Annotated in this window: 215 protein-coding genes, 1 tRNA gene and 5 pseudogenes (2 of these 221 running past the window's edge); 98 read left to right on the plus strand and 123 right to left on the minus strand. The window is 68.0% G+C overall.

The features are described 5' to 3' along the window. Both cckA and AC1RN5_RS03555 read left to right on the plus strand, forming a co-directional pair. Window positions 1-376, plus strand: partial view of a cell cycle histidine kinase CckA gene (gene cckA, locus AC1RN5_RS03550; protein ID WP_493039878.1) — the end only. Its footprint begins 1,691 nt before the window's first position; the window shows 376 of its 2,067 coding nt (coding positions 1,692-2,067); its start codon lies beyond the left edge, outside the window; it ends in the stop codon at window positions 374-376. Window positions 377-437: 61 nt separating this feature from the next. Then, window positions 438-1,424, plus strand: a complete 987-nt coding sequence (locus tag AC1RN5_RS03555) for an SDR family oxidoreductase (RefSeq protein WP_493039879.1) — start codon at window positions 438-440, stop codon at window positions 1,422-1,424. Between the two features lie 131 nt (window positions 1,425-1,555). On the opposite strand, the gene AC1RN5_RS03560 is transcribed toward AC1RN5_RS03555, so the two are convergent. Beyond that, complete coding sequence (locus AC1RN5_RS03560; protein WP_493039880.1) at window positions 1,556-1,849, minus strand: hypothetical protein; 294 nt, start codon at window positions 1,847-1,849, stop codon at window positions 1,556-1,558. Between the two features lie 163 nt (window positions 1,850-2,012). On the opposite strand from AC1RN5_RS03560, the gene AC1RN5_RS03565 reads away from it, so the two are divergent. Beyond that, the gene (locus AC1RN5_RS03565) at window positions 2,013-3,983 is read left to right on the plus strand and encodes a DEAD/DEAH box helicase (protein ID WP_493039881.1); all 1,971 of its coding nucleotides are present in this window, start codon (window positions 2,013-2,015) and stop codon (window positions 3,981-3,983) included. A gap of 19 nt (window positions 3,984-4,002) precedes the next feature. Here the strand turns inward: AC1RN5_RS03565 and AC1RN5_RS03570 are convergent, their stop codons facing one another. Further along, the gene (locus tag AC1RN5_RS03570; RefSeq protein WP_493039882.1) at window positions 4,003-5,283 is read right to left on the minus strand and encodes a M20/M25/M40 family metallo-hydrolase; all 1,281 of its coding nucleotides are present in this window, start codon (window positions 5,281-5,283) and stop codon (window positions 4,003-4,005) included. 96 nt (window positions 5,284-5,379) lie between these two features. Between AC1RN5_RS03570 and AC1RN5_RS03575 the strand changes: the two genes are divergently transcribed. After that, window positions 5,380-5,973, plus strand: coding sequence for a response regulator (locus tag AC1RN5_RS03575; RefSeq protein WP_493039883.1), 594 nt, complete (start codon window positions 5,380-5,382; stop codon window positions 5,971-5,973). After that, the gene (locus tag AC1RN5_RS03580) at window positions 5,970-6,428 is read left to right on the plus strand and encodes a hypothetical protein (protein ID WP_493039884.1); all 459 of its coding nucleotides are present in this window, start codon (window positions 5,970-5,972) and stop codon (window positions 6,426-6,428) included. The genes AC1RN5_RS03575 and AC1RN5_RS03580 overlap by 4 nt, the downstream gene beginning before the upstream one ends. 109 nt (window positions 6,429-6,537) lie before the next feature. Here the strand turns inward: AC1RN5_RS03580 and AC1RN5_RS03585 are convergent, their stop codons facing one another. Beyond that, window positions 6,538-8,172 (minus strand): AMP-binding protein, encoded by a 1,635-nt coding sequence (locus tag AC1RN5_RS03585; RefSeq protein WP_493039885.1) that lies wholly within the window; start codon window positions 8,170-8,172, stop codon window positions 6,538-6,540. 157 nt (window positions 8,173-8,329) lie between these two features. Between AC1RN5_RS03585 and AC1RN5_RS03590 the strand changes: the two genes are divergently transcribed. After that, window positions 8,330-9,349 (plus strand): calcium-binding protein, encoded by a 1,020-nt coding sequence (locus AC1RN5_RS03590; RefSeq protein WP_493039886.1) that lies wholly within the window; start codon window positions 8,330-8,332, stop codon window positions 9,347-9,349. Here the strand turns inward: AC1RN5_RS03590 and AC1RN5_RS03595 are convergent. Then, the gene (locus AC1RN5_RS03595) at window positions 9,346-10,050 is read right to left on the minus strand and encodes an SOS response-associated peptidase family protein (RefSeq protein ID WP_493039887.1); all 705 of its coding nucleotides are present in this window, start codon (window positions 10,048-10,050) and stop codon (window positions 9,346-9,348) included. The genes AC1RN5_RS03590 and AC1RN5_RS03595 overlap by 4 nt on opposite strands. A 152-nt stretch (window positions 10,051-10,202) precedes the next feature. On the opposite strand from AC1RN5_RS03595, the gene AC1RN5_RS03600 reads away from it, so the two are divergent. Then, window positions 10,203-12,065: a DUF885 domain-containing protein gene (locus tag AC1RN5_RS03600; protein ID WP_493039888.1), complete on the plus strand. Its 1,863-nt coding sequence runs from the start codon at window positions 10,203-10,205 to the stop codon at window positions 12,063-12,065. Between the two features lie 28 nt (window positions 12,066-12,093). Next, on the plus strand, window positions 12,094-13,917 hold the full coding sequence (locus AC1RN5_RS03605) for a DUF885 domain-containing protein (protein ID WP_493039889.1): 1,824 nt from the start codon (window positions 12,094-12,096) through the stop codon (window positions 13,915-13,917). Between the two features lie 16 nt (window positions 13,918-13,933). Here the strand turns inward: AC1RN5_RS03605 and AC1RN5_RS03610 are convergent, their stop codons facing one another. Beyond that, window positions 13,934-15,556 carry an EAL domain-containing protein gene (locus AC1RN5_RS03610; protein WP_493039890.1) on the minus strand — a complete coding sequence of 541 codons (1,623 nt, stop codon included), beginning with the start codon at window positions 15,554-15,556 and terminating at the stop codon, window positions 13,934-13,936. A gap of 253 nt (window positions 15,557-15,809) precedes the next feature. On the opposite strand from AC1RN5_RS03610, the gene AC1RN5_RS03615 reads away from it, so the two are divergent. After that, window positions 15,810-16,289 carry an NUDIX hydrolase gene (locus AC1RN5_RS03615; protein WP_493039891.1) on the plus strand — a complete coding sequence of 160 codons (480 nt, stop codon included), beginning with the start codon at window positions 15,810-15,812 and terminating at the stop codon, window positions 16,287-16,289. On the opposite strand, the gene AC1RN5_RS03620 is transcribed toward AC1RN5_RS03615, so the two are convergent. Then, a complete protein-coding gene (locus AC1RN5_RS03620; protein ID WP_493039892.1) occupies window positions 16,286-17,803 on the minus strand; it encodes an ATP-binding protein in 1,518 nt (505 codons plus the stop codon). The genes AC1RN5_RS03615 and AC1RN5_RS03620 overlap by 4 nt on opposite strands. Window positions 17,804-17,962: 159 nt before the next feature. On the opposite strand from AC1RN5_RS03620, the gene AC1RN5_RS03625 reads away from it, so the two are divergent. Then, window positions 17,963-19,063 carry a phosphatidylinositol-specific phospholipase C1-like protein gene (locus AC1RN5_RS03625; protein WP_493039893.1) on the plus strand — a complete coding sequence of 367 codons (1,101 nt, stop codon included), beginning with the start codon at window positions 17,963-17,965 and terminating at the stop codon, window positions 19,061-19,063. Between the two features lie 81 nt (window positions 19,064-19,144). After that, window positions 19,145-19,921: a sulfotransferase gene (locus tag AC1RN5_RS03630; RefSeq protein WP_493039894.1), complete on the plus strand. Its 777-nt coding sequence runs from the start codon at window positions 19,145-19,147 to the stop codon at window positions 19,919-19,921. A gap of 13 nt (window positions 19,922-19,934) precedes the next feature. Here AC1RN5_RS03630 and AC1RN5_RS03635 read toward each other — a convergent pair whose 3' ends face one another. Together AC1RN5_RS03635 and AC1RN5_RS03640 are read right to left on the minus strand one after the other, a co-directional pair. Continuing rightward, the gene (locus AC1RN5_RS03635; RefSeq protein ID WP_493039895.1) at window positions 19,935-20,336 is read right to left on the minus strand and encodes a GFA family protein; all 402 of its coding nucleotides are present in this window, start codon (window positions 20,334-20,336) and stop codon (window positions 19,935-19,937) included. Between the two features lies 1 nt (window position 20,337). Further along, window positions 20,338-20,589 (minus strand): hypothetical protein, encoded by a 252-nt coding sequence (locus tag AC1RN5_RS03640; RefSeq protein ID WP_493039896.1) that lies wholly within the window; start codon window positions 20,587-20,589, stop codon window positions 20,338-20,340. A 156-nt stretch (window positions 20,590-20,745) separates the two neighbouring features. Between AC1RN5_RS03640 and AC1RN5_RS03645 the strand changes: the two genes are divergently transcribed. Both AC1RN5_RS03645 and AC1RN5_RS03650 read left to right on the plus strand, forming a co-directional pair. Next, window positions 20,746-21,522: a sulfotransferase gene (locus tag AC1RN5_RS03645; protein ID WP_493039897.1), complete on the plus strand. Its 777-nt coding sequence runs from the start codon at window positions 20,746-20,748 to the stop codon at window positions 21,520-21,522. Between the two features lie 55 nt (window positions 21,523-21,577). Further along, window positions 21,578-22,852, plus strand: coding sequence for a hypothetical protein (locus tag AC1RN5_RS03650; RefSeq protein ID WP_493039898.1), 1,275 nt, complete (start codon window positions 21,578-21,580; stop codon window positions 22,850-22,852). Here AC1RN5_RS03650 and AC1RN5_RS03655 read toward each other — a convergent pair. From AC1RN5_RS03655 to AC1RN5_RS03680, 6 genes are all read right to left on the minus strand, one after another. Beyond that, window positions 22,849-23,772 carry a GNAT family N-acetyltransferase gene (locus tag AC1RN5_RS03655; RefSeq protein ID WP_493039899.1) on the minus strand — a complete coding sequence of 308 codons (924 nt, stop codon included), beginning with the start codon at window positions 23,770-23,772 and terminating at the stop codon, window positions 22,849-22,851. The two genes, AC1RN5_RS03650 and AC1RN5_RS03655, sit on opposite strands and share 4 nt — an antisense overlap. Continuing rightward, the gene (locus AC1RN5_RS03660; RefSeq protein ID WP_493039900.1) at window positions 23,769-24,545 is read right to left on the minus strand and encodes a class I SAM-dependent methyltransferase; all 777 of its coding nucleotides are present in this window, start codon (window positions 24,543-24,545) and stop codon (window positions 23,769-23,771) included. The genes AC1RN5_RS03655 and AC1RN5_RS03660 overlap by 4 nt, the downstream gene beginning before the upstream one ends. 59 nt (window positions 24,546-24,604) lie before the next feature. Further along, window positions 24,605-25,384 carry a class I SAM-dependent methyltransferase gene (locus tag AC1RN5_RS03665; protein WP_493039901.1) on the minus strand — a complete coding sequence of 260 codons (780 nt, stop codon included), beginning with the start codon at window positions 25,382-25,384 and terminating at the stop codon, window positions 24,605-24,607. Between the two features lie 78 nt (window positions 25,385-25,462). Continuing rightward, complete coding sequence (locus tag AC1RN5_RS03670) at window positions 25,463-26,554, minus strand: DegT/DnrJ/EryC1/StrS family aminotransferase (RefSeq protein ID WP_493039902.1); 1,092 nt, start codon at window positions 26,552-26,554, stop codon at window positions 25,463-25,465. Then, a complete protein-coding gene (locus AC1RN5_RS03675; RefSeq protein ID WP_493039903.1) occupies window positions 26,551-26,946 on the minus strand; it encodes a sugar 3,4-ketoisomerase in 396 nt (131 codons plus the stop codon). Before AC1RN5_RS03675 ends, AC1RN5_RS03670 begins: the two co-directional genes overlap by 4 nt. A gap of 57 nt (window positions 26,947-27,003) precedes the next feature. Continuing rightward, window positions 27,004-28,473 (minus strand): glycosyltransferase family protein, encoded by a 1,470-nt coding sequence (locus AC1RN5_RS03680; RefSeq protein ID WP_493039904.1) that lies wholly within the window; start codon window positions 28,471-28,473, stop codon window positions 27,004-27,006. 167 nt (window positions 28,474-28,640) lie between these two features. On the opposite strand from AC1RN5_RS03680, the gene AC1RN5_RS03685 reads away from it, so the two are divergent. The 3 genes from AC1RN5_RS03685 (at window position 28,641) to alaS (ending at window position 33,644) form a co-directional block, all read left to right on the plus strand. Further along, window positions 28,641-29,507 (plus strand): enoyl-CoA hydratase-related protein, encoded by an 867-nt coding sequence (locus AC1RN5_RS03685; RefSeq protein ID WP_493039905.1) that lies wholly within the window; start codon window positions 28,641-28,643, stop codon window positions 29,505-29,507. Between the two features lie 146 nt (window positions 29,508-29,653). Beyond that, window positions 29,654-30,724 carry a recombinase RecA gene (recA, locus tag AC1RN5_RS03690; RefSeq protein ID WP_493039906.1) on the plus strand — a complete coding sequence of 357 codons (1,071 nt, stop codon included), beginning with the start codon at window positions 29,654-29,656 and terminating at the stop codon, window positions 30,722-30,724. Between the two features lie 280 nt (window positions 30,725-31,004). Next, window positions 31,005-33,644 (plus strand): alanine--tRNA ligase, encoded by a 2,640-nt coding sequence (gene alaS / locus AC1RN5_RS03695; RefSeq protein WP_493039907.1) that lies wholly within the window; start codon window positions 31,005-31,007, stop codon window positions 33,642-33,644. 132 nt (window positions 33,645-33,776) lie between these two features. Here the strand turns inward: alaS and AC1RN5_RS03700 are convergent, their stop codons facing one another. From AC1RN5_RS03700 to AC1RN5_RS03710, 3 genes are all read right to left on the minus strand, one after another. Beyond that, a complete protein-coding gene (locus tag AC1RN5_RS03700; protein WP_493039908.1) occupies window positions 33,777-34,706 on the minus strand; it encodes a hypothetical protein in 930 nt (309 codons plus the stop codon). A 71-nt stretch (window positions 34,707-34,777) separates the two neighbouring features. Beyond that, complete coding sequence (locus AC1RN5_RS03705) at window positions 34,778-35,161, minus strand: VOC family protein (RefSeq protein WP_493039909.1); 384 nt, start codon at window positions 35,159-35,161, stop codon at window positions 34,778-34,780. Window positions 35,162-35,219: 58 nt separating this feature from the next. After that, window positions 35,220-35,795, minus strand: coding sequence for a DUF2939 domain-containing protein (locus AC1RN5_RS03710; RefSeq protein WP_493039910.1), 576 nt, complete (start codon window positions 35,793-35,795; stop codon window positions 35,220-35,222). 172 nt (window positions 35,796-35,967) lie between these two features. Between AC1RN5_RS03710 and AC1RN5_RS03715 the strand changes: the two genes are divergently transcribed. The 3 genes from AC1RN5_RS03715 to AC1RN5_RS03725 all read left to right on the plus strand — a co-directional run bounded on the left by AC1RN5_RS03715 (window position 35,968) and on the right by AC1RN5_RS03725 (window position 39,716). Further along, window positions 35,968-36,783, plus strand: coding sequence for an SDR family NAD(P)-dependent oxidoreductase (locus AC1RN5_RS03715; protein WP_493039911.1), 816 nt, complete (start codon window positions 35,968-35,970; stop codon window positions 36,781-36,783). A gap of 24 nt (window positions 36,784-36,807) precedes the next feature. Next, window positions 36,808-37,443 carry an acetyltransferase gene (locus AC1RN5_RS03720; protein WP_493039912.1) on the plus strand — a complete coding sequence of 212 codons (636 nt, stop codon included), beginning with the start codon at window positions 36,808-36,810 and terminating at the stop codon, window positions 37,441-37,443. A 77-nt stretch (window positions 37,444-37,520) separates the two neighbouring features. Beyond that, window positions 37,521-39,716, plus strand: coding sequence for a S9 family peptidase (locus AC1RN5_RS03725; protein ID WP_493039913.1), 2,196 nt, complete (start codon window positions 37,521-37,523; stop codon window positions 39,714-39,716). A gap of 59 nt (window positions 39,717-39,775) precedes the next feature. Here the strand turns inward: AC1RN5_RS03725 and AC1RN5_RS03730 are convergent, their stop codons facing one another. Continuing rightward, a complete protein-coding gene (locus tag AC1RN5_RS03730; protein WP_493039914.1) occupies window positions 39,776-40,594 on the minus strand; it encodes a thioesterase family protein in 819 nt (272 codons plus the stop codon). Between the two features lie 401 nt (window positions 40,595-40,995). Between AC1RN5_RS03730 and AC1RN5_RS03735 the strand changes: the two genes are divergently transcribed. Next, window positions 40,996-43,236, plus strand: a complete 2,241-nt coding sequence (locus AC1RN5_RS03735) for a transferrin receptor-like dimerization domain-containing protein (RefSeq protein ID WP_493039915.1) — start codon at window positions 40,996-40,998, stop codon at window positions 43,234-43,236. Here AC1RN5_RS03735 and AC1RN5_RS03740 read toward each other — a convergent pair. Then, the gene (locus tag AC1RN5_RS03740) at window positions 43,233-43,868 is read right to left on the minus strand and encodes a glutathione S-transferase family protein (protein ID WP_493039916.1); all 636 of its coding nucleotides are present in this window, start codon (window positions 43,866-43,868) and stop codon (window positions 43,233-43,235) included. The two genes, AC1RN5_RS03735 and AC1RN5_RS03740, sit on opposite strands and share 4 nt — an antisense overlap. Before the next feature lie 113 nt (window positions 43,869-43,981). Here AC1RN5_RS03740 and AC1RN5_RS03745 point away from each other — a divergent pair, with 113 nt between their 5' ends. Both AC1RN5_RS03745 and AC1RN5_RS03750 read left to right on the plus strand, forming a co-directional pair. Next, window positions 43,982-44,785 (plus strand): pseudouridine synthase, encoded by an 804-nt coding sequence (locus AC1RN5_RS03745; protein WP_493039917.1) that lies wholly within the window; start codon window positions 43,982-43,984, stop codon window positions 44,783-44,785. A gap of 383 nt (window positions 44,786-45,168) precedes the next feature. Then, window positions 45,169-45,990 carry a flagellin gene (locus AC1RN5_RS03750; RefSeq protein WP_493039918.1) on the plus strand — a complete coding sequence of 274 codons (822 nt, stop codon included), beginning with the start codon at window positions 45,169-45,171 and terminating at the stop codon, window positions 45,988-45,990. Between the two features lie 88 nt (window positions 45,991-46,078). Here AC1RN5_RS03750 and AC1RN5_RS03755 read toward each other — a convergent pair whose 3' ends face one another. Continuing rightward, entirely contained in the window at window positions 46,079-47,299 is a 1,221-nt protein-coding gene (locus AC1RN5_RS03755; RefSeq protein WP_493039919.1) for an NADP-dependent isocitrate dehydrogenase, read from the minus strand. A gap of 125 nt (window positions 47,300-47,424) precedes the next feature. Then, on the minus strand, window positions 47,425-48,438 hold the full coding sequence (gene bla, locus AC1RN5_RS03760) for a class A beta-lactamase (protein ID WP_493039920.1): 1,014 nt from the start codon (window positions 48,436-48,438) through the stop codon (window positions 47,425-47,427). 62 nt (window positions 48,439-48,500) lie between these two features. Here bla and AC1RN5_RS03765 point away from each other — a divergent pair, with 62 nt between their 5' ends. Both AC1RN5_RS03765 and AC1RN5_RS03770 read left to right on the plus strand, forming a co-directional pair. Next, the gene (locus AC1RN5_RS03765; protein WP_493039921.1) at window positions 48,501-49,292 is read left to right on the plus strand and encodes an RNA methyltransferase; all 792 of its coding nucleotides are present in this window, start codon (window positions 48,501-48,503) and stop codon (window positions 49,290-49,292) included. A gap of 63 nt (window positions 49,293-49,355) precedes the next feature. Continuing rightward, window positions 49,356-50,606: a DUF1254 domain-containing protein gene (locus AC1RN5_RS03770; protein WP_493039922.1), complete on the plus strand. Its 1,251-nt coding sequence runs from the start codon at window positions 49,356-49,358 to the stop codon at window positions 50,604-50,606. Here the strand turns inward: AC1RN5_RS03770 and plsY are convergent. Beyond that, window positions 50,603-51,283, minus strand: coding sequence for a glycerol-3-phosphate 1-O-acyltransferase PlsY (gene plsY / locus AC1RN5_RS03775; RefSeq protein ID WP_493039923.1), 681 nt, complete (start codon window positions 51,281-51,283; stop codon window positions 50,603-50,605). The two genes, AC1RN5_RS03770 and plsY, sit on opposite strands and share 4 nt — an antisense overlap. A 292-nt stretch (window positions 51,284-51,575) precedes the next feature. Between plsY and rpsD the strand changes: the two genes are divergently transcribed. The 3 genes from rpsD to AC1RN5_RS03790 all read left to right on the plus strand — a co-directional run bounded on the left by rpsD (window position 51,576) and on the right by AC1RN5_RS03790 (window position 55,699). After that, window positions 51,576-52,193 (plus strand): 30S ribosomal protein S4, encoded by a 618-nt coding sequence (rpsD, locus tag AC1RN5_RS03780; protein WP_304699249.1) that lies wholly within the window; start codon window positions 51,576-51,578, stop codon window positions 52,191-52,193. Window positions 52,194-52,406: 213 nt separating this feature from the next. After that, complete coding sequence (locus tag AC1RN5_RS03785) at window positions 52,407-55,238, plus strand: TonB-dependent receptor domain-containing protein (protein WP_493039924.1); 2,832 nt, start codon at window positions 52,407-52,409, stop codon at window positions 55,236-55,238. Between the two features lie 83 nt (window positions 55,239-55,321). Then, on the plus strand, window positions 55,322-55,699 hold the full coding sequence (locus AC1RN5_RS03790; RefSeq protein ID WP_493039925.1) for a hypothetical protein: 378 nt from the start codon (window positions 55,322-55,324) through the stop codon (window positions 55,697-55,699). 3 nt (window positions 55,700-55,702) lie between these two features. Here the strand turns inward: AC1RN5_RS03790 and AC1RN5_RS03795 are convergent, their stop codons facing one another. The 4 genes from AC1RN5_RS03795 to AC1RN5_RS03810 all read right to left on the minus strand — a co-directional run bounded on the left by AC1RN5_RS03795 (window position 55,703) and on the right by AC1RN5_RS03810 (window position 57,708). Then, entirely contained in the window at window positions 55,703-56,122 is a 420-nt protein-coding gene (locus AC1RN5_RS03795; protein WP_493039926.1) for an acyl-CoA thioesterase, read from the minus strand. 11 nt (window positions 56,123-56,133) lie between these two features. Beyond that, window positions 56,134-56,478: a Grx4 family monothiol glutaredoxin gene (gene grxD / locus AC1RN5_RS03800; RefSeq protein ID WP_493039927.1), complete on the minus strand. Its 345-nt coding sequence runs from the start codon at window positions 56,476-56,478 to the stop codon at window positions 56,134-56,136. A gap of 99 nt (window positions 56,479-56,577) precedes the next feature. After that, on the minus strand, window positions 56,578-57,468 hold the full coding sequence (locus AC1RN5_RS03805; RefSeq protein ID WP_493039928.1) for an aldo-keto reductase family protein: 891 nt from the start codon (window positions 57,466-57,468) through the stop codon (window positions 56,578-56,580). Window positions 57,469-57,474: 6 nt separating this feature from the next. Further along, window positions 57,475-57,708 carry a BolA family protein gene (locus tag AC1RN5_RS03810; protein ID WP_304699239.1) on the minus strand — a complete coding sequence of 78 codons (234 nt, stop codon included), beginning with the start codon at window positions 57,706-57,708 and terminating at the stop codon, window positions 57,475-57,477. A gap of 73 nt (window positions 57,709-57,781) precedes the next feature. Between AC1RN5_RS03810 and AC1RN5_RS03815 the strand changes: the two genes are divergently transcribed. Continuing rightward, window positions 57,782-58,408: a hypothetical protein gene (locus tag AC1RN5_RS03815; RefSeq protein WP_493039929.1), complete on the plus strand. Its 627-nt coding sequence runs from the start codon at window positions 57,782-57,784 to the stop codon at window positions 58,406-58,408. Between the two features lie 32 nt (window positions 58,409-58,440). On the opposite strand, the gene AC1RN5_RS03820 is transcribed toward AC1RN5_RS03815, so the two are convergent. Beyond that, a complete protein-coding gene (locus tag AC1RN5_RS03820) occupies window positions 58,441-59,673 on the minus strand; it encodes a serine hydrolase domain-containing protein (RefSeq protein WP_493039930.1) in 1,233 nt (410 codons plus the stop codon). 162 nt (window positions 59,674-59,835) lie between these two features. On the opposite strand from AC1RN5_RS03820, the gene AC1RN5_RS03825 reads away from it, so the two are divergent. Continuing rightward, window positions 59,836-60,318, plus strand: a complete 483-nt coding sequence (locus AC1RN5_RS03825) for a CinA family protein (RefSeq protein ID WP_493039931.1) — start codon at window positions 59,836-59,838, stop codon at window positions 60,316-60,318. On the opposite strand, the gene AC1RN5_RS03830 is transcribed toward AC1RN5_RS03825, so the two are convergent. The 3 genes from AC1RN5_RS03830 to purL form a co-directional block, all read right to left on the minus strand. Continuing rightward, window positions 60,319-61,344 carry a GlxA family transcriptional regulator gene (locus AC1RN5_RS03830; protein WP_493039932.1) on the minus strand — a complete coding sequence of 342 codons (1,026 nt, stop codon included), beginning with the start codon at window positions 61,342-61,344 and terminating at the stop codon, window positions 60,319-60,321. Between the two features lie 20 nt (window positions 61,345-61,364). Continuing rightward, window positions 61,365-61,637 carry a DUF4242 domain-containing protein gene (locus tag AC1RN5_RS03835; RefSeq protein WP_493039933.1) on the minus strand — a complete coding sequence of 91 codons (273 nt, stop codon included), beginning with the start codon at window positions 61,635-61,637 and terminating at the stop codon, window positions 61,365-61,367. Window positions 61,638-61,849: 212 nt separating this feature from the next. After that, entirely contained in the window at window positions 61,850-64,048 is a 2,199-nt protein-coding gene (purL, locus tag AC1RN5_RS03840) for a phosphoribosylformylglycinamidine synthase subunit PurL (protein ID WP_493039934.1), read from the minus strand. A gap of 218 nt (window positions 64,049-64,266) precedes the next feature. Here purL and AC1RN5_RS03845 point away from each other — a divergent pair, with 218 nt between their 5' ends. Further along, window positions 64,267-65,772 (plus strand): methyl-accepting chemotaxis protein, encoded by a 1,506-nt coding sequence (locus tag AC1RN5_RS03845; RefSeq protein ID WP_493039935.1) that lies wholly within the window; start codon window positions 64,267-64,269, stop codon window positions 65,770-65,772. A gap of 94 nt (window positions 65,773-65,866) precedes the next feature. Next, on the plus strand, window positions 65,867-68,188 hold the full coding sequence (locus AC1RN5_RS03850; RefSeq protein ID WP_493039936.1) for an acylase: 2,322 nt from the start codon (window positions 65,867-65,869) through the stop codon (window positions 68,186-68,188). 14 nt (window positions 68,189-68,202) lie between these two features. On the opposite strand, the gene AC1RN5_RS03855 is transcribed toward AC1RN5_RS03850, so the two are convergent. Then, window positions 68,203-69,153, minus strand: a complete 951-nt coding sequence (locus tag AC1RN5_RS03855; protein ID WP_493039937.1) for a M56 family metallopeptidase — start codon at window positions 69,151-69,153, stop codon at window positions 68,203-68,205. Beyond that, window positions 69,146-69,514, minus strand: a complete 369-nt coding sequence (locus AC1RN5_RS03860; protein ID WP_493039938.1) for a BlaI/MecI/CopY family transcriptional regulator — start codon at window positions 69,512-69,514, stop codon at window positions 69,146-69,148. Before AC1RN5_RS03860 ends, AC1RN5_RS03855 begins: the two co-directional genes overlap by 8 nt. Window positions 69,515-69,628: 114 nt before the next feature. Here AC1RN5_RS03860 and AC1RN5_RS03865 point away from each other — a divergent pair, with 114 nt between their 5' ends. Continuing rightward, entirely contained in the window at window positions 69,629-70,177 is a 549-nt protein-coding gene (locus tag AC1RN5_RS03865; RefSeq protein WP_493039939.1) for a methylated-DNA--[protein]-cysteine S-methyltransferase, read from the plus strand. On the opposite strand, the gene purQ is transcribed toward AC1RN5_RS03865, so the two are convergent. Genes purQ through purC form a run of 4 tightly spaced genes read right to left on the minus strand, consistent with a single transcriptional unit; the run spans window position 70,174 to window position 72,253 of the window. Next, complete coding sequence (gene purQ, locus AC1RN5_RS03870; RefSeq protein ID WP_421932499.1) at window positions 70,174-70,836, minus strand: phosphoribosylformylglycinamidine synthase subunit PurQ; 663 nt, start codon at window positions 70,834-70,836, stop codon at window positions 70,174-70,176. The two genes, AC1RN5_RS03865 and purQ, sit on opposite strands and share 4 nt — an antisense overlap. A 48-nt stretch (window positions 70,837-70,884) precedes the next feature. Beyond that, window positions 70,885-71,259 (minus strand): hypothetical protein, encoded by a 375-nt coding sequence (locus AC1RN5_RS03875; RefSeq protein WP_493039940.1) that lies wholly within the window; start codon window positions 71,257-71,259, stop codon window positions 70,885-70,887. Further along, entirely contained in the window at window positions 71,256-71,495 is a 240-nt protein-coding gene (purS, locus tag AC1RN5_RS03880; protein ID WP_215339286.1) for a phosphoribosylformylglycinamidine synthase subunit PurS, read from the minus strand. Before purS ends, AC1RN5_RS03875 begins: the two co-directional genes overlap by 4 nt. Then, window positions 71,495-72,253 carry a phosphoribosylaminoimidazolesuccinocarboxamide synthase gene (gene purC / locus AC1RN5_RS03885; protein ID WP_421932497.1) on the minus strand — a complete coding sequence of 253 codons (759 nt, stop codon included), beginning with the start codon at window positions 72,251-72,253 and terminating at the stop codon, window positions 71,495-71,497. The genes purS and purC overlap by 1 nt, the downstream gene beginning before the upstream one ends. Before the next feature lie 244 nt (window positions 72,254-72,497). Between purC and AC1RN5_RS03890 the strand changes: the two genes are divergently transcribed. The 9 genes from AC1RN5_RS03890 to AC1RN5_RS03930 all read left to right on the plus strand — a co-directional run bounded on the left by AC1RN5_RS03890 (window position 72,498) and on the right by AC1RN5_RS03930 (window position 80,884). Continuing rightward, complete coding sequence (locus tag AC1RN5_RS03890; RefSeq protein ID WP_493039941.1) at window positions 72,498-72,821, plus strand: DUF1476 domain-containing protein; 324 nt, start codon at window positions 72,498-72,500, stop codon at window positions 72,819-72,821. A gap of 68 nt (window positions 72,822-72,889) precedes the next feature. Further along, the gene (locus AC1RN5_RS03895; RefSeq protein ID WP_493039942.1) at window positions 72,890-73,327 is read left to right on the plus strand and encodes a cupin domain-containing protein; all 438 of its coding nucleotides are present in this window, start codon (window positions 72,890-72,892) and stop codon (window positions 73,325-73,327) included. Between the two features lie 95 nt (window positions 73,328-73,422). Beyond that, window positions 73,423-74,712 (plus strand): efflux RND transporter periplasmic adaptor subunit, encoded by a 1,290-nt coding sequence (locus AC1RN5_RS03900; protein ID WP_493039943.1) that lies wholly within the window; start codon window positions 73,423-73,425, stop codon window positions 74,710-74,712. Further along, window positions 74,709-75,425 (plus strand): ABC transporter ATP-binding protein, encoded by a 717-nt coding sequence (locus tag AC1RN5_RS03905; RefSeq protein WP_493039944.1) that lies wholly within the window; start codon window positions 74,709-74,711, stop codon window positions 75,423-75,425. Before AC1RN5_RS03900 ends, AC1RN5_RS03905 begins: the two co-directional genes overlap by 4 nt. Beyond that, window positions 75,425-76,627 (plus strand): ABC transporter permease, encoded by a 1,203-nt coding sequence (locus tag AC1RN5_RS03910; protein ID WP_493039945.1) that lies wholly within the window; start codon window positions 75,425-75,427, stop codon window positions 76,625-76,627. Before AC1RN5_RS03905 ends, AC1RN5_RS03910 begins: the two co-directional genes overlap by 1 nt. A 441-nt stretch (window positions 76,628-77,068) precedes the next feature. Next, a complete protein-coding gene (locus tag AC1RN5_RS03915) occupies window positions 77,069-77,935 on the plus strand; it encodes an SMODS domain-containing nucleotidyltransferase (RefSeq protein ID WP_493039946.1) in 867 nt (288 codons plus the stop codon). Window positions 77,936-77,970: 35 nt separating this feature from the next. Next, window positions 77,971-78,861, plus strand: a complete 891-nt coding sequence (locus AC1RN5_RS03920) for an S-4TM family putative pore-forming effector (RefSeq protein ID WP_493039947.1) — start codon at window positions 77,971-77,973, stop codon at window positions 78,859-78,861. Window positions 78,862-78,905: 44 nt separating this feature from the next. Next, window positions 78,906-79,790 carry an SMODS domain-containing nucleotidyltransferase gene (locus tag AC1RN5_RS03925; protein ID WP_493039948.1) on the plus strand — a complete coding sequence of 295 codons (885 nt, stop codon included), beginning with the start codon at window positions 78,906-78,908 and terminating at the stop codon, window positions 79,788-79,790. Between the two features lie 335 nt (window positions 79,791-80,125). Further along, window positions 80,126-80,884 carry a terminase small subunit-like protein gene (locus tag AC1RN5_RS03930; RefSeq protein ID WP_493039949.1) on the plus strand — a complete coding sequence of 253 codons (759 nt, stop codon included), beginning with the start codon at window positions 80,126-80,128 and terminating at the stop codon, window positions 80,882-80,884. 111 nt (window positions 80,885-80,995) lie between these two features. On the opposite strand, the gene AC1RN5_RS03935 is transcribed toward AC1RN5_RS03930, so the two are convergent. The 4 genes from AC1RN5_RS03935 to AC1RN5_RS03950 form a co-directional block, all read right to left on the minus strand. Further along, entirely contained in the window at window positions 80,996-81,463 is a 468-nt protein-coding gene (locus AC1RN5_RS03935; RefSeq protein ID WP_493039950.1) for a YbjN domain-containing protein, read from the minus strand. Between the two features lie 110 nt (window positions 81,464-81,573). Next, entirely contained in the window at window positions 81,574-82,896 is a 1,323-nt protein-coding gene (gene purB, locus AC1RN5_RS03940) for an adenylosuccinate lyase (RefSeq protein WP_493039951.1), read from the minus strand. Between the two features lie 62 nt (window positions 82,897-82,958). Continuing rightward, window positions 82,959-83,603, minus strand: a complete 645-nt coding sequence (locus AC1RN5_RS03945; RefSeq protein WP_493039952.1) for a glutathione S-transferase family protein — start codon at window positions 83,601-83,603, stop codon at window positions 82,959-82,961. 59 nt (window positions 83,604-83,662) lie between these two features. Beyond that, window positions 83,663-85,180 carry a spinster family MFS transporter gene (locus AC1RN5_RS03950; protein WP_493039953.1) on the minus strand — a complete coding sequence of 506 codons (1,518 nt, stop codon included), beginning with the start codon at window positions 85,178-85,180 and terminating at the stop codon, window positions 83,663-83,665. A 179-nt stretch (window positions 85,181-85,359) separates the two neighbouring features. Here AC1RN5_RS03950 and AC1RN5_RS03955 point away from each other — a divergent pair, with 179 nt between their 5' ends. Then, complete coding sequence (locus AC1RN5_RS03955) at window positions 85,360-85,575, plus strand: hypothetical protein (RefSeq protein WP_493039954.1); 216 nt, start codon at window positions 85,360-85,362, stop codon at window positions 85,573-85,575. On the opposite strand, the gene AC1RN5_RS03960 is transcribed toward AC1RN5_RS03955, so the two are convergent. The 7 genes from AC1RN5_RS03960 to AC1RN5_RS03990 form a co-directional block, all read right to left on the minus strand. Then, window positions 85,572-86,273: a Crp/Fnr family transcriptional regulator gene (locus tag AC1RN5_RS03960; protein ID WP_493039955.1), complete on the minus strand. Its 702-nt coding sequence runs from the start codon at window positions 86,271-86,273 to the stop codon at window positions 85,572-85,574. The two genes, AC1RN5_RS03955 and AC1RN5_RS03960, sit on opposite strands and share 4 nt — an antisense overlap. Window positions 86,274-86,589: 316 nt before the next feature. Then, on the minus strand, window positions 86,590-87,117 hold the full coding sequence (locus AC1RN5_RS03965) for a hemerythrin domain-containing protein (protein ID WP_493039956.1): 528 nt from the start codon (window positions 87,115-87,117) through the stop codon (window positions 86,590-86,592). A gap of 141 nt (window positions 87,118-87,258) precedes the next feature. Beyond that, window positions 87,259-87,444 (minus strand): hypothetical protein, encoded by a 186-nt coding sequence (locus tag AC1RN5_RS03970; protein ID WP_493039957.1) that lies wholly within the window; start codon window positions 87,442-87,444, stop codon window positions 87,259-87,261. A gap of 78 nt (window positions 87,445-87,522) precedes the next feature. Further along, the gene (locus AC1RN5_RS03975) at window positions 87,523-87,819 is read right to left on the minus strand and encodes a hypothetical protein (RefSeq protein WP_493039958.1); all 297 of its coding nucleotides are present in this window, start codon (window positions 87,817-87,819) and stop codon (window positions 87,523-87,525) included. Between the two features lie 183 nt (window positions 87,820-88,002). After that, window positions 88,003-88,296, minus strand: a complete 294-nt coding sequence (locus tag AC1RN5_RS03980; RefSeq protein ID WP_493039959.1) for a hypothetical protein — start codon at window positions 88,294-88,296, stop codon at window positions 88,003-88,005. A 114-nt stretch (window positions 88,297-88,410) separates the two neighbouring features. Continuing rightward, a complete protein-coding gene (locus tag AC1RN5_RS03985) occupies window positions 88,411-89,178 on the minus strand; it encodes an SDR family NAD(P)-dependent oxidoreductase (protein WP_493039960.1) in 768 nt (255 codons plus the stop codon). Between the two features lie 11 nt (window positions 89,179-89,189). Continuing rightward, window positions 89,190-89,927 (minus strand): SDR family NAD(P)-dependent oxidoreductase, encoded by a 738-nt coding sequence (locus AC1RN5_RS03990; RefSeq protein WP_493039961.1) that lies wholly within the window; start codon window positions 89,925-89,927, stop codon window positions 89,190-89,192. A 130-nt stretch (window positions 89,928-90,057) separates the two neighbouring features. On the opposite strand from AC1RN5_RS03990, the gene AC1RN5_RS03995 reads away from it, so the two are divergent. Then, on the plus strand, window positions 90,058-90,285 hold the full coding sequence (locus AC1RN5_RS03995; RefSeq protein WP_421932472.1) for a hypothetical protein: 228 nt from the start codon (window positions 90,058-90,060) through the stop codon (window positions 90,283-90,285). Here AC1RN5_RS03995 and AC1RN5_RS04000 read toward each other — a convergent pair. From AC1RN5_RS04000 to AC1RN5_RS04015, 4 genes are all read right to left on the minus strand, one after another. Continuing rightward, window positions 90,228-91,133, minus strand: a complete 906-nt coding sequence (locus AC1RN5_RS04000; RefSeq protein WP_493039962.1) for a DsbA family protein — start codon at window positions 91,131-91,133, stop codon at window positions 90,228-90,230. The two genes, AC1RN5_RS03995 and AC1RN5_RS04000, sit on opposite strands and share 58 nt — an antisense overlap. A 58-nt stretch (window positions 91,134-91,191) precedes the next feature. Then, complete coding sequence (locus AC1RN5_RS04005) at window positions 91,192-93,612, minus strand: beta strand repeat-containing protein (protein WP_493039963.1); 2,421 nt, start codon at window positions 93,610-93,612, stop codon at window positions 91,192-91,194. Between the two features lie 155 nt (window positions 93,613-93,767). Further along, the gene (locus AC1RN5_RS04010; protein ID WP_493039964.1) at window positions 93,768-94,325 is read right to left on the minus strand and encodes a hypothetical protein; all 558 of its coding nucleotides are present in this window, start codon (window positions 94,323-94,325) and stop codon (window positions 93,768-93,770) included. A 364-nt stretch (window positions 94,326-94,689) separates the two neighbouring features. Then, a complete protein-coding gene (locus AC1RN5_RS04015; RefSeq protein WP_493039965.1) occupies window positions 94,690-96,036 on the minus strand; it encodes a spinster family MFS transporter in 1,347 nt (448 codons plus the stop codon). 202 nt (window positions 96,037-96,238) lie between these two features. Here AC1RN5_RS04015 and AC1RN5_RS04020 point away from each other — a divergent pair, with 202 nt between their 5' ends. Genes AC1RN5_RS04020 through AC1RN5_RS04030 form a run of 3 tightly spaced genes read left to right on the plus strand, consistent with a single transcriptional unit; the run spans window position 96,239 to window position 97,677 of the window. Further along, window positions 96,239-96,865, plus strand: a complete 627-nt coding sequence (locus AC1RN5_RS04020; protein WP_493039966.1) for a hypothetical protein — start codon at window positions 96,239-96,241, stop codon at window positions 96,863-96,865. 3 nt (window positions 96,866-96,868) lie between these two features. Beyond that, entirely contained in the window at window positions 96,869-97,393 is a 525-nt protein-coding gene (locus tag AC1RN5_RS04025; RefSeq protein WP_493039967.1) for a DUF1003 domain-containing protein, read from the plus strand. Window positions 97,394-97,395: 2 nt separating this feature from the next. Then, window positions 97,396-97,677, plus strand: coding sequence for a hypothetical protein (locus tag AC1RN5_RS04030; RefSeq protein WP_421932465.1), 282 nt, complete (start codon window positions 97,396-97,398; stop codon window positions 97,675-97,677). A gap of 48 nt (window positions 97,678-97,725) precedes the next feature. On the opposite strand, the gene AC1RN5_RS04035 is transcribed toward AC1RN5_RS04030, so the two are convergent. Then, complete coding sequence (locus tag AC1RN5_RS04035) at window positions 97,726-97,974, minus strand: GlsB/YeaQ/YmgE family stress response membrane protein (protein WP_493039968.1); 249 nt, start codon at window positions 97,972-97,974, stop codon at window positions 97,726-97,728. A 102-nt stretch (window positions 97,975-98,076) separates the two neighbouring features. Here AC1RN5_RS04035 and AC1RN5_RS04040 point away from each other — a divergent pair, with 102 nt between their 5' ends. Then, the gene (locus tag AC1RN5_RS04040; RefSeq protein ID WP_493039969.1) at window positions 98,077-98,994 is read left to right on the plus strand and encodes a class I SAM-dependent methyltransferase; all 918 of its coding nucleotides are present in this window, start codon (window positions 98,077-98,079) and stop codon (window positions 98,992-98,994) included. On the opposite strand, the gene AC1RN5_RS04045 is transcribed toward AC1RN5_RS04040, so the two are convergent. Continuing rightward, entirely contained in the window at window positions 98,991-100,364 is a 1,374-nt protein-coding gene (locus tag AC1RN5_RS04045; RefSeq protein ID WP_493039970.1) for an aminotransferase-like domain-containing protein, read from the minus strand. The genes AC1RN5_RS04040 and AC1RN5_RS04045 overlap by 4 nt on opposite strands. A gap of 196 nt (window positions 100,365-100,560) precedes the next feature. On the opposite strand from AC1RN5_RS04045, the gene AC1RN5_RS04050 reads away from it, so the two are divergent. Next, window positions 100,561-100,923: a DUF983 domain-containing protein gene (locus AC1RN5_RS04050; RefSeq protein WP_493039971.1), complete on the plus strand. Its 363-nt coding sequence runs from the start codon at window positions 100,561-100,563 to the stop codon at window positions 100,921-100,923. Window positions 100,924-100,990: 67 nt separating this feature from the next. Next, window positions 100,991-101,368 (plus strand): c-type cytochrome, encoded by a 378-nt coding sequence (locus tag AC1RN5_RS04055; RefSeq protein ID WP_493039972.1) that lies wholly within the window; start codon window positions 100,991-100,993, stop codon window positions 101,366-101,368. Here AC1RN5_RS04055 and trxC read toward each other — a convergent pair. The 6 genes from trxC to AC1RN5_RS04085 all read right to left on the minus strand — a co-directional run bounded on the left by trxC (window position 101,365) and on the right by AC1RN5_RS04085 (window position 106,563). Next, a complete protein-coding gene (gene trxC, locus AC1RN5_RS04060; RefSeq protein ID WP_421932459.1) occupies window positions 101,365-101,802 on the minus strand; it encodes a thioredoxin TrxC in 438 nt (145 codons plus the stop codon). The two genes, AC1RN5_RS04055 and trxC, sit on opposite strands and share 4 nt — an antisense overlap. Window positions 101,803-101,874: 72 nt before the next feature. Further along, window positions 101,875-103,218, minus strand: a complete 1,344-nt coding sequence (locus tag AC1RN5_RS04065; protein WP_493039973.1) for an ATP-grasp domain-containing protein — start codon at window positions 103,216-103,218, stop codon at window positions 101,875-101,877. 107 nt (window positions 103,219-103,325) lie between these two features. Further along, window positions 103,326-103,934: an SOS response-associated peptidase family protein gene (locus tag AC1RN5_RS04070; RefSeq protein WP_493039974.1), complete on the minus strand. Its 609-nt coding sequence runs from the start codon at window positions 103,932-103,934 to the stop codon at window positions 103,326-103,328. A gap of 6 nt (window positions 103,935-103,940) precedes the next feature. Then, the gene (locus AC1RN5_RS04075; RefSeq protein ID WP_493039975.1) at window positions 103,941-104,300 is read right to left on the minus strand and encodes a hypothetical protein; all 360 of its coding nucleotides are present in this window, start codon (window positions 104,298-104,300) and stop codon (window positions 103,941-103,943) included. Between the two features lie 32 nt (window positions 104,301-104,332). Then, window positions 104,333-105,283 carry an ATP-grasp domain-containing protein gene (locus tag AC1RN5_RS04080; protein WP_493039976.1) on the minus strand — a complete coding sequence of 317 codons (951 nt, stop codon included), beginning with the start codon at window positions 105,281-105,283 and terminating at the stop codon, window positions 104,333-104,335. Then, a complete protein-coding gene (locus tag AC1RN5_RS04085; protein ID WP_493039977.1) occupies window positions 105,190-106,563 on the minus strand; it encodes a spinster family MFS transporter in 1,374 nt (457 codons plus the stop codon). The genes AC1RN5_RS04080 and AC1RN5_RS04085 overlap by 94 nt, the downstream gene beginning before the upstream one ends. Window positions 106,564-106,663: 100 nt before the next feature. Here AC1RN5_RS04085 and AC1RN5_RS04090 point away from each other — a divergent pair, with 100 nt between their 5' ends. The 3 genes from AC1RN5_RS04090 to AC1RN5_RS04100 all read left to right on the plus strand — a co-directional run bounded on the left by AC1RN5_RS04090 (window position 106,664) and on the right by AC1RN5_RS04100 (window position 110,028). Continuing rightward, window positions 106,664-107,281 carry a glutathione S-transferase family protein gene (locus AC1RN5_RS04090; RefSeq protein WP_493039978.1) on the plus strand — a complete coding sequence of 206 codons (618 nt, stop codon included), beginning with the start codon at window positions 106,664-106,666 and terminating at the stop codon, window positions 107,279-107,281. Between the two features lie 192 nt (window positions 107,282-107,473). Next, window positions 107,474-107,944: a (2Fe-2S)-binding protein gene (locus AC1RN5_RS04095; protein ID WP_493039979.1), complete on the plus strand. Its 471-nt coding sequence runs from the start codon at window positions 107,474-107,476 to the stop codon at window positions 107,942-107,944. Then, window positions 107,941-110,028 carry a xanthine dehydrogenase family protein molybdopterin-binding subunit gene (locus tag AC1RN5_RS04100; protein ID WP_493039980.1) on the plus strand — a complete coding sequence of 696 codons (2,088 nt, stop codon included), beginning with the start codon at window positions 107,941-107,943 and terminating at the stop codon, window positions 110,026-110,028. Before AC1RN5_RS04095 ends, AC1RN5_RS04100 begins: the two co-directional genes overlap by 4 nt. Window positions 110,029-110,032: 4 nt before the next feature. On the opposite strand, the gene AC1RN5_RS04105 is transcribed toward AC1RN5_RS04100, so the two are convergent. From AC1RN5_RS04105 to AC1RN5_RS04115, 3 genes are read right to left on the minus strand one after another with little or no spacing between them, the layout of a single operon-like run. Next, window positions 110,033-110,647: a DUF1190 domain-containing protein gene (locus AC1RN5_RS04105; protein ID WP_493039981.1), complete on the minus strand. Its 615-nt coding sequence runs from the start codon at window positions 110,645-110,647 to the stop codon at window positions 110,033-110,035. A 7-nt stretch (window positions 110,648-110,654) separates the two neighbouring features. Then, on the minus strand, window positions 110,655-111,068 hold the full coding sequence (locus tag AC1RN5_RS04110) for a DUF350 domain-containing protein (RefSeq protein ID WP_493039982.1): 414 nt from the start codon (window positions 111,066-111,068) through the stop codon (window positions 110,655-110,657). 21 nt (window positions 111,069-111,089) lie between these two features. Then, complete coding sequence (locus tag AC1RN5_RS04115; RefSeq protein WP_493039983.1) at window positions 111,090-111,728, minus strand: DUF2491 family protein; 639 nt, start codon at window positions 111,726-111,728, stop codon at window positions 111,090-111,092. A gap of 134 nt (window positions 111,729-111,862) precedes the next feature. Between AC1RN5_RS04115 and AC1RN5_RS04120 the strand changes: the two genes are divergently transcribed. The 3 genes from AC1RN5_RS04120 to AC1RN5_RS04130 are packed head-to-tail and all read left to right on the plus strand — an operon-like array spanning window position 111,863 to window position 114,217. Then, on the plus strand, window positions 111,863-112,297 hold the full coding sequence (locus tag AC1RN5_RS04120) for a YjfI family protein (RefSeq protein ID WP_493039984.1): 435 nt from the start codon (window positions 111,863-111,865) through the stop codon (window positions 112,295-112,297). A gap of 24 nt (window positions 112,298-112,321) precedes the next feature. Then, window positions 112,322-113,056 carry a PspA/IM30 family protein gene (locus tag AC1RN5_RS04125; RefSeq protein ID WP_493039985.1) on the plus strand — a complete coding sequence of 245 codons (735 nt, stop codon included), beginning with the start codon at window positions 112,322-112,324 and terminating at the stop codon, window positions 113,054-113,056. 3 nt (window positions 113,057-113,059) lie between these two features. Continuing rightward, window positions 113,060-114,217 (plus strand): glutathionylspermidine synthase family protein, encoded by a 1,158-nt coding sequence (locus tag AC1RN5_RS04130; RefSeq protein WP_493039986.1) that lies wholly within the window; start codon window positions 113,060-113,062, stop codon window positions 114,215-114,217. A gap of 3 nt (window positions 114,218-114,220) precedes the next feature. Here AC1RN5_RS04130 and AC1RN5_RS04135 read toward each other — a convergent pair whose 3' ends face one another. From AC1RN5_RS04135 to AC1RN5_RS04145, 3 genes are all read right to left on the minus strand, one after another. Next, window positions 114,221-114,481: a 2Fe-2S iron-sulfur cluster-binding protein gene (locus AC1RN5_RS04135; protein ID WP_493039987.1), complete on the minus strand. Its 261-nt coding sequence runs from the start codon at window positions 114,479-114,481 to the stop codon at window positions 114,221-114,223. Window positions 114,482-114,558: 77 nt separating this feature from the next. Continuing rightward, the gene (locus AC1RN5_RS04140) at window positions 114,559-114,717 is read right to left on the minus strand and encodes a hypothetical protein (RefSeq protein ID WP_421933647.1); all 159 of its coding nucleotides are present in this window, start codon (window positions 114,715-114,717) and stop codon (window positions 114,559-114,561) included. 26 nt (window positions 114,718-114,743) lie between these two features. Next, the gene (locus tag AC1RN5_RS04145) at window positions 114,744-115,193 is read right to left on the minus strand and encodes a group III truncated hemoglobin (RefSeq protein WP_493039988.1); all 450 of its coding nucleotides are present in this window, start codon (window positions 115,191-115,193) and stop codon (window positions 114,744-114,746) included. 107 nt (window positions 115,194-115,300) lie between these two features. Between AC1RN5_RS04145 and AC1RN5_RS04150 the strand changes: the two genes are divergently transcribed. Then, window positions 115,301-115,969, plus strand: a complete 669-nt coding sequence (locus tag AC1RN5_RS04150) for a NifU family protein (RefSeq protein WP_493039989.1) — start codon at window positions 115,301-115,303, stop codon at window positions 115,967-115,969. Here the strand turns inward: AC1RN5_RS04150 and AC1RN5_RS04155 are convergent. Together AC1RN5_RS04155 and AC1RN5_RS04160 are read right to left on the minus strand one after the other, a co-directional pair. Continuing rightward, on the minus strand, window positions 115,966-116,424 hold the full coding sequence (locus tag AC1RN5_RS04155) for an Rrf2 family transcriptional regulator (RefSeq protein ID WP_493039990.1): 459 nt from the start codon (window positions 116,422-116,424) through the stop codon (window positions 115,966-115,968). The two genes, AC1RN5_RS04150 and AC1RN5_RS04155, sit on opposite strands and share 4 nt — an antisense overlap. A 50-nt stretch (window positions 116,425-116,474) precedes the next feature. Next, window positions 116,475-117,191, minus strand: coding sequence for an N-formylglutamate amidohydrolase (locus AC1RN5_RS04160; protein ID WP_493039991.1), 717 nt, complete (start codon window positions 117,189-117,191; stop codon window positions 116,475-116,477). Window positions 117,192-117,259: 68 nt separating this feature from the next. Between AC1RN5_RS04160 and AC1RN5_RS04165 the strand changes: the two genes are divergently transcribed. Together AC1RN5_RS04165 and AC1RN5_RS04170 are read left to right on the plus strand one after the other, a co-directional pair. Then, a complete protein-coding gene (locus AC1RN5_RS04165; RefSeq protein ID WP_493039992.1) occupies window positions 117,260-118,195 on the plus strand; it encodes a transglutaminase family protein in 936 nt (311 codons plus the stop codon). Between the two features lie 18 nt (window positions 118,196-118,213). Next, the gene (locus AC1RN5_RS04170) at window positions 118,214-119,026 is read left to right on the plus strand and encodes a transglutaminase-like domain-containing protein (RefSeq protein WP_493039993.1); all 813 of its coding nucleotides are present in this window, start codon (window positions 118,214-118,216) and stop codon (window positions 119,024-119,026) included. Here the strand turns inward: AC1RN5_RS04170 and AC1RN5_RS04175 are convergent. Continuing rightward, entirely contained in the window at window positions 119,023-119,460 is a 438-nt protein-coding gene (locus AC1RN5_RS04175; protein WP_493039994.1) for an SRPBCC family protein, read from the minus strand. The two genes, AC1RN5_RS04170 and AC1RN5_RS04175, sit on opposite strands and share 4 nt — an antisense overlap. Window positions 119,461-119,511: 51 nt before the next feature. Here AC1RN5_RS04175 and AC1RN5_RS04180 point away from each other — a divergent pair, with 51 nt between their 5' ends. Continuing rightward, window positions 119,512-119,841: an ArsR/SmtB family transcription factor gene (locus AC1RN5_RS04180; RefSeq protein ID WP_493039995.1), complete on the plus strand. Its 330-nt coding sequence runs from the start codon at window positions 119,512-119,514 to the stop codon at window positions 119,839-119,841. Here the strand turns inward: AC1RN5_RS04180 and AC1RN5_RS04185 are convergent. Beyond that, entirely contained in the window at window positions 119,838-121,292 is a 1,455-nt protein-coding gene (locus AC1RN5_RS04185; RefSeq protein WP_493039996.1) for a cryptochrome/photolyase family protein, read from the minus strand. The genes AC1RN5_RS04180 and AC1RN5_RS04185 overlap by 4 nt on opposite strands. 2 nt (window positions 121,293-121,294) lie before the next feature. Beyond that, on the minus strand, window positions 121,295-122,077 hold the full coding sequence (locus tag AC1RN5_RS04190; RefSeq protein ID WP_493039997.1) for an APH(3') family aminoglycoside O-phosphotransferase: 783 nt from the start codon (window positions 122,075-122,077) through the stop codon (window positions 121,295-121,297). Between the two features lie 87 nt (window positions 122,078-122,164). On the opposite strand from AC1RN5_RS04190, the gene AC1RN5_RS04195 reads away from it, so the two are divergent. From AC1RN5_RS04195 to AC1RN5_RS04205, 3 genes are all read left to right on the plus strand, one after another. Further along, window positions 122,165-123,013 (plus strand): WecB/TagA/CpsF family glycosyltransferase, encoded by an 849-nt coding sequence (locus AC1RN5_RS04195; protein WP_493039998.1) that lies wholly within the window; start codon window positions 122,165-122,167, stop codon window positions 123,011-123,013. Between the two features lie 81 nt (window positions 123,014-123,094). After that, a tRNA-Leu gene (locus AC1RN5_RS04200) sits at window positions 123,095-123,180 on the plus strand. A gap of 134 nt (window positions 123,181-123,314) precedes the next feature. Continuing rightward, window positions 123,315-124,037, plus strand: a complete 723-nt coding sequence (locus AC1RN5_RS04205; protein WP_493041470.1) for a SapC family protein — start codon at window positions 123,315-123,317, stop codon at window positions 124,035-124,037. On the opposite strand, the gene radC is transcribed toward AC1RN5_RS04205, so the two are convergent. Continuing rightward, entirely contained in the window at window positions 124,034-124,771 is a 738-nt protein-coding gene (gene radC, locus AC1RN5_RS04210) for a RadC family protein (protein WP_493039999.1), read from the minus strand. The genes AC1RN5_RS04205 and radC overlap by 4 nt on opposite strands. 237 nt (window positions 124,772-125,008) lie before the next feature. Between radC and AC1RN5_RS04215 the strand changes: the two genes are divergently transcribed. After that, window positions 125,009-125,296, plus strand: a complete 288-nt coding sequence (locus AC1RN5_RS04215; protein WP_493040000.1) for a hypothetical protein — start codon at window positions 125,009-125,011, stop codon at window positions 125,294-125,296. 13 nt (window positions 125,297-125,309) lie between these two features. Here the strand turns inward: AC1RN5_RS04215 and map are convergent, their stop codons facing one another. Beyond that, on the minus strand, window positions 125,310-126,134 hold the full coding sequence (gene map / locus AC1RN5_RS04220; protein WP_493040001.1) for a type I methionyl aminopeptidase: 825 nt from the start codon (window positions 126,132-126,134) through the stop codon (window positions 125,310-125,312). A gap of 1 nt (window position 126,135) precedes the next feature. Next, on the minus strand, window positions 126,136-126,855 hold the full coding sequence (gene sfsA, locus AC1RN5_RS04225) for a DNA/RNA nuclease SfsA (RefSeq protein ID WP_493040002.1): 720 nt from the start codon (window positions 126,853-126,855) through the stop codon (window positions 126,136-126,138). A gap of 57 nt (window positions 126,856-126,912) precedes the next feature. On the opposite strand from sfsA (AC1RN5_RS04225), the gene AC1RN5_RS04230 reads away from it, so the two are divergent. Beyond that, the gene (locus tag AC1RN5_RS04230) at window positions 126,913-127,686 is read left to right on the plus strand and encodes a competence/damage-inducible protein A (RefSeq protein WP_493040003.1); all 774 of its coding nucleotides are present in this window, start codon (window positions 126,913-126,915) and stop codon (window positions 127,684-127,686) included. Between the two features lie 409 nt (window positions 127,687-128,095). Here AC1RN5_RS04230 and AC1RN5_RS04235 read toward each other — a convergent pair whose 3' ends face one another. The 3 genes from AC1RN5_RS04235 to AC1RN5_RS04245 all read right to left on the minus strand — a co-directional run bounded on the left by AC1RN5_RS04235 (window position 128,096) and on the right by AC1RN5_RS04245 (window position 129,421). Then, complete coding sequence (locus tag AC1RN5_RS04235; RefSeq protein ID WP_493040004.1) at window positions 128,096-128,524, minus strand: hypothetical protein; 429 nt, start codon at window positions 128,522-128,524, stop codon at window positions 128,096-128,098. Continuing rightward, window positions 128,521-129,075 carry a hypothetical protein gene (locus AC1RN5_RS04240; RefSeq protein ID WP_493040005.1) on the minus strand — a complete coding sequence of 185 codons (555 nt, stop codon included), beginning with the start codon at window positions 129,073-129,075 and terminating at the stop codon, window positions 128,521-128,523. The genes AC1RN5_RS04235 and AC1RN5_RS04240 overlap by 4 nt, the downstream gene beginning before the upstream one ends. An 88-nt stretch (window positions 129,076-129,163) precedes the next feature. Then, complete coding sequence (locus tag AC1RN5_RS04245) at window positions 129,164-129,421, minus strand: helix-turn-helix domain-containing protein (protein ID WP_493040006.1); 258 nt, start codon at window positions 129,419-129,421, stop codon at window positions 129,164-129,166. Window positions 129,422-129,492: 71 nt separating this feature from the next. Between AC1RN5_RS04245 and AC1RN5_RS04250 the strand changes: the two genes are divergently transcribed. Beyond that, window positions 129,493-130,407, plus strand: coding sequence for a tyrosine-type recombinase/integrase (locus AC1RN5_RS04250; protein WP_493040007.1), 915 nt, complete (start codon window positions 129,493-129,495; stop codon window positions 130,405-130,407). Between the two features lie 172 nt (window positions 130,408-130,579). Here the strand turns inward: AC1RN5_RS04250 and sfsA (AC1RN5_RS04255) are convergent. Then, window positions 130,580-131,142: pseudogene (sfsA, locus tag AC1RN5_RS04255) on the minus strand (DNA/RNA nuclease SfsA); the annotation flags it as partial. A 619-nt stretch (window positions 131,143-131,761) separates the two neighbouring features. On the opposite strand from sfsA (AC1RN5_RS04255), the gene AC1RN5_RS04260 reads away from it, so the two are divergent. From AC1RN5_RS04260 to AC1RN5_RS04270, 3 genes are all read left to right on the plus strand, one after another. Next, on the plus strand, window positions 131,762-132,010 hold the full coding sequence (locus AC1RN5_RS04260) for a molybdopterin-binding protein (RefSeq protein ID WP_493040008.1): 249 nt from the start codon (window positions 131,762-131,764) through the stop codon (window positions 132,008-132,010). Continuing rightward, the gene (locus AC1RN5_RS04265) at window positions 131,977-132,390 is read left to right on the plus strand and encodes a molybdopterin-binding protein (protein WP_493040009.1); all 414 of its coding nucleotides are present in this window, start codon (window positions 131,977-131,979) and stop codon (window positions 132,388-132,390) included. Before AC1RN5_RS04260 ends, AC1RN5_RS04265 begins: the two co-directional genes overlap by 34 nt. Before the next feature lie 422 nt (window positions 132,391-132,812). Continuing rightward, window positions 132,813-133,916: a GumK N-terminal domain-containing glycosyltransferase gene (locus AC1RN5_RS04270; RefSeq protein ID WP_493040010.1), complete on the plus strand. Its 1,104-nt coding sequence runs from the start codon at window positions 132,813-132,815 to the stop codon at window positions 133,914-133,916. Between the two features lie 30 nt (window positions 133,917-133,946). Here the strand turns inward: AC1RN5_RS04270 and AC1RN5_RS04275 are convergent, their stop codons facing one another. Continuing rightward, on the minus strand, window positions 133,947-135,053 hold the full coding sequence (locus AC1RN5_RS04275; RefSeq protein ID WP_493040011.1) for a glycosyltransferase family 4 protein: 1,107 nt from the start codon (window positions 135,051-135,053) through the stop codon (window positions 133,947-133,949). 300 nt (window positions 135,054-135,353) lie between these two features. Between AC1RN5_RS04275 and AC1RN5_RS04280 the strand changes: the two genes are divergently transcribed. Continuing rightward, the gene (locus tag AC1RN5_RS04280) at window positions 135,354-136,745 is read left to right on the plus strand and encodes an O-antigen polymerase (RefSeq protein ID WP_493040012.1); all 1,392 of its coding nucleotides are present in this window, start codon (window positions 135,354-135,356) and stop codon (window positions 136,743-136,745) included. Here the strand turns inward: AC1RN5_RS04280 and AC1RN5_RS04285 are convergent. The 4 genes and pseudogenes from AC1RN5_RS04285 to AC1RN5_RS04300 form a co-directional block, all read right to left on the minus strand. Beyond that, a pseudogene (locus AC1RN5_RS04285) lies at window positions 136,699-136,920 on the minus strand (IS110 family transposase); the annotation flags it as partial. The gene AC1RN5_RS04280 and the pseudogene AC1RN5_RS04285 sit on opposite strands and share 47 nt — an antisense overlap. 101 nt (window positions 136,921-137,021) lie before the next feature. Beyond that, window positions 137,022-137,255, minus strand: a complete 234-nt coding sequence (locus AC1RN5_RS04290; protein ID WP_493041471.1) for a transposase domain-containing protein — start codon at window positions 137,253-137,255, stop codon at window positions 137,022-137,024. Next, window positions 137,253-137,530, minus strand: a pseudogene (locus AC1RN5_RS04295) (IS66 family transposase); the annotation flags it as partial. The gene AC1RN5_RS04290 and the pseudogene AC1RN5_RS04295, both read right to left, overlap by 3 nt. Then, a pseudogene (locus AC1RN5_RS04300) lies at window positions 137,485-137,960 on the minus strand (IS66 family transposase). The pseudogenes AC1RN5_RS04300 and AC1RN5_RS04295, both read right to left, overlap by 46 nt. Window positions 137,961-138,015: 55 nt before the next feature. Between AC1RN5_RS04300 and AC1RN5_RS04305 the strand changes: the two are divergent. Beyond that, window positions 138,016-138,198 (plus strand): annotated as a pseudogene (locus AC1RN5_RS04305) (transposase domain-containing protein); the annotation flags it as partial. A 229-nt stretch (window positions 138,199-138,427) separates the two neighbouring features. On the opposite strand, the gene AC1RN5_RS04310 reads toward AC1RN5_RS04305, so the two are convergent. From AC1RN5_RS04310 to AC1RN5_RS04385, 16 genes are all read right to left on the minus strand, one after another. Further along, window positions 138,428-139,189 carry an FkbM family methyltransferase gene (locus AC1RN5_RS04310; protein WP_493040013.1) on the minus strand — a complete coding sequence of 254 codons (762 nt, stop codon included), beginning with the start codon at window positions 139,187-139,189 and terminating at the stop codon, window positions 138,428-138,430. A 313-nt stretch (window positions 139,190-139,502) separates the two neighbouring features. Beyond that, on the minus strand, window positions 139,503-140,624 hold the full coding sequence (locus tag AC1RN5_RS04315; RefSeq protein WP_493040014.1) for a glycosyltransferase family 4 protein: 1,122 nt from the start codon (window positions 140,622-140,624) through the stop codon (window positions 139,503-139,505). A gap of 54 nt (window positions 140,625-140,678) precedes the next feature. Continuing rightward, on the minus strand, window positions 140,679-141,572 hold the full coding sequence (locus AC1RN5_RS04320) for a glycosyltransferase family 2 protein (protein WP_493040015.1): 894 nt from the start codon (window positions 141,570-141,572) through the stop codon (window positions 140,679-140,681). Window positions 141,573-141,602: 30 nt separating this feature from the next. Beyond that, window positions 141,603-142,940 carry a lipopolysaccharide biosynthesis protein gene (locus AC1RN5_RS04325; RefSeq protein ID WP_493040016.1) on the minus strand — a complete coding sequence of 446 codons (1,338 nt, stop codon included), beginning with the start codon at window positions 142,938-142,940 and terminating at the stop codon, window positions 141,603-141,605. Between the two features lie 8 nt (window positions 142,941-142,948). After that, on the minus strand, window positions 142,949-144,007 hold the full coding sequence (locus tag AC1RN5_RS04330) for a glycosyltransferase family 2 protein (RefSeq protein ID WP_493040017.1): 1,059 nt from the start codon (window positions 144,005-144,007) through the stop codon (window positions 142,949-142,951). Between the two features lie 5 nt (window positions 144,008-144,012). Beyond that, complete coding sequence (locus AC1RN5_RS04335; protein ID WP_493040018.1) at window positions 144,013-144,858, minus strand: NAD-dependent epimerase/dehydratase family protein; 846 nt, start codon at window positions 144,856-144,858, stop codon at window positions 144,013-144,015. 2 nt (window positions 144,859-144,860) lie between these two features. Next, window positions 144,861-146,069 carry a DegT/DnrJ/EryC1/StrS family aminotransferase gene (locus AC1RN5_RS04340; protein ID WP_493040019.1) on the minus strand — a complete coding sequence of 403 codons (1,209 nt, stop codon included), beginning with the start codon at window positions 146,067-146,069 and terminating at the stop codon, window positions 144,861-144,863. A 48-nt stretch (window positions 146,070-146,117) separates the two neighbouring features. Continuing rightward, window positions 146,118-147,041, minus strand: a complete 924-nt coding sequence (locus tag AC1RN5_RS04345; RefSeq protein ID WP_493040020.1) for a GDP-L-fucose synthase family protein — start codon at window positions 147,039-147,041, stop codon at window positions 146,118-146,120. 9 nt (window positions 147,042-147,050) lie between these two features. Next, window positions 147,051-148,130, minus strand: a complete 1,080-nt coding sequence (gene gmd, locus AC1RN5_RS04350; RefSeq protein ID WP_493040021.1) for a GDP-mannose 4,6-dehydratase — start codon at window positions 148,128-148,130, stop codon at window positions 147,051-147,053. 506 nt (window positions 148,131-148,636) lie between these two features. Next, window positions 148,637-149,257: a sugar transferase gene (locus AC1RN5_RS04355; protein WP_493040022.1), complete on the minus strand. Its 621-nt coding sequence runs from the start codon at window positions 149,255-149,257 to the stop codon at window positions 148,637-148,639. A 330-nt stretch (window positions 149,258-149,587) separates the two neighbouring features. Beyond that, window positions 149,588-151,843 (minus strand): GumC family protein, encoded by a 2,256-nt coding sequence (locus tag AC1RN5_RS04360; RefSeq protein ID WP_493040023.1) that lies wholly within the window; start codon window positions 151,841-151,843, stop codon window positions 149,588-149,590. A gap of 124 nt (window positions 151,844-151,967) precedes the next feature. Continuing rightward, window positions 151,968-153,275: an outer membrane beta-barrel protein gene (locus AC1RN5_RS04365; protein WP_493040024.1), complete on the minus strand. Its 1,308-nt coding sequence runs from the start codon at window positions 153,273-153,275 to the stop codon at window positions 151,968-151,970. 96 nt (window positions 153,276-153,371) lie between these two features. Continuing rightward, on the minus strand, window positions 153,372-153,854 hold the full coding sequence (locus AC1RN5_RS04370; protein WP_493040025.1) for a hypothetical protein: 483 nt from the start codon (window positions 153,852-153,854) through the stop codon (window positions 153,372-153,374). 85 nt (window positions 153,855-153,939) lie between these two features. Continuing rightward, window positions 153,940-154,575, minus strand: a complete 636-nt coding sequence (locus AC1RN5_RS04375) for a hypothetical protein (protein WP_493040026.1) — start codon at window positions 154,573-154,575, stop codon at window positions 153,940-153,942. Then, window positions 154,572-155,942: an O-antigen ligase family protein gene (locus AC1RN5_RS04380; protein WP_493040027.1), complete on the minus strand. Its 1,371-nt coding sequence runs from the start codon at window positions 155,940-155,942 to the stop codon at window positions 154,572-154,574. Before AC1RN5_RS04380 ends, AC1RN5_RS04375 begins: the two co-directional genes overlap by 4 nt. Window positions 155,943-155,987: 45 nt before the next feature. Next, complete coding sequence (locus tag AC1RN5_RS04385) at window positions 155,988-156,836, minus strand: transglutaminase-like cysteine peptidase (RefSeq protein WP_493040028.1); 849 nt, start codon at window positions 156,834-156,836, stop codon at window positions 155,988-155,990. Window positions 156,837-157,222: 386 nt separating this feature from the next. Here AC1RN5_RS04385 and AC1RN5_RS04390 point away from each other — a divergent pair, with 386 nt between their 5' ends. The 3 genes from AC1RN5_RS04390 (at window position 157,223) to AC1RN5_RS04400 (ending at window position 161,066) form a co-directional block, all read left to right on the plus strand. Further along, window positions 157,223-157,798: a polysaccharide biosynthesis/export family protein gene (locus AC1RN5_RS04390; RefSeq protein WP_493040029.1), complete on the plus strand. Its 576-nt coding sequence runs from the start codon at window positions 157,223-157,225 to the stop codon at window positions 157,796-157,798. A gap of 72 nt (window positions 157,799-157,870) precedes the next feature. Beyond that, window positions 157,871-158,863 carry a UDP-glucose 4-epimerase GalE gene (gene galE, locus AC1RN5_RS04395; protein WP_493040030.1) on the plus strand — a complete coding sequence of 331 codons (993 nt, stop codon included), beginning with the start codon at window positions 157,871-157,873 and terminating at the stop codon, window positions 158,861-158,863. 40 nt (window positions 158,864-158,903) lie between these two features. Next, window positions 158,904-161,066, plus strand: a complete 2,163-nt coding sequence (locus AC1RN5_RS04400; protein ID WP_493040031.1) for an AGE family epimerase/isomerase — start codon at window positions 158,904-158,906, stop codon at window positions 161,064-161,066. A 43-nt stretch (window positions 161,067-161,109) separates the two neighbouring features. Here AC1RN5_RS04400 and AC1RN5_RS04405 read toward each other — a convergent pair whose 3' ends face one another. After that, on the minus strand, window positions 161,110-161,916 hold the full coding sequence (locus AC1RN5_RS04405) for an alpha/beta fold hydrolase (RefSeq protein ID WP_493040032.1): 807 nt from the start codon (window positions 161,914-161,916) through the stop codon (window positions 161,110-161,112). 714 nt (window positions 161,917-162,630) lie between these two features. On the opposite strand from AC1RN5_RS04405, the gene AC1RN5_RS04410 reads away from it, so the two are divergent. The 3 genes from AC1RN5_RS04410 to AC1RN5_RS04420 all read left to right on the plus strand — a co-directional run bounded on the left by AC1RN5_RS04410 (window position 162,631) and on the right by AC1RN5_RS04420 (window position 167,745). Further along, on the plus strand, window positions 162,631-165,063 hold the full coding sequence (locus AC1RN5_RS04410) for a TonB-dependent receptor plug domain-containing protein (RefSeq protein WP_493040033.1): 2,433 nt from the start codon (window positions 162,631-162,633) through the stop codon (window positions 165,061-165,063). A gap of 352 nt (window positions 165,064-165,415) precedes the next feature. Further along, complete coding sequence (locus tag AC1RN5_RS04415; RefSeq protein WP_493040034.1) at window positions 165,416-167,269, plus strand: phosphoenolpyruvate carboxykinase (GTP); 1,854 nt, start codon at window positions 165,416-165,418, stop codon at window positions 167,267-167,269. A gap of 5 nt (window positions 167,270-167,274) precedes the next feature. Next, a complete protein-coding gene (locus AC1RN5_RS04420) occupies window positions 167,275-167,745 on the plus strand; it encodes an XdhC family protein (protein WP_493040035.1) in 471 nt (156 codons plus the stop codon). 26 nt (window positions 167,746-167,771) lie between these two features. On the opposite strand, the gene AC1RN5_RS04425 is transcribed toward AC1RN5_RS04420, so the two are convergent. Beyond that, on the minus strand, window positions 167,772-169,058 hold the full coding sequence (locus AC1RN5_RS04425; protein ID WP_493040036.1) for an O-acetylhomoserine aminocarboxypropyltransferase: 1,287 nt from the start codon (window positions 169,056-169,058) through the stop codon (window positions 167,772-167,774). A gap of 39 nt (window positions 169,059-169,097) precedes the next feature. Then, entirely contained in the window at window positions 169,098-169,667 is a 570-nt protein-coding gene (locus AC1RN5_RS04430; protein ID WP_493040037.1) for a gluconokinase, read from the minus strand. A 123-nt stretch (window positions 169,668-169,790) separates the two neighbouring features. Between AC1RN5_RS04430 and AC1RN5_RS04435 the strand changes: the two genes are divergently transcribed. Beyond that, on the plus strand, window positions 169,791-170,237 hold the full coding sequence (locus AC1RN5_RS04435; protein WP_493040038.1) for a BA14K family protein: 447 nt from the start codon (window positions 169,791-169,793) through the stop codon (window positions 170,235-170,237). Window positions 170,238-170,278: 41 nt separating this feature from the next. Further along, on the plus strand, window positions 170,279-170,851 hold the full coding sequence (locus AC1RN5_RS04440; protein ID WP_493040039.1) for a nitroreductase family protein: 573 nt from the start codon (window positions 170,279-170,281) through the stop codon (window positions 170,849-170,851). A 58-nt stretch (window positions 170,852-170,909) separates the two neighbouring features. Here the strand turns inward: AC1RN5_RS04440 and AC1RN5_RS04445 are convergent, their stop codons facing one another. The 8 genes from AC1RN5_RS04445 to AC1RN5_RS04480 all read right to left on the minus strand — a co-directional run bounded on the left by AC1RN5_RS04445 (window position 170,910) and on the right by AC1RN5_RS04480 (window position 180,149). Beyond that, window positions 170,910-171,167 carry an acyl carrier protein gene (locus AC1RN5_RS04445; RefSeq protein WP_493040040.1) on the minus strand — a complete coding sequence of 86 codons (258 nt, stop codon included), beginning with the start codon at window positions 171,165-171,167 and terminating at the stop codon, window positions 170,910-170,912. Continuing rightward, the gene (locus AC1RN5_RS04450; protein WP_493040041.1) at window positions 171,164-172,324 is read right to left on the minus strand and encodes a dihydrolipoamide acetyltransferase family protein; all 1,161 of its coding nucleotides are present in this window, start codon (window positions 172,322-172,324) and stop codon (window positions 171,164-171,166) included. Before AC1RN5_RS04450 ends, AC1RN5_RS04445 begins: the two co-directional genes overlap by 4 nt. A 2-nt stretch (window positions 172,325-172,326) precedes the next feature. Further along, window positions 172,327-174,330, minus strand: a complete 2,004-nt coding sequence (gene pdhA / locus AC1RN5_RS04455) for a pyruvate dehydrogenase (acetyl-transferring) E1 component subunit alpha (protein ID WP_493040042.1) — start codon at window positions 174,328-174,330, stop codon at window positions 172,327-172,329. After that, on the minus strand, window positions 174,327-176,084 hold the full coding sequence (gene acsA / locus AC1RN5_RS04460) for an acetate--CoA ligase (RefSeq protein ID WP_493040043.1): 1,758 nt from the start codon (window positions 176,082-176,084) through the stop codon (window positions 174,327-174,329). The genes pdhA and acsA overlap by 4 nt, the downstream gene beginning before the upstream one ends. A gap of 2 nt (window positions 176,085-176,086) precedes the next feature. Beyond that, window positions 176,087-176,542, minus strand: a complete 456-nt coding sequence (locus tag AC1RN5_RS04465) for a BON domain-containing protein (protein ID WP_493040044.1) — start codon at window positions 176,540-176,542, stop codon at window positions 176,087-176,089. Between the two features lie 127 nt (window positions 176,543-176,669). After that, window positions 176,670-177,227, minus strand: a complete 558-nt coding sequence (locus AC1RN5_RS04470; RefSeq protein ID WP_493040045.1) for a hypothetical protein — start codon at window positions 177,225-177,227, stop codon at window positions 176,670-176,672. 119 nt (window positions 177,228-177,346) lie between these two features. Next, on the minus strand, window positions 177,347-179,740 hold the full coding sequence (gene lon / locus AC1RN5_RS04475; RefSeq protein ID WP_493040046.1) for an endopeptidase La: 2,394 nt from the start codon (window positions 179,738-179,740) through the stop codon (window positions 177,347-177,349). A 4-nt stretch (window positions 179,741-179,744) separates the two neighbouring features. Further along, window positions 179,745-180,149, minus strand: a complete 405-nt coding sequence (locus AC1RN5_RS04480) for an Hsp20/alpha crystallin family protein (protein ID WP_493040047.1) — start codon at window positions 180,147-180,149, stop codon at window positions 179,745-179,747. Window positions 180,150-180,422: 273 nt separating this feature from the next. Between AC1RN5_RS04480 and AC1RN5_RS04485 the strand changes: the two genes are divergently transcribed. Together AC1RN5_RS04485 and AC1RN5_RS04490 are read left to right on the plus strand one after the other, a co-directional pair. Continuing rightward, window positions 180,423-181,724, plus strand: coding sequence for an alpha/beta hydrolase family protein (locus AC1RN5_RS04485; RefSeq protein ID WP_493040048.1), 1,302 nt, complete (start codon window positions 180,423-180,425; stop codon window positions 181,722-181,724). 39 nt (window positions 181,725-181,763) lie between these two features. Then, entirely contained in the window at window positions 181,764-182,699 is a 936-nt protein-coding gene (locus AC1RN5_RS04490; RefSeq protein WP_493040049.1) for an ornithine cyclodeaminase family protein, read from the plus strand. On the opposite strand, the gene AC1RN5_RS04495 is transcribed toward AC1RN5_RS04490, so the two are convergent. The 3 genes from AC1RN5_RS04495 to AC1RN5_RS04505 form a co-directional block, all read right to left on the minus strand. Next, on the minus strand, window positions 182,688-183,230 hold the full coding sequence (locus AC1RN5_RS04495; RefSeq protein ID WP_493040050.1) for a DUF4199 domain-containing protein: 543 nt from the start codon (window positions 183,228-183,230) through the stop codon (window positions 182,688-182,690). The genes AC1RN5_RS04490 and AC1RN5_RS04495 overlap by 12 nt on opposite strands. Before the next feature lie 112 nt (window positions 183,231-183,342). Then, a complete protein-coding gene (locus AC1RN5_RS04500) occupies window positions 183,343-183,756 on the minus strand; it encodes a response regulator transcription factor (RefSeq protein WP_493040051.1) in 414 nt (137 codons plus the stop codon). Between the two features lie 7 nt (window positions 183,757-183,763). Next, on the minus strand, window positions 183,764-184,507 hold the full coding sequence (locus tag AC1RN5_RS04505; RefSeq protein ID WP_493040052.1) for a helix-turn-helix transcriptional regulator: 744 nt from the start codon (window positions 184,505-184,507) through the stop codon (window positions 183,764-183,766). A 103-nt stretch (window positions 184,508-184,610) separates the two neighbouring features. On the opposite strand from AC1RN5_RS04505, the gene AC1RN5_RS04510 reads away from it, so the two are divergent. From AC1RN5_RS04510 to AC1RN5_RS04525, 4 genes are all read left to right on the plus strand, one after another. Next, window positions 184,611-185,813, plus strand: coding sequence for an acyl-CoA dehydrogenase family protein (locus tag AC1RN5_RS04510; protein ID WP_493040053.1), 1,203 nt, complete (start codon window positions 184,611-184,613; stop codon window positions 185,811-185,813). Between the two features lie 123 nt (window positions 185,814-185,936). Then, window positions 185,937-188,372: a TonB-dependent receptor gene (locus AC1RN5_RS04515; RefSeq protein WP_493040054.1), complete on the plus strand. Its 2,436-nt coding sequence runs from the start codon at window positions 185,937-185,939 to the stop codon at window positions 188,370-188,372. Between the two features lie 10 nt (window positions 188,373-188,382). After that, a complete protein-coding gene (locus AC1RN5_RS04520) occupies window positions 188,383-189,990 on the plus strand; it encodes a fatty acid--CoA ligase (protein WP_493040055.1) in 1,608 nt (535 codons plus the stop codon). A gap of 31 nt (window positions 189,991-190,021) precedes the next feature. After that, a complete protein-coding gene (locus tag AC1RN5_RS04525) occupies window positions 190,022-190,408 on the plus strand; it encodes a MerR family transcriptional regulator (protein WP_493040056.1) in 387 nt (128 codons plus the stop codon). Here AC1RN5_RS04525 and AC1RN5_RS04530 read toward each other — a convergent pair. Next, complete coding sequence (locus AC1RN5_RS04530) at window positions 190,405-191,991, minus strand: globin-coupled sensor protein (RefSeq protein WP_493040057.1); 1,587 nt, start codon at window positions 191,989-191,991, stop codon at window positions 190,405-190,407. The two genes, AC1RN5_RS04525 and AC1RN5_RS04530, sit on opposite strands and share 4 nt — an antisense overlap. Window positions 191,992-192,339: 348 nt before the next feature. Between AC1RN5_RS04530 and AC1RN5_RS04535 the strand changes: the two genes are divergently transcribed. From AC1RN5_RS04535 to AC1RN5_RS04545, 3 genes are all read left to right on the plus strand, one after another. Continuing rightward, complete coding sequence (locus AC1RN5_RS04535; RefSeq protein WP_493040058.1) at window positions 192,340-192,999, plus strand: LuxR C-terminal-related transcriptional regulator; 660 nt, start codon at window positions 192,340-192,342, stop codon at window positions 192,997-192,999. A gap of 69 nt (window positions 193,000-193,068) precedes the next feature. Next, a complete protein-coding gene (locus tag AC1RN5_RS04540) occupies window positions 193,069-193,713 on the plus strand; it encodes an FABP family protein (RefSeq protein ID WP_493040059.1) in 645 nt (214 codons plus the stop codon). A 75-nt stretch (window positions 193,714-193,788) separates the two neighbouring features. Next, window positions 193,789-195,078, plus strand: coding sequence for a nucleotide sugar dehydrogenase (locus AC1RN5_RS04545; RefSeq protein WP_493040060.1), 1,290 nt, complete (start codon window positions 193,789-193,791; stop codon window positions 195,076-195,078). Here the strand turns inward: AC1RN5_RS04545 and AC1RN5_RS04550 are convergent. Beyond that, window positions 195,075-195,689 carry an arylesterase gene (locus AC1RN5_RS04550; RefSeq protein ID WP_493040061.1) on the minus strand — a complete coding sequence of 205 codons (615 nt, stop codon included), beginning with the start codon at window positions 195,687-195,689 and terminating at the stop codon, window positions 195,075-195,077. The two genes, AC1RN5_RS04545 and AC1RN5_RS04550, sit on opposite strands and share 4 nt — an antisense overlap. A 74-nt stretch (window positions 195,690-195,763) precedes the next feature. On the opposite strand from AC1RN5_RS04550, the gene AC1RN5_RS04555 reads away from it, so the two are divergent. Together AC1RN5_RS04555 and AC1RN5_RS04560 are read left to right on the plus strand one after the other, a co-directional pair. Further along, window positions 195,764-196,456, plus strand: a complete 693-nt coding sequence (locus tag AC1RN5_RS04555) for an ABC transporter ATP-binding protein (protein WP_493040062.1) — start codon at window positions 195,764-195,766, stop codon at window positions 196,454-196,456. Further along, complete coding sequence (locus tag AC1RN5_RS04560; RefSeq protein ID WP_493040063.1) at window positions 196,453-198,972, plus strand: ABC transporter permease; 2,520 nt, start codon at window positions 196,453-196,455, stop codon at window positions 198,970-198,972. The genes AC1RN5_RS04555 and AC1RN5_RS04560 overlap by 4 nt, the downstream gene beginning before the upstream one ends. Here AC1RN5_RS04560 and AC1RN5_RS04565 read toward each other — a convergent pair whose 3' ends face one another. From AC1RN5_RS04565 to AC1RN5_RS04585, 5 genes are all read right to left on the minus strand, one after another. After that, the gene (locus tag AC1RN5_RS04565) at window positions 198,973-199,236 is read right to left on the minus strand and encodes a hypothetical protein (protein WP_493040064.1); all 264 of its coding nucleotides are present in this window, start codon (window positions 199,234-199,236) and stop codon (window positions 198,973-198,975) included. Between the two features lie 108 nt (window positions 199,237-199,344). Continuing rightward, a complete protein-coding gene (locus tag AC1RN5_RS04570) occupies window positions 199,345-200,367 on the minus strand; it encodes an NAD-dependent epimerase (protein WP_493040065.1) in 1,023 nt (340 codons plus the stop codon). A gap of 63 nt (window positions 200,368-200,430) precedes the next feature. Next, entirely contained in the window at window positions 200,431-202,374 is a 1,944-nt protein-coding gene (locus AC1RN5_RS04575; protein ID WP_493040066.1) for a polysaccharide biosynthesis protein, read from the minus strand. Between the two features lie 220 nt (window positions 202,375-202,594). Beyond that, window positions 202,595-203,287: a TorF family putative porin gene (locus AC1RN5_RS04580; protein WP_493040067.1), complete on the minus strand. Its 693-nt coding sequence runs from the start codon at window positions 203,285-203,287 to the stop codon at window positions 202,595-202,597. A 209-nt stretch (window positions 203,288-203,496) separates the two neighbouring features. Further along, on the minus strand, window positions 203,497-204,300 hold the full coding sequence (locus tag AC1RN5_RS04585) for an SDR family NAD(P)-dependent oxidoreductase (protein WP_493040068.1): 804 nt from the start codon (window positions 204,298-204,300) through the stop codon (window positions 203,497-203,499). A 95-nt stretch (window positions 204,301-204,395) separates the two neighbouring features. Between AC1RN5_RS04585 and queF the strand changes: the two genes are divergently transcribed. Next, window positions 204,396-204,851: a preQ(1) synthase gene (queF, locus tag AC1RN5_RS04590; RefSeq protein ID WP_421932276.1), complete on the plus strand. Its 456-nt coding sequence runs from the start codon at window positions 204,396-204,398 to the stop codon at window positions 204,849-204,851. 274 nt (window positions 204,852-205,125) lie between these two features. Here the strand turns inward: queF and AC1RN5_RS04595 are convergent, their stop codons facing one another. Beyond that, entirely contained in the window at window positions 205,126-205,737 is a 612-nt protein-coding gene (locus AC1RN5_RS04595; protein ID WP_493040069.1) for a nitroreductase family protein, read from the minus strand. A gap of 77 nt (window positions 205,738-205,814) precedes the next feature. Here AC1RN5_RS04595 and AC1RN5_RS04600 point away from each other — a divergent pair, with 77 nt between their 5' ends. The 4 genes from AC1RN5_RS04600 to AC1RN5_RS04615 all read left to right on the plus strand — a co-directional run bounded on the left by AC1RN5_RS04600 (window position 205,815) and on the right by AC1RN5_RS04615 (window position 209,053). After that, window positions 205,815-206,429 (plus strand): NUDIX domain-containing protein, encoded by a 615-nt coding sequence (locus AC1RN5_RS04600; protein ID WP_493040070.1) that lies wholly within the window; start codon window positions 205,815-205,817, stop codon window positions 206,427-206,429. Between the two features lie 28 nt (window positions 206,430-206,457). Further along, complete coding sequence (gene cysE / locus AC1RN5_RS04605) at window positions 206,458-207,288, plus strand: serine O-acetyltransferase (RefSeq protein ID WP_421932273.1); 831 nt, start codon at window positions 206,458-206,460, stop codon at window positions 207,286-207,288. 57 nt (window positions 207,289-207,345) lie between these two features. Beyond that, window positions 207,346-207,558, plus strand: a complete 213-nt coding sequence (locus AC1RN5_RS04610) for a DUF3126 family protein (protein WP_370689228.1) — start codon at window positions 207,346-207,348, stop codon at window positions 207,556-207,558. Window positions 207,559-207,961: 403 nt separating this feature from the next. Next, window positions 207,962-209,053 carry a patatin-like phospholipase family protein gene (locus AC1RN5_RS04615; RefSeq protein WP_493040071.1) on the plus strand — a complete coding sequence of 364 codons (1,092 nt, stop codon included), beginning with the start codon at window positions 207,962-207,964 and terminating at the stop codon, window positions 209,051-209,053. Between the two features lie 40 nt (window positions 209,054-209,093). Here the strand turns inward: AC1RN5_RS04615 and AC1RN5_RS04620 are convergent, their stop codons facing one another. Beyond that, complete coding sequence (locus AC1RN5_RS04620; protein WP_493040072.1) at window positions 209,094-209,858, minus strand: PhoH family protein; 765 nt, start codon at window positions 209,856-209,858, stop codon at window positions 209,094-209,096. Window positions 209,859-210,172: 314 nt separating this feature from the next. Between AC1RN5_RS04620 and AC1RN5_RS04625 the strand changes: the two genes are divergently transcribed. After that, window positions 210,173-210,703, plus strand: a complete 531-nt coding sequence (locus AC1RN5_RS04625; protein WP_421932270.1) for a gamma carbonic anhydrase family protein — start codon at window positions 210,173-210,175, stop codon at window positions 210,701-210,703. A gap of 65 nt (window positions 210,704-210,768) precedes the next feature. Here the strand turns inward: AC1RN5_RS04625 and AC1RN5_RS04630 are convergent, their stop codons facing one another. Both AC1RN5_RS04630 and AC1RN5_RS04635 read right to left on the minus strand, forming a co-directional pair. Beyond that, on the minus strand, window positions 210,769-211,443 hold the full coding sequence (locus AC1RN5_RS04630; RefSeq protein ID WP_493040073.1) for a YiaD family glycine zipper/OmpA-like lipoprotein: 675 nt from the start codon (window positions 211,441-211,443) through the stop codon (window positions 210,769-210,771). Window positions 211,444-211,509: 66 nt separating this feature from the next. Continuing rightward, window positions 211,510-212,688 carry an acyl-CoA dehydrogenase family protein gene (locus AC1RN5_RS04635; RefSeq protein WP_493040074.1) on the minus strand — a complete coding sequence of 393 codons (1,179 nt, stop codon included), beginning with the start codon at window positions 212,686-212,688 and terminating at the stop codon, window positions 211,510-211,512. Between the two features lie 81 nt (window positions 212,689-212,769). Between AC1RN5_RS04635 and AC1RN5_RS04640 the strand changes: the two genes are divergently transcribed. The 3 genes in view from AC1RN5_RS04640 to ppsA are tightly spaced (at most 57 nt apart) and all read left to right on the plus strand, a layout consistent with a single transcriptional unit that may run on beyond the window. Then, window positions 212,770-213,651 carry a hypothetical protein gene (locus tag AC1RN5_RS04640; RefSeq protein ID WP_493040075.1) on the plus strand — a complete coding sequence of 294 codons (882 nt, stop codon included), beginning with the start codon at window positions 212,770-212,772 and terminating at the stop codon, window positions 213,649-213,651. A 27-nt stretch (window positions 213,652-213,678) separates the two neighbouring features. Beyond that, a complete protein-coding gene (locus AC1RN5_RS04645; protein ID WP_493040076.1) occupies window positions 213,679-214,284 on the plus strand; it encodes a TetR/AcrR family transcriptional regulator in 606 nt (201 codons plus the stop codon). Window positions 214,285-214,341: 57 nt separating this feature from the next. After that, a protein-coding gene (ppsA, locus tag AC1RN5_RS04650) for a phosphoenolpyruvate synthase (RefSeq protein ID WP_493040077.1) crosses the window boundary here: on the plus strand, window positions 214,342-216,533 show its 5' portion. Its footprint extends 241 nt past the window's final position; only the first 2,192 of its 2,433 coding nucleotides appear in the window; the start codon lies at window positions 214,342-214,344; its stop codon lies off the right edge, out of view.

Here is a 216,533-nt window from a genome sequence, read left to right on the forward strand (position 1 = left end):
CGGCGCCGGGCGCATCCTGTTCGTCGAGGACGAGGACGCCGTGCGCGGCGTCGCCGCCAAGCTGCTGCGCGCCCGCGGCTACGAGGTGATCGAGGCCGCCTCCGGCGAGGAAGCCCTGGACCTGGCCGAACAGCACGCCGGCACCATCGACCTGATGATCTCCGACGTGGTCATGCCCGGCATGCAGGGCCCGGATCTGCTGAAGCAGGCCCGCATCTACCTGGCCGGCGCCCCGGTGATGTTCATCTCCGGCTATGCCGAGGCCGAGTTCTCCAACCTGCTGGAAGGCGAGACCAACGTCTCCTTCCTGCCCAAGCCCATCGACATCAAGACCCTCGCCGAGCGGGTGAAGCAGGAGCTTCAGAAGGCGGCGTAGGCTGGGAACAAGATCCCGGCTTTCGCCGCTATCTGCGCACCAGTCTGCGCAGGAGCTTTCCATGTCCGAGATCCCCAACAGCCAAGCTGAAGCCAAGGCCGAGCAGGGCCGCAAGGTGCAGGATCAGGTGGAGGCGGCCGAGGAGCGGTCCTTCGCGCCCGAGAAGCCCAAGGCCATGCAGGCCGGGGCGCGGGAGTATCCAGTCCCGCCCTTCCCCAGGCAGCGCCAGGACAAGCCCGGTAGCGAAGCGGCCCTGGATCCGCAGCCGATGTACGACGCGCCCTTCTGGACCGGTTCGGGCAAGCTGAAGGACAAGGTGGCCCTCATCACCGGGGCCGATTCCGGCATCGGCCGCGCGGTGGCGATCCTGTTCGCCCGCGAGGGCGCCGACGTGGCCATCGCCTACCTGACCGAGGAGAAGGACGCCCTGGTCACCAAGAAAGCGGTGGAGGCCGAGGGGCGCCGCGCCATCCTGATCGCCGGGGACGTCTCGGTTCCCGGCTTCGCCCGCGACGCCGTGGCTCGCACGGTGGGCGAGTTGGGCAAGCTCGACATCCTGGTGAACAACGCCGCCTACCAGGAGCATGTAGGCGACTTCCTCGATCTCACCGACGAGCACTTCGACCTGACGATCAAGACCAACCTCTATGGCTATTTCTACATGGCCAAGGCGGCGGTGGCGGCGATGAAGCCCGGCGGCGTGATCCTCAACACCGGCTCGATCACCGGCATCGAAGGCAACAAGGACCTGTTGGACTACTCGATGACCAAGGGCGGCATCCACGCCTTCACCCGGTCGCTGGCCACCCACCTGATCGACAAGGGCATCCGGGTGAACGCCGTCGCGCCCGGCCCGGTCTGGACCCCGCTCAACCCCGCCGACAAGGACGCGGAGAAGACCTCAAAGTTCGGGTCGCAGACCCCCATGGGGCGGCCCGCCCAGCCGGAGGAGATCGCCCCGGCGTATGTCTTCCTGGCCTCGGCCCAGTGCTCGAGCTTCATCACCGGCGAGGTGCTGCCGATCATCTGCGGGTATGGGGGCGGGTGAGGTATATCTCCCTCCCCTTCATGGGCAGGGTGGACGGCGGAACGCCCGACGGGTGGGGCATGTGGCCCGTATTCCCCACCCTGGCCGCTCTCGCGGCCTGCCCCTCCCCATGAAGGGGAGGGAGGGCTGCTCTAGATCTTCAGCTCGAAGTATCCGGTGGCGCTGCCCGGGGTGTAGCCCACCATGGTGATGCGGTATTCCTTGCCGTCGGCCAGGCGCAGGTGGCCGTCGCAGGCCTTGAAGGCGGCGTCGGCGATCTCCTCGGTGGTCATGAAGGAGCCGCGCAGGGCCGCGCCGCCCTGGCGAAGGCCGGCCAGCGCCCCGATGATCTCGTAGGCGACATTTCCCTTGAAGCCCGCATAGGACAGCACGCCTTCCCCCGTTGTGGTGGGCGGGGTGCGACCGTTCTTCATCGTATATGCCATGGGCTCTAAACGGCTGAGTTGGCGTTTCGATCCGCGAGGGGCTCGCAAGTATTCCGCGGGATTTCTGACGCGCGGGCTTGTATAAGCCGCGCCGTGGCGCCATTAGCCGCGCCCCCCGGCGTTTTCTCAGCGCCGCGGTTGACCGATCGGACTATCGACACAAATGCCCTTCCCCCCGACCCACCCGGCCCTGGAGCGCGCTCTGGCGGCCCATGGCTATGCCGAGCCCACCCCTGTCCAGGACGCCGTGCTGGCGGAGGAAGCCGTTGGCCGCGACCTGCTGGTCTCTGCCCAGACCGGTTCCGGCAAGACCGTGGCCTTCGGCCTGGCCGCCGGACCCACCCTGCTGGAGGGCGCCGAGACGTTCGGGCCGGCCGGTTCGCCCCTGGCCCTGGTGATCGCGCCGACCCGCGAACTGGCCATGCAGGTCAGCGTCGAACTGACCTGGCTCTACGCCCAGACCGGCGCCCGGGTGGAAACCTGCGTTGGCGGCATGGACCCGCGGCGCGAGCAGCGGGCCCTGGCCAACGGCGTGCACATCGTGGTGGGCACCCCCGGCCGCCTGAAGGACCACCTGGAGCGCGGCAATCTCGACCTCTCGGCCCTGCGCGTCGTCGTGCTCGACGAGGCCGACGAGATGCTGGACATGGGCTTCCGCGAGGACCTGGAGGAGATCCTGGACTCCGCGCCGGCCGACCGCCGGACCCTGCTGTTCTCGGCCACCATCGCCCGCGAGATCGCGACCCTGGCCAAGCGCTACCAGAAGGACGCGGTGCGGATCGACACCTCCAACCGCCACGAACCGCATGGCGACATCGAATACCGCGCCATCCGCGTGGCCCCCAACGAGGTCGAGAACGGCGTCGTCAACGTGCTGCGCTTCTTCGAGAGCCCCTCGGCCCTGGTGTTCTGCAACACCCGTGAGGGCGTTCGCCACATGCATGCGGCCCTGCGCGAGCGGGGCTTCGCCGTGGTGGGCCTTTCCGGCGAGCTCGGCCAGCGGGAGCGCACCGACGCCCTGCAGGCCCTGCGCGACGGCCAGGCCCGGGTCTGTGTCGCCACCGACGTGGCCGCCCGCGGCCTCGACCTGCCTGACCTGGGCCTGGTGATCCACGCCGACCTGCCGGTGAACAAGGCCGGCCTGCTGCACCGTTCGGGCCGCACGGGCCGCGCCGGGAAGAAGGGCGTCTCGGTCCTGCTGGTGTCCTACACGCGCCGCCGCAAGGCCGAGCAACTGCTGGCCTCGGCCAATATCGAGGCCGTGTGGCAGGGGCCGCCGACCCCCGAAATGATCCGCGAGCGCGACCAGACCCGGCTGCTGGAGGACCCGATCCTCACCGAGCCCCTCGCGGAAGAAGACATGGCGCTCGCCAAGCTGGTCCTGGCCACGCGGACGCCGGAGGAGGTGGCCGCGGCCCTGATCCGCCTGCACCGCTCGCGCCTGCCGGCCGCCGAGGACCTGCACACCGATCCCCGCGACGGCCAGTCGGGCTCGTCCTCGGGTCCCATGCCCCGCGCCGACCGCTGGAGCCCCGACCGCGAGGGCCCGGTGGGCCGTCCCGAGCGGCTGGACCCCAACGAGGTCACATGGTTCCGCATCAATGTCGGCCGCGCCAAGAACGCCGACCCCAAGTGGCTGATCCCGATGATCTGCCGCCTGGGCCACGTGACCAAGCCCGAGATCGGCTCCATCAAGATCTTCGACCAGGACACCAAGTTCGAGATCGCCCGGCACGCCGAGGCGAAGTTCGCCGCCGCCGTGAAGGCCACGATCAACGACGAGATCAAGATCGAGCCCACCGTGGCCCCGGCCTCGGGGCAGAAGACCGCCCCGCCGCGCGGCGCCGGCGGCCCCCCGCGGAGCGCGCCCTCCGACGGCCCGGCGCGGTCCTTCAAGACCGGCCCGCGTCCGGCCTACAAGGGCAAGGGCGACGCCGCGCCGCGCTCTGAGTACAAGGGCAAGAGCGACAGCCCCTACAAGGGCCCGCCCAAGGAGGGCGGCGGCTACAAGGGCAAGCCGGAGAACTTCAAGGGTCCGCCCAAGAGCGGCGCCCCCTTCAAGGGCCCGCCCAAGGAGGGGGGCTTCAAGAAGCCCTTCAAGAAGAACAAGTCCAACGCTGGCCCGAAGGGCTAACGCCCTTCCCGCGGTGGGATCATTCCACCCCCGCCACCGCCAGCAGGGCCGCCAGACCGACGCTCATGCCCTTCACGCTGGGGGCCTTCTCCACGTCGATCCATTCGTCGAGGGCGTGCGCCCGGCCGCCCTTGCCGCCAGATCCGATGGTGACCGCGGGGATCCCCAGGCTCATGGGCACATTGGCGTCGGTGGAAGAAGCGTCGTGGCCGGGCGTGAAGCCTAGGGCGGCGATGGCCGCGTGGGTCTGGGTGACGATCGCGGCGTTGGGATCTGTGTGGCCGGCCGGGCGCTCGCCGATGACCTTGGCCTCGAAGCTGACCTTGCCGTAACGGGTGGAGCGGGCGGCGTTCTCGTCCTCGACGGCCCGGGTCAGGATCGTCTGCAGCTGGCTGTCCAGCCGGGCCAGCTCGACGGCGCTCTCCGAGCGCATGTCGAAGTCCATGAAGACCTCATTCGGGATGGCGTTCACGCTCGTCCCGCCGCCCGTGACGCTGGCCGAATAGGTGGTCTTGGGCGTGGCCGGCGGCTTGACGGCGTAGAGGTCGACCACGGCCCGGGACATGGCCGCCATCGGATTGACCATGCCGAAGGCCCCATAGCTGTGGCCGCCGGGGCCGCGGAAGATCACGTGATAGCGCTTGGACCCCACCCCCTGGTCGACCAAGCGGGACGGGTCATTGCCGTCCATGGAGAAGAAGGCGCTGATCCGGCCCTTGTACTTGCCGCTCTTGAACAGGTAGCGGGTCCCGCGCAGGTCGCCGGCCCCCTCCTCGCCGACATTGCCGACGACGAGGATGTCCGAGGTGGTCCGGATCCCCGCGGCGTCCATGGCCCGCAGATAGGCCAGCAGGACGGCCAGCGAGCGGGTGTCGTCGCCGATCCCGGGCGCCATGAGCTTCGTCCCCTCGCGGCGGACCTTCACGTCGGTCCCCTCCGGGAAGACGGTGTCCAGGTGGGCGGCGATCACCACATAGGGGCCCTTGCCCCCGGTCTTCGCGCCGGGGCGAACGCCCATGACATTGCCCTCGGGATCCATCTCCACCTCGCTGAGGCCATGGGCCTTGAGACGGGCGAGATAGGCTTGGCCCCGGGCGGTCTCCTTGAAGGGCGGGGCGGGTATCTCGGTCAGGGCCACGATGTCGGCCACGGTGCGGTCGTGGTCGGCGTCGAGCTTGGCGACCGCGGTCTTGAAGGCGGGGCTCGCCACCAGGGCCGCGACGTTGCCGCCCTGTCCGGCTCCGGCGTCGGTGGCCAGGGCGAGGACGGCGAGCAGGGGAGCGAGGGCGATGGGTCGCATGGCGAATCCTGTGACGAAGTGTCCATTCATGCCCCCGAATTGGGTAAATGACCTGTTGAAAAGGCCTCGTTTACCGATGACGGTTCAGGTGGGGACATGCAGAGCACGACGCGCCTGAATCTGGAGAACGCCGCCGGCCTGATCGTCGACGACAACGCCCAGGCGCTCGACCTCCTGGCCAGCGTGCTCAGCAGCTTCGGCATGAAGGATCTGCAGCGCGCCTCCAGCGCCATGGAGGCGATGGAGATCGTCAAGAGCCGCCGCATCGACATCATCCTGACCGACGGCCAGATGCCGGTGATGGATGGTTACGCCTTCGTCCGCTGGCTGCGGCACGAGAGCGGTGAGGCGACGCGAACCATTCCGGCCATCGTGGTCACCGCGCACTCGCGCCGAACCCAGGTCATGCAGGCTCGCGACTGCGGCGCCAACTTCATCATCACCAAGCCCATCACCCCCAAGGTCATCCTGGAGCGGATTATCTGGGTGGCCCAGGGGCGGCGGATGTTCATCGAGACCGACACCTATATCGGCCCCGATCGACGCTTCAAACAGTCGGGAATGCCCGCGGACTTCCCCGACGGCCGCCGCCGCGACGACAAGCCGGCGGAGGTCGCCGCCCTCGCTGGCGATAACCTGTCCCAGGACGAACTGAACAACATCATCGCCCCGCAGAAAGTCGCCCTATGAGCGTCGTCCGCAAGTTCCACGTCACGACCAACCTCTCCAAGCTGATCAAGGCGCCCGGCGGCATGTATGTCCCCGAGGCCCTGAAGCGCGGCGACGCGGCGATCGAGGCTTCTCGCGAGACCTGTCTGACCGAGGTGGACCAGGCCCTGGAGGCCATGGAGGCCCTGGTGGCCACCCCCGGCTTCGACCCGGAGGCGGTCTATGAGCAGTCGGCCCGGCTGATCGCCTTCTGCGGGGTGTTCGCCGACGACAGCCTGGCCACGGCCGCCCGTTCGCTGTGCGAGCTGCTGGACCGTTCGGGGGAGGCCGGCCGTCGGGACGACCGCGGCGTCCAGGTGCACCTGTCGTCCCTGCGCCTGCTGCACCGCACCGAGGCCGATGCGGCCACCCGCGAGGCGATCCTGGCGGGCCTGGCCCAGGTGGTGGACCGCTACGAGCGCGACGCCAACGCCTAGAGCGCGACAGCCTGAAGTGGCTGCCGGTTCAGGCGCCCGTCACGCTCTAAACTTAAGAGACCGAGCCTGTTTATCCGTTTCAGATGAGTCCATCTGAAACGGACAGGCTCTAGGCCGAGACGCCCAGGCTCTTCAGCGCCCGGTCCTTGACCGCCTTGTAGTCGACCTTGCCGTTGGGGGCGCGGCCGATGGAGTCCACGATCACCAGCTCGCGCGGCGCCTTGTAGGCGGCCAGCTGGGCGCGGACGTGGGCCGAGAGGTCGGGCAGGGTCAGCTCCACGGCGCCGTCAGGCTCCACCACCGCGCAGATGCGCTCGCCGAACCGCACGTCGGGAACCCCCACCACGACGGCGTCGCGGACATGGGGGTGGTTCTTCAGCGCCTCCTCCACCTCCTCGGGGAAGACCTTCTCGCCGCCGGTGTTGATGCACTGGGAGCCGCGGCCCAGCAGCTTGAGGGAGCCGTCGGCGTTGACCATGGCCCAGTCGCCGGGGACGCTCCAGCGCTGGCCCTCGATGATCTGGAAGGTCTTGGCGGTCTTCTCGGGGTCCTTGTAGTAGCCGAGCGGCAGGAAGCCCGAGACCGCCACCATGCCCCGCTCGTTGGAGCCGGGCTGCACACGGCGGCCGTCCTCGGTGAACACCGCGCAGTTGGGGCCCAGCATGAAGTCGGCGGTCTTGACCTCTGCCCCCGGCGCCGAGGCCGAGGCGCCCAGGCCCACGGCCTCCGACGAGCCCAGGGAATCCATGATCATGGCGTTGGTGACGTGGCGCAGCAGGCCGCGCTTGTTCTCCTGGCTCCACATCGAGCCCGAGGAGCTCATGGACTTCACGCTGGAGAGGTTCCAGCGCCCGGGATTGGCCTCCAGGGCCTCCAGCATGGGGGTGGAGAAGGCCAGGCCGACGATCACCACCCCGTCGGCGGACAGCCGCTCGACCTCGTTCCACAGCTCGATGGCGTTGAACTGGCGCGAGGGCAGGACGGCGACGGCGCCGCCGAGGTTGAAGGTGATGAAGGCCGAGAACTGACCGGTGCCGTGCATCAGCGGGCAGCAGATGATGTTCAGCGGCGGGCGCGGCCCCTTGGGATCCAGCCGGTCGGCGGCCTCCTGGGCGCTGGTGAGCGGCGGCACGCCCTGCAGGGCCTGGCCCCCGGCGCCGATGACGTTGAAGAGGTCGTCCTGCCGCCACATGACGCCCTTGGGCATGCCGGTGGTGCCGCCGGTATAGAGCAGCATCAGGTCGTCGGGCGAGCGTCCCCAGGGGGACTTGAAGGGCCGCGGGGCGGCCGCCTTGGCCACCACCGCGTCATAGTCGTCGGCCCAGGCCGGGACCGGGCAGTCCGGCTCGGCCACGGCGATGTAGCGCTTCACGCTGGGCAGGCGGGCGCGGATGGAGTCCAGCATCTCGGCGAACTGGGCGTGGAAGACCACCACCTCGGCGTCGGCGTTGTCGAAGAGGTAGACCAGCTCCTCGCCGCCGTAGCGGTAGTTGGTGTTGATCGGCGAAACCCCGGCTTTGAAGGCCGCGTAGTAGGTCTCCATGTATTCCGGGCCGTTGTAGAGATAGGCCGCGATCTTGGCCTTGGGACTGATGCCGGCGGCGGTGATGTGGGCGGCCAGGGCGTCGGCGCGGGCGTCGAACTGGCCCCAGGTGATGACCCGCTCCCCCTGGATCAGCGCGGGGCGGTCGGGCTGCTTGGCGGCGATCGCCTCCCACACGTCGGCGAACATCCACGCGGTCATCGCATCCTCCCAGGGCCGTCTTTTTATTGGGAGAATTGGCGACCTGGCGCGTGCGCCTGTCAACGGTGACGCGGGGGCGCCTATGTCGGGTACACGCTAGACGCGTGTCTCGACTTACCGTATATGGCGAACAGAAAGAGAACATCTGGGGGCTAAGATGACGACCGTTACGGCTGGAACTATCGCGCTCAACTTCGATCAGTTGAGTGTTCAATCGCTTCTCTCGGGGATCGTGACCTTCGCCAGCGCGACTCAGATCTCCACCTCGGACAGCGGTTTCACCGACAACTTCTTCGGCAGTTTCACCTACAACGGCCAGGGCCTGCTGACCGGCGGAACCCTGACGCGTCTTCAGGAAACCTATCTGGGCCAGGTTCTCTTCGACATCAGCAACGCCAGCGTGTCGATGGCCACCTTCATCCAGTGGGCCGAGATCGACGACACCGCCTCGGCCAAGGCCTACATCCTGGGTGGCGCCGACAGCATCTCCGGCTCAACCCTGGGCGACGTCCTGCGCGCCTATACCGGCGCCGACAGCATGGCCGGGGGCTCGGGAAACGACACCCTGGATGGCGGCGCGGGCGCCGACGTCATCAACGGCAACGACGGCGACGATGTGATCCTGGGCGGCGCGGACGCCAACTACCTGCGCGGCGACACCGGCAATGACAGCATCGTCGGCGGGGCGAATTTCGACGACATCAACGGCAACCAGGGCGACGACACCCTGCGCGGCGGCGAGGGCTTCGACTGGGTGGTGGGCGGCCAGGCCAACGACATGCTCTACGGCGAGGGCGGCGGCGACATCGTCTACGGCAACCTCGGCAATGACACCCAGTTCGGGGGCGACGGCGAGGACTGGGTGCGCGGCGGCCAGGGCAATGACAGCCTCGACGGGGGCGCGGGCAATGACCTGATGTGGGGGGACCGCGGCGACGACACCGTCGCGGGCGGCGCCGGCGCCGACACCTTCCACGCCTTCGTGGGCGGCGGCCTCGATCGGATCACCGATTTCAACTACGCCGAGGGCGACCGTCTCGTCCTCGATTTCGCGCCGCCCTACAGCCTGCGCCAGGAGGGCGCCGACACGGTGGTGGACCTGGGCGGAACCGACCGGGTGGTGCTGGTGAACGTGACCCTCAGCAGCCTGCCGGCCGGCTGGATCTCGCTGGGCTAAAGCGCGCGGCGCATCTCGCGGGACATCACCGAGTCCCGCGGCGCCTCGGTGAGTTCGTAGGTCCCGGCGGGAGTCTCGGTGACGAGGCCGGCCTTGCCGGGACCGTCGAGCTTCAGCCACGCCAGGCCCTGGGCCAGGGTCAGGACGGCCGGCTGGCTGTCCTGCAGTCCGGCGATGTCGGCGCCCGCCGGACCGGTGACGATGGCGAAGCTCTCCAAAGGGCCGTCGGCGGTCTCGGCCCGGTCCCAGATGGCGGCGAAGTAGCGGACCTGATCGGTGGAGTCGCTCGGCGTCCAGGTCGCCTCCCAGCGGCGCTTGGGCTGACCCTTGCGCCAGCCGGGCGGCTCCTCATAGGCGATGAAGGAGGTCAGCGGGACCAGGGCGCGGCGCCCGGCGTAGGCCTCGCGAAACAGGGGCGAGGCGTCCAGGGCCTCGATCTCAGCGTTGGCGCACAGGGTTTTCCACGCCGCGACCGGCCCCTTGTGGAAGGCCGGCACCATCCACCAGCGGCGGGTGACGCCCTCGAGCCCGCGGCCCGGATCGGCGGGATCGGTGGGGCGGATCATGAAGGCCAGGTCGGTGGGCCGGACCGGTTCGTCGCGGCCGCGGGCCGGCGGGGTGTCGATCCAGAAGACCGGAGCGGCCTCGAAACGCCGCAAATCCTCGCCCGGATGGGTCCGCAGGTGGAACTCGATGCACATGGCGCGAGCTATGCGCGCAGGTCCCGGGGCGGGCAAGCCGCCGGACCGGACAGGGGCCGGATTACAGGGAATTAACTCGCGCGGCGGCTTCCGCCGGGGGGACCGTGCCCCTAGGGTTCGGTAACAAGTGTAACAACCTCAGGGAGGGCGCCATGCAACAGAGCCGCCGCCAACTTCTGCTCTCGGCCGGTGCGATGCTGGCCCTGGCCGGATGCGCCACCGCCAAGCCGGCGCCGCTTCCCGTCGCGCCGCCGCCGCCCGCGCCACTTCCGCCGCCCGGACCCAGCGCGAGCGAGCAGCTTTCCAAGCTGCTGGACGCCCTGTTCGAAGAGGCCCTGGATGACTCCCCGGAGCTGGTCACCCAGCTGGGCCTCGACAAGGGGCCGCGGGCCGAGGCCAAGCGCCGCCTGTCGGACGCCTCCATCGAGGACCTGGAGAAGGACCGGGCGCGCACCGCCGACCAACTGGCGCGCATGAAGGCCATCGACCGCTCGCAGCTCACCGGCATGGCGGCGGTCAACTACGACTCGGTGATCTTCGGGATCGCCAACGCCGACGAGGCCAACAAGCGCTTCAAGTACGGCTCGGAGGGCGCGGGCCAGCCCTATGTGCTGTCGCAGCTCAACGGCTCCTACCGCTCGACGCCGGACTTCCTGGGCAACCAGCACGTCATCGAGACCAAGGCCGACGCCGACGCCTATCTGTCGCGGCTGGAGGCCTACGCCGTCCAGATGGACCAGGAGACCGAGCGGGCCCGCCGCGACGTCGGCCTGGGCATGGTCCCGCCCGACTTCGCCATCGACAAGGCGCTGACGCAGATGAACAACCTGCGCACCTCGCCCGGCGCCTCACCCCTGGTGACCCAGCTGGTCAAGAAGGTGAAGGACAAGCAGATCGCCGGCGACTACGGCGCCTACGCCTCCAAGATCTATCTGGAGAAGGTGCGGCCGGCCCTGGAGCGGCAGATCGCCTTCATGAAGGAGGCCCGGACCAAGGCGACCCACGACGCCGGAATCCGCACCCGGCCGGACGGCGAGGCCTATTACGCGCTCGCCCTGCGCAACTCGACCACCACGACCCTGTCGGCCGCCGAGATCCATCAGATCGGCCTGGAGCAGGCGAGGGAACTGTCGGCGCGGGCCGACACCATCCTGAGGCGCCAGGGCTACACCAGGGGCTCCGTGGGGTCCCGGATCCAGGGGCTCTTCAAGGAGAAGAAATACCACTACCCCAACACCGACGCGGGCAAGGAGAAGCTGATCGCCGACCTGAACCTGCAGGTCCAGGCCATGTCCAAGCGGCTGCCGGAGTATTTCGGGACCCTGCCCAAGGCGCCGCTCGACATCAAGCGGGTGCCCAAGTTCATCGAGGCCGGGGCGCCGGGCGGCTACTACAACCAGGCGACCCTGGATGGCTCGCGGCCGGGCATCTACTGGATCAACCTGCGCGACACCGCGGAATATCCCCGGTGGAGCCTGCCGACGCTCACCTATCACGAGGGGATTCCGGGCCACCACCTGCAGCTCACCCTGCAGCAGGAGGCCGACCTGCCGATGATCCGGCGCGCCAGCTTCCTGTCGGCCTATGGCGAGGGGTGGGCCCTCTACGCCGAGAAGCTGGCCCAGGAGATGGGGGTCTACGAGAACGATCCCTTGGGGGAGATCGGCTATATCCAGTCCTCCCTGTTCCGGTCGGGACGCCTGGTGGTGGACACCGGCATGCACGCCATGGGCTGGAGCCGCGAGAAGGCCATCGCCACCATGATGGAGATCGACGGCGAACCGGAGAGCTCGGCCATCACCGAGATCGAGCGCTACAGCGTCTGGCCGGGCCAGGCCTGCAGCTACATGGTGGGCAAGCTCACCTGGCTGCGGCTGCGGGAGAAGGCCCGCGCGGCGCTCGGGCCGCGCTTCGACATCCGCAAGTTCCACGACGCCGGCCTGTTGTCGGGCGCCATGCCGCTCGTCGTGCTGGAGTCGGTGATCGACCAGTACATCGCCGCCAACAAAGCCTAAGCCACTTCAAATCCGGGGCCCTGAGTTCATGACCAATCTCGACCGACGCAGTTTCCTGCTGACCACCGCCGGGGCGGCCCTGATGACGGCGGCTCCGGCCCTCGCCCAAGGGTCGGAGGACGCCAAGCTCAAGGCCCTGCTGGACAGGATCTTCGAGGACCAGGTGGACGACAGCCCCGAGCGGGCCACGTCCCTGGGACTGGACAAGGGCGCGCGCGCCGCCCTGAAGGGGCAACTGGACGACGTCTCGACGGCGGCCCGCGAAGCCCGCCTGGCCAAGGTGCGGACTCGGGTCGCGGCGCTGAACGGCATCGACCGCCAGGCCCTGTCGACGGCGTCGAAGGTGGACCTGGACGTGGTGCTCTACCAGAACAGTCACGCGCTCTCAAATGGTGAGAAGTACAAGTTCGGCAACGTCGGCGGCCGGTTCTCGCCCTATGTGATCAGCCAGCAGAACGGGGCCTATCAGGAGATCCCGGACTTCCTGGACAACCAGCATCGGGTGGCCAGCGCCGCCGACGCCGACGCCTGGATCTCCCGCCTGCACGCCTTCGGCAAGGTGCTGGACCAGGACCTCGAGCGCATGAAGATCGACGTGGCCGCCGGTGTCGTGCCGCCGGACTTCGTCTGCGACCTGACCCTGGCCCAGCTCCGGGCCCTGCGCGACCAGCCGCCGGAGAAGACCGTGCTGGTGACCTCGCTCGCCGCCAAGGCCAAGGCCGCCGGCCTGACCGCCGACTACGCCACGCCGGCCGCCAGGATCGTGGCGCAGGAGATCTTCCCGGCTCTGGATCGGCAGATCGCCGCGGTGGAGGCCAACCGCAAGATCGCCACCTCGGAGGCCGGCATCGGCCGGCTGAAGAACGCTCAGGCCTACTATGCCGACGCCTGCGAGGCGTCGACCACCACCACCCTGACGCCGCAGCAAATCCACCAGCTGGGCCTCGACCAGGTGGCCGACATCACCGCGCGGCTGGACGCCATCCTGAAGAGCCAGGGCATGACCACCGGAACGGTGGCCGAACGGCTGAAGGGGCTGAACGACAATCCGGCCCAGGTCTACGCCAATACCGACGCGGGCCGCGCCGAGCTGATCGCGGCGCTGAACATCCAGATCGGCGAGATCTACAAGAAGCTGCCCCTGGCCTTCAACACCCTGCCCAAGGCCAAGGTGGAGGTGAAGCGGGTCCCCGCCTTCATCCAGGACGGGGCCTCCAACGGCTACTACCAGAGCGCGGCCCTGGACGGCTCCCGCCCGGCGGCCTTCTTCATCAACCTGAAGGACACCCACGAGTGGCCGAAATATAACCTGCCGACCCTGGTCTATCACGAGACGGTTCCGGGCCATCACCTGCAGATCGCGCTCGCCCAGGAGAGCGACCGCATCCCGATCATCCGGCGCACCGGCGGCGGGTTCTCGGCCTTCTCGGAGGGTTGGGCGCTCTATGCCGAGCAACTGGCCAGCGAGACCGGATCCTATGAGGGCGATCCGCTGGGGCAGGCGGGCTTCCTGCAATCCCTGCTCTTCCGCGCCTCGCGCCTGGTGATCGACACCGGCCTGCATTCCAAGGGCTGGAGCCGGGAGAAGGCCACTGACTACATGGTCAGCGTCACCGGCTATCCCAAGAGCCGGGCCCAGCGGGAGGTGGAACGCTACTGCGTCGCCCCGGGCCAGGCCTGCAGCTACAAGGTCGGCCACACCATCTGGATGCGCATCCGCGACGGGGCCAAGGCCAAGCTGGGGACCAGGTTCGACATCAAGGCCTATCACGACGCCGCCCTGCTCTCGGGCTCGATGCCGATGACGGTGCTGGAGCGCCACATGGCCGACTGGCTGGCGGCCCAGGGGTAGGGCTGGAGGCTGGGGCCTAGCCCCAGCTGTCCACCGCGCCGACCCGGCGGCCGGGTCGGACGGAGGTGGCGGCCGCAGCCGAGAGCGGGCCGGCGGGCTGCTCGCTGGGCGCGCCGTAGAGCCAGCCCTGGGCGTAATCGACCCCCGCGCGGCGGACGGCTTCCTCGGCCTGGGGGGTCTCGACCATCTCGGCCAGGGTCTTGACCCCGAGCTCGCCGCACATGGAGACCAGGTGGCGGATGAAGGTGGACTCCCGGCCGCCGTGCTGCAGCTCGCGGATGTAGCGGCCGTCGATCTTCACGATGTCCAGGGAGAGCTGCTGGAGATAGGCCAGGGACGCCGCGCCGGCCCCGAAGTCGTCCAGGCAGATCAGGACGCCCTCGGCGCGCAGGGCCTGCAGGTGGCGGTCGGCGAGCGCCAGGTCCTCGATGGCGGCGCTCTCGGTCAGTTCGAACAGCAGCCGGCCCTCGGCCTTGGGATGGCTCGCCAGCATGCCGCGGACCGCCTCGACGAAGCTGGAGCTGATGATGCTGCGGCCGGAGATGTTGGCCGCCAGGCGCAGGGCGGGATCCTCAACCAGCCTGTCCAAGGTGCGCTCCACCACCGCCAGGTCCAGGGGCTCGATCAGGTCCAGTTCCTCGGCCATGCGGATCATGGGGAAGGGGCTGGCGTTGTCGCCGAAGCGGACCAGGACCTCGTGGTGGTGCAGGGCACCGTTCTTCTTCAGGTCGACGACCGGCTGGTAGACGAGGCGGAAGCTGCGGTCGGCCACGGCCTGGCCCAGGGCGCCCACCTCCACCAGGGTGCGGCGCACCGAACGACTGACCGCCTCATTGAGGGAGGCGGGGCTATCGGCTCCCATGCCGTCCTTGATGAAGCCGTCGAGGGAGTAGCGGATCGCCCGGATCAGCTGGGCGGGAGAGACATCGCCCTTGAGGGCCAGGGTCTTGGCGGCCGCCTCCACGCCATGGACGGGATCGATGGCCAGCAGGCGGACCAGGCGCCGGGCCAGGGCCTCGCCGCTCTCGCCGGGGTGGCGGACCAGGGCGTAGCGGTCGCCCCCCAGGTCGGCGGCCGCGCCGCCCCCATGGGACTGGGCGCGAAGCACGCCGGCCAGGCGTTGCTCGAGCTGGGTCACGGCGTCGGGCCCAAGCGCCTTCCGCACCGCGGCCAAGCCGCCCATCTCGATGAGGGCCAGTTCCAGCTCCAGGCCCGTGGCCTTGCCGGTCTCGAATAGGGCCGCGGCGACGGCCTCAAGGCCGGCGCGGTCGTGCAGGCCGTGGTTCTGATTGGGGGCGGCGCGGCTGAAGGTGCAGGAGACCGCGCCGTCATTGCCGGGCAGACGGAATGTGGACATGGCCGCGGCCCGCTCGCCCTTGCCGTTGCTGGCCAGGGTGACCACCAACGGGCCGCCTCGCTGGCCGTCGCACAGGCCATCCAGCAGGGCCTGGACCATGCCGCGGTCGCGGGGATCGATGAAGTCGCGCCAGGCGCGGCCCACCAGGGCGGTCTCCTGGGAGCCGGACAGCGCTTCGCTGGCGCCGATGGCGAAGGCGATCTGGCCGTCGCTGGCGATCTCGAGCAGGAGATCGGCGTTGGCGAAGGCGAACCCGAGTAACCGATGTGATGCGACGGCCAAGGGACGGCTTCCTGTGATTGCCCCTCAATTCCTGCGCCGCTCAGCTTAACGGCCTGTGAAAACATCGTTCTTTGGCCCGCGCCGGGGTGCGGCGAACTGGCGCAGTCGAGGGTTTCCGGCAAATGTCTGGTGTCGTACGTGCTGTGCGTAGAAAGAACTTACAGCCGCCCACGACTGGCGGTGTTGCCTGGGACACCTCATTTCGAGGATAGTCTTCTCAAAGCGTCCTTCAGTGTTCGGAGCGGTTTCTAAGATGCGGGAGCGGCTGACGGCGCGGGTTCTCTTGTTCGACCCGGACGGGCGCATTCTGTTGATCCGCGGCCGGCTGACCGCCGAGGCGCCCAGCTTCTGGTTCACGGTGGGGGGCGGGGTGGACGAGGGCGAGACCCTGGAGGCCGCGGCCCTGCGCGAGGTGGCCGAGGAGAGCGGTTTCACCCAGGTGGAGCTGGGTCCGGTGGTCTGGCTGCGCGCCAGCCCTCTGACCTTGCACGGCGGCGAGCGGGTCCTGCTCAAGGAGAGCTACTTCGTGGCCCGCTGCCGGGGCGGCGATCCCAGCCGCGCGGCCTGGGAGGCCCACGAGGTGGAGCTGATGGACGACCTGCGCTGGTGGAGCCCCGAGGAGATCGCCGCCAGCCAGGAGATGATCTATCCCGAACGCCTGCGCGAACTGCTGCCCGACATCGTCGAGGGGCGGCTTCCCGAGGCGCCGCTGGAGATCACCGTCGGCTTCTAGGCGATGGCGGCGAGGTCACCGCCCTCTTCGGAGTTGGCCACGGCGGCCATCATGGCCGAGACCAGGCTCTGGACCTGGACCGGCTTGGTGACCAGGCCCGCGAAGCCGAGGTCGAGATAGCGCTCGGCGCCCAGGGTCATGGCGTCGGCGGTGACCGCGATCAGCGGGGTCTGGCGGTTGGGTCCGGCCGCGGCGCGCAGGGCCTGGAGCACGTCGATGCCTGTCATCTCCGGCATCTGGATGTCCATCAGCACCAGGTCGAAGGTCTCCGAGGTGAGGGCTTCCAGGGCCTCGCGGCCGCCATTGGCCTTGCGGATGCGGAAGCCCATGGCGCCCAGCAGTTGCTCCAGGACCAACAGGTTGGTGGGGTTGTCGTCGGCGCAGAGGACCGACAGGGCCGGCGCCTCGTCCTCGCCGATGGCCTGGGCGACGATGTCCTCGGCGGCCGGGGCGCAGGTCTCCTCCAGGGGCAGGATCACGCGGAAGGTGGAGCCGACGCCGCGCGCGCTCTCCACGGCGATGTCGCCCCCCATCAGGGCCGAGAGCTCCCGGCAGATGGCCAGGCCCAGGCCCGCCCCGGAGAAGCGGCGGATGTCGGAGGCGTCGCCCTGGCTGAATTTCTGGAACAGGTGGGGCAGGTCCTCTGACGGTATCCCGACACCGGTGTCAGACACGGCGAAGGCAAGGGCCCCCGTGGCCCGGTCACGGCCCACCGTGACGGTGACGGCGCCGTCCTGGGTGAACTTCAGGGCGTTGCCCACCAGGTTGAACAGCACCTGGCGGATGCGCCGGGGATCGAGGGCCACGAAGGGCGGCACGGCGGCGTCGATGTCGACGGCCAGCGTCAGGCCGCGCTCGGCGGCCGTGGGCGCCCAGAAGGTCTCCATCTCGCAGAGCAGGGCCCGCAGGTCGCAGGGACTCTTGGCGATCTCCATCTGGCCGGCGTCGATCTTCGACAGGTCCAGGATGTCGCTCAGGATCACCATCAGGAGTTCGCCGCTCTTGATAAGGGTGTCGACCTGGCTGCGCTGCAGGCCCGAGAGGTCAGACCGCTGAAGCAGCTGGGCCATGCCTAGGACGCCGTTCATCGGCGTGCGGATCTCGTGGCTCATGGTGGCCAGGAAGGTGGACTTGGCCAGGCTGGCGCGGCGGGCCTCCTCGCGGGCGGCCTCGGCGTTCTCGGCCTGACGCACCGCCTCGTCGCGGGCCTCGGTGAGGGTCTGGATGAGGCGGTTCTTCTCGTCCTGGCGCACCAGCAGGTCGGCGCGGGCGCGGACGACGGTGCGGCCCACCAGGGCGGCGATGGCGAGGCCGACGGCGGCCAGGGCCAGGGCCAGACCGGGATGACCCACCATGGCCAGCAGGGTCGCGGCGGTGACCCCGAAGGCCAGGCGCGGCAGGATCGCCAGGCTGTGGGCGGCGAGCGTAGCGCGATAGGCGGCGCCGGCTCGGGGCGAGGGGGCCGGGCCCATGGGAGCGGCCGTCGAGTCCTGCTGCTTCGTGACCGCGTCCATGTCCCCCCCTGAGGCGTCGGCGTGCCGAAACTCAGGAATTAGCCATGACACGCCAAGTCTTGAAAATTCCTTTGCCTTCCAGAGCTTGCGCCCAGGCGCCCTGCCAGGCGAGGTTGTGCTGTCACCAGGCCGACGCAGACCTGTTCCAAGAGGGTGTCCATGATCTCGCTGCTTCTCGCCGCCGGCCTCGCGGTCGCCGCCAACTGCGACCTGGAAAACCCCTCCGGGGCGCCCGGCTGCACGCGCCGCGCCGTCGACGCCCTGCCGATGAACGCCATCCAGGTGGTGGGCACCCACAACAGCTACAAGCAGGCCATCGCCCCCAAGGAGATGGCCCTGATCCGGATGGCCAAGCCCGACCTGGCCGCCACCCTGGACTATGCCCACGCGCCCCTGAGCCAGGAGCTGGACGCCGGCGCCCGGCAGCTCGAGCTGGACCTGCTGAACGATCCGCAGGGCGGACGCTACGCCGATCCCCTGGCCATGCGCATGGCCCGCGACGCCGCCGAGGCGCCCTACGACCTCGCGCCTCTGAAGACGCCGGGCTTCAAGGTGATGCACGTCCAGGACATGGACTACCGCTCCAGCTGCCCGACCTTCGTGGGTTGCCTGAAAGAGATCCGCGCCTGGTCCAGGGCCCATCCGCGCCACATGCCGATCCTGGTGATCATGAACCTGAAGGACGACAACCTGACCGGCGTGCCGGGCGCGGCCACCGTCCTGCCCTTCGACGCCAAGGCCATGGACCAGATCGACGCCGACATCCGCTCGGTCTTTCCCGAGCGCGCCCTGATCACGCCGGACAAGGTCCAGGGCCGGGCGGCGACCCTGGCCGCGGCGGTGAGGGCCGGCGGCTGGCCCCGGCTGAAGGCGGCGCGCGGCAAGGTGATGTTCGCCATGGACGAGAGCGGCCCCAAGCCCGAGCTCTATCGCGGGACCCGAGGATCGCTGGAGGGGCGCGCCATGTTCATCAACACCGACGAGGGGCCGGCGGCGGCCTATGTCACCCTCAATGAGCCCGCCGAACTGGCCAAGCGCATCGAGACAGCCCTGGCCAAGGGCCTGATCGTGCGCACCCGGGCCGACGCCGACACCCTGGAGGCCCGGGCCAATGACCGGACACGGCAGGCCCAGGCCTTCGCCTCGGGCGCCCAGTACGTCTCCACCGACTACCTGAAGCCCGATCCGCGGTTCGGGCCCTATGAGACCCACCTGCCCGGCGGCGGCGCAGCCCGGCTCAATCCGCGAACCGGGAACTAGGCGCATCCCGGGGGCGGCGGCTTGCGCGCCCGTGCGGTCGGCTCTACGGCAGGGTCCCCCCCGAGCATTCCGAGACGCCTGTTGACCGCGCCCTTCCCCCAAAAGATCGTCTTTGTCGGAGGGGCGCCGCGTTCGGGCACCTCGGTCACCCACGCCTTGATCTGCAGCGCCGACCGGGTGAGCAACTATCATCCGGAAGCCAGCTTCCTGCGCGGCCTGCTGCCGGCCTACCGGTTCGGCAAGGCGGCCTGGCAGGGGCACACCAAGGCCTTCTTCGCCGATCCGCACGCGTTCCGCGCCCATATCCGCGACACCCTGGACCTCTCGATCCGGCGCCTGTTCGAGGCTCTGGGGCGTCCCGAGATCCTGTGTCTCAAGGACCCGCACCTGACCCCCTTCTTCCCCGATCTGGCCGAGCTCTATGGCGACGAGGCGCGGTTCGTCACCATCTGCCGCCACCCCCTGGAGGTGGTCCGCTCGCGGCAGGAGGTTCACGAACAAGGCTCGGGCGCGCCCTTCCTGGACGCCGGGGTCACCCAGGTCGCGCGGGAGTATCTGGCCTACTACAGCACCGTCATCCAGACCGACTTCGGCGGTCGGCACTTCCTGTTCCGCTATGAGGACCTGGACACCGAGCGGGTTCAGGACGGCCTGGCGGGTTTCGTGGGCGTCGAGCGATTCAACCCCGACCTCATGTGGCGCACCGCCGCGCCGGTGGAGCGCGACCGGGCCTGGAAGTCCCCCAAGCATGGCGGCGCCATAGCGCTCGAGCCCCGGTTCGAGCCCCTGAAGGAGTCCTGGGCGGTGATGGTGCGGGAGATCTGCGGACCGGTCATGGCGCGCGTCGGCTACGTCTAGACCGGGATGGGATTCAGGCCGGGCGCGGGCCCGGATAGCGCGGGGCGTCGCCGTCGATGACGCACCAGTCCGCCGCCTCGGCGACGAAGGCGTGGGAGGCGATCTTCACCCCCAGGGGACCGTCGAGCAGGCCCGCCCGCAGGCGCAGCCGGTCGGGCAGGGCCGCGGCGCGGCTGAGGATCGGCGAACCGCAGACGCGGCAGAAGACCCGGTGCTTTCCCGGGGATGATTCGAAGGCGGCCAGCAGGTCCTCGCCAGCGGTGAAGCGCACGTCGGCCCTGGCCACCGGCAGGACCGCGACGAAGGCCGACCCCTGGGCCTTCCGGCAGGAGCCGCAGTAGCAGGCCTGGATATCGGGAAGATCGCCGGCGACCTCCAGGCGGACGCCGCCACAGAGGCAGGAACCGGTCCGCATGTCAGGCGTCCAGGGCGCGGGGACCGGCGTGGGCGACGTGGAACTGGCCGCCGACCGTCAGTACGATCCAGTCGCCGGGGCGCGCGACCGTCCAGCCGTTGGGGGTGGCGACCTGGACCAGGCCGGTCTTGTCGAGGGCGTGGCCCTCGTCGCCTAGCCAGTAGAGCAGCTTGCTCCAGCTTCGGCCGTCATGGGCCGGCGGCACGCGCAGGGCGGCGCCGTGGTCGAAGGCGGGGGAGGGGGATGGCCTCATCGAAACTCTTGTCACGCGTGCACCAAAACGCGGAGTAGCAGGTGACTCGGTGACCAGGACCTTAACCAGCTTGGCCGTGGGGGCGGTCCACCATTGCCTCTCGGGAGGGGCGCCTCTATGTCAGCCGAATAGACAGACGCCGCCAGCGAGCCGCACTTGACCACTTCCGGGCCTGAAAAGATTGTCTTCGTCGGCGGAGCGCCCCGGTCCGGCACGACGGTGACCCATGCCCTGATCTGCACGGCCGCCGGGGTAAACCTCTATCACCCCGAGGCCAGTTTCCTGCGAGGTCTACTGCCGGCCTGGCGCAATGGGAAGGCGGCCTGGGGCGACCATACCAAGACCTTCTTCGACGACATCGAAGCCTTTCGGCTTCACATGCGCCGGACTGTGGATTTCTCCCTGCTGCATCTGTGGAACGTGCTCGAACGGCCCCCGATCCTGAGCCTCAAGGATCCACACCTGACGCCCTTCTTCCGCGACCTTCGCGAGCTCTATCCCGACATCGGCTACTTCGTGACGACGTGCCGCAATCCGTTAGACGTGGTGCGGTCCCGGCAGGAGGTTCACGAGAAGGGCGAGGCGCGGCCCTTTTCTGACGCCGATACGGCCGCCATCGCGCGCGAATACCTCGCCTATTACACTTCAGTCCTGCAGACGAACTTCGGCGGCCGCCATTTCATGTTCCGTTATGAGGACCTGAATACCGATCGGGTCCGCGGTGGCCTAGCGGGTTTCATCGGTGTTGACCATTTCAATGTCGACCGGATGTGGAGTAGCTCCAAGCCGGTCGAACAGGGTGGGGACTGGGGGTCGCCCAAGTATGACGGCCCCATCGTGCTGGAGCCGCGGCTGTCGTCCCTCGCCGAACCCTGGGCCACCCAGGTGCGGGCGATTTGTGCGCCGATCATGGCGCGGGTCGGTTACACCTAAAATGGGAGTCGGGCGCCGTCCACGGCGTCCGCGGGAAGGCGGGGGAAGGCGTCGGGTGGAGTTTGTCTATCAGAATCCGGACCTGGAGGCGCGGCTCGCGAGGGCGAGAGGCATCGAGGATCTCGATGCCGTGCTGCTAGACATCAGCCGCCTGGTGCCGACCTTCATGCAGCCCGAAATTCGCGGGCGACAGCTCTTCTGGCCCAACATGGACGCTGCGGTTCCGGAGTTGGCGCGCCGGCTGAATCTTCCCGACATCGCGTCGAAGAAGAGCAACGACAATGTCGTCATCGTGGCGACCCAATTCTACCTCACGGGCGGGCACAGCGGCGTGGCCGCTGACATCACCCGCCTGATCGGCAAGCCCCACATCAGCATCATCTTCACCGACATCTTCCGGAACCTGCGCTACAGCCTGATGATCAATGATCAACCGGACAAGACGGCGTACCATCGGCGGTCGACCATGGTGCTGTCCTCAGCCACCCTGGTGGAGCGGATCATCGAACTCTACATGCTTCTCGCCTCGATCAGGCCCACACGCATCTTCCTCCTGGGCAACCACACCGACATGGTTGCGGTGACCGGGGTCTGGCCGTTCCGCGACGTGGTGGACTACCTGCACCACGCTGATCACCTTCCGGCCATTGGCAACACCATGCCCTTCTCCGGGCACGCCGACCTGACCTACACCTGCCACCTCGCCTGCAAATACGCGGGGGTGCATCCCACCTACATCGGGATGACCGTGAACCGCCCCCGGTCGGCCCCCGAGCCCGGGCGGGCGAAGTCCGGTCGCCTGCGGATCGCCACCTGCGGGGCCTTGCACAAATACCGACTGGAGGCCCGCTACCGCTGGAGCGAATTCGTGGTGGCGGCCCTGAGCGCCTTCGATGCCGAGTTGATCCACATCGGCCCTTGGGACGAAGAGTTCGCCACGCAGATGCGTGCAGCCTTGTCGGAGGCGGGGATCGAGCCGGAACGCTACATCTTCACCGGCGTGCTGCCCGACCTGGCCGCCGTGCTGGTGGCCCGACAGGCCGATGCCTACCTCTCCAGCTATCCGGACACCGGCGGAAAGGCGAACCTTGAGGCCATGGTGGCGGGGCTGGCACCCATCGTCGCGATCTCAGAGGACCTGCCGCCGCTCAATCGGTTTGACCTGCCTATGTCGACCTGGGTGCGGATATCCGAACCTTCCGAAACTGCTGCCGCCGTCAGCCGTAGCCTCGAACTGAGCGCCGCGCTCCGCGAACCAGGGGGGCAGGCTGCGTTGGCCCTTCAGCTGGATCGGTTCGAGTCCTTCGTGCGGGGAGGGACGCCAGCCTAGGCGCGGTCGAGGGCGTAGGTCCGCCTGGCGCGGGTCTGGCAGCCCAGGCTTTCCTTGAAGGCGATCAGGCCCAGGTTGGGTTCGGAATTGTCGGTGGAGGCGCCGATATCCAGCACCGTGGCCCCGGACGCATGACTATCGGCCATCAATTCCTCGGCCAATAGGGTCGTCGGTGACTCCTTCCGCCAGGCCGGATCTTCACCCCAATAGAAGACGTAGTGGTGGGTTGGCGTGATCCGCAGGCGGACGGCGGCGGCCAGCATTTCCCCGGCCCGCTCGATGCCGTGAAAACTGACGTGATCAGGGAACGCCTTGGCCAGGGCCGCCATCTGGGGCCAGGCCATGGTCATGGCGTAGCCGCGGGCCGCCCGGTTGGCGGCGATCACGGCATGGGCGCGCGCGCCGTCCGCAGCGTCCAGCACGCAGTACTCGGCTCCGGACCGCCGCAGCCGGCGAATTTCCTTCTGCTTGGTCTCTCCCAGGCTCGCGAAGAAGGCGTCGCGCGCCACCACAGGCAAGTGATAGTTCAGGTCGACCTGGACCAAGCGCCAGCCATTTCGATGGAGCGCGTTCTCAAGGGCCGCGGCGTTGGGATCACCTAGGCCGTCAGGGGGCAACCGGATGACGCCTTGAGCTCCCTCCTGGCGCAGCCATGCCGAAGCGGCGTCCGCCAGAGCGAAGACCTCGCGGGCGGGAACCTGGCCCGCCGCCGCGACGCCGCCGAAGGCGCCGGTCACAGGCGATCGCCAGATCCCGCTCGATCCGGCCAGGGTGAGTGCGGCGTTCCCTGCGTGGAATGACACCAGCGCCTTGCCCTGCGCCTGGCCCTGGAAGCGGTTGAAGGCCGCGCTAAGGAACATGTGATCGACGTCGACGCCGCCGTCCGCCCTCTGCCGGATGCTGGCGGGGCTCGAGGTCATTCGATGACGATATAGGATGATTGGCCGGAATGGAGCGGCGAGCGCTGGATGCGGTAGCTGCCCAGGCCCCAGGCCTCGCGAAGCGCCGCCGTCTCGCCGGGCGCCAGGTTGCTGTTCAATTCGTCGAAGGCCACGATGCTGCCCTTGGTGAGGTAGGGGCGGATGGCCTCCAGGCAGGCCTTGGTCGGTGCGTAGATGTCCAGGTCGAAGTGGACGAGCGCGATGATAGTCTCTGGGTGCGCCTTCAGATAGGCCGGCACGGTCTCCGTCACGTCCCCCTGCACAAGGGTGCAGCGTTCGAGGTGCGGCAGGGGATCGAGCCGGCGCCGCTCGTTCAGTAGGCTGCGAAGCTGGTCCACGTAGCCTTGGCTGGTGGAAAGCGCCCTCTCGACCATGAGGCTGTGCTCGCCGTCCTTTTCATGCACCGAGGGGAAGCCCTCGAAGGTGTCGAACCCGACCACCAGGCGTGAGACGTTGAACGGCTCATAGATCGTGCGGAACGCATCGAAGGACACGATGTCCCGACCCCATCGCACACCAAACTGCATGACCACGCCATGCACGGGCAGGATCTGGCGGTAGAGCTCGTTCATGTAGAGCTGGCGCTTGAGCGAACGCACAGTCTGAAAGGCGGGCAGGTTCTCGGCCAGTTCGTTGTCTGGGATCGGCGCCCCGCGAACGAAGGCCGCCATCTTGGTCTCGGCGTCCTGAAGCTCAGGCGCGACGACGCTGTCGAGCACGCTCTGGTAGGTCTCGTTCTTCTGGATGGTCAAGATCAGTCCTCGTGCGCGGGTGCGGGCGTCGCCCGACCGAGTCTAGCCGTGAGCGTGGGTCAAGGGCGAACGATCAACAAATCTTCGCGGCGATTGGCAAAGGGCAGGGCCGAGGCTTGCGGCAGCAGGTAGGCATGGAAGCCCGCCATTCGCGCTCGCATCAGCAGCCCGAGCGCCAGCCCATCATCGATGCGATCAGAGGGCGAGGTGAAGGGTGGAACCTGGGGCGGCTCTTTGGTGCGCATATAGGCGCGATGGTAAACGGCCCCGGCCTCGCTCGCCAGGAAGCGGCGTAGCATGGAGACGTTGGGAATGTCCCCCAGCAGCAGCTGGCCGCCGGGCTTCAGCAGCGCCAGGGCGGCGTCGACGAAGGCGAATGGGTTGGCGTCGACAATGACGATCTGCAGGACACTGTAGATTAGGATCGCGTCGAAACCCGCGGGCGCGAGGGCCGTGATCTTCGCCGCGTCATCGGGAAACCTGCCCTCGACTCGCCACACGGCACTGGACGCGGGCAGGTGATCCAGCATGGCCTTGTGGTCGACCAGGACCACCCGCTGACCCAGGCGCTCGGCCTGAGCGATCAGCCGCCGGGGAAGCTCCCCGCAACCGGGGCCAATGTCGAGGATGGCGCCCGGCCGCGAGAAAGCGGGCAACTTGCCGAGGATGTCGTTCCAGATCGCGTCGCCGAACCCTTCGCGGAGAGCGTCAGGAAAGCCGATCTTCTCGTGCTCGGATAGGGTCGCGTCTTCCGCCAGGTCCTTGAAGCGATCGAATCCGAAGGCCGCGAAGCGTTCGGTCTCCTTCTTCCCATCCAGGGCGCTGGGATCGGCAGTCACGTCATTGCACTCTCGCAGGCGATTGACGCGTCACTATAGAGGCCATTCGCCGGGCAGGAAGTCGGCATTCGTCGTGCGCTACGGATGCGCCCGAATCGCGCCGGCCACCCTTTCAACGCCCTCTGGAGGCATCGCCGGCCATAGAGGCAGCGAAAGCACCTCGTCGGAAAGGGCCTCGGCCAGCGGGAAGTCGCCGCGCCGGAAGCCGCGGTGGGCGAAGGCCGCCTGCAGGTGGCAGGCGATGGGGTAGTGGATCAGGGTCTCGATTCCGGCGGCCTTCAGACCAGCCTGGAGCCGGTCGCGGTCGCCGGTGCGGACGACGTAGAGATGATAGACGTGGCAGGCCCAGTCGGCCTCGGAGGGGGTCTTCAGGTTCGCGTCGGCCAGGGCCCTGTCGTAGGCCGCCGCCAGGGCTCGCCGGCGGTCGTTGGCGGCGTCGAGCCTGGGCAGGAAGACCCGCAGGAAGGCCGCCTGGAGTTCGTCGAGCCGGGAGTTCACCCCCAGGATCTCGTGCGCGTACTTGCGGTCCGAGCCGTAGTTGCGCAGGCGTCGCAGGCGCGCGGCCAAGGCCGGATCGTCGGTGGTGACTGCCCCGCCGTCCCCCAGGGCTCCGAGGTTCTTGGTGGGATAGAAGCTGAAGGCAGTGGCGTGGGCGGTCGCGCCCACCCGTCGGTCGCGATAGGCCGCGCCGTGGCTCTGGGCGGCGTCCTCCAGCACGAACAGTCCGTGTCGTGCGGCCAGCGCCATCAGGGGATCGAGGTCGGCGGGGTGGCCGTAGAGGGAGACCGGCAGGATGGCGACGGTCCTGGTCGTCACCGCCGCGGCGCAGCCGGCGGGGTCAAGGGTGTAGGTGAGGGGATCGACCTCTACCGGGACCGGGACGGCGCCTAGTGCCTCCACGGCCATCCAGGTGGCCGCGAAGGTGTGGGACGGCACGATCACCTCGCCGCCGGCGCCCACGCCGGCGGCGCGCAGTGTCAGGGTCAGAGCGTCCAGGCCACTGCCCACGCCCACGCACTCGCCTGCGCCGCAATAGGCGGCGAACTCGGCCTCGAAGGCCGCCAATTCCGGCCCCAGGATCATCCAGCCGGAGTCCATCACCCGGGTGTAGGCGCCGTCGAGTCGAGCCCTCAGGTCCGGATCGCGCAGATTGAGGTCGAAGAACTTCATGGTCGCGCGCGGACGAGGAAGGCGTCGAAGTCGCGGATGTAGTCGGCTTCGTCATAGGGGGTCGAGGCCAGGACCAGGCAGACTGAGCCGGAGGAGAAGTTGTCGATCTCGCGCCACTGCATGGGGCCGATATGCAGGCCGACATGAGGGCGGTTGAGGGTCACCCGCTCCTCGGAGGTCCCGTCGTGCAGGCGGATGTCGAAGCTTCCCGAGACCGCGATCAGGAGCTGGTGCAGGACCTTGTGCGCATGGCCCGCACGCACCGAGCCGCTGGGGACATCATAGAGATAGTAGACGCGGGCGATGTCGAAGGGGACGTGGGTCTGAGACTCGATGAAGGCCAGATTGCCCCGCGGATCGGAGACCACCGGAAGATTGATGAAGTTCGCCAAGGCCATCTCCTGCGCCGCCTGCGAAATGGCTGGCGCTGCCGCGCCAAGTCAACCGTTTCAGGCCAGCGCCTGCGCCAGGCCCGGCAGGCGGGCGATGACGCCGGCGTTCAGCGCCTCGCGGCGGTCCCAGAGTTCGCGATACCAGGCCCGGCGGTCGGCGACCTGGTGGGCGAACATGCGCTCGGTCCGGACATAGTCCCAGGCGTTGCGCGCCATGGCCTGGCGGGCGGGCTCGTCGCGCAGGGCGCCGGCCAGCAGGGGCGCCCAATCCTTCAACTGGCGGGCGATGAGGCCGGTCCGCCCGTGGGCGATGGTCGCGGCGTAGATGGTGGGGGAGGCCAGCGTCACCACGCCGCGACCGGCGGCGTCCAGGAACTTGGCGTCGCTCTTGGTGTCCTCATAGAGCTTGCCCTCCACCGGAGAGAGGGAGACCGCGCAGCCGCCCATCAGGTCCAGATAGTCGCCATAGGGCAGGTGGTCGTGGAACGTCTTGTTGCCGGTGGGCAGGGCTTCGAACACCTCGCGGTCGCCGGCCACGACGAACTCCACCTCCGGGAATTCCTCCGCCACCGGCGCGAGAGAGGCGGCCACGCGCACGGCGAACCGGCCCCGCGAGAGGGCGCCGTAGAACACCCGTCGGGGCGCCGGACCCGCCGGGAAGGGCGGCAGCTCGAAGACCGCGTTCGCGAACACCTTCACCACCGGATGGTGTTTGGACAGCACCCGGGCGAGCGGCTCGGTGGAGGTCTGGATGGCGTGGGGAAAGCCGTAGGTCAGCCAATCGGCGGGCGTCAATTTGCGGCCGGCGACGGCGGCCAGCAGGGCCGGATGGTCGTCGATCTCCAGCACCGGGACCCAGCCGCGGCGGATGCTGTTGGCGGTGGCGGCGCGCCAGGCCTCCAGCGAGGGCAGGGCCGGGCGTTGCAGGATCAGGATCTTGGGGGTCTCAGGCGGCAGGGGCAGGAGCTGAACCGGCGCTCCGCCATAGGCCACGACCAGCTCCGGATCGCCGCGCAGGCCGTGGGCGGGCAGGCGGGTGCGGATGTCCATCAGGCGCGGGGCGAAGGCGGCGCTCTGCACCACCAGGGGCTCGGGCGGCGGGGGGCCGTCACGCTTCTGGACCACCAGCAGCAGGTCGCGGTCGGAAATCTCGCCCAGGGCGGCCGGGTCGCGGCGCGGCGCCAGGTCGTTGAAGTGGTCGTCGCCGGGAACCAGGAACTGCAGCTTGGCGATCCGGAAGCCGTCCCCCAGGGCCGCGAGGACCGCGGCCACCCGGGGTCCCGATCGCGAGGCCGCCACCAGATAGCCGCCCGGCTCGACGACCGCGGCGGCGGCGGCGATGTCCTGCGGCGCCCCTTCGTCCAGATCGGCCATCACCAGGACATCGGCCGCCTCGCCGTCCGCGACGAAGGCCGCCTGCGGATTGCGGGCCAGGTAGTCGTCCTCGAAGGCCGCGCGGCCGGGTCCCACATAGGCCAGTCGCCGGGCGGTCAGCGGCGTGCGGCCGGCGAGCAGCTGGAAGGACATACGGGCTCCGGACCGCGCGGCCCACAATGGCCCCGCCGCCGAAGTCTAGAAGCCTTTGGCCGAGCCGGACAAGCCGCTCCCGCCCCTTGGCCAGGCGCGTGAACGCCGCTTGCCTGACGTGGGCGTCACCCGCCTAGCCTTCCGCCAAAGCCTTAGGGAGGCGACCCATGTCCAGGACCTACGAGCACATCCTCTGTGACGTCTCAGAGGGGATCATGCAGATCACCCTCAACCGGCCCGACAAGCTCAACGCCTATACCGCCATCATGGGCGCCGAGCTGGCCGACGCCTTCGATCGGGCCGACGGGGACGACGCCGTCCGGGTGGTGCTGGTGACCGGGGCGGGGCGGGGCTTCTGCGCCGGGGCCGACATGTCGGCCGGCGCGGGCGCCTTCGACACCACCTCGGCGGAGGGCTCGGCCGCCTTCGGGGACGTCTCCAAGGCCGGGCGCTCGGGCGGGTCGGGGATGGTGGGGGCGGTCTATGAGTGCCGCAAACCCTCCATCGCCGCCTTCAACGGTTCGGCGGTGGGGGTGGGCCTGACCCTCACCCTGCCCATGGACATCCGCATCGCCGCCGACACGGCGAAGTTCGGCTTCGTCTTCGCCCGCCGGGGCCTGGTGCCCGAGGCCGGCAGCGCCTGGTTCCTGCCCCGGCTGGTGGGAATCACCCAGGCCCTGCGCTGGTGCCTGGACGGGGCGCTGTTCTCCGCCGCCGAGGCGCTGAAGGGCGGGCTGGTGAGCGAGGTCACCACGCCGGAGGACCTGCTGCCCCGCGCGCGCGCGATCGCCCGCTCCATCGCCGACAACACCGCCCCGGTGTCGGTGGCCCTGACCCGCCAGATGCTGTGGCGGCTGTCGGAGGCGGCCTCGCCCTACGACACCCTGAAGGTGGACGGTCCCCTGGCCATGGCGCTCGGGACCGGGCCCGACGTGCGCGAGGGCGTGGCGGCCTTCCTGGAGAAACGGCCGCCGGCCTTCACGGGCAAGGTCTCCACCGACATGCCGCGGGGCTATCCCTGGTGGCCGCGCTGACGGCGCTGCCTACGTCAATTCCGGACGCATAGGCGAAAAAGAACATCTTGTGAACGGAGAACAAACTAAGTACACCTGAGTCCGGCGGCGGGGAGAGCGATCTACCCCACCGGGTTGGCGGAATCATGGGATAGGGAGTGCTTGGTATGGCGTCTCAAACGGCATTGAAGCTCGTGGCACGAGAAGACGGTGACAAGCAGCGCGCGCTGGAAGCAGCGATGGCGCAGATCGATCGGGCCTTCGGCAAGGGCTCGGTGATGAAGCTTGGCGACAAGAGCCACATGGAGATCGAGTCGGTCTCCACGGGGTCCTTGGGCCTGGATATCGCGCTCGGCATCGGCGGCCTGCCCAAGGGGCGGATCGTGGAGATCTACGGGCCGGAAAGCTCGGGCAAGACGACCCTGGCCCTGCACGTGGTGGCCGAGGTCCAGAAGGCCGGCGGCACCGCGGCCTTCGTGGACGCCGAGCACGCGCTGGACCCCTCCTACGCCAACAAGCTGGGCGTGAACCTGGATGAACTGCTGGTCTCCCAGCCGGACACCGGCGAACAGGCCCTCGAGATCACCGACACCCTGGTGCGCTCCGGCGCGGTGGACATCGTGGTCATCGACTCCGTGGCGGCCCTGACCCCGCGGGCGGAAATCGAGGGCGAGATGGGCGACAGCCTGCCCGGCCTCCAGGCCCGCCTGATGAGCCAGGCCCTGCGCAAGCTGACCGCCTCGATCTCCAAGACCCACACCCTGGTGATCTTCATCAACCAGATCCGCATGAAGATCGGGGTGATGTACGGCAGCCCGGAAACCACCACCGGCGGCAACGCGCTGAAGTTCTACGCCTCGGTCCGCCTGGACATCCGCCGCACCGGCTCGGTGAAGATCCGCGACGAGATCATGGGCAACAACGTCCGTGTGAAGGTGGTGAAGAACAAGGTGGCCCCGCCGTTCCGCGAGGTCGAGTTCGACATCATGTACGGCGAGGGCATTTCCAAGCTGGGCGAGATCATCGACCTGGGGGTCAAGGCCGGGGTCATCGAGAAGTCCGGCTCCTGGTTCTCCTGGAACAGCCAGCGCATCGGCCAGGGCCGCGACAATGTCCGCGAATTCCTGAAGGCCAATCCCGACATCGCCGACCAGATCGAAAAGCAGGTCCGCGGCGCCAAGGAAGTCATCCAGGAAGAGCTCCTGGTGGGTCCCACGGCGGGCGAAGACGAGGAATAGGCCGGTGGCCGGCCGGCGGGCCTGAGCGTCCGCCGCCGCAGCTGTCCGCAGGTTCAAGTGAACGGCCGCTTTGGCCCCCTGACATCGCCGTCGCGCCCCCGCCAACCCGCGCGGCTGGCGCGAAGGGGCTGAACCCCGCACGGTCGTTCACGAAGAGAAGGACGCTTGGACCCAGGTCCGGGCGTCCTTTTTCTTTGCGGGGGCGTCCAAGTCTCGTAAACGAACGCCGATGTCGCAGCGCAACACGCGCCCCAACTTTCAAGTTTAAGCGTCTAGAGCCATGCCGAGCCTGAACGAAATCCGCAGCGCCTTCCTGGGCTACTTCGAGAAGAATGATCACCTGATCATTCCGTCGGCTCCGCTCGTGCCGCAGAACGACCCGACCCTGCTGTTCGTCAACGCCGGGATGGTGCCCTTCAAGAACTACTTCACCGGCGCCGAGACCCCGCCCGCGCCGCGCGCGGCCTCGTCCCAGAAGTCGGTGCGCGCCGGCGGCAAGCACAACGACCTGGACAATGTCGGCTACACCGCCCGCCACCACACCTTCTTCGAGATGCTGGGGAACTTCTCCTTCGGCGACTACTTCAAGGCCGGCGCCATCGAGCACGCCTGGACCCTGCTGACCCAGGAATTCAAGATCCCGGCCGAGAAGCTGCTGGTGACGGTCTACCACACCGACACCGAGGCGGCCGACCTGTGGAAGAAGATCGCCGGCCTGCCCGACGAGAAGATCATCCGCATCTCCACCAGCGACAATTTCTGGTCGATGGGCGACACCGGCCCCTGCGGTCCATGCTCGGAGATCTTCTACGACCACGGCGCCCACATCCCCGGCGGTCCCCCCGGCAGCCCGGACGAGGATGGCGACCGGTTCGTGGAGATCTGGAACCTGGTCTTCATGCAGTTCGAGCAGTTCGCCGACGGCACGCGCAAGCCCCTGCCCAAGCCTCAGATCGACACCGGCATGGGCTTGGAACGCATCGCCGCGGTGCTGCAGGGCGTGCACGACAACTACGACATCGACCTGTTCCGCACCCTGATCGCGGCGTCCAAGTCCCTGGTGGCCGGCGGCTCCAATGGCCCCTCGCACCGGGTGATCGCCGACCACCTGCGCTCCACCAGCTTCCTGATCGCCGACGGGGTTTCGCCCTCCAACGAGGGCCGCGGCTATGTCCTGCGCCGGATCATGCGCCGGGCCATGCGCCACGCCCACCTGCTGGGGGCCGAGGAACCCCTGATGCACCGCCTGGCGCCCGTGCTGATCGCCGAGATGGGGGGCGCCTATCCCGAGCTGCGCCGCGCCGAGCCGGTGATCGTCGAGACCCTGCGCCAGGAGGAGGAACGCTTCCGCCGCACCCTGGGCCGCGGCATGGCCCTGCTGGACGAGGCGACGGCGAAGATGAGCGAGGGCGGCGTGCTCTCGGGCGAGACCGCCTTCAAGCTCTACGACACCTACGGCTTCCCCGTGGACCTCACCCAGGACGCGGTGCGCAGCAAGGGCATGACCGTGGACATGGAGGGCTTCGAGGCCGCCATGAACCAGCAGCGCGCCCAGGCCCGCGAAGCCTGGACCGGCTCGGGCCAGGCCTCGGCCGCCGGGGAGTGGTTCGCCATCCGCGAGCGCCTGGGGGCCACGGTCTTCATGGGCTACGACACGGTCGAGGCCACCGCCGAACTGCTCGCTCTGGTGGCCGACGGCGCCGAGATCGACGAGGCCAAGGCCGGCCAGACCGTCCAGGCCCTGTTCGACCGCACCCCCTTCTACGCCGAGAGCGGCGGCCAGGCCGGCGACGTCGGCGAGGCCGAGTGGGAGGGCGGCAAGGGCCGTGTCATCGACACCCAGAAGCAGGCCGGCGATCTGCACGTCCATATCCTGGAGATCACCCAGGGCGTCCTGGCCAATGGGACGCGAGTGCGCTTGGCTGTGGACGCCGAGCGGCGCCTGACCACGCGGTCCAACCACTCCGCCGCCCACCTGCTGCACGCGGCCCTGCGCAACGTGCTGGGCCCCCACGTCTCCCAGAAGGGTCAGATGGTGGACGGCGAGCGGCTGCGCTTCGACTTCAGCCACGGCGGCCCGCTGACGGCGGCCGAGCTCGACGCCATCGAAACCGAGGTCAATGCTGTGATCCGCCAGAACCTGCCGGCGGTCACCAAGGTGATGGCCCCGGAAGAGGCCATCGAGGCCGGCGCCATGGCCCTGTTCGGCGAGAAGTACGGCGACAGCGTCCGGGTCCTGGCCCTGGGCAAGGCCCTGGAGGGCGAGGGCGACTATTCGGTGGAGCTGTGCGGCGGCACCCACGTCTCGCGCACCGGCGACATCGCCCTGTTCAAGATCGTTTCCGAAGGGGGCGTGGCCGCCGGCATCCGGCGGATCGAGGCCCTGACCGGCGAGTCCGCGCGCCGCTACCTCAACGACCAGGCGTCCGTCGCCAAGGCCCTGGCTGACCAGTTCAAGACCCCGGTGGCCGAGGTTCTGGCCCGGGTCGACGCCCTCGACGCCCAGCGCCGCAAGCTGGAGAAGGACCTGGCCGACGCCAAGCGCCAGCTCGCCATGGGCGGCGGCGGCTCGGGCGGCGAGGCCGCGGCCATCGAGGAGATCGCCGGCACCAAGTTCATGGCCCGCGTCATGGACGGGGTCGGCGGCAAGGATCTGCGGCCCATCGTCGAGGAGTACCGCAAGCAGGTGCCCGACGGCGTCATCGCCATGGTGGGCGTGGCCGAGGGCAAGGCCGCCATCGCCGTGGCGGTGATGGGTTCGGCGGCGGCGAAGTTCAACGCCGCGGAACTGGCCAAGGCCGCCGTGATCGCCATGGGCGGCCAGGGCGCCGGCGGCCGTCCGGACTTCGCCCAGGGCGGGGCTCCGGATGGGTCCAAGGCGGCCGAGGGGATCTCGGCGGTGAAGGCGGCGCTGGGCTAGCTTGTCCCCGGTGTCATCCCGGTTTCCGCGCAGCGGAAGACCGGGACCCATACGCATATCCTGAGAGCCCCGCGCATCTAGGTCCCGGACAAGCCCTGCGGGCTTTCCGGGATGACACCTTGGGGCTGACTCCTACCGCGCCTGGCAGGTGACCTTGTTCATCGGGAAGGTCACAGCCTTGCGGCTGGCCTCGGTGTCGTAGAGGAATCCGCTGTCGTCCGGCAGCAGGGCGATGGCCTCCTGCTGGGCCAGCGGCGGGGCGCGGAAGATCGAGACGTTCTGGCCCGGGATCAGCGTCTCGGGGACCCCATCGGCCAGGTCGAAGCCCAGCTCCACCACCGCCATATAGGTCAGCAGCACCGCGCGCTTGCCGTCGCGGCTGATGTCCAGGCCGGTGGGGATCCAGCCGTAGAACGGCAGGTCGGAGAGCAACTGCGGCAGGTTCAGTTCGCCCACCTTGGTGAAGACCTGGACCCCCTGTGTCTGGCGCAGCTGGTTGGCGGTGAGCCTGTAGACCGAGGCCGGCCCCGGCCGGGTCATCTGCTTGTCCACCGGCTTGGTCACCACGAAGAGGTCGCCGTCGGGGTGGACAGCGAAGGCTTCCACATTGTGCGGGCCGTCGGGGTAGCGGGCGCGGACCACCCGCAGGGGCGTCTCGGTCTCGGCGAACACCTTCTTCTCCGGCAGGATCGTGAAGGCCACCTCCGAGCGGGCGCCGGCATTGTCGCCGGTGTCGCCGAGATAGAGGCAGGTCTTAGATCCGCAGGGCCCGAGCGACATCTCCTCGATATCTGAGGGCTTGGGCCCCTTGAGGTTCACCACCTGCAGGTTTCCCCCGGCCATGTCGGTGATGAAGAACCGCAGGTCGTCGCCGGAATCGTTGTTGTGGTAGAGGCGGCCGGGATAGGCCCGCGACGCCTCCAGGCCGCTGGCCTCGTCGATGGGCTTGGCGGCGATGGAGGCGACCAGGACCGGCGCGCTCCAGGCCTTGCAGACCCCGGCCTGGGCGGGCAGCGGCAGGGTCGCCATCAGGGCGCAGGCGAGGGCGGCGACGGCGCGCATGGCGGGACTCCAGGTTGCATTCGAAGCCGCCACGATCGGGCCACGCGCCGCCCCGGTCAAGCCGCCGCGCCCTAGCCCGGCTTGGTGAAGATGCAGAGCTTGTTGCCGGTCAGGTCGCGGACATAGGCGCCGTAGAAGCTGGTGGAGTCGGCGGGGCGCGGTCCGGGAGCGCCCTCATCCGCCCCGCCCTGGGCCAGGGCGGCGTCATAGGCGGCCTGCACGGCGTCCTTGGAGGGGGCCAGGAAGGCCAGCATGATCCCGTTGCCCGGCCGGGCCGGCTCGCCGTCGAAGGGCGGGCAGAGGAAGACGTTGGCGTCGCCGTCCTTGGGGCCGTAGCCGGCCCAGCCGCCGTCCAGGAAGGCGCGGTGATAACCGATGGCGCCGAGCACCGCATCGTAGAACGGCAGGGCGGCCGCTACATCCAGAGCGCCGATGGTGACGTATCCGATGGTCATGGAATTCTCCCTCTCAAGCTGGCGGCGAGCCTAGCAGAGCGAGAGAACAAAACAAGAACTAAGGTTGCTTCTCGTCGTCCGCGGGCAGGCGGATCTGCACCAGTTTCCACTCGAACCAGCCGCGGCGCTGGAAGGTGAAGACCGTCTCGCGCTCGGGCTTGTCCGGCGTGCGGACCACGAAGCGGGAGCGGTTGGGGCCCCAGTAACGCAGGGACGGCCAAGGCTCCCTGGCCGCGGCCATCAGCTGGTCGGGCAGGGCGGCCGGCGCCGGCGGCTCCGGAGGCGCCTTGCCGGGCTCGTAGCCGCGGGTCAGGGCGTGCAGGCCCTCGACGCTGACATAGCGCTCGACGGCCGGCGGCGGCGGGGTCAGGGGCTCGAGCGCCCGCTTCATGGCGCCGATGGGATCGGTCCAGATGGTGGGGGCCGGCGCCGTGGGGGCGTTGGGGGTGGGGCCCAGCTGGGTCTTCAGGGTGGCGCGCACGGCGTTGTAATCCACCAGCTCGGCCAGACCCTGGACGTCGCCGTCGCGGGAATCGGCCTTCAGCGCGCGGAAGGCGAACCAGGGCGCGGCCACGAAGGCCGCGGCCGCCCCCAGCAGCAGGACCAGGATCAGGTTGAAGATGGTCCGCCACATGGGCTTGAGCCTCGCTGAAGTCGCTCGATGATTAACATGCACGCGCGGGCTGGCGAGAGGTTCCTCCCAGGAGGCGAGCCCTGGCGCCATTCCGGCGCTTGCGCGTGACCCTCAACGGCGCGAGGCTTGGGAATTGTTTGAACCATAAAAAGCCCAGGGAGGGCGCTATTTCATGTCGGCGAGCATCAACCCCAATGGAAATCTGAAGGGCAAGGTCGCCCTGGTCACCGGCGCCAGCCGCGGCATCGGCGAGGCCATCGCCGCCCGCCTGGCCATGGAGGGCGCCAAGGTCGTGGTCTCGGCCCGCACCGCCCAGGACGGCGAGAGCCGCCTGCCCGGCACCCTGATGGAGACCGTGGAACGCATCAAGAAGGCCGGCGGCGAAGCCACCTTCATCAAGGCCGACCTGGCCCAGTCCATCGAGCGCGAGCGCCTGGTGGAGGAGACGGTGGCTGCGTACGGCCCCATCGACATCCTGATCAACAACGCCGCCATCACCTATTTCATGCCGGTGGTGGAGTTCACCGAGAAGCGCTTCAAGCTGATGATGGAGGTGCAGGTCTACGCGCCCTTCCACCTGTCGCAACTGGTCCTGCCCTCGATGATCGCGCGCAAGACCGGGCACATCGTCAACATCTCCTCGCCGGCCGGCATCCATCCGCAGAAGCCCTATCGCGGCGGCCGCGGCGGCACGGTCTACGGCCTGTGCAAGGCCGCCCTGGAACGCTTCACGACGGGCCTCGCCTCCGAGGTCTATGAGGACAACATCGCCGTCAACGTGGTGTCGCCGGGCCTGGTGGACACGCCCGGCGTGGCGGTGCATGGCCTGATCAACGAGGCCACCAAGGATCGGGTCCAGCCCATCGAGTACATCGCCGAGGCGGTCTACCAGCTGGCCAGCGGCGATCCCAAAACCATGACCGGCCGCGTCGACTATGCCGAGCCGCTGCTGAAGGAGCTGAACCTCAAGCCTTCCGAACTGGTCTGAGGCCTTAGGCAAAGGTCTTCAGCCGTGAAGCCGATCGCCCTGGTGACCGCGCGGGCCGAGACCCTGCCCCGCATCATCATCGACGCCTGCGCCGCCGCCGGCCGCCCGGTCGCGGGTCTGGTGCAGGTGGGCGATGAGGCCGAGCGGCTGAAGACCCACCTTCCGGTGCTGGGCGGGGCCGACCTGCTCAGCGACCCGGACTTCCTGGCGGCGCACGACATCTTCGTGGCCATCGGCGACGGCCGGCGCAGGTCCCTGAGCGAGGCGGTGCTGGCCCGTGGCGGAACGGTGGCGACGGTGATCCACCCGGCGGCCACCGTCTCGGCCTCGGCTGTCATCGGCGCAGGCACGGTGATCTCGGCCGGAGTGATCGTGCAGATGGACGCCCAGGTGGGCCGCTACTGCAGCCTCAACACCGCCTGTACGGTGGACCACGACAATGTCCTGGAGGATGGCGTCAACATCGCGCCGGGCGCTCACCTGGCCGGCGGGGTGCAGGTGGGGGAGGGCGCCTTCATCGGCATCGGCGCCACCATCAAGGGCTGGCTGCGGATCGGGGCGCGGGCGACGGTCGGGGCCGGCGCCGTGGTGCTGAAGGAAGTGCCCGACGGGGTGACCGTCGTGGGCAATCCGGCAAAGCCCATGGCGGCCAAAACCTGACCTTGCCAAGTGCGGCGGCCGTGCCTTTCATCCGCGGCCCCGCACGGCGGGCGAAGAAGCTCTTACTGGGTGTCCTGATGGCGGGTGTGATGGTGGATGCGGCGCAGGCGGAGAAGCTGAGCCCTGAGCGGGTCTATGCGGCGCCGGACCTTTCGGGGCCCCGGGCCCGAGGCGTGACCCTGTCGCCGGACGGGGCGATGGTCACCTATCTGAAGGCCAAGGCCGACGACGCCCGCATGACCGACCTCTGGGCCGCCGACGTGGCCGGCGGCGAGCCGCGCCGGCTGCTGGACGCCCGCGACCTGATGCCCGAGGATCGGGACCTCTCCGAGGCCGAGAAGAGTCGCCGCGAGCGCCAGGGCGTCCAGACCCGCGGCGTGGTCGCCTATGACTGGGACGAGGAGGGCCGCTTCATCCTCGTGCCGGTGGAGGGCGATCTCTGGCTCTACGCGGTGGCGGGCGGGAAGGTCAGCCGCCTGACCCATTCGGCGACCGACGAGATCGACGCCAAGGTCTCGCCGAAGGGGGGCTTCGTCTCCTTCATCCGCGACGACAATCTGTTCGTTCTTCCCTCACAGGGTGGAGTGGAGCGGGCGCTGACCACCGATGGGACGGAGCTGAAGTCCTGGGGCACAGCCGACTACATCGCCCAGGAGGAGATGGACCGCCAGACCGGCTACTGGTGGAGCCCCGACGAGACCCGCATCGCGCTCACCCATGTCGACCAGACCGGGGTCGATGTGGTGGAGCGCCTGGACATCGGCGCCACCGGCGCGGAGATCATCAAGCAGCGCTATCCCCGGGTGGGCCGTCCCAACGCGGTGGTGAACCTCTACGTCGCCGACGTCGCCACGGGCGCGCGGGTGAGGATCGACCTGGGGGCGGAGACCGACATCTATCTCGCCCGCGTCGACTGGGCCAGGGACGGCAAGACCCTCTATGTCCAGCGCCAGAGCCGCGACCAGCGCCGCCTGGACCTGCTGGCCGCCGATCCGGCCACCGGGGAGACGCGGGTCCTGCTCACCGAGACCAGCCCCCACTGGGTGGAGCTGACCCATGACTTCAGGTCGCTGACGGATGGCGGCTTCCTGTGGTCGTCGGAGCGGACCGGCTGGCGCCACCTCTATCTGCACGGGCCCGACGGCAAGCCGGTGCGCGCCATCACCCAGGGCGACTGGCCGGTCGACGCGGTGGCGGGCGTCGACGAGGCGCGCGGGGTGGTGACCTTCACCGCCTTCAAGGACAGCCCCATCGAGCGGCGGCTTTACGAGGTGTCGCTCGCGACCCCCGGCGAACCCCACCCGCTCACCGCCGCCGGCGGCTGGTGGACGGTGAAGATGGCCAAGGCCGGGGGCGCCTTCGTGGGCGCCTATGAGGACCCCGCCACCCCGCCGCGCACCGGCCTCTATCGGGCCGACGGAACCCTGGTCCGCTGGATCGAGGAGAACCGGCTCGCCGAAGGCCATCCCTACGCCCCCTATGCCGCCCGCCTACGGACCCCGACCTATGGGACGATCAAGGCCGACGACGGCCAGGACCTCTGGTGGTCCCTGCGCACCCCGCCGGGCTTCGATCCGGCCCGGCGCTATCCGGTGATCGTCCAGGTCTATGGCGGGCCGGGCAGCGCCACGGTGCGCAGGATTTGGCAGAACCCCGCCGACCAGCTCTATCTGGAGGCCGGCTATGTCCTGTTCTCCCTCGACAACCGCGGCACGCCCAACCGCTCCGTGGCCTTCAAGACCGCCATCGACCGGCGGCTGGGTCAGCTGGAGGTGGCCGACCAGATGGCCGGCGTCGCCTATCTGAAATCGCTGCCCTATGTGGACCCGGCCCGCATCGGGGTCACCGGCTGGTCCTATGGCGGCTATATGAGCCTGCTGCTGATGACGGCGGAGGGATCGCCCTACGCGGCCACCGTCGCCGGCGCCCCGCCGACCGAGTGGACGCTCTACGACACCCACTACACCGAGCGCTACATGGGCACGCCGGCCACCGATCCGGCCAGCTACGCCGACTCCGACGTGCTGAACCGGGTCGGGCGGCTGAAGCCCGGGAGCCTGATGCTGATGCACGGCATGGCCGACGACAACGTCACCTTCGACAACTCCACCCGGCTGATGGCGGCGCTGCAGGCTCAGGGGACTCCGTTCGAGACCATGATGTATCCGGGCCTGCGCCACCGCGCCGGCTGGACCCAGGCCCACCTGCTGCACCGGACGCGCATGACGCTGGACTTCTTCGGGCGGAAGCTGGCGCCTGCGGCGGCGGAGTAGGGGGCGGATCAATCCCTATCCGCTCATCCCCGCGAAAGCGGGGATGAGCGGGGGTGGTCCTACTCCGGCGAACGCCGCTGCACCGGCCGGTACCAGCAAAGCTGTTCGCTGGTGGCCAGGAGCTTGCCGTCGCGGCTCCAGTAGCTGGAGCGTTCGTCCGAGGCGCCGCCGGCGCCGACGCGGCCTTCGCATTCCACCAGGATGAAGTCGTCGCCCACCTGGGCCAGCTCCTCCTTGGTGGCGTGGAGATAGACCGTGAGCGACAGGGTGGTGTTGTTGATGGTGCGGCCCAGCGCGTACATCGCGCGTGGCGCGGAGTTGTCGGTGACCATGCCCAGCAGGGCCTTGTCCCACGGCGCGCGGCGCGAGCGGACCCAGACCAGGGACCGGGAATTGTCGCTCACCTGCGGCGGGAAGATATCTTGACCCCGGCGCTCGAAGGCCTGGGCGCCGTAGTGCATCGGGGCGTGGGTGTTCTCCGGCGCCGGCAGGCTCTCGGGGGAGGGCGCGTCGGGCATGGTGGCGAAGGCGAAGGCCGGGGTGTCGGGGCGCTTGGCCATGGTGACCATGCCGTGGACGCCCACCTGGTCCGAGCCCGCGGCCAGCAGCTCGACTTCCCAGACTCCGATCGATCCGCCCTGGCGAAGCCTGCGCGTGCGGATGTCCACCTGGCCCGAGGGCAGGGCGGCGGCGTAGGTCAGGGTCAGCGACAGGGCCTCGCCCACCGCCTCGGGCTCGGCCTCCAGCACCTTGATGAACAGGCCGATGGCGTAGCCGCCCCACAGCCCGCCGCCGGGGTTCTGCCACTCCGGCCCGGCGAAGGTGGTCCAGCGGCCGGGCGCGACGGGGGTGAGCGATATGGAGTCGGACTGGGTCATGCCCGGTCTCTAACCCGACGCCGCAACGCCATGGAAGAGCCTGGGCGGGAACCTGCGTCGACGGGCCAGCTTCCCCCACGCATGTGGGGGAAGTGTCACAAGGCTCGCGGAGCGAGACGGGTGACGATGGGGGTGAGTATCTGGAAGGCAGGGGGCTGCAGACTCGCACCCCCATCGACCCTCCAGCCAAACGGCTGTCGGCCTACTTCCCCCACATGTGTGGGGGAAGCTGGCTGGCCGGCCTCGGTGCTGGGCGGGGTCACGGGGGCGGCGATCTTCGCGGTCAGAGACCTCGTTCGTCGCCCGCGACGCTCAACGCCTCAAGGGCAAAGGCGTTCATGCCCGCTTGCGAGCCCCTCGGAGTGATGGCTAGCTGAGCCATTCATCCGGGGGTTCATTCCATGCGCCGCACGCTCACCGCCATCGCCGCCCTGCTGGTCTTCGCCGCCGCCGGGCCGGCCCTGGCGCAGTCCGCCGACCTGGAGAAACGCTTCGACGCCCAGATCTCGCCGCCCGAGATGAGCGCCTGGATGAAGGACCTGGCCTCCCAGCCCAACCATGTGGGCTCGGCCCACGACAAGGCCAACGCTGAGAGCCTGCTGGCCAAGTACAGGTCTTGGGGTTGGGACGCCAAGATCGAGACCTTCTCGGTGCTCTATCCGACCCCGATCACCGTGGGCCTGGAGCTGATCTCACCGACCCCCTTCAAGGCGACCCTGACCGAGGCGCCGATCCCCGGCGACGACAGCTCCAGCCGCACCGCCGACCAGCTGCCGGCCTATGTGGCCTTCCAGGGCGACGGGGACGTCACCGCGCCGCTGGTCTACGTCAACTACGGCATGCCCGCCGACTACGACGCCCTGGAGCGCATGGGGGTCTCGGTGAAGGGCAAGATCGTCATCGCCCGCTATGGCGCGGGCTGGCGGGGGCTGAAGCCCAAGCTGGCCCAGGACCACGGGGCGGTGGGGACCATCATCTATTCCGACCCCCGCGATGACGGCTATGCCACCGACGACGTCTATCCCAAGGGGGCGGCGCGGCCGGCCAACGGCTTCCAGCGCGGCTCGGTGGCCCAGATGCCGCTCTATCCGGGCGATCCCCTGACCCCGGGGGTCGGCGCCACCGAGAAGGCCAAGCGGCTGAAGCGGGAAAATGCCCCGTCCCTGCTGAAGATCCCGGTCTTGCCGATCTCCTATGGCGACGCCCAGCACTTCCTGGCGGCCCTGGACGGCAATGTGGTCCCCGCCGCCTGGCGCGGGTCCCTGCCCATCACCTACCACGTGGGCGGCTCCGAGGCGGCCAAGGCCCATATCGTGGTGAAGTCCGACTGGAGCCAGAAGCCGATCTACAACGTGGTCGCGGTGATGAAGGGCTCCACCTGGCCCGACCAGTGGATCCTGCGCGGCAACCACCACGACGGCTGGGTGTTCGGCGCGTCGGACCCCTTGAGCGGCAATGTCGCCATGCTGGCCGAGGCCAAGGCCATCGGCGGCCTGGCAGCCCAGGGCTGGCGGCCCAAGCGGACGCTCGTCTATCTGAGCTGGGACGCCGAGGAGCCGCTGCTGCTGGGCTCCACCGAATGGGTCGAGACCCATGCCGACGAGCTGAAGGCCAAGGGCCTCATCTATATCAACAGCGACGGCAACGGCCGGGGCTTCCTGGACGTCGGCGGCAGCCACGCCTTCGAGCACCTGGTGACCCAGGTGGCCGACGACGTCACCGACCCGCAGACCGGGGTCAGCGTCGCCAAGCGACTGCGGGCCGCCCTGCAGGTGGGGGCCAGCCAGACCGGCGCCAGCGAGACGCTGAAGGCCCAGGCCAAGGTGGCCGCCGACCCCGCCAAGGACCTGCCCATCGACGCCCTGGGCTCCGGTTCGGATTATTCGGCCTTCCTGCAGCATGTGGGCCTGGCCGCGCTGAACATCGGCTATGGGGGGGAGGGCCAGAGCGGCGGGGTCTATCACTCGGCCTACGACACCTGGGAGCATCACAGCCGCTTCGTCGATCCGGGCTTCGCCTATGCCGGCGCGCTGGCCAGGACCGGCGGCCGCCTGGTCCTGCGCCTGGCCGACGCCGACCTGCCGCTGCAGCACTATTCGAACTTCGCCGACACGGTGGCCACCTATCTCGACCAGGTGAAGAAGCTGGCCGACGCCAAGCGGGAGACGGCCGACACCCAGGCCAAGCTGCTGGCGTCGGGCGCCTACAGGCTGGCGGACGATCCCACCGAGACCCGCGGCGATCCCACCCCCCTGAAGGCCGTGCCGCACTTCAACTTCGCGCCCCTGGAGGACGCCGTCGATCACCTGAAGCGCAGCGCCAAGGCCTATGACTCGGCCCTGGCCGCCAAGGGCGCCGCCCTGTCGCCGGACGCCAAGGCGAAGCTGTCGAAACTGACCCAGGGGATCGAGCAGACCCTGACCCCCGAGGTCGGCCTGCCCGGGCGGCCCTGGTACAAGAACCTGGTCTATGCGCCGGGCACCTTCACCGGCTACGGCGCCAAGACCCTGCCCGGGGTGCGCGAGGCCATCGAGGAGGAACGCTGGGCCGACGCCGACCAGTACTCGGCCCTCACCGCCCAGGCGCTGAACGACTACGCCACCGAACTCGACAAGGCGGTGAAGCTGATCAACGGCGGTTAGCCGAAGCGCAGGGTGAGCGGGTTGGTCGCCTCGAAGGCCGGGCGCGCCCGCATCCGCTCCAGCCAGGCCGCGGCGCCGGGGGCGTGACCCAGGGCTTCCTGGCCCTCGGGCGTGGTGGAGACCAGGTGCAGGTGGGGCGCCAGGAAGAGGTCGGCCAGGGTGACGTGATCCCCGGCCAGGTAGGGCTGTTTCCAGACCGCCTCGTTGATCAGCCGGAACTGGTGGGCCAAGGGCTCGCGCATCGCCGCCAGCGCCGCCTCGTCGGGGGCGTCGCCGCGCCAGAAGGCGGCGGTCCGTTCCTTGATCAGGCCGTTCATCAGCGGGAAGACGTAGCTGCCGACGATGCTGATCCAGCGCAGCATGTCGGTCTGGCCCTGCACGTCGGCGGGCTGCAGGGCGGGGCCGGCGAAGGCGCGGTCGATATAGTGGGCGATGGCCAGGGTCTCGTAGACGAAGACCTCGCCGTGCTGCAGCACGGGCATCTTGCCGAAGGGGTGCAGCTTCAGGCGCTCCGGCGTGCCGGCGTCGGGGATGGGGACGATCTCGCAGTCGACGCCCTTCTCGGCCGCCGTCAGGGCGGCGGTCCAGCCATAGGGGCTCATGGCGATGGAGTGCAGGACCAGGGTGCTCATGGGCCGAACCCTGGCCGCCGGGCCGGCGCCTGGCGTTGACCTGCGTCAACCGCCCGATTGTCGCCGCCGCCCGGGCCGCCTAAGTGTGCGCCGCACGCCGAGCGCAGGGACCCATGGCCTGGACCAAGACCTATGACGAAGCCGAGCCGCAGCGGGTCAACCGCTGGCTGGCCCAGAGCGGGGTGTGTTCGCGGCGCGAGGCCGAGGGGTTGATCGCCCAGGGCCTGGTGAGCATCGACGGCCAGACGGTGGAAGACGCCGGGCGCAAGATCGAGCCCGGTCAGACCCTGGTGCTGTCCGACGGGGCCCAGGCCAAGCTGGAATCCACCCTCACGGTGGTGATCCACAAGCCGGTGGGGATCGTCTCGGCCCATCCCGAGGCGGGCCAGATCGCGGCGGTGACCATGCTGACGGCGGGCGCCCTCTATGGCGAGAGCCCGGTGATCCCGACCCTGGAGAACCGCCTGGCGCCGGTGGGCCGCCTGGACATGGATTCACGCGGCCTGCTGATCCTCTCGGAGGACGGGGTGGTGGCCAAGGCGGTCATCGGACCGGAGTCGGACCTGGAGAAGGAATATCGGGTCAAGGTGACCGGGCAGATCACCGACCGGAAGATCGCCATGCTGCGCCACGGCCTGCAGCTGGACCGGCGGCAGCTGCGGCACGCCAAGGTCACCCTGATCGGCGACCAGCTGCTGCGCTTCGTCCTGAAGGAGGGGCGGAACCGACAGATCCGGCGGATGTGCGAACTGGTGGACCTGCACGTCGTAGACCTGTTCCGCGTACGGATCGGCTCGCTGAAGATCGGCGACCTGCCGGAGGGCCGCTGGCGGGTGATCACCCCGCAGGAACGGGCCGAGCTGATCAACCCGCCGGCGCACCCGGAGCGGTTGAGGACGGGCAAGCGATCCTCCTGACCGATCACGCCTTCGACGACGGCGCGGCTCGGCCGAGAGTCTTCGCAAAGATTTCGAAGATCTGAATTGGCCGCGCCAAAGATTTCGCAGGCCTGAATTGATCGCGCCGTGAATCGCGACAGGCGCGCGCCCGCGCTGTCGAGCATGTCCATAAGTCAAAACGCCGGTACGCCAGGCCGGGCCTCGGATTCCGAACATCGCAACGATCCGGGTCATGGGCTGCGACAGATCGTCCACATCCGGGCTCTCGGAAATTCTGTTTACGATTTCTCAAGACCCTCTTAGGCGGCCCGAAAGACTCAAGTGGTACAGATTCGGCAGAGCAAAAAAGCTCACGCCTATCAAAAATGGTGGGTGAAACCTAGAATTGTGGGGTTTTGAGGATGCCGAATAGCGTCAATACGAACGTAGGTGCGATGATCGCCCTACAGAATCTCAATCAGACAAGTAGTGAGTTGATGGAGGTCCAGGCCCGCATCAACACCGGCAAGAAGATCGCCTCGGCCAAGGACAATGGCGCGGTCTGGGCGATCGCCCAGAACCAGCGCGCCACCTCGTCGTCCCTGAACGCGGTCCGGGATTCCCTTCAGCGGTCGCAGTCCACGGTGGACGTGGCCATCGCCGGCGGGGAGGCGGTCTCCGACCTCCTGCTGCAGATGAAGGAGAAGGCGCTCGCCGCCTCGGACTCCAGCCTCGACACCGCGTCGCGCACGGCGCTGAACGAGGATTTCATGGCCCTGCGCGACCAGGTCGCCAAGTCGGTCTCCAACGCAACCTTCAACGGTGTGAACATGATCAGTTCCGGGGGAACGACGGTCGCCGCCCTGGCCAATGACGACGGAACCTCGAAGATCACGGTCCTGGCCCAGGACCTGTCCCTCACCGGCATCGGTCTGTCGGCCACGGCCTCGGTGGGGTCCCAGAGCCTGGCCGTGGCGATGGTGACCAATGTCGGCACGGCGATCAGCAATGTCTCGACGGCCCTGTCGAAGCTGGGCACGGGGTCGAAGGCGATCGCCTCGCACCTCACCTTCGTCGGCAAGCTGCAGGACTCCATCGACGCGGGCGTCGGCAACCTGGTGGACGCCGACCTCGCCAAGGAGAGCGCCAGGCTGACCTCGCTGCAGACCAAGCAGCAGCTGGGCGTGCAGGCCCTGTCGATCGCCAACACCTCGTCGGCGACCGTGCTCAGTCTCTTTCGCTAAACCGCAGGCCGGGCCGAGGGCCGCGCAGGCTCTCAAGGTCCCGGAATAGAGGCCGGGCCGCCCGTCAGGGGCGGCCCGAGTCCTTGGCTCAGGCCGGTTGGGCCAGCGCCTTGTCGAGGTTCACGGCCACCTTGTCGATGAAGCCCTCGGTGGTCAGCCAGCCCTGGCTGTCGCCCACCAGCAGGGCCAGGTCCTTGGTCATGGAGCCGCTCTCGACGGTCTCGACGCAGACGCGCTCCAGGGTGCGGGCGAAGCGGTCCAGCTCGGGATTGCCGTCCAGCTTGGCGCGGTGTTCGAGGCCCCGAGTCCAGGCGAAGATCGAGGCGATGGAGTTGGTGGAGGTGCTCTCGCCGCGCTGGTGCTGGCGGTAGTGGCGGGTGACGGTGCCGTGGGCGGCCTCGGCCTCCATGGTCTTGCCGTCCGGGGTGATCAGCACCGAGGTCATCAGGCCGAGCGAGCCGAAGCCCTGGGCCACCTGGTCGGACTGCACGTCGCCGTCGTAGTTCTTGCAGGCCCAGATGAAGCCGCCCGACCACTTGAGCGCCGAGGCGACCATGTCGTCGATCAGGCGGTGCTCATAGGTGATGCCGGCTTCCTTGAACTGCGCGGCGTACTCGGCGGCGAAGATCTCGGCGAAGATATCCTTGAAGCGGCCGTCATAGCCCTTGAGGATCGTGTTCTTGGTGGAGAGATACAGCGGATAGGTGCGCTGCAGGGCGTAGGCGAAGGAGGCGTGGGCGAAGTCGCGGATCGACTCGTCGAGGTTGTACATGGCCATGGCCACGCCGCTGCCGGGATAGTCGAACACCTCGTGCTCGATGACCTGGCCGTCCTTGCCTTCCCACTTGATGGTCAGCTTGCCGGGGCCGGGGACCTTGAAGTCGGTGGCGCGATACTGGTCGCCATAGGCGTGGCGGCCGATGATGATCGGTTGGGTCCAGCCCGGGATCAGGCGCGGCACGTTCTTGCAGATGATCGGCTCGCGGAAGACCACGCCGCCGAGGATGTTGCGGATCGTGCCGTTGGGCGACTTCCACATCTTCTTCAGCTTGAACTCTTCGACCCGGGCCTCGTCGGGGGTGATGGTCGCGCACTTGATGCCGACGCCGTACTTCAGGATGGCCTCGGCGGACTCGACGGTGATCTTGTCGTCGGTGGCGTCGCGGCTCTCCATGCCCAGGTCGTAATAGGCCAGGTCGATATCGAGATAGGGCAGGATCAGCTTGTCCTTGATCCACTGCCAGATGATGCGGGTCATCTCATCGCCATCGATATCGACGACAGGATTGGCGACTTTGATCTTGGCCATGAGGGCGATGCGCTCCGGGGCGTAAAATTGGCTTTGGGGGCCGTATACTAGGCGTCGGCCCCGACGCAAAGGCCGCGGAGCCCGCAGGCGCGGATTAGGGGCGAAGCGTTCCTGGCCAAGGAACGCTACTGCACGCCGCGGGTCACCATTCGGGCCACATCGGCGATGATCTTCTCGTTTTCGGCGTCGTCCCGGGTCGAGCCGGAGAGGAAGACGGCCACCGCGTAGCGCCGGCCGTCGGCCAGGGTGACGATGCCGATGTCGTTGACCGCGGGGTTCATCCCAAGGTCGGTCCGCGCGGTCCCGGTCTTGTGGGCCAGGCGGGCGGTCTTGGGGAAGCCGGCCTTCAGACGATCGGCGCCGGTGGGGGTCTCGGTCATGATCTTCAGCAGCAGGGCGGTGGAGGCGGGCGTGAGCAGCTCGCCGTCGTCGAGGCGGTCCAGGAAGGCCAGCGCCCCGCGGGGGGTGGAGGTGTCCTGCGGGTCGGCCATATAGGCCGCCGTGGCCCTGCGCCGGGTCTCCGGCGGGATCGAGTTGAGCACCGTCATATAGGCCTGGCCCTTCCAGGCCGGCCGGAAGGAGGCCATGCCGGCGATGTCGGGCTGGAGCTGGCGCTCGTAGCGGTCGACGCGCATCTCCTCGACCTTCTTGTTCACCAGCCAGGCGGTCACCGCGCCGGGGCCGCCGATCTTCTTCATCAGCACGTCGGCGGCCGTGTTGTCGGAACGTCCCGTCGCGGCGACCAGCAGCTCGCCCACCGTGTAGTCGCGCCGCGCCGGCCAGGCGTCGGCCACCGGGCTGAAGGGGGGCGACAGGTCCTGGTCGGCGATGGTGATGGGATCGTCGAGGCGCAGCCGCTTGGCGTCCACCTCGGCCAGGACCGCGGCGCCCAGGGGGGCCTTGAACACGCTCTGCATGGGGAAGCGGCGCTCGCCGTTGAAGTCCCAGCTCTGGCCGCTCTCCAGGTTCATCACGCCGATGCCCAGGACGCCGGGCTTGGCGCGCTCGGCGATCTCCACGACCTCGGTGTTCATCCGCGCCATGTTGATCTGGGGCGTGTTGGAGGCGGTCTGCGGCGAACCTTGCCCGCAGGCGGCGAGGACCAGGCCGGCGAGGGCGACGAGCAGGGGGATACGCATGATCGAGCGCCTTAACACACACCGCCCTTGCAATGAGACGGGCAAGCGATTGAAAACGCGCCATGCCCACAGGTTCCGCCGCTCCCCCCTGCATCATCCTCAATGCGCCGCAGCTGGCCCAGAACATCGGGGCCGTGGCCCGGGCCATGGCCAATTTCGGCCTGGCCGACCTGAGGCTGGTCAATCCCCGCGACGGCTGGCCCCAGGAACGGGCCTGGTCCTCGGCCTCGGGCGCCGAATGGCCGCTGAACGCCGCGCGCGTCTATGACAGCGTCGAGGCCGCCATCGCCGACCTGCACCTGGTCTACGCCACCACCGCCCGTCCCCGCGAACTGCAGCTTCCGATCCTCACGCCCCGGGAGGCGGCGGCCAACCTGATCCACGAGGTGGCCGAGGGCCGCAGGGTGGGCCTGCTGTTCGGCGGCGAGCGCGCCGGGCTGGAGACCGCCGACATCGCGCTCTGCCAGGCGGTGGTGACCCTGCCCATCGACCCCCGGTTCCGGTCCCTGAACCTGGCCCAGGCGGTGATCATCCTGGCCTATGAGTGGCGCATGACCCAGGCCACGGGGGCGCCGGCCATCTTCCGCGACGCCCCGCCCCCGGCCGAGGCGGCCGCCATGCAGGGGCTCTACGATCACTTCGAGCAGGAGCTGGAGGCCGCCGGCTTCTTCCATCCGCCGGAAAAGAAGCCCTCCATGATGCAGAACCTGCGCTCAGCGCTCGGCCGCGCCCGCTTCTCCGACCAGGAGGTCCGCACCTTCCGCGGCGTGGTCACCGCGCTCTCCAAGGGCCGCGGCCGCGCCCTGCACAAGCTGGCCCGTGAGAAGGCCAAGCAGGGCCTGCCGGACGCCTGACCGGCGGGCTTGCGAAGCCTGGCCGCACGGGCGATGGGTGTGGCCTCAGACGGGGAGACGACCATGGCGACCAAGGACCTCGAGGCCCTGAAGACCGCGGCGCGAGACGCCTATATCTTCACCCTGCCCCTGGTGGAGATCGCCACCACCCGGGCCCGTGGTCAGGCCGCCGGCTCGCCGATGAACGTCTTTGGCCACATGCGCCGCCTGGCCGACCACACGGCGCGGGCCGTCACCACACCCAACAACGACACCTTCTATTCCACCGCCCAAGTGGACCTCTCCCAGGGCCCCGTGACGATCAACCTGCCGGCCGCCGGGGATCGCTATCTCTCCCTGGCCCTGATGGACGCCTACACCAACAACTTCGCCATCCTGGGGACCCGCACCACGGGACCGGACGGCGGGACCTTCACCCTGGTGGGGCCGACCGAGGCCGCCGAGGGGCCGAATGTGGTGCGTTCCCCCACCAACCATGTTTGGGCGCTCGCCCGCATCCTGGTGGACGGCCCCCATGACGTGGAGGGCGCCAAGGCCGTGCAGCACGGCCTCTCCATGCAGGGCCCCGCCGTACCGACCCCAGGCCCCTTCGCCCATCGCGGCGCGCCCTGGGACGAGTATTTCGAGACCGCCGCCCGGCTGATGGCCGCCAACCCGCCGCGGGTCGAGGACCGCGCCTTCCTGGCCGCCATGGCGCCGTTGGGCCTCGCCGACTTTGACGCCTCGCGGTTTTCGCCGGAGGAAGTCGCCGCCATCGAGGCGGGCCTGGCCGAGGGCAAGATCGCCTCGCGCAAGGGCGGACTCTCCGGCGCGGGCTTCGTCGAGGGCTGGTCCTATCCCTCGGCGCGGTTGGGCGATTTCGGGCGGGACTACGGCCTGCGGGCCTCGGTGGCGGTGGCGGGTCTGGCCGCCCTGCCGCCCGAAGAGGCCATGTACATGCGCGCCGAGGGCGACCTGCCGCGCGCCCTGTTCGATGGAACCCGGTCGTGGCGGCTTTCCTTCCCGGCGGGCGGCCACCTCCCGGTCCATTCCTTCTGGTCGCTGAGCCTCTATGAGGCGACACCGGACGGACAGTTCTTCTTCACCGACAATCCCCTCGACCGCTACGCTATCGGCGACCGCACGCCGGGCCTTGTCATGGGCGCCGATGGTTCGCTGGACATCTGGATCGGCCACGAGGATCCGGGCCCCGAGCGCCGCGCCAACTGGCTGCCGGCGCCGGCCGGGCCCTTCGCCCTGTTCATGCGGGCCTATCTGCCCAAGACAGAGCTGCTGGAGGGCGGCTATCGCCTGCCGCCGGTCGTTCCGGCCTAGGCTGCCGCCTTGGGTTCAGGACGGCTCTTCCCCAGGCGCGGTTCGGTCCCGGCCAGCAGCCGCCCAATGTTGGCGCGATGGCGCACGATCACGTAGACGCCGCCGGCGATCACCAGCAGCCGGTAGGGCAGGGGTTGCTCCAGGGCGCAGATGAGGGCGATCGCGGTCAGGGCGGCGAGCATCGAACTGAAGGACATGATCCGGCACGCGGCCAGCACGGCGCCGAAGACCGCCAGGGCGCCGAGACCGACAGGCCAGGCCATGGCCAGCAGCACGCCCAGGCCGGTCGCGACGGACTTGCCTCCTGAGAAGTTCAGCCAGATCGACCGGCCATGTCCGAGCAGGGCGGCCAGTCCGGCGAGGCAGACGGCCCAGGGCGTCCAAGTCTGCAGATCCAGCGCCGCCGGCGGCGTGACGAACGGCAAGGTGAAGAACCAGGGATAGAACAGACGGGCGAAGACGATCGCCGCCACCCCCTTCAGGACATCGATCAGCAGCACCCCCCAGAACGGCCAGACCCCCAGGGTGCGCAGGATGTTCGTCGCCCCGATGGACTTGGAGCCGTGCTCCCGGATGTCGATCCCCTTGAGCAGTCTCCCCGCCAGATAGCCCGTCGGGGTGGAGCCGAGCAGATAGGCGACGGCCACGACAACCAGGCTCGCAATCCAGAAGTCCATTGGGGGTCACCTCGGCGCTGAAGTTCCAGGCTTGGCGCGATGGCCTTGGTCAGGACGACCCTGTGGGGCCAGGCAAGATCATAGGGGCGATTTCCGGACCGACCTAGCCAGGGCGTGATCCCAAACCCCGCTGGATTGACTTACCGCGCCCGCCGCATCATAAACCGCCCCTTCGCGCCGCCGGGTCACCCTGGCGGCTGTGAACACCTATGACGGGTGATCTGGACGCCGCCGTTGAAATCGCGCCTTCACTGATGAAGGCGCCGGCCCGGATCGTGTTGAAAGAGCTACTATGTCCAAGCGGCATTCCGCGAAGTACAAAATCGACCGCCGGATGGGCGAAAACATCTGGGGTCGTCCGAAGTCCCCGGTGAACGCCCGTCAGTACGGCCCCGGCCAGCACGGTCAGCGCCGCAAGCAGAAGGTCTCCGACTTCGGCCTGCAGCTGCGCGCCAAGCAGAAGCTGAAGGGCTTCTACGGCAACATCACCGAAAAGCAGTTCGTCCGCACCTACGAGGAAGCCGACCGCCGCAAGGGCAACACCTCGGAAAACCTGATCGGCCTGCTGGAATCGCGCCTGGACGCCGTCGTCTATCGCGCCAAGTTCGTGCCGACCGTCTTCGCCGCCCGTCAGTTCGTGAACCACGGCCACGTGCTGGTGAACGGCAAGCGCGTCAACATCGCCTCCTACCGCGTGAAGGCCGGCGACATCGTCTCCGTCCGTGAGCGCTCCAAGAACATGGCCCTCGTGCTCGAAGCCCTGCAGTCGGGCGAGCGCGACACCCCCGACTACATCGAGCTGGACACCAAGGCGATGACCGCCAAGTTCATCCGTCAGCCGGAGTTCAGCGAGGTTCCCTACGCTGTGAAGATGGAGCCGAACCTGGTCATCGAATTCTATTCGTCCTGATCACGTCCGACATTTCGAGTTCAGCGAAGGCCCCGGAGCGATCCGGGGCCTTTTGCTTTGGGGGTTTCGGCGATTCCGGGTGCGCGCCCGCCGCCTTCAACCGAAGGGTGAGCTTGACAGCCGTGTGACAGCTACGTTTCCTCCCTGACACAAACGGACCGCAGCGCCCGACCCGGGCGAGTCGACGGTTCCGAAAAACTCCGGGGGAAGCCCATGAAAAGACTAATGACGAGCGCGGCGACGCTCGCGCTCAGCGTGTTCGCTGCCGGCGCAGCCTACGCCCAGACCGCCAAGGATCCGACCGTCGAGGAGGTGGTGGTCACCGGCTCGCGCATCCGGACCAGCCCGCTGGATCAGATCCAGCCGGTGATCCAGATCGGCGAGGAGGCGATCCTCAAGACCGGCCTGTCCTCCACCGCCGACGTGCTGCAACGGCTGCCGGTGGCCTCCGGCGGCCTCAATTCCAAGTTCAACAACTCCGGCAACTTCGGCAATCCGCCCGACGGCGGCGGGGTGGGCGCCGGCGCCGCCGAGATCGACCTGCGCTACCTGTCCTCCCGCCGCGTCCTGGTGCTGGTGGACGGCCTGCGCTGGGTGCCGGGGGCCTCGGCCTCGGGCGTGCCGGGTTCGGTGGACCTGAACACCATTCCCTCCCCGATGATCTCGCGGGTCGAGGTGCTGCAGGAAGGCGCCTCGCCGATCTACGGCTCCGACGCCATCGCCGGGGTGGTCAACATCATCACCAAGACGCGGCAGGACGGCTTCCAGGCCTCCGCCCAGGTCGGCCGGTACGGCGATGGCGACGGCTTCTCCAAGGAGCTGAACGTCTCCTGGGGCGCCAGCCAGGACCACACCACCATCGTGGTGGGCGGCGGCTACATCAAGCAGGACGCCGTCTCCTCCGGCGACCGCAGCATCTCCCTGTTCCCCAGTCCCGGGGCGACCTCCTGCCTCGGCGGCGGCTGTAGCTCGGGCACCCTGCTGGGCCGGTTCATCATCCATGATCCGAACACCAACCAGGATCTGGACATGACCCTGAAGCAGGCCCTGGCCGTCGGCCAGCGCCCGACCTACGTGCCCGGCGCCCCCACCGGCGCGGCCTCCAGCTTCAAGGACTTCACCACCCTCGATCGGTTCAACTTCCAGCCCTACAACTACATCGTCAGCCCCTCGGAGCGGACGAGCCTGTTCGGGTCGGTGACCCAGGACATCACCGACAGCGTCAAGCTGCGGGTCCGGGCCTCCTATGTGAACCGCCGCTCCGCCAACCAGGCCGCGCCCCTGCCGCTGTTCGTCGGCCCCGACGCCGGCAACGGCAACCTGCTGGACACGGTCGCGGTCGACGCCACCAACCCCTACAACCCCTTCGGCTTCACCCTGCAGCAGGGCACATACGCCTTCATCGGCCGCCGGCTGATCGAGAACGGGCCGCGCCACTACGAGCAGGACGTCAACACCTGGAACCTGACCGCGACCCTCGACGGCCAGATCGAGGCCGCCGGCCGGGTCTTCTACTGGGACGCCAACGCCGTCTGGTCGCGCAACCGCGCCGAACAGACCTTCACCGGCAACGTCAACGCCCAGCGGGTGCAGCAGGCCCTGGGTCCGGTCGCCCAGTGCACCGGGTCCTGCGTGCCCCTGAACATCTTCGGCGGGCAGGGGACCATCACCCCGGCCATGCTGGGCTTCATCGGCTTCACCCAGCAGGACGTCTCCGAGCAGGAGCTGCACGACTACTCCCTGAATATCACCGGAGACCTGTTCGACCTGCCGGCCGGGCCCTTGGGCGTCGCCGCGGGCTATGAGCACCGGGAGAACGAGGGCTTCTTCCAGCCGGACGCCATCGTCGCGGCCGGCCTGTCCTCCGACATCCCCGCCCAGCCGGCGCGGGGCTCCATCAAGGTCGACGAGTTCTACACCGAGCTGTCGGCGCCCATCGTCAAGGACATGCCGCTCTTCCACCGCCTGGACGTCTCCCTGGCGGGCCGGTGGTTCGACTATTCCACCTCGGGCAAGGACTCCACCTACAAGGCCGGCCTCGCCTGGCGGCCGGTCAGCGACGTCCTGGTCCGCGCTTCCTGGGGCCAGGGCTTCCGGGCGCCCACCATCGGCGAGCTGTTCGGCACCGCCTCGCGCTTCGACCAGGAGGTCAACGACCCCTGCTCCAACCTGGCCACCAAGGCGGCCAATATCCGCGCCAACTGCATCGCCCACGGGGTTCCGGCCAGCGGCAGCTATTCCCAGCTCAACCCGCAGATCTCGGTCATCACCAGCGGCAACCGCAACCTCCAGCCGGAGACCAGCGAGAGCCGCACCTATGGGGTGGTGTGGGAGCCCAGCGCCCTGAAGACCGCCAGCTGGGCCAGCGGCGGCTCGATCGAGGTGATCTACGCTGACATCGAACTGGACGCCGCCATCCAGGCCCAGAACGGCCAGACCTTGCTGGACCGCTGCGCCCAGACCGGAGACGCGCTCTCCTGCGCCACCATCACCCGGACGGCGTCGGGCGCGGTGGCCGGGATCGCCAACCCGCTGATCAACATCGGTGGCATCAAGACCCGGGCGGTGGACCTCAACATCCTCTACCAGTCCCCCGACACCGCCATCGGCCGCTTCGCGGTGCGGTCGAACTCCAGCTTCCTGCTCGAGTTCACCGAGAACGTGCCCACCTCCTCGGGCCTCGCGGGCATCAAGCGTGAGGGCACCGAACGGGGCAGCCCGGACCAGGCCTATCCCAAGACCAAGTCCACCCTGGCGGTCGACTGGGACAAGGCCGAATGGGGCGCCACCGCCTCGGCCCGCTACCTGTCGAGCGTCACCGAGCCCGGCGCGGCCGACAACAAGCTCAAGGCCGTCACCTATTTCGACGCCCAGCTGCGCTACACGCCCGACTATCTCGACGGCTTCAGCTTCGCCGCCGGCGTCAACAACCTGTTCGACAAGGATCCCCCGGGCTGCATCACCTGCGGCCTGAACAACTACGATCCCAACGCCTATGACGCGCCGGGCCGGTTCTTCTATCTCCGGCTCAGCTACAAGCAGTAGGAACCGGGACCCCGGCGGATCAACCGCCGGGGTCTTCGCTTTGGGGGTTGCCGCCAAGGCGGCGGACGTGGCGAAGTGCGGCCATGCATCGTCGTCTTCTGTTGATCGCGGGCCTCAGCCTGCTCGCCGGCTGCGCCACCGCGGCCCCGCCCATCGTCGCCCCGGCCGGTTCGGCCCTGGGGGAGCTTGAGCCGCTCTACTCGGCCAGCGCCGGCCGCGAGGCCCTGACCATCCGGGTCTCCTCCAACGGCTGCACCAAGAAGGAGGACTTCGCCTTCTTCGTGGAGCGGAAGGGGGACGCCGTGACCCTGGCCTTCGGCCGCAAGCGGCTGGACCCGTGCAAGTCCTTCGCCATGGGGCACACGGACCTCACCTTCAGCTATTCGGAGCTGGGGGTGGCGGGGCGCACGCCGCTGTTCCTGCTGAACCCGTTCTATCCGTGGACCGGACCCGGCTCCTGACCCTCAGAGGAAGCGGTCGACCATGTCCTGCTGAACCCGCTTGGGGCGGCCGGTGGCCGCCTCGATCAGACACCAGGAGGTGACCGCCTGGGCGCACATGGCGCCGTCGGGTCCATCGATCCGGACGTAGCGGTCGAAGCGCGGGCCTTCGGGCCTGGGGGCGACCCAGGTGCGGGCCCGGGCGGTCTCGCCCGGCAGCAGGGCGCGCCGGTAGTCCACCTCGTGGCGCAGGACGATCCAGGCCCAGCGCGCCTGGTCCGCCGCCGGCTGGCGGGCGGCCCAGTGGGCGGTGGCCATGTCCTGGATCCAGCGCAGATAGACCACGTTGTTCACGTGGCCATTGGCGTCGATATCGGAGGCTTGCGGCGTGAAGCTGGCCTCGAAGACCTGCTGGCCTTCGGGCGGTTCAAGCAGCCTGGTCACGGGAGACCGGCTTAGGCGGCGAGCACGCCCTGTTCGATGAGCAGGGGCTTGAGTTCGCCCGACTGGAACATCTCCTTGACGATGTCGGCGCCGCCGACGAACTCGCCCTTCAGGTAAAGTTGCGGGATCGTGGGCCAGTCGCTGAAGGTCTTGATGCCGTCGCGCAGGGCGTTGTCCTGCAGGACATTGACGCCCACGAAGTCGACGCCGAGGTGGTCGAGCACCTGGACGACCATGCCCGAGAAGCCGCACTGCGGCTGTTCGGGCACGCCCTTCATGAACAGGACCACGGGATTTTCCGCCACGGTCTTGGCGATGAAGTCGTGGACGGGGTTGCTGGCGGGGGCGTCGGTCATGGGACGGCTCTTTCGTCGAAACGTACGGCTGAGAGCTAGGGAGCCGGGGCCTGCGGGTCAAGCTCTGGCGCGATTGGCCGCGGTCGTGGCGCCGTTTGCTCAGGCGCGGCGCTGCTCGACGGTGTCGGCGCTGAAGCGGGCCATTTCGATCTGGGCGGCCACGCCGGTGGGCAGATCCTTGTCGGTGATCATGGCCAGGCGCTCGATGGCCTCGGCGCGGAACTGCTCCACCTGGACCGTGGCGAAGGCGGGCTCGGTCAGCGCATAGGCCAGGCACAGCTCCTCGGCCGACCAGCCCTGGGTCTGATGCAGGAAGGCGTAGGTGCCGGCGCCCGCCAGGGGCTCGGCGCGCCGGAACAGGCCGGCCTTGGGAACCACGCCGCCGCCCCCCGGCCGGCACAGGGCCGGCGGGAAGGGGTCATAGGCGATCATGGTCATGTCGCGGGCCGAGGCGTCCTTGATCCGCCGCCGGGCCTTCCAGTCGGAGATCAGGCTGAAGGGGGTGGCGAGCACGTCGAAGGCGCCGCTGTCGATGCAGGTGTCGATGCAGGGGCCGTCCCCCACCACGCCGATGTGCAGGGCCAGGCCCGCGGCCCGCAGGTCGGCCAGATAGCCTTGGGCGTCTGGCGCCAGGGTCTCGAAGGCCGCCTCGTCCATCATCAGCAGGTCGAAATAGCCGGCGCCGGTCTTGGCCAGGCCGCCGCGGACGCTCAGGGAGATGGCCTCGGCGGTCAGCACCTTGCGGGGATCGCCGCGCAGACGCCAGCCGATCGAGATCAGCCGGCGCTCCACCGCCCGCAGGGCCTCGCCGACCCCCAGCGCCATGATGTCGGACCCGGCGGTGATCTCGAAGCAGTTGACGCCGCTCTCCATGGCCGAGAAGGCCAGGGTCCGCCAGGCGTGCGGCGTGGTCATGTTGGGAGCTTCGCGCAGCAGCAGGCTGATGGCCGAAACCGCCTTGCCGCTCGCGCCGAAGGGCCGGTAGCGCATGGCGGCCTAACCCGGGGCCTGGGTCTCGAGGGCGAGCGCATGCAACTCGCCGCCCATCTTGCCCTTCAGGGCGGCGTAGACGAGTTGATGCTGCTTGACCCGCGAGAGGCCGGCGAAGGCCTTCGAGACGATGCGGGCGCGATAGTGGTCGCCGTCGCCGGCCAGGTCCTCGACCTGGATCTCGGCGTCGGGGAAACCCTCGCGGAGCGAGGCTTCCAGATCGGCGATGGGCATGGGCATGGGAATCGCGCCTCTCAGGAGATCGTTTCTGCGCTAGAAAGCTTAACAAGCCTTGGATCGGGGGGTCGGTTTCATGCTGCGGATCATCGTCGCGCTCAGCCTGGCCCTGGGACTGTCGGCCTGCGGGGTGGTGAGCTCCGAACGCCCGCTGTTCACCGAGGCCGACAGCGTCGGGGCGCCGGTGTTGCGGCCGGGGCTCTGGGCCGCCGTCGAGCCGGCCTGCAAGTTCAATCCCCGCAGCCCAGCCGCCTCCTGGCCCAAGTGCGTCAGCGCCGTCGTGGTGGGCCCCAGCACGCTGGTCGACGTCAAGCGCAACGACGATTCTGCCGGCTCCGACCCCACCGTCCAGACCTACCGGCTGGCGGCCGGCGACCCGGTGGTGGTGCAGATCCAGACCCCGCCGGAGCCGGGCGCCTTCTATTACGGCCTGCGGCCCATGGCGTCGGACGGACAGGGGCGGATCACCAATGTCCGCTTCTGGTATGCGAGGTGCGAGGCGCCGATCCCCGACGGCCAGACGGCCAAGAAGCGCAAGCTGCTGGCGGGTCTCTATCCCATCAAGGGTCAGGAGGCCGGTTGCCTGGCCCGCGCCCCGGCGGCGGTGCGCAACGCCGTCCGCCTGAGCGAGGGCTGGGCCTTCGACGGCGGGACCGACGAGGCCGGCGGCGTCGTCCGCTGGATCCGCGACGGCGACCGATAGGCCCCCCTCCATCAGGAGAGGGGCCGCCGGTCTCAGTCGATGATGGCCGAGTAGATCAGGCTCTTCAGCTGGCCGCGGAAGTTGAAGGTGCCCGACGGCATCAGCTGGGTCATGAAGACCACCGAGAGGTCCTCCTTGGGGTCCACCCAGAAGATGGTGGAGGCCGCGCCGCCCCAGTAGTAGTCGCCCGCCCCCAGGGTGGCGGTCTGGGTCTGGCTCATGGTCGAAGCGAAGCCCAGGCCGAAGCCCACGCCCTCGTTGGCGGTTTCGGAGAAGCCGCCGATCGCCATCTGGGTCAGGTCCTTGCCGCCGGCCAGGTGGTTCATGTGCATCATCTCCAGGGTGCGCGGGCCGATCACGCGGTGACCGTCCAGTTCCCCGCCCCGGCGCAGCATCTCGCAGAAGCGCATGTAGTCGGCCGTCGTGCCGGTGAGGCCGCCGCCGCCGGACTTGAAGCCGGGCTCGCGGGTGAACTCGCTGGTCATGGGGTCATCCATCACCTTGAGCTTCTTGTCGGGGCCGCGCTGATAGTTGGCGCAGAAGCGGTCGATCTTGTCGGGCGCCACGAAGAAGGCGGTGTCCGTCATGCCCAGGGGGCCGAAGATCTCCTCCTGCAGGTACTGGGCGAAGGGTTTGCCGGAGATCACCTCCACCAGGGCGCCGCAGATGTCGGTGGCCAGCGAATACATCCAGCGCTCGCCGGGCTGGTAGAGCAGCGGCACCTGGCCGAGCTTGTCGAGGAACTCCATCATGGAGTCCTTGCCGCCGACGCTGCGCACCTTCAGCCCGCGATAGATCTTGTCGACGGGGTGCTGGTCGCCGACCCCCGGCAGGCCGCCGCCATAGGTGAAGCCGCCGGAGTGGGAGAGCACGTCCTTGAAGGAGACCGGCCGCTTGGGCGCCTCGGTGACCATGTCCTCGCCCTCGCCCGAGACCCAGACCCGGTGCTTCTTCCAGGAGGGCACGAAGCGGCTGACCGGGTCGTTGAGCTGGAAATAGCCCTTTTCGTACAGGGTCATGAGCGCGATCGAGGTGATCGGCTTGGTCATGGAATAGATGCGGAAGATGGCGTCATCCATCATCGGCTTGCCGCGCTCCAGGTCCATGGAGCCGAAGGACTTCTGATAGGCCGAGTGGCCGTGCCGGGAGACGGAGATCTGGCAGCCGGCGATCTTCTGCGGGCCGATATAGTTGCGCTCGATATGGTCGGTGATGCGTTCCAGCCGACCGGCGTCGAGCCCGGTCCATTGCGAATGGGCGTCCATGAATAGTTCCTCCGAAAATCTCAGCTGTTCTAATTGCCGGCATCATTAGCCCGAGGCGGGGCCAAGCCAAGAAAATCCTGACGCGGCGTCAGGGCGATCGCGGCGTTGCCCCGGCGGCGCGGACGGGCGATGACGATGGGAACGAGGAAGAGGAACCCGCCGATGCAAGCGCTCTACGACCTGGCCGAGACCATCGGCGTTCAGCTCAAGGCCCGCAAGGAGACGGTGGCCGTGGCCGAAAGCTCCTCGGGCGGCCTGGTGTCGGCGGCGCTGCTCAGTGTGGGCGGGGCCTCGGCCTACTATCTGGGCGGCGGGGTGATCTACACCGGCAAGGCCCGCATGGTGCTGCTGGAGCTGCCGAGGGAAGCCGTCGCCGGCATGCGCTCGGCCAGCGAGCCCTACGCCATGCTGCTGGCCCGCACGGTCCGCGAGCGGTTTGGGGCCACCTGGGGGGTCTCGGAGACCGGGGCGGCGGGGCCCACCGGCAATCCCTATGGCGACGCGGCGGGCCACACCTGCATCGCCATCTCCGGCCCTATCGAGATGGCCATGACCATCGAGACCGCGTCGGACGACCGCAAGGCCAACATGGAGGCCTTCGCCGCCTCGGTCCTGCGCATGCTGGAGCGTGCGCTCTCCGAGTAACTAGGGCGCCGGCAGGACCGGCTGGCCCCGCACGCCCAGGGGCGCGAAGTGGGCGCGATAGTCGGTGGGGGTCATGCCGGTGATCCGCTTGAACAGGCTGCGGAAGAAGGCCACGTCGTCGTAGCCGACCTCGGAGCTGATGGACTGGATCGGCTTGGCGTCGCGCTCCAACATGTTCTTGGCCGCCTCGATCCGCAGGGCCTGGAGGTAGGCCGCCGGCAGCCGCCCGGTGGCGGCCTTGAAGTGCCGCACGAAGGTCCGCGCCCCCAGGCCGGCGTGGTCGGCCAGGTCCTGGGTGGAGACGTCGCGGGACAGGTTGGTCTGCAGGAAGGCCTCCACCTGGCGGATGCGGGAATCGTCGTGCGGCTGGGAGACCGGCAGGACCGCATAGCCCGACTGGTGGATGCGCGGCATGGGCAGCAGCAGGGCCTTGGCGCACTTCAGCGCCACCTCGTGGCCGCACAGCTTCTCCACCAGATAGAGGCTGACATCCATCGAGGCGTAGACCCCGCCGCTGCACAACAGGCGGCTGTCCTCGGTGACGAACAGGTCCTGACGCCACCGCACCTTGGGATAGCGGGCGCAAAGCCGGTCGGAGACCGCCCAGTGGGTGGTGGCGATCCGCCCGTCCAGCAGGCCCGCCTCGGCCAGATAGGCCGCGCCCATGCAGACGCCCGCCACATAGGCGCCCCGGGCGTAGTGCCGCTTCAGCCAGGGCAGCAGGGCGCTGTTCTCCACGAGCTTCAGATCGAGGTCGAGCCCCGAGGTGGGCACGATGATGATGTCGGTCCGCTCGATGTCGTCCAGCGCCGCTTCCGGCGTGATGGACAGGCCGTAGGGACTGCGGACCGCATCGCCGCCGAGCGACACGGTCCGCACCCGGAAGGCGGGTTGGGGTTCCTGGTCGTGGAGGTCGTTCCAGAGGGTGCCGGCGGAGTGGAAGATCTCCACCGGCATGATCGCCGTCGAGGACAGCCCGTCGTCGAGCAGCACCACGGTCACGTCCAGCACTGGGCGCTCCTTCATCTGCAGGATCCCCAACCTTCCTAGCCCGCCGTGGCCGGGTCGATGGCGCCGGTCAGTTGCGTCACCTTGTTGGCCGGGAAGCCGCTCAGTTTCGCATGTTCCTGAACCGCCGCCTCGTCCTCGGCCAGATAGACGCAGAAGGTCTTGTCCTTGGCGACGAAGGATTCCAGCCATTGGACGCGCGGCGCAAGCTTGGCGAGGGCGGCGTTGGAGACAGCCGCCGCGCCCTTCAGCTCGTCGGCGCTCATCTTGTCGACGCCGGGGATGTCCCGCTCGATCATGTATTTCTTCATAGGTAAGGCTCCGTTTCAGGGAGCGCGAACCTGACCGCAGTCGCGGTTTGGCGGTAGACGGTGATCAGGACAACCTAGGGGGGCGATTCTCCCTCCCCTTCATGGGGAGGGTGGATGACGCGAAGCGTCAGACGGGTGGGGAAGCCTCCCGGTGCTCCCCACCCCGACCGCTGTCGCGGTCTGCCCCTCCCCATGAGGGGGAGGGAGGGCGACTATCCCATATAGGCCGGCATCCAGCCCTCGTGGCTGGCCCGCAGGTCGTCGAGGGAGACGCTGAAGATGCCGGCGCAGGCCAGGGCCTGGCCGTCGGCGTGGCCCACCACCTCGCCGGCGACGCCGGCCGCATGGGCGGCCTTCAGCAGGGGCAGGGGATCGGCCACCGCGATCAGGTAGCGGCCCTGGTCCTCGCCGAACAGCAGGGCGTGGTCGGGCAGCTTGGAGGGGAGCTCCAGGGTGATCCCGACATTGGAGGCCAGGGCCATCTCGGCGGCTGCGGCCACCAGGCCGCCGTCGGACAGGTCGTGGACGACGGTCACCCGGCGCGCCTCGATCTCCGCGCGCACGAAGTCGCCGATCCTGCGTTCCATCGCCAGGTTCACTGGCGGCGGGGCGCCGTCCTCACGGCCGAGGATCTCGCGCAGGTACATGCTGGCGCCCAGCTCGCCGAGGGTCTCGCCCAGCAGCACCAGGGTGTCTCCGGCCTTCATGCCGGCGAAGTCGGCGCGCCTGGTGGAATCGGCCAGCAGGCCCACGGCGCCCACGGTGGGGGTGGGCGGAATGGCGGCGCCATTGGTCTCGTTGTAGAGCGACACGTTCCCGCTCACGACCGGGAAGTCCAGGGCCCGGCAGGCCTCGGCCATGCCCTCGATGGCGCGGACGATCTGGCCCATGATCTCGGGGCGCTCGGGGTTGCCGAAGTTCAGGTTGTCGGTGATGGCGATGGGGTCGGCGCCCACGCAGGTCAGGTTGCGCCAGGCCTCGGCCACAGCCTGTTTGCCGCCCTCATAGGGGTCGTTCTGCACATAGCGCGGGGTGACGTCGGAGGTCATGGCCAGGGCCTTCTTGGTCCCGTGCACGCGCACGATCCCGGCGTCGGCGCCGGTGGCGCTGTCCTCCAGGGTGTCGGCCATGACGTGGCGGTCGTACTGCTCCCAGAGCCAGCGCTTGGAGGCCATGTCCGGGGCGCTCATCAGCTTCAGGACGGCCTTGCCGTAGTCGGCGGGCTCGGGGACGTCGGCGGGCTCCAGGCGGGCGTGCAGCGGCGGCTGCACCCAGGGCCGGTCATAGAGCGGGGCGTCGTCGAACAGCGGCGCGAGCGGCACGTCGCAGACGGTCTCGCCCTTGTGCTTCAGGACCAGGTGGCCGGTGTCGGTGGTGTGGCCGATGACGGCGGCGTCCAGGCCCCACTTCTCGAAGATGGCGTGGCCGTCATGCTCGCGGCCGGGCTTCAGGACCGCCAGCATGCGCTCCTGGCTCTCCGACAGCATCATCTCGTAGGCGGTCATGCCCTCTTCGCGCTGGGGCACCATGTCCAGGTCCAGCTCGATGCCGACCTCGCCCTTGCCGGCCATCTCCACGGACGAGGAGGTGAGGCCCGCCGCCCCCATGTCCTGGATGGCGGCCACGGCGCCGGACGCCATCAGCTCCAGGGTCGCCTCGATCAGCAGCTTCTCGGCGAAGGGGTCGCCGACCTGGACGGTGGGGCGCTTCTCGTCCGACGCGTCGTCGAACTCCTGGCTGGCCATGGTGGCGCCGTGGATGCCGTCGCGGCCGGTCTTGGAGCCGAAATAGACCACGGCCAAGCCCGCCGAGGGGGCGGCCGAGTAGAAGATCTTGTCGGCGTCGGCCAGGCCCACGCACATGGCGTTGACCAGGATGTTGCCGTCATAGCCCTTATGGAAATTGGTCTCGCCGGCCACGGTGGGCACGCCCACGCAGTTGCCGTAGCCGCCGATCCCGCTGACCACGCCGGCCACCAGCCGCTTGGTCTTCGGATGGCTCGGATCCCCGAAGCGCAGGGCGTTCAGCAGGGCGATGGGGCGCGCGCCCATCGTGAAGACGTCGCGCATGATGCCGCCGACCCCGGTCGCCGCCCCCTGATAGGGCTCGATATAGGAGGGGTGGTTGTGGCTCTCCATCTTGAAGATGCAGGCCTGGCCGTCGCCGATGTCGACGACGCCCGCGTTCTCGCCCGGCCCGCAGATCACCCGCGGACCCTTGGTGGGGAACTTGCCCAGGTGGATCTTGCTGGACTTGTAGGAGCAGTGCTCGCTCCACATCACCGAGAACACGCCCAGCTCGACCGGGGTCGGCTCCCGGTTCAGGCGTCGGAGGATGAGGTCGTATTCCTCGGGCTTCAGGCCGTATTCGGCGGCCGTCTCGGCCAGGGTCTTCGCAGGCTGGGCGCTCATGGCGCGCGTTCTAGCCGGACTCGGGCGCGCACGCGATAGGGGCGGGCGATTCCCTGCGCCGTCTGAGCCGATCCTGCCCCCGCATGGCCACGCCAGGGTGGCGCCGCCACGCCGGGCGCCATCCGTCGCGCTGATTGTCGCGGCCGCGCGTCCTTAAGGGGGCCTTAACCCTCACCGCACAGCTTCGCCGGATTACTCAATCTGGGTGCATTTCCGCCATGCCGCGTACCATCGACGATCGCCTCCGCTTCATGAAGCTGGATCAGGAGGCGCAGGCGCGCATCGCAAGCCTGAAGCCGGTGGTCATGAAGGCCCTGCCCGCCGCCCTGGATGGGTTCTACGACCAGGTGCGGGCGACGCCGGAGACCCGGGCGCACTTCTCCAGCGACGCGCACATGACCGCGGCCCAGAACCGGCAGCTCGGTCACTGGGACATGATCTCCAGCGGCCAGTTCGACGACACCTACGCCAAGGCTGTCACCAAGGTGGGCGAGGTTCACGCCCGCATCGGCCTGGAGCCCAGCTGGTACGTCGGCGGCTACGCCCTGGTGCTGGAGTCCCTGCTAACCAAGGTTCTGGAGGCGCGCTGGCCGAAGGGCGGCTTCGGGGCGCGCGGGCCGGACGTCAAGACGGTGGCCGCCGAGGTGGGCGCCCTGACCAAGGCGACCTTCCTGGACATGGACATCGCCATCTCCGTCTATCTGGAGGCTCTGGAGAGCAAGCGGATCGAGGCCGAGAGGGAGCGCCGCCAGAGCGAGGAACAGCAGAATCAGATGGTCGCAGCCCTGGCTGAGGGCCTGCGGCGGCTCGCGGGAGGCGACCTCACCGCGGCCATGACCGTCCAGGTCGATCCTCGCTTCCAGGGGATCAAGAGCGATTTCAACGCCGCCCTGGATGGCCTGCGCGAGGCCATGGCGGCGATCTCCACCTCGACCTCGGCGGTGCGGGGCGGGTCCGACGAGATCTCCTCGGCGGCCGACGACCTGTCGCGCCGCACCGAGCACCAGGCCGCCAGCCTGGAGCAGACCGCCGCGGCCCTGGACGAGATCACCGCCACGGTGCGCCAGACGGCGTCGGGGGCGCGGGCGGCCTCGGAGGTGGTGCTGGCCGCGCGCGGCGACGCCCAGGCCAGCGGCGACGTCGTCCAGCAGGCTGTCGCCGCCATGGCGCAGATCGAGCAGTCCTCCAGCCAGATCAGCCAGATCATCGGGGTGATCGATGAGATCGCCTTCCAGACCAACCTCCTGGCCCTCAACGCCGGGGTCGAGGCCGCCCGCGCGGGCGAGGCGGGGCGAGGCTTCGCCGTCGTCGCCTCCGAGGTCCGGGCCCTGGCCCAGCGTTCGGCGGAGGCCGCCAAGGAGATCAAGACCCTGATCTCGGCCTCCAGCCAGCAGGTCGGGTCCGGCGTGCAACTGGTGGGCCAGACCGGCGAAGCCCTGCAGCGGATCGTCGACCGGGTCGCCGAGATCGACAGCATGGTCAGCGAGATCGCCGCCACGGCCCAGGAGCAGTCGGTGGGCCTGGCCCAGGTGAACACCGCGGTGAACCAGATGGACCAGGTCACCCAGCAGAACGCCGCCATGGTGGAGGAGACCACCGCGGCGGCCAGCAGCCTGCGCTCCGAAGCCGGCGAGCTGAGCCGGCTGATCAGCCGCTTCGAGACCGGCGCCCCGGCCGCCGCGGCCCGCGCCGACATGGCTCCTCGCCGACGGCTGGCAAGCTAGGCCCCGCGCCGCCGCCGGCGTTGACTGACCCCTGGTCACCGCCGTCATGTTGAGTCCGACGCGGCGCGGCGAACGCGCCCGGGAGGGACGGGTGATGTGGGGTAGGATTTCGGCGCTGATGGGCGCGGCGGTGGTCTGTCTGGCGGCGGGCGGGGCGCAGGCGGCTCCCGCCTTCAAGGCCAAGATCGCCCGCACCCAGTATGGCGTTCCCCACATCAGCGCCGCCGACTATGGCGGGATCGGCTACGGCCAGGCCTACGCCTTCGCCCAGGACAATCTCTGCCTGCTGGCCGACAAGGTCGTCACCGTCAACGGCGAGCGCTCGAAGTATTTCGGCCCCGACGGCGTCACCACCATCGCGTTCACCGAAACCAAGAACCTGGAGAGCGACTTCTTCTTCCGCTCCAATCTGGACGTCGCGGCCCTGAAGACCAATTTCGACAAGCTGTCGGCCGACTACCGCAACCTCGTCCTGGGCTATGTGGTCGGCTACAACCGGTTCCTGCGCGACACTCCCAAGGCCCGCCTGCCCGTCGCCTGCCGCGACGCCGCCTGGCTGCGGCCCATCAATCTCGACGACATGCTGCGCCTCAACGAGGAGCGGATGATCCAGGCCAGCGGCGGGGCGTGGCTGCGCCAAATCAACGCCGCGGCCCCGCCGGCCCTCAAGGCCCAGGCGGCGTTGGATGCGCCGGGCCTGCCCGCCGATCCGGCGCAGTTTGGCCTGGGCAGCAACGGCTGGGCCTTCGGCCGCGACGTCACCGCCAACCGCTCCGGCGTCCTGCTGGGCAATCCGCACTTCCCCTGGGAGACCACCAACCGGTTCTACCAGGTTCACCTGACGATCCCGGGCAAGCTGGACGTCATGGGGGTGACCATCGGCGGCGCGCCGGGCATGTCCATCGGCTTCAACAGGGACGTGGCCTGGACCCACACCGTCTCCACCGACCGCCACTTCACGATCTTCGAACTCAGCCTGGATCCGGCCGATCCCACCGCCTATTTCGTCGACGGCAAGCGCCTGACCATGGCCAGCAAGGCGGTGACCGTTGAGGTCAAGGACGGCCCGCCCCAGACGCGAACGGTCTACACATCCATCTATGGACCCCTGGTGGTCATGCCCCAGGTGGGGGTGGCCTGGAGCGCCAAGACCGCTTACGCCCTGCGCGACGCCAATAAGAACAATGTCCGCTCCGGCGACACCTGGCTCGACATCGCCCGCGCCCGCTCCGTCGAGGAGATCAAGGCCGGGATCAGCAAGACCCTGGGCATACCCTGGGTGAACACCATCGCCAGCGACCGCAGGGGCGAGGTCCTCTACGCCGACATCACCGCCACCCCCAATGTCACCGCCGAGCTGGCCAAGACCTGCGCCCCGCCCTCGGGCCTGGGGCCGCTGGCCGCCACGGCGCGGATCTATGTGCTGGATGGCGCGCGCTCGGCCTGCGAGTGGCAGGTCGCCGCCGGGACGCCGTCCCCGGGCCTGACGCCCGGCGAGGCCATGCCCGCCCAGATCCGCACCGACTATGTGGCCAACAGCAATGACAGCTACTGGCTGGCCAACGCCCGCGCGCCGATGGCCGCCTTCGCGCCCATCGTCGGGCCCACCGCCGTGGCCCAGAACCTGCGCACCCGTTCGGGCCTGATGGAGATCGAGGCCCGCCTGGCCGGGACCGACGGCCTGCCGGGCAAGGCCATCGACCCCGCCGCCGTCGAGGCCATGCTCTACCGCAACCGCAACCTGGCGGCCGACCTGGCCATCCCCGACCTGCTGAAGCTGTGCGTCGAGGCGCCGAGCGGGACCAGCACGGCGGGCCAGGACGTCAGCCTCGCCGACGCCTGCACGGTGCTGGCCCAGTGGGACCGGCGGATGAATGTCGACAGCCGCGGCGCCCACCTGTTCGTGGAGTTCTGGCGCAAGGCCGAGCGCATTCCCGGCCTCTGGGCCACGCCCTTCGACCCCACCGACCCTGTCCACACCCCGAGCGGCCTCAACGCCGCCGCCAGCGCCAAGATCAAGACGGCGCTCGCCGACGCCGTCGAGCTGCTGGCCGCCAAGGGCGTGGCCCTCGACGCCCCCTGGGGCCAGGTGCAGTACGCGGTGCGCGGCGATCAGAAGATCCCGGTCCATGGGGGCGAGGGGAGCGACGGGGTGCTCAACGCCCAGCAGTCGGCGTGGGTGGGGTCGGGCCTGGTGCCCTTCCACGGCTCCAGCTACATCCAGGTGGTGACCTTCGACGCCAAGGGCCCGGTGGCCGACGCCATCCTCACCTATTCCCAGTCCACCGATCCGGGATCGCCGCACTTCGCCGACCAGACTCTTCTGCACGCCCGCAAGGGATGGGTGCGGCTGCCGTTCTCGGCCGCCGAGATCGCCGCCGACAAGGCCCTGACGGTGACGACGATCGCGGAGTGATCCCGATTTGAATCCTATCGGGCCGCGACGGTCAGGGCTTTGACCTGGTCGGCCGAGAGGGAGATCACCACCACGGTGGCGGGTTCCCGGCGCAGGGCCGCCTGGTGCGGCTGGTCCAGCCAGCGGACGTGGGGCGGCGCCGGCGGCTGGGCGGCCCAGGCGCCGAGGCCCGCCGCGCCGGCCAGGACCATGACGACCCAGAAGCCCGCCAGGGCGCGACTCTGGGACGGCCGCGCCTGCCTCAGCATGTCGATCCGCGCCTCTAGGGGGTGACGCGAGGGAGCCGGCCAGTAGCAGCCGAAGGGCAGGGGATCGGCGGCGAGCTGGGTCTTCAGCATGGTTTGGGCGTAGCGGCGCCGCTCGCTGGGCCGCCGGGCCATCACCGTGGCGTCGCAGGCCAGCTCCTGGTCCAGGCGGACGTGATAGGCGGCCAGATGGACGAGGGGATTGAACCAGTTGATCGCCTGGGCGAGGGCGACCCAGGCGTTGACCTTGGGGTCGCCGCGATCGATGTGCGCCCGCTCGTGGGCCCGGACCAGGGCGCGCTCCTCCGGCGTGAAGCGGTCGTGGTGGTCGGCCGGGGTGACGATACGCGGGGCGATGACCCCCACCACCGCCGGCCCCGCGGCGCCGGCCTTGGCGCGCTGCAGGAACCGCCACTGGCCAAAAGCCATCAGGGCGAGCAGGGCGACGGCGCCGGCCGCCCAGACCTCCACCGCCAGGGAAAGGCCGGCCGGCTGGGTCAGGGAGATCGGCAGGGGCAGGGAGGGGCCCGGGGTCGCGTTGGGCGCCTCGGCGGCCGGGACCAGGCTGGCGACGAAGGCCAGGGGGACCATCAGCCACAGGCGATAGGCCATCTCCGCGCCGAACAGCCGCCGGGCCGGCAGGCGCAGGGCGAAGACCAGGGCGATCGCCAGGCTGGCGGCTAGGTTGGCCCGCAACAGGTCGGCCAGCAGGTCAGTCATCGTCGTCGAGCTCCGCGATCAGCTTCTTGAGGCGAGCGATCTCTTCGGGTTTCAGCTTCCGGTTCTGGGCGAAGTGGGCGACGAGGGGGGCGAGCTGGCCCTCGAACAGCCGGTCCAGCAGGCCCTGGCTCTCGTCCTGGATGTAGTTGGCCCGCGCGATCAGGGCGACGTACTGGTGGCGGCCGTCGACCCGTTCGGACCGGATGGCCTTCTTCTTCAGCAGGCGGTTGATCAGGGTCTTCACCGTCGCCTCGGCCCAGGGCTGGCGGGCGCGGACATCGGCCACGATCTCGTCGGCGGTGAGCGGGGTCTTCCGCCACAGCGCCTCCATGATCTGACTTTCGGCTTCGGTGATGTTCATGAGACTTACGCGTGTAATTTTGACCGAGGCTACGCGCCTCCGCTCTCAAGTCAAGCCGGCTGCCCGGGTCCGATTCCCGCCAGCCCGCCGCCCAGTTTCTGATAGGGTGTTGCCATGTCCGAGCTCGGTTTCACCCTCTTCGACACCGCCATCGGCCGCTGCGGCCTGGCCTGGGGCGCGGCCGGCATCGTCGCCGTGCGCCTGCCCGACAGCTCGGACGCCAGGGCGCGGGCCCGCTTCGAGCAGCGGTTCCCCGGTATCGCGGCGCGCGAACCGACCCCCGAGATCGCCGGGGCCATCGCCCGCATCCAGGGCCTGCTGGCCGGGGGCAAGGACGACCTGGCCGATATCGTCCTGGACATGGAGGGCCTGAGCGATTTCCAGCGCCGGGTCTACGCCATCGGCCGGTCCATCCCGCCCGGCCAGACCCTGACCTATGGCGAGGTCGCCAAACGCCTGGGCGACCCCACAGCCTCCCGCGCGGTGGGCGAGGCCATGGGCAAGAACCCGTTCCCGATCATCATGCCGTGCCACCGCGTCCAGGGGGCCGACGGCAAGCTGGGCGGCTTCTCCGCGCCCGGCGGCGGGGCCACCAAGCTGAAGCTGCTGGAGATCGAGGGCGCGACCTCGGTGGAGGCCCTGCCGCTGTTCGCCGGGCGCTAGGCGCTGGCGAGCGCGCTCTGGAACAGGATCGCGCCGTCGGCCGAGCCCAGCTCGGCCTCGAAGGCCCGGTCGGGGTGGGGCATCAGGCCAAGCACATTGCCCCGCGCATTGACCACGCCGGCGATGGCGTGGGCCGAGCCGTTGGGGTTGTCCTTGTAGCGGAACACCACCTGGCCCTCGCCCTCGATGCGGGCCAGGGTCTCGGGATCGGCGAAGAAGTTCCCCTCGCCATTGCCCACCGTCATGGTCACCTCGCGGCGCCCGGCATAGCCGGCGGTGAACCGGGTCTGGGCGTTGGTGACTTCGAGCGCCACCGGCTTGCAGACGTATTTCAGCGCCTCGTTGCGCAGCAGGGCGCCAGGCAGCATGCCGGCCTCGCAGAGGATCTGGAAGCCGTTGCAGATCCCGACGGTGGCCACGCCGCGTTCGGCCGCCAGCTTGACGTCGTTCATGATCGGCGAGAGGGCGGCCATGGCCCCGCAACGCAGGTAGTCGCCGTAGGAGAAGCCGCCCGGCAGGACGATCAGGTCGATGCCGTGGGGCAGGGCGGTGTCGCCGTGCCAGACCATGTCGACGCTGGCGCCGGTGGAGCGCTCGATGGCGACCTTGCAGTCGCGATCGCAGTTGGACCCGGGGAAAACGATGACGGCGGCTTTCATGGGCGGGTTCCTAGGCCGATTTGAGCGGGATTTCCAGGCGCGGCGGGCTCATTTCGCGCGGGCCTTGGCCAGGGCCTCGAGGTAGGCGACCAACTCGGCATAGCCCTTCTCGTCGCCATAGGCGCAGCCGGAGTTGGTGACGCCGGTGGGGGTGACCGCCTGCTTGAGGATGGCCGGGTGCCCCGGCGCGCCGGGCTCGGTGACCATGTAGGAGGTCTGGCCGCCCTCGGCGTTGAAGTAGTGGAACGGCTCGCCGCGCTCCTTGACCGCCGGTTTCATCCCCGGCTCGGCCGCGATCCGGGCGCTGAGCGCCTCGAACCCCAGGGCGCAGTCCAGGACAAGCGGCGGCCGCTGGGGCGGCTGGGGCTTGGCGCAGGCGGTCAGGCTGAGCGCCCCCAGAAGCGGGAGCGCCCAGGGCCTCACGCCACCTCGACCCGGTAGCTTTCGATGACCGTGTTGGCGAGCAGCTTCTCGCACATGTCCTTGACCTCGCTCTCGGTCTCGGCGGCGTCCTTGCCCTTGAGGTCGAACTCGATGGTCTTGCCGACCCGGACGCCTTCGACATGACCCCAGCCGAGGCCATGCAGGGCGGCCTCGACGGCCTTGCCCTGGACGTCCAGCACGCCGGGTTTCAGGAACACATGAACTTTCGCGCGCACTAGTGCAGGCCTCCTTGGATCACGGTGGGCATCTCTTTCATGATCCCCAGCCGCCGGGCGACTTCGGTATAGCTCTCGATGACGTCTCCCAGATCGCGGCGGAAGCGGTCCTTGTCCAGCTTCTCGTTGGTCTGGGTGTCCCAAAGGCGGCAGGAGTCGGGGCTGATCTCGTCGGCCAGGATGACCCGGGCGAAGTCGTTCTCCCACAGCCGGCCGAACTCCACCTTGAAATCCACCAGGGTGATGCCGACCGCCCCGAAGGTGCCGGTGAGGAAGTCGTTCACCCGCAGGGTCAGCGCCATCATGTCGTCGATCTCCTGGGTCGAGGCCCAGTTGAAGGCGGTGATGTGCTCCTCGGTGACCATCGGATCGCCGAGCTTGTCGTCCTTCAGATAGAATTCGATGATCGAGCGGGGCAGGGCCTGGCCCTCGGGCAGGCCGAACCGCTGCGACAGCGACCCGGCCGCGACATTGCGGCACACGACCTCGAGCGGGATGATCTCCAGCTCCTTGATCAGCTGCTCGCGCAGGTTCAGGCGCTTGATGAAATGGTTCTGAACCCCGATGGAGTTGAGCCGGGTCATCACATATTCGCTGATGCGGTTGTTGATGACTCCCTTGCCTTCGAGGACCGCTTTCTTCTGGGAATTGAAGGCCGTAGCGTCGTCTTTGAAGTATTGGATCAAGGTTCCGGGCTCCGGCCCCTCATACAGAATCTTGCCCTTGCCTTCGAAGATCTTCTTGCGGCGGGTGGTCATACGCAGCCTTCTCCACGAGGCGAGGGTTCTGGCCGGCGCCGGAAACGAAAAACGCGCGAGGTTGGTCCCAACGCGCGCGGTCCGACGCAAGGCCTCTCGCCGATCTGAGGCCGGCGAAAAATAGACGATCGCCTCCCCCGGCGCAAACGGCATGGGAACATGGTTGGCCGCGCGTAGCGTTTGCATTGCGACCGGGCCCGCCAGGGGATATGCAACCCCGCTAGAGCCTCGTACCGGAGACCCCATGGCCACCTTCAACGACCGCGAGCGCGGTTTTGAGAACAAGTTCGCGCTGGACCAGGAGCAGGAGTTCAAGGCGGGCGCCCGGCGCAACCGCGCCCTGGGCGAATGGGCCGCCGGCCTGATGGGCCTGGAGGGCGAACGCGTCGCCGAATACGCCAAGGCCGTGGTCAAGTCCGACTTCGAGCTGCCCGGCGACGAGGACGTGCTGCGCAAGGTGTTCGAGGACCTCAAGGGCTCGGGCGTCAATGTCAGCGAGGGCGACGTCCGCATGAAGATGGACGAACTGCTGGCCCAGGCCCGCGAGGCCATCAAGTCCGGCGGCTGATCCACCCCGGCCCCGCGCCGCAATGACGCCGCCTCGCAAGGGCGGCGTTTTTTGTGTCTGATCGACCCATGACCGCCGAATCGGCCGCCGCCGTGATCGCCCGCCTGGACCTCGCCCCCCACCCCGAGGGCGGCTGGTATCGGGAGACTTGGCGCGCGCCGGCCGCCGCGCCGGGAGGCCGCAGTCCCGGCACCGCCATCCTCTTCCTGCTGGAGGCCGGCCAGGCCTCCCACTGGCACCGGATCGACGCCACCGAGCTTTGGCTGTTCCAGGCCGGGACGGCCCTGACCCTGAAGACCGCCCCGGGCGACACGGGACCCGTGATTGAGACCCGCCTGGGCGCCGACATCCTGGCGGGCGACTCGCCGCAGCACGCCGTCGCGCCCGGCGAATGGCAGGCGGCCCAGGCCTCCCCCGGCGGCTGGGCCCTGGTGGCCTGCGTGGTCGTGCCGGGCTTCGAGTTTTCCGGCTTCGAGCTGGCGCCGCCAGGGTGGGCGCCGGGCTAGACGCCCCCGAACCGACGCAAATCCCCGCGCCAATTGAGCAGGCTCAAGGATCGGCGGGGGATGGGGGGTTAGGTGGGGCCAACAGGACGCCCCCCATGCCGCAAGACACCGCCAATTCCGCCGCCGATCTCGAGGCGCTGCTGGGTCCGACCGCCAAGGCCGGGCCATGGCGGCGGCGGGGACTGATCGCCGGCGGCGTCGCCCTGGGGGCCGTGGCCCTGGTGGTGGCGGTGCTGCTGTTCCGCTCCATGGCGGCGCCGCCGCCGGCCCAGTTCGTCACCACGCCGGCGCGGCGCGGGGACCTGGTGGTCTCGGTGCTGGCGACCGGGTCCCTGGAGCCGGTGAACCAGGTGGACGTGGGCTCGGAGGTCTCCGGCACCGTCGACAGCGTGCTGGCCGACGACAACGACCGGGTGACCAAGGGCCAGGTGCTGGCCACCCTGGACACCTCGCGCCTGCGCGACCAGATCGCGCTGGGGGAGGCCGCCCTGGAGGCCGCCCAGGCCAATCTGCGCCAGAGCCAGGCCACGGTGACCGAGACCGGGTTGCGGGCCGGGCGGCTGCACCGGCTCTACCAGATCTCCAAGGGCGGTTATCCGGCCAAGGCCGACATCGACGCCGCCGACGCGGCCCTGGCCCGCGCGCGGGCCTCGGCGGCGGCCTCGTCCGCCGGGGTCGCCCAGGCGCGCGCCAATCTCAACACCGGCCGCACCAACCTGACCAAGGCCACCATCCGCTCCCCGGTCAGCGGGGTGGTGCTGGCCCGCAAGATCGAGCCCGGCCAGACGGTGGCCGCCACCCTGCAGGCCCCGGTGCTGTTCACGCTGGCCGAAGACATGACCCGGATGGAGCTGCACGTGGACATCGACGAGGCCGATGTCGGCAAGGTGGCCGACGGCCAGCCCGCGGTCTTCACCGTCGACGCCTATCCGGGGCGGACCTATCCGGCCCGGGTGACGCGGGTGGGGCTGGGCTCCAAGACCACGGAGGGCGTGGTGACCTATACCGGCGTGCTGGCGGTGACCAATTCCGACCTCTCCCTGCGGCCCGGCATGACCGCCAGCGCCGAGATGACCAGTTCGCGGCGGACCGGCGTGCTGCTGGTCCCCGACGCGGCCCTGCGCTTCACCCCGCCCGAGACCAGCGCCAAGGGCGCGGCCAGCGTCACCAGCGCGCTCGTGCCCCGCATGCCCCGCATGGGCGGGCGGGCGACGCGGCGCTCCACCGACCCCAGCGCCCAGCAGGTCTGGGTGCTCCGCGACGGCGTCCCCGTGCGGGTGGCCGTGCGGGTCGGCGCCTCGGACGGGCGCGACACCGAGATCGCCGGCGGCGACCTGAAGGCGGGGATGGCGGTGATCACCGAAACCGCCGCCGCCGCCAAATGACCGGCTCGCCGGGTCGCGCGCCCCTGATCGAGCTGGCCGGCGTCACCAAGGTGTTCGGCTCCGGCCCCGGCGCCTTCCAGGCCCTGCGGGGGGTGGACCTGACGGTGCAGGAGGGCGAGTTCGTCGCCATCATGGGGCCGAGCGGCTCGGGCAAGTCGACGGCCATGAACATCATCGGCTGCCTGGACGTGCCGAGCGCCGGCTCCTACCGGTTCCGCGGCCTGCACGTGGAGACGCTGGACCGCCGCCAGCGGGCCCTGCTGCGGCGACGCCACCTGGGCTTCGTCTTCCAAGGCTACAACCTGCTGCCGCGCACCAGCGCCCTGGAGAATGTCGAACTGCCGCTGATGTATCGCGGGGTGTCCGGCGTCGAGCGCCGGCGGTTGGCGGCGCAGGCCCTGGCGGTGGTGGGGCTGGAGGGCTGGGGGACGCACACGCCCTCCGAGCTGTCCGGCGGCCAGCAGCAGCGGGTGGCCATAGCGCGGGCCATCGTCACCCGGCCCACCGTCCTGCTGGCCGACGAGCCCACCGGCAACCTGGACAGCGAGATGGGGCGCGGGATCATGGACCTGATCCTGGGCCTCAACCGCGACCAGGGGATCGCGGTCCTGATGGTCACCCATGAGCCGGACATGGCCGCCTATGCGCCCCGCCATGTGCGCTTCGTCGACGGGGCCATCGCCTCGGACGGCGCCCACGGGGTGGCCGCCTGATGCTGTGGAGCGCGCTCAAACTGGCCCTGGGGGCCATCCGCCGCAACCTGGTGCGCTCGGTGCTGACCGTGCTCGGCGTGGTGATCGGGGTGGCCGCGGTGATCACCATGGTGACCCTGGGCAACGGGGCGACGCTCGCGGTCACCAACCAGATCTCCAGCCTGGGCTCCAACCTGCTGATGGTGCGCCCGGGCCAGAGGATGGGGCCGGAGGCGGGCCGCGCGCCGCGCTTCCGCGACGCCGACGTGGCGGCCATCGAGGCCGGGGTCAGCGGCATCGGCGCCATCTCCGGGGTGGAGAACGCCGCCGCCGTGATCGTCTATCGGGCCCAGAACTGGTCGACGAGCGTCACCGGGGCCAACCCGGCCTATTTCACCGCCCGCAACCTGATCCTGGCCCGGGGACGGGCCTTCAACACCGCCGAGGCCCGCGCCGGGCGGCCGGTCTGCGTGATCGGCGAGACGGTGCGCAAGGAGCTGTTCGCCGCCGCCGACCCGGTGGGGTCGCGCATCCGGGTCAAGGGCTTCGCCTGCGACGTGGTGGGGCTGCTGAAGGCCAGCGGCCAGGTCTCCATGGGCGCCGACCCCGACGACGTGGTGATCATGCCGCTGCGGGCCGTGCAGCGCCGGCTGACCGGGGATCAGGACATCGGCACGGTGGTGATCTCGGTGAAGGCCAGCGGCGACACCGACCGGGTCAAGACCCAGGTGACCGACATCCTGCGCGAGCGGCGCAAGATCGCCAGCAACGAGGACGACAATTTCAGCATCATGGACACCCGCCAGATCGCCCAGGCGATGTCGGGGACCACCCGGGTGCTGACCCTGCTGCTGGGGGCGGTGGCCGCCGTCAGCCTGCTGGTGGGCGGCATCGGGATCATGAACATCATGCTGGTCTCGGTGACCGAGCGGACCCGGGAGATCGGCATCCGCCTGGCCATCGGCGCCCTGGAGCGCGACGTGCTGCTGCAGTTCCTGATCGAGGCGGTGGTGCTGTCGGCCTTCGGCGGCCTGGTGGGGGTGGCGCTGGCCGCGGCGGCCTCGGCGGGCCTGGCGGGGTGGATGAAGGTGCCCTTCGCCTTCGATCCCGCCGTCAACCTGCTGGCCTTCACCGTGGCGGCCCTGATCGGGGTGGTGTTCGGCTACTTCCCGGCCCGGCGGGCGGCGCGGCTCGATCCGATCGAGGCGCTGCGGCACGAGTAGGGGGGGCGTGGTGTAGTCGCGCCGTATATGTTTCCACCCATGGCTGACCTGCGGGACGTCTGCTCTCGGCGCATTGCGCGAATGTCCGCTCATCGGATCGAAGTGAGCGGCTGCTTTCGACCCGTTGCGGACGATGAAGACGAAGCTGACTAACGTCGGCTCGGGGCTCAGAGCCGACCATCCGAAAGTCCGCTTGCAAAACCAGCCATGCAGACCGTGGCCCCCAGGCCCGCATTGATTTTGCCCTTGTACCTGCAGAGACGTTGCTCGACTGGACGTGTGTCAGCGCAAAGAGCATTTCAGTAGCTGTTGAAATGCCAGAAAGTGAAATTCGTGATGGATAGGGCCGCCCTCCGCGACCGCACTGCCGATCAATGTGAGCCAGACTCCTTCGGGCAGGTCGATGTCTGGCCGCGAACCGTAAGCCTGCGGGCCTGACCCATGCCAACGACCGTGGCCCAAGGCTTCGACGAGCTCTTGAGCCGCATCCCCGCCACCGACGCCGTCACCGACAAGCTCAAGCGGCACCGCGAGAGCATCAAGGCGTGCCTGGCGTCCAACTTCAGCATGACCAACTTCGTGGCGGCCGGCTCGTTCGGTCACGGCACCAACATCCCGAAATTCAGCGACGTGGACTACTTCATGGTCCAGGACGAGGGCGATTGGCCCAACAATTCCGCGACCGCGCTTCGCAACGTCAAAAACACCCTCGCTAACCGGTTTGCGTTCACGGATGTCCGCGTCAGCAGCCCGGTTGTCCTGGTGCCATTCGGACAGACCTCCACCGAACGCTTTGAAATCACGCCTGCCTTCTTCGACGACGAGGACGGCGAGCACGAGATCTTCTGGATCCCCGACCGCGAGACCGGCTGGATGCCGTCCGCGCCCCGCGCCCACAACGCCTATGTCACCGAGGTCAATCAGCGCCTCAACGGTCGCGTCAAGCCGGTCATACGCCTAGTGAAGCTGTGGAACGGTGTCTGCGCCGTGGGCCTCAGGTCCATCTATCTCGAGCTGCGGATCGCCACGCGACTGCGAGACGCTGACGGGGTCACCTACTCGGTCGAGGTGGCCAACACCCTTGCGGCGCTGCATGCCTCGGGGATGCGGGCGATGCGCGATCCATTGGGTGTGACCGGTCTTATCAAGCCTTGCTCCGAGGCTAAGAAGGTGCAGGCTTTGAGCAAAGTCGAGACGGCGCTGATCCGCGCGGAAAAGGCCTTGGTCGCCGAGGATGCCGGCAATCCCCGACTGGCCTTCGGCTGGTGGAACAAGGTGTTCAACGGTAAATTCCCAGCCTACCGCTGAGTCGGTGCTCGCCCGACGGATCGGAGAGCCGAAGCATGAACCAGATCCCGCAGTTCCAGAACTCCGACAGGCCGATGGGGCTGCTCCGGGCGCGCTCCCGCATCTACGACGAAGCCACGGCTCTTCTTATCCTCCAGTTCTGTTTTACCGTGCTCCTGCCGGTGGTTACAGCGGGCGTCGCCTTGCTGGCCCCGTCCATTCGCCCCTACACGGCGGCGGTCGCCCTGGTGGTTTCGGCCCTCGACGTGACGGTGTTGGACCGGATGTATCGCGCCAAGCTGAAGGTGGCCGCCAAGATCGCCGAGGCCTTCGATTGCGAGGTCCTGAGCTTGCCCTGGAACGCCTTCGTCGCCGGGAAACACGCCGAGACCGAGACGATCGTCGCGGCGCAGACCGCCTGGCGCGGCGGCGACGGCAAGCTGACCAACTGGTATCCCGTGGCTGTCGCCGCCGCGCCCCTGCATCTCGCCCGGATCATCTGCCAACGGACCAATCTCTGGTACGACGCCAAGCTCCGGCGGCACTACGGCGCGTGGGTGCTGGTCTTCGCGGCCGTGCTGCTGGCGGGGCTGGTGATTGCCGCATCCTTCACCGGCCTGACCGTCGCCCTGTTGATCTCGACGGTCCTGCCGCCGGCCGCGCCGGTGCTGATCTGGTCGCTGCGCGAATACTTCCGCCAGCGCGACACCGCCGAAGCCCAGGAGACCGCCAAGGGGGAGGCGGACACGCTGTGGGCGCAGGCCAAGGCCGGCGACTGCGCCGAACCGGACTGCCTGACCCGGTCGCGGGAGTTCCAGAACGCCATCTACGCGCGGCGAGTCAGCAGTCCGCTGATGCTACCCGGCGTCTACCGGCTGCTGCGCCCAGCCATGGAAAGCGAGATGAACAAGTCGGCCGAGGTCTATTTGGCCGAGATCGGACCCTAGTGGGCCTCATTGGGCACAATTCGGGGCAGGCCCCATCGGGCTACATGTGGGTCTACCTGGTGCGGCGCTTTGAGCGGCTGGTCGAGAACCTGGCGATCACCGACCCGCAGCTGCAGGACGGGACCCGGGCGCAAGCCGGCGTCCGGCGCACCCTCAACCAGCACTACTGGGGCGTGGACTCAGAAACCGCCAATTCCCGGCTGACCGGGTCATGGGGCAAGCAGCTGCGGGTCCGCCCGCCGCGCGACATCGATGTGCTCTTCACCCTGCCGTGGGAGGTCTACCACCGCTTCGAAGCGCGCAGCGGCAACCGGCAATCTCAGCTGCTGCAGGAGGTCCGCAACGTCCTGGCGGCCGACTATCCTCAGACCACGCTGCGCGGAGATGGCCAGGTCGTCGTGGTGCAATTCACCACCGCGCCGGTCGAGGTCGTCCCCGCCTTCGCCTTTGAGAACGGTCAGTTCTGGATCTGCGACACCAACGACGGCGGCGCCTACCGGCTCAGCGACCCTTCCGCGGAATTGGCTGCGCTCGGGGTGTCGGACACAGCGAACAGCGGCGCCACCCGTCGCCTGGTGCGCATCCTCAAGCAGTGGCAACGCCATTGCGACGTGCCGATCAAGTCGTTCCAGCTGGAGCAAGTGGCCATCGAGTTCCTGCGGCAGTGGACCTACAGCCGCGACCTGTTCTGGATCGACTGGATGATCCGGGACTACTTCGCCTATCTCCTGTCCCGCGAGAACGGCTTGCTGGTAATGCCGGGGACCTTCACCCAGGTAGCCTTGGGCAACGCCTGGGCCCCGAAAGCCCGCACGGCCTACGCCACCGCCGACCGCGCTTTCTACCTGGAGCGGGACAACCAAGACGGCCAAGCTGGCTTGGAATGGCAGTCAATCTTCGGAGCCATGATCCCGATGTTCGTCACCTAGCCCTGGGCGAGGCCGCCCGCGATCTCCGTATCCTCGGCCGGGCCGTGAACGTCCGCTCTCCGGCGACGTCCCAACGTCAGCTCCTGGCGCGGACCTGACATTGGCCGGGATCAGTTCGAAGGCCCGCTCACCACCCTTCTAGGACCTCGACGAGGTCGGCTTCCGGGCGACGTTGGAGTGGGGCAATCGATCTGTGTTCCCTCTTTGTTCTTGACAACCTCGCGCGTTTTCGGCAGACTTTCGGTATTGGTCCTCGCTGCGCCCTGACGCGCGCGGGACTGGTCTTTCCGTTCACAATCAGAGGCTCGGCGCGGCAGCGCGCGGGGATGTTTGGCATGGGTGATGAGCCGCCGATCCTGAAACCGACCGACTCCAGCTGGAACATGCCGAGGGACGAGCCGCCGCCGGCGCCGGAGCCGCCGCGCGTGGTGCGGCCCTGGCGGCGGTTCAGCGAGGCCCTGGGGGTGGTGATCTGCCAGAGGGTGGCGGCCGGCGAGAGCCTGATGGAGATCTGCCGCGACCCCAGCATGCCCAGCCGGGCGGCGATCAAGACCTGGAGCCGCGAGCGGCCGGCCTTTGGCGCCAGCCTGGCCCAGGCGCGGTTCGACGGGCGCCACCGGGCGCGGGGCGGGCGCCGCGACAGCTATTGCCCACACGTGGCGGGGCTGATCTGCGAGCGGCTGGCCCTGGGGATGAGCCTGCGGCAGGCCTGCGCCCTGGAGGGCCTGCCCGGGGAGACCACGGTCATGGGCTGGCTGCGGCGCCATCCCGACTTCCTGGAGGCCTATGGGCGGGCGCGGGTTCTGCAGGCCCACCGGCGCTTCGACCAGGTCTGGGAGATCGCCGAGGCCGCCGACAAGGAGGGCGCCTATCTGGCCAAGGTGAAGATCGACGCGGTGCGCTGGCAGGCCTCGCGCCTGGCGCCCAAGCGCTATGGGCTCAAGGCCGAGCTGGCCGAGGCCGGCGAGCGGGCGGCCGAGCCGGCGCCCGCCGAGGCGCCGGAGGCGCCGGTGGAGATGATCAACGTCCTGCTCACCAGCTACCGCCCCGGCGTGCCCGACCGGCTGGTGCGGATCCCGCGGGGCAAGGATTGAGGGGGGCGGGGGGCCTCGTCGTCAGATGCTCCCCCAGAGGGGGAGCATCCGGCCGTCATAGGCGATAGCCCCCCGTTCATGGAGGGGGACGGGGGGCCGCGCGCGAAGGGGCTACTGGCCGATGGCGTCCTTGAACTGCGACAGGGCGCCGGTCCAGCGGTCCAGGCTGTGGTCGAGCTGTTCCCAGGTGCCGCCGGGGCTGATGTCGATGTCGTATTCGCCCCAGACCGCGCCCTTGGCGGCCTGATAGCCGCGGATGTAGCGATTGCCGTGGTTCCAGGTGTTGAGGGTCCCGTCGGCCAGGCTCAGGCCGCTCCAGCCGGCGGCGTATTGGAGCGAGGCGCAGCGGCCGGCCTTGCCGCAGTCGTAGAAGTAGATGTCCCAGTTCACCCCGTCCGAGGCGCTGCTGACGATGCTGTTGCCCTCGCTGTCGTCGTGGGTCTGGGCCTTGTAGCCGTGGCCCTGCAGCCAGGCGGCCACCTCGGCGCGGGTGACGCCGCCGGCCGGCAGGTCACGAGCCTGGGCGGCGGCGGGGAGGGCGGCCAGGAGGGCCGCGGCGAGGAGGGCGGGAAGCTTCATGGCGTGTCCTCCCGGACAGGCGGGCGCGTCGAGGCGCTCAACGGCCAAGCTTTCCCCGGTGGCGGGGCGCGGTCAAGGGATTGGAAGTTGCGGGGGCTGGGCCCCGCCGCCTACTCCGCCGCCTTGGCCATGGCCTCCTGGCCGAACACCCGGCCGAAGATCACGTCGACGTTCTTGAAGTGGTAGCCGAGGTCGAAGAGATCGCGGATCTCGGCCTCGGAGAGGGTGACGCTGGGATCGGCCAGCAGCAGGTCGATGAACTTGCCCTCGCCGCGCCAGACCTTCATGGCCGCGCCCTGGACGGCGGCGTAGGCCGCCTCGCGGGCCACGCCCTTCTGGGTCAGGGCCAGCAGGACGCGCTGGGAGTGAACCAGGCCGCCGAGGCGGTCCATGTTCTTGAGCATGTTCTCCGGATAGATCACCAGCCGCTCGACGACGCCGGCCAGGCGGCGCAGGGCGAAGTCCAGGTGGACGGTGGCGTCCGGGGCGATGCCGCGCTCGACCGACGAGTGGCTGATGTCGCGCTCGTGCCAGAGGGTGACGTTCTCCATGGCCGGCACGACGGCCGAGCGGATCAGGCGGGCCAGGCCCGTGAGGTTCTCGGTCAGGATCGGGTTGCGCTTGTGGGGCATGGCGCTCGAGCCCTTCTGGCCCGGATCGAAGGGCTCCTCGGCCTCCAGCACCTCGGTGCGCTGCAGGTGGCGGATCTCGGTGGCCAGGCGCTCGATGGAGGAGGCGACGACGCCCAGGGCTGCGAAATAGGCGGCGTGGCGGTCGCGGGGGATCACCTGGGTGGAGACCGGCTCCACGGCCAGGCCCAGCTGCTCGGCCACGTGGGCCTCCACCTCGGGGGCGACATTGGCGAAGGTGCCGACCGCGCCGGAGATGGCGCAGGTGGCGATCTCGAACCTGGCCATGGCCAGGCGCTCCTTGGCGCGCTGGAACTCGGCGTAGTGGCCGGCGAGCTTGAGGCCGAAGGTGGTGGGCTCGGCGTGGATGGCGTGGCTGCGGCCGACGGTGGGGGTCAGGCGGTGCTCGAAGGCGCGGCGCTTCAGCGCGGCCAGCACCAGGTCGACGTCCTCCAGCAGCAGGTCGGTGGCGCGGCAGAGCTGGACGGCCAGCGCGGTGTCGTTGACGTCGGAGCTGGTCATGCCCTGGTGCAGGAAGCGGGCTTCCGGGCCGACGATCTCGGTGACGTGGGTCAGGAAGGCGATGACGTCGTGCTTCACCTCGCGCTCGATCTCGTCGATGCGGTCGGCGTCCCAGATGGCGTCGCGGCCCTTTTCCCAGATGGTCTGGGCCGCCAGCTTGGGGATGACCCCCAGCTCGGCCATCTTGTCGGCGGCGTGGGCCTCGATCTCGAACATGATCTTGAAGCGGGTCTGGGGCGACCAGATGTCGGCGGCTTCCTTGCGGGCGTAGCGGGGGATCATGTCGGGGCTCCTTACCGGCGGTGGGATAGCCCCAACCGCCGATTTTCGCCACCCCAGGCGGGCTATTCCTGCGGGAAGAAGTGGTCGTAGGGGGCGGCCTCGGCCAGGACCCGGGCGAAGGACGGGCGCTGCTTCAGGCGGGCCAGGTAGGCGGCGGTGTTGGGGAAGTCCTCGCCGAAGGGCTCCACCTTGTCGGCATAGTGCAGGGCCGGGGCGGCGGCGCAGTCGGCCAGGGTGAAGGCCTGGCCCATGATCCAGGGGCCCTCGGCCGCCCAGGTCTCGATCAGGGCGTAGGCGGTGCGCAGGGTGGCCCGGGCCTGGGCGACGCCGAAGGGGTCCTTGGCGCCTTCCGGACGCAGGCGGTCGCCGACGATCTTCTGCATCGACTCCTGGACATAGAGGTCGAAGACCCGGTCGCGGTGGCGGACGGGCAGGGCGGCGAGCGGATCGCGGGGGATGAGCTCGATCTTGCCCGGGTGATGCAGGGCCAGGTGCTCGATGACCACGGTGGCCTCGGAGACCCGGGTCTCGCCGTCCTGCAGCAGGGGCATCTTGCCGAAGGGCGAGAGCGCATTGAACTCGGCGCGGACCTTGGGGTCGCCCAGATCCAGATTGTGCGGGGTGAAGGGGGTGTCGGTCTCGTAGAGGGCGATCAGCGCCTTCCAGCAGTAGGAGGCGAAGGGGTGGTAGTAGAGGGTCAGGGCCATGGCGCGCCTCGTTACTTAAGGTATGACTTAAGTAACGAGGCTGACGCGGGGATGCAAGCCTAGGCGGCCTCGCCGCGGTCGGTGCGGGCCTTGGAGAGCGCCTTGGTGAGGCCGATGGCGCCGAGCAGGTAGTGGAAGGCGGCCCAGAGGTAGAAGCAGATGGAGACGATGACGCCCGAGCGCGTCGCCTCCACCAGGCTGGCCTTGCACTGGCCGACGAGGGCGAGGCTCGCCCCCTCCGGCGCCTTGCCGCCCGGGCAGGCGGTGGCGAAGCTGGCGGCCCCGCCGTCGCCGCCCAGCAGGCCGCCCAGCGCCGCCAGGGTGCCCGAGCCGCCGTCGTGGTTGAAGTTGAACTGGGCGAACTGGTCGATGATCCAGCCGGTGAAGGGCGGGCCGCCGCCGAGCGCGATCAGGTTCAGGAAGAAGAACAGCAGGGCCGTGGCCGTGGCCCGGCGCCGGGTCGGCACCATGTTCTGCACCACGCCGAAGGTGGGGCCCAGATAGGTGTAGTGGAAGATCCCCGGGATCAGCAGGATCAGGGCCGCGGTCTGCCAGGAGGGCTGCATATAGGCGGCGATATAGATCGGGGTGGCGATGGTCAGGCCGATGGCCGGGGTCAGGGAATACCAGCGCGGCGAGCGCTTGCTCATGCGGTCGGTGATGAAGCCCCCCAGCAGGGTGCCGATCCCTGAGGAGATGCCGCCGACGATGCCGGTGATCAGGCCGACCTGGGCGTAGTCCAGGCCGAAGGTGCGGGTGAAGTAGGGCGGCACGAACTGGCCCGAGCCATAGGAGCCGAAGGAGGCGATGGTGACGCCCAGCACCATGTTGAGCACCGGCCACTTGCCGAACAGGGTCCCGGCGACGCTGGCCAGCTCCTTGATCTCGCCGAACAGGGAGAACTTGGGGGCGGGCGGCGCCTCGACGGCGACGTCCTCCGGCGAGGCGGGGGCCTGGTCGGGCTCGGAATGGCCGCGCGGCGGCTCCTTGATCAGCAGCTTCATGGCGATGGCGATGGCGATGCCGGGGGCGCCGACGATCATGAAGGCGATGCGCCAGGAGAAGTTCTGGGCCAGCCAGCCGCCGGCCACGGCGCCGACCATGGTGCCGAGCGGGATGCCGAAGGAGTAGATCGACAGCGCCGTGGCCCGCTTCTTGGGCTCGAAATAGTCGCTGATCAGGGAGTGGGCGGGCGGGGAGAGGCCCGCCTCACCGAACCCGACGCCGAAGCGGTAGGCGGCCAGCTGGGCGAAGCTGGTGGCGGTGCCGCACAGCGCGGTGAAGGCCGACCAGATCAGGATCGCCCCGGAGATGATGGAGACGCGGTTGAAGCGTTCGGCCAGGCGGGCGATCGGGATGCCCAGCAGGGTGTAGAGCAGGGCGAAATACAGCCCGCCCAGCAGGCCGAGCTGGGTGTCGGTGATCTTCAGGTCATCCTTGATGGCCTGGCCGATGGTGGCGATGATCGTCCGGTCGATGAAGTTGAGCGTGTAGGCGGTGACCAGCAGGCCCAGCACCACGCCCTTGTAACTGTCCGAATAGACCGGCTTGCCGCCGACCGCCGTGGTCCCAGCCATACGCACCTTCCCCCCATGCACTTTCTTGGCCGGGACTGTAGGCGGACCCGAGGGGCCAGGGGAAGAGGCGAACCGCCCAGCAAACTTGGCCATTGAGTCCGGCGCCAGACAGACGCCATCCCAAGGTTGCGCTCTAGATGACCCTGCGGCGCCCTGCCGCCAGGATCCCGGCCCGACCCATGCCCGCCTACACCTTCTATCCGTACGCCGCGCGGGGCCTGGGCCTGACGTTCCAGGACATCGACCTGCCCGACGACGCCGCGGCGCGGGACCAGGCCCTGCGCATCCTGGCCGAGCATGGCAGCGCCATCGAGGTGCAGGTCTGGCAGGACGATCGGCTGGTCCATCGCGAGGTGCGGGCGCAGGACGCCGTGGAGCCGGTCAGGACGACCTAGCCGGCGCCTTGGCCCGCTCCGTTCGTGTGGCCGTGGTTCGGCGCCAGCAGCTTGTCGAAGCGCTGGCTGCTGACGGCGTAGCATTCGCAGGCCTCGCGCTCGAGGCCTTCGCGGTCGAGGATGGTGATCACGCCGCGCCGGTACTTGATAAGACCGGCCCGCTTCAGGGCGCTGGCGACCAGGGTCACGGTGGTCCGCTGCACGCCGAGCATGATGGCGAGATATTCCTGGGTCAGGGGGATGACGGGGCCGGCCACCCGGTCCTGGGTCATCAGCAGCCAGCGCGCCAGGCGGGGGCCGGCGTCGTGCAGGGCGTTGCAGGCCACCGATTGCTGGGCCTGGCTGATGCCGGCGTCCATGTGGCGCAGCAGCAATTGCATCAGCGGCGGGCTGGCCAGGGCCCGATCGCGCAGCTTGGCGGCCGGCAGGCGGATGGCGCCGCCGCCGACCTGGGTGAAGACCCGGCTGGCGCTGGGCTCGGCGCTGAGGGCCGGCGACAGTCCCGCGAGGCTCTCGAAGCCGACGGTGGCGCTCTCGACGCTGCGCCCATCGAGGGTGGGGGTGACGACCGACACCACGGCGCTGGAGGGGAAGTAGAGCTGGTCGATCAACTCGCCGGCCGGATGGAGCACCTGGCCGGCCAGCAGGGCGACCTCGGTCAAGGAGGGACCAAGGGCGGCCATGTCGTCGGCGTCCATGGCCGCTAGGAGGTAGTTTCTAAAATTCACTGAGAAACCGGACGAGACGCCAAATAATGAGCGGAGGTCGACTCGACACTGGCACAGAAGTTGTCCGTGCGCTCTGCGTAAACGTCACGCGGAGGTTGTCAGATTTATCTTATGTGGGTTTTCCGACTGACTTTCGGCGTGCAATGATATCAGTCAAATACATAATATGTCGGGAATTGCATCTTCTATGAGCAATATCCGACATTGAACGCAAACGGCGCGACCCTTGGGAGGGCCGCGCCGTTCGACAGATCAGGTCGCGCCGTCCGGGCGCGGCCGAATCGGATCAGTTGGCCTTGGTCGGGGCCATCTGCGCCATCAGCTCTTCCTTGCGGGCCTTCATGCGCTCGCCCATGGCGTCGAGATCCTCGTCGCCCTTCTTGGCCTGGGCGAAGATGCCGCCGGGCTGCTCCTCTTCCTTGACGTGGTGCTTGATGTACTCGCCGAGCACCTTGACCTTGGCGTCGTAGTAGTCGTCGGAGGGCTTCATCGCCTCGATCTCGGCGATCAGCTTCTTGGCGCCGTCGTGCTCGACATAGGCCTCGTCCATCATGTCGTCTTCCACGTCGCCGCGCTCCTCGGGATAGAAGATCTCCTCCTCGATCTGGGTGTGGACCTTCAGCGCCAGGGCGATCTTGTTGAAGAGGGCGAGCTTCTCGGCGTCCTTCTCCAGCTGTTCGTACTCGTCGAACATGGCGTCCACCTCGCGGTGGTCCTTCTTCAGCAGGCTGATGGCCAGCGGGTCGCGGCGGTTGGTGCGGCGCGTGCGGCCGGCGGATTTCTTGGTGGTTTGAGCTTTTGCGGCGGTCGCCATGACGTCCCTCATCCTGAACTCTCGGGCGGTATCACCCAGACTCCGGAAACACCCTTTCCGGAGGCCGGTTCCGGCGGATATCCGACAGAAAGGGACGATTTCCGGGGGCCGCCGCCGAAGTGGGGCGGACCCCGGCAAGGGTCAGCGTGCGCTGTTGGCGCCCTGGCTGTTCCCAGGGGCGATGCCACCCGTCTCCACGCCCGTGCTCAGGCCCGAGCCGCTCTTGGACTGTTCTCCGCCGGTGGTGAGGGTCTTGTCCTGCTCGCGCGCCTTGGCGTCGGGAGAGGCGGGATCGGCAGGGGTGGACGGGGTGGAATCTTCCGGCATCGGGGGGCTCCTTTCGGCTTGGGGTTCGATTTCAAGAACCCTGTGACCGCCGAAGGTGTTCCCCCCTTTCCGCAGGGGTCAGACGCCGGCGGGCGTCCGCAGGACCGGCAGTTCGGCCAGGGGGGCCTGGGCCCGGTCGCCCTCGGCGGCGAAGTAGCGCCAGGTCCCCACCAGGGCCTGGGTGCGGTCGTGGATCAGCACCCGGGCGTCGCAGCCGGCGGCGGCCAGCTGCTCGGCCAGCGCCTTGGCCTTGGCTTCGGCCTTGGCGCCCGAGAGGAACATCAGCGGCGTGTCGTCCAGGGGCGACAGCACCCGCCAGCCCCCCTCGACGGGGAGGACGGAGATGTGGTGATCGGTGTCAGGCGTCGGTTGCACGGGCATATCCTCTTCCTGGACCCCGACCGTTTCAGACGGACCCGTCTGAAACGGCAAGAAGGGTCTAGATTCAAAAGATTGGAGCGCGTCGGGCGGCGGAACCGGTATCCACTTCCGCCTGACGCGCTCAAGCGCCATCAAGCGCGCGAAATGAGGTCGATGTCTGTCGGGCGTCAGACGCGGTCACGCAGCTTTGAGCTCCGGGCCGAGACCATCGAGCCGCCCCAGGGCGGCCAGGACATCCTCAAGCGGCACGGGAGTCTCGCAGCCGACCATCTGGCGCAGGGTGGGCTGGTCCTCCACCGCGCAGGCGTCGGAGGCCCAGGAGGAGAGGATGGCGCGCTTGTCGTCGGGGGAGAGCAGGGGGTCCTTCAGCACCTCGCGCGGGTGCTGGAATCCCACCGCCGGCCGCAGGATGCGGTCCAGGGCCAGGCGCAGGGTCACAGGGGAAGGGGTTTGGTCGTGGCTGGCGAGCATCGCCGGTCTCCGTGTTGCAGGTCCTCACTTTCCAGGTGACGAGGCCGCGCCGCCGGCGGCGGCCGCGCCTCGTCGGTGCGATGATTTGGGCGCCGCTCGCGCGGTTTCAAGGGGTCAGGCGTTGCGGGCCATCAGGCCGCCGTCGACCGGGATCACCGCCCCGGTGAGGTAGCTGGCGGCGGGCAGGCAGAGGCTGAGCGTCATGTGGGCGACCTCCTCCGGCGCGCCGTAGCGGCCGAGCGCGGTGCGCCGCCTGGCGTAGGTCTGGCGGGCCTCGTCGGGGATGGCGTCGGTCATGCCGGTGAGGATGGGGCCGGGGCAGATGCAATTGACCGTGATCCCCTCGCGGCCGAGCTCGACGGCCAGCGCCCGGGTCAGGCCGGTGACGCCGGCCTTGGCCGCGGCATAGGCGCTGTCGCGGGCGGTGGCGCCCAGGGCCTCGGTGGAGGCGATGTTGACGATGCGCGGCGCCGCCGACTTGCGAAGGTGGGGCAGGGCGGCGCGGATCACCCGCTGGTGGGCGGTGAGCAGGACGCTGACGGAGCGGTCCCAGACCGCGTCGTAGCCGTCGTCGTCGATGGCCGAGAAGGCGGAGATCCCGGCGTTGTTGACCACGATGTCGAGGCCGCCGAAGCGGGCGGCGAGGTCGCCCACCACCGCCAGGATCTCCACCGGGTCGGCGACGTCCAGGGGCCAGGCGACGGCCGAGCCGCCCTCGGCGACGATGGACTCCGCCACCGTGGCGGCGGCCGCGGCGTCGCGGTCGGTGACAGCGACATGGGCGCCTTCGGCGGCGAAGACCCGGGCGGTGGCGGCCCCCATGCCGCTGCCCGCCCCGGTGACCAGGACGACGGAGCCTTTGACCGAGCGGCTGAGGGACATGGGGATCTCCGTCATGAAAGGGACAGGCCGCCGTCGACGATCAGGGTCTGGCCATGGACATAGGCGGCCAGGGGCGAGGCCAGGAAGAGGGCCGCGCCGGCCATGTCGTCGGGGGTGCCCATGCGGCCGGCGGGGATGGCGCGCAGGGCGCCGGCCAGCCGGTCGGGGTTCTCGGTGGTGACGGCGGTGAGCTTGGTGGCCACCAGGCCCGGCGCCAGGCCATTGACCCGGATGCCGTCGCGGGCCCAGGCCTCCCCCAGGGTCTTGGTGAGGCTGACGGCGCCGGCCTTGGAGGCGGCGTAGGCCGGATTGCCCCGGTTGGACTGGAAGCCCGAGACCGAGCTGACGATGATGATCGAGCCCTTGGCGGCGGCCAGCCGGTCGTGGAAGGCCATGGCGCAGTCCATCAGGCTGTCCAGATTGACCGCCATCACCCGGTCCCAGCCTTCGGGGGCGAACTCCCCGCGCCTGTAGACCACCGTGCCCTGGCAGAGCACCAGGACGTCGAGGCGTTCCGGCCGGCCGGCGGCGGCGGCGATGGCGGCGCGGTCGGCGACGTCGACGCAGGCATAGGTCAGGCCGGTGAGGTCGGATCCCTCGACGCCGTCATAGTCGCTGGCGTTCGCCCGCGTCCCCCAGACGTGGACCTGGGCGCCGCGCCGGCGGAAGGCGTGGGCGACGCCGTTGCCGATGCCGCTGGAGCCGCCCACCACCAGGACGTTCTGGCCGCTGAAGTCGAGGTCGGACATGGGCGATCTCCCTGGGTTCAGCGTCGATCAGGCGCCGTCTGTCGCCGCGTCAGGCAATCGAAATCGCCCTCGGAACAGGGCCGGCCGCAGCCTGTTGAGACATCCGGGACCTGACAATGGAGGATGATCGATGCTCAAGACGTTCGGCTACCTGGTCTCCAGCCTCAGCGTGCTGCTGCTGGGGGTGGTGAGCTGGAAGGGGGTGTCGGGCCACCCGCTGCTGGAGGTCTGCCTGGGGCTGGGCATGGTCACCTCCTGGGGCGGGATGCTCTGCCGCTGGCTGTCCTATCAGCGGGAGGATCAGGCCGGAGCGGACTCCGCCAGGCCGCGGGCGCGGGCCTCGGCGGGGGCGAAATAGACCAGGCCGTCGCCCCAGTCGTAGGCGACGACGTCGGCGGGGGGCTGGGCGCCTTCCCCGCAGAGGAAATCCAGCTCCCTGGCGGTGAGCACCGGCCAGCGGGCGAAGGCCTGGTCCGGGGTCGGGTCGGGTCGCGGGTCGGCGGTGGATCCGGGCAGGGCGGCCTCAAGGCCGGCGACATATTCCTCGTAACCGACCCAGCCCGCCACCGTCTGGTCGCCGCCGGGACCCCGGAAGATGAGGGTGGGCAGGGCGTAGCGGTCATGGCCCTCGGAGTGCTTGAGCTCGCCGTTCATCGGGCTGTCGTGCTTGAGGTTGCGGACATGGTCGTTGGGGGCGCGGGTCTCCTCCCAGTCGGCGCGATAGGCGGCGGCCACGGCCTCGGAGGCCTGGTCGGCCCGCCAGCGGCGGTGGTCGAGGCCCGGGACGCCCTGGGTGGCGGCGTCGAACTCGTCGGGGGTCTGGGGGCCCAGGCCGAAGATGAAGATCTGCTCGCGGAAGCGGCGCAGCACGGCGTGGGCCACGTCCTGGCCCTGCAGCTCGGCGGCCTTGACCGCCCGGCCCAGGGGATCGGTGGACTGCAGCATCAGGTGCATGGGGTTGGGATAGGGCATGCCGGTGAGCGCCCAGACCCGCTTCCAGTAGGCCCGCATGGGAACCGCGGCGCCCACCCGGTCCCAGTCGTCCTTGCCGGCCGCGGCGTTCCCCACCAGGCCGCCCATGACCTTGCGCCAGGTGAGATGGTGGCCGTGACGCCAGTCCAGCCGGCGCAGCAGCGGCTCCGCGCCCCAGGCGGTGGAGCAGACGGCGTCGGTATATTCGATCGCCTCGATACGGTCGGTGGTCATGCCTGGCGCCCTTCCCTAGCCGGCCCTCTTTCGGGGCCATGGCCAAGGTCTAGCACATTCAGGCCGGAGGCAGATTCTGGATTTGGATCGCGGTGAAGGCGTTCACCTGGGCCGGGGTCATGGCCGCGATGTTGGTGGCCGAGAGCTGCCGCACCTGGGTGACGCTGAGGCGCGGGATCTGGGTCGGGGTGAAGGCCGTCACCTGGGTGGTGGTGAGCGCCGCGATCACCGTGGTGGAGAGCGCGCCGACCTGGGCGGCGGGCAGGGCCGCGATCTGGGTGGCGGTGAAGGCGTCGAACTGGACCGGCTCGATGGCGGTCAGCTGGCTGGCGCTGAGGCCGGCGATCTGGGTGGCGCCCAGGGATCGGAACTGGGTGCTGGAAAGCCCGAACAGGTTGGTGGTGGACAGCGCCCCCACCTGGCCGGCGGTGAGCGAGGTGAGCTGGGTCGCCGTCAGCTCGGCGAAGTCCGTCGTGCTGAGGCCGCGCACGTTGTTGACGCTGATCCCCTGCACCTGGGTGGTGGTGAGCCCCGCCACCTGGGTGGAGGTCAGGGCCGAGAGGTTGGTGGCCGACAGGCCGCTCATCTGGGTGGGGGTCAGGGCCGAGACCTGCAGCGAGGTCAGGGACGCCACGGCCTCGGTGGAGAAGGCGTTGATCTGCCCCGCCGACATGGACCGCAGCTGGATGAAGTTGAACTCGCCGATGTCGGTGGCCGAGAGCCCGGAGAGCTGGGTCGCCGTCAGGCCCTGGACCTGGGTGGTGGCGAGGTCGGCGATCTGGGTCTGGGTCAGCGAGCCGAGATTGGTGGCCGACAGGCCGCCGAGCTGGACGCCGCTCAGGCTGTCGACCTGGGTCTCGCTGAGGCGGCCGAAGTCGGTGGCCGACAGGCCGCCGAGCGCCGTGGCGCTGACCCCCTTGAGCTGGGTCGCCGAGAGCCAGCCGAGCTGGGTGTCGGTGAGCGAGGCCAGGCCGGTGGCCGACATGGCGCCGATCTGGACGGCGCTGAGGGCCTCGAACTGGGTGTCGAACAGAGCCGGCAGGGCGGTGGCGGAGAAGGAGCCGAACTGGGCCGGGGTCAGGGCCGCGATCTGGGTGGCGGTGAATTCCTGGATGTCGGCCGCCCCCAGGCTGCGCACCTGGAAGGCGGTCAGACCCTGGAGCTGGGTGGTGCTGAGCTGCTGGATCACCGTGGCGTTCAGGGAGGCGACATTGGTGGCCGACAGGGCGCCGATCTGGGGCGCGGTCAGGCTGACGATCTGGGTGGGGGTGAAGCGGGCGAAGTCGGTCGGGGTGAGGCCGCCGAGCTGGGTGGCGCTGAGCCCCTTCACCAGGGTCGGGGTGAGGGCCGCGAACTGGGTGGCCGACAGCGAGGTCAGGTTGGTGACCGACAGGCCGCCGAGCTGGGCCGGGGTGAAGGCGGCCACCTGGGTGGCGCTGAACTCGGCGAAGTCGGTGGTCGACAGGCTGGCCATCTGGGTGGCGGTGAAGCCGGCCGACTGGGTGGCGTTCAGGCCGCGGATCTCGGTCTGATCCAGGGAGGCCAGGTTGGTGGCCGAGAGCGAGGCCAGCTGGGCGGCGCTGAAGGCGGCGATCTGGCCCGAGGTGAACTTGTCGAAGTCGGGGGCCTCGAGACTCTTGACCTGGGTGGTGGTCAGGCCCGCCACCTGGGTGGTGGTGAGCGCGGCGACCTGGGTGGTGTCCAGGGCGCCGAGCGCGGTGACCGAGAGGCCGGCGACCTGGGTGGCCGACAGGGCCGAGATGGCCCCGCCGCTCAGGGCCGCGAGGTTGGTGGCGGTGACCGCGCCGATCTGGGTGGCCGACAGGGCGCCGATCTGGGTGGCGGTGAACCGGCCGATGGTGGTGGCGTCGATGTCCCGCAGCTGCAGCGGGTTGAGGCCCTTGACCTGGGTGGTGGAGAGCGAGGCGATCTCGGTGGCGTCGAGCTGGGCCAGGTGGGTGGTGGCGAAGACGCCGAGCTGGGTGGGGGTGAAGGCGCCGATCTGGGTCTGGTCGAACTCGTCGATGTCGGCGGCGCTCAGCCCCTTGATCTGGGTGGTGGTGAGCCCCTTGATCTGGGTGGCGTTCAGCGCGCTGACCTGGGTGGCCGACAGGGTCGAGAGGCCGGTCGCCGACAGGCCGGCCAGCTGGGTTCCGGCCAGGGCGGCGATCCGGGTGTCCAGGGCCGCGATCTGGGTGGTGCTGAAGCCGCCCACCTGGGAGGCGCTCATGGCCACCAGCTGGGCGGTGTCGAACACCACCGAGGCGGCGAAGTGCGAGATCTGGGTGGCCTTCAGGCCCTTGACCTGGGTCGCGCTCAGGGCCGCCACCTGGGTCACGCCCAGGGCCTCGATTCCGGTCGCGCTGATGGCGCCCACCTGGGTCGAGGTGAGCTGGGCCATCTTGGTGGCGGACAGCGGCGCGAGCGTGGTCACCGACAGGGCGGAGATCTGCGCGGCCGAGAGGTACGAGATCGGCATGGGTCGATCCTAGCCGATCACGCTTAAGCGATGATCAACCGGCGGGCGAATCTTTGCCGATCAAGGCTATGGGCGGCGCCGCGGCGGCGCAATGCGGCCCTTGCGCGCCGTGGCGGCGGGTCGGGGCCAGGGCCTCCGACCCGCCTGGATCGACCCTAACCGCAGACGCCGAAGCAGGCGATGGCGTAGGACCCGTAGGGCAGGGTGAAGATGCACTGGGTGAACTTCAGCACCTTCTGCCACCACTTCTTCTTGCTCTGAGCCTGGTTCCAGCAGCTGAGCCAGTTGGTCTTGAGGTTGTTCCAGGCGCCCTGGCCGATCTTGCCGATCATGCAGGTGGCGTAGCACCCCCAGAAGCTGCCGCTGCTGCTCTTCTGGGTTCCGGTCGTCGCCGTCCCGCCGCCGCGCAGCATGGCCACCGGGGTGTCGTTCTCGGCGATGGTCGAGGTCTTGCGCGCGCCGTTGGGGCCGATGCTCTCGACGGTGGCGGGGCCGGTGTCGCCGCCGCTGACGCGGAAGATGTGCCGCTCGCCGTTGGGCAGGGCGACGGCGAAGGATTCGCCCTCCTTGCCCGCCGCGAGGCGGGGGAACTTGGCCAGTTCGGCGGGGGTGGGGGCGGCGATCTTGCCTGACCCCATGTCCGGCATCGGGGCGGCGAAGGCGCGCGCGCCGCCAAACAGGCTGAACAGGGACAGGCCGGCCGCCCCGCGCATGACCGCGCGCCGGTCGGCCAGTGAAGCTCGAGTAATCACGTGCGTGTTCCTTTCTGCGCAGGCGATCGCCTGGGCATAGCGAGACTCGCGGCAATATTTTGCCGTAGCCAGTTCTGTAATTGCAGACGAAGCGCCGTGCGCCGAAGGTCGAAACAGGATATCGCGCGCCTTACCGAGGCGCGGATATTCTTCTAGACATGCTCACGAAACCAACGCCTGAAAAGAACGCCGATATACGAAGGCTGTCAAGCAGCTGATTTTACGCACAACCTACGGCGGCGCCCTCAAATACATGGCGCCGACCGCATCGAGGCCCGCGAGCCCGTCGAGGACCGCGGCGGCGACTGGATCGCCACGGCCGGAGTCAGCTCACCAGGTCGCGCACCATGGTCTTGCGGGCCATCCAGAAGATGGCGGCGCCCAGCAGGCCGAACAGGGAGGTGAGGATCAGGGACCAGCGCAGGCCCTCGAATTCGCCGAGCCCGCCCAGGGTGGCCAGGCCGTCGCTGAGCGCGCCGACGAACAGCGGCCCGAGCCCCAGGCCGATGAGGTTGAGCACCAGCAGCAGCAGGGCCGCGGCGGTGGCCCGGGTGTGGGCCGGCACCACGCTCTGGGCGGTGGCGAAAACCGGGCCGTACCAGAGGGAGCCCAGGACGCTGGGGATGATGGTCAGCCACAGCGCGGTCATCGGGGCGTCGACGGTATAGATGAAGTAGTAGGAGGGCAGGGCCAGGACGGCGGCCAGGGCCGGGACCACGGCGTAGCCGCGGACGTCGCGGCGGGCGGCGATGTCGGCGAACCACCCCCCCAGCACGGTGCCGATCATGCCGGCGATCCCGCCGATCAGGCCGAGCGCCAGGCCCAGATAGCCGGCGGACTTCAGGCCGTAGGGGGCGGCGAGCGCGGTGAGCTGGTCGCCGTGCAGGCGCATGAAGAAGGCGGCGTTGAAGGCGCCCTGGCCATAGCCGACGAAGGCCATCAGGCCCGCGCCCACCGCCATCAGCCAGAAGGTGGGCTTGGTGGCCAGCTCGCGCAGGGCGGCGGCGAGGGGCGGGGCGGCCTGGGCCTGGCTGGCGGCGACCCCGGTGATGTACTTGCGCGGCTCCTTCAGGAAGACCCCGGCCACCAGGGCCAGGACCAGGCCCGGCGCTCCGGCCACCAGGAAGGCGGTGCGCCAGCCGTAGGCGTCGGCGATCAGGCCGCCCATCACCAGGCCCAGCAGGGTGCCGATGGGGATGCCCAGGGAATAGGTGGCGAGCGCCGAGGCGCGCTTCTCCTTGGGCGTGTAGTCGGCGATCAGGGAATGGGCGCAGGGGTTGCAGCCGGCCTCGCCGAACCCGACCCCCATGCGGGCCACCAGCATCTGCGGGAAGGTCTGGGCCCGGCCGCTGAGCAGGGTGAACAGGCTCCACAGCGCCATGGAGCCGGCGATGATCCAGGGGCGCGAGAACCGCTCCGCCAGGCGGGCGATGGGGATGCCCAGGGTGGTGTAGAAGATCGCGAAGGCCAGGCCCGTCAGCATGCCGAGCTGCCAGTCGGCCAGGCCCAGATCGCGCTTGATGGGCTCGGCCAGGATCGACACCACCTGGCGGTCGAGGAAGGACAGGATATAGGCGCCCAGCAGGACCGCGAGGGCGAAGGCCCGGTAGCGGGCGTCGAAGGGAGAGCGGGTCTCGGCCTCCAGCACAGCCGGGGCGACGGCGTCGACCATGGTGTTCTCTCCCAGGACGTTTTTTATCGTTGGCGTCAGATTGGCCCAGATGCGGGCGCCGCGCCACGGGGCCGGAAATCACGTCGGCGTCATGGGCCGCCCCCCCGACCGCGCGACTTGACCCTCGCGCCCGCGCGGCCTCGAACTGACGCACCCCTTCGACGCCTCGCGCGTTGAGCCCATGGACTTGAAAAGGACCCCCATGGCCGCTTCCCGACTTCTGCTCGCCGCCGGCGTCGCCGCCCTGGCGCTCGCCGCCTGCAACCAGCAATCCGCCACGCCCGCCGCCCCGCCCGCCCAGTTCCCGGGAACCGTGCCCGCCGCGCCGGCCCCGACGCCCGCCCCGCCGCCGGCGCAGGACCCCAATGCGCCGGTGGAGGCGCCCGCGCCGGGTTCGCCCGCCGGCCTGCCCGACGACCGCACGCCGATCTCCGAGGCGCCCTTCACCCCGCAGAGCGCCCAGGGCGCGGCCAATGTGGTGCAGACCTATTTCGCCCTCATCGAGGAGAAGAAGTACGCCCAGGCCTGGGCCCTGTGGGGCGACGGCGGCAAGGCCAGCGGCATGACCGCCGAGCAGTTCGCCGCCAGCTTCGACAAGTATTCCCAGTACCACGGCAATGTCGGCGCGCCGGGCCCGATGGAGGGGGCGGCGGGGTCGTCCTATGTCGAGGTCCCGGCCATCGCCTTCGGCCGCCTGAAGACCGGCGAACCGTTCAACCTGAAGGGCCCGATCACCCTGAAGCGGGTCAATGACGTGCCGGGCTCCAGCGCCGAGCAGCGCAAGTGGCATATCCAGACCAGCGGGATGAAGCCCGTGCCGCAGCGCTGACCCATGAGTTCGGAGACCCTGACCCGCGACGTCGAGGAGACGGTCGAGGCCATCGCCCAGCTGCACCAGGACCACCACCGGGCGGCCGGCCGCCTGCAGCGGTTCATCGACGGGGTGACCGCCATCCTGGGCCGGCCCGCGGCCATGGTGGTGCTGGTGCTCGCGGTGGCGGGCTGGATCGCGGGCAACCGCCTGGCGCCCGGCTGGCCGGACCCGGACTTCGTCGGCCTGGAGCTGGCGGCGACCCTGGCGGCCCTGCTGATCGCGGTGCTGATCCTGGTGACCCAGCGCCGGGAGGACCGCCTGGCGGAGCGCCGGGAGACGCTGACCCTGGAGCTGGCCCTGCTCAATGAGCAGAAGAGCGCCAAGATCATCGCCCTGCTGGAGGAACTGCGCCGCGACTCTCCGACCCTCGTCGACCGGCGGGACGAAGAGTCCGAGGCCATGGCCCAGCCCGCCGACGCGGCGGCCGTGCTCAATGAGATTGAAGACCGCACGGCGCGGGACGCCGCCTCGAGTAAGGACTGAGCATGCGCAATCCCTGGATGCGGCTGACGATGGACACCTGGGCCCTGGGGGTCGAGGCCTCCTCGGTCATCGGCCTGCGGACGCTGAAGATGGCGGCCGGCGGCGCGGCGGCCCAGGCCGAGGCGGAGCTGATGGTGCGCGAGAAGATCGAGTCGGGCCTGGCCCTGCAGGCCCGGGCCATGACTGGCGGGCTGGGGCTGACGGCCCACGGGGCGGCGGCCAGGACGGTGGCGCACTATCGCCGCAAGGTCCGCGCCAATCGGCGCCGTCTGTCGAAGATCTGAGCGTTGGGCCTCCTCCTGAGCGGAGGAGGCCCGTCACACTCTATTGCTCTAGCGGCCGCGGACGGCGCTGAGCAGGAAGAGCAGCAGCACCGCGCCGAGGGTGGCGATCACCAGGCTGCCGATGACGCCGCCGAAGCTGATGCCCATGGCGCCGGCGATGAAGCTGCCCAGCAGGGCCCCCACCAGGCCGACGATCATGTTGGTGAGCAGGCCGTGCTTGCGGCCCATGAGTTGTTCGGCGATCCAACCGGCCAGAATGCCGATGATGATCGCCCCAAGAATACCTACGCCGTTCATGATGTTAGCCCTCTCTGATTTCCTGACGGGGTGGGAACGCCGGTGCGCGGCCAAGGTTCAGATCGGCTTGCGTCGACGCGCGCCAGGTGAGAGGCGAGGCGCATGAACGACACCCAAGCCCTGGTCATCGGCCTCTGGCGGCGACTCCGCCGGCGGATCTCCGGCGCCGGCCTCAGCCTCGACACCGTGGCCGCCCAGGCGGCCGACCTCACCGCCGTCGAGGCGGACCTGCCGGCCTATCTGTGGGTCTATCGGGAGGTGCTGGGGCCCTGGCTGGCCTCGGCCGCGGCGGCCGGGGACCTGGCCGACCAGCTGGTGCGCTGGCTGCACCGCCACAATCAGTTCCTCTACGCCACGGCCCAGACCCGGGCCGAGCTCGCCCAGGTCTATGCCCAGAGCCTGTCGGACACCGCCGAGCTGCTGGCCGAGGCGCGAAGCCAGGCCGAGATCGCCGCGGGCCTGCCCGAACTGTTCGCCGAACATCATGCGCGGCTGGCCCTGGCCCTGAAGGTGGCTTTCGGATCGCGGCTGCGGGACACGGTGCAGGCGGAATATTCGCCGGGCCTGCAGTTCGCCGTGCTGGGCCTGGACCAGGTCGAGACCCCCGTGCTCGACGTCGGCTGCGGGGCGAGCGGCGCCCTGGTGGCGCACCTGCGCGCCGCCGGGATCGAGGCCGTCGGCATGGACCGCGACGCCCAGGCGCCGGGCACGGCGGCCGGCGACTGGCTGACCCAGGACTACGGGCGCGACATCTGGGGGACGGTGATCTCCCATCTCGGCTTCTCGCTGCACTTCCTGCATCACCACATGGCGGGCCACGACCTGGCCTACGACTACGCGCGAGCCTACCGGCGCATCCTGGCCTCGCTGAAGGTCGGCGGCCGCTTCGCCTACGCCCCGGCCCTGCCCTTCGTGGAGGCGGTGCTGGGGGAGGGCTACAGCGTCGAGCGCCGCAACTTCGACGCCTATGGCGGCAGCCTGCCCATCGAGAGCTCGGCGATCGTGACGCGCCTGGCCTAGACGGCCGCGGAGGTCATCACCGGGGCGCCGTCGAGGATATCGGCGACGGCGGCGAGGGCCTTTTCGATCTGACGCCGGGGCGCGGGACCGCCCAGGCCGATGCGCACGGCCTCCGGGGGATTGGGACCGGTGGCGAAGGCGTCGGAGACCACCACCCCGATGCCGGTGGCGCGCAGTTGCAGGGCGAACTCGCCCCGGGTCCAGCCAGGCGGCAGGGTCAGCCATAGGTGGAAGCCGTCGGGATGGGCGGCGAAGGAGCTCGCCGGCAGCAGGCGGGCGGCGAGGACCTGACGGGCGCGGGCCTCGGCGCGGATGGCGTCGCGGACCTGATGGGCGGTCCCGCCGGTGATCCAGCGCGTGGCGATGGCGGCGGTGAGCGGTGAGGCCATGGCGGCGGTGGCGCGGATGGCGGCGCGGACCTTGGCGCCGGAGCGGCTGTCGGGGGCCGCGAGATAGGCGATGCGCAGGGCCGGGGAGACCGGCTTGGCCAGGCCGGCGATGTGGAAGGTCAGGTCCGGCGCCAGGGCGGCGATGGGCGGGGGTGACGTCTCCGGCAGCAGGCCATAGGCGTCGTCCTCGACGATGGGGACGGCGTGGGCGCGCGCGATATCGACGAGGGCCCGGCGGCGGGCCGGGGACATGGTGGCGGTGGTGGGGTTCTGCAGGGTCGGCGTGCAGACCAGGGCCTTCACGGGATGGTCGCGGCAGGCGGCCTCGAAGGCGTCGGGAAGAATCCCTTCGGCGTCCATGGCCAGGCCGATGACGGTGAGGCGGAGCTGGGCGGCCAGGGCCTTGAGGCCGGGATAGGTCAGGGCCTCGGCGCAGATCGTCTCGCCGGGGGCGCACAGGGTTCCGATCACCGCCAGCAGGGCGCTCTGGGCGCCGGGGCAGACCGTGACCCGCTCGGGGTCCAGGCCGGGCAGACGGTCCTGCAGCCACAGGGCCCCGGCCTGCCGGTCGGCCGCGCCGCCGCCCGCCTCCTGGTAGCGCAGCAGCAGGTCCAGGCCCGTGGTCTGCAGCTCGGCGATCTCGCGCCACATCCGCCCCGTCAGCTCGCGATCCTCGAAGTGGGGCGGCAGGTTCATGCTGAGGTCGACGGGGCCGCCGGCCGAAGCGGCGGCGGCGGGGCCGCGGACGTAGGTGCCCTGGCCGACCCGGCCCTCCACCAGGCCGCGGCGGGCGGCCTCGGCATAGGCGCGGCTGACGGTGGTGAAGTCGACCCCCAGGCCCTGGGCCAGGACCCGCTGCGGCGGCAGGCGCGCGCCGGGCGTGAGACGTCCGGCCGTCAGGTCCGAGGCGATGGCCTCGGCTATGGCCAGATAGAGCGGCCCCGCCGCTGGATCGAGCCGGGGGCGCCAATCATCGCTCATGGTCATCTCCATACACTTGATTATTGTATGGGTCGGAGTTCTGGAGAGCAATCTCTTACTGGCTATGTCTTTTCCGAAATATCCCGTCGGCGTGAGCTCCCGTGTCGTGCGATCAATCGGATATTGAATGTAGATTGCCGGCGCCCTATATCCCCCTTGCGCGCCGATAGGCGTCGGCTTCGAGGGATCAAGCGAGATGAACGCCAAGCGGTCGGCCGGTGAGGGTTTCAAGCGCGGCCTGAAGCGCCGCTGCCCCAACTGCGGCGAGGGCAGCCTGTTCCGGGGCTATCTGGCGGTCCAGTCCACCTGCGAGGCCTGCGGCCACGACAACGCCGCCTACCGCGCCGACGACGGCCCGGCCTATTTCACCATCGTCCTGGTGGGACACCTGGTGGTCGCCCCACTGCTCTGCTTCCCCTTCATCTGGCAGGCGCCCCTGGCCTTCGTCCTGCCCTTCACCCTGTCCCTTGTGACCCTGGCCACCCTGGTCCTGCTGCCGATGGTCAAGGGCGCCTTCATCGGGGTGCAGTGGAGCGCCCGAGCCACCACGACCCAATAGGGTTGAGGTGGATCAAGACTCCAGGGCCGGGTCGAGGATAGTCTGCGGGCTTGGCCTGGAGACCTCGATGTCGCGTAACGCCCTGACCTGTCTTGTGATGGCGGCCACGCTCGGCCTGGCCGGCCACGCCCTGGCCCAGGACGCGGCCACCGACGAGTCCGCCGACCGGGGTCAGGAACTGGTGCTGAAGAACTGCGGCCAGTGCCACGCCACCGGGACCACCGGCGCGAGCCCCAATCCCGCCGCGCCGCTGTTCCGCGACCTGCACAAGCGCTATCCCATCGACAGCCTGGGGGAGGCCCTGGCCGAGGGCATCATGGTGGGGCACCCGCAGATGCCCGAGTTCAAGTTCTCGCCCGACGACGTGAACGCCATCTCCGACTACCTGACCCGCATCCAGACCCGGCAGGGCGCCGAGGGCGACCCGGCGACCTCAAAGAACTAGGCGCTGGCCTTGGCCTGATCGACCCAGCGGCGCAGCAGGCCAAGGTCGGCCACGCCGGCATGGTTGGCGGCGATCTTGCCGCCCTGGAACAGGAACAGGGCCGGGATGCCGCGCACCCCGTACTCCGCCGAGAGCTGGGGATTGGCGTCGACATCGATCTTCACGAACCGGGCCCGGGGCTCCAGTTCCGCCGCCGCCTTGGCGAAGGTGGGGGCCATGGCGTGGCAGGGGCCGCACCAGTCGGCCCAGAAGTCGGCGATCACCGGGATGCTGCTGCCGGCCACGTGCTTCTTGAAACGGGCGCCGGTCAGGTTGGCCGGCTGGCCGTCGAACAGGGGCTGGTGGCACTTGCCGCACTTGCCCGCCTTGGCGTCGCGCTCGGGGGGCAGGCGGTTCACGGCGTCGCAGTGGACGCAGACGATCTGGACGGACATGGCGGCCTCCTCGGTTGAGCCAACGCGCGGGGTCTTAGATAGGCGCCGCGCCGCCTCGCGCCATGCGCCAGGTCAAGTCGGCGCGCAGAGCTGGCCGTCCTCGGCCACCCAGGCCTCCGCCTCCGGAGCCACCACCACGACCGGGGCGAAGCCGCCGCCGGGCGTGCGGAAGTTGGTGGTCTGGCCGCTGTAGAGGCGGGCGGCGGCCAGCAGGGTCTTGCCGGCATAGGTGTAGAGCCGCACGTCCATCTTGCGCACCTGCGGATCGCCCTCGATGCGCACCCGCCGCTCGCTGGGGGCGGCGAAGGCCTGGGCGATATAGCCGCCCGCCGTCACCGTGGCCCAGGCGCCGCGGGTGATCTTGTCGCCGCGATAGACCGCCTTGCCGGCGTGACCGGCGGCCGGCTTGAAGAACAGCGACTTTCGCTCGGCCCACAGTTCGTCGGCGTTGGCCGGGGTCACCAGGCGCGCGCGGGGCAGGCCCGCCAGGGCCGCGATCAGGCCGGGCGCGACGCCCAGGCGGGCGAGTTGCTCGGGATCCGACAGCAGGGTGAGGTTGCGCTTGTCGGCCAGCAGGGCGTGGTTGCGCGGGTTAGGGGTCACCACCACGGCGCCGGCGAGATAGGCCTCCCGCAGGGCCGCGGTCTGGGGGGTCTCCAGCCCGAAGTCGCAGTGGCGGTTATAGACCAGGTCGATGGGCAGGCCGCCGGCGGTGAGGCGTCCGTCGGAGACCCGAAGCTCGGAGGGGTCGACGATCAGGGCCTCGACCCCGCGCCGCTCGAAGAAGGCCTGGGCCAGCAGGAATTCCGGATAGAGGTATTGGCCTTCCGGCGCCTCGTCGACGATGGCGACCAGGGCGGGCTTGCCGGAGCGGCCCTGCAGCCGCCACTCGGCCTCGAACATGGCCCAGACGGCGTCCTCGAAATCGGCCAGGGGGCGCGGCGCGGTCACCGCGGCGACCTGCGGGCAGCAGGCGAGGAGAGCCTGGGCCAGGAGGGCGTTGAGGAAGGCGCCGCCGGCGTTGGTGTTGACCTCGATCAGCTTGGGGCCGTCCGGGGTCAGGTGGAAGTCGTAGCCCATGAAGGCGCCGCGCGGGCCGGTGGCGGCGCGGGCGGCCTGCGGCGCCCAGGCCAGGACCGCGTCCTGGAAGGCCGGAGCCTCCGCCACGGTTTCGATGGCGGCGACCACCGCCTCCATCTCGCTCACCTGCGCCTGGGACAGGAAGGCCGGGCCGGTGGAGAAGAGGTTGGGCCGGTCCTGGGCCAGGGCCTGGCCGGAGATCACCCCGCCGGCCGCCTCGTCCACCGCGCGCCAGACGCTGGCCTCGTCCACATCGATGCAGAAGCAGTCGCGGTTGAGGCGATCCTGCAGGGGGCCCGGCCCCTGCGAACAGCTGGTCTTCGAATCCTCGGTCATGGGTCGGCGGCTCGGGTCTGCGGGGCTGGCGGTCATATGGGGGACGAGATCCGGCGCGGGAAGACGAGCACCCTATCGGATGGACGAATGGCCACGGATGATCTTGGTCAAGCCGGCAGGTCGACGCCGTCCTTGCGCAGCAGGGTGTGGGTCAGGCTGCCGGCGGGCAGGGGGGCCAGGATCTCCGCCTGGGGGCGGGAGAGGGTCAGCCAGTCGAGGCCGGCCCTGGGGGCCAGCGGGACGATCCCCCGGTCGTGATAGGGGGCGATGTCGGGGCCGGGCCGGGTGGTCAGCAGGGAAAAGCAGCCGTCCTTGACGATCCCGGCCATCCAGAACCAGTCATGGCCGGCCAGGCGGAATTCGTGGCGGTCCTTCAGCTTCACCTTGGGCGCCTGCGGGGCCGTGTATTCGTAGAAGGCGTCGGCGAAGACCAGGACGCGGTCGCTGCGGGAGAAGTCGCGGTTCTCCGAGACGAAGTTGAACACCGGCTTGCCGCCGGGACCGGGCCAGGCCCAGGGGGTCATGGCGCCCACCAGCCGGTTCTCCGCCAGCCGGAAGATCGGGGCGGTGTCGCGGATCCGGACGCTGGCCTTGCCCGACAGGTCGTTGGGGGTGTGGTCGTTCTCCCAGGCGAACAGCGGGCTGTCGCCATAGACCTCGGCGAACTCGGCCAGCAGCTCGTCGAGGGACTTCTTGCGGGCGTACTCGTTGCACACGGGCCGTCAGTCCACGCACATGCCCGGGCCCATATGGCCCTTCACCACGGTGGTGAAGCAGCCGCAGGGATCGGAATTGGCCTGGCACTGGCCCGTCACGGCGGCGGCCGGATTGGCGGGGGCCTCGCCGCGATAGAGGCAGCGGCCCTGGCAGTCGGACTTGTCGGCGCAGGTCTTGCCGGCGTCGGCATAGGCGATGACGCAGGCCGGCTGCTGCATGCGGCAGACCGGGCGGACGGTTCCGCCCTTGGCGGCGCAGGCCGCGACGTCCGAGGTGGCGGCCTGCGCCGGCGTGGTCGGGGCGGGGGTCGGAGCGCAGGCGACGAGGGCCGCCATCAGCAGGGCGGCGAGGGCGGTCTTCAGCATGGGACGCTCCGGAATCGTGGACAGACGGCAGTCTAGCCCATCAACCGGGCGCAGGCTTGGGCCATGCGCTCGCCGAGGTGTTCGCCGAACTGGGGGAACAGGTGGGGCTCGATGGCCTCCAGCTCCATCAGCAGCAGGCCGGCGGCGGTCGGGATCACGTCCACGCGGCAGGCGAGGGCCGGGACCGGCAGGGCGGCGACGAAGGCCTGGGCGGCGGCGATCTCGGCGGGAGCCGGTTCGTGGGCCTGCTCGGCGCCGCCGTGGATGATGTGGATGCGGTAGTCGCCGCCGCCCGGCAGCTTGCGCACTGCGTGGGAGAAGTCGCCGTCGACGAAGATGAAGGAGAGCTCGCCCTGGGTCATGATCTCCGCGACCAGGGGCTGGGCGAACTGGCCTGGCGGGATGACGACGTCGCGGGCCTGGGCGCGGGTCAGGCGGGTCTGGCCGAAGCCGCCGCCGCCGACCACCGGCTTGAGCACGATCTCCGCGCCGCCGAAGGCCTCGAAGGCCGCCGTCGCCGGGGTCGGTTCGTCGACGAACAGGCTCGGAATGACCGGCAGGCCCTGGGCGGCGAGTTCGGCCAGGTAGCGCTTCGACAGGTTCCAGCCGACGACGGCGGGATCGTTGGCCACCGGGACCAGGCCGGCGGCGCGGTCGAGGAAGGCGAGGAACTCCGCCTCGTGGTCGATATAGTCCCAGGTGGCGCGGATCAGCAGCAGGTCGAACCGGGCCGGATCGCAGACCCGCCAGTCGGCCTCGGTGAGCGACCAGCCGCGGGCCTGGAAGGCCGGCGTCATCGCCGCCAGCTCCCGGTCCTGCTCATAGGCGTCGGGCCTGCGCGTTTCCGCCGTGGTCAGGCAGTCGGCGCAGGTCAGGTAGGCGACCCGCCTCAGGACACCATCTCTTCGCGGATCGTGCGCCGGGCCATCCAGAAGAGGCCGGTGGCGATCAGGCCCAGGAAGGCCGACAGGATCAGGGCCCACTTCACGCCCCCCGCCGAGCCCAGCTGCAGCGGGCCGTTGGCCAGGACGTCCGAGAGGATGCCGACGAACAGCGGCCCCAGGCCCAGGCCCACCAGGTTGATGATGAACAGCAGGATGGAGGCCGAGGTGGCGCGCATCTGGGGCGGCACCAGGCTCTGGGCGCTGGCGTAGACCGGGCCGTACCAGAGCGAGCCCAGCAGGCCGGGCAGGATCAGCATCCACAGGGCCACGGCGGCCGAGGGCATCAGAATGGCGGTGGCGTAGATGATCGGCGAGATCAGGGAGGCGACGGCCGGGACGCTCATATAGGCGCGGATGTCGCGCTTGGCGGCCCAGTCGGCGATGGCGCCGCCGGCCCAGGAGGAGATGATCCCCGCCGTGCCGCCCATCAGGCCCAGAGCCAGGCCCATGAAGCCCACCGAGCCGACGCCGAACCTGTCGGCCAGCTGGGCGACCTCGGCGGTGTGGTTGCGCAGGAAGAAGGAGGCGGTGAAGGGGGCGTGGCCGTAGCCGATGAACGCCTTCACGGCGGCCCCGAAGGCGATCAGCCAGAAGACCGGCTTGGCCCGCAGGTATTTCAGGGTGGCGGCGAAGTGGCCCTTGCCCGGCGCGTGGGCCTTGGCGGCGGCCACGCTCATGGCCTTGCGGGGCTCGCGCATCGTGAAGAAGACCACGAAGGTGAAGATCAGGCCAGGCACCCCGGCCAGCAGGAAGGCGGTGCGCCAGCCATAGGCGTCGGCGATCAGCCCGCCCATGGCCAGGCCCAGCAGGCCCCCGAGCGGCGTGCCGATGGAGAAGAAGGCGAGCGCCGAGGCGCGCTTTTCCTTGGGCGCGTAGTCGGCGATCAGGGAGTGGGCGGTGGGCGTGCAGCCGGCCTCGCCGATGCCGACCCCGATGCGGGCGCCGACCAGCTGGGCGAAGCTGGTGGCCTGGCCGCAGAGCACGGTGAAGCCCGACCAGACGGCCAGCGAGCCGCCGATGATCCAGACCCGGTTGAAGCTCTCGGCCAGGCGGGCGATGGGCAGGCCCAGCACGGTGTAGAAGACGGCGAAGGCCAGGCCGGTCATCAGGCCCAGTTGCCAGTCGGCCAGGCCCAGGTCGTTCTTGATCGGCTCGGCCAGGATGGTGACGATCTGGCGATCGAGGAAGTTGAGCGTGTAGACCGCCAGCAGGATCACCAGGGCGTAGCGGCGGTAGGCGTCGGAGACCAAGGGCACGGCGGGAACCGTGGGCTCGGAAATCGTGGCGCCGATGGGGGCCGGGGCGGACGCCTCGGTCATGATGGGGGTTTCCTCGGATTTTTTTGATCGTTGCCGACACTAGACGGCGCCCGCGCGCTTCCGCCAATAGCGGCTGCGTGATCAAGCGGAGGGCTGAGCCATGGAACTGGTGATCGGAACGAAGAAGTGGTCGACCTGGTCGATGCGGCCGTGGCTGGTCCTCAAGCGCGCCGGCGCGCCCTTCACCGAGACCCTGATCTCGCTGCGGCAGGAGAACAACCAGACCTACGAGGCCATCCGGCCCTTCTCCAGATCGGGCCTGGTGCCGGCCCTGAAGGACGGCGACCTGCTGGTCTGGGATTCGCTGGCGATCTGCGAATACCTGGCCGAGAAATACCCCGCCGCGAAGCTGTGGCCGGACGACCCGGTCGCCCGCGCGCTCGGCCGGTCGGCGGCGGCCGAGATGCATTCGGGCTTCCAGGCCCTGCGCCAGGAATGCCCCATGGCCCTGGAGCTCGAGCCGCGCCAGGCGGAGCTCTCGGCGGCGACGCTGAAGAACGTCGCCCGCATCACCGAACTGTTCAACGACCTGCTGGACCGGTTCGGCGGTCCCTTCCTGCTGGGGGACTGGTCCATCGCCGACGCCTTCTATGCGCCGGTGGCGACCCGCTTCCGCACCTATGGGATCAAGGCCGAGGGTCCGGCCGGCGCCTATGTCGAGCGCCTGCTGGCGACGCCGGAGGTCCTGGCGTGGGAGGCGGCGGCGAAGGCCGAGTAGCCCCCGAGCTTTCCGGCTTTCCCCCAAGCGGTCATCCCGGTTTCGCGCAGCGAAGACCGGGACCCAGACGCACCGATCTCTCCGGCACGCCCCGCGTCTCTGGGTCCCGGCCCGCCGCTTCGCCGCGGCCGGGATGACACCGAGTTTGTACCGTTCCGTCAGTTCGTGTTCTCCTTCACCAAGGGAGTCACCATGGACCTGATGATCAACGGCGAGCTGGCGGAGGTGGGCGCCGAGCCCACCGACAACCTGCTGGATGTGCTGCGCAATGAGCTGGGTCTGACCGGGCCGCGCTTCGGCTGCGGGACGGGCCAGTGCGGGGCCTGTTCGGTGCTGGTGGATGGCCAGGATGTTGCGGCCTGCCAGCTGGAGGTGGGCAACCTCGAGGGCAAGGCCATCGTCACGGTGGAGGGGCTGGGGACGCCGGACGCGCCCCATCCGCTGCAGACCGCCTTCCTGGAGCTGCAGGCCGGCCAGTGCGGCTTCTGCCTGTCGGGCATATTGGTGGGCGCCAAGGGGCTGCTGGACCGCAATCCGAACCCGACGCGGCAGGAGGTGGCGCAGGCCCTGGCCTGGCACCTGTGCCGCTGCGGCGTGCACAACCGGGTGATGGACGCGGTGCTTCTGGCGGCGTCCCGTATGACCGGGGAGAAGGCCCGATGATCCCCGCCAGCCTGCAGGCCAATCCCAGCCTCGACCGCTGGGTCGGGTTCCCCGCGCCGGGCGTCGTCCGCATCGCCTTCGGCAAGGTGGAGTACGGCCAGGGCGCGCTGACGGCGCTCGCCCAGATCGCCGCCGAGGAGCTGGACGTGGCCATGTCTCAGGTGGAGGTGGCCAATGCGGCCACCGGCGCCGTGCCCGACGAGGGGATGACCGTGGGCTCCATGTCGGTGGAGGTGTCCGGCGCCTCCGTGCGGGCGGCCTGCGCCGAGGTGCGCGCCCTGTTCGTGGCCGAGGCCTGCCGGCGGCTCGACTGCGCGCCCGGCCAGATCGACATCCGCGACGGCGCCTTCCGGCTGGACGGCGTCCCGAGCGGGGAGACCTACTGGACGCTGGCGCCCACCATCGACCTGGCCCAGCCGCCGAGCGGGACCGCGCGCTGGAAGTCCCAGGACCAGCACCGGCTGGTGGGGACCAGCGCCCCGCGCCTGGACCTGCCGGCCAAGATGTTCGGCGGCGGCTTCATCCAGGACATCGTCCTGCCGGGGATGCGGCACGCGCGGGTTCTGCGCCAGCCGGGGCCGAGCGCGCGGCTGGCCTTCCTCGACGAGGCCGCGGCCTGGAAGGCGGCCGGCGACGCCGATCTCGACATCCTGACCGAGGGGTCCTTCGTGGCCTTCATCTCCTCCAGCGAGGCCGCCGCCGCGCGGGCCCACGCCGCGGCCGAACCGACCACGCGCTGGGACACGCCCCGCGACCTGCCGCCCGAGGTCACGGAGGCGGCGTCTCTGAAGGATATGGCCTCAACCGAGCTGGAGACCGGGGCGCCGGTGGGCGGACCCTCCAACCGCCGCCGGCTGCAGGCGGCCTATTCGCGGCCCTATATCGCGCACGCGTCGATGTCGCCCTCCTGCGGGATCGCCTGGTTCGAGGACGGCCGGCTGAGGGTCTGGACCCACGCCCAGGGGGTCTATCCGCCCCGGATGCACATCGCCCGCATCACCGGCCTGGCGCCGGAATCCATCCAGATGGAGCACGCCCAGGGGGCGGGCTGCTACGGCCACAACGGGGCGGAGGACGCGGCCTATGACGCGGCCTTCATCGCCAGCCGCAGGCCCGGCGCGCCGATCCGCGTGCAGTGGCGGCGCGAGGACGAGTTCGGCCACTCGCCGGTGAGCACCGCCATGCAGGTGGAGATGACCGCCGAGCTGGACGCCGCCGGACGGCTGGCCGACTGGACCACCGAGATCTGGACCAACCTGCACGTCAATCGCGGCCGCACCCTGATCGAGACGGCTCTGCCCCAGGGGCCGCCGGACCTGCCGCCCCCCAACCAGGCCACGGCCTTCGGCGGGCGGCTGAACGCCGTGCCCTCCTATGACATCCCCGCCGTGCGGGTGAAGGAGCACCTGGTGATCAACTCGCCGGTGCGCACCTCGTCCCTGCGAGGGCTGGGCGGGCCGGTGAACACCTATGCCGGGGAGTGCTTCCTCGATGAACTGGCCCAGGCGGCGGGCAAGGATCCGCTGGCCTTCCGGCTGGAGATGCTGAGCGAGCCCCGCGCCCGGGCGGTGGTGGAGCGGATCGGCGCGGTCTGCGGCTGGGAGGCGCGCGGGCCCGGCGGGGAGGGGCAGGGCCTGGGGCTCGGCTATGATCGCCACCGCGACCACGGCGCCTTCGTGGCCGTGGCGGCCCGGGTGAGCGTCGATGAGGAGGTGCGGCTGGATCACCTGTGGTGCGTCGCCGACGCCGGCCTGATCATCAATCCGGACGGGGCGAAGAACCAGATCGAGGGCGGCATGATCATGGCCGCGAGCTGGGCCCTGAAGGAGCAGGTGAAGCTGGAGGGCGCCGGGGTGGCCTCGGTGACCTGGGACGACTATCCCATCCTGCGCTTCGACGAGGTTCCGCCGGTGGACGTCGAGCTGATCGTGCCGCCCGGCGCGCCGCCGCAGGGGATCGGGGAGATCTCGCTGGGGCCCTGCCTGGCGGCCATCGGCAACGCCGTGGCCCACGCCCTGGGGACTCGGCTGCGGGACCTGCCCTACACCCGTGACCGGATCGCGCGGGCCCTGCTGGCCGAGTAGGGGTCTACCCCCCGAAGGAGCGGGAGCCGCCGCCGAAGCCGCCGCGGGAGATGATGGAGCTGCGGCTCTGGACCCGCGCCGGAGCGCCGGCCTTGGGGGCCTCGAAGCTGTCGGCGCTGACCCGGGTGCGGCCGGTGAGATAGTCGCGCGACACCGGATAGCCGCCGCCGCCGTAATAGCCGCCGTCGCGGTCGCGATACATGGGCGCGCCGCGATAGCCGCCCATGTTGTTCATGGCCTGGCCGATGATGAAGCCGGTGAGCAGCGGGGTGAAGAAGCTGCCGCCCTGGCCCTGCCGGGGCACGCACTCGTCGACGCCGAACCGTTCCTCACAGCTCTGGCGGTCGGCGAACTTCGGCGCGTTCTCGGCGCTGGCCTTCTGGGCGTCCTGGAAGGCCGTCCGGCACTGCAGGGCGGTGAAGGTTCCGGACGCCTCGCAGGCGCCCAGGCTCTCGAAGGAGGCGGCGTCCACCGACCGGCCGGCGCTGACGGCGGGGGGAGTCTCCCACTGGCCGGTGGCGGGGGTGTTGTCGCAGGCCGAGATGGAGATGGCCGAACCGGCCATCAGGCCGGTGAGGGTGACGGCGCTGGAGCGCTTGCGCGGACGGGGGGCGGTCATGGGCGGCTCAGGAGGTCATGCAGGCGGCGTTGAGGAAGCCGACCGCCAGCGAGATGCTCATCAGATAGACCCCGGCGGCGATCTCGCCGCGCTCGATGCGGGCGCTGACGTCCTTCATCACCATCATGCGGATCAGGGTGAAGGCGGCGATCTGGATGACGCCGGCCAGGGCCGCCCAGGCGCAGAACTCGATGAGGGTGATGGTGTGGGAGAGCGCCGAGGCCAGCGGGATCACATAGCCCAGCAGGGCGCCGCCCAGCGCGATGGCGGCGGCGGTGTTGCCCTCGCGGATCAGCTTGGCCTCGTTGTAGGGGGTGACCCACTGGTAGAGGACCTTGAAGGCCAGGGTGAACAGGCCCGCGGCGACGAAGGCGATCAGGAAGGCCACGGCGCTGGCGGCGAAGCCATAGAGGTCGAACATCTCAGTCGTGCTCCAGCAGGGTCAGGCCTTGAACTCGCCGACCTCGAGGGGGACGCCGAGCATGACCTCGAACGACACCTCGCCGTCCTCGGTCTCCTGCTCGATGGCTAGCAGAAGCTCGCGCGCGTCGCCCGGCAATTCTCGGGAAAACAGCATGCAGGTCTGGAAGATCCGCCGGTCGGGGACCCCGTCGCGGTCGTCGTGCAGGTCCTCCCAGAAGGTCACCGGGTCCTGGCTCTCGGCCTCGTCGCCGAACCAGAAGCGGGTGTAGTCGGGCAGGCCCGAGGCGGTGAAGGTCCGGGCCCGCAGGCGCTCGCCCCAGGCCTCGCGGTCGGCGCGGGAGCCCGGATAGGCGCTTTCCCAGGGCACGAAGATCGTCACGTCGTTGATCCTCTGGCCCTCGCGGTCGTCGGAGACGGCCTGAAACATGGCGTGGTCGTCGGTGTAGAAGCGATGGACGAAGCCGCCGTCCTTCAGGTCCACCAGGCCCTGGGCGGTGATCTCCAGGGTGTCGCGGTCCAGGGGGAAGCGGCGCTCCGAGCCCAGGCGGCGCCAGGCCAGGGTGTCGAGCCAGACCGTGCGGCCCAGGGTGACATTGCGGATCGCCGGCAAGGCCGAGGCCGGGGCGGCCTCCTTGCGGCCGAAGAGCTTACCGAACATGACGCTGACCCGCAGGAAGACTGGCCCTCTATCTAGGACGGCGCGCGCCCGCGCAAAAGGGTGAAGCTCGCCCTCGACGGCTGGCGCCCGGCCACCCATCTTGTATGAACCTGTCACCACCGAAGGATCGCCTGATGACGCAGACCGCCTGGACTGTTCGCTCCCTGAAGACCGCCCTGGACGCGGCCGCCAAGGAGGGGGAAGCCCTCGCCGCCCGCGTGGTGGAGGGCGCCGATCCCGTGCTGCTGGTGACCATGGCCGACGCCGGGGACCTGGAGATCTTCGTCAGCGTCAGCGACCAGCAGATCGCCGCCTCGGTCCTGCTCTGGCCGGTGGACGAGCAGGCCGACCGCCACGCCTTCAACGAGTTCCTGCTGAAGGCCCAGAAGCTGGTGCCGCTGTCGAACTTCGGCATCACCACCGTGGCGGGCCGCGATTTCTACGAACTGTTCGGCGAGCTGGCCACGACCTCGAGCCTCGAGGACATCCTGATCGAGCTGCGCATGCTGGCCGAGAACGCCATCGAGGCGGCCTCGGACCTGCGCGCCTCCTTCTCCCCCGCCGCCTGACCCCAAGCCCCTGGAGCCTCACCCATGACCATCTGGCGCAAGCTGTTCACCCTGGGCCGCGCGGGCGCGCATGACGCCGCCGCCGGCGTCGTCGACGCCAACGCCCTGAAGATCCTGGATCAGGAGATCCGCGACGCCGACACCGCCCAGGGCAAGGCGCGGGACGACATGGCCACCCTGGTGGCCCGCCGGCGCATCCTGGAGAAGGAGGTCGCCAGCTTCCGCGAGCAGGCCCTCAAATACGAGAGCTCGGCCCGCGCGGCGGTGGCCAAGGGCGACATGGACCTGGCCCGCCAGGTGGCCCAGCGGATCGCCGACCTGGAATCCCAGGTGGCCCAGAAGGAGCCGCAGATCGCCGACATGCGCGTCGCCGAGGACCAGCTGCACGCGGCCATCACCGCCACCGACCGCAAGATCGAGACCCTGCGCCGCGAGGTGGAGGTGGTGAAGGTCAACGAGTCCGTCCAGCGCGCCCAGGCCTCCGTGGCCGCCCGCGGGGCCGGCGCCGGCTCGTCCCTGGGATCGGCGGCCGACAGTCTGGCGCGGATCAAGGAACGCCAGGCCATCCGCGGCGAGCGGATCCAGGCGGCCGCCGAGCTGGAGGACATGCGCACCGGCGCGGATCTGGACGAGAAGCTGCGGCTGGCGGGCATCGGGCCCGGCCAATCCTCGGCCGACGACGTCCTGGCCCGCCTGTCGGCGCCCGCGCCGACCCTGCAGATCGAACAGAAGGCCGCGGCCAAGTCCGGAGACGAGTAGGGGGTGCGCCGCCTCACCCTGGAGCCCCGCCCCGACTGGAAGGACAAGGCCGACGCGGTGGGGTTCGTCTACCACCACACCGATGGCCAGGCCTATTGGGACGAGAGCGCGGCCTACGCCTTGACCCTGGCGGAGGTCGAGGACGACCTGGAGCCGGCGGCCGCCGAGCTGCACGAGCTGTGCCTGGATCTGGTGGACGAGGCCTCGCGCAGCGAGGAACTGCTGACCAGGCTGGCCATTCCCGCCGCCCACTGGGATTTCGTGGCCGGGGCCTGGCGGGCCAAGGAGCCCTCTCTCTATGGCCGCTTCGACTTCGGCTATGACGGGAGCGCCAAGCCCAAGCTCTACGAGTACAACGCCGACACCCCCACCAGCGTGTTCGAGGCCGCCACCTTCCAGTGGTTGTGGCTGGAGGAGCTGCTGGCCTCGGGCGCCCTGCCGCCGGGGACCGACCAGTTCAACAGCCTGTTCGAGGCCCTGCGCGACCGGTTCAAGACGCTGTTCCCGACGGGCGGCTTCGTCCATTTCGCCAGCGACGCCGAGGCGGTGGAGGACCGGCAGACGGTGCGGTTCTTCGAGGACCTGGCGACCCAGGCGGGGCTCGACCCGAAGTTCGTGGCCATGCTGGACATCGGGGTGAACGCGGAGGGTCAGTTCGCCGACCGCGAGGGCCTGCTGCTGCAGGCGGCCTTCAAGCTCTATCCCTGGGAGGACATGCTGCGCGAGCCCTACGCCGCGCACCTGGCCACCGCCAAGGTCCGCTGGCTGGAGCCCCCCTGGAAGGCGATCCTGTCCAACAAGGGAATCCTGCCCCTGCTGTGGGAACGCCACCCCGGCCACCCCAACCTGCTGGAGGCCTATTTCGAGGGCGATCCGGCGGCCTCGGCCCTGGGGCCCCGCCATGTGCGCAAGCCGCTGTTCTCCCGCGAGGGCGCCAATGTGGAGATCGTCGGCGGCGACGAGCCGGTGCTGGACCAGGGCTATGGGGCGGAAGGGGCGATCCTGCAGGCCTATCACCCGCCGCCGGACTTCGACGGCAAGCGCCCGGTGGTGGGCGCCTGGATCGTCGGCGCCGAGCCGGCCGGGATCGGCATCCGCGAGGACGACAGCGTGGTGACCAAGAACCTCGCCCGCTTCGTGCCCCACATCATCGAGGCCTGAGGCTCAGAGGCCCAGGACCACCTGCTGCGCCGGCAGGCGGACGATCAGGCCGGCCAGGTCCTCGGTGATCCGGATCTGGCAGGCCAGACGCGAGCCGGCGTCGACGTCGCCGGCGAAGTCCAGCATGGACTCCTCCATGGCCGAGGGCTCGCCGGCGCGGGCGCGCCAGGCCGGATCGACATGGACGTGGCAGGTGACGCAGCAGCAATTGCCGCCGCAGACCCCGTCGATGCCGGGAACCTTGCCCAGCCGCGCCAGGCTCATCAGCGACCACCCCAGGCGCAGGGGCAGGCGATAGGCCTCGCCCCGGTGGGTGATGAAGGTGACGCCGGGGGCGGGGATCAGGCCACCAGCACCCAGGCCACCATGAAGACCACGGCCCCCAGGGTGGTCCAGAGCAGCATGTTGACCAGCATGCGGATCATGCCGCGCTCGTGCTCGTCGACCACGCCGAGCGCGTCGCAGACCGCGTTGGCGGGCAGCATCAGGAGATGGAACATGGTCGGTCCTTCCGAGGGGGGTGGCGTCATGGCTGGGCGGCGCCGGCGAGCGGCGGCAGCTCGCCGCGGGTGGCGGCGATCCCGTACTGCAGGCTCTGGGCGATCATCTCCGACTTGGCGACGAACAGGGCCGCGGCCGGCGGCGGGCACAGCCGTTCGGCGCTCTGGCGGAACAGGTGCAGCCAGCGGGCGAAGTGGGTCGGCCTGATCTCGGGGATCTTGGTGTGGGCGACCATGGGCGAGCCCTTGAAGCGGCCGGTCATCAGCATCACCGAGGACCAGAAGTCGCAGAGCTTGGCCAGGTGGGCGTCCCATTCGTCGCCGATGATCCGGTTGAAGATCGGGCCCAGGGCCGGGTCGGCGCGGACGGTGGCGTAGAAGCCGTGCACCAGGTCGTGGATCATCGCCTCGGTGACGCCCGCGGCCGCGCCGGGGCTGAGGCGGGGAGGGGGCGGGGCGGCGGACGGGGCGCTCATGGGGGAATCTGTTTGGGTTGCGGTTTGAACATGTATCTACAATATTGGTTTAAGCCTGGCTAGGCCCCGCGCGGATCGGCCGCGCGCCCAGGCGGGCAGGAGCGACCGTGTTCATCACCACCGAACCGACGCCCAATCCGGACGCCATGAAGTTCTCACCCCCGGCGGGGAGCGGGGCGGGGCTCCTGGCCCTGGAAGGGGTCCTGACCGCCGCGCTCCGGGCGCTGCCGGGGGTCGGCGGGGTGTTTGTCGCCCCAGGTTTCGTGACCGTGACGCGGGCCCAGGGACGGCCTTGGGGCCGGCTGGGCCCGGAGGTCATCGCCGCCCTGAGCGCGGTCCTGGACCAGGAGGCCGGCGCCGCGCCGCCGGGCGCCACGCCGGCCGGTGCGCCCGCGACCGCCGGCGACACCGACCTGGAGGCAGAGATCCGCGGGGTCCTGGACCGGCATGTGCGGCCCGGCGTGGCGCGCGACGGCGGGGACATCGTGTTCGATCGCTTCGACGCCGAGGCCGGCGTGCTCTGGATCCACATGCGCGGCGCCTGCGGCGGCTGCCCCTCGGCGCGGCTGACCCTGAAGGGCGGGGTGCAGCGGATCGTCCAGTACTACGTGCCCGAGGTGGCCGGGGTGGAGGAGGTGGAGGCCGAGCCGGCCGCGGCGGTCTCGGTGGGCGAGCGCCTGAAGGCCTGGGCGGCGCGCCTCGACGGCCGCTCGGGCCCCCCGGCCCGCACGGCCTTCAGCCACCAGGGCCGGCCGATCGCGCCCGAGCGCGTTTAGGGGTCGACGATCTGCGCGGGCGGTCCGCGGGCCAGCAGGGCCTGCAGGGCGCCCTGGTTCTCCACCAGGTCGGCCAGGCTGTAGCCGTCCAGGACCTCGAGGAAGGCGGCGCGGGCCTCGTGCAGGGCGCGGCGCAGCTTGCAGGCCGGGGTGATGACGCAGGCGCCGTTGACGGGGTCGAAGCAGGGGACCAGGGCCATGTCCGGCTCGGTGCGGCGCACCACCTCCCCCAGTATGATCGCCTCCGGCTCGCGGGCCAGGCGCAGGCCGCCGTTCTTGCCCCGCACGGTCTCGATATAGCCGGCCAGGCCGAGCTCATAGACCACCTTCATGAGGTGGTTGCGGGAGATCCCGTAGCTGGCGGCGATCTCGGCGATGGTGGGCCGGCGGTCGCGATGCAGGGCCACGTACATCAGCACCCGCAGCGAGAAGTCGGTATAGACGGTCAGTCGCATTCTCGTCCTTCACCCCGGCGCGCCGGCCAAACCTAGCATCCCCATGCCGCTCAGGTGAGCGCTTCGGTCAGCAGGCGGGCCAGCAGGTCGGCCACCACGTCCTGGCCGTCCGGCCCGGCGATCAGGTCCTGGCGCACCTCGAGCTCCAGATAGTCCAGGCCGCGCGGGTCGGCGTGCAGGGGCACGGTGTTGTCGGTCTCGTCCATCCGGTAGGGCTGGTTGTCGCCGGCCTCGTCCCCGAGTTCCCGGCCCAGCAGGTCCAGCATCCGGCGGGAGAAACGGGAATCGTCGCGGTGCAGCACCCCCATGCGCCAGGACCGCGCCTGGCCCTGCATCACCGGGGTGAAGCTGTGCAGCGACACCAGCAGGGTCGGCCGTCCCTGGCGCGCCCGGCGGTCGAGGGCCTCGGCGATGGCGTCCTGATAGGGCTGGTAGATCTCGCCGCGCCGGGCGAAGATCGCCTCGGGAGTCAGGCCGACATTGCCGGGAATGGCCACGCCGTCGCTCACCTCCGGGATGGCGGCGGCCGCGCCCGGCCTGCGGTTGCAGTCGATCACCAGCCGGGAATAGGCCTGGGCGACGAAGGGGGCGTCCAGGCGGGCGGCCAGCCGCTCGCCCAGACCGGCGACGCCGATGTCCCAGGCGATGTGGCCGTCCAGGTCAGCGGCCGCAAGGCCGAGGCGCCCCAGGCTTCGCGGGATCGCGCGGCCGGCATGGTCGCCGATGAGCAGCAGGGGGCAGGCGCCGCCTGGAATCGTGACAGACACCGGGGGCGGATCGTCGCGCCCGAGAATTCGTTTAGACCTTAGAGACAAATCGGCCTCACGCTCGCCCAATGCCGATCCTCTCGATCCGTCATGTCACCCGCTACCGCTACCGCAATCCCGTGGCGCTCGGCGAGCATCGCATGATGTTCCGGCCCCGCGAGAGTTATGACCAGCGCATCCTGACCTGCGACCTGACCATCAGCCCCACGCCCGCGCGCCTGCGCTCGGTGCACGACGTGTTCGGAAACTGCGTCGGGGTCGCGGGATTTTCGGGCCGCGCCGACGAGCTGGTCTTCGACAGCCATGTCCGCCTGGAGCACACCCCGTTGCCGGCCTTCGCCGACGTGGACGGGGAGGTGGAGGTCTATACCGGCGCCATGCCCTTCGACTACAGCCCCGAGGACCTGCCGGACCTCGAACTGTCGATGAAGCGCCACTATCCCGATCCCGAGGGCCTGATCGACGCCTGGGCGCGGCGCTTCGTCAAGCCGGTGGGCAAGACCAGTCTGCAGACCCTGCTCAGCGAGATGACCCAGGCCATCTATGCCGAGTTCAAGTACAACGCCCGCCTGGCCCGCGGCATCCAGGACCCGGTGGAGACGCTCGCCCTGCGCAGCGGCACCTGCCGCGACTATGCGGTGCTGATGATCGAGGCGGCGCGCAGCCTCGGCCTCGCCGCCCGGTTCGTGTCCGGCTACATCTACAGCCCCATGACCGGGGCGGGCTTCAGCCGGACCAGCGCCGGCCACACCCACGCCTGGGTGCGGGTCTTCCTGCCGGCCTGCGGCTGGGTGGAGTTCGATCCCACCAACGGCATCGTCGGCAACGCCGACCTGGTGCGGGTGGCCATCGCCCGCGATCCCCGCCAGGCGGTGCCGCTGCACGGAAGCTGGTCGGGCCTGCCCACGGACTATCTCGGCATGGAGGTCGAGGTCGATGTCCGCGACGAGGGCGAGGTCCCCATGCAACCTGTCGCCGTCCGAGCCATTGGCTCAGCCGGATAGCTGCTTTTCGGGAAACGGATGCGTATCAAGTCGGGCTTCGAGATCATCTACGACTGCCCGGCGCCGGTTCCGATGCTGCTGATGCTGAGCGTCCACCCGACGCGGCGCCATGACCTGGAAACCCCCGACTGGCTGCGCACCGATCCGATGCTGGACGTACGCCAGTACCTGGACGCCTACGGCAACATCTGCAGCCGCATCCTGGCGCCGGCCGGCCGCCTGACCCTGTCGGCGGACTTCATCATCGCCGACGACGGCAAGCCCGACGTGATCTCGCCCTTCGCGCCCCAGGCCGCGGTGGAGGACCTGCCCGAGGACGTGCTGATCTTCCTGCTGGGCAGCCGCTATTGCGAGACCGACCGGCTGAGCGATATCGCCTGGTCCATGTTCCAGCACACCGAGCCGGGCTGGCCCCGGGTCCAGGCCATCGTCGACTGGGTGCATGACCACATCCAGTTCGGCTACGAGCATGCCCGGCCGACCATGACCGCCTTCGAGGCCTATTGCGAAGGCCGCGGCGTCTGCCGCGACTACGCCCACCTGGCCGTCGCCTTCTGCCGCTGCATGAACATCCCGGCCCGCTACTGCACCGGCTACCTTGGCGACATCGGGGTTCCCATCGTCGGCGAGATGGATTTCAGCGCCTGGTTCGAGGTCTATCTGGGCGGCAAGTGGCACACCTTCGATCCGCGCAACCACATCCCCCGCATCGGCCGGGTGCTGATCGCCCGCGGCCGCGACGCCACCGACGTGGCCATCGCCAACACCTTCGGCCCCGCCATCCTGAGCGGCTTCAAGGTGGTGGCCTACGACCTGCCGGACGCGGCCTAGAAGGCGCCGCCGGCCCTTAGGTTGATGCCGTATTCCAGATAGGCCTTCATGCAGCAGAGCATGTGCATCCAGCCGCCGGCGTTGCCGTGCGAGGCCTTGGCGCCCTCCGGCGTGTCGGGCCAGCCGCCCTCGCTGATCTGCACCATGGTGGCGCCGTCCTTCAAGGGCTTGAAGGCCATCTCCACCCGGGTGCTGTAGCCGCCGCTGGACGGCCATTCGAAGACGATCTTCTCGTCCTTCACCACCTCGTGGACCACCACGTCGAAGGACTCGTCCACCTCGGCGAACCGCCAGGTCACCGTCGCGCCCGCCGCCAGGGGGCCGCTGGAGGTGTCGATGAAATAGCTGGTCAGCTTCTCCGGCCTGACCACCGCCTCGAAGACCTCGGCCACCGGCTTCCGGATCTTCAGCTGCACCTGGAACTTCTGCTCCATCGGGAGGACCTCCGCTTGCGATGAGGTCCAAATATGTTATAGAAACATAACATGTCAAGCGACGCCGAAGACGACCTGGTGTTCAAGGCCCTGGCGGACTCCCGCCGCAGGCAGATCCTGGATTTGCTGAAGGCCGAGCCGCGCACCACCGGCGACCTCTGCGACCACTTCGCCGGCGTCCTGGACCGCTGCACGGTGATGCAGCACATCGGGGTGCTGGAACGCGCCGAGCTGATCATCCCGCGGCGGGAGGGGCGCAAGCGCTGGAACTATCTCAACGCCGCCCCCTTCGCCGACATCCACGAGCGCTGGATCTCGCCCTATGCCGCGGCGGCCGTCGGCGTCCTGGCCAGGCTCAAGCGGGACCTGGAGGGCGCTTAGGCCCCCGCCCGCAGCGCGGCGTAGGCGTCCAGGGCGCGTTGGCGGGCGAAGGCGTGATCGACGATGGGAGCGGGGTAGTCCCGGCCCAGCCACACCCCGGCCTTCGCCAACTCCCGCGGGGTCGCGGTCCAGGGGGCGTGGATCAACGTCGCCGGCAGGCGGGCCAGCTCCGGGACCCAGCGGCGGACATAGTCGCCCGGGGGATCGAACTTCTCGCTCTGGGTCACCGGATTGAAGATGCGGAAATAGGGCGAGGCGTCGGCGCCCGAGCCCGCCACCCACTGCCAGCCGCCGGCGTTGGAGGCGTGGTCGGCGTCGGCCAGGGTGTCCCAGAACCACTGCTCGCCCCGTCGCCAGTCGATCAGCAGGTGCTTGGTCAGGAAGCTGGCCACAATCATCCGCACCCGGTTGTGCATCCAGCCGGTGGTCCAGAGCTGGCGCATGCCGGCGTCGACGATGGGGTAGCCGGTGGCGCCGCGGGTCCAGGCCTCGAACCCGGCGGGATCGTCGCGCCAGGGGAAGGGATCGAAGGCGGCGTTGAAGCTGGCCTGGGCCAGGTCGGCGCCCGCCGCCGCGCGGGTGTGGGTGATGGCGGCGTTGAAGTCGCGCCAGCCGAGCTCGGCCAGGAACTTCTCCACCTCGCCCTCGCCGGCCCGGCCATGGTGGGCGGCGGCCTGGGCGGCGCGCCAGCAGGCCTTGGGGCTGATCTCCCCGAAGTGCAGGTGGGGCGACAGGCGCGAGGTGCCCTCCACGGCGGGACGATCACGGTCGGTGGAATAGGTCCTCAGGCCCGTCTCGACGAAGCGGTCCAGGGCCTCATGGGCGCCGGCCTCGCCGGGCCGCCAGTCGCCAAAGCCCTTGGACCAGTCCGGCGCGCTCGGGTGCAGGCCCCAGTCGGCCAGCCGCTCGGAGGCGGGCCACGCCGCCGGCGCGGGGAGGGCGGCGGGCGGGGCCAGCGCGCCCGCGTCGCTCACCATCTGCCGGGCGGTCCGCCAGAACGGGGTGAAGACGCTGAAGGGACCGCCGGTCTTGGTGCGGACGGCCTCCAGATTGACCAGGTGGCCGCCGTTGAAGCGGCGCGGCTCGATCCCGTCGGCCGTGAGCGCCTGGGCGAGGGCCGTATCGCGCTCCGGGTAGCCGGGGTCGAACAGGGCGTTCCAGGTGACGGCCGCGGCGCCGGTCTCGGCGGCCAGGGCGCGGACGATGTCGGCGGCAGGGCCCCGCCGCAGCACGAGCCGCGAGCCGAGGGCCTCCAGGGATGCGGCCAGGGCGGCCAGCGACTTGTCCAGCCACCAGAGCGAGGCCGCCCCCGGGGACCGCAGGCCCTGCGTCTCGTCCAGCACATAGAGGGCGATCACCGGCCCGCCGGTTCGGGTCGCGGCCTCCAGGGCGGGATTGTCGGCCAGGCGCAGGTCCCGGCGGAACCAGACGATGGTCGGAGCTGCGGTCATGGTCAGAAGAACTCGTCGAGGAGGCGGTAGAAGGCCAGGCGCGCCTCGTCCAGTCGGGCGAGGGGGTAGTGGGCCTGCAGCAGACGTACGGCGTCGACGTGCGGATGGTTGCGTCTGGCCGACCGAAGGAAGAGGGCCAGGTCCTGATGGCGGTCGGCGATCCCGAAGCGGCCAAGGTCGATCAGGGTGGTTCCCGCCCCGCCGTCCCAGATGAAGTTGGGCAGGCTGGCGTCGCCGTGGGTCAGGACCAGGTCCTCGCCGGCCGGGATCATGGGCGTGAGCTGGGCCCAGACCTCCGCCGCGGTCAGGCCCAGACGCTGGGCGTCGAAGTCCGTCTCGTCCACCAGGCCGGCGGCCAGGCGGGCCTCGGCCTGGGCCAGCTTGACCGCAAGCCTCTGGTCGAAGGGACAGTCGCCCAGGGGCAGGGCGTGCAGGGCGGCCAGGGTCCTCAGGGCCGCGGTCAGGGCCGCCTCGGCCGGGTCTTCGCCGACGTGGGACACCGGCGTGCCGGGCGCCGCGGCCATCACCAGGGCCAGGTCCTCGCCGCAAGCCCCCGACCACAGGACGGCCGGGACCGGCGCCTGGCCCGCCAGCCACAGCAGGACCTCGGTCTCCCGGGCCAGGGTCCGGGCGTTCCAGGCCTCGGCGCGCGGGGCGAGCTTGACGAAGACCTCGCCGCAGCGGGCCACCAGGTCGCCGGACTTGCCATGATCGATGACGACGCCGGGAGTCTCGGCCGCCAGTCCCGCCGCGGCCAACACCTGTTCGATCCGCGACGCGTCCATGACTGAGAGTGGCGGCTGGGCAGCCCTTTGTTAAGCGCCCATCGCTAGGCTTGCCGTCCGAACGCCAACGACAGAAGTCAGATCGCGATGGATGGATCCCTGCCGGTCGAAGCCCCGGCCGCCTACCGCGCCGCGCGCCGCACCACCGAGCGCATCCACGTCCTGGGGGGCGACATCGACCTGGTGCGTCCGCAGGAGGTGATGCACCACATCGGCCGCTTCATCGCCGCCAAGACCAAGGCGATCATCGCCAACCACAACAGCCACAGCCTCTACCTGCTGAAGACGCGCCCCGAGCTGGCCAGCTTCTTCGCCAAGGCCGATCTCATCGAGATGGACTCCACCCCGGTGATCTTCTTCGCCCGGCTGCTGGGGATGCCGGCCCGCACCTTCCACCGCTGCAGCTATGTGGATTTCCGCCCGCTGTTCTGGAACATGGTGGCGGCCAACCGCTACCGTGTCTTCTACATCGGCGGCGCGCCCGGCGTGGTGGAGACCGCCTCGGAGCGGCTGATGGCCAAGTATCCCGGCGCCCTGATCGGCGGCCGCGACGGCTATTTCGACGCCACGCCGGGTTCGGAGGGCAACGCCGAGGCCCTGGCCCAGATCGCCGCCTTCAAGCCCGACATCCTGTTCGTCGGCATGGGCATGCCCCGGCAGGAACTGTGGATCGAGGCCAATCTGGAGGCCCTGCCCAACTGCGTGATCATGCCCGTGGGGGCCGCCTTCGACTACGAGGCCGACGTCCAGGTCGCCCCGCCGCCCTGGATGAGCGACGCGGGCCTGGTCTGGGCCTTTCGCCTGGCCCAGGAGCCGCGGCGCATGTTCGCCCGCTACCTGCTGGAGCCCTGGGCCCTGCTGCCATTGGCCTTCAAGGACATCGCCGCGGCGATCGCGCGGCGCCGCGCGCCCGGCGAGGTGGTTCGCCCGGCCTGAGGCCGCGGCCCGGCCTGGCCTCTGCTGCAAAGCTGGCTCCCGAGGTTTGGGCGGGCTATGTCAGGGTCTGCCCGACCGGGCGGGGACATGGCGGAACTGGTAGACGCGCCAGACTTAAAATCTGTTGGGCACAGCCCGTCCGGGTTCGACCCCCGGTGTCCCTACCAAGTTGATTTCCGGACGGTTACCCGGATTGTGGCATGCGGGATGGCGCAACTTGCAGACCCGTGTTCTAATTCGAAGATCGTCCGCGGCCTGAGGCTTGCAGACGGAATGGCTTGGGGGAGCTGTTCGTTTCGTGATGAGACCACTTTTCTATCAGAATCCGGTCGCGCTTCACCCGGCCGCGCATGGCGCGGCGGGGCTCGTCGACGCGTTGGACTATGGCTTCGCCCGCAAGACCAACGCCATTCCCATCAGCCTGTCGGAAATCCCGCTGGCGGCGCTCTCCTATCCCATCGCCTTCACCACCGAGGGCGGGGCGCGGCCGGTGGCGGTGGTGGGTCTGCGCGACGACGAGAACCTGTTCGTCGGCGCCGACGGGGCCTGGCTGGCCGGCGCCTATGTGCCGGCCTATGTGCGGCGCTATCCCTTCATCCTGGCGGAGTACGGGGAAGGGGAGGAGCTGGGGGTCCAGCTCTGCATCGAGAACGACCCGGAGATCCTGGTGCCTGACGGCGGCCAGCCGCTGTTCGCCAACGGCGAGCCGTCGCGGCTGGTGAAGTCGGCCTTCGACTTCTGCAAGTCGGTGCGGGCGGCCGACCTGGCCACCGCGCCCTTCGTCGAGGCCCTGGTGGCCTGCGGCGTGCTGGAAGGCCGCGCGGCGACCATCAAGCTGCCCACCGGCGGCGACCTGAAGATGGCCGGCTTCGCCACCATAGATGAGGCCAGGCTGCGGGCCCTGCCCGACGAGGCCTTCCTGCTCCTGCGCCGCCAGGGCTGGATGAACGCCATCTACGCCCAGATGCACTCGGCCCTGAACTGGGCCAAGCTCGGCGACATGCTGGTGAGCAACGACCGCTAGAACAATCCCAGCGCCTTGAAGCTGGCCACACCGTCTCGACCCACCACCAGGTGGTCGTGGATGGCGATGCGCAGGGACCGTCCGGCCTCGACGATCTCGCGGGTCATCTGGACGTCCGCGCCGGAGGGTGTGGGGTCGCCACTGGGGTGGTTGTGGACCAGGATGAGCGCGCTGGCCGACAGCTCCAGGGCCCGGCGCATCACCTCGCGGGGATAGACCGGGGCGTGGTCGACGGTGCCGTGGTTCATCACCTCGTCGGCGATCAGCTGGTTCTTCTTGTCCAGGAACAGCACCCGGAACTGCTCGCGGGGTTCATGGGCGAGCGCCGTGCGGACATAGGCCGACAGCGCGCTGGACGACGAGATCACCGTGCGCTTGACCACGGCGGCCTTGCCCACCCGCAGGGCGGCCTCCTGCAGCAGCTTGATGTCCAGGGCCACGGCCTCGCCGACCCCGCGCACCGTCCGCAACTCGTCGAGGGTGGCGCCCAGCACCCCGGCCAGCGACCCGAAGCGGGCGACCAGGGCCTTGGCCAGCGGCTTGACGTCGCCACGCGGAATGGTCCGGAAGAGGCAGAGCTCCAGTAACTCGTAGTCGGGCAGGGCGCCGAGCCCGCCGGTGCGGGCCCGGTCGCGCAGCCGATCACGGTGGCCAAGATAATGAGGTCTGGGCTCCGGCCTGGCGGGAAACAGGGCTCCGCTCCAGGCTTCCCGCAATTCGCCAGCATCCGACATGAAGGGCTCCGCGACCGTTCGTCGCGGTAGAGTTCCCCATTCGTTCCGGTTTGGCAAGCCTGTCGATCGGCAGGATCGGGGCGGGGCTTGGCTTTGCGCCGTGAGTCGCTGGCCGCGGCGAGCCCCGTCACGCGTCCGGAGGCCTTGTGGCGCCTTACCGCTCAGTAACTACGCACAGAGAGGATTTGTTAGACTCGAAGTGGTCAAGGTTGAGTCGTTCGTGGAGAGACCCCAGCGATGGCCCGCCCCCAGAAACGCGTTGCCGAGCCCGCCCCCGAGGCGCTCGAGATTCCCGCGATCCCCGCCGAGGCCTGGGTCCTTGCCCCCTCGCCGGTGCGTTTGGCCGACGGCGCCTTTGACCCCGTCGACAGTCCGGCCCGCGCCCTGCAGGCCGAGCTCGTGGCCAGCTTCGCCGAGCAGACCGAACACCGCTGGTCGGCCCGCCGCTCCCTGGCCGTCATCACCGCCGCCAGTCTGGTGGGCTGGGCGGTCCTGATCATCACCGCCCGGGCGCTGCTCTCCTAAGAGCTCGCCGGCTTCAGTCGCCCTGGACCGGCGGCTTGAACAGGCCCTGGGGCGAGAGGGTGAAGACCTCATAGCCGGTCTCGGTCACCCCCACCGAATGCTCGCACTGGGCCGAGAGCGACTTGTCGCGGGTCACCGCCGTCCAGCCGTCGGCCAGGACCTTCACCGGGTGCTTGCCCAGGTTCACCATCGGCTCGATGGTGAAGAACATGCCCGGCCGCAGCAGCTCGCCCGTGCCCTTGGCGCCGAAGTGCAGGATGTTGGGGGCGTCGTGGAAGACGCGGCCCAGGCCGTGGCCGCAGAAGTCGCGCACCACCGAGCAGCGCTGACCCTCGACATATTGCTGGATGGCGTAGCCGATGTCGCCGGTCCGGGCGCCGGGCTTCACCGCGTCCAGGCCCCGCTGCATGGCCTCATAGGTGACGTCGATCAGCCGACGGGCCCGCGGCGCCACCGGGCCCACCCCGTACATGCGGCTGTGGTCGCCGTGCCAGCCGTCGACGATGAGGGTGACGTCGATATTGGCGATGTCGCCCTCGCGCAGGGCCCGCTCGCTGGGGATGCCGTGGCAGACCACATGGTTGACCGAGATGCAGACGGTCTTGGTGTAGCCGCGATAGCCCAGGCAGGCGGGCAGGGCCCCGTGATCCAGGATGAACTCCCGCGCCAGGCGGTCCAGTTCGTCGGTGACGACGCCGGGGACCACGTGCGGGGTCAGCATGTCCAGGCACTCGGCCGCCAGCTTGCCGGCGATCCGCATGCCCTCGAACCCTTCGGGGCCGTGGAGGCGAATCTCGCCGGTGCGGGTCTCGGCCTCGAGGACGTCGTTGAGGGTCATGTCAGGACTCCGCGACGAGGGCGTCGCGCCAGGGGATGCGGTGGGTGATGCGGATGGCGTCCGCACCGATATGGCAAGCATAGCACAAAACCTCAACGCCGGCCCGCGCCGCGTCGATCAGGCCGGCGGCGTATTTCGGATCCAGCTCGGCGCAGGCGGCGAAGGCGTCGCAGTCGGTGCGCTGGATGACGAACAGCATCACCGCGCGGTGGCCCTCCGCCACCATGGCCTTCAGCTCCCCCAGGTGCTTCAGCGAGCGGGCGGCGACGCAGTCGGGAAACTCCGCGAGCGTCCCCGATCGCTTGAGGTGACTGTTCTTGACCTCCAGCCAGCAGGGCGGCCGGTCCGGGGCCTCCAGCAGGAAGTCGATGCGGCTGGCGATCCCATAGTTCACCTCGCGGCGGACCGAGGCGTAGCCCGCCAGCTCCGGAATGAGGCTCGCCTCCAGGGCCTCGGCCACCAGGCGGTTGGGATGCATGGTGTTGATCCCCACCAGGCCGCCGTCGACCTCGACGATCTCCAGGGTGTGGGCGAGCTTGCGCTTGGGGTTGTCGGACCGGGAGATCCAGACCGGGAAGCCCGGCGTGTTCAGCCCCAGCATGGCGCCCGGATTGGGACAGTTGGTGGTGATCTCCGTCCCGTCCTCCAGCACCACGTCGGCGAAGAAGCGCTTGTAGCGGCTCACCAGGCGGCCGCGCTGGAGGGGATAGGGAAAGTCCATGGGCGGGGGGCGTCCGATCGGCTATGCGGAAGCCTGATCTAGGTGAGGAGCGCAGCAATGGGTAGTCCGGCGGGCAAGGAAGGTCAGGCGGTCACCGCCGCGGTGCTGATCATCGGCGACGAGATCCTCTCGGGCCGCACCCAGGACACCAACCTGCGCGACATCGCCCTCTATCTGGGCGTCCACGGGGTGGACCTGATGGAGGCGCGCACCGTCTCCGACGTCCACGAGGACATCATCGCGGCCCTGGACGCCCTGCGCGCCCGCTATGACTACGTCATCACCACCGGCGGCATCGGGCCCACCCACGACGACATCACCGCCGACGCCGTGGCCGCGGCCTTCGGCGTCGAGCTCTACGAGCACCCCGACATCATCGCCATGATGACCGCCCGCTGGGGCGCCGAGCCCAACGCCGCGCGCCGGCGGATGGCCCGGGTCCCGGTCGGCGGCGACCTGGTGAAGAACCCGGTCCAGGGCCCGCCCGGCTTCACCATCGGCAATGTCTTCGTCCTGGCCGGCGTGCCGCAGATCATGCGCGGCATGCTGGAGGACGTGGGTCATCGCCTGAAGGGCGGGGCCGTGGTGCTGAGCCGCACCGTGCGGGTGGAAGGCTCCGGCGAGGGCGTGATCGCCGCGCCGCTGGAGGCGGTGGCCAAGGCGCACCCGGGCATGAGCCTGGGCAGCTACCCGTTCTATGGCGACGGCGGCTACGGCTCGAACCTGGTGCTGCGGGGGCGGGACGAGGCGGAGCTAGAGGCGACGGTCGCGGAGTTGATCGCGGCGCTGGAGGCGGTGGGGGTGGAGAAGGTGGCTGAGCTAACGGTCTGAATTCTGAGGTTCAGCGTTATCGGACATTCCGCAGATAAGCGGGGGCATGCGGGATAACGCGGGACCAGGCGGGACCTCGTGGGATGAGGGGGTTTCTTCAGTGGCTATAAAAGGCTGAGGGGTCCTGAAAACCCCATCGGTCAGCCCTCGGCGCTGGCGCCCGCATGGAATGGAATTGAATGAGGCCCGCGCGGGCGACCGCCGGGCCTCTTTGACGTCGCACTGGAGCCTCTTCGCCGGCGGCCACGACGCCCCATCATGATGGACGAACGGCCGGCGACGTCACCGGCGCTCTGCTGCCGGGAGGGGCGCGTTGGCTTCGTTTCGCCAAAACTCGTCTGGAGTATTCCGAAAATATAGTGACATTATTCGTGCCGATATATCCCTGCGGACACGCGGCGCCGCAGTCCTAGGCTTCGAGGGCCGCCAGCGCCCTGCGCCGCCGCGACATCGCCTTGCGCTCGTACTCGTCGAACTTCAGCAGGTCGGGCGCGGCCGCGATCAGCGCCAGGGCGTCGGTCTCTTCGCGCGGCATCTCGGGCGATGCCTGGCTGGTGATCCTGGTCAGGGCGTCGTCGTAGGCCTGGACCTTGGCTTGGCGAATGCGCAGGATCAGGTCCTCGAGCTGGGCGACCTGGCGGGCAGGGGCGTCTGGGGAGAGGTCGCCGCCGAGCGCCTTGGCGATGGACTGAATGAGGTCGGAGTTCGCCGACGCCTGGCTGGTCAGGCCGTGCCGCAAGGCGTTGCCGGAGGCGCGGCGTTTGCCGGTTGGGGTCTTGGGGCCCGTGCTCTTGGCGGCGTTCCGGCGGTTGGCGGAAATCCGCGGCTCGGTGGTCATTCGAAGTCAGCGTCGATGGCGTCTGCGGCGTTGGTCACCGTCGTGACGGTGTCCCTCGCGCGTCGCGCGGCGGCGTCACGCCGTCGGTCGATCTCGCGGAGGGTCATGTTGCGGCGCGCGTTGGCGCGATCGGCGATGCGCTGCAGGCGCTCCATGTCCGAAAGGCAAGACTGGTAGGCGGCCCCGAAATTGTCGAGGCCCGTGACTCCATACTGCCGGCGGATCTCATCGAAGCCCGCCTTCGGGATCTCCTCCCCCATCATGATGTCGGCGACATCCTTCTGGAGCGCGAACTCCATTTCGGCGTCCTTCAGGGTGTTGGCGGGGTAGTGGGACGTCAGGATCAGCTCCACCGTCTCGCGTCTCGCAAGCTTCAACCGGACGGCTCGGGCGCGCTTGGCGCGCAGTTCTTCCCAGGTCTGATCGGTCAGATCCCGGACCCACATCCACTCGACAAAGTCCTGGGGCCGGATGGCGTCTGTGAACTGCTCCATCAGGGTGTCATAGGCGTCGATGTCTTCTGTGCGGAGGATGTGGACGGGCGCGAGCATCTCTCCGAGCCCTGGTGGGAGGGTATACGGGCGAGACTTGCGGGCGACCTTGGTGGCCGCGGCTCGCGGCGTCCGTACCGCGGGGAGCTTAGGCAGGGGGACCTCCCTGGAGGGGTTTGCGCAGGCGGATGCCGGGGCCGTCGTCGGGCGTGCCGACGAACTCGATGCCCGCGGTCTCGAGGGCGGCGCGGATGTCCATGAGGGTGCTGGAGCGGCTGGGGGGGACGCCGTCGTGCTGCTCCAGGCGCTGGATGGTTGGGACACTGATCCCCGAACGCTTGCCGAGGTCGCTCGCCGACCACTTTAGCGCCGCCCTGGCGGATCGTATCTGCGCGGAAGTGATCAAATGCTATTGCATCATAAGTGATATAAAAGATATCATACTTCATCCCCAGCTTATCGGAATGGTGCCTGAAAGTGCTCTCCGCGACAACATCGTCCGAATGTGCATGGCGGGCCGCGATCCAGCGTCTTGAGGGGGCCTATTCCGAGCACACCCTGCGCAGCTATCGCTCCGACTTCACGATCTTCGAGCGGTGGTGTCTGGCCAACGACCGCACCCCGCTGCCGGCCACGTCGCAGGTGGTCGCCGACTTCATCGCCGCCGACGCGGTGAAGTCGGCATCCTCCACTCTGAAGCGCCGTCTGGCCGCCATCCGCAAGGTCCACCGCCTGTTTCGCCTGCCGTGCCCGGTCGATGATGAGGAGGTGGCGATCGCCCTGCGCCGCGCCATGCGTGCAAAGCGCCGGCGACCTAGGCAGGCCCTGGGTCTGACCGCGGCCCTGCGTGACCAACTGATCGCCGCCTGCCCCGACACCCTGATCGGCCGACGCGACCGCGCCATGATCGCCATCGGCTACGACACACTGTGCCGCCGTTCCGAACTGGTCTGCTTGCGTCTGGAGGACCTCACCCGGCTGTCGGACGGCGGCGCCAAGATCCTGGTACGCCGCGCCAAGAACGACCAATTCGGTGACGGCCGCTGGGGTTATCTCTCCGCCGTCGCCCTGGCGCACCTGGATGAGTGGACAGAGGCCGCGGCCATCCACGAGGGCCCGATCCTCCGCGCCGTCATCGGAGGCCACCTCCAAGCCAAGGGCCTGCTCTCCGTCGCCGTCAGCCGCCGCCTCAAGGCCGCCGCCCAGCGCGCCGGCGTGCCCGCCCCAACCACCGCCGCCCTCTCCGGCCACTCCATGCGCGTCGGCGCCGCCCAGGACCTAATGACGGCTGGCAAGAGCCTGCTGCAGATCATGAGCGCCGGGGGCTGGACGTCGGTGAATGTGGTGGGACGGTATGTGGGGGATGCGGACTGGAATGTTTGGGCGGGATGACGGAGTGGTTGACCCCACATAGGTCTCCCATGAGAAACTTGAGGTGGGAGGTGAAACCCAGGCGGGCGTCTGGCCCGCACGTTGTAGGCTGAACTGGCTCCCAACTTCGCTGAGAATGGTCCGACAGGCGGTCGCCTTGGCCGCATGCGTTCGCCCGGGTCGTCGGCATCCTGGCAGCGCATTTCGGATCGAGTTCGGCGCAGGCGGCGAACTGGTCGCAGTCGGTGCGCTGGATAACGAACAGCATCACCGCGCGGCAGCCCTGCGCGACCACGGCCTTCAGCTCGCCCAGGTGGTTGAGGGAGCGCGCCGCGACGCATTCGGGGAACTCCGCCAGGGTTCCGCCGCGCTTGAGGTAGCTGTTCTTCACCTCCAGCCAGAAGGACGGCCGGTCCGGCGCCTCCAGCAGGAAGTCGATGCGGCTGGCGGTCCCGTAGTTCACCTCGCGCCGGACCGAGGCGTAGCCGCCAGTTCGGGAATGAGGCCGGCCTCCAGAGCCTCGGCCACCAGCCGGTTGGGGTGCAGGGTGTTGATCCCCACCAGGCCACCGTCCACCTCGACGATCTCCAGGGTGTGGGTGAGCTTACGCTTCGGATTGTCCGACCTGGAGACCCACACTGGGAAGCCCGGCGTCTTCAATCCTAGCATGGCACCCGGATTGGGGCAGTGGGCGGTGAGCTCGGTGCCGTTCTCCAGCAACACCTCGGCGAAGAACCGCTTGTCGCGGCTCACCAGGCGGCCCCGGACGAGGGAGTAAGGAAAAGTTAATGGATACGGTCGAAGACGTCTAGGTTGGGGTTGCTGAGCCTTCGCCACCTGTTGGCCCACCTGCGGTTGAATTTATAGACAAGCTCGCGAACACAATGCCAACGAAGACAAAGATGACGAAGGCGACGGCCACCGCCACCCGCGGGCGGTTTCGATAGAACCAACGGTGGAGCTTGAAGCGCACGCCGCCCGTGCGGCGCCCGACGCGCTTCCGTGTCACGACTTCCGGCACGTCATGCCCATAGTAGTTTCCCCCCGACGCCGCGCGCCTGCACCTCTAAGCTACACTACTGTTACGCTTGATATCACACTGAGCAATCTCCTTCAGCGGGCCGGCGAGCGGGTGCTCACCACCATTGATGGGTTGCGAGGCTCGCCGGAGCGGGCTTCGGTCGCTCCGACGAACGGTTCTATCACAGAGGTATGGTCATGGCGGGAACGGGAACTGAAGGCCCCACCGAGGTTGTGACCGCCGCGGTCCTGAACATCGGCGATGACATCCTGTCGGGCCGCACCCAGGACACTAGCCTGCGCGACAGCGCCCTCTATCTGGGCGTGCATGGGGGGGGCTTGATGGAGGCGCACGGTGGCGGATATCCACGAGGAGATTATCGCCGGACTCGATGCGCTACGCAGTCAGTGTGATTACGTCATCACCACCGGCGGCATCGGCCCGACCCACGACGACATCACTGCCGACGCCGTGGCGGCGGCCTTCGGGGTCGAACTCTACGAACACCCGGACATTATCGTCATGATGACCGCGCGCTGGGCACAGATCCCAACGCCGCGAGGCGGCGCATGGCCCGGGTGCCGGTGGGCGGCGACCTGGTGAAGAACCCCGTGCAGGGGCCGCCCGGCTTCACCATCTGCAATGTCTTCGTCCTGGCCGGCGTGCCGCAGATAATGCGCGGCACGCTGGAGCATGTCGGCCATCGCCTGAAGGGCGGAGCGGAGGTGATCGGCCGGACGGTGCGGGTGGAGGGCTCGGGCGAGGGCGTGATCGCCGCGCCGCTGGAGACGGTGGCCAAGGCCGACCCGACGATGAGCCTGGGGAGCTACCCGTTCTACGGGGACGGCGGCGACGGCTCGAACTTGGTGTTGCGGGGTCGAGATGCGGTAGAGGTTAAAGCAATTACTGAGATTCTTGTTGCAGTCTTAGAGACAATGGGAACTAATTGCAGGTCGCGCGAGGATGTTATCCGTAAAAAATAACAAACTACGGCCGATCCATTTCTATCATTATCCCTCCTCTTTACCAGAGGACTCCGGTGCAATCAATGCGTTATTCACCAAGACAAACAAAGCAGAAAAGAATTGAAACATTTTTGCTCTTCGTCTCGCTCAGGCGCGCCCGGATGTCAGTCCTTGAGGAGAAATTTCCGGCTAAATGCCTGATAAGCCGCAGCTCACTCAAGTTGGCAATAGCACACGTCTGTGAATTCGCTTCTCAAACTATCCTGTCCTGATGGCGTCCCACCCAGAACCACACGAACTCGAGGCACTCCATCCACGCCGCCATGGCTGACGCGGACGTCGAGTGCGCCCGTCACAATATAGCCAAGCGCAGGACTGACGTATATTCTCTCCCGGTACAAGGACTACCCTAGGCCCGATTCTCACGAAGGAAGCTCGAGTTGAAGTACTTGATACTATCCGGGCACGATTTCCGTTCACCCCGCAAGGCAAGCGTTCACTTCATTGCGTCTGAACTGAAAAAGCGTGGCGAAACGAAATTTTTTTCCGCAGGCTATAGCGCATTCTCACGCCTCAAGGGGAAAGATCCGCGTCTATCTATCGCAGATATAGCTAACAAAGTGGAGGTCCGAGAAGGTGTTAGCTGCTATTTGTGGAAGACGCCAATACACCCATTCAATCCCCGACTTGGTCTTTTGAATCCGCTCTCCAAATTGGCTTTCGATGCATACGTCGAGCATTGTCCGGCTGTTCTGAAGTCATGGGTTCAGGAATCTGATGTCGTTATTGTGGAATCCGGCTTTGCATGCGCCTTTTTATCGAAAATAAAGGCCTGGAATCCACGATGTGAGGTTCTATATATAGCTTCCGATGACCTTCAGACCATTGAGGTCGACCCGTCATTAGTCAAGAAACTCTCTCAAAGCTCCCAAATTCTTGACGGAGTTCGAGTTCCATCCCGCTTACTCGTACCTGCAATGCCTGCGGGAACGAATATATTTTATGTACCTCATGGGATAGACAAGGAAATCAAAGAATATCCGGACGAAAATCCCTACCATGGCGGCATCAACGCCGTATCCGTAGGATCTATGCTATTTGACCGGAGCTTCTTCGAAATAGCAACTCACCAATTCCCAGAAATTGTATTCCACGTTATAGGAAGCGGCTTACCCGAAAGCAGTTTCCCTAAAGGCGTTGTTCACTATGGTGAGATGAAGTTTCGAGACACTATTCGCTACATAAAGCATTCCAACTTCGGGATAGCGCCATATAGAGAGGCCGAAGCCCCGTATTATCTCTCTGATACGTCAATGAAGCTGATGCAATACGGCTTCCTTGGAATTCCTTCTGTATGCCCAGTATTTGTGGTCGGATCCAAGCCGATGAGATTTGGGTATAAACCAGGAGATCCCGCCAGCATCAAGCGCGCCATCACTAATGCGATCAATTGCACTCGAACGGAAACCGAACAATTCCTTACCTGGAGTGAAGTCGTCGATCGAATCCTAAGCCCTAACTTATATCCTGACACGATGATTTAGCGTGAAAACCATTTGAGTCCACCGGGGCAATTAGGCTCTACTGAACTGCGTCAAATATATTTCTTCCAAGTCCGAGACGACGCGCGAAATTAGAAAATGGCCCTCAAAGTATTTTCGCGCATTTAGGCCCATCAAAATAAATTCTGAACGCGTGTGTCCAATAATCGCTGCCGCGATTGCCTCTACATCTCCAGGAGGGACTAAAATTCCGGTTTCACCGTCGATTATAGCATCACGCGCGCCGCCCACATCGGTTGCAACGGCAGCGCGTGCGGCGCGCATGCTTTCCAGCAAAACAAGACTCAATCCCTCCCAGCGGGAGGGAATTAGTACAATATCGCAATTCCTATACTCGAATTCGATCTCCGCGTGGGATTTCCATCCTAGAAACTCAAGATTTTCAGTGTTCTGGTAACTGTTTCCTTCTTCAACAACGCCGGCACCAACCACGCGAAAAACGGCAAACCCACTAAGTCGCTTTGCAACATCAACAAGCAAATCTAGGCCCTTTTGACGATCGAGCCTGCCGACAAATAGAACCCTAATGACGTCACTAAAGCCATTCTCGACAGAACCGCGACCCGGTTGCGCGCTGTCTGGAATTCCATTCATTACAATCTTTAAGCGGGTAGGGTCGATTCCCGCTCTACAACCATCGTTAAATTCGCCTGACGACACCATTATAGCAACATCTGTATATCGAATTAGAATTCTCTCAACTAGGACAATGGCCATTCTTTTCCATGCAGCAGCTTGAATATAAAATCCCCATCCGTGTGGCATATACACAATGCGAGCTCGGGTAAGTTTCAGGGCCCTCAGGGTTCTAGCCACCAGTCCAGCTATAGTTGAGTGTGCGTGAATTATGTCCGGATTGAATTCACGAATTTCCTTGTAGGTCATCAGGAAGAGCTGGATTGTTGAATATAATCCGCGCCTATTCCTATCAAACATCCGGAGGGAAAGGTTTTCAGCTGCAGTTAACACCTTCGCGTGCTGTTGAGGGGCGATGAGGCGGATAGAGAATCGACTACTTTCGAGACTTGGAAGGAGGCCGTTCAAATATGTTCCGACCCCGCCCATTGCGGTTTCTGTCAAATGAAGAATTCGAATGGGAGAAGTGGGAATTTCAGACATGCGATGCTCACTTTACGTAGTTCAACTGTTTTGGATATCAGTAGAAGCGGGGGAGAGCAATCTGTTGGGTGTGCTGCCCGTCTCAGGTTGAGGCGCGGTCGGGTGCGCTTTGCGGTCCACTCCTCGTCAGCGTCCCGCGCGAATTTTCTGTGCCTTCGCTGTCCCGGTTGTGATGAGCCAGGTGTATCTCGATGCGGGGTCGCCATTGTCCAACCTTCATCCTTGCGGCGAAGATCACGCCGGGGCAAAAGGTTTGGTGCGGAGCATCGTCGCGCGAACATATCGTTTTGGAGACGCTAGTTGATTCGTCGCGCAAATGGCACCCGTAAGCCCGATCGTGCTCAAAACGTTAGGGTTGGCCTCGGCACAATTCGCCCCAAATTGACCAAAGGTCAGTCGGAGGAGAACCAGCTCTGGTGGTTGCAGCCTCACAAATTCATCGCGTACTTCTTGGTGCCATTTCTCGGTGTTGCCCTTCTGCTCGGGGGGCCAGAGATTGAGCGTTTTGGTGCTCGAAACTTCCTCACGCCATATGTTGTGATGCTGGCCGTCTTATCATTGTCGGCGCTGGCTGGGGGCGCTTGGCTCGGAATGAGGCTGTCCCTCGGAGCTCACTCCTTGCGGGTGTTCGACGAGAAGCGGCTGAGCGCCGCGATTACGACCATGTTGGTTATATCGCTTGCAGCACATCTAGTAATCATATCCGCGTATTTGTTCAATCTCGACTTGGTTGCTGCGACGATGGCCGGTTCGCGAGGAGCCTCTGCTACTCTACAGCGGGCGTCTGGCAGAATTCCCGGCGTGACAACCTTAACTCAGTTGTACCTGCTGGCGCTTCCGGCCTTTGGATCTTACTATTTCATTTTTGGGCGCGCGCCGTCTAAGATGCAATCCCGGCTAGTGCTGGGTCTTCTCTGCCTTGTGGTGATAAGGTCCGTGCTTGGATCAGAGCGATTGTCGTTGTTGGAATCGCTTGTCTGCTTGACATTGCCCTATCTGGCGTTCGGAAAGTTGTCGACGCGTTGGCGATTTGGGATTCGTTATCTTCCAATTATTGCGATGTTCGGCGTGCTGGGTTTGTTTGCCCTGGGTGAATACTATAGGACCTGGGGGTGGTATCGGTACAGTTACGGCTATGGAAGTTTTCTGGAATTTATATATTACCGACTGCTGGCGTATGTTGCCACGTCGACCAACAATGCGGGTGGAGTAATTTTAAATTTTGGACCTATAGAATTTCCCTCTTTTACAGCTATTTGGTATTATCGCATGCCTCAGTGGGTGCCAACTCCCCGGCCTGCGATCCCGGATGTTATGGGGCAATTCTTCATTAGATATGGAAATGCGGAATTTAACAATCCAAGCGGCATATTTTCCCCCATACTCGACTTCGGACCAGCAGGCCTCTTAGTATGTTCGCTCATTGGAGCTGTCTCGGGTTACTTATACGCGGCATTTGCTCGAAAGAACCCATTGGGTATACTGCTTTTTCCGAGCTGGTTTGTGGGGATCGCAATGATTAATCAGTTCTTCTATTGGGGCGATCCGCGGTATTTTCCCGTGTACGTGGTGTTGCCTTTGATCTTACTGTTGACGACGGTTAAGGTCGGTAGGGGGGGGCGGTCCAGCTTTGTCGCGGCACCGCCCGAACGCCCGCGGAGCCCTGCGCTGAGACAATCCCGAACTCGCTGAGGTGACCGCGAAGGGCGTTGATCAGCATGGTCCTCTGGCGTACCAGGAGATCGCGGGTCTGGTGGAGCATCAAGACCGCCTGCTGGGCCTCGGTCTTCACGGCGAGGAATTGCATGGTGGGCCGGGTGACAGCCTCGGCGATCGTCTCCGCGTGGGCTGCATCGTGCACATTCCGCGCTGATTGAGCCCGTCATTCCGATTTGATGTCGCCCACCGTTCCGACATGAACCGTACCCATCCGGTGAGCACCGCGGCGGTGGCGGGATCTGACTTCCGTCAGGCGGCCTGAGCAGGAGCTTCGAGCGGCCGCCAATTCCAAGGCAGGGGCTCGTCGAGCTGCTGGGTTGGGTGCTCGGCGATGCGGGCGAGGACATCAGCGAGCCAAGCTTGGGGGTCGATGTTGTTCATCTTGGTGGTGACCCTCAGGCTGTAGATGATCGCCGCGCGCTGGCTGCCTCGATCTGATCCGCAGAACAGCCAGGACTTCCGGCCGAGCGCGATGCCTCGCAGGGCCCGCTCGGCAGCCTTGTTGGAGAGGCAGACCGGGCGATCGTCGAGGAAGCGCGTGAGCGAGGGCAAGCGGCGGAGCATGTAGCTGATCGCCTTGGCCAAGTCATGGCTGCGGGTGAGCTTCTCGGGGTCTCATGCAGCCAGGGCTCAAACTCCACGACGAGGGGCTTGGTCTGCGACTGCCTGACCGTCAGTCGCTCGACGGCAGACAGGCCGAGGATCTCTCGCTCTATCGCGTAGATGGCGTCGATGCGCAGAACCGCTTCCAGAGCCAAGGGGCAGGCGGGCTTTGGCTTCTTGCCCCGGGCCTTCTCGCCCCTGGCCTTTTTGTGGGCGGTGGCGTCGAGATCGGCGAGCTCGAGAAACTGCGTCGGGCGTGCGCCCAACAGCCGGCCTCCAGGACCGGCCCTGCTGGACGGCCGGGCTTGTAGAGATCGCCAAAGCCGCCGTAGGCGTTGGCCTGGAGGACGCCGGTCCAGGCGCCAAGATGAGCTTGCGGGTGCTTGCCCCGCCGGTCACACGAGGAGTAGAACTCCGCCGCCGGCGGCTCGGGCCCAGCGAACAGCATGTCGTCGCGGATATGGACCCACAGCGACCTGTGTCGGTCTTGCCCTTGGCGAGGACCGGAACCCTGGTGTCGTCGTCATGTAATCGCTCGGTGGCCAGGAGATGGGCCTCGATCCGCCGAAACAGCGGCATGGCCATCGCGGCGCAGGCGCCGACCTGGTCGGCCAGTGTGGAAAGGCTGAGCGGCCCGCCCTCCGGCTCCGACGGTGGCACCGAGCATTGGGCGGTCCTCGCCTCGCTCGTCGAGACCTGCAAGCTCAACGCCGTCGATCCCGCCGCCTACTTCAACGACGTCATCACCCGGATCGTCCAAGGCCACCCTCAGAGCCAGGTCGGCCAGCTCATGCCCTGGGAGTATCCAGCTCAGGCCAGGTAGAGGGCCTCGGGACAGCGCTTACGCGCTTCGAGCGCGTCAACGTCTCGACCGAGCGCCGAACGTCCATTTCACCCTTGCGTCTTGGAGGTCGTCAGCACATGACGTCCATATTGACGACACGTGAGCGAACCCGGTTGGCTGGGCGTCGTCCACACCATCACGTCAATCCCATCCACCGTTGTGATTTTGAGTTCCTGACCCAATCACCTCAAAGATCACTTCTATTCCGTCAACGTTGAACCGCGGACCGTCCTTGTGGAATAAGCAGCAGATCAAAGATTCCCAGCTCCGACATTTCTTCTTCCGTCATAAATTTGGGGGCGTCATCCTCTGATGCCAGGGCGTCATACCCAAATGGTTTGAGGATTTCCAAGATTGTGCGGAATGTTCCGGCGGCTCGCCCATCGCGGTCTCCTCGAACCTCACACCAAATGACCGGCCTGTGCCCTTTGGACAGGAAAGGTATCATCCCACCAATGGTGCCGGCCTCCGCGCCCTCGACATCAATCTTGACCAATCGAACTCGTGCGGGATCAACAATACCTTGGTCATCGACCATCTTCGAAAATGTACTAACGGGTATGTTATAACTCTGCACGGTAGATAAAGCGTCAGAGACCAAGGATGAAGCGCCGGAGTTGTCTGGACGCGTATAGAAGGGCATAAGACCCTCCCGATCTGAAAGTGCAATTCGGTAAACTGTCCCAAGGACTGCGGAATTCCGATCCAGATAGGAAAAGTGTCGTTCCTCTGGCTCAAACAGCACCGTATCGTAGCCATGTTGACGGGCTACGTACGAATACATTCCGAGATTTGCGCCTATATCAATGAATAAGTCCCCGGGGATTCCATTGAGTTTACCAATGAATTTCCCCAAAGGGGAGCGAGAGTAGAATCGTAGTAGATTGTAAAAATAGTATTCCAACAGGCGTTCTGGCGCATGCTCCCTACTAACTTCCAATTCTCCCAATGGGGTATAGAACTTGCCCATACCATCCTTTCGTAGCAGGGAGTCGGCCAGTCCAAACAAGAGAAAGTATCTCTTGCCCGTTATCGTTGCTCGAATGGGGAAAAGTTTGGCAGTGGATCGCCAAATGTCGACTAACGCTTTCATCCTCTGGCCTTCATAAGTTAAATCTCAGTCAGCGGCATTGCTGTCGATCTCTAGCCCGCTGATCGGAAGCGGAGTCAACTTGACTTCTATAAGCACAGCCCCACGCTTGGCGGCAGTAGAGGGAAGTGCTCAGAGGATCCATTATAGATCGCAATATGGTGTGTTTGGATGCCGGCCGCGTTGGCGCATCCTACTCATTACCCTGCGACTCGCCCGCAAGCGCGGCCGTGCCCAAGCCCAGAACTTCCAAAATCGATGCTGCGGTATCGATCCACCTGAAATGGTCCGCACGCTCCCGGCCGTTGTGAGCCATATCTCTGCGAGACCAGTGCGGTTCAAGGGCGTTCACCATCAACATTGCCAAATCCTTCGCGTGCCCAAGAGCAAAGTATTGTACGTCGGGGCCGCATACCTCCCGAGTAGCGGAAATATCAGATGCCAACACTGGGCAGCCAAATTTCATAGCCTCCAAGGGTGGGATTCCAAAGCCTTCGTACTTGCTCGGAAATACTAGAGCGCTTGCTTCGGTGTATAAGCCTGCGAGCTGGGCGTCAGTGCACCTTCCAGCGAGTATTATTCTCTCGTCAATGTGCCCATTTGCGATTTCAGAGCTCCCGAATACAGTTGTGCTTCCAGTACCCACGCACACTACCTTGAAGTCGAGCTGCGTTGGTATGTGTAGGAGCGCCTCTCCAACCAATGACAAATTTTTATTTGGGGATTGATTTCCAACAGTAACAAAAAAACGCGTGCCCTGAAGACCTAAAGAATCTAGTAACGACCTATCTGGAGTTAATCTATCCAGATGATCGGCACCGCACGGTAATACACTTATGCTTTCTGTCTCAAGACCCAGGGCCTGACTGAGGCGGCTAGCAGAGAAGGCGGAGACCGTGCCAATCTTAGCCCTGCGTGATAACGCTCGCCCAAGCACCCTGTGCGCGAAACTATATCGGCGAGAGAAATGTTTCGGAGCGTCGAACACAGCAGCATCGTGAATAATGACAAGCTGGTTCCTGTGCACGAGCGGCCCCGCGCCACAAAGATTCGCTAGCGGCCCTGATGAAGCGGCGGCGGCAAGCGCAAGCTGTTCCCAAGCGTGACCACCAAAGTGGCCCACGTTGGCTATACTCGTAGCGCTCAATGGGGGATAGCTGATCGGGGAGACCGTTGGCGGAACTAGCAGTACAGTCTCGAAGTCTCCCCGCTGTGAGGCGATAATGTCAATGCTGCGAGTGATCTCGTACGCATACCGTTGAACCCCGCTCATAGGCTGTTCGAGAAAGCGACCATTTATAAAGAGCGTATTCATATCAGAGAATTCGATTCAACTTGTGGCCAACTGCAATACGCATATCTCTCACATCTAACGCAACGAGCGCTTCCAGCGTTTGATCCCCAGTCCATTCCACGCCAAAACTACATACCGCCATACGAAGCGGAGCGGCCATAGAGGGCCAGCATGCGCTCGACAAAAATGCAACCACTCTGCGGGCGGAACGCCCTTTGGGTCGAAAAATATGTAGCGAAAATTTCCAATGGTCAGGGTGCTACCCTTTGCTGCGAACTCAGCATTGTGGACCTGATTCCCGACTGGTGCCTTAAGCTCAACAATTCGGAAGCCGAGCTGGGTCGCCCGTAAGCCGTAGTCCGTATCGCCAAAGTGATGACGGTAAGCGTGTGAGTGGACCCCGATCTCGTCGAGCCCACATGCGGGCACTAGAACGAAGTTGCCATTGAAAGTTAGGCAGTCATGCTCAGCTTCAGTGAGAAGTCTAAGCCTCAGTCTCGAGCCTCCCTGATCCCGCGTTAGCCCTCCGTAGCTTGTATGGCCGGAGTTAGGATCAATCGTGCGCCCGCAGACTATAACACGCGGCCCGCTACCCGAGCAGGTCGCAGCGTAGAGTTGGAGAGCCTGCGCAATTGAGTCTTCCGAAATCGCCAAATCATCATTTAGCCAGAGGTAGAAGTCGGCGCAGCTGGAGGCTGCACTTCGCCACGCAGCGCGCATGCCTCCATTCCAATAAAGTGTTCCGTCGCCACGGATGAGCTGGACCTCTGGAAATTCAGCTTTTACGGCGTCGCCGGTACCATCCGTAGACCCGTCATCCACTAGATAGACGAGAAGGTGGATATTTGCTCTGGCGGCTGCGAGGTGCGCGGCTCGAATACATTCAACGGTTAGCGGCCTCCTGTTGTGGCAGGTTAAGATTGCGGCGACGGTTCTATTTGGTTGGACGTTTGCCATCTCGGCCAGCATGGTTGGCTCATCTGCGATAGGATGTATCGTCTAGGTAGTTGTAGGCTTCAATTGTCGAACTACATAAAGTGTCAAGTACACGGAAGTTGGAATAAGAGAAAATATCGAATAGCTCGCCACTGTTCCCCAAACGATACCCTGGAGGCCAAAAAGGTTTCCAAAGTACAACTTTGACGAGACGGCAGCGATGGCCATTAGAACGGCGGTCACGATCTGAAAGTTGATCTTCATGGCCGCATTGAGAAAAATTGAAAGGCCGCTCCCGATGGAACTTACCACACACCACGCTGCAAGGCCCAAAGCCAAACCCAAAGATACGGGTATGTCACGTCCCACCCAGGTATGCAGAAGGGGCTGCCGAAAAATGACGATGACTGCGGAAGCGGCCACCGTGAGGACACCAATACAAGCGGTCGAACCTAGAAGCACCCGGCGGGCCCAAGAATGGTCGCCGCGTGCCATCGCCTCAGAATACGCAGGCCAAAGAGGCACGAGCAGAAGTGACGCACATGACGCAACAACTTGGAAGAGCGCCCTGGGGATGGCGTAAGTTGCCACCAAAGTAGGGCCGTATAGGTAATTCACCACAAGATTGTCGCTGAAGAAAGCTGCAGAGACTACGATTTGTAGAACCGCAAACCTCGCTCCACTTCCGGCAAGTTCACGAACCACTCGCAAGTCAACGTCGCGAATTCGTGGCAAAAGCCAGGAAAAACTGCCCGAAAAGCCAAAAGCGGCGTTGGCGGTCAATGCAATGGCCGTCAGTCCTGCAAAAAGGACGGCAACACTCACCAAGGAGTCGAGAATTTGTGGGATTGATACGGCAAGGACCATAGTCAGCAATTTGGCGGCGGTATCAAAGAAGGCGTTGATGTACCCGCGCTGATAGGCTGACTGAATTTTAGTTATGATGGCGAGCGGAAGGGAAACAAGTGTGAAGAAGGCTAGGATCGCCCCGGCGGATGCAATGTCGCGCTCCAGGGCGTCCGAGACCCTAAAGAGCTCTGACCAGGATAGGTGGGGCCAGACAAATAAGAGTCCAATCCCAATAGAGGACCCGATGAAGCATAGCGCAACTGCCGCTGCCGCTACGTAGCGACGGGCAGCGTGCCGATCCTCACGTCCATTGGATCGGGAGAGACTTGTGAGAAGGCTATTGCCAATACCAAGATCGAGGAACCCGGCGATAGCAACAAAGGAGAACAGGGTCGCCCAGGCACCATAACGTTCTATGCCAAGGTGTTGAACCAGAAGTGGGGTCGTGGTGAACGTGACAAGTACTGCGCCTGCCGCCGCGGCTCCGCCTGCGGCGGAAGTTGCCACCGCTCTCAGCAAGCGCGGATTCATATGGGCGATGAGGGAGAACAATTCGTCTTCTAAGAGGACATGCCGGTGCCACGCGGACCGGTCAGTCGAAAGACCAGCTTGGCGCAGATCACCGCTGTAAGCGCTCGGACAAGGTGCCAACTCGGCGAGTTCTGCAATGCGTGGACACACGAGCTCGCGAGTTCATCAAGCACGGCTCGGCCAACGCGCCTGCGGCCGCCCAAGGTGTTTGCTGGCAGGGAGAAAAGCAGTGAAATTCCCTCAAGGAAGTGACCAGCATAGAGGGGGGCGCGGGCGCTCGGTTCGATGCGCATCATTCCATGAGCTACAAACCAACGCTTCGCAAGCCAGTATCCAGCTCGGATATTCCACGGCTCAGTGGATATAGTTATCGATCCGGGGTGGGAAGAAAACTGAGTAACTATCCTGGAGGTGTGAGAAAATGGGCGAGGATCAACTGCAATGGCCACAAGAAAAATCATTAGATCAGGGCCAATAGCCCTCCGCCACATCAATTCTTGCCGAAGGGAGGTTTCTCTGCACCACGTTTCTACAGCGGTCGCCCAATTGTCTATCGCTGCTCGGGAAAATAGGGCGCAAGCGGGGCTAACGGGGAGCTGTCGCGCATTTAACTGCAGTTGGAAATAGCGCGAGAGAGCGTCTTCAGCTGTGACTGGCGCCTCATCGCCTTCATTGGAGAATGGGGTGCTGTCATCGACATCTCGCACTACTCCCGACGCTACAGAAAGTGCATCGTTTCGAGCGAACCCGGAGAGCAAAACATCGAAAAATGAGCCATCGACATAGTCGTCAGACCATAGAAAGGTTACATATTCGCCGTGACTTAAATACAATCCATCAAGCCAACTGCGTGTAGGCCCTGAGCCGCGCGGGTTTTGAGCCAACGTAATCTGATCGCTATGCCCAAAGTTATCCAGAAGTAGCTGCCATGATCCGTCATCGCTCTCGCTGTCGAGAACAATAATTTCGATTCTGGAAGCAGGAAACTGTTCGGCAGCGTGAAGGCAAGAGTAGACAGCGCGGACTACATGGGTTCCACGATTTAATGTCGGTATTACGACACTCAAGAGGGGGGATTGGGGGGGCAAGGGCTCTAGTCTTCGATGTATGGACGCGCTGTAGAACGCAGGTACTGCCCGAGCGCCAAGCGCAAGTCGAATGGAGGGGCATCCGGGAGCATTGAAGTTAGCAGCGAGCCATCGGCAACCAAGTTTGACGCCACATCGGTGGGTTCGTTCCGAAAGCGCAGGTCCGAACGACCGGCGCAATCGGCCAGTAGGATTGCCAGGTCGCCAACGGTTCTTCCCTCTCCGGTTCCACAGTTGACAACGCCGATCACTTCGCGTGAGGACAATAGTCGGCAGATCTTGGCGAGCCATGCAGCATCTGCAAAATCACGCACGCTCTGCGCCCCTTGCAGCGCGATCTCTGAGTTGGGTGGCGCGTTGAGGATTCGTTGAGTCAGGTTCGGTACCAGAAAGCTCTGAGATTGACGCTCGTCAAAGTAGCTAAAAATCCTCAGAATAAGAGAGTCCTCGCAAAGACGCTGAACCCAATCTTCTCCCTGCAACTTGGTTAGGCCGTAAAGCGAGGTGGGGCCGGTCGGTGCGCTCTCCTTTAGCTCTGACGTGGACGGCTCGTAGACGTGTGACGTGGAAATGTACACGAGGCGCCCGGCATTCTTGCCAACTGCCCAGGCCACGTTAGCAGTGCCTGCGACATTTACGGAAATGGCTAAGCCTGGGTCTCGTTCAACGGAGCCGACGGGGACAATAGCTGCAGCGTGGATTACCAGGTCCAACCCTTCGCACCACGACGCCACAGCGTCCCTGTCTCTCACGTCCCCCGCGAACATGGAGGGCGTGACACCGTGGTGTGTGAACTCAGCGCTTAGCCTGCTCCCAAGAACCCCGGTTGCACCCGTTAGGCCTAGCTTCATCTTTATGCGCCTGCGGCCGCTTGAAGGGCACTATGAACGAGAGCTTCGGTCTCAGCGTCTGAGAATGGGTTCAAACCAATCATTAGGCCACGCTCGAATACCTCGTCACAGACGGGCAGCGACGGCTGGTCAGACCTAAGGTTCAACTTCACTGCAATCGGATGTCGCAGCAGATTTCCAACAATAATTGGCCGTGTCTCTATGCCAGCACGCTCAAGGCATGCTTGGCCACGGCGCTTGTGCGCTCCGTCCCGAAAGAGCAGTGGGGTGGCCATCCAGCTGTGCCGGTCAATAATTTCGGCTCCCGGAACGTAAAGCGTATCATGATGACCCTCAAGCGCCGCTATGCGACCGGCTGTCAGCTGGCGTCGTGAGGCAAGCATTCCGGACATTTTGGATAATTGCGCCCTACCGATAGCCGCGTTCAAGTCCGTCGAGCGAACGTTGTACCCGGGTAGAGCGAAGCAGAAGCGAGGATCGATACCCTCAAGGTCGGCCTTAAATAGGCTGCTATCGGCCCGCATGTGCCGTGTCCAGCCATGCGACCGCAAAGAATAACAGATTTCAGCCAACTCATCGTCATCGGTCAGTATTATGCCGCCTTCAATTGTAGAAATGTGATGAGAGAAGTAGAAACTAAAGGCCGACGCAATACCTATAGTGCCAATATTTCGTCCCGCGCTTGTCAGCGCACCAAGACTCTCGCATGCATCCTCCATCAGCACGAGTTGTCGATCAGAGCATAGTGATTGGATTTCCTCCACGCCAGACGGGTTTCCCAATACAGGGACCGAGATGACCATTTTCGTGCGGTCTGTGATAAGGGCTGCTACGGACGAGGCGTCAGCGTTAAGGGAATCGATGTTTACATCGCATAGGACCGGCACCAACCCTTGGTTAAGAAGGGGAGTGATAGTTGAAGGCCAGTTCAATCCCTGGATGATTACCTCATCGCCGGGCTGGAAGGAGGTTCCAATTGAACTCGCTGCACTCCTGCTTAGGTGTGTTACTGCCTCGATCGCAATTAAATTGGCCGATGATCCAGAATTTACCATTATCGCGTGGCGAGAACCCAGAGCGTCTGCAAATTCACGCTCGAAGCTCAACACCTCGTGCCCCTGAGTCATGTGTCCACTGCGAAGTACCGCCATCGCGGCTGCGCTTTCAGCATCTCCGAAGGAATTGTACGCCAGGGGGACGCGATATTTCATGATTGGCCTTCCGAGTTGCTCATTAGGTAAGTTGTTGAAGCTTCTCGATTAAGTGGCAAATTCTAAAAACCACTGATAAGTCTCAAGAATGCCCTGTTTCAGATGCACTTTTGGCGTCCAGCCCATTCTGTTCAGCTTCTGCGAGTCGAGAAGCTTCCTGGGGGTTCCGTCCGGGTAAGATGGATCGAACTCAATTTTGCCACCAAATCCGACAACATCAGCCACAAGCTTCGCTAGGCTCCTGATGTTGACTTCCTCCCCACTCCCTATGTTTATGTGAGAGGCGTCAGAATAGTGGTTCAATAAATGAACTACAGCATCAGCGCAGTCATCAACAAAGAGAAATTCACGTAGAGGTGACCCGGTTCCCCACAACGTAAGAATGTCGGACGAGTTCAGCTTTGCGTCGTGAGCCTTTCGAATAATCGCCGGGAGCACGTGGCTGCTGTCCACACTAAAATTATCATTCGGCCCGTACATATTTGTCGGCATGGCTGAGATGTAGTCGACGCCATACTGTTTTCGATAAGCCTGAGCGAGTTTGATGCCGGCAATTTTCGCTATCGCATACCATTCGTTCGTTGCTTCTAACGACCCGGTTAGGAGTGCATCTTCGGGGATAGGCTGCGGCGCAAGTTTGGGGTAGATGCAGCTCGATCCGAGGAAGAGTAGCTTTTTTACTCCTGCAAGATATGCCGCCCGGATAATATTCGTTTGGATGAGCAGGTTGTCCTGTAGAAAATCTACAGGGCTGCGTTGATTGGCGAGTATTCCGCCAACGCGAGCGGCGGCGATTACTATAACGTCAGGTCGGTTTTGAGATATCCACTGAGCGGTATCATCTTGGCGCGTAAGGTCCAGCTCGCTTTTACTTACAGACAGTAAGTCGCAATTTTCAGTCTGAAGACGACGAGCAATCGCGGAGCCGACCATTCCCTGATGGCCAGCGACCCAAACCGTCTTATCTTCCAAGAAAGGCATCTAAGCAGGCCCGCCCTTTAAAGGCTTGGTCGTGGCTGCGACCAAGTCCGCTTGCACCATCTCCTTTACGAGCGACCTTACATCTATCTCAGGTTTCCATCCCAAGACGTCCTGGGCCTTTCGCGGGTCTCCGATTAGCAAATCAACTTCAGTGGGACGGAAGTAGCGCGGATCTATACGAACGAGGGTCTTTCCGCTCGTGGCATCGACTCCGCTTTCGGTGATGCCACTTCCTTCCCAGCGAATTGATATTCCGACATCCTGGAATGCCCACTCGGCGAATTGCCGAACGGTTGTCGTTATCCCCGTCGCGAGAACGAAATCGGAGGGCTTCTCCTGCTGAAGCATGAGCCACATGCCGTAAACATACTCTCGAGCATGGCCCCAATCGCGTTTCGCATCTAAATTTCCGAGATACAGCGCCTCTTGCCGGCCAAGGCTGATCGCTGCGGCCGCTCGTGTGATCTTTCGCGTTACAAAGGTCTCCCCCCGGAGCGGGCTCTCATGATTGAAGAGAATCCCGTTGCAGGCAAACATATTGTACGCCTCTCGATAGTTAACAACTATCCAGTAAGCATATAGTTTCGCCGCCGCATATGGTGACCTCGGGTAGAACGGCGTTGTCTCTGATTGCGGAACCTGCTGGACCAAACCAAATAGTTCGGAAGTGGATGCCTGGTAAAATTTTGTCTTTCCGGCCAAGCCTAGAATTCTGATGGCTTCCAAGATCCGAAGCGTTCCAAGACCGTCTGAATTCGCCGTATATTCTGGAGTTTCAAAACTAACTTGAACGTGACTCTGGGCCGCCAGATTATATATCTCGTCCGGCTGAACTTCCTGCACGATGCGAATAAGGTTCGTGGCGTCTGTTAGATCACCATAGTGTAATGTGAGGCGCGGATTTTCGACATGCGGATCTTCGTATAAGTGCTCAATGCGGCCTGTATTGAATGAAGAGGACCGCCGCTTAATCCCATGTACGATATAGCCCTTCGTGAGAAGTAACTCGGCTAGGTATGCCCCATCCTGACCCGTAATTCCTGTAATGAGAGCGACCTTTGGGCCGGATGAGTCCGCCATAATTTTTGCCTAGCTCGAATTTTAGTGAATTTGACCGAACGCTGTTTGTGATGTTGCGGGCATTTCGGGGTCTCTTTGGTGCACGAGAAATCCGTCCTGTAGGGCCTTGCGATACCCAGCGATGGGAATTTGATGGCACCACAAACGTAGCTCACATATCGCTCTAAGCCAGAGAGGATTCTATTGCCATTCCTCTGGGAAGCGCGCCGATTTCGGGGAGCCCTAGTTGCGTAGCCCGCGGCCAATACTGGGTAAGAGATCGATGGTTTGGTGAATGGGCGCTGAAGGTTCGTTTCATAGCGGAGGCTTTGGGCATGTGAGGGCACGTGGAGCGAACGCATGTGCTGATTTGAGGTACTTTAGCCATTTTGGCTGCTTCCAGAGTTTGAAGTTCCTTCTATTGTCTCCTGTCAGCTAAAATTAGGCGGCCAATTGGGCAGCCCTACATCGAGTGCCAGGCGAAGCTGGTCAGTCGTGAAGAAATTTTGGCTGACACACTCTGCCGCTCAATAAGAACCACTCCGTGTTAGCACGGCCGGAATGGTTGCCAGGAGAATTCCCAGGTTCAATTTCAGGGAGCGGCGTCTTGAATAGAGAACATCGAACGCAATCCGACGTCGGTAACTTACACTATTTCTTCCATTCACTTGCCATAACCCCGTAATTCCCGGCTGGACGGCAAAGTAGGACTTGGCCCTTCGGCCATATCGTTCGAGTTCTTCTCGGACGATAGGCCTCGGGCCGACGAGACTCATCTCGCCAGTCAAGACGTTGAATAACTGTGGGAGTTCGTCGATGCTTGATGAGCGAAGGAACTTTCCCAGTGGCGTTACCCGGGGGTCCGCGCGGAGTTTCTGATCGGCTTCCCACTCTGCGCGCGCGCTCGCGTCGCGGGCGAGCAGGGATGCTAATCGGGCCTCTGCATCTGTTACCATGCTGCGAAATTTCCAGCACCGAAACGTCTTGCCATGTAAGCCGTAGCGGCTGTGACCGAATAGGACCGGCCCACCGTCATGGACGAGAATGGCCAGCGCCACCGCTGCCATCAGTGGCGCAAAAAAGACGAGCATGATCGATGCGATTGAGATGTCGAGTAAACGGCAGGCAGAGATCCCGGGTGTCGGCATGGGGGCTTCCGCTGCCAGGTACGATTTTGAGGGGGTAGGAGCTCGACGGCTAAGTGGGTGCCGGCACAATGATGAGTCACCGACTGAAAGTTCGGTTGGTGCCCCCATCAGCCGATTGCTTCCCTTGCCTTCAAACGATCCGAGAAGAGTGCATGATAGGGGCACGCCTTCGCTGGGAGCAGAAGGATCGGAATTCAAGTTCAGAGATTGCATGGAAGTGCTCTCAATTTGAGACGCGTGCCTCTGATTGCGGCACGCATGCCCCATTCCGAACTAGGTGAGACGCGGAAAGACTTGTTGGGATTATAGGCGTGAGCGGCAGTCATCGGATCAGCTTGTGTAGTACTTTTTGTATTCCGTGTAGTAATAACCGGGATCGCCGTATCCGTACTTAGACTGCTGCTTCATGTCGACCTGTGTGAGCGCCACGCCTGCGACGTGGGAGCCTGTGCCAGAAAGGAGACGGAATGCGGCCTCAATGGCGTGTTGTGGAGTCTTCCGCCAGCGCGCGAGGAAGACGACCACATCGGCCTTTGGAGCGAGGACGCGGGTATCTGCGACAGGCAACAACGGCGCGGTATCCAGGATCACAAGGTCAAATCGATCGCGAAGATCGGCCAAAAGCCTGTCCATGGCTGCGGTTCCAAAGACGTCCCTAGGGGTGTAATTTGCCTTCGTGAGAGGCAGGAATTGCGCGCCGCTAACGGGATCAAGGATTAATGCCTGCTCCAAGGAAGTTTCGCCGCTAAGGACCTCAAGCAGACCGCGCTCAGGCTCCTGCTCTAACATTCGATTAACGGTCCTCCGCCTCAGATCGCAGTCTACGATCACGGTGCGAAGGCCCTGCAAGGCTGATGATCGGGCGAGGCATAGCGAGGTGGTGGTCTTGCCTTCTCCGGGAAGGGCTGATGTCACCGCGACAACTTTCACTGGTTCTCCCAAGCGGGAGTACGTGATTGATGCCCTGAGGTTGCGGAAGGCTTCCGAGAAGCTAGAAAGGGGCTTCTCAACGACGTAGTCGATTGGCGAACTGGCCTTTCCCTCAGCGACTGATGCAAGTAGGGGGATAGCACCAAGGTAAGAGGTTTCAAGGCGGCGTTCGACATCTTCGGCGGTTGCTAGGCCCGCATCTAACATTTCGGCGAATATAATTGCGCCGCAGCCAGCGCCAATAGCTAGGAGGATGCCCAGGAATAGATTCATCGCGACCTTCGGCGAGCTCTGGCGAGTGGGAATCTTAGCCTTCGAAACAACACGAGCGTCCGACTGTTCAATACCCTGCTGCGTACTCGTTTCCTTGTAGCGATTGAGGTAACTTTCGTAGAGGGTTCTGCTTGCATCTGCTGCGCGTTGGAGTTCATTCAGTCGGACCATCGCTCGGCTGTTGGCAGCGAGAGTGCCTTTGGCGCCGCCAAGACTCCCGCCGATTGCCGCCGCCCGCTGGCGAGAGACCGAAGTCTTGGCCTCGAGGTTGGATATGATGCGCTGAATTTCTTGCTGGATCTGCCCGTCAATGTCGGAAAGCTGACGCTTCGCTTTCAACATCTCAGGGTGCCTGTCCCCGTACCTTCCTTGAAGGTCCGCAACTTGAGCGCTCACTGTCGCGCGTTGCTGACGAAGCTGCTGAACTACAGGCGAGCTAAGTGCCTCTCCAACATCGTCTCCAGTTGAGCCTTTAGAGAGTTGTGCCTTTGCAGTGGACAGCCGCGCCTGATCTTCGGCTACTTGGGCTTGCGCCTGGGAAAGAGTGAGATTGTAGTTCGAAATTTCTTGTTCAGTCAAATTGGTGCCAGATGCGCTAAGCAGGTTATTTGCGATCTTGTACTGTTGAACAGCGGCGTCGTCCGCTTGAACCTGCCCGCGGAGCTCTCCGAGGCGACCATTTAGCCAATTAGTTGCCTGCTGCGTGGCGTCAAATTTGGCCTCCATCTGTTCCAGCAGATAGAGTTCGGAGAACTTATTTGCAATGACAGCAGCCTTCGCTGGATTCTCAGACTCATAGTTCACCTTTATCACATAGGTCAGACCGGCACGTTTGACCGATAGGCCCCCTAACACGTGATCGACAATCTGCTCGTGGCGCTTCTGAGCTTGCATGGCGGTAACTTGGTCCACGCCCGGGCCCTTTGCTCCCACTAGGCTGCCGATGCCACCAAGCACCATCTTGACGCCGCTGGGCTTTCGCAAAGCGCTGTTGAACTCCGGATCCTCCTCAAGCTTGAGGCTCTTGACCACCCGTTCTGCGAGTTGCCGTGATTTCAAAACCTCCACTTCGGTGTCGACTGCGCTGGAATCCGCTGGAAGACCCGAGAGGACCTCCTCGACATTACTCACCCGCTCCTTACGGGTATCGAGCATGACGCTGGCCGATGCCGTGTACTTCGGCGTGGTCTGTAAAGTCACCAGAACCGACGCTAACAGCACAGCGATGGCAACGGCCGTGAACAGACGTAGGCGGCGGCGGAATGCAACGAAAATTCGGCGCAAATCCAGCCCTTCCGATAGTCCGGGCAAAAGGTTTGCAGGTGCAGCGCGCTCGCCGAAGTCGGGATCGGCATCGACGGGGGAGGGGCTATGCAGGTTCATGCAACTTACGCCTTAAAGGTTAGGGCCAGGCGTCTTGCGAACGTCTGGCCCATAATAGGTCCGCTCTCTCACGGCCTTTCAATGATCACGCCAACCCCGCCCCCGGGGGAGGGCAAGATGCTGCTTAGAACTGCAGCGTCACGCCCGCGCCGATCTTGTTGACCTTGAAATCGCCGCCGGCCGCAGCCCCGTCCGATTTTTGATCGTAATAGCTATAGTTAACCGTCAGACCGACATGCCGATTAAGCAGATAGGTCGCGCCGACTCCGGCGGTGAGCCGCTTGTCATTCCGCGCCACGCCTTCGTACTCATCCTTGCCGTAGGCCAATTGGCCGGTCAGCAAGACATTTCGCAGCAATTCGTGGTCGATTTGAGCGCTCAGATTGCTGGAAAGGTAGCCAGACGAGCCCGCGATGCCGCTGTCCTCGACGGAGCGAGAGCCTGCGACGGTCACCGTGGTTAGTTCCGTCGGGAACCACTCGACCTGAGCCCGGGCGCCAAGACCGCTGATATCCTTGAAGGTTGGATCGTCATAGGACTGACGGAGATAGCCAACGCCGACTTCGCCGCGCATCAGCGCGCCGATCTCGAAGTTGGCGCCCGCCAGCGCTTCGACACCATCGGAGTCGCGGATCAGGGTGACGGCAGGCTTGCCGAGTCGATAGTCGCGCTTGTTGCCAGAGACCTGGATGAACAGTGCTGTCGCCGGGCTGACCGCATAGTCGGCCCGCGCCGTCAGACTGGTGTTCGTGCGATCACGGTCGTCCTGCTCAACATTGACGCCGGTCGTCGTGCGGCCATCGTGATAGTCGAACTTGCTCAGATCGACCCGCGCGGACACCTTCAGGCGATTGAACTCGCGTCCGGCCACCACAAAGGCGGTCGTATTGTCATACTGGATCGACTTGGCGGCCAGAACTGGCGAACTAGAAGAGGTGCGCGGTTCGCTGAGATTGCCATAGGTGACGCCGGCCGTAACATTTGAACGCCGGGTGATGTCGAGGCGGCCCGTCGCTCCCAGCGTATAGTCGTCTGTGTTCTCGCTATCGAAGTCGCTGTAGCGGCTGATGTTGCCGCGGGCGAACGCCTGAAGGGAATGACGCGACCAGGTGCTGGCCACGACGACCTCGGGCTGCACCTTCCAGATCACGTCATCGACTTGGCGGGCGGAGGAAGCATAGACGTTATCCGTCCGCTCGACCCCAACGCCCAGCTTCGGATAGGCCATGAACGCGCCGAGCGGGATGCCGATGGCTTCATAGCCCGGATGGGGGCGCTCGCGGACCGCCACGCTGCGGTCGCGAGCGAAATTGCTGTTGGCGCTCGTACTCGCCAGAGCGCCCGCGGTCGACTGCGCCCATGCGGAGCCCCCCACGCCTGTGGAGAGCACAATGGCGACGCTCGCGAAAAGGACGCGCTTATTGGCGGTCACGATGGCCTCACTTGGTTTGGCATTGGAAGGCCCCCCCGCAGGGGGAAAGCAAGTCGATGAACTTATCGGCGGCGCCTCCGCGCCGCCGACAGATCATTACAGGTTGTGGGCGCCAGAGCCGCCACCGCCGCCGCCGGGGCTGGAACCGGGGCCTGCAGCGAAGTTGCTCGAGCCGCCACCGGGGGAACCGCCGATGCTGCCGGTGGAGCCGGTCGTGCCGAACAGAGCGAGTTGAACGCCGTCAACCGCCGTGCTGCCGCCGACGGCCTGTTGGAAGGTGGTGTCCTTGCGCACAGCGGCCAGGGCCTGAGCCTTCAGTGTGTCGCTGAACCCGTTGGCCGGATCGTTCAGGTAGGCGTTCACCGCCACCTTGATCGCCGCGGAGAGTTGTTCGGGCGTCATGTTCGGATTGGCGGCGATGGTCTGTTGGATGACGGCTTCGACTCCAAGCTTGACCGTCTCGACCTGCGCAGGCGTCTGGGCGTAGGCGCCGGAGGACGCGAAACTGACGGCGCCGATCACGGCGGTGGAGGCGAGGGCTCGCGCCAAAGCGCCGATGCCGAGTGTCTTGAGGTTCATGCTAATCCCCTGGCTCAAGTCGATGCCGGATACCCAGCGTTACACCCTAGGCTCATACCCCATGAGCGACCGCAAGTCGATTCGCTCAATTCTTTAGTAACCCATCGTGTTTCGCTGCATTTTCGTGCGCTGCTTGTTCAACGCGTGACGGCGAGATGACATATCGTTCGAGCCACTTCTGGGCCACCGGCGTTGTCTCGGGATTGCTTACCGCAGCAAGGGCGGCGTGCAGCTTGGACCGACCGCCCCCGTCGGCGGACAGGGACCGCGCTTCACTTTCGGCTGAAATCCTCAATGCCGCCGGGAGGTTACCCCAATTCTCAAGCGCGAAATGTATACGCCAAGGCGCAAGCAGAGGGTCGACCGCGACCAGATCATAGGAGCGGGAGAGCGCCGCGACGCCGGCTTTCGACAGGCCGAGGTTCCGGATTCCGTCAATATAAGCGATGCGGAGCCAAGCACTCGTGTCATAGGGGAATTGCACTATCGCGAGGCGGGAAAGTCGCTCCGCTTCGGTCAAATTCGCCAAGTTCGGGCTTCGCCTCGCCACCAGTTGCTCGGCCCTGCGGTCGTAGCCCGACGCCACCACGGCGAGCTTGAGGCCGCCGACCTTGAGTTCTCCGCCCATTGCCAGGGCAATGAGATGCATCAGCGCGAGGGAGAAGGTGGTGGCCGCCAACGCGCCTGCGCCTATCAGCCGGATGACTTGAGGTCGCTTCATCGGGCCGTACCCTGCGACAGGGTAAACTGTAACCCCAAGGCATAGGCGAACATCGCGGCCATCGAATAGGCGTCGAGGGCGAAGTCGGTGGCCCCGTGGACGAGGAAAACGGCGTCGAGCGAGATGAGCCCAATGAGAACGAGCGTCATCCGCGATCGGGTGAGGGCGCCTCTGACCGCTTTGAGGACCACAAGTCCCACAACAGCGAACATCGCCCCTGCGCCGACAATCCCGGCCTGCTCCAGCCACTGCAGGTAGACATTGAGGATCGCCTTAATGTTCCAGAGCGTGCCGTAGTTGGTGGTGGTGATGAGGGTTTTGTTGACCGCCTCGGAGGTGCCGAACCCATACCCGAGCAGGGGTGATCGCAGGAAAGCCTGCCAGTGCTCCGCCCAGATCGCGGTGCGGACCACAGCGTCCTTGTCGGTGTTCATGAAGCGATCGATCACCAGATCTCCCGCCACATAGAGAACGATCGCCCCAAAAATCACAGCGCCCAAGCCGGTGAGCGCAGCCCGAGTTATCTTCAGCTTGGCGGAGAAAAGCTGTAGGATCGCAAACCCGACGAGCGCCACCAATGTCGCGAGCGCCGCGCCACGTGACGCCGTCATCAACAGGCAGACGGCGAACGTGAGAGCGACCGCCGCCAGCGGCGCTGTGCTGGTGATGCGGTTTTGTGGCTTGGCCGCGCGAAATTGTCGGAAGAGCAGAGCGATGCTCAACACCAACATGCAGGCCATGAAGGTGCCGGCGGTATTGGGGTTGAAGAAATGGCCCTCGAGCCGTCTGCCCCCGGTCTGGAATATCGTCCCGGTCACGCTTCCGAAGAACGCCCAGAGCGCCAGGATCAAGCCTAGCCCCACCATTGTGTAAATGGCCGCGCGAGCCCTGCGGTCTGAGGCGCCTGTAAGGACCCCCACCAGGAAGATGCAGGCCAAGCCCAGCAGCTTGATGATCTCTACGACCGTTGACGACCGGTCGATCGTGGTCGAGCCGGGGGGCTGGCCAATATATGCCCAGACCGGATGCGGCCCGCCCGGCGCCCAGGGCGTCAACTGGATCACGCCGACCGCAATCACCAGGGCAAAGCAGATCGCGGGCGCGGCAAGGCCAGTGATCCGGCCCAGATCTTTGCGGAAAGATGCGCGACAGAGCAGGGCGCCGAGCACCAGAGTTTCAGCCATCACCAAGGCGAAGGCCGTCTCCGAAGCCAGCGCTGCATAGAGGTAATGTCCTGCGAAGATCGGCAGCAGGCCCGCCAGCGCGACCCAGGTTCCCTCCGGCGGTGGCCAGAATCCCACAGGCTCTGCGTCGGATCGGACACGCGCGCGTGCAGGATGTCGCGCCTTGGACGCCTGTTCACTCACGAAGTTACCTTGGGTTGCGGGACCGGCCGGTAGGAATATCGCTTCCTACAGGGCGATCAAGTTCAACCCGGCGTACTTGAGGGAACTGGCGCTCGGCGTGACGGTCGCCCAGTGGAAGGCGTCCCCGGCCACCTGGCGCTTGCGGAAGGTGTAGGGCGCCTCGTTCCAGGGCACGACCCAGGGGGAGAGGTTGTCGAGCACATACTCACCCTTGTCCCCGGCCACCAGCAGCACCGCGTGAGTGGCGTTCCAGGCCGTGGTCACCACGGCGATGGAGAGCGCGCTGGGGGGGAAGCCCTCGGCGATCAGCGCGCGGCGCTTCTCGAGCACATAGTCCTCGCAGTCGCCGAACTTCGTACCGTCCTCGAGCGGCGTGCTCCAGAATTCCTCGACACCATAGTTGTCGATGTCGGTCTTGCGGATGATATCGCGATTCACCTTGGAGTTGACGCGATTGATCGTCGCCCAGGTCTGACTGTCCATGACCAGGGTGGCGCCCGCTTCGGGCTGCGGCTGCGGCAAGGCGGCCGCGGGTTCGGAAACCGCCTCAAAGCGGAAGCTGGCGAGGGAGATGCGGGCCTGATCCACGGGCGTGGCCGGCGCGTCCAACAGGCGGAACTCCGCGAGCGACCGCCAGTCCATGCGGTCGGTCGCCTCTGCATCGAACCGGAAGGTGGCCCGCGCCGTCATCCGATGGACGGCGGAGGCAAGGTCGGCGGCCGCGGCGGCCGGACGGGCGATGGTGGCGGTCAGGGCCGTGGCGTCTTCACGAAGGTTTCCGGCCGTGCCGATCTGAGACAGCACCGCCTCTCGGCTGACCTGGCAATCGCGCGGCTGGCGGCTGCAGAAGTCCAGATAGGCTTGCGGCGCCGCCGCAGGCCCGCTCAGCGGCATGGGTCCGCTCGCCGCCGGCGCCCCAGCATTGGCCAGGCTCGAAGCCCCTAGTGCGCAAATTAGTACAGTCGCCGCAGCGAACGCCTTCGTATTCAAGATCATCACCCCACTCCGTTCTGGAGTTCCCGTGATCTTGTTTTATCTAACGCGCCTTAATTGGGGCTCTATTGGCATAGTGTAATTGATCTGAATTGGCATGGTTTCGTAAATGTTTACATTAACGTCACATTCATTCTGGATTAATGTGAAGTATATTAGCGACTGCCCTCCGATTTAGAGTTTCCGAGCGTTAAGCAAGATTCGGAACGATTCTTGAAGTCGGTATTCCGTGCTTCGCCGCAGTGCGGTAGAAGCAAGCCCGAGGGACGTGTGTGGAGCCTAGATTGATGCAAAGGTTGTTTTCGTTGGTCATGGCGGTCTTTGGCGTCGTAACCGCCCTGCTGCTGGCGCCCTCGCTGGCTGTGGCCGCAGAGTCAGACGCTGTCGCGGTCGTGCGCTCCATTCCGGAATACCGCATGGGCTCGGGCGACAAGATCCGGGTGATAACCTTCGGCGAGGAAGCCCTGACGGGCGAATTCTCCATCGGCGGCTCGGGCATGGTGTCGCTTCCCCTGATCGGGGAAGTGAAGGCCGCCGGTCTCTCGGTTCCGGAATTCCAGAGCCAGGTCGAAACCAAGCTGAAGGAGGGCTACCTCAAGGAGCCCCGGGTCAGCGTCGAGGTCCTCAACTATCGCCCCTTCTACATTCTGGGCGAGGTCGAGAAGCCCGACACCTATCCCTACACCAATGGGCTCACGGTGGTGAACGCGGTGGCGACGGCGGGCGGCTTCACCTACCGAGCCAACACCAAGAAGGTGTACATCAAGCGCGCGGACAGTTCGGTGGAGCAGGAGTTTCCCCTGAGCACCTCCACCCTGGTGGCGCCGGGTGACACCATCCGGGTCGGCGAACGCTTCTTCTGATCCTTAAGAGGTGAGGGGATCCTAGCGGTCTGGGATCCTCCACCTGTCCTAAGCCGCGTTCTCGGGGGAAAGATGCAGACAATCCTGGTCAGCGGCGGCGCGGGTTACATCGGCTCACACACCTGCCTGCGCCTGTCCGAGGCGGGCTTTGCGCCCGTGGTGTTCGACAACCTGTCGAACGGCCACGCCGAGTTCGCCCAGTGGGGCCCGCTCGAGGTGGGGGATATCCGGGACGCCAGACGACTGGATGAGGTCTTCGCGGCCCACAAGCCCGCGGCGGTCATCCACTTCGCCGCCCTGATCGAGGTCGGCGAGTCGGTGCTGCATCCCGGCCGCTTCTATGAGAACAATGTCGCAGGCGCCCTGAACCTGATCGAGGCCGCCCGCCGCGCCGGGGTCGACGCCCTGGTCTTCTCCTCGACCTGCGCCACCTACGGCGATCCGCAGACCGTGCCGATGGACGAAACCCATCCCCAGGCGCCGCTCAACCCCTACGGCCATTCCAAGCTGATGGTGGAGCAGATCCTGCGGGACCTGGACCGCTACAGCGGCTTCCGGTCCGTGATCCTGCGCTATTTCAACGCCGCCGGCTGCGACCCCCAGGGGCGGATCGGCGAGCGGCATGAGCCCGAGACCCACGCCATTCCGCTGGCCATCCGGGCGGCCATGGGCTCCAACCACGGCTTCAAGATCTTCGGCGACGACTATCCCACCGCCGACGGCACCGCGGTGCGCGACTATATCCACGTGCTCGACCTCGCCGACGCCCATGTCCTGGCTCTGCGCCACCTGCTGGCGGGCGGGGCGAGTGAGGTTTTCAACCTGGGCACCGGCACGGGGACCAGCGTCCGCGAGCTGGTGGCGGCCATCAAGCAGGTCTCCGGCGGCGCCTTCGACGCCCAGCCCGCGCCGCGCCGCGCAGGCGACGCCCCGGCCCTGGTGGCCGACAACCGCAAGGCCCGCGAGGTCCTGGGCTGGACCCCGCGCTTCGGCCTGACCGACATCATCGAGACCGCCTGGCGATGGCATCAGGCGGAAGCCGATCGCGCCGGAGCGTTGAAGTAGTATTGATCCGGCCGTTGCTGGCCGATGCGAGGGGCGGGCGATGGCGGTCTATCCGGTGATCATGTGCGGCGGGTCTGGTACCCGCCTTTGGCCGGCCTCGCGCCCAGCGCGGCCGAAGCAGTTTGTGCCACTAACGGGCGCGAGGTCGAGCTTCCAAGACACGGTCCTGCGGGTCATCGGTCTGACGGATGCCGCGCCCCCGGTCGTCGTTGCCGGCGTCGCCCATCAGGCCGCGATCCTTGCTCAGCTCGCCGAACTGGGGGTGGAAGGGGTATTGCTGCTGGAGCCGGAGGGGCGAGATTCCGCCGCCGCCATGGCTGCGGCCGCCGCCTGGATCAACATGCGAGACCCGCTCGGTATCGCGGTCGTGGTGTCCGCTGACCATGACGTGCCAGACGACCATGCCTTCCGCGCCGCTGTGGAGGTGGCGGTGATCAGCGCGCACGCTGGCAGTATTGTCACGCTCGGCGTGCGACCGACGTCGCCATCCCCGGCCTATGGCTACATTCGGGCGGTTGGAGGCGATGGGGTTTCACCTGTCGCCGCCTTTGTTGAGAAGCCCAACGTGGCCACAGCCAAGGCCTATGTCGACGCCGGCTACCTCTGGAACAGCGGCAACTTCGTCGTTGCGACAGCTGTGCTCGCCGAAGAGCTTGCCGCTCACGCGCCGCAAACCTTTGCCGCGGCGCACGCGGCCGTCGGTGATGGAAAGGCCTCGGACGGCGTTCTGGTTCTGGGGGAGGCGTTTCGGAGCGCCCCGAAGATTTCCATCGATTACGCCGTGATGGAGAAGACCAAGCGCGCGACCGTGCTTCCGGTCGATTTCGCCTGGTCTGATGTGGGGGCCTGGGACGCCGTGTGGGCGGCTAGCGCCAAGACCGGGGCGGGCAATGCGGCATCGGGCGCAGCGCTGTTTGTGGAGAGCTCCAACTCGCTGGTCCGTGCGCCTGCCGGCGTCCAGGTGGCGGTGATTGGCTTGAAGGACGTCGCGGTGGTGGTTGACGGCGATGACATCCTGGTCTGCGATCTCAGCCACAGTCAGTTGGTGAAGGCCGCCGTGGATCAATTGAAGACCCAGTCCAAGCCGAACGCCTTTGCGAGCCTCGCCGAGGCGAACGAGGCCTACAATCATTGGCTTCGCGTGAGCGCCTTGCCGCTGTGGTGGGCGGTTGGCGCCGACCACGAGCGCGGCGGCTTCATCGAAGCGCTGAGCGTTGACGGCGAGCCGCGTCCGGCGCCCCGTCGTGGTCGCGTCCAGGGCCGCCAGGTCTTTACCTATGGCGCCGCAGGTGAGCTCGGTTGGCAGGGCCCTTGGCGGCAAGCCGCGTGGCACGGTCTCAACTATGCGCTCGAGCGCTTTCAACGGCCCGATGGTCTCTTCCGTAGTCTGCTCAGCGCCGAAGGCGACGTTCTGGACAAAACCGCGGCAGTCTACGACCAGGCCTTTGCGCTCCTGGGCATGGCCACCTTGAGCCGCCTTGACCCCGGCAAGATGGACTTGGTCGCAGCCGCCAACCATCTGCGTGAGGGGCTGCAGAGCCTTCGCCATTCCGGTGGCGGGTTCAAAGAGACCTCAGACCACCCATTCCAGTCCAACTGCCACATGCATATCCTCGAGGCCGCCCTTGCCTGGAGCGAGGCGGGCGAAGCCTCCTGGGATCGGCTGGCTGACGAGATCGTCGGCATGGCCGCCACCATCTTTATCGATCCCGAAGGCGGCTTTCTGCGGGAGTTCTTTGACGAAACCTGGAAGCCCGCGCCCGGCGACGACGGCCGGCTCGTCGAGCCCGGCCATCAGTTCGAATGGGCCTGGCTGCTGGAGCGCTGGGGCCGCCAGCGCGGCGACGGGAAGGCGAGGGCGGCGGCGCGCAAGCTGTTCCAGATCGGCCGCAAGGGCGTGGATCCGCTTCGCGGCGTGGCGGTCAATGCGTTGTGGGACGATTTCTCGATCCGGGACCCCAGCGCCCGGCTCTGGCCGCAGACCGAGTATCTGAAGGCCGCCCTGATCCTGGGCGAGGAAGATGACGCCCTGGTGGCCGCCAATGGCCTCTGGCGGTATCTGCAGACCCCGGCTGTCGGCGTCTGGTTCGACAAGATGCGTCCTGATGGGACCTTCGTGGACGAGCCCGCGCCCGCGAGTTCCTTCTACCACATCATCTGCGCCATCGCTGAGCTGAGCCGGTTCCAGGCGGCGCGGAACTGAGCCGAGTCGATGGGGCGGCCGAGTGCGTCAGCCTATCCACCGCCTACTGGCGAAACCCCTGCGCGTCGCAGGCCCGCGCAGACTTGAGACCAGGCGTCTTCAGCCACGCAATCGCGGCCAGCAGGTAGCTCCGATCGCGCCCTAGCGGGGAGACGTGGGTGGCGCCATCGGCGTCGAGGACCCAGCCCTGGCACGCCCACCGCGCCGGTGCGGCCTGGGCCTGCCGCCATGCCCTGTCGGTCGGATCGGTTGGCGCGAGACTGGCCACGATCACGGCGGTGGGCGTCGCCCGGCCGACCCCGCCGATTTCCCTCACCCGTCGTAGGCCAGGCAGGATTTGCAGGACCTCATCGCGGGCATTCTGCAGGTGTCGGGGGGAGGTGAGGGCCGTCCACTTGCGATGCGCCGCTGGATCTTGCAGCCCGATCGCGTCGATCGTCGGTTGGACCACCAGCGGCGCCAGGCCCATGCGGCCGCCGATCGCCGCCAGGCGGGCCAGGGTTTCCTCATCCTGCAGGTCCGACATCACCAAGGGTTCGTCGAGGTCGTCGCTGCCGACGCCATCGACATAGAGCACCCCCGCCACGCGCGCGGGAAACAGGGCGGCGAAGGTTTCGACATACAAGGCGCCATTGGAGTGGCCCACGAGGATGACGGGCTGGGTCTCCCCCACGCTGTTGAGGGCGTTGCTGAGGTCGCGCGCGATGTTTTCCGGCGTCGGTGGGCTCGTCCGGTCCGGCGACCGGCCGAGCCCCAGGCGGTCGTAGGCGCAGACGCGCCCCGTCTCGCCGAGATCCCGCATCGCGAGACCCCAGTCGGCGGAGGTGCCGAAGGCGCCGGCTTCAAGCACGACCGTCGGAGCCGTTGTGGCTTGGCCACGACATTCGAAGAACGGCTCGACGCTTCCCAAGCGTGGATGGACGGCGATTGGCCCGTTCGCTGTGGCACATCCGCCCAGTCCAAGGCCAATCCAAGTCAGGACTATGCCCAGCGCAAGTCCCAGCCGGGCGCGATCGCCGACCCCGAGCGAGGCTGGAGCTTTCGCGGGCGAGCGGGCGAATATCATGTCGTGATCTTGGGGGAAGGGTGGCGCGACACCAAGCCCCGCGAGCCGAAGATGTTCGCGGGCGCGTGGCGGCCATCCCCGCCTCCTCGCCATAGTTGTCCGATAACGCCTGATCCCACCCATAGTTTGTCTACCAGTGCATCTAGACCGGATGCATGACTTGGCCGATCCCACATCATCTGCGCGATCGCCGAGCTGAGCCGGTTCCAGGCGGCGCGGAGCTGAGACCCGCGCCTCCAGCGTAGCGCTTGGTGGCGCGCGCGATGGCGTGAAGAATATCTTCCGGCCTGGTCCGATTTGCTACAATCGAACGGTCAATCTGAAAAGTCGATCTGTCCGGCTTTTGAGGCGGTGCGGCCGAAAAATACTCAAGCTTCACCGTAGAAGCTTCACAATGGAATTGCGTCCTTCGTGACATTAATGCGACCTTAATTGGCCGCCCGAGCCCTAAAAGCCCCCAACTGTTCGACTCGTCAGAATGAACTTGGGGTTTTCTTAATGCGCTATCGCTCGCTTCTCTTCGCCGCCGCCTCCTCCGCCACCCTCTGGGCCGGCGTCGCCGCCGCCCAGGCGCCCGCCGCCTCCAGCGAAGTCACCGCCGAGGAATTGGTGGTCACCGGCACCCGCGTCGTCGGACGCTCGCGCCTCGACACCCTGGTGCCCGTCGACGTCATCGGCGCCGAGGCCATCGCCCGCCAGGGCGCCTCCACCGAGCTGGCCCAGGCGCTGGCCAACCTGACCCCGGCCCTGGACTTCCCGCGTCCCGCCATCACCGACGGTACCGACCACGTGCGCCCCGCCACCCTGCGCGGCCTGGCCCCTGACCAGACCCTGGTCCTGGTCAACGGCATGCGCGGCCACGTCTCGGCCCTGGTGGCCGTGAACGGCTCCATCGGCCGCGGCTCCACCGCCTTCGACCTCAACACCATCCCCACCGTCACCGTCGACCGCGTCGAGGTCCTGCGCGACGGCGCCTCGGCCCAGTACGGCGCCGACGCCATCGCCGGGGTGATGAACATCCGCCTGCGCGAGGCGGCCTCCGGCGGCGGCATGACCCTGAACTACGGCGTCTACGACACCACCGTGCGCACGGCGCGCGGCAAGCGCGACGCCCATGACGGCGTGACCCAGTCGGTCGCCGCCTGGCAGGGCTTCGGCCTGGGCGACGGCGGCTTCCTGACGGTGTCGGGCGAGTACGTGAACCGCCACGCCACCAACCGCTCCGACTACGCCGACCGCACGGTCCTGCCGCTCTACAACCAGGGCCGCATCATCGGCCGCTACGGCGACCCGAAGGTGGAGAGCTATTCGGTGTTCGCCAACGCCGGCCTGCCGCTGAACGACACCTGGTCGGTCTATGGCTTCGCCGGCTACCAGCACCGCGACACCAACGCCGCGGCCACCGCGCGCGCCTACAACAACGCCAACAACGTGCCGGCGGTCTATCCGGGCGGCTTCCTTCCGCAGATCGAAACCGAGATCAAGGATCTGACGGTCCAGGGTGGGATCAAGGGCGAGGCGGCCGGCTGGAAGGTCGACCTGTCGGCCAACTACGGCAAGAACGAGCTGGACTACACGGTGGTCAACTCGATCAACGCCTCCTACGGCGCGGCCTCGCCGCGGACCTTCAAGGCCGGCTCGCTGGAGTACGCCCAGTGGATCGTCGACCTGAACCTGTCGCGCACCTTCGATGTGGGCCTGGTGGAGCCGCTCAACGTGGCCGGCGGCCTGGAATATCGTGACGAGTCCTTCGCCATCGGCGCGGGCGAGCCGGCCTCCTACACGGTCGGCCCCGACCCGACCAAGGCCGGCGTCTCCCAGGGCTTCCCCGGCTTCCGCCCCGCCAACGAGGTGGACGTCTCGCGTCACAACTACGCCGTCTACGCCGACGTGGAAGGCAAGCTGACCGACAAGTTCGGCTTCGACATCGCCGCCCGCTACGAGGACTATTCGGACTTCGGCGGCAAGGGCACCGGCAAGATCGCCCTGCGCTATGACTTCAACGACGCCTTCGCCCTGCGCGGCGCCGTCTCCACCGGCTTCAAGGCCCCGGCCCTGCAGCAGCAGTACTTCACCTACACCTCCACCAACAACGTGCTGGTGGGCTCGACCTTCCAGCTCATCGAGGTCGGCACCTTCCCGGTGTCCAGCCCCGTGGCCCGCGCCCTCGGCGCCAAGCCCCTGGAGCCGGAAACCTCCGTCAACTACTCGCTCGGCGTGGTCTATCGCGCCGGGGCCTTCGAGCTGACGGTCGACGCCTATCAGATCGAACTCGAGAACCGCATCGTGCTCTCGGAGAACCTGCCCAACACCAACACCCCGGCGGCGACCGCGGCGGCGATCAACGCCCTGCTGGCCCCCTTCGGCGTCAGCGCCGCGCGCTTCTTCATCAACGGCGTGGACACCACCACCAAGGGCCTCGACGTCGTCGCCCGCTATCACTTCGACCTGGGCGACAGCCGCCTGGACCTGACCGCGGCGGCGAACTTCAACTCCACCGAGGTCACCAAGACCCCGGCCCTGCCGACTCTGTCGGCCCTGCCGCAGCCGGCCTTCCTGTTCGACCGGGCCAATCGCCTGACCTACGAAGAGGGTACCCCGGAACGCAAGCTGGTGTTCGGGGCCGACTGGACGCGCAACAATGTCGCCATCAGCACCAAGGTCACCGACTATGACGGCGTGCTGTCGCCGAGCAACAACCCGGCCTTCGACAACGGCACGGGCCGGGCGACCCTGGTGGACCTGGAAGGCCGGTACACCTTCCCCATGGGCGTGACGGTGGCCCTGGGCGCCAACAACATCCTCGATGAGTATCCCCGCACGACGCCCACCAGCGTCAACGGCGCGACGGGCTCCATCGGCTTCCCGGGCTTCTCGCCCTTCGGGTTCAACGGCCGCTTCGTCTATGGCCGCCTGAGCTACAAGTGGTAGCCGACCGCCACGGCTGAGCGAACAGGAGGACGCGGCGTCTTGCGCCGCGTCCTCTTTCGTTTGAACTCACCGGTTCGGGAGGTTCTCGTAGACACCGGTGTCATTTTGCGCCGGGCTCCTAGAGTGCAGCTGAGATTTGAGGATCCACGCTGTCTTTGGACATCCATTTTGTCATATTATATAGGGCGTTTTGACCCGCCTATTGCGGCTTACGCCGCGTAACATTCGGCTTAACAACAGATTTCGGCGCCGGGTTTGCTTTGCAGGCCTCGCCATTTAGGATTTGGTTCATTAGGGATCGGCCCCACATTGGGGCGCGTCAGCGCCTGGGGCCGGCTGGGGAGTTTCTGCTTTGACCGCCACCACGACTATTCCGGGGCTTTTCCCCGCACCGACCAAGCACGCCAAGCTCATCGAATGGGTCGCCCAGACCGCGGCCCTGACCCAGCCTGACCGGGTTCACTGGTGCGACGGCTCCGACGCCGAGTGGGACGCGCTGACCGCCGAGCTGGTGGCCGGCGGCACCCTGAAGCCCCTCAATCCCGCCCTCCGACCCAACTCCTTCTTCGCCGCGTCGGATCCCCGCGACGTCGCCCGGGTCGAGAGCCGCACCTTCATCTGCTCCGAACTGGAAATCGACGCCGGCCCCACCAACAACTGGCTCGACCCCACCGAGATGCGGGCCGACCTGCAGGACCTGTTCAAGGGCTGCATGAAGGGCCGCACCATGTACGTGGTGCCCTTCAGCATGGGCCCCCTGGGGTCGAAGATCAGCCAGCTGGGGGTGGAGATCACCGACAGCGCCTATGTGGCCATCTCCATGCGCGTCATGACCCGCATGGGCGCCGGCGCCCTCAAGGAGATCGGCGACGACGGCTTCTTCGTGCCCGCCCTGCATTCGGTGGGCATGCCGCTGGCCGAGGGCCAGGCCGACGTGCCGTGGCCCTGCAACGAGATCAAGTACATCGTCCACTTCCCGGAGAGCCGGGAGATCTGGTCCTACGGCTCGGGCTATGGCGGCAACGCCCTGCTGGGCAAGAAGTGCTTCGCCCTGCGCATCGCCTCGGTCATGGCCCGCGACGAGGGCTGGTTCGCCGAGCACATGCTGATCCTCAAGCTGACCTCGCCGCAAGGCGCGGTCCGCTACGTGGCCGCCGCCTTCCCCAGCGCCTGCGGTAAGACCAACATGGCGATGCTGCAGCCCACCCTTCCGGGCTGGAAGGCCGAGACCATCGGCGACGACATCTGCTGGATGCGCTTCGGCGACGACGGCCAGCTCTACGCCATCAATCCGGAGGCCGGCTTCTTCGGCGTGGCGCCGGGCACCGGCATGGTGACCAACAAGAACGCCATCGACTCTCTGCATTCCAACAGCGTCTTCACCAATGTGGCGCTCACCGCCGACGGCGACGTCTGGTGGGAAGGCCTGACCGAAAGCCCCCCCGAGGGACTCACCGACTGGAAGGGCCAGCCCTGGTCCCCCGACAGCGGCCAGCCGGCCGCCCACCCCAACGCCCGCTTCACCGTGCCGGCCTCGCAGTGCCCGGTGATCGCCCCGGAATGGGAAGATCCCAAGGGCGTGCCGATCTCGGCCATCCTGTTCGGCGGCCGCCGCGCCAGCGCCGTGCCGCTGGTGACCGAGGCCTTCGACTGGGCCCACGGCGTCTTCATGGCCTCCAATGTCGCCTCGGAAGGCACCGCGGCGGCCGAGAACAAGATCGGCGAGCTGCGCCGCGACCCCTTCGCCATGCTGCCCTTCTGCGGCTACAACATGGGCGACTACTTCGATCACTGGCTGAAGATGGGCGCAGGGGCCGACGCCTCGAAGCTGCCGCGCATCTATTTCGTCAACTGGTTCCGCAAGGACGAGAACGGCAAGTTCGTCTGGCCGGGCTATGGCGAGAACAGCCGTGTCCTGAAATGGATCGTCGAGCGCCTCGAGGGCGAGGCGCAGGCCACCGACACCGCCATCGGCCGCGTCCCCACCGTCGACAGCCTCGACCTGGGCGGGCTGACCCTGACCGAGGCCCAGCTGGACCTGTTGCTCACCGTCGACCCGGCGGTCTGGCAGGAGGAGGCGGCCCTGATCCCGGCGGCCTACGAGAAGTTCGGCGACCGCATGCCCAAGGAGCTGTGGGCCCAGTACGAGGCCCTGGTCAGCCGTCTGGCCCAGGCCGCCCGGCCGGCCATGATGGTGGCCGAGTAGGGGCGATGGCCGAAGTCCCGGCGCCCCGACGCCCGCGCCTGGCGATCTTCGGCGCGGGCCCGGCGGGCCAGGCCTTCGCCCGCCAGTTCGCCCTCCTGCCCTTCGAGGTGGAGGCCTATGACACCCGGGCCGACAAGCCCGCCGTCATCCTCAGCGAGGACGAGATGGTGGAGCTGGCCGGCTGCCTGGAGGCGGGCGACTACGCTCTGATCGCCAGCGCCACCCACGAACTGGACGGCAAGATCGCCCAGGCGATCCTGACTGCCGGCCGCTTCCGCTACTGCGGCATGATCGGCTCGCGCAAGAAGCGCGACGAGATCCTGGCGAGCCTCGCCGAGGCCGGCCTGCCGGCCGACCAGATCGCCCGCCTGCAATGCCCGATCGGCATCCCCGAACTGCACGGCCGCGCCCCGGAGGTGATCGCCGTCTCGGTCGCCGCCCAGGTGCTGCAGGTGCTGCAGGACGACGAAGACTAAGCCCCGCCGCCCCGCCGCAACCGGCCTCAGAGCCCCGCCAGCGCCTGGTCCAGGTCGGCGATGATGTCGTCGATGTGCTCGAGGCCCACCGACAGCCGCACCACGTCGGGGCCGGCGCCGGCGACGATCTGGTCGGCCTCCTCCAGTTGCCGGTGGGTGGTGGAGGAGGGGTGGATGATCAGGCTGCGGGTGTCGCCGATATTTGCCAGGTGCGAGAACAGCTTCACCGAACTCACCAGCTTCACCCCGGCGGCGTAGCCGTCCTTCAGGCCGAAGGTGAACACCGCCCCGGCGCCCTTGGGCGCATAGCGCTGGGCCAGGGCGTGATAGCGGTCGCCCGGCAGGCCGGCATAGGAGACCCAGGCCACCTTGGGGTGGGCCTGCAGCCATTGCGCCACGGCCAGGGCGTTCTGGCAGTGCCGCTCCATCCGCAGCGGCAGGGTCTCGATCCCGGTCAGGATCATGAAGGCGTTGAAGGGGGAGATCGCCGGGCCCAGGTCGCGCAGACCGAGCGCGCGGCAGGCGACGATGAAGGCGGCGGGGCCGAAGGCCTCGGTGAAGACCTTGCCGTGATAGCTGGGGTTGGGCGTCGAGAGGTAGGGGTACTTGCCGCCGGCCGTCCAGTCGAAGCGACCGCTGTCGACGATCATGCCGCCGATGGAATTGCCATGGCCGCCCAGGAACTTGGTCAGGGAGTGGACCACGATGTCCGCCCCGTGGGCGAAGGGCTGGCACAGGTAGGGAGAGGCCAGGGTGTTGTCCACCACCAGGGGCACGCCCGCGGCATGGGCCGCCTGCGCGATGGCGGCGATGTCGGAAATCACGCCGCCGGGGTTGGCGATGGACTCGATGAAGACCGCGCGGGTCTTGTCATTGATCGCCTTGGCGTAGTCGGCGGCGTCGTCGGTGTCGATGAAGGTGACGCCCCAGCCCATCTTCTTGAAGCTCTGGGACAGCTGGTTGATGGAGCCGCCATAGAGCTTGCGGGAGGCGACGATGTTGCAGCCGGGCTCCAGCAGGGTGTGGAACACCAGGAACTGGGCCGCGTGGCCGCTGGCCACCGCCAGGCCGGCGATGCCGCCTTCCAGGGCGCTGACGCGGGCCTCCAGCACGCTCTGGGTGGGGTTGCCGAGCCGGGTGTAGATATTGCCGCCGGCCTCCAGGTTGAACAGGGCCGCGGCGTGGTCGCTGTCGTCGAAGACGTAGGACGCCGTCTGATAGATGGGCGTGATCCGCGCCTTGGTGGTGGGATCGGGCGTGGCCCCGGCGTGGATGGCGAGGGTCTCGGGGCGCTGGGCGGCGGGTTCACTCATCGGGGTCTCGGTTCCTGGGCTGGCGACGAAGCGCCTTCCTTAGAGCGGCCCGGGTCGGCGGTCACCCGATCCGGTGACGGCGCGGGCCGATCCCAGGGCTGAGATCACCCGGTCGGCCTGGGCTTGGGTCGGCAGGGTGATGTCCACCGTGATGACGCCCTCGTCCAGGGACGGCGGCTCCAGGGTCGCCAGCTGGCTCGCCAGCAGGTCCGGGCCCGCGAAGTGACCGGTGCGGTCGGCAAGGCGCTGAGCCAGGACCCCTGGCTCGCCCGTCAGCCAGACGAACCGCAACCCCGGCCGGCCCGCCCGCAAGCCGTCCCGGTAGATCCGCTTCAGGGCCGAGCAGGCCACGATCGCCGGCTCTCCCTCGGCCCGGCGCGCATCGAGCCAGGCGCCGACGGCCGCCAGCCAGGGCGCGCGGTCGGCGTCGGTGAGCGCCTCGCCCCGCGCCATGCGGGCGACATTGGCGGCCGGGTGCAGGTCGTCCCCGTCCCGCCAGGTCCAGCCCAGCCGCGCGGCCAGGGCCCGCATCAGGGTGGACTTGCCGGACCCAGCCACACCCATGATGACCAGCAGCGGGATCTCGGAGGCGGGGAGGGGCGTCGGCATATGGCCAGCATGCCGCTTCGGCGCCTGGCGCGCAAAGCCGCCCCTCACTTGATCCCCGTCAAGGTGGCCGTCCGCCAGGGGGGCAAGCTCGACCATCGCCGCACCGGTGATGGAGATTCCATGATGCGAAAGCTGTCCGCCCTCACCGCCGGTTGCCTGGCCGCCCTCATGCTCGCGCAGACCGCCGTCGCCCAGCCGAGGCCCTATGGCGACGCCTGGCGCGGACAACCCCAGCGGGACGCCGGCCCGCGCCACGATGGTGGACGCTATTACTACAATGACCGCTGGGTCGATGAGCAGGAGTGGCGTCGTCACGACCGGGAGCGCGATCGCTGGGCCCAGGACTATCAACGCCGCCGCGGCCATCGCGACGACGACAGCACCGCCCTGATCGCCGGCATCCTCGGCTTCGCCCTCGGGGCCGCCATCGTCGGGTCCGCGCAACAGGCCGACCACGCCCAGAGCGCCGACCGCAGCTGGGACACCTACTGCGCCCGCAAGTACCGCAGCTACGACCCCCGCAGCCGCACCTACCTCGGCTATGACGGTCTGAGGCACTACTGCCAGTAGCGGTGGTGAGCTTGGTGTCAGCCTGAGGAAGGGAGCCGCCGATGGAGGTGCTGGAAGGACTTCGGGGCCGCCGTGCGGTGCGCGACTATCTCGATGAGCCGGTGTCCCGCGATCTGATCGGCGCGGTCATCGACAGCGCCGTCTGGGCGCCGAGTGGCATGAATCGCCAGCCCTGGCGTTTCCTGGTCCTCGAGGGGCGAGATGTCCTGGCGCGCTGTTCCGCGGCGGCCAAGCGCCTGATGCTCGAGGAGGCGACGCGCCGGCCGGAACTGGCCGCGGTGCGCGGCATGCTCGAACAGCCCGACTTCAACATCTTCTACAACGCGCCGGCCCTGGTCATCGTCTGCGCCACCGAGCCGGACGAGATGGCCGTCAAGGACTGCTGCCTCGCGGCCCAGACCCTGATGCTGGCGGCCCACGCCCAAGGGCTGGGCTCCTGCTGGATCGGCTTTGCCGAGCTCTGGCTCAACAGTCCCGAGGCCAAGGCCTGGCTGGGCATGGCCGACGGCCTGAGGCCGGTGGCGCCGATCATCCTCGGTCGACCCGCCGCGGCCGTCGCCCCGCCGGACCGGCGTCCCGCGGATGTCGAGTTTGTTCGCCTCGGCGGCATTTGACGTCCAGCGCCGGCCGCCTCCAAGGCAAGCCGCCACCATGCATTTCGCGAGTCGCCCTTCAGGGGCGCGCCGCCGCGCCCCTGCGCGCCAGATAGGCGACCAGCGACTGGAGGCTGGAGAGCTTCGCGGCCTCCGCGTCGGGGATCTCGACGCCCAGCCGCTGGTGCAGCGCGGTCAGCAGGTTGAGGAAGTCCATGGAATCCAGGTCGACCTGATCGCGAAGATCGCGCGTCGGCTCGAGGGCCTCGAAGGCGATCTCCGGGGCCAGGCGCGCCAGCTCCTCGCGGATCACGGCAAGGATATCGGCGTCGCTCATAGGGACTCCGGAGTCTGCAGATATCGGCCGATCTCGGCCAGGAAGAGAGCGCCCCGGTGGCCGTCGCTGACCCGATGGTCGGCTGCGAGCGTCAGGCTGACCACGGGCCGGGGGCCTATGGCGCCGTCGATGACCCAGGGGCGTTCGACCACCTTGCCAAAGCCGACGATCGCCACCTGGGGCGGGTAGATCACCCCGAACAGGGCCTCGACCCCCCGATCCCCGAGGCTGGAGACGGTCAGCGTGGGATCGGCGATCTCGGAGCTGCGGAAGCGGCCGGCGCGGACCCGGCCCACCAGGTCGCGCATCTGCGCCATGAGGGCCTCCAGGCTGAGGTCGGCGGTGTCGTGCAGGGCGGGCGCCGCCAGGCCGCCGCCGCGCAGGGCGATGGCCATGCCAACATGGACGGCGGCGCTCGGCCGGAAGGCGCCATCTTCGAAGAAGCCGTTGAACTCCGGATAGGCGCGGGCGGCCAGCGCCGTCGCCTTGACGAACAGCGCGCCCATCAGCAGGCGGGTCTCGGGCGGCCGCTCGGCGTTGACCGCGGCCAGCCAGTCGCGGGCGGCGGTCACCTCGACCGTGTCGGCGAGGTAGTAGTGCGGGATCTCGCGCTTGGAGCGCGACATGGCCGCGGCGATCGCCGCGCGCATCTGGCTGAAATCGAAGGGCGCGGCCCCGGGCGCCGCCGGCGGGGCGGCGGGAAGGTCGACGAGTTGGATCGCACCGCCCGGACCCGTGCCGGTAAGCGTCGCCAGGTCCAGGCCACGCTCGGCGGCGAGCCGCCGGGCGGCCGGGGAAATCCGCACCCGATCGGCCGGCCGGGCGGGCGGCGGAGGGGCAGGCGGCGCGGGTGGGGGCGCGAGGGGCGGCGGCGCGGGCGGGGAGACCGGCTCGGCCGGCGCGGCGCCCTGCGCCGGTTCGCCCTGCCCGCGGATCATGGCCAGCGGGGCGCCGACGGGGACGGTGGCGCCCGGTTCGACCAGCAGGCGCTCCACCGTTCCGGGCTCGAAGATCTCGATCTCGATGGCGCCCTTCTGGGTCTCCACCACCGCGACGATGTCGCCGCGCTTGACCGCCTGGCCCGGCTTGACGAGCCACTCCACGAGCGTGCCCGCCTCCATGTCCGCGCCAAGCGACGGCATGCGGAACTCGGCCATGGTCAGGCGCGCCCCAACGCGGCCTTGGCCGCGGCGACGATCTTGTCGACCTGTGGCAGGGCGGCCTCTTCGAGGTGCCGCGCATAGGGGATCGGGACCTCCTGGCTGCAGACCCGGGCGGGTGGGGCGTCCAGTTCGAAGAAGGCCTGTTCGGCGATCCGCATGCCGATCTCGGCGGCGAGGGCGCCGGAGCGCCAGCCCTCGTCGACGATCACCGCGCGGCGGGTCCTGGCGACAGAGGCGAGGATGGCGGCCTCGTCGAGGGGGCGCAGCACCCGCAGGTCCAGCACCTCGGCCTCTATGCCCTCGGCCGCCAGCAGTTCCGCCGCCTCCAGGGTCTTCCAGAGTGAGCCGCCATAGGTGATCAGGCTGATGTCCTTGCCCGGCCGGCGGATCGCGGCCTTGTCGATGTCGACGGCGCCGGCGTCGGGGGAGAGCAGGCCGGTCCGATTGTAGAGCATGACGTGCTCGAAGATCAGCACCGGGTCCGGCTCCTGCAGGGCGGTCCAGAGCATGCCGCGCGCGTCCTCCACCGTCGCCGGGGCGAGGATGCGCAGGCCCGGAATGTGGGCGTACCAGCCCTCCAGGCTGTGGGAGTGCTGGGCGGCGAGCTGGCGGCCCGCGCCGGTGGCCATGCGGATCACCAGCGGGCAACCGAACTGATTGCCCGACATGTGGCGGATGGTGGCGGCGTTGTTGAGGATCTGGTCCAGGGCCAGCAGGCTGAAGTTCACCGTCATCAGCTCGACGATGGGGCGCATCCCGGCCATGGCGGCCCCCAGGCCGGCGCCGGTGAAGGCCGATTCCGAGAGCGGGGTGTCGCGGATGCGGGCGGGTCCGAACTCGTCGAGCAGGCCCTTGGAGACCGCGTAGCAGCCCCCGTACTTGCCGACATCCTCCCCCATCAGGAAGACCCGATCATCGCGCAGCATGGCGTCGCGGATGCCCTGCTTGGCGGCCTCACGATAGGTGGTCTCCTGCGGCGGCGCAGTGGATGCGGCGATCTCCGGGGGCGGCGGACGCTCGGGCGCGCAGACATATCTGGTGAGGTCGGCCACCGGCTCCCAGGGCGCGGCCTCGGCGAAGGCGACCGCGGCGCTGACCTCCGCGGCGGCTTGCGCCTCCATCCCCGCGACGTCCTCGGCGTGGAGGAGGTTGGCCGAGAGCGCCCAGTCCCGGAACCGTGAAATCGGGTCCTTGGCCTTCCAGGCCTCGACCTCGGCCTTGTCCCGGTAGAGCTGGGCGTCGAACATCGAGTGCGCCCGGAACCGGTAGGTGCGGCATTCCAGGAAGAAGGGCTTGCCGGTCTCGCGAACCGCGGCGATCGCCCGGCGTGCCGCCACCTCCACCGCCACCACGTCCATCCCATCCACCACTTCCGAGGCGATGCGATAGCTCTCGGCCTTGAGGTGGATGTCGGTTTCGGCCTCCGAACGATCGAGGGCCGTACCCATGGCGTAGCGGTTGTTCTCGCAGACGAAGAGCACCGGCAGGTCCCAGAGCGCGGCCAGGTTCAGGCTCTCGTGGAACTCGCCCTCGGCCACCGCGCCCTCGCCGAAGAAGCAGGCGGTGACATTGTCCTCCTGCCGCAGGCGGTCGGCCAGGGCCAGACCTGTGGCCACCGGCAGGCCGCCGCCGACGATGGCGTTGCCGCCGTAGAAGTTCGCCGCCCGGTCGAACAGGTGCATCGAGCCGCCGCGCCCGCCGCTGCAGCCGGACTGCTTGCCGAACATCTCGGCCATGACCGTGGTCATGGGCACGCCGCGGGCCAGCGCATGGCCGTGCTCGCGATAGGTGGCGACCACCCGGTCGCGGGCCTCCAGCAGCGGGACGACGCCGACGGCGATCGCCTCCTCGCCGTCATAGAGGTGCAGGAAGCCGCGAATCTTTTCCTGGGTGTAGGCCTCGGCGCAGGCCTGCTCGAAGGCGCGGATGCGGATCATGCGCCCCAGCTGCTCGCTGACGTGGGCGTGGGACAGGTGGGGCTTCAGGGCGCTGTCGCTCATCGCTCCTCGCTTTCCAGGGTGGAGAGATCGCCCTCCGGCAGGCCCAGCTCCCGGGCCTTCAGCAGGCGGCGCATGATCTTGCCGCTGCGGGTCTTGGGCAGGTTCTGGCGGAAGGCGATGTCCTTGGGCGCGACCGCCGCGCCCAGCCGCTTGCGGGCATGCCCCAGCAGCTCGCGGCGCAGGGCCTCGTCGCCGACCAGGCCGGGCTTCAGGGCCACATAGGCCTTCACCACCTCGCCGGAGATGGGATCGGGAAGGCCGATCACGGCGGCCTCGGCCACCGCGGCATGCTCCATGAGCACGCTCTCCACCTCGAAGGGCCCGATCAGGTGGCCAGCGCTCTTGATCACGTCGTCGGCCCGTCCGACGAACCAGTAGTAGCCGTCGGAATCCCGCATCGCCAGGTCGCCCGAGAGGTACCAGCCGCCGACGAAGCATTTGCGGAACCGCTCCTCCTCGTGGAGGTAGCCCCGCATGATCGAGGGCCAGCTCGGCCGCAGGGCCAGCTCGCCGAGCGCCATGGGCTTGTCGACCTCCCGCACCGAGCCGTCGGGCAGCCGCTCGACGATCCCCGCGGTCACGCCGGGCAGGGGCCGGCCCATGGAGCCGGGCTTGATGTCCATGGCGGCGAAGTTGGCGATCATGATGCCGCCGGTCTCGGTCTGCCACCAGTTGTCGTGGAAGGGCCGGCCGAAGGCCTCGACACCCCAGACGACCGCCTCGGGATTCAGCGGTTCGCCGACACTGGCCATGAACCGCAGGGCTGGAACCTCGTAGGGCCGGGGGTCCTGCGCCCAGGCCTTCATCAGCATCCGGATGGCGGTGGGGGCGGTGTACCAGACGGTGACCTTCTGCGCCTGCAGGATGGTCCTCCAGCGCTCGGCGTCGAACTCGGCCTCATCGACGATCAGGCTCACCCCATTGGTCAGGGGCGAGATGATTCCATAGGAGGTTCCGGTCACCCACCCCGGGTCGGCGGTGCACCAGTAGATGTCGCCCGGGCGCAGATCGAGGGCGGTGCGGCCGGTGATGTGGTGGGCCACAACCGCCTCGTGGACGTGGATCGCGCCCTTGGGCCGCCCCGTCGTGCCGCTGGTGAAGTGCAGCAGGGCCATGTCCTCGGGCGCGGTCTGCGCGGTCGTGAACTCCGGATCGGCCTGGGCCAGGGCGGGCTCCAGCGCCATCGTCCCGGCCGGCGGCTCGCCTGGGCAGTCCACCAGCAGCACCTGTCGCAGGCTCGTCACCTCGTCACGCCAGGCCTCCACCTTGCGGCGATACAGCGTCTCGGAGGTGACCAGGACATTGGCCTGCCCGATCTCCATGCGGGCGCGGATCGGCTCGGGGCCGAAGGCCGAGAACAGGGGGGTGAAGACCGCCCCGGCCTTCAGGGCGCCCAGGGCGGCGAAGTAGAGCTCCGGCGTCCGGCCCAGCAGGCTGTAGACCCGGTCGCCCTTGTTCACGCCCAGGCTCAGCAGCAGGTTGGCGAAGCGGTTGGCCTGGATCGTCAACTCCGCATAGGTGAAGTCCCGCACGGTGTCGTCGCGACCGATCCAGCGCAGGGCCAGCTGGGCGCCGCGGCCGGCTTGGACGTGCCGGTCCAGCGCCTCGTGGGCGATGTTCAGACCGCCCTGCGGCAGTCCCTGCAGTTCGGCCCGGGCGGCGGCCCACGAAAAGGCGGCGGCCTCGGACTCGTAGTCCTTCACGTTCGCCCCGGCGCGATCTTGCGGCGTCTTGCGGATGGGGGGCCAGGTCACGGTCAAGCCAGGGGGTCGGTGACGCCGTCGGCGTTCGGCCGCACCGCGCCGGGCGGCAGGGTGATCTGGTTGTCCACCGACCGGACGCCGGGGAGGGTCCAGGCGAGCCGCTCGGCGGCGTCGCGATCGAACCAGCTCGCCGCGCGGCCAGACAGGATCACCGCGCCGTCGACTTCCGCGACCTCGAGGCCATCGCAGGGCACGCCCTCGCGCCCCAGCAGCGTCAGGAGGCGGGCCCGGGCGTCCCCCGGGGGCGCGGCCACCTCCAGGTGGTTGCGGACATCGAGAACCTCGGGCAGCCGCAGCAGTTCCTGCTCGATCAGGAGCCGCCGCATCTCGTCGGGAACCGAGCCCGTGAGGCTCACGACCCCCTCGAAGACCGTGGCGGCGATGGCGCCGCCGGCGTCCAGGCGCTCAAGCTCGACGGCGACGATGTCCTGCAGGGCCTTGTCGTTCATCACAAACCTCGCGTGCTGCGACGGTCGAACACTGGGGCGTTCAGGCGGGGCCGCCTTGCGATCCATCAAGCGCCGCGCCGGCCTTGGCGACCGCGCGGCCCGCCACGCAGAACCTCCCGCAATCCGCCTAGGGCGCCGGCGCCGTCGCGTCGCGGGTGGCGCCCGTCAGGGTGTTGACGATCTTGGCGGCGCCGGGCGCGGCGGAGTCGCCGATCACCCAGCCTGTCGGGCAGGCGCCGAGGCGCTGGTAGTGGCGGACCTGCTCGAAATTCGGCCCTTTCTTGTCCTGGCGCGTGACGGCCATGTCGACCTTGAAGTCCTTCTCGCGGTCGCCCTCGACCGAGGAGCCGACGCGGTAGAGCTGATCGTCGATGCGGCAGCGCACCGAATAGGTGTCCCCGGTCTCCACCGCCTCGCCCACCCGGACGCAGGGCTGGCCGTTCACTTCCGGGGCGGGGCGCGCGAAGGAGGCCTGGACGCTTTGGTCCGCGCAGATCCGCAACGAGCTCACGGCCTTGCCGCCGTCCACCACCTCGATGAGCCAAAGGCTCGTCGGATCGACGGGCGCGGCAGCGGCAACGGTCGGCTTGGCGGCCGGGGCGGGTTCCGTCTTGCGCTCGCAAGCTGTCGTGGTCGCGGCCAGGCCGCAGATCGCCAAGAGCGAGATGATGGGGGCTTTTTGCATGGAAAATCTCCTGTCTGCCGCGACTGTGCGCCCCTTGGCGCCCCCGACATTGAGCGCGATCAAGTCGCCGCGACCGCCCCGGGAAGGAAAGGCGGCGGCCCCCCGACGCCCAGGCCGGGTCAGGCCGCGCGAGCCGGCCCCGGAGCCTTGGCCGCGGGCGGTGGATCGAGGGCGGCGGCCACGGCGTCGCCGACCTTCTCCAGCCAGACGAATTCCAGCTGCTCGCGGGCTTCCTGCGGGATTTCCTCGTAGTCGCGCCGGTTGCGGGCCGGCAGCATCACGCGCTTGACCCCGGCCGCCGCGGCGGCGACCACCTTCTCCTTGATGCCCCCGACCGGCAGGACCAGGCCGCGCAGGCTGATCTCGCCGGTCATGGCGGTGTCGCTGCGCACGGTGCGGCCGGTGAGCAGGGAGGTCAGGGCGATGAACATCGCCACGCCGGCGCTGGGCCCGTCCTTCGGCGTCGCGCCGGCCGGGACGTGGACGTGGATGTCGTTCTTCTTGAACAGCGCCGGATCCACGCCCAGGGCGGCGGCTTCGGTCTTGACCAGGCTGAGCGCGGCCTGGGCGCTCTCCTTCATCACCTCCCCAAGCTGACCGGTGAGGATCAGCCGCCCGGCCCCCGGCATCAGGGCCGCCTCGATGAACAGGATCTCGCCGCCCACCGCCGTCCAGGCCAGGCCAGTGGCGACGCCTGGGACGCTGGTGCGCATGGCCACCTCGTTCTCGAACCTTGGCGGACCGAGGATGTCGGCGAGATCGGCCGGGGTGATGCGGACGTGCTGGGTGGAGCCCTCGGCGATCCGGACGGCCACATGGCGCAGGGCGCGGCCGATCTCGCGCTCCAGGCTGCGGACCCCGGCTTCGCGGGTGTAGTCCACGATGATCCGCGCCAGGGCCGCCTCGTCGAATTCCGCCTGCTCGGGCGTCAGGCCATTGGCCTCCAGTTGCCGGCGCACCAGGTAGCGGGTGGCGATCTGCAGCTTCTCGCCGGCCGTGTAGCCGGGCAGGGAGATGATCTCCATCCGGTCGCGCAGAGGGCCGGGAATGGTGTCGAGCATATTGGCGGTGGCGATGAACACCACCCGGCTCAGGTCGAAGGGCACGCCGAGATAGTTGTCGCGGAAGCTGCCGTTCTGTTCGGGGTCCAGCACCTCGAGCATGGCGGCGGACGGATCGCCGTGGACGCCGGCGCCCATCTTGTCGATCTCGTCCAGCATCATCACCGCGTCACGGGCGCCGGTCTTGCGGATGGCCTGGATGATATTGCCGGGCAGGGCGCCGACATAGGTGCGGCGGTGACCGCGGATCTCCGCCTCGTCGTGCAGGCCGCCCAGGCTGATGCGGGCGAACTTGCGGCCCATGGCGCGCGCGATCGACTGGCCCAGGGAGGTCTTGCCGACCCCCGGCGGGCCCACGAAGCACAGGATCGGAGCCTTGCCCTCGGGCGCCAGCTTGCGCACGGCCAGGAACTCAAGGATGCGGGTCTTGATCTTCTCCAGACCGAAGTGGTCCTCGTCCAGGACGCGACGGGCCTCGGCGATGTCGATCGGCATGGGGGACGGCGGGGCCCAGGGCAGCTCCAGCAGCCAGTCCAGATAGCTGCGGATCATGCCGTACTCCGACGACGCCTCCGGCGTGCGCTGCAGGCGACGCAGCTCCTTGCGGGCCTGGGCGGCCACCTCCTCGGGCATCTCGGCCTTGTCTATGGCCGCCTCGAGCTCGGCGATCTCCTGGCCGCCACCCTCACCCTCGCCCAGCTCGCGCTGAATGGCCGCCATCTGCTCGCGCAGCACCGCCTCGCGTTGGCGTTGGCCGAAGGCCGCCTGGGTCTGGCGGCCAATCTCCGCCGAGAGCCTCAGCACCTGCAGCCGCTGCGCCAGGAGGGCCGAGGCCTTGTCGAGCCGGGCCACCAGGTCGGTGGTCTCCAGGATCTCCTGCTTCTCCTCTGGCTTGGCGTCCAGATAGGCTCCGACCATATCGGCCAGGGCGCCGGGCGCGGAGATGGCCTGGATCGTCTGGCGCAACTCCTCCGGGATGTGAGGCAACAGCTCCAGGGCCTCCAGGGCCTGTTGCTTGACGTTCAGAAAGCGGGCCTCCACCTCCGGGCCGCTGTCGGTGGGCTCGGCCAGATGCAGGCCACGCGCCACGAGATAGGGCCAGCCGTCGAGGGTTTCGGTGATCCTGAAACGCTGGACGCCCTGGCAGATCAGATGGTGCTCGCCCTCGGCTCCGGTCACGTAGCGCAGGATGTTGGCCACCACGCCGACGTCGTGCAGTTCGGCGCGCCCGGGCTCGGGGTTCTCGGGATCGCGTTGCAGCACGATCACCACCTGGCGCTGCTCGCGCACCGCCTGCTGGGCGGCCGCGACCGAGCGGGGCCGGCCGATGGTGATGGGCGTCACGACCTCCGGGAACAGCACCATGTTGCGGACGGGAATGACCGCGAAGCTGTCGGCCGGCGGGGCGCCGGGGCCAGCGGAGGCGGGCGCGGGAGTGGCGTCGTCGGTCATGACCTCACAGGGCCTTTCGCAGATTGACGATGAGGCAGCCGTTCCACATCTGGCGCGTCACCGCGCCGTAGCGCCCGGCGGGCAGGGGCACGCGCCGTTCGAACCGACCCTGCGGAAGCTCCATGCGATGGATGACGGCGTTGTGCAGGGCGGCCGGGACCGCCCGTTCCCCGGAGAGCAGCAGGCAGGCGCCGTCGATGGCGGCCTCGATCTGCTCCATGGCGACCCCAGGCAGGGCGGCGATCACGAAGACCTCCGCCTCCGTCTCCAGGACGTCGACGGGGGGCTCCCAACTGGCCTGTCGGGGCTGAGGAATGGCGGGCTGGAAGAAGTGCCGATGCGCCCGCTCGGCGCGGGCCAGCATGCCGAGGGCGTCGGCCCACATCCAGTCGGAGGGATTTCTGCTCATCGCCGATCAACCTCATCCAGAGCCGCAGGGACCGATCCAGCGCCCAATTATCTATGAACGCCCGATGCAGGGAGAAGGGCTTGATCCTGATCAAGGGCGGTGTGTGACCAAGCCTGTGCGCCGCGATCGACGCCGAGGTTGAACGCGATCAAGGCATCGTCACCCGGCCTGGGAGATCGCGACCGGCGCCCGACCTTCGCATAAAGTCGACATTCCAAGGCTATGCACCGGGCGCGCTGCTCACCCGGTCGGCGGCAATCCCAGAGGAATCGCATGCTCAGGTTCGGCCTCGCCCTGGCCCTTGGCCTCTTCGCCACCGTCGCCTTCGCCGAAACCCCGCCCAGCCGTCCGGGGGTCGACGCGCCGGAGCTGGCCCGGCTGGGGCCCCATGGCGTGGGCGTGCGATCCCTCGTCCTCGTCCAGCCCGGCCAGGCCGATGTCCTGGCCTATGACGCCGCCAGGGGGGCCGCGCCCCTGAAGGACCGCAGCCTGCCGGTGGATATCTGGTATCCCGCCACGGCGCCGGCCAAGGCCAGGCCCGTCACCTATGCCGACACCCTGCCGGCCGAGCCGCCGAGGCCCCCCGCGGCCTTCACCGTGGCGGGGATCGCGGTGCGCGACGCCCCGCCGCTCAAGGGGGCCTTCCCCCTGGTGATCCTTTCCCACGGCTATAGCGGCACGCCGGCCGCCATGACCTGGCTGGCCGAGAACCTGGCCTCCAAGGGCTATGTGGTGGCGGGCATCCACCACCGCGATCCCGACATCAGCGACGGCAAGGGCTTCCCCGAGCCCTTCCTGCGCCGGCCGCTGGACATCGCCTTCGTGGCCCATGAACTGCAGGCCCAGGCCGGCAAGGGCGCCCTGCTGGGGGCCGACGTCAGCCGCGTGGCGCTGATGGGCTATTCCATGGGCGGCTACGGCGTCCTCACCGTGGCCGGCGCCAGCCTGGATCCGGCCGGCGGGGCCGCTGCCGTCCCCGGCGGCTTGATGAAACCCTATGCCCGCGGCGGCGCACGAGCCGACGAGCTGGCGATTCCCGGCCTGAAGGCGGTGGTGGCCATCGCCCCGGCGGGGGTACGGTTCAAGACCTGGGGGGCCGAAGGCTTGGCCGGCGTCACCGCGCCCCTGCTGATCATCGCCGGTGACCAGGACCGCACGGTGGGCTTCCCCGACGGGATCAGGCCGGTGTTCGACCAGGCGGTCCACGCCGACCGCTACATGCTGGTGTTTCAGAACGGCGGCCACAGCATCGGCATGAGCAGCGCGCCGGCCTCGATGCGCGACACCCTGTGGGACTTCCACTGGTTCGAGGACCCGGTCTGGCGCAAGGACAAGATCATGGCCGTCAGCCAGCACATGATCACCGCCTTCCTCGACCTCCAGGTGAAGGGTGACGCCAGCCGCGCCGCCTACCTCACCACGGACGTGGCGGTCGGCAACGATTCCAGGTGGCCGTCCCCGCCGCCGGCGAGCTACGGCGCCCTCAGTCCGGGGGGCGCCGGCCTCACCTGGAAGGGCTTCCCCCGCAACGGCGCCCAGGGCCTGGAACTGCATCACCGGCCGCCGGCGCCCTGAGGGCTTGGCCCCGGCGCGGGCGCGCCCCTAGTGTGGGCCATGCGGATCATCGACCAGGACGAAGTGCGTCAAAGGCTGACCTATGAGGTGGCCATTCCCATCGTGCGGGCGGCGATGATCGCGCTCTCGGCGGGGGAGACCCGCCAGCACCTGCGCTCCATCATCCCCCTGGCCGAGGGCCGGCTGTTCGGCATCATGCCCGGCGCCCTGGGGGACCGGGCGGCGTTCGGCGCCAAGCTGATCAGCATCTTCCCGGAGAACTTCGCCAAGGGCGCCCCGTCCCACCAGGGGGTGGTGGTGCTGTTCGATCCCGACACCGGCGCGCCGATCTGCGTCGCCCATGCCGGCGAGGTCACCGCTATCCGCACCGCCGCGGCCAGCGCCGTGGCCACCGACGCCCTGGCCCGTCCCGAGGCCACGCGCCTGGCGATCCTCGGCTACGGGGAGCAGGCCGAAACCCACCTGCGCGCCCTGCGCCACGTGCGCCCCATCGACCACGTCACGGTCTGGGGGCGATCGCCCGAGCGGGCGGCGGCCTTCGCCGCGCGCATGGCCGCCGAGACCGGCCTGCCGGTCGTCGCCTGCGCCGAGGTCGAGCGCGCGGTGGCGGACGCCGACATCATCTGCACGGTCAGCGGATCGGAGGAGCCGATCCTGAAGGGCGCCTGGGTCCGGCCCGGGACGCACCTGAACCTCGTCGGCTCCAGCCGTCCCGGCCCCGTGGAGGTGGATGAGGACCTGGTGGCCGCCTGCCGCTTCGTCGCCGACAGCCGCGAAGGGGTGCTGGCCCAGGGGGCGGAGTTCCTCAAGGCCAAGGCCTCGGGGCGGATCGACGACGACCATGTGGTGGGCGAGATCGGGCAGGTGCTGTCCGGCGCCATCCCCGGCCGCCAGTCGCGGGACCAGATCACCGCCTACAAGTCGCTGGGCCACATCGTGCAGGACCTGGCCAGCGTCCAGGCCCTATGCCGCTGAGACCGGCCGGCGCGCCGGCAGGAAGCCCGGCGCCCGCAGCAGGGCGGCGCTGACCAGGGCCACCAGCAGGCCCACCGGGAAGATCTCCACGAAGGTCATGGGCAGGCGGAACAGCGGGTTGGCGTACTGCGCCCGCAGGGTCTCCATCTCGGCCACCGCCTTGGCGTAGGCCGGGCCGGTGACGCCGGCGGCGCGCTTGGCCGCCAGGACCTGGGCGGCATAGGCGTCCATGAACTGGTAGTGGGTCGCCGCCAGATAGACCTCCCAGACCGCCACATAGGCCAGGGAGGCCACGAGCGCGATGGCCAGCCCCATCAGGAAGGCGGGCCCGAACCGGATCACCCCACCCAGGGCCTGGTCGCGGTACTGTTTCACCCCCACCAGGATGGAGGACAGGGCCACCAGCATGACGAGATAGCCCAGCCAGACATTGTCGTGCGGCGCGCCGCCGTTCAGCGCGATCGTGCCGATGATGCCGAAGATGATGATCAGGCCCGAGATCAGGCCATAGGTCAGGATGGTGCGGGTCATGCCGGAAACTCCTCTGCTGCGCGGCTTGGCCCTGAGGATGCGGGCGGGGCGGGGGTGGGGCTATCACCCGAAAGGGTGAGATCGTGCGGATCGGCCGTTTGGGCGGCGCGTTTCACGGCAACAGGCGCAGGTCGCGGGCCTTGCGCACCGCCTGGGTGCGGCGGCTGACCTCCAGCTTGGCGAACAGCCGGGCGGCGTGGGTTTTCACGGTGTTGGGGGAGACCCCGAGCGTGCGGGCGATCTCCTTGTTGGACTGCCCCGCCGCCAGCCGTTCCAGCACCTTGACCTCTTGGCGGGTGAGGCCCAGGGCGGCGATGGCCGCGGTGTTGGGCTCGAAGGGGCCGGCGGGCGTCCGCGCGTTGAGCCTCCATCCGACCCAGACCCCGCCGGCGGCGAAGGCCAGGCCGATCATCGCGATGTAGATCTTCAACGGAAAGGCGCGCGCCAGGTACTGGTATTCCATCCACTGCAGGGCGAAGGCGCCGGCGGCGAGAACCAGGGCCCAGAGCAGGATGGCGCGAGTCATGAGCGCCCTAGGCGTTGGGCCGGGCCGGGTTGTGGCCGCCGCCGACATAGCCGAGGGACGCGGCCTCCCGCACCGCCTGGGAGCGGCCCACCACCCGCAGCTTCTGGGCGGCGTTCTTCAGGTGGAACCGGACCGTGGGGGCGGAGATGCGCACCAGCTCGCCGATGTCGGCGTCGGTCTTTCCGGCCGCCGCCCACTTCAGGCACTGGATCTCGCGCCGGGTGAGGCGCGGCGCGTCGGCCCGGGGCGTCGCGCCGCGGGTGTCGTTATAGGCGGCGATGAACTTGAGCGCCGCCACGTGCAGGCGCGGCGCGTGCGCCTCGAACAGGGCCTTCACCGGAACCTCCGGGTCGGGCGTGGCCCAGACCACCGCCCCGATCAGGCCACCGGGCAGGTAGGTGGGGGCGATGATGGCGCCGGCCACCCCGTGGTCGCGGGCCGAGCGGTCCACGGTGATGGCGTCGAGCTGGGGCACCGGCCGCCAGGTCGCGAATCGCCCGTCGGTGAAATAGAAGGGCTCGGCCACATAGCGGGCGGCCAGGACGAAGGGGGTGCGCAGGGCGAAGCCGCGGTCCTTCCAGTATTCCAGCTTGGGGTCGACCCAGCGGAACAGGGTCTCGGCATAGGGCTTGCCGTCGGAGCCCAGCACCGGCTCGGGGCTGGAGAAGTCAGCGCTGACGGCGATGAAGGGCAGGCCAAGCTCGGCGCCCAGCCGGGCCACCTCCTGGGCGTAGCCGTCGATCTCGTTCATGTCGGCGCTCCTCCCCGCAAGGCTATCACCGACGATAGCTTGTGCGCGTCCCTGGATTTCGCAAGCCTGGAGATGCGCCAAGGGGCGCCGGAGACCCGCGCCCATGAATCTCGACCTCAGCGCCGACGAGCTCGCCTTCCAGGGCGAGGTCCGCGCCTTCCTGGCTGACTCCCTGACCCCGGAGCTGCGCCGGGCCGGCCGCCGGGCCACCAGCGTCTTCATGGACAAGACCTACAGCCTGGCCTGGCAGAGGATTCTCCACGCCCGCGGCTGGGCCGCGCCCTCCTGGCCGGTGGAATATGGCGGGCCGGGCTGGGGGGTGATGCAGAAGGCCATCTTCGCCGCCGAGTGCGCCCGGGCGGGCGCGCCGAGCCTGGCGCCCATGGGGCTGAAGATGGTGGGGCCGGTGATCATGGGTCATGGCACCCCCGAGCAGAAGGCCCACTACCTGCCCCGAATCCTTTCGGGCGAGGACTACTGGTGCCAGGGCTATTCCGAGCCCCAGGCGGGCTCCGATCTCGCGGCCCTGGCGCTGAGCGCCGTTCCCGACGGCGACGATTACCTGCTCAACGGGACCAAGCTGTGGACCACCCACGCCCACTGGGCCAACCGCATGTTCTGCCTGGTCCGCACCCGGACCGACGGCAAGGCCCAGGCCGGCATCACCTTCCTGCTGCTGGACATGCAGAGCCCCGGCATCACCGTGCAGCCCATCGTCACCCTGGCCGGGGAGCACGAGGTCAACCAGGTCTTCTTTGATCAGGTCCGCGTCCCCCAGGCCAACCGCATCGGGGCCGAGAACGCCGGCTGGACGGTGGCCAAGTACCTGCTGGAGTTCGAGCGCGGCGGCGGTTCCGGGCCGGGGCTGAAGGTGGCCCTGGAGGCGGTGACGGCGCTGGCCCGGGCCGAGGCGGGCGATGGCGGCGGCGCGCTGATCGACGATCCGGCCTTCCGATCCCGGCTGGCGCGGGCCGCCTGCGCTGTGGAGGCGGTGGAGATGACCGAACACCGGGTGCTGGCCGCCCTGGCGGCGGGAAACAATCCGGGGCCGGCCTCCTCCATGCTGAAGACCCAGGGGACCGAGACCCTGCAGATGATCGACGAACTGGCGATGGAGGGCGCCGGCGCCTATGCCGCCGTCGACCAGATCGAGGCCCGTGCCCCCGGCTCCAACCTCGACTGGGTGGGCCCCGAGCATTCCCTCACGGTCACCGCCCGCTACCTCAACGACCGCGCCGCCTCCGTCTATGGCGGCTCCAACGAGATCCAGCGCGACATCATGGCCCGGCTGGTCCTGGGGCTCTGAGCGCCCGACCCTAGGTGACCCTATCAGCTTCGATAGCTTGTGCGCCGACCCGGTCCTCGCGACCCTGACCAGCATGACGGACGCCCGGCAGAAGGCGTCCGCGATTTCGGGAGGGACAAGGCGATGACCAAGATCCACACGCTGCGCGCCATGCTGGCCATGAGCGTTTCCACCGCCGCTCTGGCGGCCTACGCCCCGGCCATGGCCCAGACGGCGCCGCCGGCCGACGACAACACGGTGGAGACCCTGGTGGTCACCGCCCAGCGCCGGGAAGAGACCGCCAACACCATCGGCATGGCCATCCAGGCCTTCCGCGGCGAACAGATGCGCGAACTGCACGTCACCACGGTCAAGGACCTGGCGACGGTGGTCCCGAGCTTCAGCGTCTCGCAGAGCTATCAGGGGGTGCCGACCTACACCCTGCGCGGGATCGGCTTCAACACCATCAACCTCTCGGCCACCTCCACCGTCGGCACCTATGTCGACGAGGTGGCCTACGCCTATCCGATGATGAACACCGGGCCGATCATGGACCTGGAGCGGGTCGAGGTCCTCAAGGGGCCGCAGGGCACCCTCTATGGCCGCAACACCACGGCGGGCCTGATCGATTTCGTCACCAACAAGCCCACCGACAGCTTCGAGGCCGGCGTCACCGCCGAGGTGGGCAACTACAAGACCCACAACTTCGAGGGCTTCATCAGCGGGCCGCTGACCGAGGGCGTCCAGGCGCGCCTGGCCTTCCGCACCGACGACAGCGATGAGGGCTGGCAGCGCAGCAACACCCGCGGCGAGAAGCTGGGGGAGGTCCACCGCTACGGGATCCGCGCCTCGCTCGCCCTGCAGCCCACCGAGGCGCTCAGCATCGACGCCTCGCTCACGGCCTGGCGCAACAAGTCCGACACCGTGGCGGCGCAAGGCATCGGCTTCACCCCGGCGACGGCGGCCAGCCCCTTCAACGCCGCGGGCCTGACCAGCTACATCGCCACCCACATGCCCACCGACGCCACCCAGGCCGACTGGGCGCCCTACGCCCGGCGCGCCACCGACATCGGCACGGGCCTGGGGATCGGCGGGCCGCTGCGGGAGGACAACGAGTTCACTGGCGTGAAGCTGCGGGTCGGCTACGACATCGGCGAGCACATGCGCCTGGTGTCCCTCACCAACCACAACGAGCTCACCCGCGACGCCACCTTCGACTGGAGCGGCGCCCCCTATGAGATCCTGGTCCAGAAGGCGGCGGGCAAGATCCGGTCGATCGGCGAGGAACTGCACCTGGAGGGCGAGACCGACCGGGTGAACTGGCTGGTGGGGGTCTATTACGGCAAGGATAAGATCCTCGACTCCAACCGCACCCTGCTGGGCGACAACGCCAATGTCGGGACGATCCGGTTCTACACCAACAGCCTGCTGCTGACCCCCTTCAACTCCGGCGGCTACACGGCGCTGCAGGCCAGCCAGGCCTTCCGCACCTATCGCGACCAGGGGGATATCCAGGCCACCACCGAGAGCGTGTTCGCCAACGCCGACTGGCGCCTGAACGATCAGTTCAAGCTGACCACCGGCCTGCGCTACACCCGCGACAAGCAGGACTTCGCCGGCTGCTCGCGCGACTTCAACGGCAACATGCTGCCCAACGTCAACATCACCAACCGCTTCCTGTTCTTCGCGGCTCACGGCCTGGTGGCCCCCATCAGCCAGGGCCAGTGCAACACCTTCAACCCCACCACCCACAGCTTCGGCCTGGTGACCTCCAAGCTCGACGAGGACAATCTGGCCTGGCGGGTGGCGCTGAACTGGACCCCCGATCCCAACCTGCTGGTCTATGGCTCGGTGTCCCAGGGCGCCAAGTCCGGGGCCACCCCGGTGAACGCCGCCAACATCTCCACCCAGGACGCCCCGGCGACCCAGGAGCTGCTGCTGGCCTATGAGGTGGGCCTGAAGGCGGCCCTGTTCGAGCACCGGGTCCAGGCCAACGCTTCGCTGTTCTACTACGACTACGAGGACAAGCAGCTCAGCGTCTACTTCGCCGACCCGATCTATACGGCGCTCGCCCGCCTGGCCAACGTGCCCAAGTCCATGGCCTACGGCCTGGACGGCGACGTCACCTGGCGGATCAATTCCGACTTCACCGCCATCGCCTCGGGCACCTGGCTGCACACCGAGGTGCAGGACTATATCGGCATCAACTCGGCGGGCCAGACGGCGAGCTTCGACGGCAAGCCCTTCCTCTACAGCCCGAAGTTCCAGGGCAGCCTGACCCTGCTCTACAAGCACGACCTGAACGACAAGCTGGGGATCCAGGCGGCGGTCAACGGCCGCTACCAGTCCTCGTCGCACGCCGATCTGGAGGGCAACCCGCTGTTCGCCATCCCGAAATACGGCCTGCTGAACGCCAGCCTGGGGATCCATTCCAGCGACGACCGCTGGGAAGCCTCCATCTGGGGCCGCAACCTGACCGACGAGTATTACTGGTCGGCGGTCAGCAGCAACGCCAACGTGGTGGTGCGCTTCCCCGGTCAGACCCGGACCTTCGGCGCCTCCTTCACCGTCAAGTACTAGGGACTAGCGTATGAGTGTCGCGGAGCCGGTCGCCGCCGTCGATTTCGACCAGATGCCCACCCTGGGGGACATCCCGCGCTACCACGCGCGGGAACGTCCCTCGGCGACGGCTCTGGTGTTCGAGGGGCGGGAGACCGACTTCGCGACCTTCGAGCGCCACACCAACCGGGTGGCCAACGCCCTGATCGCCCAGGGCGTCGGCAAGGGTCAGCGGATCGCCTACATCGGCAAGAACAGCGACCACTATTTCGAACTGCTGTTCGGGGCGGCCAAGATGGGGGCGGTGATGACCCCCATCGGCTGGCGGCTGGCCCCGCCGGAGATGGCCTATATCCTGGGAGACTCCGCGGCCCCGGTGGTCTTCATCGGCCCCGAGGTGATGGACCTGGCGCCGGCCATTCTCGAGGGCTTGGATCCCGCCCCGGCCGTCATCGCCATGGAGGCCGCCAAGGCCGGTGGCGCTCCGGTCTACGAGGCCTGGCGCGACGCCGCGCCCGACACCGATCCCGGCCTCGCCATCGCGCCCTCCGACGTCGCGGTCCAGCTCTACACCTCCGGCACCACGGGCCGGCCCAAGGGGGCCATGCTGTCCCACGACAACATCCTCTCGGGCCGCCGCCGCTCGGCGGAGGCCAACATGCCCTGGAACAGCTGGGGCCCGGACGACGTCAGCCTGGTGGCCATGCCGGTGGGCCATATCGGCGGCACCGGCTGGGGGATCGTCGGTCTCTACAACGGCGCCAAGGGGGTGGTGGCCCGGGAGTTCGATCCCTTCAAGGTTCTGGACTTCATCGAGGGCGACCGCATCTCCAAGATGTTCATGGTGCCTGCCGCCCTGCAGATCGTGGTGCGCCAGCCTCGGGCCCGCGAGGTCGACTACAGCCGCCTGAAGTACATCCTCTACGGCGCCTCGCCGATCCCGCTGGATCTGCTGCGGGAGTGCATGGAAGTGTTCGGCTGCGGCTTCTGCCAGCAGTACGGCATGACCGAGACCTGCGGCACCATCGTCTACCTGCCGCCCGAGGATCACGACCCGGCCGGCAACGCCCGCATGCGGGCCGCGGGCCTGCCCATGCCCGGCGTGGAGCTGAAGATCATCGACGAGGCCGGCGCGACCCTGCCGGCCAATACGGTGGGCGAGGTGGCCATCCGTTCCAGCTCCAACATGGCCGGCTACTGGCGCCTGCCCGAGGCCACCGCCGCCACGGTGGGCGCCGACGGCTGGCTGCGCACCGGGGACGCCGGTTATCTGGACGAGGCGGGCTACCTCTTCATCCACGACCGGGTGAAGGACATGATCATCTCCGGCGCCGAGAACATCTATCCCGCCGAGGTGGAGAGCGCCGTCTACGGCCATCCGGACGTGGCCGAGGTGGCGGTGATCGGGGTGCCCGACGACACCTGGGGCGAGGCGGTCAAGGCGGTGGTGGCGCTGAAGCCCGGCGCGACTCCCGATCCGGCCGGCATCATCGCCTTCGCGCGCACCCGCATCGCCGCCTTCAAGGCGCCCAAGACCGTCGATTTCATCGAGGCCTTGCCCCGCAACGCCTCGGGCAAGATCCTGCGTCGCGAACTGCGCGAGCCATATTGGGCTGGCCGCGCCCGGCGCGTGAACTAGAATAAGCGCAAGAGTGAGAGAGGCCCCAGCCATGACCATCAGCCTTCGCCGCCCGCCCACCACCCTGACCATCGGCCAATTGTGCCGTGAGTTCGAGGTGACGCCCCGCACCCTTCGCTACTACGAGGAGCAGGGTCTGCTGGAGCCGGCGCGCCGCGACCAGCAGCGGATCTATTCCCGCCGCGACCGGGCCCGGCTGCAGCTGATCCTGCGCGGCCGGCGGGTGGGCCTGTCCCTGGCCCAGATCCGCCAGGTCCTCGACCTGCACAATCCCGAGGATGGCGACGCGGTCCAGAACGCCGTGGCCCTGCGCGCCTTCCAGCAGCGGATCGCCGCCCTGGAGCAGCAGCGCGCCGAGGTGATCGGCGCCATCGAGAGCCTGCAGGCCGCCTGCGAGCGCCTGGAAGCCAGGCTCTAGAACTCCTCCCAGGCCTCCTGGGCGCCGCCGCCGTAGCTGGCGGCGAGCCTCTGCGTCAGGGCTCGAGCCGGGGAGGCGGACGGCTTCACCGGCATGGGGATTCGGACCGGCGCCGGACCGCTCCGCGCGTCCATGCCCACCTGGAACCGGGTCATCAGCTCGGTCAGGGCCGCGGTCTCCGCCTTCAGGGCGTGGGTCGCGGCGGTGGACTGCTCCACCATGGCCGCGTTCTGTTGAACCACCTGGTCCATCTGGTTGACCGCGGCGTTCACCTCCGAGAGGCCGGTGGCCTGTTCCTGGGCCGAGGCCGAGATTCCCGAGATGACGGAGTCGATCTCCGCCACCTTGTTGGCGATCGCCTGCAGGGCCTGGCCGGTCTCCCCCACCAGGGACACCCCCTGGTCGACCTGCTGACCCGAGGCCGAGATGAGGGTCTTGATCTCCTTGGCCGCTTCCGCGGAGCGTTGGGCGAGCGCCCGGACCTCGGACGCCACCACGGCGAAGCCCCGGCCGGCGTCCCCGGCGCGGGCGGCCTCCACCCCGGCGTTGAGCGCCAGCAGGTTGGTCTGGAAGGCGATCTCGTCGATCACCCCGATGATCTGGCTGATCTGGCGCGAGGAGTCCTCGATCTGCCCCATGGCGCTGACCGCCAGGGCCACCACCTCGCCCGAGCGCTCGGCCTGGCCCTTGGCCTCGGCGACGGCGCTGCTGGCCTGACGGGCGCCGTCGGCGGTGTTGGACACCGTGGCGGTGATCTCGTCGAGGGCCGCGGCGGTCTGCTCGAGGCCCGCGGCCTGCTGTTCGGTCCGCCGCGACAGGTCGTCGGAGGCGTGGGCCAGTTCATCGGAGCTGGCGCCGATGGCCGAGGTCGTGCGGGCCACCGCCGCCATGGTGTCCTCCATCTGGGCGACCGCGGCGTTGAAGTCGCGGCAGAGCTGCAGGTACTCCTCGGGCAGGTCCTCGGGCATTCGGTAGGTGAGGTCGCCGGCGGCCAGGGCCGCCATGCCGGCGCCGACCGAACCCACCACCACGGCGCGCTCCTGGGCGAGGGTCTCGGCCTGGGCGGATTTGCGCGCGGCTTCGGCGGCCTCCAGATAGACCGAGATCGCATAGTCCATGTCCAGCAGGGTGGCCTTGGCCAGGGCCCCCAGCTCGGCGGCGACCTCGGAGACCTTGGGGCCCTTGGCGCCGAAGCCGCCCCTCGGCCAGCGGGCCTTGAGAACCGCGCCGATGAGCGAGCTCAGCACCAGGGCGTAGCCGCCGATGTACCAGCGGGGCTCCAGGCCGATGCGGGCGTGGGTCTCGCCCACCGTGGTGACGGCGCGCACATAGGCCGGGTCGAACTGGCCGCTGGAGATCGTCTCCCAGTGACCGACCTGGCGGCTCTTGGCGCTGGCGACGTGACCCTGGCTGCTGAAGAACCTGCGGGTCTCGGGATAGGACTGGATCTGCGCGTAGAAGGCGTCGAGAGCCCCTGGCAGCTCCCCCATGATCACCGCCTTGGTCCGACGGAGGTCGGCCTGGGCGGCGGCGTCCAGCTGCATGAAGTTCAGACGGTCGGCCAGGGAGTCATTTTGAGACATGACGGCTTCCTCAAGTTGATCCTCCCATGCCGCGCGATTAATATTAACAGAACAAAAATTCGCACTGGTCACTCAACCTATTGGTTAGAATTGATATGCACAAACATAGATACATATATCGCAAGATATAACGCTGATATGGATCGACCTTGAGTTTGTATCTGTGGCCTTCGACGAAGCGGGTTCGTTGAAGTCGCGCGAATCATCTTGTCTATATCTGAGGATATAGAGACGTGATGGCCTGGCCGTGCGACGAATCGGCCATTAACCATTGCGTGTATATGGTCTTTGTGATTTCGAGTGCCCAATGTCGGCTGCCCCACTTTGATCGATAGGAATCCTGCGGCCGTGCGCCCAACGCCGGGATCGACGGCGCGGAACCCCGACAAGGCGCTCCTGCTGGTCGAGGAAAAGCCGATCTGCCGGATGGCGATCGTCCAGCTCCTGGCGGAGGTCGGGGGTGTCGGATCGGTGCGCCACGCCGCCTCCATGGAAGCGGCCCTAAACCAGGCCGAGATCCTCAAGCCCGAGCTGCTGCTCGTCGACCTGTTCAGCATCAACTATGAGTTCGGCGCCCTGCGGCGTCTCCTGTCGATCGCCGCGCCGGCCGCCGCGATCGTGGTGGACGACCGGGTCAATCCGACCTTCGCGCGCCTGGCCAGGGACGCCGGCGCGAGCGGCTACGCCTCCAAGGACTTCGAGCTGCCGCAGTTCAAGTCGGCCCTCCAGGCCGTCATCGTGGGCGGCGCCTACTTCCCGCGCGATATCCTGCCCGACCAGGTCGGCCTGCGGGTTCCCCGCTCGGCGGCCGGCCTCTCGGCGCGCCAGTTGGAGGTCCTCAAGCAGATGGCGGTGGGCAAGACCAATCGTGAGATCGGCGAGGCCCTGGGGATCACGCCGGGAACCGTCAAGCTGCACATCCACTCGATCCTGCAGCTCACCGGAGCGCGCAACCGGACCGAGGCCGCCCTGATTGCGGGCCGCTTCCTGGCGCCCGCCATCGGTTGAGCCGCCGGCCCTTGACGCGCCCACGGCCAAGCCTGTTAAGGCGGATGGGCAACAGCGCGCGGGACCGCCATGACCGACTTCCCCGAGGACATCTTCTCCGAGCAGGATGACATCGATGTCGACACCCTGGCCAATCTCGGCCCGCTGCGCCCCCTGGCCGGGGTCTGGGTGGGAGTGAAGGGGTTCGACATCAATCCCGACGCCGAGACCCCGCGCCGCCAGGACTATGTCGAGCACATCGAACTGCAGCCCATCGACCCGCAGTCCAACGGGCCTCAGCTGCTCTACGGCCTGCGCTATCACGCCCACATGGTGAAGCCGGGGGAGGTGGAGACCTATCACGACCAGGTGGGCTACTGGCTCTGGGAGCCGGCTACCGGAATGATCGTCCACTCCCTGACCATTCCCCGCGGCCAGATCGTGCTCGCCGGCGGAAAGGCCCAGGCCGACGCCACCCAGTTCGAGGTCAGCGCCACGCGGGGCTCCACAGAATACGGCATCTGCTCCCAGGGCTTCCTGGAGCACGCTTTCCGCACCGACGCCTTCCGGATGGTGGTGACGGTCAACCCCGACGGAACCTGGTCCTATTTCGAGGACACCATCCTGCAGGTCCGCGGCCGGCCCGACCCCTTCCACCATACCGACCGCAACACCCTGACCCGGGTGGCGCCGCCGACTCCGAACCCGTTGGCCCAGGCGGCCGCCGCCAACTGACGGGGGCTGTCAGGGCGGCGATCCATGCTAGTCAGGGCGCGCGGCGGACGATGCGCCGATGGCGTCGAGACGAGAATGCTTGAGAGTCCCTTCACCCGGTCCCCGGTGAACATCGCGGTCATCGGACTGGGCTATGTCGGCCTGCCCCTCGCCGTGGCGCTGGCGGAGCACTATTCCGTCGTCGGTTTCGACATCGGGGCCGAGCGGATCGCCGAGCTGAAGGCCGGCCACGACCGCACCCTGGAGGTGGACGCCGCCGAGCTGAAGGCCGCCGCCAACCTGTCCTTCTCGCTCGATGAGGCGGACCTGAAGGCCTGCAACGTCTTCATCGTCACCGTGCCCACCCCCATCGACCGCCACAAACGGCCGGACCTCTCGGCCCTGCTGGCCGCCAGCCGCACCGTGGGCCGGGCGATCTCCAAGGGCGGGGTGGTGATCTACGAATCCACCGTCTATCCGGGCGCCACCGAGGAGGACTGCGTGCCGGTGGTGGAGCAGGTCTCGGGCCTGACCTTCAACACCGACTTCTTCGCCGGTTACAGCCCCGAGCGCGCCAATCCCGGCGACCGGGCGCACCGCCTGTCCTCGATTATCAAGGTCACCTCGGGTTCGACGCCGGAGGCCGCGGCCTTCGTCGACGCCCTCTACGGCGCGGTGGTGACGGCGGGCACCCACCTGGCCAGCTCCATCCGGGTGGCCGAGGCCGCCAAGGTGATTGAGAACACCCAGCGCGACCTGAACATCGCGCTGATCAACGAGTTCGCCCTGATCTTCAACCGCCTGGGCGTGGACACCCAGGAGGTGCTCGCCGCCGCCGGGACCAAGTGGAACTTCCTGAAGTTTCAGCCGGGTTTGGTGGGGGGCCACTGCATCGGGGTCGACCCCTACTACCTGACCCACAAGGCCCAGGACGCCGGCTACGATCCGCAGGTGATCCTGGCCGGACGCCGGATCAATGACGGCATGGGCGCCTATATCGCCCAGAGCCTGATCAAGACCCTGATCCATCGCGACGCCAAGGTGCGCGGCGCCCGGGTGCTGGTTATGGGCCTGACCTTCAAGGAAAACTGTCCCGACCTGCGCAACACCCGCGTCATCGACATCGTCCGCGAGCTCGCCGACTACGGGATCGCCGTCGACGTCCACGATCCCTGGGTGAACCCCGACGAGGCCGAGCAGGAATACGGCGTCCGCCCGATCGCCGACCTGGCGCCGGGCGCCTATGACGCCGTCGTCTTGGCCGTGGCCCATTCGGCCTTCCTGGAGATGGGCCTGCCCGCCATCCGCGCCCTCGGCAAGCCAGACGCGGTGCTCTACGACGTCAAGTCGGTCTTCCCCAAGGGCGAGGCCGATCTGCGGCTCTAGCCCAGGGCCCGGGCCACGGTGGGCGCCAGCCGCTGCGCGATGAGGGCCGCGCCCTGGGCGTTGGGGTGGATGCCGTCGCGCTGGTTGAGCCTGGTGAGGCCCGCCACCCCGGCCAGCAAGTTGGGATAGAAGGCCACGCCCTGAGCCTTGGCCACCGCCGGGAACACTGCGTTGAACTCCCGCGCATAGCCCCCGCCGATGGCCGGCGGCGCGGCCAGGCCCGCCAGCAGCACCTTGATCTTCCGCGCCTTGAGCCGCCGCACGATGGCCTCCAGATTGGCCCGGGTCGCCGAGGGCTTCAGCCCCTGCAGCAGGTCGTTGCCGCCCAGCGCCACGATGCAGAGGCGGGTGTCGCGCTGGACGCTGAAGTCCACCCTGGCCAGGCCGCCGGCCGTGGTGTCGCCGGAAACCCCGGCCGGTCGGATCGTGGCGGTCTTGCCCAGCCGGGCCAGCTCCGCCTGCAGCCGCGCGGGGAAGGCCGCCGAGGCCGGCAGGCCGAAGCCGGCGGTGATCGAATCCCCCAGGATGGTCACCACGGGGCGGGCCGCCGCCAGGACCCGCAGCGGGGCGGCGAGGGCGGCGGCGGCGATCAGGTCTCGGCGGGTCAGCATGGGATGGGTGTGTCGGTCATGACTCTGTCCTATTTAAGGGCTCAAGACGGCGGCTCAATGGACTTGGAGGGCGCTTGGCCCAGACGACGGACGACGCTTCGCCTGTGGCCCTCGACGGGGTCTGCCTCAGCCTGCCCTCGGCGGCGGGGACCGTCGACATCCTGCGCGACCTGGACTTCCGCGTGGCGCCCGGCGAGCGGGTGGCGGTGACCGGGCCCTCGGGGTCGGGCAAGTCCTCCCTGATCTCGGTGGCCGCGGGGCTGGAGCTGCCCACCGCCGGGACTGTGCGCCTGTTCGGGCAGGACCTCGCCCGGCTCGACGAGGACGGCCGCGCCCGGCTGCGGCGGGGGCGCGTGTCCCTGGTCTTCCAGTCCTTCCATCTGCTGCCCAACATGACGGCGGTGGAGAACATCGCCGCGCCCCTGGAGATCGCCGGCCGCCGCGACGCCGCCGACCTGGCCCGCGCCTGGCTCGACCGGGTGGGGCTTTCGGCCCGGGGGCGACACTATCCGCACCAGCTCTCCGGCGGGGAGCAGCAGCGGATCGCGCTCGCCCGCGCCCTGGCGCCGCGGCCGGCCCTGCTGTTCGCCGACGAGCCCACCGGCAATCTCGACGCCGCCAACGCCGCCCTGGTGGCCGGCCTGATGTTCGACCTGGTGGCCGAGAGCGGCGCCGCCCTCGTCCTGGTCACCCATGACGAGGCCCTGGCCCGGCGCGCCGACCGGCAGGTTCGGTTGAGCGACGGACGCACGGTCCTCGCCGCATGACGCCGCTGTCCTGGCGCTTCGCGCTGCGCGAGCTGCGCGGCGGGGTGAGGGGCTTCCGCATCTTCCTGGCCTGCCTGGCCCTGGGGGTGGCCGCCATCGCGGCCGCCGGCTCGACCGCCGAGGCCTTCCGCCGGGGGCTGGCCAGCCAGGCGCGCGAGATCCTCGGCGGCGACCTGGCCGCGACCCTGGAGCAGCGCCGCTTCACCCCGGCCGAACGGGCGGCGATCACCAAGATGGGCCAGGTGTCCTGGGCGGTCAGCGCCCGGGCCATGGCCGAGGCGCCCTCCGGCGAGCGGCGGCTGGTGGAGCTGCGCGGGGTGGGCGGCGCCTATCCCCTGGCCGGCAAGGTGGAGTTGCGGGGCGCCGCCTCCCTGGCCGAGGCCCTGGCGCCCGTGAAGGGCGTGCCCGGGGCGGCGGTGGAGCAGGCCCTGCTGGACCGGCTGGGTTTGAAGCTGGGAGACCGGCTGCTGGTGGGGAACACCCCCATGGTGGCCCGCGCGGTGCTGCTGCAGGAGCCCGACCGTCTGTCGCGGGGCTTCGCCCTGGGGCCGCGGGTCCTGACCCGGGTGGAGGTGGTGGAGCAGGGGGGCTTCCTGGCGCCTGGCCTGCCCTTCGGTGAGACCGCGCGGATCGCCCTGCCGCCCGGCGAGGCCACCGCGCCGGCCGCCAAGGCCCTGGGCAAGGCCCTGAAGGGCGCCGAAGCCCGGATACGCGAGCGCGACGAGGCCGCGCCGGGCATCCGCCGGCTGATCGAGCAACTGGAATACTTCTTGGGGTTCATCGGCCTGGCCTCCCTGGTGGCGGGCGGGCTTGGGGTGCACGGGGCGGTCTCGGCCTTCCTCGAGCAGCGCAAGCCGGTGATCGCGGTGCTGAAGGCGCTGGGCGGCGAGGGACCCTTGGTGCGCAATCTCTATCTGATCCAGATCGGCGCCCTGGCCCTGCTGGGGGTGGCGATCGGCCTGGTGGTCGGCGCGGCCGCGCCGCTCGTCCTGGGCGCGCTGATCGCCGACGACCTGCCCGTGCCCGCCCTGTTCGGCGTCTATCCGATTCCCCTGCTCAAGGCCGCGGCCTTCGGCCTGCTCTCGGCGGCGGCCTTCGCCCTGGCGCCCCTGGCGCGCGCCCGGCTGACCTCGCCCGCGACCCTGTTCCGGCACGACCTGCCCACGCGGTTCGCCTGGGGGGTGGAGATGGTTGGCGCCCTGCTGGCGGCCGCGGCCCTGGCGGGCCTGGCGGTGGCCACGGCGCCGACGCCCCTGGCGGCGGGGGTGATGATCGCCGGCGTGGCGGCGGCCTTCATCGTGCTCTGGGCCCTGGGGTTAGGCGGCGCCTGGTTGGCGGGCCGGGCGCGAATCGGCGCGCGGGGACCCCTGCGCATCGCCCTCGCCAGCCTCGCTGGTCCCCGCTCGGCGGCGCGCACCGCCGCGCCGGCCATCGGCCTGGGCGTCGCCCTGCTGGCCGCCGTGGTCCTGATCCAGTCGAGCCTGCTGCGGCAGGTGGCCGAGGTGGCGCCCCGCACGGCGCCGGCCCTGGTGTTCACCGAAATCCCCGGCGACCGGACGGCCGCCTTCGACGCCGCCCTCGCCACGGCCTTCGGCCGCGCCCTGACCCCCGACATGTATCTCCGCGCGCCCTTCGCCACCGGGCGCATCAGCCAGATCAAGGGCAGGCCGGTGGTGGCCAGCCAGATCGCCGCCTCCGAGCGTTGGGCCTATGACAACGACATCTCGCTCTCGGCCATCGGGGCCGAGCCGCCCAACGCTGGGATCGTCGCGGGGCGCTGGTGGCCGGCGGGCTATTCGGGGCCGCCCCTGCTGGCGATGGAGGCCGACGTGGCCAAGGCCGGAAATCTGAAGCTGGGGGATCGGGTCACCCTCTCGGTCCTGGGCCGTGACATCGAGGCCAGGGTGGCGGTGCTGCGCAAGGTGGACTTCGGCGGTTTCGGCGCCAGCTTCCCCCTGGTGCTGGACCCCGCGGCCCTTGAGGGCGCCAACCTGCGCCATGTGGCCATAGCCAAGGCCAGCAGGGTGCAGGAGGCCGCGGCCACGCGGGCCCTGGGCGCCGACTTCCCCGAGGTCAATGTCATCTCCGTGCGCGAGCAGCTGGAGGCGGCCACCGAGCTGTTCGGCCGCCTGGCGCTCGCCATCCGCGGCGCCGCGGCCGTCGCCGCCCTGGCGGGCCTGTTGGTCCTGGCCGGGGCGATCGCGGCCGGCGCCCAGTCGCGCATGCGCGAGGCCGCCATCCTGAAGGTCCTGGGGGCCTCGCGCGGCCAGATCCTCAGTGTCTATGTCCTGGAGTACGGCGCCGTCGGCGTGGTGGCCGGCGCGGCGGGCGTGGCCCTGGGCTGCGCCGCGGCCTGGCCCATCGTGACTAAGGTCTTCCAGGCCCAATGGAGCGTGGACTGGTCGGGGATCGCCGCCCTGGTGGGCGGAGCGGCCCTGCTGGCGGCGCTGGGCGGCCTGGCGGCGTCGCTGCAGGCCCTGTCGCGCCGCCCGGCCCCGGCGCTCCGCAGCGAGTAGCTAGCGGATCGAGGCGACCGCGGTGGTGGTGGTCGGGGAATAGAGGCCCATCAGGCCCTCGCGGGCGGCGACGGTCCGCGCGGCGCGGGCGGCGTTCTGGCAGATGACGCCGTGGGCCTCGCCGGACAGGCACTGCTGCAGCGCGGCCTCACGCTCATAGGCGTTGTCGCGGAAATAGGTGAAGGAGCGGTCGATGGAACCCCACCCGACCGAAGCGGTGATGGCCGCCAAGGCGACCCCGCACCAGAACACAACGCGTATCATATTGAAGCACCCCCCCAGGGCTGGGTGCAAGTCGTAGGCCCCAACCCGGGGCGCCTCAACCCCGCGCCCGCGTCAGGCGAAGAGATACAATCCTCAGAGGTGAAAACCTCAGGCGCCCTTGGGCTTGTAGTAGTCCAGGTACCAGTCGACGAACCGTCCGATGCCGGTCTCGATGGGGGTCGCGGGCGCGTAGTCGAGGGCGGCCTGGGTCTCGGCGGTGTCGGCCTCGGTGCGGCTGACGTCGCCCGGCTGCATAGGCATGAGGTTTAGCTGCGCCTTGCGGCCGAGCTTCTCCTCCAGCACCTGGATATAGCGCATCAGTTCCACCCTCTGGCTGTTGCCGAGGTTGAGGATGCGCCAGGGGGCGACGCCGCTGGTGGCGGGATTGGGCGCCTGGGCGTCCCATGTCGGGTCGATCCCCGGCGGCCGGTCGAGACCTGCGATCACCCCCGAGACGATATCGTCCACATAGGTGAAGTCCCGCTGCATCTTGCCCTGGCCGTAGACGTCGATGGGCTCGCCCTTGAGGATGGCGTCGGTGAACTTGAACAGCGCCATGTCCGGCCGGCCCCACGGACCGTAGACGGTGAAGAACCGGAAGCCTGTCGAGGGGATGCCGAACAGGTGGGCGTAGGAATGGGCCATGGACTCGTTGGCGAGCTTGGTGGCCGCGTAGAGGGTGATCGGATGGTGCACCGGATCGCGCACCGAGAAAGGCAGCTTGCCGTTGGCGCCGTAGACCGAGCTGGTGGAGGCAAAGACCAGGTGCTTGGGCTGGGTGGCGCGGCAGCCCTCAAGGATGTTGAGGAAGCCCACCACGTTGGAGTCCACATAGGCCTCGGGGTTTTCCAGGCTGTAGCGGACGCCGGCCTGGGCGGCGAGGTTGATCACCCCGTCGGGCTTCACGTCCTGGAACAGCTTGGCGACGGCCTCGCGGTCGGCCAGGTCGATCTTGGCGTGGCGGTAGCCCTCGCGCGCCTCCAGGCGGGCCAGGCGCGCCTGCTTCAGGGTCGGATCATAGTAGGCGTTGAGGTCGTCGAGGCCGACCACCTGGTCCCCGCGATCGAGCAGGCGATGGGCGGCGTGCGAGCCGATGAAGCCCGCCGATCCGGTGACAAGTACGATCGCCATGTAACTCTCTTACCGTAGAATGATGTCATGCCGACCGGGCGGACCCGGGTCGGAGACCGCGGCCTAGCCGTTGGCCACGACCCGCAGGGCCGGGGCGGCGCCGGGCTTCTCGCCGCGGATCTGGGCGACCAGGTCGAAGAGGGCGCGCCGCACCTCGTCGACATCGCCCTTGTCGGCGAGGCCTTCGAGATCAACCAGATGGTTGGCGGTGATCCGCAGAGCCGAGGAGGAGACCACCTCCATGACCTTGGGCGCGCAGGGCAGGGAGCGCTCGGTCTCGTCCAGCAGGGCCTCGGTGAGTTTCTCGCCGGGACGCAGGCCGGTGATCTCGATCTCGATGTCCTTGCCGGGCAGGCGGCCCGACAGGGCGATCATCTGGCGCGCGAGATCCATGATCCGCACGGGCTCGCCCATCTCCAGCAGGAACAGGCGGGCGTGGGAGGTCTCGCCCCCCTCGGCGCTGGTGGCGGTGGCGTGCAGCACCAGCTGAGCGGCCTCGGGGATGGTCATGAAGTAGCGGGCCATCTCCTCATGGGTCACGGTGACGGGCCCGCCGCGGTCGATCTGAGACTTGAAGATCGGCACGACCGAGCCGGCCGAGCCCAGGACGTTGCCGAAGCGCACGGCCGAGAAGCGCGTCCCGCGGCCGTTCTGCTGGGCCTGGATCACGGCCTCGGCCAGGCGCTTGGTGGCGCCCATGACGTTGGAGGGGTCGACGGCCTTGTCCGTGGAGATCAGCACCATCTGGGCCGCGCCGCACGCTCGGGCGCCCTCGGCGACGTTCCAGGTGCCCACCACATTGGTCAGGACGCCCTCGCAGGGGTGCCGCTCGACCATGGAGACGTGCTTGAGGGCGGCGGCGTGGAAGACCAGGTCGGGCTTCTGGCGCTGGAAGCACTCGGCGATGCGGTTGGCGTTGCGCACGTCCACCAGGGCCGCGTGACGCGACAGGCTGGGGAAGGTCTCGCCGAGTTCGCGGTCGATCTCGAAGAGCGAGGTCTCCGAGAAGTCCAGCATGGTGACGTGGGCGGCCTGATAGGCGGCGACCTGCCGGACCAGCTCGGCGCCGATGGAGCCGCCGGCGCCGGTGATCAGCACCCGGCGGCCGTGGATCAGGGCCTTGACGGCCTCGTGGTCCAGTTCGATCGGTTCGCGGGCCAGCAGCTCCTCGACGCTGATTTCCCGCATCGGCAGCAGGGCCATGCCGTCATGCTGCGACAGCTCCACGATGGAGGGCAGGCGCAGCAGGCGGATGCCGTCGTTCTTCAGCCGGCCCAGTTGATCGGCGGTGAGGCCCTTCAGGCGGCCGGGCTCGTCCAGGAACAGGATGGCGCGCGGGTAGCGGTTCCAGCGGCGCAGGTCGGCCAGGGCGGCGTCGAGGTTGTCGATGCACTCGATGATGCAGACGCCACGGACCTGCTGACCGACGTCGCGGGCCTCCGGGCCGACGATGCCCACCGGGGTCCAGGCATGGTCGTGGCGGCGCGCCACGTCGCGCAGATAGGTGTCGGCCAGCGCGGTCGGGCCGATCAGCAGCAGGGACGGGGCCTGGGGCGCGCGGTCACGGACGGACTTCAGCGGGGCGAAGCTGTCGAGGGCGTGCTCGTGCAGGGCGCGGCGCATGATCCGCGCGCCCATCGAGCCGGTCATCTGGAAGATGGTGGCCATGGCCAGCACCGAACGCGGCAGGCCGCTCGCCCGGTCGATGACGAAGACCGCCAGCAGGAAGACCCCGGCGGTCAGGACCGCGGTCCGGGCCAGGACCAGGGCGTCGGGAATGGAGACATAGCGCCAGGGGGAGAGTTCGCGGCGGAAGACGGTGGAGAAGACCGCGGCGAGCCCGCCATAGAGGCAGACCAGCTGGACGACGTTGAGGCTCGAGAGGGAGCCGCCATCGTCCAGGCCCAGGGTGCGGGTGGCCGAGAGCAGATAGGCGAGGAAGAACGCCCCGGCGGCGATCAAGGTGTCGACGACGACGGTCTGGGCTCGGTTGGCCATCTGCTCCATGGAATCGTGCTCCGCTCAGGTCGTCTAACCGGCCACCATAGAGGTGTCGGCGCGACCGTCCAATGAAACTCCCGGCGGAGCGCGGTTCTTGCCCCTATCGGGCGAGTGAACGCATGTTTTCACCGGCGGTCGGCGCAGATACTCGAGCTTGTCTCGGCGAAAAATAGAAAAGCCGCCCCGGATGGGGCGGCTTTCCCGAAAGCAAACCTGGCTTGAAGGCTTAGAAGCTGGCCTTCACGCCGATGACGACCTTGGCGTCATAGATGTCGCCGAAGCCGTGCTCGTCGGTGTCCCAGTAGCGCAGGTCGAAGCCGACGTGGTCGTTGAGGGCGTAGCCCACGCCCAGGTTCCAGGTGTTGTAGTCGAAGGCGCCTTCGACTTCCTGGTGACCGACGGCGCCGGAGACCGACACCTTTTCGACGACCGGCATGGAGCCGTTCAGCTCATAATAGGTGGCCTTGCCGGTCTTGCCGAAGAACTCCGGCGAATAGAAGACCGTCGCGCCGACCGTGGCCGGACCGACCGCGGTGGAACCGGCGGCCTTGTACTCGACGTAGTCTTCGTGGCTGCCGGAAGGCTGGTTGGTGTAGCCGTAGTAGTAGACGCCCAGGTCAAGGTTGACCGGGCCCACGACGGGCTTCACGCCGGCGTAGAGGTCGTATTCCAGGTCGGTGCCGTTGTTGAACTCGACGTTCGACAGCCACACGCCGGCATAGCCGATGCCATACAGGGTCGCGTCGGCGCCGCCGAAGATCTGGCCGCCGTTATCCGTCTGGCTGATGCCGCGGAACATGTAGTCGCTGGCGGCGCCGAGGTTGAAGGACAGCGCGATGTCGTCGTCGGCGGCGAGAGCGCTTCCACCCATGGCGGCGGTGGCCGCGGCGGCGAGAAGCATGATCTTGAGAGTCTTCATTTCGTTTATCCCCATTTTCTTCAGCCGAGCTTCGCCCAACCGTCACTGGAGATCGCCACGGGGGTGGCGCTCAGATCAACGCGGGGCGGCGCACAGGCGGCCCCCAACTACCCGCTGCTCGAAAAATGTGCGTTAACAGAGTGTGGCGCCGAGCGTTTAGGCGCCAACCTGTGCCTTAGGCGCCACGGCGCGCCCTTGGAGGTCAAGCGTCAACGCATCGCCAGGGGCGAATAGTTGAGGTGAGTCCCCGCATCAACCAGCAGAGTCTCGCCGGTGATATGTTTCGAAGCAGGGGCGGCCAAAAACACCGCAGCCCCGGCGATATCCTCGGCGCTGGAGGCGGCCTTGAGCGGGGTCGAGGCCGCGGCGCCTTCGCGCATTCGTTGGGCGCGCTCGGCCCCCACGCCCTTGCCGAACCAGGGCGTGTCGATGAAGCCCGGGCAGATGGCGTTGACCCGGATCCTGGGGGCGAGCGCCCGGGCCAGGGACAGGGTCATGGTGGTCAGGGCGCCCTTGGAGGCGGCATAGGGCACCGAGGAGCCGATGCCCGCCACGCCGGCGATGGAGGAGGTGTTGACCACGGCGCCCGGCTGCGGCGCGGCCTCCAGCAGGGCGCGCGCGGCGCGGACCATCTGATAGGCCCCCACCACATTGACGCTGTACAGACGCAGGAAGTCCTCGGCGGTGACCGCGTCGAGATCGGCGTGGTTGGGCGCGAACTTGGTGACGCCGGCGTTGTTGAACAGGGCGTCGATCCGACCGAAGGGCTCGGCGGCGGCGACGATCCTGCGGCAGTCCTCGTCGGAGGCCACGTCGCCCTGCACCACCACGGCCTTGGCGCCGTGGGCCTCGACCTGACGGGCGGTCTCGGCGGCCTCCTCGGCGCTCGATGCGTAGTTGATGATCACCGCCGCGGCGCCGCGGCTGGCGGTCTCCACCGCGATGGCGCGCCCCAGGCCGGTGGAGGCGCCGGTCACGACGACCACGAATTCGTTGAAGTCCTTGCCGCTCATCACGCGTCCCTTCCCCTTGGTTTGAGCCGTGATACCCCCTCGCCACGCCGGAGTCTCGGTTGCGGCGGGCGCCCGCGGGCGGTAAAGCGCGCGCCATGGATGAGACCCACCTGACCCAGCTCGGCCGCGAGGCCCGCGGCTTCGCCTCGCCGGAGGAGGCCGTACTCGAGCGGGTTCCGAACCCCCAGGCCGACAGCCTCTACCTGGCCCGGTTCACGGTCCCGGAGTTCACCTCCCTGTGCCCGGTGACGGCGCAGCCGGATTTCGCGCACCTGGTGATCGACTACGCCCCGGCCGGTTGGCTGATCGAGTCCAAGTCGCTGAAGCTCTATCTGGGCGCCTTCCGCAATCACGGGGCGTTCCACGAGGACTGCACGGTGGCCATCGGCCGCAAGATCGTCGAGGTCGCCCAGCCCCGCTGGCTGCGCATCGGCGGCTACTGGTTCCCGCGCGGCGGCATTCCCATCGACGTCTTCTGGCAGAGCGGCGCCCCGCCGGAAGGCCTGTGGATCCCCGACCAAGGTGTCGCGCCCTATCGCGGCCGCGGCTGACGAGGTTTCAGGCCTTCGGTGAAGTCGGGCCGTGACATCGTGGCAGGTGTTTGCAGGTCAGACCGAAAGCTTCACAGTAAAGCGAGGCCCGTCCGTCGCGGCGATCTTTGATCGGGTCGACCGATAGAGTCCCGAGCTGGGACAGTCCGATGCGCGAATCAAGGGTCGACTAGCCGACGTCGCCAAAATGGGGTAAGGATAGCTCGCCCAACTCTCCTCGGGCGTGTCACACTTCAGGCCGGGCGGCGACCCTTCGTCGTCCGGCCGTTGTGTTTCAGGGCCGCCAGGTGGTGATCAGGCTGGCGAGATCGGGCCGTTCCCGCTCCTGCGGCGGCTCCTTCGGCGTGCCCAGGAACACGAAGCCCGCCACCTTCTCCCCGGGCTCCAGGCCCAGGATGGCCTTGGCCTCCTCGTCATAGGCGTACCAGTCGGTGATCCAGTTGGCGCCGTAGCCGAGGGCCAGGGCGGCGTAGAGCAGGGTGGCGCACACCGCGCCGGCCGAGAGCAACTGCTCCCATTCCGGAATCTCCCCCGTCCTCGGCCGCGAAACCACCGCGACTCCGAGCGGCGGGATCTTCAGCTTGGCCAACTTGGCGGCGGAGCGGGCGTCGCCGCGGGAATTGGCCAGGGTCTCCAGGCGATCGGCGAAGACCGCCTTGGCGGCGGACTCAAGGACGATGAACCGCCAGGGGGCGAGCTTGCCGTGGTCGGGAACCCGAGCGGCGAGCCGCAGCAGGCCGGCCAGTTCGTCGGCGGACGGCGCCGGTTCGGCAAGGGTGACGGCCGAGGCCGACCGGCGGGTGGCCAGGAAGCTCAGGACCTCGGGGCGGGGCTGCTGCGGGACCGGCTGGCCGAACAGCGGGGCGGCGGGAAGCGACAGGGGCATCTTGGAGCGCGCCTCATTAGGAAAGCCGATAGGGGAGTTCTCTTATATGGGGGTGGTTTCGCAAGCTAGTTGAGAACATGTCGCAAAAACCGAGCTGGCTTGTGGCGCACGGGCGTCCCTGGACCAAGGGGCCGCCGCGGCCGATCTACGACAATCCCTGGATCCGCGTGACCGAGTACGACGCCGTGGCGCCGACCGGGGCCGACGCGCTGTACGGGGTGGTCAGCTTCAAGAATTTCGCCATGGCCATCCTGCCGGTGCATGACGACGGGACCATCACCCTGGTGGGCCAGAACCGGCTGCCCTTCGCCGACTATAGCTGGGAGATTCCCGAGGGCGGCGGCCCGCTGGCCGACGATCCCCTGGAGAGCGCCCAGCGCGAACTGCTGGAGGAAACCGGCCTGGAGGCCGCCCACTGGCGGGAAATCCTGCGGATGCAGCTCTCCAATTCGGTCACCGACGAGCACGCCTTCGGCTACCTGGCCACGGGCCTGACCCAGGTTCACGCCGAGCCGCAGGGCGACGGCACCGAAGATATCCTGATGGCGCGCGTACCTTTTCGGGAAGCGCTGGAGGCGGCGGTCGGGGGTTATATGCAGGACGCCCTGACGGTTGCGATGCTGCTGCGGGGCTACCACATGGCCAGGGAGGGCGCTTTGCCGAGCGATCTTTCGGCGGCCATGCTAGGATGAGGGGAACGTCATGGGACGGGAGGAACCGATGAGCCAGCGTCTGGAAGTCATCGACCCGGCATCGCCGCCGCCGGTCTGGGCCGCACTGCGCAACGAAGCCGCACGGGCCTCCCAGTCGGAGCCTGCCCTGGCCTCGCTGCTGAACGCCGTCGTGCTGAGCCACCACGACCTGGGCGCCGCGCTCAGCTACCAACTGGCGCGCAAGCTCGGCGACCAGGAGCTGCGGGCCATGAGCCTGCGCGAACTGGCCGACGCCGCCTACAACGACAATCCCAAGCTGGTGGATATCGCCGAGGCCGACCTGAAGGCGGTGTTCGAGCGAGACCCGGCCTGCAAGGGCTATGTCCAACCGTTCCTGTTCTTCAAGGGCTTCCAGGCCCTGCAGACCCAGCGGGTCGCCAACTGGCTCTGGGGGCAGGGCCGCGAGACCATCGCCCTCTACCTGCAGAGCCGCATGTCGGAGGTGTTCCAGGTGGACATCCACCCGGCCACCAAGATCGGGTCGGGGGTCTTCATCGACCACGGCACCGGCATCGTCATCGGCGAGACCGCGGTGATCGGCGACGACGTCTCCCTGCTGCAGGGCGTGACCCTGGGGGGCACCGGCGCCGAGCGCGGCGACCGCCACCCCAAGATCGGCAAGGGCGTCCTGCTGGGCGCAGGGGCCAAGGTGCTGGGCAATATCCATATCGGCGACTACGCCAAGATCGCCTCCGGCTCTGTGGTTTTGAAGCCGGTTCCGGCCCATTGCACGGCCGCCGGGGTTCCCGCGCGCCTGGTCAACTGCCCGACTTGCGACGAGCCGGCCCGCAGCATGGATCACACCCTGGCCGAAGCTGTGTACGACTACGTCATCTGACGGTTCCTAAGATCGCCCCGAACCGCTAGGTTCCGCGGCTGTTGAATCGCCGAGGAGATGGCCGTGGACGAGAGAATGATGCGCAAGCTGGAGGGCCACCTGCGCGGCACCTTCGCCAATGCGCGGATCAGCCTGGTTCCCCGTCCCAAGCAGAAGGACTCGGCCGAGGTCTATATCAACGACGAGTTCATCGGCGTGGTCTTCGAGGACGAGGACGGCGACGGCTCCTTCATGTTCGAGATGGCGATCCTCGCCGAAGATCTCCCCTAGCGGGCGTCCGTCCGCCTGAACCGGTCCTCGCTTCAGGCGATCGCGCCCTGCAGCGTGTCGGCGATCGCCGGCACGCCACGCGTCGGCAACTCCGCCCCGTCGGGGGGCCCGACGCTCCCGCCGACAACCTTGATCCTCGTCATGTTGGGCCCGTGCGGCCCTTGCTAGCTGAGGGGTGCGCCCGTGCCTGACCGGGCGCGTGCGGTGAGACGCCCCCCGCGTCGAACCAAGGCCTTCGACGTCGCGCCCCGGGGGGGGCAGGCGGCGAAGTGAGGTGACTCAGACCGGGCCTCCCTCCTGTCCTGACCGGGAGGCCCGGTCGCCGCCGCACCGCCTGCGGCGTGCGCCCCGCGACGCTGGCCCCGGTTGTTGCTAAGGTGGTTCCGTCGGTCGCGGAGGGATCATGAAGCCAAGTTGGCCCAGGCGTCTGGGGCGGGTCGGACCCCCGCCCGGCGGCGTGCGCGCAGAGCCGGCCGGGTTCTCACAGGTCCGCTTCATCGGCGACGAGGACGAGCAGGGCCTGGCCCGGTTCTACGGCGACTTGCCGACCCGCGCCCCCACCGCCGCCCCCGACTGTCTGCGCGTCCTGGCCCTCTCGGGCGGCGGGGCGGGCGGCGCCTTCGGGGCCGGCGCCATGCTGGGCCTCACGCAGTCGGGAACCCGGCCGAAGTTCGACATCGTGACCGGGGTCAGCACCGGGGCCCTGATCGCCCCCTTCGCCTTCCTCGGCTCCGACTGGGACGAGCAACTGGCGGGCGCCTATCTGGGGGACCAGACCTCGGTGATCCTGGACTGGACCACCCTGCGGCCGGGCGCCGGCCTCTACGCCAGCGACCCGCTGGCGGGCCTGGTGCGGCGCTACATCGACGCCGAGCTGCTGGCGGCCGTCGCCGTCGCCCATTCCGAGGGCCGGCGCCTGTTCGTCGCCACCGCCAACCTGGACACCCAGAGGCTGTCGATCTGGGACATGGGGGCCATCGCCAGCCAGGGCGGGCCCGAGGCCCTGATGCTGTTCAAGGACGTACTGATCGCCTCGGCCAGCATGCCGGGCCTGTTTCCGCCCAAGATGATCTCGGTGGCCACCGAGGACGCGGTCTTCGCCGAGATGCATGTGGACGGGGGCACCATCACCCCGCTGTTCGTCGTGCCCGAGCCGCTGATCGTGCGCCGCGCCCAGCAGTGGGCGGTGCGGGAGGTGGAGGTCTACGCCCTGGTCAACACCACCCTGGAGCCGGTCTCGGCGGTCACCCCGATGGGGGTGGTGCCGATCCTGATCCGCAGTTTCGAGCTGATGCTGAGATCGACCTATCGCAACGCCCTGCGCTCGGTGGGGGCCTATTGCGAGATCAACGGGTTCGCCCTGCACACCGCTTCGATCCCCGCCGATTTCGGCGGAATCAACATGCTGCGGTTCGACCACGGCCTGTTGAACAACATGTTCGAACACGGCGCGGAGCTGGCCCGCAACGGGCGACTGTGGACGAAGATCCGGTGAGTCGGCCGGCCTCGGAGCCCCCGAGGCCGGCCTTCACACGTTAGAGAACCCCCAGCATCTCGGCCACCAGCGGGTGGCGGACGATGTCGCGGTCCTTCAGCCGGACCACGGCGATGTTGGCGACGGCCTCGAGCTTGTCGGCCACGGGGCCGAGGCCCGAGAGCTCCGGCAGCAGGTCCGACTGGTTGGGGTCGCCGGTGACCACCATGGTGGAGTGCCAGCCCAGGCGGGTCAGCAGCATCTTCAGCTGGCCATAGGTGCAGTTCTGGGCCTCGTCGATCACCACGAAGGCGTTGTTCAGGGTGCGGCCGCGCATGAAGCCGACGGGCGCGATCTCGATGGCGCCCTCGGTCATCAGGGCCCGGACCCGCTTCATGGAGAGCCGGTCGGACAGGGCGTCGTAGAGGGGCCGCAGATAGGGGGCGAGCTTGTCCTCCATCTCGCCGGGCAGGAAGCCGAGGGATTCGCCGGCCTCGACGGCGGGGCGGGACAGCACGATGCGGCCCACCTTGCCGGCCTCCAGGGCCTCCACCGCCTTGGCGATGGCCAGATAGGTCTTGCCGGTGCCCGCGGGGCCGAGCGCCATGACCAGGTTCTTGGCGTCGATGGCCGCGATCAGTTCGTCCTGGCCCGGGGACTTGGACTTGATGGTCTTGAGGTACCCCTGCTCGCGGTCATCATTGTGATGGGCGAGAGGCGACCAAGCCCGTTCTACCGGCAGCCGACGGACCTTGCCGTCATCCTGGAATTGGCCGGCGTCGAACGCGCCTTCGCGCACTTGTCGCTTCAGGGCTCGCTTGGTCATCAAAGCCTCCGTAAGGGCATGAAAAAAGGGCGTATCCGCAATGGATCGCCCTTCGAGGTCGACTGGATTGTTGAGACAGAGGCGCGTCGTGCGCAGCCCGGCGGACCGCTTTCGCTTCGCAATGCTGGCGGTGAGACCCGCCGAAGCCACAAACGCGACACCCTCGTCTCCGTCATGCGGGACGCCAGGACCGAAAACCGGCCATGGCCGGTTCGGGAAGGCTATCGCCCTCTCGAATCGCCCGACTAAGATGATCCTAACGGGGTTAATCGCGGATTAAGCAAACGATCCGCGACAATAAACGGGGTGCGACAATGAGTGTCTATAACTTGGGCGATGTGGGTCCGGAGCTTCCGGATGCGGACGAATACTGGATAGCGCCGAACGCGGCGGTCATGGGCCGGGTGATTCTCAAGAAAAACGCCTCGGTCTGGTTCGGTGCGACAATTCGAGGCGACAACGACCCCATCATCATCGGCGAGAACTCGAATGTGCAGGACGGCTCGGTCCTGCACACCGACACCGGCTCGCCCCTGACCATCGGGGCCAATGTCACCGTGGGCCACATGGTCATGCTGCACGGCTGCAGCATCGGCGACAACTCCCTGGTGGGGATCGGCTCGATCATCCTGAACGGGGCGAGGATCGGAAAGAACTGCCTGATCGGCGCCAATGTGCTGATCACCGAGGGCAAGGAGATTCCCGACAACTCCCTGGTCATGGGCGCGCCGGGCAAGGTGGTGCGGGAGGTGTCCGAAGGCCAGGCCCGGATGCTGGCCGGCGGCGCGATGCACTATGTGGCCAACTGGAAGCGCTACAAGGCCGAGCTGAGGGCGGCGGGCTAGGCGCGAAACGCAAGACGCCCCCGGCCGCGAGGCCGAGGGCGCTTGGTCAGGTCTGACGGTGAGGTCTAGCCGACGACGGGACGCAGGATGATCTCGACGCGACGGTTCTGGGCGCGGCCTTCCGGGGTGGCGTTGCTGGCCACCGGCTGGCGCTCGCCTTCACCGGCCACGAAGATGCGGGCCGGCAGGACGCGGCCGGCGCCCACGAGATAGTTGGCCACCGAACTGGCGCGGCGTTCCGAGAGCGACTGGTTGTAGTCGTCGGCGCCGCTGGAGTCGGCGTGGCCCACCACGTCGATGGTGGTCTGGGGATAGGCGTTGAGGGTGCGGGCCACGTCGTCCAGCACCGGGGTGAAGCGCGGCTGCACGTCGGACTGGTCGACGGCGAAGGTGACGTCGCTGGGCATGATCAGGACGATGTTGTCGCCCTGGCGGCGGATCTGCACGCCCGAACCCTCGAGGGAGCGGCGGAAGTCGGCCTGCTGGCGGTCCATGTAGTTGCCGACCGCGCCGCCGGCCAGGGCGCCGATGCCGGCCCCGATCAGGGCGTTCTTGCGGCCCTGTTCGCCGCTGTTGGTGTTGGTGAGATAGCCGAGCGCCGCGCCGCCCAGGGCGCCGGCGATCGCGCCCGTCCCGGCGTTGTTGCGCACCGGCATGCCCGTATAGGGGTCGGTGGTGGTGCAGGCGGTCAGGGCGGCGGCGCCGAACAGCATGGCGAGGGTGGCGGTGATCTTGGTCATGGGGCGCTCCGGGCGTTTCTCAGGTTGGCGGCGAAACGCGGCGTCACGGCCAAGGTTCCCGGCGCGTCAGATCTTCAGGACGTGCTTGGCCATGATGTTGCGTTGAACCTCGTCGGAGCCGCCGGCGATGCTGGCCGCGCGGCCCTCGAGATAACGCACGGTCTCGCGGCGCGCCCAGTCGGGGCCCAGGGAGTCGGCGGGCCCCTCCACCTCCGGAAACCAGGGCGCGGCGTAGGGGCCGGCGCACTCGACATAGAGCTCCGTCAGCCGCTGGACGATGTCGGTGCCCTTGAGCTTCAGCATCGAGGACTGAGCGCCCGGCGCCGAACCCGCGGCCACCTCCCACAGGGTGCGAAGCTCGGTCATCTCCAGGGCCTTCAGTTCGATCTCCAGGGCGGCCAGGCGGCTGGCGAACCCGGGGTCCTCGATCAGCCGGCCGCCAGCCGATCCCGCCACCTCGGTCGAGGCGGCGATGCGGATGCCGCGGGCGAGGTTGAGGGACAGGGAGACGAAGGCCTGACCGGTCCGCTCGTGGGTGAGCAGGCCCTTGGCGTAGGTCCAGCCCTGGCCCTCCTCCCCGATGCGGTTCTCCACCGGAACCCGGACGCCGTCGAAGGTCACGCGGTTGAAGGCGTGCCGCCCGTCGATGGAGATGATCGGCGTCACCGCCACGCCCGGGCTGCGCATGTCGATGAGCAGGAAGGTGATCCCGGCCTGGGGCTTGGCCTCCGTGGCGGTGCGGGTGAGGCAGAACATCCAGTCGGCCTTGTGGGCGCCGCTGGTCCACACCTTTTCGCCGTCCACCACATAGACCTCGCCCTCCCGCACCGCCCGGGTCCGCAGCGAGGCGAGGTCGGACCCGGCGCCGGGCTCGGAATAGCCCTGACACCAGCGGGTGGTGTCGGCGACGATGCCCGGCAGGAAGCGCTGCTGCTGTTCGGGGCTGCCATAGGCGAAGAGGACCGGCGCCAGCATGCCGGGCCCCATGCCGCCGACCTGGGCCGGGACGCCGGCCGCGGCGGTTTCCCGTTCCCAGATGAAGTTCATGGCCGGGGTCCAGCCGGGTCCGCCGAAGGCGACCGGGAACTTGTTGACCGCCCAGCCCCGGGCCAGCAGGGCCTGATGCCATCGGGTTTCGTGCGCGGGAGACCCGTCGAAGGCCTCTCCGGCGGGAAAGACCCGGGCGATCAGGTCGCGGACCTCCTGGCGGAAGGCGGTCTCCTCGTCCGAGAAGTCGAGATCCATGTCGGGTCCGGATTGTTATTATAAGGATCGTCCAATAGTATCCGGCCTCGCCAGACCCGGTCAACCGACAGTGAGGCCCAGATGTCCGACGCGCCCTTCACCGCCACCCGCCGGGACGGCGTGACCGCAGGACCGGTGCGCCGGCCCGACAATTTCTCCAAGCACGCCAAGGGTTCGATCCACGACGACGCCACCGCCCAGAAGCTGGGCTTCAAGGGCGGCACGGTGGCCGGCAACATCCACTTCGAGCAGTTCCCGCCGCTGATGGCCGAGCTGTTCGGCCGCGACTGGTATCGCACCGGCAACCTGTCGCTCTATTTCCTGACCCCCACCACCGACGGCGAGCCGGTCCAGGTCTTCGCCCGCGATCCGGTCCTGCGCCCGGAGGGCGGGATGCGGGCCGAGGTGTGGATGGAGGACGCCGAGGGGCGCCGCGTCTGCGAAGGCACGGCGGCCTCCGGCCCGCCCGACCTGGGGAGCTTCCTGCGCCAGAAGCTGAAAGCGGTGCGGCCGGCGGAGGACCTGCGGATTCTGAAGCGGTCCAAGGTGGGCGACACCTGCGTGGACGTGCCGGCCCGCCTGGAGCTGTCGCGCAACGAGAAGCGCCTGGAGTTCATCACCGAGCCCTTGCCGGAATACGAGGACCCGACGGTGTGGGGGGAACGGGTCGCGGCCCCCGCCATCGCCATCGACGCCATGCGCGAGGTGGAGACGCCCCTGTTCAAGCCCGACGAGGCCTTTGTCGGCATGTTCGGGGCCATCGAGGTCCAGTGGCTCGACGGCCCGGTGTTCATGGAGCACGACTACCTGGCCGACGGTCGGCTGCTGGCCCTGTCGGAGTCTCCCAAGACCGAGGTGGCCTGGTTCGCGAGCACTCTGCGCGACGCCAAGGACGGACGGGACGTGTCGCGCATGATCCTGATGACGCGCCTGCTTAAGGCCTCCTCGCCGCTCTGGACCTGAGGGGCGGCGGCGCGGCATAGGTTGGCCATGACAGAGCGCGTCCGCACCCGGCTGACGCCGGCCGCCCGCCGGGACCAGATCCTCGACGTCGCCGCCCGGGTGATCGTGCAGGAGGGGCTGCAGGCCGCCACCATGGAACGGCTGGCCCGCGCCGCAGGGGTCAGCAAGGCCCTGGTCTACACCTACTTCTCCACCCGCGACGTCCTGCTGGGGGCGCTGTTGCAGCGCGAGCAGGCCGAGCTGGGCGACCGGGGCATGGCCGCGGCCCTGCGCGCGGAGACCTTTCCCGACCTGATCGTCCAGACCACCCGCCACTATCTTGAGCACGTTCGCGACCGCGGCCCGCTGATCGCCGCCCTGCTGGCCGACCCGGCGACGGCGGCGCTGATGGAGGCCGAGAGCAAGGTCAATCGCGACCAGACCATCCGCTATCTCGTGCGCGCCACACGCCGGGCCTACGGCCTGCCGCTGCCGCGGGCGATCGCGGCGGTGGACCTGCTGATGGCCGTCACCGGCCGCGCCGGAAAGCTGGTGGCGGACGGAGACCTCGAGATCGAGACCGCGGTCGACATGTGCCTGCAGATCGCCCTGGGCGGCCTGGCCCGCCTGGCGGAGACCCCGCCCGTCTCTTGATCCACGGCAAAGCGTGATTGGCTGGACGGCGCACACTTCACGGTGGAGGCGCCCACCATGAGTTACATCCGCGATTTCTCGACCCTGTCGGCCGACGACACCGCCCTGGTGGGCGGCAAGACCTCGGCTATCGGCGAACTCAGCAGCCTCCGTGGCGACGGGGTGGAGGTTCCGCCCGGCTTCGCCGTCACCGCCGAGGCCTATCGCGACGCCCTGGCCCGGGCCGGCGCGTGGGAGCCCCTGCATCGCCTGCTGGACGGGCTGGATGTCCGCGACACCGCCGAACTGGCGGTGCGGGCCGAGGCGGCGCGCAAGATCGTCTATGAGGCCACGGCCGATTCGGCCCTCTGCGCCCAGATCGGCGAGGCCTGGCGGGCCATGGCCGCCCGCGAGGGGCCCGGCCTGACCTTGGCGGTGCGCAGTTCGGCCACGGCGGAGGACCTGCCGACCGCCAGCTTCGCCGGCCAGCACGAGAGTTTCCTGCACGTGACGGGGCAGGCCGCGGTGATCGAGGCCTGCCGCCGCTGCTTCGCCTCGATCTTCACCGACCGGGCCATCGTCTATCGGGCCGAGAACGGCTTCGACCACTTCAAGGTCTATCTGTCGGTGGCGGTGATGAAGATGGTGGCCGCCGACCGCGGGGCCAGCGGGGTGATCTTCACCCTCGACACCGAGAGCGGCTTTTCCGACGTGGTCTATCTCACCGGCGCCTACGGGCTGGGGGAGACCGTGGTCCAGGGCCGGGTCGATCCCGACGAGTTCCATGTCCACAAGCCCACCTTCGCTAAGGGCTTCCGCGCGGTGCTGCGCCGCAAGCTGGGGGGCAAGGCGATAAAGCTGGTGCTGGAGGGCAAGGGCGAAGCCGCCCGGCCGGTGGAGCGCCGCACCTCGGCCGAGGATCGGCGGCGGTTCTGCCTCACCGACGAGGAGGTGCTGGCCCTGGCCGGCATGGCGATGCGGATCGAGGCCCACTTCTCGGCGCGGGCCGGCCATCCCCGGCCCATGGACATCGAGTGGGCCAAGGACGGACGCGATGGCCGTCTCTATATCCTGCAGGCCCGGCCCGAGACCGTGACCTCGCGCCGGACCGCCGGCGAGATCGACACCTGGCGGCTCAAGGGCGCCGGCGAGGTTCTGGTCACCGGCAAGTCGGTGGGTGAGCAGATCGCCAGCGGACGGGTCCGGGTGATCGTCACGCCCAAGGACCTGGCCCAGCTCCAGCCCGGCGAGGTGCTGGTGGCGGCCACCACCAGTCCCGACTGGGAGGCGGTGATGAAGACCGCCGCCGCCATCGTCACCGATCGCGGCGGCCGCACCTGCCACGCCGCCATCCTGGCCCGCGAGCTGGGGGTGCCGGCCGTGGTCGGCGCCGGGAACGCCACCGCGGCCCTGACCACCGGCCAGATGGTCACGGTCTCCTGCGCCGGCGGCGAGGCCGGACAGGTCTATGCCGGCGAACTGCCCTTCGAGGTCGAGCACCTCTCGGTGGGGGACCTGGCGCCCACCCGCACCGAGGTGATGCTGAACCTCGGCGACCCCGACCTGGCCTTCAAGTACGCCGCCCTGCCGGTGGCGGGCGTCGGCCTGGCGCGGATGGAGTTCATCATCAGCCAGGGGGTCGGGGCCCATCCCATGGCGCTCGCCCACCCCGAGCGGGTCGGCTCGCCCCGGGCGCGGACCACCATCGCGCGGATGTCGGAGGGCTGCGCCTCGCCCGCCGACTATTTCGTGCAGCGGGTCTCCGAGGGGGTGGGGACCATCGCGGCGGCCTTCTATCCCCGGCCGGTGATCGTGCGGCTGTCGGACTTCAAGACCAACGAATACGCCGCCCTGATCGGCGGCCGCGACTTCGAGCCGCTGGAGGCCAATCCCATGCTGGGGTTCCGCGGGGCGGCCCGCTACGCCCATCCTGCCTATGCCGACGGCTTCGCCCTGGAGTGCCGGGCTCTGCGCCGGGTGCGCGAGACCATGGGCCTCACCAACCTGGCGATCATGGTGCCCTTCTGCCGCCGGGTGGCCGAGGCCGAGCAGGTCATCGAGGCCCTGGCAGGGCACGGCCTGGTCCAGGGGCAGGGCGGGGTGGAGATCCACGTCATGTGCGAGATCCCCAACAACGTCATCCAGATCGACGCCTTCGCCGCCCTGTTCGACGGCTTCTCCATCGGCTCCAACGACCTCACCCAGCTGGTGCTGGGGGTGGACCGCGACTCCGAGACCGTCGCCTTCGACTTCGACGAACGCGATCCCGG

The organism is Phenylobacterium sp. GW821-FHT12F10, from assembly GCF_058806695.1.

What these genes read in the sequence shown, in the direction of transcription:
- AC1RN5_RS03555 (WP_493039879.1), top strand. Translation starts at nt 438, where the DNA reads ATGTCCGAGATCCCCAACAGCCAAGCTGAAGCCAAGGCCGAGCAGGGC.
- AC1RN5_RS03560 (WP_493039880.1), bottom strand. Translation starts at nt 1,849, where the DNA reads ATGGCATATACGATGAAGAACGGTCGCACCCCGCCCACCACAACGGGG.
- AC1RN5_RS03565 (WP_493039881.1), top strand. Translation starts at nt 2,013, where the DNA reads ATGCCCTTCCCCCCGACCCACCCGGCCCTGGAGCGCGCTCTGGCGGCC.
- AC1RN5_RS03570 (WP_493039882.1), bottom strand. Translation starts at nt 5,283, where the DNA reads ATGCGACCCATCGCCCTCGCTCCCCTGCTCGCCGTCCTCGCCCTGGCC.
- AC1RN5_RS03575 (WP_493039883.1), top strand. Translation starts at nt 5,380, where the DNA reads ATGCAGAGCACGACGCGCCTGAATCTGGAGAACGCCGCCGGCCTGATC.
- AC1RN5_RS03580 (WP_493039884.1), top strand. Translation starts at nt 5,970, where the DNA reads ATGAGCGTCGTCCGCAAGTTCCACGTCACGACCAACCTCTCCAAGCTG.
- AC1RN5_RS03585 (WP_493039885.1), bottom strand. Translation starts at nt 8,172, where the DNA reads ATGACCGCGTGGATGTTCGCCGACGTGTGGGAGGCGATCGCCGCCAAG.
- AC1RN5_RS03590 (WP_493039886.1), top strand. Translation starts at nt 8,330, where the DNA reads ATGACGACCGTTACGGCTGGAACTATCGCGCTCAACTTCGATCAGTTG.
- AC1RN5_RS03595 (WP_493039887.1), bottom strand. Translation starts at nt 10,050, where the DNA reads ATGTGCATCGAGTTCCACCTGCGGACCCATCCGGGCGAGGATTTGCGG.
- AC1RN5_RS03600 (WP_493039888.1), top strand. Translation starts at nt 10,203, where the DNA reads ATGCAACAGAGCCGCCGCCAACTTCTGCTCTCGGCCGGTGCGATGCTG.
- AC1RN5_RS03605 (WP_493039889.1), top strand. Translation starts at nt 12,094, where the DNA reads ATGACCAATCTCGACCGACGCAGTTTCCTGCTGACCACCGCCGGGGCG.
- AC1RN5_RS03615 (WP_493039891.1), top strand. Translation starts at nt 15,810, where the DNA reads ATGCGGGAGCGGCTGACGGCGCGGGTTCTCTTGTTCGACCCGGACGGG.
- AC1RN5_RS03620 (WP_493039892.1), bottom strand. Translation starts at nt 17,803, where the DNA reads ATGGACGCGGTCACGAAGCAGCAGGACTCGACGGCCGCTCCCATGGGC.
- AC1RN5_RS03625 (WP_493039893.1), top strand. Translation starts at nt 17,963, where the DNA reads ATGATCTCGCTGCTTCTCGCCGCCGGCCTCGCGGTCGCCGCCAACTGC.
- AC1RN5_RS03635 (WP_493039895.1), bottom strand. Translation starts at nt 20,336, where the DNA reads ATGCGGACCGGTTCCTGCCTCTGTGGCGGCGTCCGCCTGGAGGTCGCC.
- AC1RN5_RS03640 (WP_493039896.1), bottom strand. Translation starts at nt 20,589, where the DNA reads ATGAGGCCATCCCCCTCCCCCGCCTTCGACCACGGCGCCGCCCTGCGC.
- AC1RN5_RS03655 (WP_493039899.1), bottom strand. Translation starts at nt 23,772, where the DNA reads ATGACCTCGAGCCCCGCCAGCATCCGGCAGAGGGCGGACGGCGGCGTC.
- AC1RN5_RS03670 (WP_493039902.1), bottom strand. Translation starts at nt 26,554, where the DNA reads ATGAAGTTCTTCGACCTCAATCTGCGCGATCCGGACCTGAGGGCTCGA.
- AC1RN5_RS03680 (WP_493039904.1), bottom strand. Translation starts at nt 28,473, where the DNA reads ATGTCCTTCCAGCTGCTCGCCGGCCGCACGCCGCTGACCGCCCGGCGA.
- AC1RN5_RS03685 (WP_493039905.1), top strand. Translation starts at nt 28,641, where the DNA reads ATGTCCAGGACCTACGAGCACATCCTCTGTGACGTCTCAGAGGGGATC.
- recA (WP_493039906.1), top strand. Translation starts at nt 29,654, where the DNA reads ATGGCGTCTCAAACGGCATTGAAGCTCGTGGCACGAGAAGACGGTGAC.
- alaS (WP_493039907.1), top strand. Translation starts at nt 31,005, where the DNA reads ATGCCGAGCCTGAACGAAATCCGCAGCGCCTTCCTGGGCTACTTCGAG.
- AC1RN5_RS03700 (WP_493039908.1), bottom strand. Translation starts at nt 34,706, where the DNA reads ATGCGCGCCGTCGCCGCCCTCGCCTGCGCCCTGATGGCGACCCTGCCG.
- AC1RN5_RS03705 (WP_493039909.1), bottom strand. Translation starts at nt 35,161, where the DNA reads ATGACCATCGGATACGTCACCATCGGCGCTCTGGATGTAGCGGCCGCC.
- AC1RN5_RS03710 (WP_493039910.1), bottom strand. Translation starts at nt 35,795, where the DNA reads ATGTGGCGGACCATCTTCAACCTGATCCTGGTCCTGCTGCTGGGGGCG.
- AC1RN5_RS03715 (WP_493039911.1), top strand. Translation starts at nt 35,968, where the DNA reads ATGTCGGCGAGCATCAACCCCAATGGAAATCTGAAGGGCAAGGTCGCC.
- AC1RN5_RS03725 (WP_493039913.1), top strand. Translation starts at nt 37,521, where the DNA reads ATGGCGGGTGTGATGGTGGATGCGGCGCAGGCGGAGAAGCTGAGCCCT.
- AC1RN5_RS03730 (WP_493039914.1), bottom strand. Translation starts at nt 40,594, where the DNA reads ATGACCCAGTCCGACTCCATATCGCTCACCCCCGTCGCGCCCGGCCGC.
- AC1RN5_RS03735 (WP_493039915.1), top strand. Translation starts at nt 40,996, where the DNA reads ATGCGCCGCACGCTCACCGCCATCGCCGCCCTGCTGGTCTTCGCCGCC.
- AC1RN5_RS03740 (WP_493039916.1), bottom strand. Translation starts at nt 43,868, where the DNA reads ATGAGCACCCTGGTCCTGCACTCCATCGCCATGAGCCCCTATGGCTGG.
- AC1RN5_RS03745 (WP_493039917.1), top strand. Translation starts at nt 43,982, where the DNA reads ATGGCCTGGACCAAGACCTATGACGAAGCCGAGCCGCAGCGGGTCAAC.
- AC1RN5_RS03750 (WP_493039918.1), top strand. Translation starts at nt 45,169, where the DNA reads ATGCCGAATAGCGTCAATACGAACGTAGGTGCGATGATCGCCCTACAG.
- AC1RN5_RS03755 (WP_493039919.1), bottom strand. Translation starts at nt 47,299, where the DNA reads ATGGCCAAGATCAAAGTCGCCAATCCTGTCGTCGATATCGATGGCGAT.
- bla (WP_493039920.1), bottom strand. Translation starts at nt 48,438, where the DNA reads ATGCGTATCCCCCTGCTCGTCGCCCTCGCCGGCCTGGTCCTCGCCGCC.
- AC1RN5_RS03765 (WP_493039921.1), top strand. Translation starts at nt 48,501, where the DNA reads ATGCCCACAGGTTCCGCCGCTCCCCCCTGCATCATCCTCAATGCGCCG.
- AC1RN5_RS03770 (WP_493039922.1), top strand. Translation starts at nt 49,356, where the DNA reads ATGGCGACCAAGGACCTCGAGGCCCTGAAGACCGCGGCGCGAGACGCC.
- plsY (WP_493039923.1), bottom strand. Translation starts at nt 51,283, where the DNA reads ATGGACTTCTGGATTGCGAGCCTGGTTGTCGTGGCCGTCGCCTATCTG.
- rpsD (WP_304699249.1), top strand. Translation starts at nt 51,576, where the DNA reads ATGTCCAAGCGGCATTCCGCGAAGTACAAAATCGACCGCCGGATGGGC.
- AC1RN5_RS03785 (WP_493039924.1), top strand. Translation starts at nt 52,407, where the DNA reads ATGAAAAGACTAATGACGAGCGCGGCGACGCTCGCGCTCAGCGTGTTC.
- AC1RN5_RS03790 (WP_493039925.1), top strand. Translation starts at nt 55,322, where the DNA reads ATGCATCGTCGTCTTCTGTTGATCGCGGGCCTCAGCCTGCTCGCCGGC.
- grxD (WP_493039927.1), bottom strand. Translation starts at nt 56,478, where the DNA reads ATGACCGACGCCCCCGCCAGCAACCCCGTCCACGACTTCATCGCCAAG.
- AC1RN5_RS03805 (WP_493039928.1), bottom strand. Translation starts at nt 57,468, where the DNA reads ATGCGCTACCGGCCCTTCGGCGCGAGCGGCAAGGCGGTTTCGGCCATC.
- AC1RN5_RS03810 (WP_304699239.1), bottom strand. Translation starts at nt 57,708, where the DNA reads ATGCCCATGCCCATCGCCGATCTGGAAGCCTCGCTCCGCGAGGGTTTC.
- AC1RN5_RS03815 (WP_493039929.1), top strand. Translation starts at nt 57,782, where the DNA reads ATGCTGCGGATCATCGTCGCGCTCAGCCTGGCCCTGGGACTGTCGGCC.
- AC1RN5_RS03820 (WP_493039930.1), bottom strand. Translation starts at nt 59,673, where the DNA reads ATGGACGCCCATTCGCAATGGACCGGGCTCGACGCCGGTCGGCTGGAA.
- AC1RN5_RS03825 (WP_493039931.1), top strand. Translation starts at nt 59,836, where the DNA reads ATGCAAGCGCTCTACGACCTGGCCGAGACCATCGGCGTTCAGCTCAAG.
- AC1RN5_RS03830 (WP_493039932.1), bottom strand. Translation starts at nt 61,344, where the DNA reads ATGAAGGAGCGCCCAGTGCTGGACGTGACCGTGGTGCTGCTCGACGAC.
- AC1RN5_RS03835 (WP_493039933.1), bottom strand. Translation starts at nt 61,637, where the DNA reads ATGAAGAAATACATGATCGAGCGGGACATCCCCGGCGTCGACAAGATG.
- purL (WP_493039934.1), bottom strand. Translation starts at nt 64,048, where the DNA reads ATGAGCGCCCAGCCTGCGAAGACCCTGGCCGAGACGGCCGCCGAATAC.
- AC1RN5_RS03845 (WP_493039935.1), top strand. Translation starts at nt 64,267, where the DNA reads ATGCCGCGTACCATCGACGATCGCCTCCGCTTCATGAAGCTGGATCAG.
- AC1RN5_RS03850 (WP_493039936.1), top strand. Translation starts at nt 65,867, where the DNA reads ATGTGGGGTAGGATTTCGGCGCTGATGGGCGCGGCGGTGGTCTGTCTG.
- AC1RN5_RS03855 (WP_493039937.1), bottom strand. Translation starts at nt 69,153, where the DNA reads ATGACTGACCTGCTGGCCGACCTGTTGCGGGCCAACCTAGCCGCCAGC.
- AC1RN5_RS03860 (WP_493039938.1), bottom strand. Translation starts at nt 69,514, where the DNA reads ATGAACATCACCGAAGCCGAAAGTCAGATCATGGAGGCGCTGTGGCGG.
- AC1RN5_RS03865 (WP_493039939.1), top strand. Translation starts at nt 69,629, where the DNA reads ATGTCCGAGCTCGGTTTCACCCTCTTCGACACCGCCATCGGCCGCTGC.
- purQ (WP_421932499.1), bottom strand. Translation starts at nt 70,836, where the DNA reads ATGAAAGCCGCCGTCATCGTTTTCCCCGGGTCCAACTGCGATCGCGAC.
- purC (WP_421932497.1), bottom strand. Translation starts at nt 72,253, where the DNA reads ATGACCACCCGCCGCAAGAAGATCTTCGAAGGCAAGGGCAAGATTCTG.
- AC1RN5_RS03890 (WP_493039941.1), top strand. Translation starts at nt 72,498, where the DNA reads ATGGCCACCTTCAACGACCGCGAGCGCGGTTTTGAGAACAAGTTCGCG.
- AC1RN5_RS03895 (WP_493039942.1), top strand. Translation starts at nt 72,890, where the DNA reads ATGACCGCCGAATCGGCCGCCGCCGTGATCGCCCGCCTGGACCTCGCC.
- AC1RN5_RS03900 (WP_493039943.1), top strand. Translation starts at nt 73,423, where the DNA reads ATGCCGCAAGACACCGCCAATTCCGCCGCCGATCTCGAGGCGCTGCTG.
- AC1RN5_RS03905 (WP_493039944.1), top strand. Translation starts at nt 74,709, where the DNA reads ATGACCGGCTCGCCGGGTCGCGCGCCCCTGATCGAGCTGGCCGGCGTC.
- AC1RN5_RS03910 (WP_493039945.1), top strand. Translation starts at nt 75,425, where the DNA reads ATGCTGTGGAGCGCGCTCAAACTGGCCCTGGGGGCCATCCGCCGCAAC.
- AC1RN5_RS03915 (WP_493039946.1), top strand. Translation starts at nt 77,069, where the DNA reads ATGCCAACGACCGTGGCCCAAGGCTTCGACGAGCTCTTGAGCCGCATC.
- AC1RN5_RS03920 (WP_493039947.1), top strand. Translation starts at nt 77,971, where the DNA reads ATGAACCAGATCCCGCAGTTCCAGAACTCCGACAGGCCGATGGGGCTG.
- AC1RN5_RS03925 (WP_493039948.1), top strand. Translation starts at nt 78,906, where the DNA reads ATGTGGGTCTACCTGGTGCGGCGCTTTGAGCGGCTGGTCGAGAACCTG.
- AC1RN5_RS03930 (WP_493039949.1), top strand. Translation starts at nt 80,126, where the DNA reads ATGGGTGATGAGCCGCCGATCCTGAAACCGACCGACTCCAGCTGGAAC.
- AC1RN5_RS03935 (WP_493039950.1), bottom strand. Translation starts at nt 81,463, where the DNA reads ATGAAGCTTCCCGCCCTCCTCGCCGCGGCCCTCCTGGCCGCCCTCCCC.
- purB (WP_493039951.1), bottom strand. Translation starts at nt 82,896, where the DNA reads ATGATCCCCCGCTACGCCCGCAAGGAAGCCGCCGACATCTGGTCGCCC.
- AC1RN5_RS03945 (WP_493039952.1), bottom strand. Translation starts at nt 83,603, where the DNA reads ATGGCCCTGACCCTCTACTACCACCCCTTCGCCTCCTACTGCTGGAAG.
- AC1RN5_RS03950 (WP_493039953.1), bottom strand. Translation starts at nt 85,180, where the DNA reads ATGGCTGGGACCACGGCGGTCGGCGGCAAGCCGGTCTATTCGGACAGT.
- AC1RN5_RS03955 (WP_493039954.1), top strand. Translation starts at nt 85,360, where the DNA reads ATGCCCGCCTACACCTTCTATCCGTACGCCGCGCGGGGCCTGGGCCTG.
- AC1RN5_RS03960 (WP_493039955.1), bottom strand. Translation starts at nt 86,273, where the DNA reads ATGGACGCCGACGACATGGCCGCCCTTGGTCCCTCCTTGACCGAGGTC.
- AC1RN5_RS03965 (WP_493039956.1), bottom strand. Translation starts at nt 87,117, where the DNA reads ATGGCGACCGCCGCAAAAGCTCAAACCACCAAGAAATCCGCCGGCCGC.
- AC1RN5_RS03970 (WP_493039957.1), bottom strand. Translation starts at nt 87,444, where the DNA reads ATGCCGGAAGATTCCACCCCGTCCACCCCTGCCGATCCCGCCTCTCCC.
- AC1RN5_RS03980 (WP_493039959.1), bottom strand. Translation starts at nt 88,296, where the DNA reads ATGCTCGCCAGCCACGACCAAACCCCTTCCCCTGTGACCCTGCGCCTG.
- AC1RN5_RS03985 (WP_493039960.1), bottom strand. Translation starts at nt 89,178, where the DNA reads ATGTCCCTCAGCCGCTCGGTCAAAGGCTCCGTCGTCCTGGTCACCGGG.
- AC1RN5_RS03990 (WP_493039961.1), bottom strand. Translation starts at nt 89,927, where the DNA reads ATGTCCGACCTCGACTTCAGCGGCCAGAACGTCCTGGTGGTGGGCGGC.
- AC1RN5_RS03995 (WP_421932472.1), top strand. Translation starts at nt 90,058, where the DNA reads ATGCTCAAGACGTTCGGCTACCTGGTCTCCAGCCTCAGCGTGCTGCTG.
- AC1RN5_RS04000 (WP_493039962.1), bottom strand. Translation starts at nt 91,133, where the DNA reads ATGACCACCGACCGTATCGAGGCGATCGAATATACCGACGCCGTCTGC.
- AC1RN5_RS04005 (WP_493039963.1), bottom strand. Translation starts at nt 93,612, where the DNA reads ATGCCGATCTCGTACCTCTCGGCCGCGCAGATCTCCGCCCTGTCGGTG.
- AC1RN5_RS04010 (WP_493039964.1), bottom strand. Translation starts at nt 94,325, where the DNA reads ATGCGCGGGGCGGCCGGCCTGTCCCTGTTCAGCCTGTTTGGCGGCGCG.
- AC1RN5_RS04015 (WP_493039965.1), bottom strand. Translation starts at nt 96,036, where the DNA reads ATGGTCGACGCCGTCGCCCCGGCTGTGCTGGAGGCCGAGACCCGCTCT.
- AC1RN5_RS04020 (WP_493039966.1), top strand. Translation starts at nt 96,239, where the DNA reads ATGGCCGCTTCCCGACTTCTGCTCGCCGCCGGCGTCGCCGCCCTGGCG.
- AC1RN5_RS04025 (WP_493039967.1), top strand. Translation starts at nt 96,869, where the DNA reads ATGAGTTCGGAGACCCTGACCCGCGACGTCGAGGAGACGGTCGAGGCC.
- AC1RN5_RS04030 (WP_421932465.1), top strand. Translation starts at nt 97,396, where the DNA reads ATGCGCAATCCCTGGATGCGGCTGACGATGGACACCTGGGCCCTGGGG.
- AC1RN5_RS04035 (WP_493039968.1), bottom strand. Translation starts at nt 97,974, where the DNA reads ATGAACGGCGTAGGTATTCTTGGGGCGATCATCATCGGCATTCTGGCC.
- AC1RN5_RS04040 (WP_493039969.1), top strand. Translation starts at nt 98,077, where the DNA reads ATGAACGACACCCAAGCCCTGGTCATCGGCCTCTGGCGGCGACTCCGC.
- AC1RN5_RS04045 (WP_493039970.1), bottom strand. Translation starts at nt 100,364, where the DNA reads ATGAGCGATGATTGGCGCCCCCGGCTCGATCCAGCGGCGGGGCCGCTC.
- AC1RN5_RS04050 (WP_493039971.1), top strand. Translation starts at nt 100,561, where the DNA reads ATGAACGCCAAGCGGTCGGCCGGTGAGGGTTTCAAGCGCGGCCTGAAG.
- AC1RN5_RS04055 (WP_493039972.1), top strand. Translation starts at nt 100,991, where the DNA reads ATGTCGCGTAACGCCCTGACCTGTCTTGTGATGGCGGCCACGCTCGGC.
- trxC (WP_421932459.1), bottom strand. Translation starts at nt 101,802, where the DNA reads ATGTCCGTCCAGATCGTCTGCGTCCACTGCGACGCCGTGAACCGCCTG.
- AC1RN5_RS04065 (WP_493039973.1), bottom strand. Translation starts at nt 103,218, where the DNA reads ATGACCGAGGATTCGAAGACCAGCTGTTCGCAGGGGCCGGGCCCCCTG.
- AC1RN5_RS04075 (WP_493039975.1), bottom strand. Translation starts at nt 104,300, where the DNA reads ATGCTGAAGACCGCCCTCGCCGCCCTGCTGATGGCGGCCCTCGTCGCC.
- AC1RN5_RS04085 (WP_493039977.1), bottom strand. Translation starts at nt 106,563, where the DNA reads ATGACCGAGGCGTCCGCCCCGGCCCCCATCGGCGCCACGATTTCCGAG.
- AC1RN5_RS04090 (WP_493039978.1), top strand. Translation starts at nt 106,664, where the DNA reads ATGGAACTGGTGATCGGAACGAAGAAGTGGTCGACCTGGTCGATGCGG.
- AC1RN5_RS04095 (WP_493039979.1), top strand. Translation starts at nt 107,474, where the DNA reads ATGGACCTGATGATCAACGGCGAGCTGGCGGAGGTGGGCGCCGAGCCC.
- AC1RN5_RS04100 (WP_493039980.1), top strand. Translation starts at nt 107,941, where the DNA reads ATGATCCCCGCCAGCCTGCAGGCCAATCCCAGCCTCGACCGCTGGGTC.
- AC1RN5_RS04105 (WP_493039981.1), bottom strand. Translation starts at nt 110,647, where the DNA reads ATGACCGCCCCCCGTCCGCGCAAGCGCTCCAGCGCCGTCACCCTCACC.
- AC1RN5_RS04110 (WP_493039982.1), bottom strand. Translation starts at nt 111,068, where the DNA reads ATGTTCGACCTCTATGGCTTCGCCGCCAGCGCCGTGGCCTTCCTGATC.
- AC1RN5_RS04115 (WP_493039983.1), bottom strand. Translation starts at nt 111,728, where the DNA reads ATGTTCGGTAAGCTCTTCGGCCGCAAGGAGGCCGCCCCGGCCTCGGCC.
- AC1RN5_RS04120 (WP_493039984.1), top strand. Translation starts at nt 111,863, where the DNA reads ATGACGCAGACCGCCTGGACTGTTCGCTCCCTGAAGACCGCCCTGGAC.
- AC1RN5_RS04125 (WP_493039985.1), top strand. Translation starts at nt 112,322, where the DNA reads ATGACCATCTGGCGCAAGCTGTTCACCCTGGGCCGCGCGGGCGCGCAT.
- AC1RN5_RS04135 (WP_493039987.1), bottom strand. Translation starts at nt 114,481, where the DNA reads ATGAGCCTGGCGCGGCTGGGCAAGGTTCCCGGCATCGACGGGGTCTGC.
- AC1RN5_RS04140 (WP_421933647.1), bottom strand. Translation starts at nt 114,717, where the DNA reads ATGTTCCATCTCCTGATGCTGCCCGCCAACGCGGTCTGCGACGCGCTC.
- AC1RN5_RS04145 (WP_493039988.1), bottom strand. Translation starts at nt 115,193, where the DNA reads ATGAGCGCCCCGTCCGCCGCCCCGCCCCCTCCCCGCCTCAGCCCCGGC.
- AC1RN5_RS04155 (WP_493039990.1), bottom strand. Translation starts at nt 116,424, where the DNA reads ATGCGACTGACCGTCTATACCGACTTCTCGCTGCGGGTGCTGATGTAC.
- AC1RN5_RS04165 (WP_493039992.1), top strand. Translation starts at nt 117,260, where the DNA reads ATGCCGATCCTCTCGATCCGTCATGTCACCCGCTACCGCTACCGCAAT.
- AC1RN5_RS04170 (WP_493039993.1), top strand. Translation starts at nt 118,214, where the DNA reads ATGCGTATCAAGTCGGGCTTCGAGATCATCTACGACTGCCCGGCGCCG.
- AC1RN5_RS04175 (WP_493039994.1), bottom strand. Translation starts at nt 119,460, where the DNA reads ATGGAGCAGAAGTTCCAGGTGCAGCTGAAGATCCGGAAGCCGGTGGCC.
- AC1RN5_RS04180 (WP_493039995.1), top strand. Translation starts at nt 119,512, where the DNA reads ATGTCAAGCGACGCCGAAGACGACCTGGTGTTCAAGGCCCTGGCGGAC.
- AC1RN5_RS04185 (WP_493039996.1), bottom strand. Translation starts at nt 121,292, where the DNA reads ATGACCGCAGCTCCGACCATCGTCTGGTTCCGCCGGGACCTGCGCCTG.
- AC1RN5_RS04190 (WP_493039997.1), bottom strand. Translation starts at nt 122,077, where the DNA reads ATGGACGCGTCGCGGATCGAACAGGTGTTGGCCGCGGCGGGACTGGCG.
- AC1RN5_RS04195 (WP_493039998.1), top strand. Translation starts at nt 122,165, where the DNA reads ATGGATGGATCCCTGCCGGTCGAAGCCCCGGCCGCCTACCGCGCCGCG.
- AC1RN5_RS04205 (WP_493041470.1), top strand. Translation starts at nt 123,315, where the DNA reads ATGAGACCACTTTTCTATCAGAATCCGGTCGCGCTTCACCCGGCCGCG.
- radC (WP_493039999.1), bottom strand. Translation starts at nt 124,771, where the DNA reads ATGTCGGATGCTGGCGAATTGCGGGAAGCCTGGAGCGGAGCCCTGTTT.
- AC1RN5_RS04215 (WP_493040000.1), top strand. Translation starts at nt 125,009, where the DNA reads ATGGCCCGCCCCCAGAAACGCGTTGCCGAGCCCGCCCCCGAGGCGCTC.
- map (WP_493040001.1), bottom strand. Translation starts at nt 126,134, where the DNA reads ATGACCCTCAACGACGTCCTCGAGGCCGAGACCCGCACCGGCGAGATT.
- sfsA (WP_493040002.1), bottom strand. Translation starts at nt 126,855, where the DNA reads ATGGACTTTCCCTATCCCCTCCAGCGCGGCCGCCTGGTGAGCCGCTAC.
- AC1RN5_RS04230 (WP_493040003.1), top strand. Translation starts at nt 126,913, where the DNA reads ATGGGTAGTCCGGCGGGCAAGGAAGGTCAGGCGGTCACCGCCGCGGTG.
- AC1RN5_RS04235 (WP_493040004.1), bottom strand. Translation starts at nt 128,524, where the DNA reads ATGACCACCGAGCCGCGGATTTCCGCCAACCGCCGGAACGCCGCCAAG.
- AC1RN5_RS04240 (WP_493040005.1), bottom strand. Translation starts at nt 129,075, where the DNA reads ATGCTCGCGCCCGTCCACATCCTCCGCACAGAAGACATCGACGCCTAT.
- AC1RN5_RS04265 (WP_493040009.1), top strand. Translation starts at nt 131,977, where the DNA reads ATGGCCCGGGTGCCGGTGGGCGGCGACCTGGTGAAGAACCCCGTGCAG.
- AC1RN5_RS04275 (WP_493040011.1), bottom strand. Translation starts at nt 135,053, where the DNA reads ATGTCTGAAATTCCCACTTCTCCCATTCGAATTCTTCATTTGACAGAA.
- AC1RN5_RS04310 (WP_493040013.1), bottom strand. Translation starts at nt 139,189, where the DNA reads ATGGGCAAGTTCTATACCCCATTGGGAGAATTGGAAGTTAGTAGGGAG.
- AC1RN5_RS04315 (WP_493040014.1), bottom strand. Translation starts at nt 140,624, where the DNA reads ATGAATACGCTCTTTATAAATGGTCGCTTTCTCGAACAGCCTATGAGC.
- AC1RN5_RS04320 (WP_493040015.1), bottom strand. Translation starts at nt 141,572, where the DNA reads ATGCTGGCCGAGATGGCAAACGTCCAACCAAATAGAACCGTCGCCGCA.
- AC1RN5_RS04335 (WP_493040018.1), bottom strand. Translation starts at nt 144,858, where the DNA reads ATGAAGCTAGGCCTAACGGGTGCAACCGGGGTTCTTGGGAGCAGGCTA.
- AC1RN5_RS04340 (WP_493040019.1), bottom strand. Translation starts at nt 146,069, where the DNA reads ATGAAATATCGCGTCCCCCTGGCGTACAATTCCTTCGGAGATGCTGAA.
- gmd (WP_493040021.1), bottom strand. Translation starts at nt 148,130, where the DNA reads ATGGCGGACTCATCCGGCCCAAAGGTCGCTCTCATTACAGGAATTACG.
- AC1RN5_RS04355 (WP_493040022.1), bottom strand. Translation starts at nt 149,257, where the DNA reads ATGCCGACACCCGGGATCTCTGCCTGCCGTTTACTCGACATCTCAATC.
- AC1RN5_RS04360 (WP_493040023.1), bottom strand. Translation starts at nt 151,843, where the DNA reads ATGAACCTGCATAGCCCCTCCCCCGTCGATGCCGATCCCGACTTCGGC.
- AC1RN5_RS04370 (WP_493040025.1), bottom strand. Translation starts at nt 153,854, where the DNA reads ATGAACCTCAAGACACTCGGCATCGGCGCTTTGGCGCGAGCCCTCGCC.
- AC1RN5_RS04375 (WP_493040026.1), bottom strand. Translation starts at nt 154,575, where the DNA reads ATGAAGCGACCTCAAGTCATCCGGCTGATAGGCGCAGGCGCGTTGGCG.
- AC1RN5_RS04385 (WP_493040028.1), bottom strand. Translation starts at nt 156,836, where the DNA reads ATGCCGCTGAGCGGGCCTGCGGCGGCGCCGCAAGCCTATCTGGACTTC.
- AC1RN5_RS04390 (WP_493040029.1), top strand. Translation starts at nt 157,223, where the DNA reads ATGCAAAGGTTGTTTTCGTTGGTCATGGCGGTCTTTGGCGTCGTAACC.
- galE (WP_493040030.1), top strand. Translation starts at nt 157,871, where the DNA reads ATGCAGACAATCCTGGTCAGCGGCGGCGCGGGTTACATCGGCTCACAC.
- AC1RN5_RS04400 (WP_493040031.1), top strand. Translation starts at nt 158,904, where the DNA reads ATGGCGGTCTATCCGGTGATCATGTGCGGCGGGTCTGGTACCCGCCTT.
- AC1RN5_RS04410 (WP_493040033.1), top strand. Translation starts at nt 162,631, where the DNA reads ATGCGCTATCGCTCGCTTCTCTTCGCCGCCGCCTCCTCCGCCACCCTC.
- AC1RN5_RS04420 (WP_493040035.1), top strand. Translation starts at nt 167,275, where the DNA reads ATGGCCGAAGTCCCGGCGCCCCGACGCCCGCGCCTGGCGATCTTCGGC.
- AC1RN5_RS04425 (WP_493040036.1), bottom strand. Translation starts at nt 169,058, where the DNA reads ATGAGTGAACCCGCCGCCCAGCGCCCCGAGACCCTCGCCATCCACGCC.
- AC1RN5_RS04430 (WP_493040037.1), bottom strand. Translation starts at nt 169,667, where the DNA reads ATGCCGACGCCCCTCCCCGCCTCCGAGATCCCGCTGCTGGTCATCATG.
- AC1RN5_RS04435 (WP_493040038.1), top strand. Translation starts at nt 169,791, where the DNA reads ATGCGAAAGCTGTCCGCCCTCACCGCCGGTTGCCTGGCCGCCCTCATG.
- AC1RN5_RS04440 (WP_493040039.1), top strand. Translation starts at nt 170,279, where the DNA reads ATGGAGGTGCTGGAAGGACTTCGGGGCCGCCGTGCGGTGCGCGACTAT.
- AC1RN5_RS04445 (WP_493040040.1), bottom strand. Translation starts at nt 171,167, where the DNA reads ATGAGCGACGCCGATATCCTTGCCGTGATCCGCGAGGAGCTGGCGCGC.
- AC1RN5_RS04450 (WP_493040041.1), bottom strand. Translation starts at nt 172,324, where the DNA reads ATGGCCGAGTTCCGCATGCCGTCGCTTGGCGCGGACATGGAGGCGGGC.
- pdhA (WP_493040042.1), bottom strand. Translation starts at nt 174,330, where the DNA reads ATGAGCGACAGCGCCCTGAAGCCCCACCTGTCCCACGCCCACGTCAGC.
- AC1RN5_RS04465 (WP_493040044.1), bottom strand. Translation starts at nt 176,542, where the DNA reads ATGAACGACAAGGCCCTGCAGGACATCGTCGCCGTCGAGCTTGAGCGC.
- AC1RN5_RS04470 (WP_493040045.1), bottom strand. Translation starts at nt 177,227, where the DNA reads ATGCAAAAAGCCCCCATCATCTCGCTCTTGGCGATCTGCGGCCTGGCC.
- lon (WP_493040046.1), bottom strand. Translation starts at nt 179,740, where the DNA reads ATGACCGACGACGCCACTCCCGCGCCCGCCTCCGCTGGCCCCGGCGCC.
- AC1RN5_RS04480 (WP_493040047.1), bottom strand. Translation starts at nt 180,149, where the DNA reads ATGAGCAGAAATCCCTCCGACTGGATGTGGGCCGACGCCCTCGGCATG.
- AC1RN5_RS04485 (WP_493040048.1), top strand. Translation starts at nt 180,423, where the DNA reads ATGCTCAGGTTCGGCCTCGCCCTGGCCCTTGGCCTCTTCGCCACCGTC.
- AC1RN5_RS04490 (WP_493040049.1), top strand. Translation starts at nt 181,764, where the DNA reads ATGCGGATCATCGACCAGGACGAAGTGCGTCAAAGGCTGACCTATGAG.
- AC1RN5_RS04495 (WP_493040050.1), bottom strand. Translation starts at nt 183,230, where the DNA reads ATGACCCGCACCATCCTGACCTATGGCCTGATCTCGGGCCTGATCATC.
- AC1RN5_RS04500 (WP_493040051.1), bottom strand. Translation starts at nt 183,756, where the DNA reads ATGACTCGCGCCATCCTGCTCTGGGCCCTGGTTCTCGCCGCCGGCGCC.
- AC1RN5_RS04505 (WP_493040052.1), bottom strand. Translation starts at nt 184,507, where the DNA reads ATGAACGAGATCGACGGCTACGCCCAGGAGGTGGCCCGGCTGGGCGCC.
- AC1RN5_RS04510 (WP_493040053.1), top strand. Translation starts at nt 184,611, where the DNA reads ATGAATCTCGACCTCAGCGCCGACGAGCTCGCCTTCCAGGGCGAGGTC.
- AC1RN5_RS04515 (WP_493040054.1), top strand. Translation starts at nt 185,937, where the DNA reads ATGACCAAGATCCACACGCTGCGCGCCATGCTGGCCATGAGCGTTTCC.
- AC1RN5_RS04520 (WP_493040055.1), top strand. Translation starts at nt 188,383, where the DNA reads ATGAGTGTCGCGGAGCCGGTCGCCGCCGTCGATTTCGACCAGATGCCC.
- AC1RN5_RS04525 (WP_493040056.1), top strand. Translation starts at nt 190,022, where the DNA reads ATGACCATCAGCCTTCGCCGCCCGCCCACCACCCTGACCATCGGCCAA.
- AC1RN5_RS04530 (WP_493040057.1), bottom strand. Translation starts at nt 191,991, where the DNA reads ATGTCTCAAAATGACTCCCTGGCCGACCGTCTGAACTTCATGCAGCTG.
- AC1RN5_RS04540 (WP_493040059.1), top strand. Translation starts at nt 193,069, where the DNA reads ATGACCGACTTCCCCGAGGACATCTTCTCCGAGCAGGATGACATCGAT.
- AC1RN5_RS04545 (WP_493040060.1), top strand. Translation starts at nt 193,789, where the DNA reads ATGCTTGAGAGTCCCTTCACCCGGTCCCCGGTGAACATCGCGGTCATC.
- AC1RN5_RS04550 (WP_493040061.1), bottom strand. Translation starts at nt 195,689, where the DNA reads ATGCTGACCCGCCGAGACCTGATCGCCGCCGCCGCCCTCGCCGCCCCG.
- AC1RN5_RS04560 (WP_493040063.1), top strand. Translation starts at nt 196,453, where the DNA reads ATGACGCCGCTGTCCTGGCGCTTCGCGCTGCGCGAGCTGCGCGGCGGG.
- AC1RN5_RS04565 (WP_493040064.1), bottom strand. Translation starts at nt 199,236, where the DNA reads ATGATACGCGTTGTGTTCTGGTGCGGGGTCGCCTTGGCGGCCATCACC.
- AC1RN5_RS04570 (WP_493040065.1), bottom strand. Translation starts at nt 200,367, where the DNA reads ATGGCGATCGTACTTGTCACCGGATCGGCGGGCTTCATCGGCTCGCAC.
- AC1RN5_RS04575 (WP_493040066.1), bottom strand. Translation starts at nt 202,374, where the DNA reads ATGGAGCAGATGGCCAACCGAGCCCAGACCGTCGTCGTCGACACCTTG.
- AC1RN5_RS04580 (WP_493040067.1), bottom strand. Translation starts at nt 203,287, where the DNA reads ATGAAGACTCTCAAGATCATGCTTCTCGCCGCCGCGGCCACCGCCGCC.
- AC1RN5_RS04585 (WP_493040068.1), bottom strand. Translation starts at nt 204,300, where the DNA reads ATGAGCGGCAAGGACTTCAACGAATTCGTGGTCGTCGTGACCGGCGCC.
- queF (WP_421932276.1), top strand. Translation starts at nt 204,396, where the DNA reads ATGGATGAGACCCACCTGACCCAGCTCGGCCGCGAGGCCCGCGGCTTC.
- AC1RN5_RS04595 (WP_493040069.1), bottom strand. Translation starts at nt 205,737, where the DNA reads ATGCCCCTGTCGCTTCCCGCCGCCCCGCTGTTCGGCCAGCCGGTCCCG.
- AC1RN5_RS04600 (WP_493040070.1), top strand. Translation starts at nt 205,815, where the DNA reads ATGTCGCAAAAACCGAGCTGGCTTGTGGCGCACGGGCGTCCCTGGACC.
- cysE (WP_421932273.1), top strand. Translation starts at nt 206,458, where the DNA reads ATGAGCCAGCGTCTGGAAGTCATCGACCCGGCATCGCCGCCGCCGGTC.
- AC1RN5_RS04610 (WP_370689228.1), top strand. Translation starts at nt 207,346, where the DNA reads ATGGCCGTGGACGAGAGAATGATGCGCAAGCTGGAGGGCCACCTGCGC.
- AC1RN5_RS04615 (WP_493040071.1), top strand. Translation starts at nt 207,962, where the DNA reads ATGAAGCCAAGTTGGCCCAGGCGTCTGGGGCGGGTCGGACCCCCGCCC.
- AC1RN5_RS04620 (WP_493040072.1), bottom strand. Translation starts at nt 209,858, where the DNA reads ATGACCAAGCGAGCCCTGAAGCGACAAGTGCGCGAAGGCGCGTTCGAC.
- AC1RN5_RS04625 (WP_421932270.1), top strand. Translation starts at nt 210,173, where the DNA reads ATGAGTGTCTATAACTTGGGCGATGTGGGTCCGGAGCTTCCGGATGCG.
- AC1RN5_RS04630 (WP_493040073.1), bottom strand. Translation starts at nt 211,443, where the DNA reads ATGACCAAGATCACCGCCACCCTCGCCATGCTGTTCGGCGCCGCCGCC.
- AC1RN5_RS04635 (WP_493040074.1), bottom strand. Translation starts at nt 212,688, where the DNA reads ATGGATCTCGACTTCTCGGACGAGGAGACCGCCTTCCGCCAGGAGGTC.
- AC1RN5_RS04640 (WP_493040075.1), top strand. Translation starts at nt 212,770, where the DNA reads ATGTCCGACGCGCCCTTCACCGCCACCCGCCGGGACGGCGTGACCGCA.
- AC1RN5_RS04645 (WP_493040076.1), top strand. Translation starts at nt 213,679, where the DNA reads ATGACAGAGCGCGTCCGCACCCGGCTGACGCCGGCCGCCCGCCGGGAC.